The organism is Novosphingobium sp. AAP83, from assembly GCF_001295795.1.
Classification (GTDB): Bacteria; Pseudomonadota; Alphaproteobacteria; order Sphingomonadales; family Sphingomonadaceae; genus Novosphingobium.
Genome location: NZ_LJHY01000016.1, coordinates 56,610 through 287,295, shown reverse-complemented (window position 1 = coordinate 287,295; position 230,686 = coordinate 56,610). Strand labels below are relative to the sequence as shown.

Genomic DNA, 230,686 nt, shown 5'->3' with positions numbered 1-230,686 from the left:
AAGCAGCAATCGGCAGCAGACCTCAAAAAACTGATGCACATTTCTGACAGTCTGGCCGAACTGAATGCAGAGCGGTTCAGAGCGTTTGACCTCGACGGACGTAGCAACGCGTCCAAACCTGCCGGCCTGACTTTCGATGGCGATGTCTATTGGGGGCTCGAAGCGAAAACCATGGAGGCAGCCACGTTGGCCTATGCTCAGGATCATTTGCGCATCCTGTCCGGCCTTTATGGCCTGCTGCGCCCGATGGATGTGATCCAGCCCTATCGCCTCGAAATGGGCACCAAAATGAAAAATCCACGCGGGAATTCGCTCTATGATTTCTGGGGCAGTCTGATTGCCAAGGCGTTGGAAGGCGATCTTTCCGGGCATGCGGACCGGACAATCGTGAACCTTGCATCCACCGAGTATTTCAAAGCTGTCGATACCAATGCGCTGACCGCCCCGGTCATCTCCGCATCGTTCCTGAACGTGAAGGACGGAGAAGCCCGTCGGCTCATGTACCACGTGAAATTCGCGCGCGGGCTGATGGCACGCTGGATCATGGACAACCATGTCGACCGCGCAGAGGGCCTCAAGGACTTCAACGCCGAGGGCTATGCCTATGATGCCAATGCATCAAGCAGCCACGAACTGGTCTTTACCCGCAAGCAGCCTCCGGTGAAGAAGTAGCAAGCTCTCGCTTAAGGCGATTATTGGGGCGGGCGCGGGGCCAAATTTATTGCATCGGTTGCGCGTTTGCTTAAGGCAAAGGTATGAAAACCATTCGTATTCCCGTTGCAGGCGGTCTGCATATCGTAGCCGACGAATATGGTGAGCGCGGGGCCCCTGCGATTATTCTGGGCCATGGCGGCGGGCAGACGCGGCATAGTTGGGATCGCGCGGGCGCGGAAATGGCGCGCGCGGGCTATCACGTTATCAACTACGATCTGCTCGGCCATGGTGAGAGTGATTGGGAGCCCGATGGCGATTATTCCTTCGCCCGTCGCTGTGCCGATCTTAATGCCATTTCCAGCCTTGTTGCCCGGCCCGTGGCCTTTGTGGGAGCATCGCTTGGCGGCTTGAGCGCGATGGTTGCTGCGGCGCGCGGGCTGGTTCCCGATGCGATGGTCCTGGTCGATATTGTCGCAAAAGTTTCAGAAGTGGGGGTTGAACGCATCCTCGGCTTCATGTCTGCCAGTCCCGAAGGCTTTGCCTCGGTCGAAGACGCAGCGGATGCCATATCGGCCTATTACCCTGACCGGCCACGCCCCAAGCGGCTTGACGGGCTTGCCAAGAACTTGCGTCAAACCGGCGATGGCCGGTTGCGCTGGCATTGGGACCCTCAATTCTTGACGGTCAATCACCAAGACGAAAGCCTCGCAGACCTGCTGGATGGCGCGGCATGGATGGATAACGTGCCCACGATGCTGGTGCGCGGAATGAAGTCTGACATCGTCACCGACGAAGGCGTGGCCGACCTGCAAGCGCGAATCACGCATTTTGAAGTCTCCGACATTATCGGCGCCGGACATATGGTCGCAGGCGATCGTAACGATCAGTTCAATGATGCCGTGCTTGGGTTCTTGGGCCGCGTAATGCCTGCAAATCCGTCCTTGGCGCATTGAAGTCGGCACTTTGGCGCAAGTTTGCTTGTGGCATTTGATGGCAGGCCCTAGATAGGCGCCATGTCCGGAGAAATATTCGATAACCGTGGTCGCGGCGCCGCCGGGTGGTCATGGCCATCCATCCATCCCGAAGGCCGTAAGTTCGGCCTCATCGCCGCTGCATTCAGTCTTGGTGCTGCGCTTATGGCGTGGGAAACCCTTGCTTGGCCCTTGGCGTTTCTGACGCTTGGCGTCCTGGCGTTCTTCCGCGATCCTGTGCGGGTTACGCCGCGCGATGACCGCTTTGTTGTGGCCCCTGCCGATGGCCTCATCACCCTGATCCAGAAAGTTGCCCCCCCGCGCGAACTCTGCGCTGATGACGGCACGGGCGTTGTGGGGATGAGCGATGCGCCGGTCACCCGCGTATCGATCTTCATGTCGGTGTTCGATGTTCACATCAACCGCACGCCGATTGCAGGCACGATTCGGCGTGTCGTCTACATTCCGGGCAAATTTCTGAACGCCGATCTTGATAAAGCCAGCGAAGAGAATGAGCGTCAGCACTTCCTGGTGGAGCGCGGCGATGGCGTGCAAATCGGCTTCACCCAGATAGCAGGCCTGATTGCACGCCGGATTGTCCCCTTCGTCAAAGGCGGGGATATCGTGGCGGTCGGCCAGCGCGTTGGCCTGATTCGTTTCGGCAGCCGTGTCGATGTCTATTTGCCTGCTGGCACCGAACCCAAAGTCCTTATGGGCCAGCGGATCGTGGCAGGCGAAACCATCTTGGCAGAGATCGGCGATGCACCGGTGATCGAGGGTATTTCGCAGTGATCTCCCCGGGCGATGAAAACGCCCCGCGTCGTGGTCGTCTTCCCGGCGGCCTGACATTGCGGGCGATGACGCCCAATGCGATTACCACCGCAGCACTCTGCTCGGGGCTCACCGGCATCCGCTTTGCCGTCACCGCAGCCTCGGGCACCGATCCTGTGCTTGTCGCCGAAGATTGGCGTAAGGCGGTGGCGGCGGTCATTCTGGCGGGATTGCTGGATGGCATTGATGGCCGGATCGCCCGCTTGCTCAAAGCGCAATCGCGCTTTGGTGCGGAACTCGACAGTCTGGCTGATAACGTATCGTTTGGCGTTGCCCCTGCGCTAATCCTGTTCTTGTGGTCGTTGCAGGAAGCCCCGCGTATCGGCTGGTTTGCGGCACTCGCCGTGGCCATCGCCTGCGCCTTGCGGCTTGCCCGGTTCAATGCGCAAATCGATGTAGAACATCAACCGCACAAGTCTGCGGGCTTCCTCACCGGCATACCCGCACCCGTCGCCGCCGGGCTTGCATTCCTGCCGATGTATTTGTGGATCGCCACTGACAACCCGGTCTTCCGCCTGCCCATCGTAGTGGGGCCTTGGCTCGTCCTGATTGCGTTCCTGATGATCTCGAACATCGCCACGCTGGGCTGGACGGCCTTGCGTCCGCGCCGCAGCGTGCGGCTTGAACTGATCGCACTGGTCGGGCTGGTCACCGTGGCCCTCTTGACCGAGCCTTGGCTGACGCTGGTCGGCATTTGCGCGGTATACTTGCTGTTCATTCCGCTCGGCGTGATGCGCTATGCCAAAGTCAAGCGGCAGCGCGCAGCGAGTGCGCGCACCGAGCCGAATCTGCCCGCTTGAGCGCGCGGCGCGCGGTCCGGCGGATCTGCTGCTCACTACCGGTGCGCAGGGCAGGGCGCTCGATCGTGGTCACGGTAACCAGAAATTCGCGGTCACGCTGCAAAGAACGGTGATCGGCCAGCAGAGTCGCGATCTGGCTAAGCCGGCCCGACATTGTCACAAAAACAACGGCAACCGCAAAAGTTGCGGCGGCGGCGAAGACGAATGTTGCGACCAGAGCGAGCATATGCGCGGTTTCCTTAGCTTTTCTTTCCGTCTGACCTGTTTCCGATAACAATTGGGAAAGGTCTGTGGAAAACCTGTGGATTGCGTTATTGTTCCTGTGTGACCGAGGATTGATTCGGCTATGGGGGCAATGTTCCCTTTTTGTTCCGTTCCGTCAAGCGGTAAATGAGCCGGGCCGTGCGCGTGATGCGCCCGCAGCACTCTCGAACTGATCGAAACCGGTGCGATTTGCGTGATTCCGTGCTGGATTTTTCCGTAATCCCGGTTTAAGCGCCGCCCCGTCGAAGGGTTTTTGCGGACGTTGTGTTCGTGGACGAGGGCGACAATCCACACGGGAAGCAACTTCACCGGTGCTGCAAGCGGGATCTCCGCAGCGGTTCCAGCTTCCCGGAGGCACAACCGGAAAGGAATTTTCTTATGGCGGCACCCGTCGTCACGATGCAGCAGCTCATTGAAGCTGGCGCACACTTCGGTCACCAGACCCACCGCTGGAATCCGCGCATGAAGCCGTACATCTTCGGCGCACGCAACGGCATCCACATCCTCGATCTGTCGCAGTCGGTTCCGCTGATGGCCCGCGCGCTCGAATTCATCGCAGCAACCGTGCAGAACGGTGGGAAGGTTCTGTTCGTCGGCACCAAGCGTCAGGCGCAAGAGCCTATCGCACAGGCTGCCCGCGCCTCGGGCCAGCACTTTGTCAACCATCGCTGGTTGGGCGGCATGCTCACCAACTGGAAGACGATCTCGGGTTCGATCAAGCGTTTTAAGGCGCTGGAAGAACAGCTTTCGGGTGACACCACCGGTCTCACCAAGAAGGAAGTCCTCCAGCTCACGCGTGAACGCGATAAGTTCGAACTGTCGCTCGGCGGCATCCGCGATATGGGCGGCATTCCCGACGTGATGTTCGTGATCGACGCGAACAAGGAAGAGCTGGCGATCAAGGAAGCCAACGTTCTGGGCATTCCTGTCGTTGCCATCCTCGATTCGAACGTGTCGCCGGAAGGCATTGCGTTCCCGATCCCGGCCAACGACGATGCAAGCCGCGCTCTGCGTCTGTACTGCGAAGCTGTGGCTGCTGCTGCAACGCGCGGTGGCCGCGAAGCAACAATCGCTTCGGGTGCTGATATCGGCGCCTTGGCTGAACCGCTTGCCGAAGAAGAAGCTGGCGTCGAAGCCTGATCCGGAAACATGCGTGACGGTGTTGAAGTTTGGCACCGTCACGCAATTGTCCCGGATGTGATTTACGGGCCGCGGCACTTGCTGCGGCCTTCCCCGTTTTCAAGAATAAAGGATCAACGCGATGGCTTATACCGCCGCTGACGTGAAGAACCTGCGCGAGCGTACTGGCGCCGGCATGATGGATTGCAAAAAGGCTCTCGAAGAAGCCGCAGGCGATATCGAAGCCGCGGTTGACGCGTTGCGCTCAAAGGGTCTTGCGGCCGCCGCCAAGAAGTCGAGCCGTACTGCGGCCGAAGGTCTGGTGGGCGTTGCCGTTTCGGGCACCAAGGGTGTGGCTGTTGAAGTCAACTCCGAAACCGATTTCGTCGCCAAGAACGACCAGTTCCAGGATTTCGTGCGCAAGGCTACCGAAGTCGCCCTGAACACCGGCGTCACTGAAGTCGAAGCGCTCAAGGCTGCTGCCTATCCCGATGGCGGCACTGTTTCGGACACGCTGACCAACAACGTCGCCACCATCGGCGAAAACCAGCAGCTGCGCCGCATCAAGCAGGTTGCTGTCACCAACGGCGTCGTTGTGCCTTATATGCACAACGCCGCTGCCCCGAACCTCGGCAAGATCGGCGTGCTCGTCGCGCTGGAATCGGAAGCCGCTGCCGATGTGCTGACGGCGCTGGGCAAGCAGATCGCGATGCACATCGCCGCTGCCTTCCCGCAGGCGCTGACCACCGATGACCTCGACGCTGAACTGATCTCGCGTGAACGCAAGATCGCAGCGGAAAAGGCTGCCGAAAGCGGCAAGCCTGCCGAAGTCCAGGCCAAGATGGTTGACGGTGCCGTTGCCAAATATGCCAAGGAAAACGCTCTCCTTTCGCAGATTTTCGTGATGGACAACAAGTCGACCATTCAACAGGTCGTCGATGCAGCCGGCAAGGAAGCTGGCACCAAGATCACGCTGGTGGACTATGTCCGCTTCCAGCTTGGTGAAGGCATCGAAAAGGAAGAATCCGACTTCGCTGCCGAAGTGGCTGCTGCCGCCGGTATCAAGTAAGTCTGACGTCTAACGATCCCCGCATCGGTGGGCTGCCAACCGTGGTGGCCCGCCAGTGCGGGGATTGTTGTGTCTGAAACCGTGCACATGCTCTTGGCACGGCCCCCGACAGGGGTATAAGAGCCGCCGTACAACACCATTTCGAGTATGATCCTCCCATGAGTCTGCCCCCGTTAAAGCGCATCCTGCTAAAGCTTTCGGGCGAGGTGCTGATGGGAGAACAGCAGTTCGGGATCGATACCGATTATGTCGCGCGCCTTGCCCAAGAGGTGAAGGACGCCCGCGATAGCGGCTTGCAAATCTGCCTCGTCATCGGTGGCGGCAATATTTTTCGCGGCATGGCAGGCGCTGCCAAGGGCATGGACCGCGCGCAGGCCGATTACATGGGCATGCTCGCCACCGTGATGAACGCGCTGGCGATGCAAAACGCGCTTGAGCAATTGGGCGTTGCCACCCGCGTCCAGTCTGCCGTGCAGATGGATCAGGTGTGCGAACCGGTGATCCGCCGCCGCGCCGAACGGCACCTTGAAAAGGGCCGCATCGTGATCTTTGCCGCCGGCGTTGGCGCACCTTATTTCACCACAGATTCCGGCGCTGCGTTGCGTGCCGCCGAAATGAAGTGCGATGCCCTGTTCAAAGGCACCAGTGTGGACGGCGTCTACAGCGCTGACCCCAAGAAAGACGCGTCCGCAAAGCGTTTTGATATCGTGGATTACGACACGGTTCTCGCACAAAATCTTCAAGTCATGGATGCCAGCGCGGTTGCGCTGTGCCGTGACAACAGCATTCCGATCGTCGTCTTTTCCATTCGTGAGCGGGGCAATCTGGCCCGGGTGCTGGCGGGTGGAGGCACGCAGACGGTCGTCCAGAAAGGAGCCTGAACTATGGCCAAATTTGACAAGCCCGATCTCGAACGCCGCATGAAGGGCGCTGTCGAATCATTGAAGCATGATCTTGTGGGCTTGCGCACCGGCCGCGCCAACACGGCATTGCTCGAACCGATCATGGTCGATGTTTACGGTCAGCATATGCCGATCACGCAAGTCGCCACAATCTCGGCGCCCGAACCGCGCATGTTGACCGTGCAGGTCTGGGACAAGTCGTCCATTGGCCCGGTGGAAAAAGCTATCCGCTCGGCAGGTCTCGGCCTCAACCCGATTAACGATGGCAACACTTTGCGCCTGCCGATTCCGGACCTCACCGAGGAACGCCGCAAGGAACTGGCCAAGCTTGCCAGCAAATATGCCGAAAACGCGCGCATCGCGATCCGCAATGTCCGCCGCGATGGCATGGACGCGCTGAAAACCGATGAAAACAAAAAGGAAATCTCGGAAGATGAGCGTAAGCGCGCCGAGACTGACCTGCAAAAGCTGACCGACGAAATTATCAAGCAGGCCGATGAAGCGGCTGCGGCCAAGGAAAAGGAAATCCTCGGCAAGTGACGCCGATTGCGGCCTCGATCGGTGACGGTGACGGCGGCAGCGCGGGCAAAGCGCGCCACGTCGCCATCATCATGGACGGCAATGGCCGCTGGGCCAAAAAGCGCATGATGCCGCGTGCCTTCGGGCACAAACGCGGCGTCGATACGGTGCGCGAAATCGCCCGCGCCGCGCGCGAGATGGGGCTTGAAGCGCTCACGCTCTACGCCTTCTCGTCGGAAAACTGGAAGCGCCCCGCTGACGAGATTTCCGATCTGATGGGCATGCTGCGTAGCTTTATCCGCAGCGATCTGGAAGAGTTTGTCGCCAACAATGTGCGTCTGCGGATCATCGGCGATTATCAGGCACTTGCCCCCGATATCGTAGAATTGATCGATGATGCCATCGCGCGCACTGCCGCCAATGATGGCACCACGCTCGCCATCGCGCTCAATTACGGTTCGCAGCAGGAAATCGCCCGCGCTGCCGCACGCGCGGCTGAAAAAGGGCCGATCACGCCCGAAGCGATCGAGGCTGAACTCGATACGGCCTGCTTGCCCCCGCTCGATCTGTTGATCCGCACCTCGGGCGAAATCCGGCTGTCGAACTTCCTGCTGTGGCAGGCGGCTTATGCCGAAATGTGGTTCACCGATGTGCTGTGGCCCGATTTCAAGCCCGCCCACCTGGCCGAGGCGCTCGCGCAATTCACATCGCGCGAAAGGCGGTTCGGTGGACGCTGAACCTGCCTTTGTGCCGCCTATGGCCGAGCCGCAAAAGTCCGACCTTAAAGTGCGTGTCGCCTCTGCGGTGGTCATGCTGGCGATTGCCGGAACCGCGTTCTGGTTCGGTGGCATGGCGTTCGATCTGTTAATCGCCGCTGTCGCGTTCGGGGTCTTCGTCGAATACGTGATGCTCGCCAGCAAGATCGCCACCACGCCCGCCGCGCTTGTGCCGATGGTGATTGGCGGCGCAATCTATATCGGCTGGGCAGGGCTGGCGCTGGTGGTCATGCCTGAACCGCTGGTGCTGGTCGTGCTTGGCCTTGTCATCTGCACTGATACCGGCGCTTATTTTACGGGACGCTCGCTGGGCGGGCCAAAGATCGCGCCCGCTATCAGCCCCTCCAAAACATGGTCGGGCCTTGCGGGCGGGATGGCAGCGGCGGGCATTTGGGCCGCGCTTGTCGTCCTTGGTGCTGGATATCTGCTCTCCGCCATTGGCCCGACCGGCCCCAGCATTGCCTCGGCACTGGAAGTCGCCAACGTCGGCGTTGCCGCGCTCGTCGGCGCAACTCTCGCGGTCTTTGCCCAAGCGGGCGATTTCTATGAATCATGGCTCAAGCGGCGGGCAGGGGTGAAGGATTCCTCGCGCCTGATCCCCGGCCACGGCGGCTTGTTTGATCGCGTCGATGGCCTGTTGCCGGTCGCCATCATCGCCGGAACCGCATGGGCCGCATCGCAGGTGGGTGCCTGATATGACAAGCCGCTCGATCACCGTCCTTGGCGCTACCGGATCGATTGGCGCATCTACCCTCGATCTCATCCGGCGGCACCGCGATGAATGGCGCGTCGTCGCCCTCACCGCGCACAGCAGCGCGGCTGAACTCGCCGCCCTCGCGCGCGAATTCCAGGCCGAGATCGCGGTCGTCTCGGATGAAGCTGCGCTGCCCGCCCTGCGTGAGGCGCTGGCCGGAACCACCATCGAAGCCGCTGCCGGTGCCGCAGCGCAGATCGAAGCCGCCGCGCGCGGAGCGGATGTCACCGTGGCCGCCATCGTCGGCTGCGCCGGCCTTGCCCCCACGATGGCCGCGATTGAGCAAGGCGGCGTGATTGCGCTCGCCAACAAGGAAGCGCTTGTTTCCGCAGGCGATGTGATGACCGCCGCTGTCGCCCGCTACGGTGCAACCCTGCTGCCGGTCGATTCCGAACACAACGCGATCTTCCAGTGCCTTCAGGGCAACGATATCGCCCACGTCCATGCCATCACGCTCACCGCCAGCGGTGGCCCGTTCCGCGATTGGTCGCTGGAACAGCTCGAAAAAGCCACCCCTGCCGAAGCGGTCAAACATCCCAATTGGTCGATGGGCGCAAAGATCAGCGTCGATTCCGCCACGATGATGAACAAGGGCCTCGAATTCATCGAAGCCTATCACTTGTTCCCCGTCGGCGTCGAACGTCTGCGCATTATCGTCCACCCGCAGTCGATCGTCCATTCGATGGTCGAATACCGCGATGGCTCCACGCTCGCGCAACTCGGCCCATCCGATATGCGCGTGCCCATCGCTTCGGCGCTGGCGTGGCCTGCACGGATGGACACGCCTTGCGCCCCGCTCGATCTTGCCGCCATCGGCCAACTCACCTTCCGCGCGCCCGATGAAACCCGCTTTCCCGCCACGCGCCTTGCCCGCGCTGCCGTGATCGAAGGCGGCGCAGTGCCTGCCGTGATGAACGCTGCCAACGAAATCGCCGTTGCCGCTTTCCTGAACAGTCAGATTGGGTTCACCCGCATCGTGCAATCGGTTGAAAATGTTCTTTCCCTCGGCCTTGCGCCTGCGCCCACCTGTCTCGAAGATGTCATCGCAATCGATGCAGAAGCGCGGATCAGGGCACGTGAATTGATGGAGCCAGTGCGCTGATGCCAATGCTGGAAAGCCCCGGAATCCTAACTACGCTGCTGGCCTTCGTGCTGGTGCTGGGGCCGCTCGTGTTCATTCATGAATTCGGCCACTACATCGTCGGGCGCTGGTTCGGGGTAAAGGCCAATGTCTTCTCCATCGGCTTTGGCAAGGAACTGCTCGGCTGGACCGACAAGCGCGGCACCCGCTGGAAGCTCAGCGCGCTCCCCTTGGGTGGCTATGTCCAGTTTGCGGGTGACATGAACCCCGCCAGCCAGCCCAGCGCCGATTGGCTCGCGCTCCCGGCAGAGGAACGCAATCGCACGTTTCAGGCAAAGCCGCTGTGGCAGCGCTCGTTGATCGTTTTGGCAGGCCCGGTCACCAATCTGCTGTTTGCCGTGCTGATCCTCGCAGGCTTCACGTATGCATATGGCAAAGTCGAAGTGCCGCCCGTCATCGGGCAGGTAATGGCAGGCTCTGTGGCCGAACGGGCAGGCCTGAAAGACGGGGACCGCGTCGTTTCGATCCGGGGCAAGGCGATGGGCTCCTTCCTCGATGTGCGGCTTGAAATCGGCCAGTTCCCGGGCGATCCGCTGGAAATGGTGATCCTGCGCGAAGGCCGCCAGGTTGAAATCGCCACCACCGCTTCAGTCAAAGTGGAAAGCGATCGCTTCGGCAATACGCAGAAGATCGGCTTCCTCGGCATCGGCCCCAAAAGCTATGAAGTGGTCAACGTCGGCCCGGGCACAGCGCTGGTCGAAGGCGTGAAGCAAACCGGCGGCATCATCGGCATGATGGTCACCGGCATCGGCCAGATCATCACCGGCAAGCGTGAGGTCAAGGAACTTGGCGGCCCGATAAAAATCGCCAAATATTCGGGCGAACAGCTCGTTTCGGGCTGGCAGGCCTTCATCGGTTTCGTCGCGCTGATCTCGATTAACTTGGGGTTCATTAACCTCCTGCCAATTCCGGTTCTCGACGGGGGCCACCTCGCTTTCTACGCGGCCGAAGCCATCCGCAGAAAGCCGGTTGGCGCGCGCGGGCAGGAGTGGGCCTTCCGCACCGGAATCGCATTGGTCATGGCGCTGATGGTGTTCGTCACGTTCAACGATGTAGCCTCGCTCAAGGTGTTTGGAGGCTGACCGAAGTGGAGATTAACACCCTTTCCTGCGTGTCCTGCTATTAACGATTGATGGCGGGACAATTCTACAGAATATCTTTCAATAGAAACGCACGGCAATGTTTGCTTGATTGGCCCTGTGGCATGGGGCAGAGGGCAACATCGCTTGCTGCGGCCGAACCTCAAGATTTGAGCGTTCAGTTGCCACAACACACGGGATGACGCTTGGTGATGATTGCACGTAACGCAGGTCAAGCCGCACTTCGGCACGCAAAAGCGTCGCCGCTCTGCGCAGCCCTGCTGGCCACAAGCGCGCTGGTCGCGATGCCGCAAACAGCCTTTGCACAAACGGTTCGCCCTGCCAGTCCGGCACCCGCACCAGCCACACCTCCTGCCGCAGCCCCCGCGCCGGTCGGCGATACGATCCGCACGGTCACCATTGATGGCTCGCAGCGCCTCGAATCCGATACGATCCTGTCCTATATCCGCCTTCGCCCCGGCCAGACCTACACGCAGGCACTGGGCGATCAGGCCCTGAAAGACCTCTACGCCACCGAATTGTTCGCCGATGTATCGCTGCGCAACAACGGCGGCGATGTGGTTATTCAGGTCAAAGAAAACCCGGTGATCAACCGCATCATCCTTGAAGGCAACAAGCGCCTCAAGGAAGACAAGATCCTGCCCGAAATCAAACTGGCCGCACGCCAGATCTTCACCCGCTCCAAAGTCCGCGCCGACGTTGCCCGCATCATCGAACTGTACAAGCGCCAAGGCCGCTTTGCCGCTTCGGTTGAACCAAAAATGGTGATGCTCGAACAGAACCGCGTCGATATCGTGTTCGAAATCAGCGAAGGGCCAAAGTCCAAGGTTCGCCAGATCAACATCATCGGCAACGAAAAGTTCGGCGATGGCAAGCTGCGCGGCGAAATGGTGACCAAGCAGGCGCGCTTCTTCCGCCTGTTCTCCTCCGGCACCAGCTACGATCCGGATCGCTTGGCTTTCGACCAGCAAAAGATGCGCCAGTTCTACCTGACCGAAGGCTACGCCGATTTCCGCGTCGTCTCCGCCGTGGCCGAACTCACGCCAGACAAGCGCGATTTCATCATCACTTACGTCGTCGAAGAAGGTGACCGCTACAAGTTTGGCGACGTCAAGATTGACAGCCAGTTGCGCGATTTCGATGGCGATGCGCTGGCCAAGCGTTTACCGATGAAGGCGGGCGATTGGTATAACGCCAAGATGGTCGAAGACCAGGTTGACGGGTTGACCGAAACCGCCGGCGCGTTTGGCTATGCCTTTGCCGATGTCCGCCCTGATTTTTCGCGCAACAAGGATGACCTGACGATGTCGGTCACCTTCCGCATTGCCGAGGCTCCGCGCGTCTATGTCGAACGTGTGGACGTTAACGGCAATACGCTGACGCAAGACAAAGTCGTGCGCCGCGAATTCCGTATCGCCGAAGGTGATGCGTTCAACACCTTCCAGATCAAACGCTCGTCCAACCGCATCAAATCCCTGGGTTATTTCCAGGAAAAATTTGAGATTGAGCAGAAGCCTGGCAGCGCTCCTGATCGCATCATTCTCGAAGCCAACATCGAAGAACGCCCTACCGGCGAATTGCAGCTTTCGGCAGGCTTCTCCAGCCTCGAAAGCTTCATCTTCCAAGGCTCGATCCGCCAGAACAACTTCCGTGGACGAGGCCAAACCGTCGGCCTCTCGGTCGATTATTCGCGCTTCTCGCGCTCGGTGCAGGTCAGCTTCACCGAACCCTATCTGTTCGATAAGAACATTTCGATGGGCGTGGACATTTACCGCCGCGATTTGAACAGCTTCAACCAGTTCAACGCCAATCGCAACACCACCTATCGGCAGGGAACAACCGGTATTTCCGCCCGCGTTGGTGTGCCGCTGACCGAATACATGTCGTTGATCGGGCGCTACACGTTCAACATTGATAACGTCACGTTGGACCGCGATACTTTCTTCATCAACGGGCAGTGCAGCTTTTTGCTGGCGGGGCGCTTCCTGTGCGATGCCATCGGCAAGCGCACAAGTTCGATCCTTGGCGCATCGCTCGTCTATGATTCGCTCGATAACCGCATGCGGCCAACACGCGGCAGCCAGTTCGTACTCGGCGCTGATTTCGCGGGCCTTGGCGGGTCGGTGCGCTATGCTCGCGTCACGGCCAATGCCTCGCGCTTCTGGTCGGTCGGAAGCGGGTTCATCTTCTCCTTGCGCGCAGAAGGGGGAGCCATCAAACCGTTGCGCAACCGTTCGGCAGACCCGACGGTTGACGATGTGCTCCTGACGGACCGCTTCTTCCTGGGCGAACCACAGATTCGCGGCTTTGACATTCGCGGTGTCGGTCCGCGTGTGCTGCGCAAACAGATCATCAACGGCGTCGAAACGCAGGATCGCAACCAGCAACAGGACGATGCGATCGGTGGCAGATACTATTATCTGTCACGCGCCGAACTTGAAATTCCGCTTGGTTCGGGCGCGCGTGAGCTTGGTCTGCGGCCTTCGATCTACGTCGATGCCGGCGCATTGTGGGGCATCACCAATCCTCTGCCTGCAAACCAGATCAACCCGCAAAGCATCTATACCGACGTTCTGACCGGTCAGCCGACGTCCAGCCCCACCGCATCCAACGGTGCGTCAAACGGTATTCCTGTACAGACCTTCAATGAAGTATTCGTCGGCGATTCCAAATCACCGCGCGTTTCCGTCGGTATCGGCGTAAACTGGAACTCGCCATTCGGCCCGTTCCGTCTCGATTTTGCCAGAGTCCTGAAAAGGGTTGATGGCGACGATCCTAAAACCTTCACTTTCAACGTGGGAACCCAGTTCTGATGAAGATTCGTTTTGCTGCCGCACTTCTTGCCGGCATCGCCCTTGCTTCTGTTGCACCAACCGCAGCCTCGGCTCAGGCCGTCGTATCGGGCATTGCCATCGCCAATCCATCGGCGGTGGTTCAGGCCTCCGCCGCGTTCACCGTTGCCCAGCAGCAGCGCCCTGTTACGTACAAGCCGCAGATCGATCAGGCCAATGTCCGCAAGGGCCAGATCGAAGCCCAGCTTCGCCCGCTGATCACCAAGCTTGAAACCGATGCCAAGGCAGCCGCGCCCAACCGCGCAGCACTGCAACAGCAGTACGAACAGATCCAGCAGATCCAGCAGGCTGGCGAAGCGGAAATCCAGAAGATTCTTGAGCCATTGAACCTGTCGCAGCAATATGTGCTCGAACAGATCAGCGACAAGCTCGACACCGCAACGCAAGCCGCGATGGACAAAAAGAAGATCACTGTCGTCCTTGATTCCCAGTCGGTTATCAAGGCAGGTCAGGCCTACAACCTCAATCAGGATATTCTGGCCGAGTTGAACAAGCTGATCCCTTCTGCTGCGCTTGTCCCGCCAGCAGGCTGGCTGCCGCGCGCGCAGCGTGAACAGCAGGCTCAGGCCGCAGCCCAGCAGGCTGCCGCTGCCGCCGCTGCACCTGCCGCCGCCAAAAAAGCGCCAGAAGGCCGGTAAGACCAGATCGCCGGAAAGACCATAAAGAAGGCCGGGGCTGATGACTGAACCAACGACTGCGCCCGATGGCGTGATCCTCGATTATGATGTGCGCAAGGTGATGGCGGCGCTGCCGCATCGCTATCCCTTGCTGCTGGTGGACCGCGTGGTGTCGCTCACACTGAACGAGCGTATCCACGCGGTGAAAGCCGTATCGATGAACGAGCAGTTCTTTCAGGGCCATTTCCCCGGCCGTCCGATCATGCCCGGCGTCCTCCAGATCGAGGCGCTGGCGCAGGCAGCAGGGGTGCTCGCGGTCGAATCGCTCGGCCTCGCGGGTTCAGGCAAGCTGGTCTATTTCATGGCGATCGAAGAAGCCAAGTTCCGTAATCCTGTGGAACCCGGCGTCCTCCTCGATCTCCACGTCGAATTCACGCAAAAGCGCTCGCGCGTGTGCAAATTCGCCGGAAAGGCGATGATCGGCGATAAAGTCACCTGTGAAGTCAGCTTCACCGCCATGATCGCCGACGCCTAGACAAGACGCGCACTATGCGCTAGGCGCGCGCCCTACAGATTCTTGTGGCCGGTCGGAACCGGCTGCGCACCGGAGTTACACGCATGAAGACTGGCATTCACCCCGACTATCACATGATCAAGGTGCAGATGACCGACGGCACCGTTTTCGAAACCCGCTCCACCTGGGGCAAGGAAGGCGATACCCTCGCTCTCGAAATCGATCCCACGTCGCACCCGGCATGGACCGGCGGTACGCGCCAGCTTGATCAGGGCGGCCGCGTTGCCCAGTTCAACAAGCGCTTCGGTGGCTTGTCGCTCAAGCGTTAATCGCCCGCAGCATCAAAACAAAAAGGGCGGCCCCAACAGGCCGCCCTTTTTCGTTGCGCCCCCTTCGTCCCCCCTCCCGCTCATCCTGAGCTTGTCGAAGGAGAGAGGGGCCGGGGATCGCTGCCCTCAATCACGCACAGCCCGATGATCCATCCCCGGGCAATGCTCTACCATGGCGGCAGCAAAGTTGGCCGCAAAGTACCCCAGAAAGCTATCGCGCACTTTCATCGATATTACCGGACGTTCATGGCGCGCCTCATCTGCGGCCCAGAACAGGTTCTGCGCAAGAGGTCGGCGATGCATGGGTAACGATACGATCATCGGACAAGCCATCAAATACTGCGAAGACTTAGTGTAGCAATAATGTGCAACACGTAATTGTATGGTTTCGACAAAGCACGCAAAACCGGACGTTTCATCCGCTGCTGCTGTGCATCCCCCAAAGCCCGTATTGCGCTGCAACCCCGCGCTCCCCACATGCGCTAGTAAGGGGCAGGGGGCTCTTGCCTAAATCGAACAAATATGGAACACTGCCGCGCATGTCACTTAATACAATCTCCGTCCGCGGCGCTCGTGAACACAACCTCAAGGGAATCGATATTGATCTCCCGCGCGATAGCCTGATCGTCATCACCGGCCTGTCCGGTTCGGGCAAATCCAGCCTCGCGTTCGATACGATCTATGCCGAAGGGCAGCGCCGCTATGTTGAGAGTCTCTCGGCCTATGCGCGCCAGTTCCTCGAAATGATGCAAAAGCCCGATGTCGAACATATCGACGGCCTCAGCCCCGCCATCAGCATCGAACAGAAGACCACCAGCCGCAACCCGCGCTCCACCGTGGCGACTGTCACCGAAATCTACGATTACATGCGCCTGCTCTGGGCGCGCATCGGCGTGCCCTACAGCCCCGCCACCGGCCTGCCGATCGCCGCGCAAACCGTCAGCCAGATGGTTGATCGCGTGATGGCCCTGCCCGAAGGCACCCGCGCCTATCTCCTCGCGCCCGCCGTGCGTGGCCGCAAGGGCGAATACCGCAAGGAACTGCTCGAATGGCAGAAAGCGGGCTACACCCGCGTCCGTATCAATGGCGAAATGATGGCCATCGAAGATGCGCCCGCGCTCGATAAAAAGCTCAAGCACGATATCGAAGTGGTGGTTGATCGCATCGCGGTCAAAGATGGCATCCAAACCCGCCTCGCCGACAGCTTCGAACAAGCGCTGAAATTGGCCGATGGGCTGGTGTATATCGACCTTGCGGATACGACGGTGGCGGAGCTTTCTCCCCTCCCGCAGGCGGGAGGGGCCGGGGGTGGGCCTGTGCCAGAAATGGCATCAGAACCTGCCAAGAAATCCGGCATGAAGAAAACCGGTCTCCCCGCCAACCGCATCGTGTTCTCCGAAAAGTTCGCCTGCCCCGTCAGCGGCTTCACCATCGATGCGCTCGAACCGCGCTTGTTCTCGTTCAACGCCCCCCAGGGCGCATGCCCCGCGTGCGATGGCCTTGGCGAAAAGCTGCTGTTCGATCCGCAACTCGTCGTCCCCAACGAAAACCTGTCCCTGAAGCAGGGCGCAATCGTCCCCTGGGCAAAGTCCAACCCGCCGTCGCCCTATTACATGCAGGTCCTCGCCAGCCTCGCGGGCCACTTCGGCTTCAAGCTGGAAACGCCGTGGTCCCAACTGCCGGGCGAAGTCCAGCTCATCATCCTCTACGGCACCGGCGGCAAGGCCGTGCCGCTCACCTTCATCGATGGCAAGAAGTCCTACACCGTCCAAAAGGCGTTCGAAGGCGTCATCGGCAACCTCAACCGCCGCCTCCTGCAAACCGAGAGCGCGTGGATGCGCGAGGAGCTTAACAAGTTCCAGACCGCGCAACCGTGCGAAACCTGCGAAGGCAAGCGCCTCAAACCCGAAGCGCTCAGCGTCAAGGTTGCGGGCACCGATATCTCCACCGTCACGCACTTCTCGGTCGCCGCTGCGGTTGAATGGTACGGCGCGCTCGATGCCCAGCTCACCAGCCAGCAAAGCCAGATCGCCAAGTCCATCCTCAAGGAAATCAACGAGCGCCTCGGCTTCCTCAACAACGTCGGCCTCGATTACCTCAACCTTGATCGCACCTCGGGCACGCTCTCGGGCGGCGAAAGCCAGCGCATCCGCTTGGCCAGCCAGATCGGCTCTGGCCTCTCGGGCGTGCTCTACGTGCTCGATGAACCCTCCATCGGCCTGCACCAGCGCGATAATGACCGCCTGCTGATCACGCTCAAGCGCCTGCGCGATCTTGGCAATACGGTGATCGTGGTGGAGCATGACGAAGACGCCATCCGCACCGCCGATCACGTGGTCGATCTCGGCCCCGGCGCGGGCGTCCACGGCGGCCAGATCGTCGCGCAGGGCAAGTTGCAAGACATTCTTGACAGCCCTGACAGCCTCACCGGCCAATACCTCACCGGCACCCGCCGCATCGAAGTTCCCAAAAAGCGCCGCAAGGGCAACGGCCTGTTCATCAGTGTTGAGGGCGCGCGCGCCAACAATCTGCAAAACGTCAGCGCAAAGATCCCGCTTGGCACCTTCACCTGTGTCACCGGCGTGTCCGGCTCGGGCAAGTCCAGCTTCACCATCGATACGCTCCACGCCGGAGCCGCGCGCCAATTGAACGGCGCGCGCGTGATCGCAGGCGCGCATGATGCGATCAAAGGCCTCGAACACTGCGACAAGGTGATCGAGATTGACCAGTCCCCCATCGGCCGCACCCCGCGCTCAAACCCTGCCACCTACACCGGCAGCTTCACCCTGATCCGCGATTGGTTCGCAGGCCTGCCCGAATCCGCCGCGCGCGGGTACAAGCCGGGCCGGTTCAGCTTCAATGTCAAAGGCGGGCGCTGTGAAAAGTGCACCGGCGATGGCCTGATCAAGATCGAAATGCACTTCCTGCCCGACGTTTACGTGACGTGCGAGGAGTGTGACGGCAAACGTTACAACCGCGAGACGCTTGAGGTGAAATTCAAGGGCCACTCCATCGCCGATATCCTTGATATGACGATCGAGGACGCCGAGGAATTCTTCAAAGCCGTGCCCCCGATCCGCGACCGGATGCACATGCTCAACGAAGTCGGCCTCGGCTATGTCAAAGTCGGCCAGCAGGCCACCACGCTGTCAGGCGGCGAAGCGCAACGCGTCAAACTCGCCAAGGAACTCGCCCGCCGCTCCACCGGCCAAACGCTCTACATCCTTGATGAACCCACCACCGGCCTCCACTTCGAAGACGTGCGCAAACTCCTCGAAGTGCTCCACCGCCTCGTCGAACAAGGCAACAGCGTCGTCGTGATCGAACACAACCTCGACGTGATCAAAACCGCCGACTGGATCATCGACCTCGGCCCCGAAGGCGGCGTGCGCGGCGGTGAAATCGTGGCCGAAGGCACGCCGGAAGTTGTGGCGAAGAACGCCCGCAGCTTCACGGGGCACTATCTGGCGCCGTTGCTGGTGCGATGAGGGTGTCACCCCTTGAGGGGACAGGGTTGGGAGAGGGGGCGCGCGCAAAGTGTGTGGCAAAGCCCGTTCCCTCACCATCCATTCCCGTCTTCCCGGGTCTGACCCGGGATGGGGCTTTTTTTCGGACGACCGATGCGGAGCCGCGGTGGGGTAAGAGAGAGCAGGAAAGGCTGTTTCGCGCGGAGATTCGGAGAAATGGAGTTCGCCCAAAGGCGCAAAGACACGAAGGGGAAGGCGCGAAGGGCCACGGATTGCGAAATCTAGCTTGCCCTTGTGGTGTCGCCCACAGGCGCGAGTTAAGTATACTGTCCCCGAAACTCCCGAAACTCTCCCTGTCCCCGAAACTCTCCCCGAAACTCACGTGAGCAAACATAACCTCAACTTAACCAAAATTATTGAAATCTCGTTAAATTTCAGGATTCTTTAAACAGCGAATTTAAAAAATTTGATTTCATTTCCTGATCTTTGCCAATGCCAGATCGTATTGCCTTTATAGACTTGAATTCGTTTTCGGTGAACTTCGTAATTTTTGTTTTTTCCAAGATATCCATAGGTATATCGGATATAAGAATTTCAAAGGTATTTCCTTCAAGTGAATTTATTCCAATATCGATCTCACGAATGAAACTATCATCTCCGACTCGCTTCCCAGCAGAAATAGCGAATTTTTCCAGCTCATCGAAGTCCAAAGTGCCGAAGTCTTGCATTATTTCAGGGTAAAATCGCCGCATTGCCGAAATGAAATTCCAAGCAGGGCCTGCCGAAAGATGAAAAACACGAAATCCATTTGAGTTTTTATTTAGTATTATGCTTCTAAATCTTCCAAACAATGGGTGAATTTTAGCAGAAGTTAACCCATATTTCTCAATGTAGTTATCGGAATTTCTGGCTACCCAACTTGGTTCTAGCTGAGAAGATGCCATATCGTACAGCATTGATAAGACATTATCCCAATGCCTTGTGCAAACTTCATCTATAAATGTGTCTCGTACGTCTTCTGGGCAATGTGCCAAAAACAAAGCTGTGAAGTATTCCTGAAACGATCTGTGAACAAAAAAGTAAGACAAGCCTTCTCTTTGAAGTAAGCAAACAGCCTCTTCTAGGTCAAAAATTAAATCATTAAAAGAAATGTCAATGTTTTCATAACGTATAGCATCTTTGACATGCTGTATTAGTTCTATTTTGTTAAATTCAATCTTTTCAAGCACATAAGTTTTTAAACAAAAAATTGAAAAAATTCGCGAAAAAGAGTCAATTTGTAAATTAGATTTTCTTTGTCTATCGTACTGCTCTTTCATAGCATCATGCTTATGGAATAAAGTTTCAAATGCCTTGTTGTAAAAAAAGGTGAATTTTATCTGGAATGTTTGCATTTTCTTCAAATGTTAGTAGCATTAGAATTGCAAGTAAAGGGGTGGATAAAAAACTCTCGTGAGTTTCATACAATCCTCCCTTTTTGATCTTTTCAATAAATCTTCTTTTTGTCCCGGAGTCATAGTTTAATTTACTAATTAATTCTATAACTTGAGTTTTAGCCATTGGTAGTATTTTAAAAGTTCTGAAGGACCTCCATGAGTCAAAGCGTTCATCAGGTCGCCCAGATACGATAAATGAATTTTTCGGGTATTGACTGCTTAAAGTAAGTATCTGATCCTCAATTATGGGTCTGATCTCGTGGTTTAACTCATCGAAACCATCCAATATAAAGCAAAATGCACCATTTTCTAATCCTTTTTCAAGTGAAGACCGGTTTACGTCAGAATTTTGTTTATAATTTAAGTGGATATAGTCAATAATATTTGGTGATTTAATCCTATTCAAATGCCGTAATTCGCAAAAAAGCGGAATTTTTCCATTTGGATTTTCGAACAGATGGAGCGATATAAGCTTCATCAGCATACTTTTTCCGTAGCCGGCGCTTGCAGAAACTACGATTTTTGATCTTCGTGATGCTAAATCAACAATATAGTCGTGATCAAAAACTTCGTCTTTCTTTTTTTGTAATTTCGTCGTTACAAAATGATCTAGGATTTTTACTGGCTCTGAAGGATTTGCAAAGCTCTTAAATGTTGCTACGCGCTCATGAGTTTCTTCAAGATATTTACTATAGCCCTGTAGAGAAGACATAGCACCTATAAGCGCTTTACGTCCTGCGACTTTTAAACCAGATGAGGTTCGCGAAAATGCCTCAGAAAATATTTTGAAGGTTGCTGGAGTGGCAGCAGTTAGTATCTTGGCAAGATCCGCATCATTCATAGTTTGGCTCTTTCGCATTTTCTTAGTTTTGAGATGGTTTACAAGAAAATGTCAATAATGATATTTAATGAAAATATTTCTAAACATTTAGAGGGTGTTAAATATATGATTATCATGAAATTTATCGGATTTGCCAAAGTGCATTTTTCCTCTTTTCGATTTTTGCGCAGAGTAGAGAAATTTGCATTTCTGTCTATTTTAGTACAAGTTGGGAAAGCGCGTGCATTATACGCTCTGTGCGAGAGCCTTGATCTCGGTTATAGGCAACGCCGTATCGCAGAGGAAACGGTGGGCAATCATGGCCTTCAAGACCTTCAGTACCCGGCGTGAAGCCATCACGCTAGAAGACCTTGGCGCGCGGATCGCGCGGCGCGAGGCGGAGCTGGGCGGGGTGAATGTGCCTCGCAACGCTGGCACCCGCCGCACGCCCTCCAAACGCGCGTTGCTCAAAGCGATTGAGGACATCGGCGGCAAGTGGTGACGGGCATGAGCAGTATATTAAACTACCGCCCCGCCACTCACCCCCATCCAACTGCGGCTAAGGCAGCAAGCTGCCAAGCCTTCGTATCCTTCTTCCATCAAGGCGGAAGGGGAAGTGCTGCCAGATTGAAACCTTCCCCCTCGATGGGGGAAGGATACCGTAGCTTGCGGGCTTGCCCGCTAGCGCAGGTTGGATGGGGGTGCATGTTGCAGCACTCCGGCCAGAACCTGTGCCACGCCCTCGCTATTGTCCAAAACCTCGTTGTTCCAGAACCGCACCACGCGATAGCCTTCGCGCGCGATCATTGCATCGCGGGCGGCATCATCTGCGCCGCCATGTTGCCCGCCGTCAATTTCGATCACCAACCGCGCGCGATGGCTGGCGAAATCGCAAATGGCGTGGGCCAGCGGCACTTGGCGGCGAAAGCGCCATGGTGCGAACTGCGCCCGAAGCAATCGCCACATTGCGGCTTCGGCCAATGTGGGTTCGCGGCGCATCTTTCGGGCGCGGGTGATGGATAGGGGCGGGGGTGGTTTTTTCATTGTGGCGTTTTTTCACCCCCATCCAACTGCGGCTAAGGCAACAAGTTGCCAAGCCTTCGTATCCTTCCCCCATCAAGGGGGAAGGGAAAGTGCCGCCAGATTGAAACCTTCCCCCTCGATGGGGGAAGGATACCGTAGCTTGCGGGCTTGCCCGCTAGCGCAGGTTGGATGGGGAGGCATCTGACGCCACCCGTCAAACAGCTTTCCTACAAACCCCCATTCGCCTTACATATTCCCGCTTTGTTCCAGCAGGAGTGTTTGGCCATGCCCCGTTCCCCCGTTGTCGCCGATCAAACGCCCAGGTTATGTGAGCCTGCGTCCGGTTTCGGGCGGGGGTGGGTGCCGGTGGATCGGGATATCGGTTTGCCGGGGGAAGAAGAAACCCACCCCCGACCCCTCCCGCGAGCGGGAGGGGGGAAGAAGGGGGCAATCCCCCTCCCGCTTGCGGGAGGGGTTAGGGGTGGGCATTCGCCGACAGGCGAACCGGAGCCGGGCGCTTCGTTCGCCGAAGCAGAAACCCACCCCCGGCCCCTCCCGCAAGCGGGAGGGGGGAAGAAGGGGGCAATCCCCCTCCCGCAAGCGGGAGGGGCGGCAATCCCAGCCAATCCGCACAACGCTTTCACCCCGCAGCGCATGGGGCGCTTTCTTCACGCGCTCAGCCTGAATGGCAATGTCCGCCTTGCCGCGCAGGCTGCGGGCGTCTCGGCGCAGACGGTTTACATCAGGCGGCGGCGCGATGCGGTGTTTGCGGGGCTATGGGATGCGGCGCTGATCAACGCGCGCGAACAGGCTGAACAAGTGCTGGCGGATCGCGCGATCAACGGCGTCACCGAAACGATCTGGTTTCGCGGTGAGGCGGTGGGGCAGCGGCAGCGGTTTGATACGCGGCTCTTGCTGGCGCACCTCGGGCGGCTCGATACGCGGGCGTTGCAAGCGTCAGAGGCGGTGCAATTCAGCGCCCGCCGTTTCGATGATGTGCTGGATGGGATGATGCAAGGTCTTGATCCCGCCAGCGCCTCGGGCCTTGCCGATCCTGACCGCGAGGCGGCGCTGGCTGCCGAAGCCGATCAGGTGCAAAGCGATTACGAAGACGCCAACCCCGAGCCCTACTATGACAGCGAGGATCAGGCGTGGGATGTCTAGGCCGCCGGACTTGAGGCCTTGCGCGAAGCCACGCTAGACGCAGGCGCGCAAGAGTGGGACGAAGCCTGCGCTGCGCGCGATGCCCGGCTCGACGCCGCGCTTGGGCTGGATGGTGCGCCGATGGAGTACAAAAGCGCCGCAGGGGTGGCCGGATTGCCGCCCCTGAACAGTGTAAACCGTGTCAACCTGGCCGCTGATCAGCGCCCTTGTTGCGCCAGCAGTCGCAGCCGCAGGGCGTTCAGCTTGATGAAGCCGGCCGCGTCCTTCTGGTCGTATGCGCCCGCGTCATCCTCAAACGTCACGTGGCGTTCGGAATACAGGCTGTCGGGCGATTGGCGGCCCACAACCGAGGCCATGCCCTTGTACAGCTTCAACCGCACCGTGCCGTTGACGCGGGCCTGGCTGTGGTCGATCGCGGCTTGCAGCATCTCGCGTTCGGGCGCGAACCAGAAGCCGTTGTAGATCAGCTCGGCATATTTGGGCATCAGTTCGTCTTTAAGGTGCGCGGCACCCCGGTCGAGCGTGATGCTTTCAATGCCGCGATGTGCGCGGGCATAGATTTCGCCACCCGGCGTTTCATACATCCCGCGGCTCTTCATGCCGACAAAGCGGTTTTCAACAAGGTCCAACCGGCCAATGCCATGCTTGCGGCCCAGATCATTCAGCGCGGCAAGCAAAGTGGCAGGGCTCATCGCCTGCCCATTGAGGCCAACGCCGTCGCCGCGCTGGAAATCGATGGTGATATATTCAGGAGTGTCGGGCGCGTCTTCGGGATTGACGGTGCGCGAATAGACGTAGTCGGGCACTTCGGCCCACGGATCTTCCAGCACTTTGCCTTCGGACGAGGTGTGCAGCATGTTGGCATCGGTGCTGAACGGGCTTTCGCCGCGCTTGTCCTTGGGCACCGGAATCTGGTGCTTTTCAGCCCATGCGATCAGCGCGGTGCGGCTGGTCAGGTCCCATTCGCGCCACGGTGCAATCACCTTGATGCCGGGCTCCAGCGCATAGGCGGAAAGCTCGAAGCGCACCTGATCGTTGCCCTTGCCGGTGGCACCGTGCGACACCGCATCAGCGCCGGTTTCGCGGGCGATCTCGATCAGGCGCTTGGAGATCAGCGGGCGGGCGATAGAGGTGCCCAGCAGATAGTCGCCCTCATACCGCGCATTGGCGCGCATCATCGGGAACACGAAATCGCGCACGAATTCCTCGCGCAGATCGTCGATATAGATGTGATGATCGGGCACGCCCATCAGCTTGGCCTTGGCGCGCGCAGGCTCAAGCTCTTCGCCCTGGCCGAGGTCGGCGGTGAAGGTCACCACCTCGCAATTGTAGGTGACTTGCAGCCACTTGAGGATGACGGAGGTGTCGAGGCCGCCGGAATAAGCGAGAACGACCTTCTTGATATCGGACATGGGGCAAAGACTCACGAGGAAACAGCGCGCCGCGCGCCTAACAGGCGGTGCGCAACATCGCAACCTTTGGCTGGTCTTTACTCGGCGACCTCGCGCTCCAGATGCCAGCGCGGTGCCTCGTCCAGCGCGGCAAGGCGCGCGGCTTCGTGGCTGATGTAATCGCGGGTCATCGGCAGCGCGCTGCGGCGCTTCACGCTCTGGATGTGGAAGTTCACCATGCCGCCGTGCCGGAAGCTCTGCTCGGCACCCGCCAGATAGAACTGCCACATGCGGAACAGCCGCTCGTCATAAAGCGCAACGATTTCATCGCGGTGCAGCGTAGCGCGGCGATACCATTCGGCCAGGGTATAGGCATAGTGATAGCGCAAGACTTCCACATCGCCCACTTCCCAGCCGGTCTTCTCCAGCGCCGAGACCAGCTCGCTCATCGCCGGGATATAGCCGCCGGGGAAGATATACTTGCGCGTCCACTTGTCGGTCGTGCCGGGAGGCCCCGTCCGCCCGATGGTGTGGGTCAGCATAATGCCATCGGGATCGAGCAAGTCGCCCGTCTTGGCGAAGTATTCGGCAAAGTTGGGCGCGCCCACATGCTCGATCATGCCCACGCTGGTGATGCGGTCGAACTGGCCGGTCACGTCGCGGTAATCGATCAGCTGGAACTTGACCTTATCGGCCACGCCCGCCGCCGCTGCACGTTCCTGCGCAAACTTAACCTGATCGGGCGCAAGGCTCACGCCCAGCACCTCGCAGCCGAAGTGGCGGTTGAGATAGAGCCCGAGCCCGCCCCAGCCGCAGCCGATGTCCAGCACTCGCATCCCTTCGGCGCTGCCCGGCTCCAGCCGCAGCTTGGCGGCGATCAGCGCCTTCTTGTCGAGCTGCGCGCGCTCCAGCGTGTTCGCCGGATCGCGGAAATAGGCCATTGTATATTGCCGGTCCTCGTCAAGGAACTGCTCATAGAACTGGCGCGTCAGATCATAGTGGTGGACCACATTCTTCGACGCCTTGGCGCGCTGATTGAACTGGTCCGCCCGCGATGCGATCTGGCCGAACAGCTTACGCACCGGCCCCTTATGGTCAATCCCGCCGCTCGTCTTGGCATTGGCCATCACCAGCAGGATGAAGTCGCGGATGTCGTGCGGCGGCTCAACCACCATCCGCCCGTCCATATAGGCCTCGCCCGCGCCGACACGCGGATCGCGGGCGATGTGCATGGCCGCGCCCTTGTCGGTCAGCCGGATGGTGAGGGGGTTTGCGCCTGTGCCATAGGAATACACGTGCCCATCATGATCGATCACGATCAGCGGGCCAGTGCGGACGACCCGCTTCAACATTTGATTGAGCAGCCACATGCCAACAGGATAGGGACAATTGCTCGATTTTCAAGAGCAACCGTCACACCAGCCCAACGCCCTGATCAGCGGCAACGCGCGCTGCGCCGTTCGATTTCGCGGCCCAGCAAAGCGCCGCCAACCGCGCCAAGGATCGTGCCGGTGGCGCGCTCACCCCGGGTGTCAATCGTTCGGCCCAGCAAAGCCCCACCAGCCGCGCCAACCAGCAGGCCAGTCGTGCCATTGTTGCGCTTGCAGTAATAGCGTCCGTCTTTGCCGCGCCATATGGTGTCGTTGCTGTCCACCTGCCGGGGCTCGATATAGCGGCCACGGCTATCGTATTCGGGCCTGTTATTGTTGTTGCGGTCATCCGCCATGGCGGGGGCTGCGGCCACGCTGATTGCCACAAAAGCTGCTGCAAGGATCGACTTTTTCATGGTTTGCTCCCTTGGAAACTCGCCCGGCCCGAAACACGGGGCCTTGCGAGAACATGACAGGGTTTTACCAATTGATCCAATACATCAGATGAACATAAGTAACGATATGTTGCCGCAGGCTCGAACGCACGACACTCCGTTCACCTGATCAGACGAACGGTGCGCGCTATAGCTCCGTCAATAGTTCCACTGCACTTGCGCGCGCAGCACTTCGCCCTTTGCGCGGCCAAAGCGCCGATCATCGGCTTCGCGGCTGTTGATGTTGGCATAGCTCACCACCAACTCGAATTCCTTCATCGGCTGCCATTCCACGCCCAGTTCATATTCTTCGCCATCCAGCTGGGGCGCGTTTGCCACCGCCTTCCAGCCGCCGCGATAGCGCTGCCAGCGGGCAAAGGGGATGAATTGGCCGATACCGGTCTTGGGCATGCGATACATCGTCATCACATAACCGCCGGTGGAATCGCCCTCGTCGATGGCGCCGGTCACCGGGTTCCATTGCGGGCCGGTGCCCCACTTCCATTCGGCCTGGATGCCGAACGGGCGGGGATAGATCATCGCGTGGACGCCCACATGATTGTCGGTAAAGTTGGTCGCCGAAACGCCCCCGCTGCGCAATTCGGGGCGGAACTTGTTGATAATGCCTGATACGCCGATTTCGGCAACCTGACCTTCAAAGATGCCGCCCAGACCGTCCAGCTTGAACGGCATCGTTGCAAGGCCGACCATCATGTACGTGCCGTTGCGCTCGGTGCGGTTGGTCGTCTGGCCGTTATAAATGCCAAAGCCGACCGCGCCGTAATTGCCGAACAGCTTTTGTCCGTCCTTGGCCAGATCATCCCAGATCGCCTGAATCTTGGGGGGTGTGTAATAGGCCACGACGCCCAGATCGCGCTCGCCCGGCACCGGCTGGTTGATTGCATCGGTACGGTCCAGCGGTATGCGGTTTTGCGAGCTTTGCAGGTTCTCCCAGCCAAATGGCACCTTCGATTGGCCAAAACGCACACGGAAGGTCTTGGCTTCATCAAGGAACACGTCGGCATAGGCATCACGCATCTGGAAGTAGTGTAAACGCGATTCGCCGCTGGATTGCCCTGCGACAGAGGATGCCAGATCGCCTTGCATATAAAGCGAAACGCGGTTTGAAATGTCACCCTGCAAAACCAGACGGGCGCGGCGGATGGAAAGATTGCCGTTCTCGTTAATGCCTGAGTCCTGAACCGAACGCAGGCGCGATACGCCAGTCGGCGCCGTCTTCGGACCCGACAGAATCTCGTTCATGCGCAACTGGGTATATCCCCGGATTTGCAGCTTGTCGTACCAACCTTTCTTCTTTTCAGAAGGAGCGGGCGCGGGTGCAGGAACGGATGCCGCAGCAGCAACCTGGACAGGCTGGGCGGTTGTGTCGGGCGTTGCACTAACAACAGGCGGAGCGGTCACTTGTGCGGTCTGCATTGCGCGAACAATGGCTTTGAGCTCGTCCACCTGCCGCTGAAGGTCAGCAATCTTCGCATCGCTATCCTGCGGCGTTGATTGGGCCTGCGCCACGCCTGCTGCGCTCAGGAAAACGCTCACCACCAGCGCTGCGCGGAATGCCTTGCCCGTCATGTCTATCGAATCTCCAAAACTTGCGTTGAGGAGCCGCTAGAGCGTTAAAATGACGGATATGTGACAGTAGATTGACATGTTGAGCTGCTGCCGTGGTCTAAGATAGGCATTCAAGCATATGGATAACAACGATAATGCCGAATGTTACACAATGGAAACATTAGTCAGAAATATGTCTTCCAATTGAAAAATAAAAACGTGCGCGGCACGTGGTGCACCGTCATTTGCCCATCGGCATTTGCCCATCGTGACTTAATCGCACACACCTGCTAACGGCCCTCCGGTGCGCACCGCACCGCTTCCATTCAAAGACCGACATGACCGACCTTTCGCTGATCCGTAACTTTTCCATCATCGCCCATATCGACCATGGCAAGTCGACACTGGCTGACCGCCTGATCCAGTTCACAGGCGGCCTATCCGCGCGTGAGATGAGCGAGCAGGTGCTCGACAATATGGACATCGAACGCGAACGCGGGATCACGATCAAGGCGCAAACCGTGCGGCTGGATTATACCGGCAAGGACGGGCGCACCTATCAGCTCAACCTGATGGACACGCCGGGCCACGTCGACTTTGCCTATGAAGTCAGCCGCAGCTTGGCCGCCTGCGAAGGCGCGCTGCTGGTTGTCGATGCGGCACAAGGCGTCGAAGCGCAGACGCTGGCCAACGTCTATCAATCCATCGAACACGATCATGAAATCGTGCCGGTCATCAACAAGATCGATCTGCCCGCTGCCGAGCCTGAAAAGGTCAAGGCCGAGATCGAGGACGTGATCGGCATTGATGCCAGCCAAGCGGTGATGACCAGCGCCAAATCCGGCATCGGCATCGAAGAAGTGCTTGATGCCATCGTGGCGCGCATCCCACCTCCGGGTGGTGATCGCGATGCCCCGCTCACCGCGATGCTGGTCGATTCATGGTACGATCAATACCTCGGCGTCGTCATCCTCGTGCGCGTGATCAATGGCGTTATCCGCAAGGGATTGCAGGTCAAGTTCATGGCCGGTGGTACCGAACATCTGATCGACCGCGTCGGCTGCATGCGCCCCAAGATTGAAATTCTGGACGAACTTGGCCCCGGCGAAATCGGCTTCATCACCGCGCAGATCAAGGAAGTGGCGCAAGCCCGCGTGGGTGATACGATCACCACGGTCAAGAACGGCTCCACCAAGGCGCTGCCCGGCTTCAAGGAAGTGCAGCCGGTGGTGTTCTGCGGCATCTTCCCGGTTGACGCGGCAGAGTTTGAAAAGCTGCGCGAAAGCATCAGCCGCCTGCGCCTCAATGATGCCAGTTTCAGCTTCGAAATGGAATCAAGCGCGGCGCTCGGCTTCGGCTTCCGCTGCGGGTTCCTCGGCTTGCTGCACTTGGAGATCATTCAGGAGCGCCTCAGCCGCGAATATGATCTTGATCTGATCACCACCGCGCCATCGGTGGTCTATCGCATCCAGCTCAACAAAAGCCGCACCGATGATGCGCGCGAAATCATGCTGCACAATCCGGCGGATTATCCCGATCCCAGCCGGATTATGCAGATTGATGAGCCGTGGATCAAAGGCACGATCTACACGCCCGATGAATACCTCGGCTCGATTCTGAAGCTCTGTCAGGACCGGCGCGGCATCCAGACCGGCCTCACGTATGTCGGCGGTCGCGCGCAAGTCACTTATGAATTGCCGCTCAACGAAGTGGTGTTCGATTTCTATGATCGCCTGAAATCGATCAGCCGTGGCTATGCCAGCTTCGATTATGAACAGATCGGCCTGCGCGAAGGCGATCTCGTCAAGATGAGTATTCTCGTCAACAACGAGCCGGTCGATGCGCTCTCGATGATCGTCCACCGCAGCGCCGCCGAAGCACGCGGACGCCACATGTGCGAACGCCTCAAAGACCTGATCCCGCGCCACTTGTTCAAGATTCCGGTGCAAGCTGCCATCGGCGGCAAGGTCGTCGCCCGCGAAACCATTGCCGCGATGCGCAAGGACGTGACCGCCAAATGCTATGGCGGGGACATCAGCCGCAAAAAGAAGCTTCTGGAAAAGCAGAAGAAGGGCAAGGCCCGCATGCGCGAATACGGCAACGTGTCCATCCCGCAAGAAGCCTTCATCGCCGCGCTGCGGATGGGCGAGGAGTAGGGAAAGTCGATTTACGCCAAAGGTTTTGGTGCATATCCCCATCAGATACGTAACCCGGAGTTCAGCATGACGGGACTCTATCCTTAAGCTCTCGCGCCCCTCCCACCGTTCGACAGGCTCGGGATGAGCGGGAGTGGTGGATTTCGCGCAGAGGCGCAGAGGCGCAGAGAAGAAGTGGAGACGCGAAAGGGGTTGGGTTTGGCGGCGAAGCCGCCTTGTGATTCAGTTCGTTGCGGCTGGTGTGAGGTTGGATTTTTGGCAGGCCTTGCTGCCCGCGCTGAGGTCTCTGCGTCTCGCCTTCTTCTCTGCGTCTCTGCGTGAAACCTGTCTGCTTCTGACGATTATCCCGTTTGGCTGCGCAAACTCCAGATTCCGTCATGCTGAACTTGTTTCAGCATCCATTTCTCCCAAAGCACCGGCGGTTTGAATGGAGAGATAGACCCTGAAACAAGTTCAGGGTGACGGTTTCGTTTATACGCAGCCCAATGCGATAATTGCCTATCGCTTGCACTATCGTGTTACACACCCCACTTAGGCGGCATGCTTTCACCCCATGTCATCGCAGCCGTGCTCTGGGCGGTTATTCTCGGCTTTGCTGGCGGGATACTCACCGAAATCGGTCCTTGGTATCGCAATCTTAAAAAGCCGTCTTGGCAGCCGCCTGACTGGTTGTTCGGTCCGGCGTGGACGGTGATCCTCGGATTGGCCGGTTGGGCCGCCGTATTGTCATGGAATGGCGCGGTTGATGAAACCGGGAGGATGACCGTCGTTGCCCTGTTTGCGGCCAACTTCGTGTTCCACTTTCTATGGTCGCCGCTGTTCTTCACCCGCAAGCGGCCTGACTGGGCACTTGTAGAAGTGCCGTTTCTGTGGGCCTCTGTGCTGGCGCTGGCCATCGGTTTGCGCGAATTCTCCGTGCTCGCAAGCTGGCTCATCGTGCCATACCTTGCATGGGTCAGCTTTGCCTCGATCCTCAATCTGGTGATTGTCCGGCTCAACCGGCCATTCGGGCCATAAGGCGGACGGGGTTTTGCGCTGTCCTACAAAGCTGCGATTGTGGCATAGCGGGGCATGGCTTGGTCAATCGCGCATCGCTTCCATCCGCTTGTTTGGAAAAAATCGAAAAGTCCGATCGATCGGGTGATACTGATCTGTTTCGATTGTTCCTCTGGACAGTGTAAACTGTGTAAACCTCGTGGCGCGTTCCGGGCTTGGCACTTTGCCTTGACTTTTGGTCGATCAGTCGCCATTTGCGCACTGCTATCGTCGCCTGCGACGGAATTTGTAGCCGCCGGGCTGTTGTTTCCTTTCACGCGCATCCAGCCCCGACGCGCATTTCTGCGGCGGGTTTTAACTGTTTTCGCGAAAGGAAAACATCCATGCCATGTGGCACAACCAACTTCCGGACAGCCTGACACATGGCGAAGGAAGACCTGCTTACCCTTGATGGGGAAATCGACGAGATTCTTCCCGATGGCCGCTTCGGCGTGATGCTGGAAAATGGCCATCGAATCATTGCCTACACGGCCGGCAAGATGCGCAAATTCCGCATCCGCTCGATCGTGGGTGACCGTGTGAAGGTTGAAATGACCCCATACGACCTGACTAAAGGCCGCATCGTCTTCCGCGAAAAGATCGCCGGCGGTGGTGGTGGTCCCGGTGGCGTTAAACGGCGCCGCTGATACTTTTGAACATACAGGAATTGAATGCCTACAACTTACGTAAATTCTAACATCGCGCTCAAAACGCCGCTCTATGCGGCACCGGTTCAAGCAGAACCCCAGCGCACCTCACCTGTCCTTTCGCAGCGCGAATTGCGGGCAATCGTTCTCCAGATGGTCGGCTAAAGGCCCCGTCGGAACAAGACAGCGGCGGCAAGTCCAACCGGACCTGCCGCCTTTTTCTCAGGCGAAGTCAGAGCATCTTGATGCGCTTGGGGCATTGCTATCCCTGATAGCTGTCCTAAAGACACTGTTATGACGCTGACAAACGCCCTCGAAAGCCGCCTTGGCTACCAGTTGCGCCGCGCCTCTGCGGTCATGATGGCCGATCTGTCGCGCGAGCTCGCCGACATGGACTTGCGCCCCGCCGAAGTCACCGCACTGCTGGTCATCGCCGAAAACCCCGACTGTTCACAAACCGAAGTGGGCCAGGCGCTGGCGATCAAGCGCGCCAACATGGTGCCGATCATCTCGCGCCTGATGGAACGCGGCCTTGTCGCGCGCCGCCGCATCGATGGCCGCAGCCACGCGCTCACACTCACCGATGATGGCAGCAAGTGCGCAAAAGACGTGCAAGACCGCATTGATCGCCACGAAGCGCGCTTTGTCGAATTGCTCAGCACACCGGATATGGAAACGCTATTCCGCTGCCTGCCCGTCATCCGCACCGCCCGCGAAGCCGAAGCGGAGGCTTAAGCCTCAGGCCCAGATCTTTTCACGATACCACTTCGTCACCACATACTTCAGGCCCTTGCGCACCTTCATCGCATGATGGAGCGTGGCCGGATTGACGCTGCCATCAGGGCGACGGTTGTTCCAGCAGATCAGCTTGCCGCGTTCGGGCTGGATCAACTTGTCGATCACCTTGAACCGTGTGGCCCCGCCTGCTTCCACGGTGTTGAGGTAGATCATGAAGGTCCATGTGCGCTGCCCGGCAATGCTGCAAAACGTCTGGTAGTCCGCGCCTTGCGGATCAAAGTAATCGGTATGCGCCTTGAATTCCTGCCCAACCTCATAGCGCTGGCCCTGGATCGGCTCACCAAAGCTGCGGTCAATGCCCGACAGTGATGAGAACCTTTCGTCCAGCGCGACGACATCCGGCTCCATCATCGGCAGGTCACATGTCTCGCTGGTGCGGAAATAGTGATCGCCATTGGCATCCGCGATCGTCGAGGGACGGCGGTCACGCTCGATGCGGGCAATCAGCGCGTCGCATTCATCACCCGAGAGGAAATTGCGCAGCATGAACATCTCGATCCGCGGGCTGGGCACTCTCATTATGCCCGGTATCGATAGCAGGCGCTCGGCACAGCGGGGGAGGGCAATATCATCCATAGCGCTGTCCATAACGTAGCGCTAACGCTGCGGGCAACTTGAAGTTGCTGGCGTGTTGGTCGTAAAACCGTCACGTTGCTGCCGCATGCGAGATTTCGTGATCATCCGTCCTGTCCGCCCTCCTGCCCGCAATGGCTTCTCGCTGGTCGAGATGATGGTCGTGTTGATGGTGATAGGCCTGCTGGCCGCTGCGGCCGTGCTGACGCTGCCGGGCGACGAGCGCAAATTGCGTGACGAGGCCGAGCGCTTTGCCGCGCGCACGCTGGCGGCACGCGATGAAGCTATCGTCGGCGCACGGCCGATCTCGGTGGTGGTGAGCGAACAGGGCTACTATTTCGAGCGGCGCAGCGAAGGCGCGTGGCAACCGCTGCCAGGGCGCGGCTTTGATCTGACGCCGTGGGATAATGCCACGACGGTTAGCGCCGGACGCCAAAGGGTGGTTTTTGATTCGCTCGGGCTTGCCAGTGGCGATGCGGCGGTGCGGCTGGGGCGGGGCGATCAGGCGCTGGTCGTGCAGATCCGGCGCGATGGCAAGGTCACGCTCGATGCGGGATAGCGTGCGTCCCAACGGTTTTACTCTGCTGGAATTGCTGGTGGCGCTGGCGGTGTTCGCTATCGCCGCGCTGGCCTTGTTGCAGATGGAAGGGGCAAGCATTGCGCGCACCGCTGATCTTGACCAGCGCTTGCTGCGCGAGATCGTGGCGCAGAACATGGCCGCCGAAATCCTGACCGACCCCGCACCGCCTGCTGTCGGATCAGCGAGCGGAACAATCGAGAACGCCGGACGCCGCTTCCAGTGGACGCGCACCGTAGCGCCACTGGCCGATTACGGCGTGTTGGGCATTACCTTGAGCGTGCAGGAAACAACCGTGGGCGCAGGCAGCCAAGCCTTCACGCTCGACTTCACCCGGCTGCCTGCGTCGTGAGCGAGGAACCCACCCACAACGGCTTTACGCTGGTCGAGATGCTGATCGCCTTGGCGCTGTTCGCCATCATTGCGGTCGGCGCCTTGGGGCTGCTCCGCTTCTCGGTGGATGCTGAACTGGCCAGTCGCACCAAGACCGATAGCATTGCGGCGCAACGCCGGTTTCTGTCGGTCTGGACCGCCGACCTTGCCCAAGCAGTGCCTCGCCCCGCGCGCGATCAGGCGGGCCGTCCGCACCCGGCGTTTGAGGCCAATGTCGATGGCGTCGTGATCCGCTTGACCCGCAGTGGTTGGGACAATGTGGATGGCGCAGCGCGGCCTAGCTTGCAAAAGGTGGAGTATCGCGTGACGCCCGCCGCGCTGGTTCGTGCAGGCTATCCCTTTCCCGATGGCGCTGCGGCAGAAACGGCGGCGGAAATGCTGCCATTGAATGGCGCGCCGACGCTCCGCTTTCGCGGCAAGGATGGCAACTGGCGCGAACGCTGGGAGCCGCAATTGACGACCGAGCTGCCGGTGGCGGTTGAACTGCTGTTGCCTCAAGCCGGACGCCCGCCGCTGCGGATCGTCTCGCTTGTCGGGGTAAACTACCAGTGATGCCAGATAATCCCCCCGATAACCCTAAGGAACGCGGGGCCGCGCTGCTTTCGGTGCTGTTGCTGGTGGCAGTGATGGCGGTGATTGCCGCGATCATGCTCGACCGATTGCATCTGGCGACGCGGCTGGCCGGAAACGGGCAGGCGATGACGCAGGCGCGGCTCTATGCCACCAGCGCCGAGACGCTGGCGATGGCGCGGATCAAGGCGATGGTCGAAAGCTCGCAAGAGCGCACCGTGGACCGGGGAGGATTGTTGGGCCGCGAATTCCCGCTGCCAATGGCGCGCGGCACAGTGATGGCGCGGGTGGATGATGCGGGAAACTGCTTTAACCTCAACTCGCTGGTCGAAGCCGATGCGCAAGGCGTGTTCAAACTGCGCGTTGTCGGCCTGAACCAGTTGCGCGCACTGATGGCGGGGCTTGGCATTTCCCCCGGTGAAGCCGCGATTGCCAGCGATGCTATTGCCGACTGGATCGACAGTGATGGTGTACCCGCGCCAAACGGGGCTGAAGACGAAACCTATCAGGGCAACACCGTGCCTTACCGCACCGCAGGTCGCCTGATTGGCGACGTCAGCGAGATTCGCAGCGTTCGGGGGATGACTCCGCAGTTTTATGAACGCATGCGTCCGTGGCTCTGCGCGCTGCCCGCTGCGGAGCTCTCGCCCATCAACGTGAATACGCTGCGCCCCGATCAGGCGCTGCTCTTGTCGATGCTGGCACCCGGAACAGTTCCGTTGGAGCGTGCAAGGGCTTTGCTGGCGGCAAGGCCAGCGCTCGGTTGGGCCAATGGGGCTGATGCCCTGCGCGGGATCGCGGGGGGAGAGGATGGCGGCGTGCCAACGGGCCAATTGCAAGTGCGCAGCCGCTGGTTTCTGCTGACCCAGACCGTCACGGTCGATTCGGCGGTGGTTGAAGAGCAGGCCTTGATCGACGTTGGCAACAATCCGCCCCGCGTGGCTTTCCGCAGCTGGGGCGACCGTTTGAGCCGCTGATCGGCTGCCAAAGCCCTTGTCAATTTGCACCCGGCGCAAGATTCTGCTTCCCTTTCCCGCGCCTTTCTGCAAATGGGCCAGCCCGCGCAGCATAGATGTTGCGCCGGATGTGTGGCGACCGTAGCTCAGTTGGTTAGAGCGCCGGTTTGTGGTACCGGAGGTCGGGGGTTCGAACCCCCTCGGTCGCCCCATTCTCTCCTTCGAATTGGCGCTTGCGGCTTTGCCTTTTAGGGTGCCGGGCAAGCAATGCGCTTGCTCCTGCCCGCGCCAAGTGGCAGAGCATTCAAAACCGGCGGCGGGGGTCGCCGGGAGAAGGATTCGATAGCCCCGCAATCATGCATGCATTTGCAAACCCCGCACGTTTCTTGCGCCTTGCACGCTGGCTGATGCCGCTTTTGCTGGTGTCGGGCCTCGTGCTCTCGATGGGCGCGCTGCTCTACGGCCTGCTGGTTGTGCCACCCGATCGCCTGATGGGTGAGACGGTGCGGATCCTGTTCATCCACGTGCCTTCCGCGTGGTTGGGCATGGCCGGTTGGTCAACCATCGCGATTGCAAGCCTTGTTGAACTGGTCTGGCGTCATCCCTTGGCCGCAATTGCCGCACGTGCGGCCGCCGTGCCGGGCGCAGCATTCACCGCCATTTGCCTTGCCACAGGTTCGATCTGGGCTCGGCCGACGTGGGGAACATGGTGGGTTTGGGATGGCCGGTTAACCAGCTTCCTGATCCTGCTGTTCCTCTATTTCGGTTACATCGCGCTATCGGGTGCAGCACAGCGCGACATGGCTTCGGGCGGTGGTGGCAACCGAATCACAGCGATTTTTGGTCTGGTGGGCGCGATAAATATTCCGATCATCAACCGTTCAGTCGTGTGGTGGAATAGCCTGCATCAGCCGCCTTCGATTACCGCGGGCAAATCTGCGATTGATGGCACGTTTTTGTGGCCGCTGCTGATCGCTGCGGTCGGGTTCAGCCTGATCTTTGGCGGCGTGGTGCTGGCACGGATGCGCACATTGTTAGCCGAAATTCAGACCGAGGCGCGCTTGCGTCGCAAGGCACTCGGATAAGCGGCGGGACTAAAGGGATAGAATGCGCGAAGGTCTTGATCAGTGGGATTATGTGATGGCGGCGCTGGCAATCGGTGTTGTCGGGACGCTGCTGCTGGTCGGTTTGTCGCTCGTAGCGATGATCCGGGCCGAACGTCGGCGTGACAAGGTAAGGGCTAAGTGAGCGAAACCAAAACTGGCGGTATCAAGCCAAAACATCAGCGCCTTGTGCTGCTGGTCATTGCACTGGTCGCTTTGATCGGTGCGGGCCTGCTTGCAGCTTATGCCCTGTCCAATCAGGCGAGCTATTTCTATGTCCCGGCCGATTTGGTGAAAGACCCGCCCGAGCAGGGACGCGCGATCCGCTTGGGCGGCATGGTCGAAAAGGGATCGCTCAAAACCCGGACCGATGGTGTTACCATCGATTTCGTGGTGGGCGATGGCATGTCGAAGGTTCCGGTGCGGTTCACCGGGATCACACCGGATTTGTTCGTCGAAGGTTCGGGCGTTGTGGCAGAAGGCCGGATGGAGGGGCAAACCTTTGTCGCCGACAATCTGCTGGCCAAGCATGATGAAAATTACGTGCCCCGTCAGATGGGCGATATGACGCAGGCGCAAGCCAAAGCGGTGGTGGCAGAGACAAAATGATCGCTGAACTTGGCCTTGCTGTCCTGTGGATGGCCGCCGCACTTGCCGCGTTGCAACTTTTCGCAGGCGTTGTGGCGCTGCGCCCCGGTGGCGCTGCGATGACCGGCCTCGTCCGGCCGTTGGCGATCATGCAGGGCGTATTGGTCGCCATCTCGTTTTTGGCGCTGATCGATCTGTTTCTGGAAACCGACCTTACGGTGAAACTGGTGGCCGAAAACAGCCATTCGATGAAGCCGTTTATCTTCAAGCTGGCGGGCACCTGGGGCAATCACGAAGGCTCGATGCTGCTGTGGGTGACGATCATGGCCATGTCTGGCGGGATCGTCGCGCTGGTGGAAAAGCGCCTGCGCGAAGATACGCTGATCGCGACGCTTGCGGGGCAGGCCTTTGTCAGCCTTGGTTTCTATGCGTTTCTGCTGCTTTCATCGAACCCGTTTGAGCGTTTGCCCGAAGCCGTGCCTGAAGGGGCAGGGCTGAACCCGCTGCTTCAGGACATTGGCCTCGCCTTCCATCCGCCCACGCTTTACGTTGGCTATGTAGGTCTGTCGGTGGCGTTCAGCTTTGCGATTGGTGCGCTGGTCACACGCGATGTCGGGCCAGCCTTTGCCCGCGCGATGCGGCCTTGGGTTCTGGGGGCTTGGATTTTCCTGACGATCGGGATCACCGCGGGGTCTTACTGGGCCTATTACACGCTCGGTTGGGGCGGCTGGTGGTTCTGGGATCCGGTTGAAAACGCCTCGCTGATGCCGTGGCTGGCGGCAACGGCATTGCTTCATTCCGCCTCCGTATTGGCAAGCCGCAACGCCTTGCGCGCGTGGACAGTGATGCTGGGTGTGATCGCGTTTTCGATGTCGATGGTCGGAACATTCCTTGTGCGCTCGGGCATTCTGACATCGGTTCACGCCTTTGCTGTTGATCCGGAACGCGGCTCGTTCATTCTGGCGCTGCTGGCGATCTACATTGGCGGTGCCATGGCGCTGTTCGGCTTCCGCGCCTCGACGGTGACTGAGGGTGAACGCTTCAGCCTGTTCAGCCGCGAAGGCAGCCTTGTGTTCAACAACGTGATGCTGTGCGGCACGCTGGCGATCGTCCTGCTCGGCACGCTTTATCCGCTGATGACCGAAGCGTTTGACGCAAAGGTTTCGGTGGGGCCGCCCTATTTCAATCCGGTCTCGGCGATTTTCGTGATCCCGATGATGCTGATGATGAGCGTTGGTCCGCTGTTGCGCTGGCGCAAGGATAAGCCGGGGCGGATTACCGCTGTGGTGGCCATCCCGGCCTTGGTCACAGCGCTTGCACTGCTGGCGGTTGTGGTGTTTGCGCCGGGAATCCGCATCCTGCCAATCATTGGCATTGCGGTGGGTGCAGGCCTTGCGGTGGGAAGCTGGATGCCGCTGAAAGGCCGCAATCTGCGCCGCACGCCGCTGTCGGTCTATGGCATGGTGGTGGCGCATTTCGGTATTGGCGTGGCGCTTTTGGGCGCGGCCAGCGAAAGCGCGTTTTCGACCGAACGCTTGGCGGCGATGAATGTCGGCGATACCCAGCAAGTGGGGCCGATTACGGTAAAGTTGCTCTCGATTGCGCCTGTTGCCGGTCCAAACTGGACCGCGCTTGATGCAACGGTGACGGCATCTTACAAAGACGGAGCGCCGGTAACGCTACATCCCCAAGCGCGCACCTTCTCCTCACCGCCCGGTGAGCGTACAGAGTCTGCGCTGCATACGCGCTGGAACGGCCAGCTCTATGCGGTACTTGGCAAAGAGGGTGATGACGGGCGCTGGCAGATGCGGTTCTGGTGGAAGCCGTTTGTGCCGCTGTTGTGGTTAGGTGGCTTGTTGGTGGCGCTTGGTGGCATTTTGTCGCTGCTTGGCCGCGTGGCGCATGATGTGCGGCGTTTGCGGGCCGAGGGCAAGATTGCCTATCGCAAAGCGCGGCTGGAGAATCTCAAGTGACCGAGGCGGTGGCAAAGCGGCCGTCGCTGGCGATGTGGTTGCCGCTCGCCCTGTTTGGTGCGTTCTTTGTGCTGGTAATCTGGGGGCTGGTGCGTCCGGCTGACCGTGAAGTGGCCAGCGCATTTATCGGCAAGCCATTGCCGCAGTTTGCATTGGAGGCGGCGACGCAAGACCGTCCCGGGCTTTCGACAGCTGACTTCAAGACGGGCAAGCCCAAGCTGCTCAACGTCTTCGCCAGTTGGTGCGTGCCCTGTGCGGTGGAAGCGCCAACACTGGATGCCTTGGCCAAACGTGGCGTTGATATTCAGGGCGTGGCCATCCGCGATCGTAGCGAAGATCTCGCTCGGTTTCTGGCGACGAACGGCAATCCGTTCACCAGAATCGGCAAGGATGACGTGTCGCAAGTGCAAGTCGGTATCGGGTCATCGGGTGTGCCTGAAACCTTCGTGATCGATGGCAATGGCGTAATCCGCTATCAACATATCGGTGAAATTCGGCCTGAGGATATTGACCTGATCCTGCGCAAATTGGCGGAGGCAGGGCAATGATGGACTTTGCCACGAGTGCTTGGGCGCGGTTCTTCGTTCTGGCCTTGGTCGGATCGCTGATGGTCGCGGCTGCCACGCGGCCCGCCCTCGCGCAAGATCTGCTGCCGCCAGCGCCCTATGCCTATAAGCAACTGGAAGAACCTGCGCTTGAGGCCAAGGCGCAAGCGCTGATGGAGACGCTGCGCTGCCTTAAGTGCCAGAGCCAGGCGATTTCGGATTCGGATGCGCCGATGGCGGGTGATATGCGCCATCAAGTGCGCACCCGCATCGCAGCAGGCGAAGAGCCGGAGGCGATCCGCACATGGCTGGTTGAGCGCTATGGCGATTACGTAAGCTATGCGCCGCAAAACAAGCCGATCATGTGGCCACTGTTTGCGGCACCGCTGGTGATCCTGCTGTTGGCGGCACTGCTGTTGCGCGGTCGGTTCCGGCGTGACCCAAAGGATAGCGGCAAATGATGTGGGTTGTGATCCTGTTGGTGGCCGCAGCGGTGTTTGCCGTGATGGCCTTTGTCCTCAAGATGCCGCGTGCGGGCTGGGAGCTTTCTGGCGCGGCGCTGCTGGTTGGCATTGCGGGCTATGCCTTGCAGGGGCATCCTTCGATGCCGGGCGCGCCCAAAGCGCCGGTTGAGAATAAGCGCGCGGCAGATGAGGCGCTGATCAAGCAACGCCAGCAAATGGGCGACGCTTTTGCACAAGGGCAAAGCTGGCTGGTGCTGGCCGATGGCCTTGCCCGCCAAGGCCAGTTTGGCGCAGCCGCCGAAGTGTTGCGCAAAGGGTCTGAACAGTTCCCCAAGGATGCGGATATCTGGGTCTCCATGGGCAATGCACTGGTGGGCCATAGCGATGGCCTGATCACGCCTGCGGCACAATTTGCGTTCCAGAAGGCCGCCACAATCGCGCCGGACCATCCCGGCCCGCCGTTCTTCATGGGGCTGGCATTGGCGCAATCAGGCCGCTTGGCCGAAGCGCGGACGATCTGGGCCCAATTGCTGGTGCGATCCGCTGCCGATGCGCCTTATCGGGCCGATTTGTCAGAGCGGGTTCAGCGTATCGATTCGATGCTGGCGATGCAGGCTGGCAGCACGACCGCCGGTGGTCCGGTCAGCACCGCCGAACAGGCTGAAACTGCTCCTGCTCCTAAGGCTGAACAGCCCTGAAAACAGGCATTTAGGAACGTGGTAGAGTATCATCTGTTACCCTACCTATTCTGCACGTTTCCGCCCATTGCGGGGGCACAAGGGCGGTGCTAAAGCGCCGCGCCGACCCTGCTGTTCCGGCAGGCGCATACTAGGCTTTAGGCCGGGGGCACCGTTGCCATGAGTGATGCCGTAAATGAGGCCGTTGCGCCGCCTGCGCCTGTCGCCGGTCATGGTCACGCGGGGCATACGCAAGGATCGCTGGCCAAATTGGCGGTGGGTGCGATCGGCGTCGTGTTCGGCGATATCGGCACCAGCCCGCTCTACGCCTTGCGCGATACCTTTGCCGGCCATCACCCCCTGCCACTCGATCTGATGCATATCTTTGGCATCATCAGCCTGATGTTCTGGTCGATGATGATCATTGTGACTTTCAAGTACGTCTCGGTCATCATGCGGGCTGATAACAAGGGTGAGGGGGGCAGTCTTGCCCTGTTGGCGCTAATCAACCAGCACACCGACGGCAAGCGCTGGGGCAAGGGTATCATCCTGCTGGGCGTGTTCGCCACCGCGCTGTTCTATGGCGATTCGATGATTACGCCTGCCGTTTCGGTGATGGGCGCGATTGAGGGTGTGGCGGTTTACCGGCCCAGCATGCAAGGCCTGATCGTGCCCATCGTGGTGACAATCCTGATCGGCCTGTTCTTCATCCAGAGCCGTGGTACGGAAAAGGTAGCTGCGTTCTTTGGCCCGATCATGCTGGTCTATTTCGGCACGATCTCGGTTCTGGGTGTTCTCAGCATTCTGGAATACCCCGGTGTTGTGGCGGCGCTTAGCCCGCATTACGCCGTTAGCATGTTTCTTGCCGATCCGTTTCGCGGTTTCCTGGCGATGGGTGCCGCTGTGCTTGCGGTGACGGGGGCGGAGGCTCTCTATGCCGATATGGGCCATTTCGGACGCAGCCCGATCCGCGTTTCATGGCTGGCTTTCGTGCTGCCAGCGCTTGTGCTCAACTATCTGGGCCAAGCGTCTTTGCTAATCCGCAATCCAGCCGCATTGGAAAGCCCGTTCTATTTCCTCGCGCCGGAATGGTTCCAGTGGCCACTGCTGTTCATCGCTTCGGCGGCAGCAGTGATTGCCTCGCAAGCGGTGATTTCCGGTGCGTTCTCGGTCACGCAGCAGGCTATCCAGCTCGGATTTATCCCGCGCATGACGATCAAGCACACATCCACAGCAGCGGGCCAGATCTATATCCCGGTGATCAACTGGGCGCTGATGATTGCTGTGATCCTGCTGGTGTTGATGTTCCAGCGTTCGTCCAATCTGACGGCCGCTTATGGTATCGCGGTGACAGGCGCGATGCTGATCGACAACTTCCTGCTGGCGGTTGTGCTGTTCAAGCTGTGGCAGTGGAAGGCCCCTGCGGCCATTGCGATGCTGGCCCTGTTCTTCACCATCGATGCAGCCTACCTTGGCGCAAATCTGACCAAAATCCCCGACGGCGGTTATGTGCCGCTGGTCATGGGCGTGGCGATCTTTACGCTGCTTACCACATGGTCGCGCGGGCGCGCGCTGATGCGGGAAAACATGGCTGAGGGCACGATCCCCTTGGAAGTGTTTACCAAGTCTGCCCATTCCAGCGCGGCACGCGTGCCCGGAACCGCGATCTTCATGGCGTCAACCGCTGCGGGCGTGCCATCTGCGCTGCTCCACAACATCAAGCACAACAAAGTGTTGCACGAACGCGTGGTGATCCTGACGGTATCAATCGAGGACGTGCCCTATGTCGATCCGGTAGAGCGCTATTCGGTGAAAGATTACAGCAACGGCTTTTACCGGTTAACGCTGCGGTTCGGCTTTCTGGAAGAAACCGATGTGCCTGCTGCGTTGGTGGGTGTTAACATGTGCGGTGAGCCGTTCAACATGATGAAGACCAGCTTCTTCCTTTCGCGCCAGACGCTGATCGCATCTGACAAGCCGGGCATGGCGCTTTGGCGGGAAAAGCTGTTCGCGTGGATGCTGCGCAATGCAGCCAGTGCCATGGAATTCTTCCGCTTGCCCACAAATCGCGTGGTAGAATTGGGTAGCCAGTTGAAGATTTGATCGAAGTTGGCGTTTATTTCCTCGGCGTGGCACTTGGCAATCTGGTCAAATGCACTAGAATTCCGGTGATGGACCAGAAATAAACCATTATGTCGAACATCGCGCTGCTGCGTGAGATACTTGATGCTCAACTGGAAATGGTGTGCCGCTTCCGAGCTGATGGCACCATCCTGTTCGTTAACCGTGCCTATGCCAACTCGCTGAAGTCGGAACCGGCTGAGCTGACCGGCCAAAGTTTATGGCAATTCGTTACAGGCTCCGATCAGGAAAGTGTGCGCGAGCAGCTTGCACAATTGACGCCTGAACAGCCAGAGATAACTATCGAGAACCGCTTTGAAACTGCCAACGGCACGCGCTGGATGCTGTGGCGCAACCATGCGCTTGAATTTGACAAGGGCGGTCATTGGTCGGTGGCCCAATCCACCGCGATCGACATTACCGAGCGGCGCCAATTGGAAGAGCAATTGGAACTGCTGGTCGGGGAATTGAACCACCGCGTCAAAAACACGCTGATGGTGGTGCAGGCGATGGCCTATCAGACATTTCGCGGCACCGATGTACCCGCCTTGCCGGTTGAAAAGTTTAATCGCCGTCTGGCCGCCCTTTCAGGGGCACATGATGCGTTGAGCCGTCAGAACTGGAGCGGGGCACCTTTGGCAGAGATTGCTCGCCAGGGCCTGTTGATCTGTATGGATGGTAGCCGGCGGGTCAGCATTGCTGGCCCCGATGTAACATTGCCAACCAATGCCACGGTTTCCTTGGTCATGGTGTTGCACGAACTGGCCACTAATGCGCTGAAATATGGCGCGCTGTCTGGCGGAAGTGGCAAGATCGATGTTCGCTGGGATCTGGCCGAGCGGGATGGTTGGGTGGTGATCCATTGGCAAGAGCAAGGCGGCCCGCCGGTCACCATGCCAACCCGCAAGGGCTTTGGGTCGCGCTTGCTAACCGATGCCGTGCCACGTCAGCTCAACGGTCAGGTGGACCTGTCGTATCATGAAACGGGTTTGCATTGCTGCATTGCCATTCCCCTTGCCGCGTCGGGGCAAGCACCCGGGGAAGAGCATTGATTGCAGGTCGTCGAATTCTGGTGATCGAGGATGAGTTTATCGTCGCTGCCATGTTGTGCGATGTGCTTGAGGATGCAGGCGCTGCGCCACTGGGGCTGGTGGGACGTGTGGATGACGCGTTGCACATGATTGCCAGCGCTGAAATCGATGCTGCTGTGCTGGATTGGAATCTGCACGGGGAAACCGGCGCACCCTTGGCCGAGGCCTTGCGCACGCGAGGCATCCCGTTTGTGATTGCGACCGGATACGGTGCGGTGGAAGCTCAATTTGCCGATCAGGTTATTCTGGCAAAGCCCTATGTGCCCGATGCCTTGATAGAGCAACTGGGGCGATTGCTGGCCAAGTGAATGGCGGGGGCGGCATTGCTGCCACCCCGTGCACCTCGTCAATCGGCTTTGGCTTCGGCAACGGATTCGTTATGCAGGCTGGCTTCCACTTTGGCAGTTTCCTGCTTTGCTGCCGCGGCAGCTTTTTTGGCTTCGGCAGAGGCTTTTTCGCCCAGTTCGTCTGTTTTGGCTGCGGCATCGTCGACGGCGGCAGCGGCTTTGGCAGCCAGTTCGTCTGTCGCGGCGGCAGCTTCGTCGGCAACATCGTTACCTGCGGATTCCACGGCTGATCCGGCAGCGTCCTGCGTTTTTTCCGAGCAGGCTGAAAGCAGAAGGGCGGTGGCTGCGGTTGCAGCGAAAGTTGTAAATTTGCGCATGTGGTGGATCACTCCCCTTGGATGGTTCCAGCCCATCGGGGTGCTTCCCGCAATGGCTGGCTGAAGCATCAACGCATCAATGGATTATAATATCCCCCGCAGCAAAAAGGCGCAGCATCCGGTGATGCTGCGCCCTTTCAAGATACTGCGTTGAACAGCGGCGATGGTTATGCGCCGAGGTTTACGCTGACCATTGCATAGAGCATTGGCAATGACAGCAGCAGGTTGGTGCGGCTGGCAAACAGCGCGCGCGGCGCAGCAGCAGCCTTTTCTTCAGCCGATGCATCCACGATGCCGAGGATCTTCTTCTGGGCAGGCCAGATGATGAACCATACGTTGAACGCCATGATCAGCGCCAGCCACATGCCAAGGCCGATGAGGTTGACCGCGCCTTCGCCCGAGAAGGTCATCGCCTGGTGCGCATAACCCGACACGACAGCGATCACGAGGCCGGTCACAACGGTGAGCAGAGCTGCCCAACGGAAGAAGAAGAAGACCTTGGGAGCGATGTGGCCGGTGATCGCGCCCTTTTGTTCAGCAGGAATCTTCGGCATGGTCGGTACTTGAACAAAGTTCAGGTAATAGAGCAGGCCGATCCACAGGATGCCGAAAAAGACGTGAAGCCAGCGGAATACCGCGCCGACAGTGGCGGGTACGGATTCGCCATAGCCGATCATCATGGCGATTGCCGCGATGAGGCCAACGGCCAGAACTAGATGAAGATTGCCGAAAAACTTGGCCATCTGATTTTCCCCCTTATTGGAATGCTTAACCGGCACAGGGGCGCGACCACGCCCCCGCAATTGCGGCGTATATTAATCAGCGTTGTGCAAATGTCACACGAAAACCGGATGTGCAGACGTGTTCAATCGTGCGGGGGATTCTGCTCGACGTCAGGCTCGGCCCCGGCGGCAAGGCCGTGGCGCATCAGCATCGGGATTTGCGTGAAGGTGAATAGGAACGAAAGCGTGGTGACGCCCCACAGCTTTGCCTGCAACCAGACCTCGAAATTGCCGTTGGCGACATTGAAAAAGTACCGCAGCACTTCATTCAGCGCGGCAAGGAACAGGAAGAAGAACGCCCAGTTGCGCGAAAGCTTGATCCATCCGGCATCATCAAGGCCTTCGAACGCAGCTTCGAGCAGGGTGCGCAGCATCGCTTTGCCGCGCGCAAGGCCGGCAAACAGCACGCCAGCAAACAGCAGGTATATCGCGGTTGGCTTTACCTGTATCCAGAACGGATCGCCGAGCAGCACAGTGAGCGTGCCGAAGCCCAAAATTAGCGCGGTCGAAAGCCACAGCATCGGCGAGATTTTGCCCAAGCGCCACTTCGAGATGATCAGCGCTGCGACCGTTGCCACCATGAACGTGGCGGTGCCCTTGGTGACGGCAATGACTTCGGCCAAGCCTGCCACGGCGCCTTCGGGCTTGAAGTGCCGATAGGCGAGGAAGAACACCAGCAGCGGGCCGTAATCGACCAGCAGGTTGATCCATGAGGATTTGGGCTTATCGTTTGCGGTGCTCAACGGGCTACTCCTGCGATGACGCGGGCCACGAGATCGGGATCGAACGGGCGCAGATCATCGATCTTTTCGCCAACGCCGATGGCGTGGATCGGCAAGCCGTATTGTTCGGCGGCGGCCACCAGCACACCGCCGCGCGCTGTGCCATCCAGCTTGGTCATGATCAGGCCGGTGACGCCCGCCACTTCCTTGAACGTCTCGATCTGCTGCAACGCGTTCTGTCCGTTGGTGGCATCGAGCACGAGCACCACGTCATGCGGGGCTTCGGGATTGAGGCGGCCGAGCACGCGGCGCACCTTGGCCAGTTCGTCCATCAACTCGCGCTTGTTTTGCAGGCGGCCTGCGGTGTCAACGATCAGCGTATCGATGCCGGTGTCGGTGGCAGACTTTACCGCATCGAAGACGATCGAGGCCGGATCGCCGCCTTCGGGGCCGGTGATGACGGGAATGCCGAGGCGGTCCGCCCAGACCTTGAGCTGGCCGATGGCGGCGGCGCGGAAAGTGTCGCCCGCTGCCAGCATCACGCCATAGTCCTGTTCCTGGAACAAGTGCGCCAGCTTGGCGATGGTCGTGGTCTTGCCCGAACCGTTGACGCCGATCACGAGGATCACTTGCGGGCGGGGGAAGGCGACGATTTCGAGCGGTTTGGCGACAGGGCGCAGAATCGCGGCGATTTCTTCGGCCATCGCTTCTTTGACGGCCTGTTCGTTCACGCCGTTTTCAAAGCGCGCAACCTTCAGTTTTTCGCGGATGCGGGCGGCGGCGCGCGGGCCAAGGTCCGACAGGATCAGAGCATCTTCAAGATCATCCAACTGCGCGTCGGTCAGCTTTGATGCGCCAACGATGCTGCCAAGGTTTTCGGCAAGGCGTTCCGAGGTCTTGCGAAAGCCGCCGAGCAGACGGTCGGACCAACTCTCGCCACTCATTCCAGTATTCCTTCGATGATCTTTGTCGGTGTGCAAGTGACCAGACTGCCGGGCACGGTGCCCGGCGCGGTGCGGTAGCTGGCGAAGTGGCCTGCATGGCCGGTTCCGTCGCGTTCGGCAAGCACGCTGGCGGGCTGGCCCAGCAGGGTGTGCAGCCAGTGCCCGCGTTGACCGGCAACCGCAGCGCGCAGTTCGGCGGCGCGTTCTTTGACCAGCAGCGGTGCCACTTGCGGCATCTTGGCCGCAGGCGTGCCGGGGCGGGGCGAATAGGGGAAGATGTGGCCGTGGACGACATCGCATTCGCGCACGATGGAAAGGTTATTGGCGTGCATTTCGGGCGTTTCGGTGGGGAAGCCCGCAATCAGGTCTGCGCCGATGGCCACTTCGGGGCGGTGCGCCTTGATATGTTGGACAAGCGAAATGGCTTGCGCGCGGGTGTGGCGGCGCTTCATCCGCTTGAGGATCATGTCATCGCCCGATTGCAACGAAAGGTGGATGTGCGGCATCAACCGCGCCTCGCCGGTGATCAGATCAAGCAGCAGCGGATCAATCTCCACCCCGTCGAGCGAGGACAGGCGCAGGCGGGGCAGGGAGGGGAAGGTGGCAAGGATCGCGGCGACCAGATCACCCAGCTTGGGAGCACCGGGAAGGTCTGCCCCCCACGAGGTTACGTCCACCCCGGTCAGCACCACTTCGGCCACGCCAAGGTTCAGATGCGGTTCGATGGCGCGCAGCACATCGACCACCGGCAGCGACATGCTGGGGCCGCGCCCTTGCGGGATGATGCAGAAAGTGCAGGCGTGATCGCAGCCGTTCTGCACCGGCACAAATGCGCGGGTGTGGTGCTCTGATACGGCGGCGGGCCTGACATTGCCCTGCGTCCAATGCCGCGCCACGAGCTTTTCCGCATTGGGCACAACCGCATCGACTTCGGGCATCTGCGCGAAGCTGTCCTGCTCTATCGTGGCGGCACAGCCGGTGACGACTAGCCGCGCTTCGGGGTGTTCGCGGCGCAGGCGGCGCACGGCGCGGCGCGATTGGCGCACCGCCTCTGCCGTCACCGCGCAAGAATTGACCACGACCGTTTCCGGCGCGTCTTGCAGCATCGCCCGGATCGTCTCGCTTTCCGCGATGTTCAGCCGGCAGCCGAGAGAGACGACCTGCGTGGTCATAGCGGGTATTCGGCGTCCTCGAACGTGCCGTCAAAGCTGAATGCCGCAGGGCCGGTCATCTCGATATTGCCGCCTTCGGGCCATGCTATGTTCAAGGGACCGCCTGGAAGGTCAACGCGTACGGTACGGCCCGTCAGTTTGCGGCGGATTGCGGCCACTGCCGTGGCGCAAGCGCCGGTCCCGCAGGCGCGTGTCAGGCCGACGCCGCGTTCCCAAACCCGCAAGGCAAGGTGATCCGGACCGACGCGGGCGGCGATGTTCACGTTGATGCGATCAGGAAACAGCGGATCATTCTCGATCATCGGCCCAAGCCGTTCGAGGTCTACGGCGTCAATATCGGAGACAAAAAACACAACGTGCGGATTGCCGACGTTTACGCCGACCGGGTTTTCCAGCTCTTCCCACCCCACCGGCATTTCAAGCGTGTCCATCGCATAGGCCACGGGGATTTCGTCCCACTTGAACCGGGGCGCGCCCATATCGACCGATACGGCTTGCGCATTGGCATCCGAGCGGATCAGGCCGCCCAGCGTTTCTATGGTCTGCGTGCCGCCCAGCAACAGGCCGACGGCGCGGCTTGCGTTGCCGCAAGCCTCGACTTCGCTGCCATCGTTATTGAAAATCCGCATGCGCACATCGGCCTGCGTGGAATGCTCGATCACGATCAACTGGTCGCACCCGATGCCAGTATGTCGGTCTGCCAGAGCAGCCGCGCGGCGCGGGGACATGGGGACAGCCGCCGTGCGGGCGTCAATCACCACGAAATCGTTGCCGAGGCCGTGCATCTTGCGGAAAGAAATACGCATGGACCGCGACATAGGCATTCACACGCCCAAGGGCAATGCATAGGCTGGTGGTTCAGGCGGCGGCAGCGTGCTCGAACTGATCATCGGCAGTGGCGAGCTCGCGCAGCATATTCTGATCGGCCAGCATCTCATGCACGCTTTGCGCATCGGTGGGCTGGCCATAGAGGTAGCCCTGGCCCTTGAACGAGCCAAGCTTGCGCAATTCCGCCAGAACTTCCGGCGTCTCGATACCCTCGGCGGTGATCGGCAGGCCCATGCCTTTGCCAAGCGAGGAGATCGCCTCGATAATCGTCGCGCTGTCCTTGCTGACGTCAAGGTTTGACACGAAATGGCGGTCAATCTTGATCTGGTCGAACGGCAGTGTGCGCAACTGGGCAAAGCTGGAATAGCCGTTGCCGAAATCGTCAAGGCTGATGCGGATGCCCTGGTTTTTCAGGCTGGTGATCAGTGTCCGCACCATGCCCAGGTTTTCGTGCAGGCAGCTTTCGGTTATCTCGACATCAAGCCGTTGCGGCGGGAAGTTTGCTTCGAGCAATAACCGCAGCAGCCTTTGCGCAAACCACGGATCGCGCAACTGGATGGGGGAGATATTCACCGACAGCGTCAGGCGCGGGTTCCATTCACGGGCATCCTTCAGTGCCTGACGGATCAGGCTTTCCGAAAGGTCGGAAATCAGGCCGATTTCCTCGGCAACAGGGATGAACACATCGGGCGACATAAGGCCACGGCGCGGATTCTTCCAGCGAGCCAGCATTTCGAAACCGGTCAACTGGCCGGTATCAAGGTCGATCTGCTTTTCATAGAACGGCACGAATTCGCCCGCCGGAATGCCTTGGCGGATGCTATGCTCCAGCTCGTTGCGATACCGCAATTCGCTTTCCAGACTGGCATCGAACCAGCGGTAGCCGTTGCGACCGGCCTTTTTAGCCTGATACATGGCAAGGTCTGCGCGGTGCAGCAGTGTGGTGGCCAGCTTCTGTGATGCCGATGAATCCGAGCTGCTTGTAGTCGCAAGGCCTACCGAGGCGGTAACTTCGATGGCAAGGCTATTGATGATGATGGGGTGAGCGATTTGTTCGTTAATGCGCAGCACAAGCCGGTCAATCGCTTCGGAATGATCGGGATCATAAATTGCGGCGCAGGCAAATTCGTCGCCGCCAAGGCGGGCTATGATCGAGCGTTCGGGCAAGGCCGAGCGGATGCGGCGGGTCGCTTCCAATAGCACCGCATCGCCGGCAAGATGGCCATGAACGTCATTGGAGCGCTTGAAGTGGTCAAGGTCGATGACCATAGTGACGACTTCGTGTCCGGTGATGCGGGCGCTTGCGATCATGTCTTGCAAGGCGTCGTCGATTGTCCTGCGGTTGAGGCAGCCGGTCAGAGGGTCGGTCTGGGCAAGGGTCCGGGCGATTTCTTCAGCTTGCCGACGTTGCGAAACCTCGCCGGTGAGATCCATGTAGCGGCGGCAGCCGAACAGCAGCAATGCCACATTGAGCAGTAGCGCGGCGCTCAGAATATCGTCGAGCGGTTTGCCGTTGCTGATCAATGAAGTGACGAAATCGGCGATCACCGATGATCCATTGGCAATAATCAGGATGATCATGGCAACAACAATGCCAAGACCAATCAGGTCCTTGTCGGCCTTGGCCATTTTTTCGCGCTTGGTCTTCTGATCGTGCGGCATGCTTGCCATAGCCGATGCTTTCGTATTGACTGCAACCGCCTGCCGACGATTTGCCCCTGCCACTTAGCTACCGCACAGCTGCTGAAGTTTTGGTTAATATAAGCTTTCATCGGCCATCTGGTTCGCATTCTTGCAGCCATGCTTGCCACCGCGCGTAATCGCGGGTATGGGCCGCGCAGCAGATGGGCCTTGCACGTCTGCGGATTCGACAACGGCCCCTGTTCAGGATGCCACACGCTGGTCGGCGAGGTTTCGCCCACCGGCGTTTTTCGCGTTATGCGAAATCGGCGGGCGGGCAAGGGCTTGATGATGGGAATTGTGCGTGTTCGATAGTCTGTCAGACCGGCTTGGAGGCGTCTTCGATCGCCTGCGTGGTCGTGGCGCGCTGAACGAAGAAGACGTGCGCGCAGCCATGCGCGAAGTGCGCATCGCGCTGCTCGAAGCAGACGTTGCGCTGCCCGTCGTCCGTCGTTTCATCGATAATGTTACAGAACTCGCCGTTGGCCAGTCGGTGTTGCGTTCGGTCACGCCGGGCCAGCAGGTCGTCAAGATCGTCAACGACGCGCTGGTCGAAATGCTCGGCGGCGGCACGGCAGAGCTTGATCTGGTGGCAGCGCCGCCGGTCGTGATCATGATGGTCGGTTTGCAAGGTTCGGGTAAGACCACCAGCACCGCCAAGATCGCCAAGCTGCTTAAAGAAAAGCACGGCAAGAAAGTGCTGATGGCCTCGCTCGACGTTAATCGTCCGGCAGCGCAGGAACAGTTGAAGGTGCTGGGTGAGCAGGCAGGTGTTGCTACGCTGCCGATCATCGTTGGCCAGTTGCCGGTCGATATCGCCACGCGGGCTGTGAACGCAGCCAAGCTGCAAGCGGTTGACGTGCTGATGCTCGACACTGCGGGCCGCCTGCATGTCGATCAGGCCTTGATGGACGAGATGAAGGCGGTTTCCGCCGTCTCGGTTCCCAAGGAAACCCTGCTCGTCGTCGATTCGCTGACCGGCCAGGACGCGGTCAATGTCGCGCAATCCTTTGCGGGCGAGGTTGATCTTACCGGCATCGTGCTGACGCGGATGGATGGCGATGCGCGCGGTGGTGCGGCGCTTTCGATGCGTGCTGTCACCGGCAAGCCGATCAAGTTTGCCGGCACCGGCGAAAAGCTTGACGCGATCGAGCCGTTCCACCCCGAACGCGTGGCCGGCCGTATCCTCGGCATGGGTGACATCGTCTCCATCGTCGAAAAGGCGGCGGCGACCATTCAGGTTGAAGACGCCGAAAAGCTTGCCGCGCGCATGTCGAAGGGTCAGTTCGATATGAACGACCTGCGCACGCAATTGCGTCAGATGCAGAATATGGGCGGTCTTGGCGCGTTGGCGGGCATGATGCCCGGCATGAAGAAGGCCAAGGCGGCGATGGCGCAATCCGGCATGGATGATCGCGTGCTGCTGCGCATGGACGCGATCATCGGTTCGATGACGCCGAAAGAGCGCGAAAAGCCTGAATTGCTCAATGCCAAGCGCAAGATCCGTGTGGCCAAGGGGTCGGGCACGCAAGTGCAGGACGTCAACAAGCTTCTGAAGATGCATCAGGAAATGGCCAAGGCCATGAAGCAGATCAAGAAGATGGGTGGCCTCAAGGGCTTGGGCGCATTGTTCGGCAAGGGTGGTCTTGGTGCCGCTATGCCGGGTCTGGACCAGCAAATGGGTCCGGGCGGGCTTGGTGGAATGGGTGGCGGCATGGGCGGTTTGCCCGGTCTGGGATCGGGTGGCTTGCCATCCAACCTGAACGACCTGCTCAAGAAGCGCTGAATTTTTGAAGTTTCGTGAATACTAGAATTTCGCTGAAAGGTTGATCTAATGTCTGTTTCTCTTCGTCTTTCGCGTGGTGGCTCGAAGAAGCGCCCGTACTACAAGGTTGTCGTCTCCAACAGCCGCGCACCGCGCGATGGCAAGTATCTGGAGCAGGTCGGCACCTACAACCCGCTGCTCGCCAAGGACGATGAAAACCGCGTCCGTCTGGTCGAAGACCGCGTGCGTTACTGGCTCGGCGTTGGCGCCCAGCCAACCGACCGCGTTGCCCGCATGCTCGACAAGGCAGGCATCAAGGAACGCAAGGTTACCCTGAACCCGAACGCTGGCGTCCCCGGCAAGAAGGCCAAGGAACGCGCTGAAGACAAGGCCAAGAAGGCTGCTGAAGCCGCTGAAGCCGCAGCCGAAGCTGCTGCTGCACCAGTTGCTGAAGAAGCACCGGTTGAAGCTGCTGCTGAAGAGCAGACGGAAGCCTGATCTTGTCGGACAAACCCGTCACGCTCGCCGCCATAACCGGCGCACATGGGGTGACGGGGGAAGTCCGTCTCAAGCTGTTCGGAGAAGGCGTGGCCGCGCTCAAGCGCTACCGCGCCTTCTGCGATGCAAAGCTGACGGTAACATCGTTGCGCGATGACAGCAAAGGCGGCGCGATTGCCCGCTTTGCCGAAGTGGCCGACCGCACCGCAGCCGAAAAACTGCGCGGAACGGCGCTGACCGTACCCCGCTCGACCCTCCCGCCACTGGCCGAGGGCGAGTATTACCACGCCGACCTCCTCGGCCTGCCCGCCGTCTCCACCACCGGAGAGGAATTGGGCGAATGTATCGCCATCGAAAACTTCGGCGCGGGCGACGTGATCGAAATCCGAAAACCTGATGGCAAGCGCTTTATGGTCCCCATGAAGCTGGACGCGGTGCCCGAATGGGACGATGCACGGATTGTGATTGAAGCGCTTTACGTGGAGTAGTATATACAGGGCGTATATACGGAGGCCGCGATGACGGATGACAATAAGGTCGGCGAAGAACGCAAAAAATTCAACATGCGAGTGTTCGGATCTGCGCCTTGGTTGAAAGGTATCGAGAAGCAGCGCCATCGTACCAAGGTTTTCAAGTCGGGCAACTCGCTGGCTGTCCGCATTCCTTCCGGCACGAAGCTTTCGGCTGGAATGGAGATGGACCTGTTGGTCGAGGATGGCCAATTTCTCTCTTACGATCCTGTTGAACAGCCCAAGCGGATGTTCAATATCGCCAAGGTGGCCGGGTCTGCTACAAGCCTCAAACCAATCCGCCGGGAAGATCGTATCTTCGAGGATCGTCCGCTTCGCAGCCGTGACAAGTCAAAGGACGAGCCGTGAAATACCTGCTCGACAGCAATGTCATCATAGCGCTGGTCATGAACGAAGATCCGGGCGTCTATGCCCGCGCATCGCACTGTGAGGCTGGTGAGATGGTGACGTCAGCCGTTTGCTATGCCGAGGTCGCCTACGGTTCTGCAAACGAAAAGCCGCCTGCGACAGAGCAGCTTCGAGCGTTTGTCGAGGAAGTTCCTATCCTGAACTTCGATTTCAAGGCGGCGCAGGCTTATGCGACGTTGCCGTTCAAGCGCGCCAGCTATGACCGACTGATTGCGGCGCATGCTCTGTCGCACGGGTTGATCGTCGTGACGGACAACGAAGCGGACTTCAGGGATGTGCCGGGGTTGGTGGTTGAGAACTGGACGGTTTGATGATCTTTATTCACAGGGCCGTTCTGCTCGTCCTGATCGTGCTTCCAGCAGTGGTTACACGATTTTTGCTTGCAAGGCGCGCGGCTTTGTTCGTGCGACTAATCTGGACTCTGCTGGTGGTTTGTCCGTTACCCGTGTTTGCTTGGTGGATGACGTTTAATAGTCTTGGTTCAGGCTGGGGTTTTGCCTTGATTGCTATGTTTCTTACCGTCGCGATTGGTTTGGGGACAATTGTTGGACTGCTTTGGCACGCTTTCTCCACTAGGGCGCCAAAATGACCTTCGCCGCCACTGTCCTTACGCTCTATCCCGAGATGTTCCCCGGCCCTTTGGGTGTCAGCCTTGCGGGGCGGGCGCTGGCTGAGGGGAAGTGGTCGATGGATGCGGTGCAGATCCGCGATTTTGCGGCCGACAAGCACCGGACCGTGGATGATACGCCTGCCGGTGGCGGGGCGGGGATGGTTCTGCGGGTGGATGTGCTGGCGAAAGCGGTAGATCATGCGCGGGGGCTTTCAGGTTTAGCAATTCTCCCCGAGCTTGGCTCGGGGAGGATTTTCGCGTCCCCGTCATCGCCCTAACGCCGCGCGGAAAACCGCTGACGCAGGAGCGGGTGCGAGAACTGGCGGCTGGTCCCGGCGTGATCCTGCTGTGCGGGCGGTTTGAGGGCTTTGACGAGCGCATCTTTGAAGGCCGCAACGTCGAGGAAGTCTCGGTTGGCGATATCGTGCTGTCTGGCGGGGAATGTGCGGCGCTGATGTTGCTTGATGCTTGCATTCGGCTGCTTCCCGGCGTAATGGGCGCGGCCTTGAGTGGTCATGAGGAGTCGTTTGAAAACGGTCTTCTTGAGTACCCTCATTACACCCGGCCCGCTGAGTGGGAAGGGCGAGTGATCCCTGAAGTGTTGCGATCGGGGGATCACGCGAAAATCGCGGAGTGGCGGAAACGCCGTTCGGAAGACGATACACGGCTACGCAGGCCGGACCTTTGGGAGCGCCACATCGGCGCTCGGGTCCAGTCTGCCTCTGGTGCGCAACGTGAAGTGCAGGACTTAAAAAATGAACCTGATTCAGCAGCTTGAAGCTGAAGCCATCGCCGAATACAAGGCGAAGAAGGAAATTCCATCGTTCCGTGCGGGCGATACCGTGCGCATCGGCGTACGCGTTGTGGAAGGTGAGCGCACCCGCGTTCAGAACTACGAAGGCGTGTGCATCGCGCGTTCGAACCGTGGCCTTGGCTCGAACTTCACCGTTCGCAAGATCTCGTTCGGCGAAGGCGTAGAACGCGTATTCCCGCTTTATTCGCCGAACATCGATTCGATTACCGTGGTTCGCCGTGGTGTCGTTCGTCGTGCGAAGCTCTACTATCTGCGCGGCCGGACCGGCAAATCGGCACGTATTGCCGAACGCAAGGTCACCAAGGTTACCGCGAACTGAGCGCAGGCGGGCAATAGCCCAACGCCACGACACGAAAGTGTTTAAAAAGGCGTCCTGGCTCACCGGCCAGGGCGCCTTTTCTGCTTTGAACAGCAGGCAATTCGGGCCACCAAGGCGCATCACCAACTTGCTCTGCGGCCTCATCAGGCCAGAGGATACCGAAGCCCCATGCGTCACTTGCCATTGCTTGCCGCCTGCGCGTTGTCTGCCATGTCGTTCGCGCCGCTTGCCCACGCACAACAGGGTCAATCCATGACCAATACCCCATCTGCTCCATCGTTGACCCTCGAACGCGTGTTCGCCAGCCCCGGCCTGAACGGCCCGGCACCGCGCGCAGTGAAGCTGTCGCCTGATGGCCGTTACCTGACGCTGCTGCGCAACCGCGCCGATGATCGCGAACGCTACGACTTGTGGGGGTTTGATCGCCAGACGTCGCAGTGGACGATGCTGGTGGATTCGCTCAAGCTGTCATCAGGCCGCGCCCTTTCAGAAGCCGAGAAGATGCAGCGGGAACGCCAGCGCATCGGCGATCTGAAAGGTATTGTGACTTACGAATGGGCCGCCGATAGCAAGTCGGTGCTGGTCCCGGTCGATGGCGATCTGCTGCTGGCGGGCCTTGATGGCACCGTGCGCAAGATCGAAGGCACCATGGGCGGCGAATTGAACCCCAAGCTGGGTCCGAAGGGTGAGCACATCGCCTTTGTACGCGACCGCCGCTTGTGGACGGGCAAGGTTGCAGGCGGTGCGCCCGTGGCGATCACGCCCGAAGAAGCCAACACAAACGTCCATTGGGGCGAGGCCGAATTTGTCGCGCAAGAGGAAATGGCGCGCTTCAACGGCTTCTGGTGGTCCGGCGATGAAAGCCGCATCGCGGTGGAGCGCTTTGACGAAAGCATGGTGGGCGTGGTCACGCGTGCTGCCATCGGTGCTGAAGGCACCAAGACTTACGACCAGCGCTATCCTGCTGCGGGCACGCCCAACGCGGAAGTCTCGCTATGGGTTATGGCACCTGATGGTTCGGGCAAAGTGCAGGTCGATCTGGGTGCGGATCAGGATATCTATCTTGCCCGTGTCGATTGGGCACCTGATGGCAAGGCGCTCTATGTGCAACGCATGAACCGCGAACAGACCGTGCTCGATATGCTCAAGGTTGATCCGGCAACCGGCAAATCGTCTGTGCTGTTCAGCGAAAAGGCGGCGGACAAGCACTGGATCGATCTGTCGGACAGCTACCGCTTCCTCAAGGACGGCAGCCTGATCTGGTGGTCACAGCGCGATGGCTTTGGCCACCTCTATCACCTCAAGGGCGGCAAGTGGACGCAATTGACCAAGGGCGAATGGACCGTCATCGGTCTGGTCGGCGTGGATGAGGCGGGCGGCAAGCTTACTTTCACCGGCACCCGGGACGATGTGCTGGCCCAACAGGTCTATACGATCGACCTCAACGCCCCGGCCAAAGTGCAGCGCCTGACCGAGCTGGGCTGGGTCAACAGCGCCACGATGGATCGCAGCGGGCAGACGCTGATGATTTCGCGATCATCGGACGCGCAGCCCGCGCAATCGTTCATCGCCGATTCCAATGGCAAGCGGCTTGCGTGGATCGAGGAAAACAAGGTGGCAGGCGCACATCCTTATGCCCCCTACCTTGCCAGCCACCGCCCCGCGCAGTTTGGCACGATCCCGGCGTCAGACGGTACGCCGCTGCATTACATGATGATCACGCCGCCGCTGGAGCCCGGCACGACCTATCCGGTGTTCACCTATCACTACGGAGGGCCGACCGCGCAAGTGGTCACCAAGGGGTTCCAGGGCGCGCTGGCGCAGGCCATTGTCGACAAGGGCTATATCTACTTTGCCATCGACAATCGCGGATCGGAAAACCGAGGCGTCAAATTCGCCTCGGCGCTGCACCATGCGATGGGTTCGGTTGAGGTGGAAGACCAGTTGGCAGGCGCAAACTGGCTGAAGCAGCAGCCTTTTGTGAATGCTGACAAGATCAGCACCTTTGGCTGGTCTTATGGCGGCTATATGTCGATCAAGATGCTGCAGGCCAATCCGGGCGCCTATGCCGCAGGCATTGCCGTGGCGCCGGTGACCAAGTGGCAGATGTACGACACGACTTATACCGAGCGTTATCTGGGCGATCCGCGCAAAGTGCCGGAAGTCTATGAAAAATCGAACGCTTTGGCCGATACTGCAAAGATCAGCGATCCTTTGCTGATCATTCATGGCATGGCCGATGATAACGTGGTGTTTGAAAACGCCAGCGCCATCATCGCCAAGATGCAGGGTGAGGCCGTGCCGTTCGAAATGATGCTTTACCCCGGCTATACGCACCGCATCAGCGGGCCGAAGGTGAGCAAGCATTTGTACGAGACGATTTTCCGCTTCCTTGACCGCAATGGTGCAGGCAGCGGGAAGTAGGGACGCTCTTCCGGAGATTCAGCCTGTTCTTCTTTCGTCATGCTGAACTTGTTTCAACATCCTTCTTTCACCACGAACTGCGGTGTGAATGGAGAAATGGATCCTGAAACAGGTTCAGGATGATGGCAGTTTTAACGGAGCCGTAGTGTCATCGGGCAAGCGAGAGTGTTCGAGGCAAAAGTGTTTTTAACTTGGCTGGTCGGCACCAGCCGCTAGGGAACGGCCTGACTGCTTGATCGGCGGGTCGCTTGAAGGGAATGGACATGGGTTACCGGGTTGTAGTTGTTGGCGCGACAGGGAACGTGGGCCGCGAAATGCTCAACATCCTTGCCGAGCGTGAGTTTCCGCTGGACGAAATCGCAGCCGTCGCGTCACCGCGCTCGCAGGGCACCGAGATTGACTTTGGCGAAACCGGCCGCCGGCTGAAGGTGAAAAACATCGAGAACTTCGATTTCACCGGATGGGATATTGCGCTGTTTGCCGCAGGTTCCGGCCCGACCGAAATTCATGCCCCGCGCGCAGCTGCTTCGGGCTGCGTGGTGATCGACAATTCGTCGCTCTACCGCATGGACCCCGATGTGCCGCTGATCGTGCCAGAGGTGAACCCTGACGCCATCGACGGCTATACCAAGAAGATGATCATCGCGAACCCCAACTGCTCAACCGCGCAGATGGTCGTGGCGCTCAAGCCTTTGCATGATGCCGCCAAGATAAAGCGCGTTGTCGTTGCCACGTACCAGTCGGTTTCGGGTGCAGGCAAAGAAGGCATGGACGAGCTGTTTGAACAGACGCGTGCGATCTACATGCCGCAGGGCGAACTGGGCGACCCCAAGAAGTTCACCAAGCAGATCGCGTTCAACGTGATCCCGCACATCGACGTTTTTCTGGACGATGGATCGACCAAGGAAGAGTGGAAGATGATCGCCGAAACAAAGAAGATCCTTGATCCCAAGATCAAGATCAGCGCCACCTGCGTGCGCGTTCCGGTGTTCGTGGGCCATTCCGAAGCGATCAACATCGAGTTTGAAAACGAAATCAGCGCCGAAGAAGCGCAGAACATCCTGCGTGAAGCGCCGGGCGTTATGCTGATCGATAAGCGCGAAAACGGCGGCTATATCACCCCGATCGAATGCGTGGGTGATGATGCCACGTATGTCAGCCGCGTGCGCGAAGATCCGACCGTGGACAGCGGCCTTTCGCTTTGGTGCGTTTCGGACAACTTGCGCAAAGGCGCTGCGCTGAACGCGGTGCAGATTGCCGAGCTGCTGGGCCGCCGCCACTTGAAGAAGGGCTGATCGGGCCATGACAGAAGTCACCACCGAATTCTTCTCCGGCTATGGCGATGCGCGTTTGGCGTTGCATCGGATCGGCGCGGGAAGGCCGGTGGTGCTTCTGCACGGGCTGTTTTCATCGGCAGACGTCAATTGGATCAAGTATGGCACCGCAGCGCAATTGGCGGCAGCAGGCTTTGAATGCCTGATGCCCGATTTGCGCGTACATGGGAAAAGCGAAGCTCCGCTTGATCCGCGTGCTTATCCGCAAGATGTGCTGGTGCGCGATGCCGAGGCGCTGGTGGCGCATCTCGGGCTGACCGACTTTGACCTCGTCGGGTTTTCGCTCGGCTCGCGCACGGCGGCGCGCGCGGTGCTCGGCGGGATGAAACCCCGGCGACTGGTGCTGAGCGGTATGGGGCTTGAAGGGCTGGCCGGTTGGGCCAAGCGGCAGGATTTCTTTATCGACGTGATTGACCGCTTCGGCACGATCCCACGCGATGATCCGGCCTACTTTTCGCAGCAGTTCCTCAAGACCATGGGCGTGAACCGCGATGCGGCGCGGCTGCTGCTGGGCACGATGGCCGATACCGATCCTGCCAGTCTTTCGGGCGTATCGATGCCAACGCTGGTGCTCTGCGGCGATCAGGACAATGACAACGGGTCTGCGGCGAACCTTGCCGAAGCTTTGCCCGATGCGCGGCTGGCGCTGATCCCGGGCACGCACATGAGTTGTGTGACCAAGCCTGATATGGGTGAGCAGATTGCCGCATTTTTAAGCCTGCAGGCTTGACCAACCCGGTTTCAGTTGTAACCTGAACGCATTGAGGTTCGGTTGCGGTTGTCAGCCAATCTCTCCTCTTTGGGGAGCCATAAGATAATGAAAAAGTTTGTTTCCGTCCTGGCAATCGCCACGGCGACTGCCGGATTGGCCACACCCGCGCTTGCACAAAGTACAGCCACTCCCGCTGTGGTGTTCGACTGGGTGAAGAAGGCCGAGGCCGCTATTCTGGCAGACATCGTCGTCGGATCGCGCAGCGGCTGGATTTATTCCACCAACATTACCTACGATACCGAATCGCTTGTGGCGGATACGGGCGCTGCATCCACCGCCATGCAAGTGGCGAATGCCAAGCAAGCCGCCGAATATGCCAAGGTGAGCGGCCTTGCGCCCGATATCGCGCGCAAACTGGTGATGATCCGCACTCAGATTACGGGGCCTGCACCCAGCACGCCGGGGGCTGCGCTGGAAGGCGCAACGCTGCAAGCGCGCCTTCAGGGCATTTACGGCAAGGGCAGCGGCACATTGCAAGGCAAGCCGATCAACGGCAGCGATATCGAAGCGGCGATGGGCACAAACCGCAATCCCGATGAACTGCGCGAGATGTGGTTAAGCTGGAACGACAATGTCGGCAAACCGATGAAGGCCGATTATGCCCGCATGGTCGAAATCGGCAATGCCGGGGCCGAGGAATTGGGCTTTGCCGATACTGGCGTGCTGTGGCGCTCGAATTACGACATGTCGGATGAGCAGTTTGCCGCCTTGACCGAGAAGATCTGGTCAGAGGTGAAGCCGCTTTATGACCAGTTGCACTGCTACACGCGCCTGAAGCTCAACGAAAAGTATGGCGATGCGGTGCAGGCCAAAACCGGGCCGATCCGCGCCGATTTGCTGGGCAATATGTGGGCGCAGGAATGGGGCAATATCTATGATGTGGTGGCTCCGGCAGGCGCGGGCGATATCGGTTATGACACAAGCGAATTGCTGACCGCCAAGGGCTATGATCCGATCAAGATGGTGCAGGCCGGGGAGGGCTTCTACTCCTCGCTCGGGCTTTCGCCCATGCCGCAAACATTCTGGCAGCGTTCGCAATTCGTGAAGCCGCGTGACCGTGATGTTGTGTGCCATGCCTCGGCGTGGAATCTCGACAATGTCGACGATCTGCGCATCAAGATGTGCATCAAGGTCAACGGCGATGATTTCGTCACGATCCACCACGAGCTGGGGCACAATTACTATCAGCGCGCCTACAACAAGCAGGATGCGCTCTATCAAGGCGGGGCCAACGACGGATTCCACGAGGCGATTGGCGATTTCGTGGCGCTTTCGATCACGCCTGAATATCTGGTGCAGATTGGCTTGCTGGATCGCGATAAAGTGCCGCCCGCCTCAAAGGACACGGGCCTCTTGCTGCGTCAGGCGATGGACAAGATCGCGTTCCTGCCGTTCGGCTTGCTGATTGACCGGTGGCGTTGGGATGTCTTTGCAGGCAAGATCGCCCCTGCCGATTATCAGGCTGGCTGGGACGCGATGCGGCTGAAGTATCAGGGCCTGGTGCCGCCCGCCGCGCGGCCTGCCGACGCCTTTGATGCAGGCGCCAAGTATCACGTGCCCGCCAACGTGCCCTATACCCGCTATTTCCTCGCGCGGGTATTGCAGTTCCAGTTCTACGAAGCAGCCTGCAAGCAGGCCGGATGGAAAGGGCCGCTGCACCGTTGCAGCTTTTACGGCAACAAGGACGTCGGGGCAAAGCTGAACGCGATGCTCGAAATGGGGGCATCCAAGCCTTGGCCCGATGCCTTGGAAGCCTTCACCGGTACCCGCGAAATGAGCGGCAAGGCCATGATCCGCTATTTTGCGCCTTTGACCAAGTGGCTGGCACAACAAACCAAAGGCCAGACCTGTAGCTGGTAAACCGGAATTGGACGGGCGCGTCATGCGCCCGTCCACCCTTTTTGCATCAGCTTCATCTCGCCTCTTGCCGGATGCAAAGATTGGTGGCAGCTTGATCATCTGACAACGCAAAGGCCGAAAAGAGCCTTGTGACGGGATTTGGATAACATGAAAGCTTGCTGGCTTCTGGCCGCGCTCGCCGCCACCACTATGGCTCCGCCTGCCGGGGCGACCACATCAAGCGCTGTTACGGTTACTGCCGTAAAGCCTGACAGTGTTGCGGTTGCATTGCAGAATCTGGGTTACAAGGCGGAATTGGCCAAAGACGCCAATGGCGATCCCTTGATCAACACCGATATCGGCGGCTGGGAAGCCGCGCTACTGTTTTATGAATGCAACGAAAAGACGCATGATGGCTGCCAGTCATTGCAGTTCGTTGCCAACTTCACGCCCGAGAAAAAGTTTACCCCCGATGATGCGGTGCGGTTCAATCGCAACACGCGCTTTGCCTCGGTCTCGCTCGACAAGGACCAGTCCGTGATGATGACGTGGGACGTGGTGACGGGCAAAGGCATTGACCTTGAGGTGTTCTCCAACGCGGTCGACATGTTCCGCAGCGCGATGGACACGCTGGGAACCGAAGTCTTCAAATAAGGTTTCAAGCGAAGCTCACCGATGTGAGCGGGACGCAAACTGAGCAATCCCGAGCGGGGCTAGCCGCGGAGGATTGCTTTTTTGTTTGTGGGTTAGGGGGAAGTAGAAGAGACCACCCCCGACCCCTCCCGCAAGCGGGAGGGGAGTGACAAGCGTTTCTTCCCCCCTCCCGCTTGCGGGAGGGGTCGGGGGTGGGCAGTCTACCGCTGCTTTACCGGAAGGGCGGTTCGTTAAACGCGCGCAGCTTGCGGCTGTGCAGACGGGGGCCTTCCTGCCGGAGCAGTTCGCACGCGGTTGTGCCGATGGCAAGGTGGGCGGCAATCGCCTCTTCATAGAACCGGTTGGCTTGGCCCGGCAGCTTGATTTCGCCATGCAGCGGCTTGTCCGAAACGCACAGCAATGTGCCGTAGGGAACGCGGAAACGGTAGCCCTGGGCGGCAATCGTGGCGCTTTCCATGTCGATCCCCACCGCACGGCTGAGCGAGAGGCGGCGGGCTGAATGGGTATAGCGCAGTTCCCAATTGCGATCATCGGTGGTGACGATCGTGCCGGTGCGCATCCGCTGCTTGAGGTCGGTGCCGCCCGCGCCGCTGACCATCTCCGCCGCCTTTTGAAGCGCTACTTGCACTTCGGCGATGGCCGGGATCGGGATTTCGGGCGGCAGTACCGGATCAAGCACATGATCATCGCGCAGATAGGCGTGGGCCAGAACGTAATCGCCGATCTTTTGCGTGGGGCGCAAGCCGCCGCAATGGCCGATCATCAGCCACGCTTCGGGCCGCAGCACTGCAAGGTGATCGCAGATCGTCTTGGCGTTGGACGGGCCGACGCCGATATTGACCAGCGTGATGCCCGATTTGTCTGGCGCGACAAGGTGATAGGCCGGCATCTGGTGCCGCCGCCATGCGGTGTCAGACAGGCGCGCGCGGGCATTCCCGGTGGGGGCATCAAGGCTCAACCCGCCAGCGCCGGTGAGCGCGACATAGCGCTCCCCATCGATCTGTTGCGCTGCCCAATCCACAAATTCATCAACATAGCGGTGATAGTTGGTGAACAGGATATAGCGCTGGAAGTCCTCGGTGCTGGTGCCGGTGTAATGGGCCAAGCGGGCGAGGCTGAAATCGGTGCGCAGGCCATCGAACAGCGAAAGCGGGAAGGGGCCATCGCCGACGTTGAATTCGCCATCGGCAATTTCATCGCCAATGTGCGCAAGGTCGGTTGCCGGGAAGTGCTTGGCCAGTTCCTGCGGCCTGACCAGCGCAATCTGCGCGCCATAGGCCCCGTCAAGCACATAGGGGAAGGGAATCTCCTGGCCTGACCGGCCAACTTCAATGTGCACTTTATAAGATGTGCGGATCAGTTCGATCTGTTCGGTCAGGTAATCGGCAAACAGCGCCGGGCGCGTGACTGTGCAAGCGTAATCGCCACGCTGTGTCAGTCGGCCGAAGGCGCGGCCGATGGCTTCGTTGCCCGGATCATCCTCAAGCCGGATCCGCAATTCAGGATAGCTGTAGGAGCCATCGGTGCGCCTTCCGGGCGGAGGCGGGGTGCCGGTGTTGGCATAGATCGCGATATCTTCGCGAAGCCGGGCAACAGCGCTGTCATAGAGGTGGGCTATTTTTGCGAGGATGGTTTCAGTTGGTATCATCTAGCCGAGTGTAGCGCGGTGATGTGGCAATGCAAATAAGGGCAACCAAGGGCACAACGAAAAAGGGCGTCCCGAGGGACGCCCTTGATCTTGTTGCCGAAGCTATTGAAAGCCTTAGGCTTCCGTTTCCGCATCGCCTTCGTCAAGAAGGTCAGCCGGGATTTCGCCGGGCTCTGCATTCGGGTCGTAAGCTTCGGTGAAGCCGCCAACTTCGGTATCGAACATCGCGTCGATGACGTTGACGCCTGCGGTTTGCAGAGCGGCTTCGTCAGCCGAACGGGCGACGTTGACCTTGACGTTGACCGAAACTTCGGGGTGAAGCGCAACCTTGACGTCATAAACGCCAATGGTCTTGATCGGGCGTTCCAGCACGATCATGGCCTTGTTCACCTTGGCGCCCTGTTCAACCAGTGCGTCAGAGATGTCACGGACCGAAACCGAACCGTAAAGCTGGCCAGCGTTCGACGAAGCGCGGATGAGCACGACTTCCTTGCCTTCAACGTTGCCGGATTCAGCCTTGGCTTCATCACGACGTGCAGCGTTGTCGGCTTCGATGCGGGCGCGGTTGGCTTCGAAGACCTTGCGGTTGGCTTCGTTGGCGCGCAGCGCCTTCTTGTTTGGCAGCAGGAAGTTGCGGGCATAACCGTCCTTGACGGTTACTTCGTCGCCGATGGCGCCCAGCTTCTCGATGCGCTCGAGCAGGATGATCTGCATGGTGTGCGCTCCTTACTTGACGATGTAGGGCAGGAGGCCGATGTGCCGGGCGCGCTTGATGGCCTGGCTCAGCTCACGCTGCTTCTTTGCCGAAACGGCAGTGATGCGGCTAGGAACGATCTTGCCACGCTCGGACATGAAGCCCTGAAGCAGACGTACGTCCTTATAGTCGATCTTTGGAGCGTTCTTGCCCGAGAACGGGCAGCTCTTGCGGCGGCGGAAAAACGGACGGGCCATTGCTTATTCCCCTTCGCGTTCGCGGCGGCGGGTGCGCTCGCGGTCGTTCTTGCGCATCATCACCGATGGGCCACCTTCATGCTCGTCCACGCGGACGGTCATGAAACGGATCACATCTTCGTTGATCGAGGTTTGACGCTCAAGCTCGGTGATGGCAGCGCCCGAAGATTCGATGTTCAGCAGCACGAAGTGCGCCTTGCGATTCTTCTGGATCTTGTATGCCAGCGAACGGAGGCCCCAGGTTTCGGTCTTCGTGACCTTGCCATTGTTGGCTTCGACGATTTCGGTGGCGGCGGCGGCAAGCACGTCAACCTGAGCTTGGCTCAAGTCTTGGCGCGCCAGAAACACATGCTCGTAGAGCGGCATGCTTTTGCGTCCTTATCTAATTAACCGATCGCTGGCTTGTCCGCGGTATTGCGGTGCCCCTCCGGCTTTCTTGGGCGTTCACCGGATGACCGGCGAACCGCTGGCCCTTAGCGCCTTTGTCGGGGAATGCAAGCGCGATGTCCCGATTTGCGTGCTTGCATAGAGGTTACGGCTTCGGTTTAATCGACCCATTGATTATCCGGGAGAGAAACATGCTCGTCAAAGTCGATCGCCATGATGCGGTGGCCGTGGTTACGCTGAACCGGCCAGAAGCGATGAACGCGCTGTCGGCTGCTTTGCGGGCGGAACTTGCGCATGTCATGCACGACCTCAACGATGATGATAGCATACGCGCCGTGGTCCTGACCGGCGCAGGGGAACGTGCGTTTACCGCAGGGCTTGATCTGAAAGAACTGGGCGTTGACACTTCGAGCCTTAGTGCTGCCAATGCCAGCGAGGCGGGCAGCAATCCGGTTATGGCGTTGGAGCAATGCCGCAAGCCGGTGATTGGGGCGATCAATGGTGTGGCGATTACCGGCGGCTTTGAACTGGCATTGGCGTGTGATTTGCTGATCGCGTCTGAAAACGCGCGCTTTGCCGATACGCATGGCCGCGTCGGGCTTATGCCGGGCTGGGGCCTTTCGCAAAAGCTGTCGCGGATCATCGGCATCTCGCGGGCCAAGGAATTGTCGTTGACCGGCAATTTTATCGGTGCGCATCAAGCCGAGGCGTGGGGGCTGGTCAATCGCGTGGTGCCCGCAGCAGACCTGCTTCCCACTGTCATTGCGCTGGCGCAAGACATGGCGTCTATCGATCCGGTCATGTTAGCCGGCTACAAGGCGCTGATCGATGAAGGCTATGGCCTGCCGTTTGCCGAGGCTTTGGAGCTTGAGGTGAAGCGTTCCACTGCACACAATGGCCGGGTTGATGCGGCTGATGTCGAAGCGCGCCGCAGCAACGTGATGGAACGTGGTCGCACCCAAGGCTAAGGGTTTCAGCCTGCGGGTTGCAGGGCCTGCTTTTTCGCTGCCCCGCAAAACAGGATCGATGTGATGTTGGTGGATCGGACCGCCAGATAACTGGCACTTGAGAGCATCAGGACGACGCCCGTTGCCAGCAGCCACTGCCATTCAGCCGGAACGGGAAGGGTGCGGACTTTGGGCAGAATGATCATCGCCCACATCAGATGGAACAGGTAAATCGCCAAGGCCCCGTCGACAAAGAACGTGATGGCGCGGCTTGGCCCTTTGATCAGCCATGCCAACACGCGGAACAGGGCCAAAGACATCAAATAGGCCAGCGGCAGTTCCATCGTGCGCATGATCTGCATGCCGGTTTCGTCAGGATAGATTTCCATGCCCAGCGCAGGACGGATCAGCGGATCAAGCGGGGTGAATACCAGCAGCATCATGGCGATGGCGGGCCAGATCACCCAAAGAGGCCGGGCAAACAGCGCATCCCCGATGCGGCCATGCCATGCCATCACGCCCAGTGCGAAAGGCGCTGCATGGAACACGAATTGCTGCCACAGCAGGGTTTCAAACGGCGCATCGGGAATGGGCGGCACTCCCAGTTCGCTGATGATGCGGACAACACCCCATCCGGCCAGCGCCAGCATCAGTCCCATCGTGCCGGGGCCGGAAAGCAGCATAGCACGCTGGATGCGCAGGCCCGGTGCGATGCGGTGAACGGGTATGGCTGCATAACACGCGCAATATCCCAGCAACACGATCAGAAACCACAGATGGTCCAGCGCTATGGGCAGGCCCAGAAAGCGGGGCGATGGTTTGTGCAGCAGCAGATCCTGCAACTGAAACTGGATAACACCAAGCGTCGCCAGGCTCGCCAGCAGTGGCAGACCCAATCTGCGCACCCGTTCGCGGAGCCAAACATCCGCGCCTTTGCGTTCGCGCATCATCCCGGCAAAGTATCCCGCCAGCATGAAGAACGCGAACATGCGGAAGATATGTGTTGCCGAAAGGTAGCCACCGATCACCGGTGATGTCTGGAAAGAAATTGCAGCGGGCTCGCTCTCGAAAATCGCCTTGGTCGCCGCATGGAAAGGCAGGCCCAGCAGCAATAGCAGCGCGCGTGCTGCATCCAGGTGATGCAAACGCTGGCTATTGGCGCTGAACGGCGTGGTCGCGGGCGGTGCCGGAAGCGGTTGTTGAGGCAGGGCCATGGCCGCGTCCCTAGCCATTTCCGTTTGCCCAAGCGAGAGCTTCATTGCAAAAGCCATCGACGATCACCGTGTTAGGGTGAAGGTAACCATTCTTTGCTAAGTGAATAAACGTAGTTTTCCGGCTTCATATCGGGCCAAGTCACAATGGTTGTACGAGGAATACTGAAAGGCTTGGCACGCGCGCCATCGCTTGGCCGCATTGGTGAGAAAGCCCAGCTTTCTGCCTTTGCGCCAGCGCCTTCGGTTGATCTTTCACCCCATTCCGATCTGGCTGTACGCCAGAGCGTGCTTGATGAATTTGAACAGGCCGGTTTTGCATGGCTATGGTCAACCGATGCCAAAGGGCGGCTTTCCTATGTTTCGCCAGGAGCTTCGCCGGATGCAGCGGCTCTGGTGGGCAAAACGCTCACGTCAGTGATCGAAACGGACCCCGAAAATCCTGATGAACGCTCTGGCCGACCGCTGACATTCCAGCTTTCAGCCCACAGTCGCATCACCGATCTGATCGTGCGCTTTACAGGTGCCGCCTGTGATGATTTGCGGTGGTGGGCGCTTTCGGGGCAGCCGCATATCCTGCCGGACGGGGCGTTTGCCGGGTATCGCGGTATCGCCCGCGATGTCACCAGCGAATATCGCCGCAAACGAGAAGATTCTCGCGCGGCCGAGTTTGATTCGCTCACCGGTCTGTTCAACCGTCATCGCATGACGCGCCGGATGGACGCGGTCCTGGCGGCCTATCGGCCAATCGGGCGCTGTTGCGGGGTGATGATGCTTGATCTTGATCGGTTCAAGCAAGTGAATGACACGATGGGGCACCCGGCGGGCGATGAACTGCTGCGCCAAGTCGCTGACCGGTTGCGCACAGTGCTCGGGGATCGCGGCGAAATCGGGCGGTTGGGCGGCGATGAGTTCCAGATACTCCTGCCCAATCTCGATGATCGCGGGCAAATGGGCGATCTTGCCGCCAAGTTGATCCAGATGGTTTCGCAGCCCTATGCGATTGATGGTAAACGCGCGGTGATCGGGGCATCGCTCGGTATCGCGGTGGCACCCCACGATGGCGATACGCGTGAAGCCCTTATCGCTTCGGCTGATCTTGCGCTTTATGCGGCCAAGAATGGCGGGCGCGGACAGTTCCGGTTCTTTTCGTCCGATTTGCAGGATGAGGCACTCCAGCGCAGTGTCCTCAACAACGACTTGCGCGATGCTTTGGCGAAAGATGAGCTTGAACTGCATTATCAACCGGTGGTGCGGCTTGATGATAACGCCGTGATCGGGTTTGAGGCGTTGATGCGTTGGAACCACCCCGAACGTGGCGCAATCCCGCCTTCGGTGTTTATCCCGATTGCCGAGGAAAGCAATCTGATCGTGCCGCTGGGCGATTGGGCGCTGCGCCAGGCCTGCATGGATGCCTTGCAATGGCCCGAGAATGTCAGGGTCGGTGTCAACATCTCGCCAGTACAATTCGCCAACCCCGGCTTTATCACGACGGTGACCGATCTACTTGAGCAAAGCGGCCTGAAACCGCAGCGACTTGAACTGGAATTGACCGAGAATGTGTTCATGCGAGACACCGATCTGGTCGATGAAGCGTTCTCCGCGCTGAAAAGTCTGGGCGTGCGGCTGACGCTGGATGATTTCGGCCGGGGCTATTCGTCCTTGCGCTATTTGCAGTCCGCATCGTTCGACAAGCTGAAAGTTGACCGCAGCTTTGTTGCCACATGTGCCGCAGAAGATCAGAACAGCGCCAAGATCATATCGGCGATCATTGTCCTTGCGGATGCTTTGGGCATGGAAACAACGATCGAAGGGGTCGAGGCGTTCGACCAGTTGGAAATTGTGCGCGAACTTGGTGCCCGGCACGTGCAGGGGCATATCTTTGCCAATGCCATGCCGATGTCCGAAGTTAATCGCCGCATGGAAAGTGGTGATCTGAAGATCGAACCCAACGGGCCATCACGCCACCGGATTGAACGGCGTGCCGTGTTCCGGCGGGTTGGTGTCATTCACGAAGATCATCGCTATGAGGCTGTCATGCGCGATTTGTCGCGGGTGGGTGCGCGCATTGACGGGCTGCTGGGCGTGCCGGTTGGCACCAACCTGATCGTAGATCTGGGCGGCGGGCAGCTTGCCGTATCGCTTGTCACGCGCTCAAAAGGCCCGATGATCGGGGTGGAGTTTGAAACACCTTTGATCAGTGATGGATCAGGTGGGCTGTGCACCCGGCACCGCTTGTCTCCGCAAATGATGGCGATGGCGTCTGCCGCTGCCTCGGGAGACGGGCCTAAGGGCAGGCAGCAATTCATGGAAGTGGCTGTGCGCGGATCGCGCGATCACGGTTAAGCGATTTTTCGCATAAGCGGACCCTTGCGCTTCGTCGGGCGTTCCCGCACATCTGCCGGCAATATTGCTGCTTTACAGGATACGCCTTTCCTATGCCTACCGGTCTCGTCGCCCTGCTTGATGACATTTCGGTTATCGCCCGCGCTGCCGCATCCTCACTTGATGATGTCGCCGCAGCAGCTGCCAAGGCAGGATCAAAGGCTGCGGGCGTGGTGATTGATGATGCAGCGGTCACCCCTTCATACGTCACCAACTTTACGCCGGACCGCGAATTGCCGGTCATCTTGCGGATCGCGCGGGGCAGCCTGTTCAACAAACTGGTGATCCTGCTTCCCGCAGCTTTGGCGCTCAGCGCTTTCCTGCCCTCGGCCATTACCCCGCTGCTGATGCTGGGCGGGTTGTTCCTGTGCTTTGAGGGGGCGGAAAAACTGCTCGAAAAGTTTGGCGCTGAAAAGATTGGTGAAACGCTGGAAGATGAACCGACAGACGTTGTAGCCTTTGAAAACGAACGTGTATCGGGTGCCATCCGCACCGATATGATCCTGTCGGCTGAAATCATGGCCATCGCGCTTGCCGAAGTGTCAGATAAAGGCCTGTTCGAACAGGGCGTCATCCTTGCTGTCGTTGGCATCGCCATAACGGTGGTCGTCTACGGCACGGTCGGCCTGATCGTGAAAATGGATGATATCGGCCTGCATCTTACAACCAAGGCATCGGCCTTCGCCAAAGCAACCGGTCGCGTCTTGTTGCGCGCAATGCCCGTCCTGCTGGTATTGCTGGCCACGATTGGTACCGCAGCCATGCTTTGGGTAGGCGGCCAGATTATCGTGCACGGGCTTGAGGTACTGGGCGTTAACGGCCCGGCCAATGTGGTTCATGCAGCCCAGCACACGGTCGAGGCGGCCACCGGCCCGCTTGGCGGCTTGTTCGGTTGGCTGACCGGTGCCTTGCTATCGGCGGTTGTCGGGGTGATCCTCGGCGCGATTGTCGCCGCTGGTGTGCATGCCATCGTCAAGGCACGCGGCAAGCACTGACCGGCCCTTTTGTCCTTCAGTGCCGCTTCAGGCGGCGCGGCGTATCGCTGAAACCTTTGGCGATTGCTGCTCCCGGTAGTGCCGGATCGCAAAGTCGCTAACAAGGCTTTCGAACACGGCATCATGCAAGGGGTGTTCGAATTCGAGGCCTGCCACTTGCCCGTTTGACCAGATCACGAACGCCGTTTTGGGGCGAAGGCCAGGCAGCATCAATTGGATCGCTTCATCAATGCGCAGCTTTTCAAGGCCTTCGATCCGCGCGCCATACTGGTTAAGGTCTTTAAGGATAACCGTTGACCGTTCCGTACCGTGCTTGCAGCGCACGGGAAGCTCTATGCCAACCCGCGGGGCGCGGCGGTCGGCGTTCAGATTGTCAAATTCGGTATCAAGCCACATGGCCAATTCTCCGCCCAGCGTTAACTACAACAGTTAGGACGGTGCGAAGAACTGACTTTTCAGGGGAATTTGTACTTTTTTATCATGTTCATGCCGCGCGGCGAAATCCTTGGTGATCCTGTCGAGATGTGGTGCGGAAACCGTCAACCAGCGTGGAAAGCGCTGTCGCTTCGCCTGCAAGGGCGCGTGCAGCCGCCGTACTTTCCTCAACCATCGCGGCATTCTGCTGCGTCATCCGGTCCATTTCGCGCACTGCTGCGGTAACCTGTTCAAGACTAGCCGCCTGCTCCATGGCAGCACGTGTCACCTCATCCAGCATGGTGTTGGCAGATTGTACGCTGGTCGAGATTTGCTCGAGCAGGATGCCGGTTTCTCCAACACGTTCAACACCGGCCCCCACTTGCAGACCGCTGGTGCGGATCAGTTCCTTGATGCTCGAAGCCGATTCCGATGAACGCTGGGCAAGCGCCCGCACTTCTGTCGCCACCACCGCAAAGCCCCGTCCAGCCTCGCCCGCGCGGGCGGCTTCAATACCGGCGTTCAGCGCCAGCAGGTTGGTCTGGAACGCGATTCCTTCGATCATGTCGATGATCGCGGTGATCTGCTCGGACGATTGCTGGATGCCATCCATCGCTTCAATCGCCTTGTCGATCACCGCGCGGCCACCACCAGCTTCGTCGTGCGCAGTGGCAATTGCTGCGCGCGCTTCAAACGTGCGTTCGGACGTGCCTTTAACCAGCGCCGTGACATGGCCCATCGAAGCCGATGATTCCTCAAGGCTGGCCGCCTGGCGCGCATTGCGCTCGGCCAGATTGTCCGAAGCACTGCGGATTTCGCTGGCGCCTGTGCGCACTTGCACGCTGGCAAGCTTCACCTGGCCAATCGTCCGGTCCAACTGTTCAAGTGTTTGGTTGAACGCAGTTTGCAAGGCCGCATATTCCGGCGGCAGCGCATCGTTCATCCGGTATTCCAGATCGCCTTCCGCCAACTTGCCCAGCGCATTGGCCATGACCGATACGACCTCGGCCTGCTGCGCAGCAGCAACCCTTCGGCCGCGCGCTGCGTTACGGAAAACCTCCATGGCGCGGGTGATTTCACCGATTTCATCAGCCCGGTGGTCGTGGCATTCATTAACGTCAAGATCGCCCGTTGCCATCGCGTTCATCGTGCCTGCAACAGTTTGCATCGGGTCCAGCGCCGTGCGGAACAGCCAGCGGATCGCCATCACCATCAGGCCAATCACCATCAGGCCCAGGAACGCAATCACACCCATCGCCCATGCCACAGCTTTGCCTGCTTCGTTCACGACCGTCGCAACACGGGCCGTGCCATTCATGGTCAGCCCTTCGATTGCCTTACGATGTGCATTGAACAGATCGTGGGCCCTTATATAACTTGCTTCTGCGCTAGCGGTGTTGCCCTGTTCCAGTGCGGGGATCAAAGACTGGTTCACTTCTGCCCAGAAAGCTTCAGCCTTTACCCCTGCACCGTTTTTGCGCGAAGCCTTCAGATCATCATCAAGTGCGCTATTGTTCCAATAAGTTGCACGTGCCCGATAGGTTTTTTCAAGCCGCGCCAAAACCAACTTGCTTTGGCTAAGCGAGGCAGGGTCGCGCATCAGTTCCGAGACTTCGAGCATCGGCTCCAGAATATAGGCAGGCGGCGGCATGATATCTGCCACAAATTCATTCACCAGCGTTTCACGCTGATGGATCGTGCCGCCAACGCGAATGTGGTTCATGGCAAAACCGGCACTAAAGATCACCGTTGCGACTACCGCAGTCAGTACAAAACCGCTGCGCTTTGTTTTCTTACGAATGGTGGGCATCTAACGTCCTTTGGTGCGTAAGGGGATACCCTTAGCAAGAAGGTCGTTTGAAACGATTGCAGCGCAGCTTGTTACAAATGCAGATAAAGGCTTTCCAGAAAATTTACCTTGTTGAAAGCCGCGCCAAGATATCGCGCGCAAAGAGCGATAGCGTATCGTCGCGCGCGCCCATAATCACAATCCGGTCATCTCTTTGAGCAAGCGCGATAATCCGGTCAGCGCAATCGGTGCGTGAAGGGATATGTTCTGCCTTGCCACCATGTATGCCGATCAGCCGGACAATCCGTTCCGATCCGACCGAGCGATCGACCGTGCCGCCGAAGTACACCGGATCACACAAAATGGTTAAGTCGTTTGATCCAAGGCCCTCTGCCATTACTTCGGCTAGTTCAGCGCCCATCTGGCGCAAGGGGCCATAACCGTGCGGCTGGAAGAACGCGATGATCCTGCCGGGGTGCGCGCGCAAAGTCGCCAGCGTTGCCGCGATCTTTTCAGGGTTGTGGCCAAAATCATCGATTACGGTGATCTCGTCAGCCGTAGTGCCGACAATGTCGAACCGGCGTGCAAGGCCGGTGAAGCTGGCGATATGCTCTACTGCTTGCGCTACGCCGATGCCCGCAGCGCTGGCCGCTGCAATGGCTGCCAGTGCATTGGACAGGTTATGGCGGCCGGGAACAGCCAACCGCAACGCATGGTTGGTGCCATCGCGCCGGTCGATCAATGTGGCGCTGATCGCGGTGGGGCCTTCGCCAATCGTCCCTTCCGCCACGCCGATCATAGCCTCTGCGGCAAGGCCAAAGGTGATGGCATTGGCTGCCCGCTCGATCAGCGCCATGCTCTCCTCGTCATCGGCGTTAATCACAGCGGTGTTGGCACGCGCCAGAAAATCGCCAAACAATTCGCGCAGTTCCTCCAGACTCTTGTGATCGAGACTGACATTGTTAAGCACGGCAATGCCGGGCCGGTACAGCGCGATTGAGCCATCGCTTTCGTCCACTTCGGAAACGAACATTCCGCCCGACCCGACGCGCGCCGAAGCGAACGGCACATTAGGGGCGACAAAGTTCTTCATCACAGCGCCGTTCATGATCGTGGGGTCGCGGCCAGCTTCAGTCAGAATCCAGCCGATCATGCCGGTTACCGTCGATTTGCCGCTGGTCCCACCCACCGCGATGGAATGCGGTGCGGCATTAAACAAAGCCGAGAGCAATTCGGCGCGGCTCATCCGCGCGCAGCCAAGCGCCGTGGCGCGGACCACTTCGGGCACGGTGTCTTCAACCGCCGCCGAAGCGACCAGCACCTGCGACGCAGCCGTGATGCCCGATCCGTCTTGCGGGAACAGCGTGAACCCCAGCGATTCAAGCCAGGCGAACTTTTCCGCTGTGCGCCCCTGATCGCGGCTGCGGTCAGACCCGGCAACCCGCGCGCCCATGCCATGCAGGATCAGCGCGAGCGGCAACATCCCCGATCCGCCGATCCCGCAAAAGAACCAGTCTCGGGCACGGAGGCTTTCGGGCGACATTTCGGCAGGGTTAGTCATGGGTTCAGCGGTATTCGCAGCCACGTGCTATGACAACCACCAGATTTCCGGTTTCACCAGCGGCGTGAACCTGTTTAGGATGCCCGCGTGACAAAACGTATCGCCATTTGTGCCCCTTCAACCCCGTTCAGCCGGGATGATGCCGCCCGCGTTATGGTTTTGGCTGCGGCTGAATTTCCGGCACTTGAACTCGTGTTCCATGAACAATGCTTCGCCAGCGAAGGGCATTTTGCAGGCAGCGATTCCCAGCGGCTTTCCGCTTTCGTGGAATGCGCCAATGATCCGGCCTGTGATGCCTTGTGGTTTGTGCGTGGCGGTTATGGTGCAAACCGCATTGCGGTGGACGCGCTGCCACTGCTCGGGCCTGCTGCGCATGACAAGCAGTTCCTCGGCTATTCGGACGGCGGCATTCTGCTTGCCCTGCTGTATCATGCGCGGATCGGGCGGCCGGTGCACGCGCCGATGCCGACAGACATCCGCCGCGCAGGCGGGGATGCGGCCGTGCGGCGCACTCTGGCGTGGCTTGACGGTTCCCGCGAAGGGCTGGAGCCTTCGCTGGATGGAAAGACCCCGGCGGTGGCGTTCAACCTGATGACGCTGGCAATGCTCTGCGGTACGCCATTGATGCCTGACCTACGTGGTCATGTGGTGATGATCGAAGAAGTCGCCGAATACCATTATGCGGTCGACCGCCTGTTGTTCAGCATTACCAATGCTTTGGCCTCTGCCGGGATCGCGGGCCTCCGGCTGGGCCGGGTCAGCGACGTGCCCGAAAACGACCGGCCCTTTGGCTGTGAGGTCGAGGATATGGCGCGCTATTGGTGCGCGCGCAGCGGCATCGCTTTCCTTGGAAATGCCGATATCGGCCACGATATTGATAACAAGATCGTGCCGTTCGGTCTTGCTTGACCATGCGGCTCGGCATAGGGCGACCTCCCATCTTTGTGGGCCAAAAGTGGAGGGTCTGATGCGAGCGTTCGTTTTTCCGGGGCAGGGCAGCCAAAAGATCGGCATGGGGGCCGAATTGGCTGAAGCCAGCGCGGCGGCGCGCGAGGTTTTCGAAGAAGTCGATGAAGCGCTCGGTCAAAAGCTCTTCCAGATCATGAAAGACGGGCCGGAAGACGTTCTTACTCTTACAGAAAATGCCCAGCCTGCGATCATGGCCAATGCCATCGCCGTGCTGCGCGTGCTGGAAAAAGAGGGCGGCATCAGCTTGGCCGATAAGGCCGGTTTTGTGGCAGGTCACAGCCTTGGCGAATATACTGCGCTCTGCGCCGCAGGGGCATTCAGCCTGTCAGACACTGCCCGCCTGCTAAAGCTGCGCGGCCAATCGATGCAAGCCGCTGTGCCCGTCGGCATTGGTGCGATGTGTGCACTTCTGGGGGCCGATATCGAAAGGGCGACCGCGCTGGCGCAGGCTGCCGCCGAAGGCGACGTTTGTACCGTCGCCAACGATAACGACCCCACGCAAGTCGTGCTCTCGGGCCACAAAGCCGCGATTGATCGCGCGGTGGCGTTGGTCAAGGATCACGGCATCAAACGTGGTGTGCTGCTGCCCGTATCGGCACCCTTCCACTGCCCGCTGATGCAGCCTGCCGCCGATGCGATGGCCGAAGCCTTCGAAAAAACCCCGCCCGGCCCCTTGCGCGTCGCCCTCTTTGCCAACGTCACCGCCTCGGTCGTTACCGACCCCGCCGACGTGAAGCGCCTGCTCGTCGAACAAGTCACAGGCCGCGTGCGTTGGCGTGAAAGCGCTATCGCGATGAAAGCCGCCGGCGTCGAACACTTCGTCGAACTCGGCGGCAAAGTCCTTACCCCCATGATCACCCGCTCGGCAGGCGACGTCGCCGTAACCAGCGTCATCACCATGGCCGACATCGAAAATATTCTGAAGGAGCTTTGAGGCCCATGGAAAACCGTCTTTTTGATCTTACCGGAATGACAGCCCTCGTCACCGGCGCTGCTGGCGGCATCGGCTCGGCCATTTGCCACGCGCTTGCAGCCCAAGGCGCGCGATTGGCGCTTTCGGGGACCAACCCGGCCAAGCTGCGCGCATTCCGCGAAGAGCTCAACGAAACCTACAATCAGGATCACGTTGAAATCACGTGCGACCTGTCGAACACCGAACAGGTCGAACATCTCGTGCCCGCCGCGCTCGATACGCTGGGCAAGCTCGATATCCTTGTGAACAACGCCGGGATCACGCGCGATAACCTGACCATGCGGATGAAGGATGAAGAGTGGGATGCGGTGATCCGCGTCAACCTCGAAGCTGCGTTCCGCCTGATGCGCGCGGCCACCAAGCCGATGATGAAGGCGCGGTTCGGCCGGATTGTCACGATCACCAGCGTGGTCGGTGCAACCGGCAATCCCGGCCAAATCAACTATGCCGCCGCCAAAGCGGGCCTTGTCGGCATGTCCAAATCGCTGGGCCAGGAACTCGCCAGCCGCAACGTCACGGTCAATTGCGTCGCGCCGGGTTTCATCCGCACCGCGATGACCGAAGTTCTGCCCGATGCCCAGAAGGACGCGCTTAACGCGCGTATCCCGATGGGCCGGATGGGTGAGGGGACAGACATCGGTGCAGCCGTTGCCTATCTCGCATCGCGCGAAGCAGGCTATGTCACCGGCCAGACACTGCATGTGAATGGCGGCATGGCGATGATGTCCTGATGATTTCCTAGATGGCTTTATCGCCGCTTTCCCCGCAATGGGTGTATTTTATCCCCAGCTTAGGCTGTAAGGGCGGGGCTGGCGCTTGCCGCGTCCCGCCCTCGCGTTAAGACAGATAGTCCGAAACGTATGTCGGGGACGCGATTCCCCGGCCCAGTCAACGCACGGGGAAGGGCTTTGCTTGCACCCTGGGGGATCGAGACGAAATGAAGGCGACGATTGAACGCGCGACTCTGCTGCGCTGCTTGTCCCACGTCCAATCTGTGGTTGAACGCCGCAACACGATACCGATTCTGTCGAACGTGCTGATTGAGGCATTGCCCGACAATCGCGTGCGCCTGATGGCGACCGACCTTGATTTGCAGATCATTGAATCGATGTCCTCCGTTTCGGTGGAAACACCCGGCGCGATCACCGTTTCGGCCCACTTGCTGTTCGATATTGCCCGCAAGCTCCAAGATGGCAGCCAGGTCAGCCTTGAAACGGCTGATAACCGCATGATCGTCAAGGCAGGCCGCAGCCGCTTCCAGTTGCCGACCTTGCCGCGCGATGATTTCCCCGTGATCGTCGAAGGTGATCTGCCACACAGCTTCGAAGTGCCTGCGCGCACTTTGGCCGAACTGATCGATCGCACCCGCTTTGCGATCTCAACCGAAGAAACCCGGTATTACCTTAACGGTATCTTCCTGCACGTGACGGATGATCAGCAGCCCGTGCTCAAGGCTGCGGCCACTGATGGCCACCGTCTCGCCCGTTTCACGATACCTCGCCCCGAAGGTGCAGAAGGCATGCCCGACGTGATCGTGCCGCGCAAATGCGTGGGCGAATTGCGCAAGCTCCTCGAAGAAGTCCTCGATTCCGCCGTTCTGCTTGATCTTTCCGCCAGCAAAGTGCGCTTTTCTTTGGGCGGTGAAAACGGCGTGGTACTCACCAGCAAGCTGATTGACGGCACGTTCCCCGATTACAGCCGCGTGATCCCCACCGGCAATGACAAGCTGCTCCGCCTCGATCCGCGTTCGTTCTTCGAAGGTGTTGATCGCGTGGCCACAATCGCCACCGAAAAAACCCGCGCGGTCAAAATGGCGCTTGACAAGGACCGCGTCACTCTATCGGTCACCAGCCCCGATAACGGCACTGCCGCTGAAGAAATCGCAGCAGACTATTCGGCTGATGGCTTCGAAATCGGCTTCAACGCCAATTATCTCAAAGATATCCTCAGTCAGATCGATGGCGATACCGTGGAACTGCACCTCGCAGATGCAGGGGCTCCTACGTTGATCCGGAAGGATGATAAATCCTCTGCACTTTACGTGCTTATGCCTATGCGGGTTTAGGACGGTCTGACCCTGACCTTTGGTGCATATTGGCCCCAGTAGTCTGATTTAAAGATTTGTTTTCAAGGCGATGGTATTGATAATTCGTTAAAGTCGCATGGACGTTAACGTGTGCTCTTACGACTTCATTGGTTACAAAGTGTTTCAGGATCGTATGTCATAATTCTCTGGTGCGAAGGGCTAATTCCCTTCGGATCAGGAGTTACAGAAATGAAGCCGGGATCTGACGAGCAAAGCATCGCAAAGAAGCTTGCGTTTTATAACATTGGGCCGGTCGATTTCGGTAGGTTCCAGGTTCTGGCGCGTGCGCTGGAAAAGCACGCCCCGCCCGCGCTCGACAAGCTGTACGACCAAATCGCATCAACGCCGGAAACCGCATCGTTTTTTGGCTCACGCAAGATGATGCAGCACGCCCGCGACAAGCAAATCCAGCACTGGGCTGGCATGTTTGGCGGACGCGCAGATCACGCTTACTTCGAAAGCGCGGAAGTTGTCGGCAATGTCCACGCGCGCATTGGTCTGGAACCGGGTTGGTATATCGGCGCTTATGCGATGATGCTCGATCAGGTCATTGTTGGCATGTTTGCCGGGCCTGCCGGCACGTTGGGTGCCAAAGGCAAGGCGCGCGCCGTCGGATCGCTGATCAAGATGGCGCTGCTCGATATGGAAATTGCGCTCTCGGCCTATTTCAAGGCAGAAGAGCGCGCCCGCATCGCGGTGATTGACGAGGTCAGCGCATCATTGCGCGCGATGGCCGAAGGTGATTTTGCTGCGAAAGTGCCGGAATTGCCGGCGGCCTTTGCCGAACTTCAGAAGCACTTGGATGGAATGCGCCAGCAGGTGTCCGATGCGCTGGGCGATGTTGCGCAAACTTCGACTGCGGTCGGCATCGGCGCCAAGGAAATCCGCCAGGCTTCTGACGATCTTTCCCGCCGCACCGAACAGCAGGCCGCCAGCCTTGAAGAGGCGTCCGCCGCGATGACAACGCTTGCAGAGACTGTGCGCAATTCTGCCAATAATGCGGCGCATATGCATGATTCCGTCCAGCAGGCGCATGGCGAGGCCATGAAGGGCGGCGCTGTGGTTGGCGAGGCTGTGGAAGCCATGAAAGACATACATGGTTCGGCGCAGGAAATCGGCAAGATCATCTCTGTGATCGATGGCATCGCCTTTCAAACCAATCTGCTCGCGCTCAACGCCGGGGTAGAGGCAGCCCGTGCCGGTGAGGCCGGGCGCGGTTTCGCGGTCGTCGCCACTGAAGTGCGGGCCTTGGCCCAGCGCACCGCAGATGCCGCACGCGATATCAAAGTCCTGATCAGCGCCAGCTCCACACAAGTCGAACGCGGCGTCAATCTGGTTGGCCAATCCGGCGATACATTCGCCGTGATCGTCGAACAGGTTGGGCATGTGGCCGAATTGGCGAGCAACATCGCCCGGATGGCCAGCGACCAGGCCACCAATATCGGTCAAGTGCGCGAAACCGTGCGCGAAATGGACACGATGACGCAGCAGAATGCGGCGATGGTGGAAGAGGCAACCGCCGCTGCGCGCAGTTTGGCCAACGAATCCAGCCGCCTTTCAGCGCTGGTTTCGAATTTCCGCCTTGAAACGCGAAGAGAACCAGTGGGCTATCGTCAGGCTGCCTGATCTTTGTCTAAGGCGGAGATCATCTCGGCCGAGGGGGCTCTGAGGATCCTGAACCATGCCGGAACCTTGCTCTAATCCTCGTCAAGAAATGCGCGCATCCTGGCAATGAACTGATCGCATTGTGACAGCATGAACAGATGCCCGCCGCCGTCAAACATCTCCAACTTGCTGCCGGGAATGGCATTGTGCAGCATCTGCGCGTTGGAAGGAGGCACCAATTGGTCCTGCTCGTCAGCCATGATCATGACTGGCATGGCCAGAAGCGGCAGAAACGGCAAGCTTGTCCAGGTGCTGATCGCTGCCATCTGATAGGAAAAACCAAAGGGAGACGGGGCTTTGACGGCATTGAGCGAGATACGCTCATTCCCGCCGCCATTGTAAATCGAGGCAAGGTTGCGGCGTAACGTGCGCTCGACCGTGTATTCGCGGGGGTCGGCCATATGGGCCAGCATCGACATGTTACCGGGCACCATCGCAGCGCCCGCTGTCGTTGCGGCCAGCACCACTTTGCCAGTGCGGGCGCGGTGCTGAAATGCAAACTGCTGCGCCAGCGCACCGCCCCAGCTGATTCCCAGCAAGTCGACCTGTTCGATCCCCAAATGGTCGAGCAAAGAAGCTGTGGTCAATGCCATAGAAGACATCGTGTAGGGGATGATCGGATCGGGCGAACTGCCAATGCCGGGCATATCAAAGCAGATCACCTCCCGTTCGGGCAGGGCGCGTGCCAAAGGGGCAAGCAGTTCAAGGTTCAGGCCAATTCCGTTAAGCATCAGCAATGGCGGATGGGCGGTGGCGCCGGCGTTCCAGCGGGCAAGATGCAGGCGGCGTCCAGCGACGCCAACCATCGATAATTGTGCTGTTTTGGCCACTATACCCTCATATCCGTTGGTGTTGGGCCTACCATCTTCGCAGGCGCAGCAAAAGCATTCGATTGCTTCCCAGCTTAACCCTTTTTCAAAGGACTGTGATGCAAAGCAATACCTATGTTCTCGGATACCCAACCTGATTCATCCATTGCCGAATCTAAGCCTATGAATTCGGGCGGGGATTTTGCACGTACGCGTCGGCGTGAGCGGTCGCCGGCGTCCGCCGGGCGCGAAGCTGGTGGAAGCTTTTTATTCGGGAACGATCCGGCAAACCATCTGATTTCCGCAGAATGGCCCAGAATGGCTATCGCGATGGCTCTGGCTTTGGCCCTGTTGGCCTTGGTCAATCTGGTGATCCCGCCCGCATTGCCTTCTGCAATTGCGTTGGCTGCTGGCGGCCTGACATTGACCGGATTGATCGCAACGCGGATCGAAGCAAAGCGCACATTTGGCTCCGGCCAGCGGGTGGCGGTGTTGGGTATTGTTGTTGCCTTGCCGATGTTCCTGTTCGGATCGGCGATGGGACTTTACGCTGAAACGGGCGCGTTTGCGTGGTTCCAGTGTATTGCAGCGGTTGCAACGGTCGGGCTTGTTGCCTCGATCGTCCAGTCCGGCCGTCTTTTAGGGGTATTGGCTGCGCAAGTTTCTGCGTGGGCAGGCTTTACTTGTGTTGCCAGCACGCTGGGTGGCTATTTTGCGCTCGGGCTTGGTTTTGCCATTGCGGGGATTTCCTACAGGCGCCAGTCCAAGATTGATTTGATCGCGCGCGAACGGCTTGAAAAGGAACAGCGCGCGCAAACCCGCGCCCAAGAAATCCTCGCTGATTATGAAGAAACAGGTCAGGGCTGGTTCTGGGAAACTGACCGCCGAGGCAATCTAACCTATCTATCAGGCCGTGTTGCGCAAACATTGGGCCGCTCGGTTCACAATTTGATCGGTCGCCCCTTCACAGACTTGTTCAACCTCAAGGAACAATCGGGCGAGGGCGAACGCACGCTGACCTTCCACTTGTCAGCGCGGTCAAGCTTCAGTGATCTTGCGGTGCGCGCTGCTGTGAAGGATGAAGAGCGCTGGTGGTCGGTCAATGGACGGCCCACTTATGATACGTTCAACAATTTCGCCGGATTTCGCGGTTCGGGCACGGATCTGACCGAAAAACGCCGTTCACAGGAACATGCTTCGCGGCTGGCCCATTTCGATTCGCTCACGGGCCTCTCGAACCGTTTCCGCATGTCGCAAACGCTTGAAAAGATACTGCTCGCGCCGCAAGTCCATCATCGGGCTTGTTCGGTTTTCCTGCTTGATCTCGATCGGTTTATGCAGGTCAACGATACCCTCGGCCACCCTGCGGGCGATGCTTTGCTCAAGCAAGTTTCACAGCGGCTTGAACGTGTAGTCGGCCAAATGGGCCGCGTCGGTCGGCTCGGCGGCGATGAATTCAAGGTGATCCTGCCCGGCAAGATCGAACGCGAACAACTCGCGCTTCTGGCCGAGCAGATTATCGAAAGCCTCTCGCAGCCCTATTCGATCGAGGGAAGCCGCGTGATCATCGGGGCCTCGGTCGGTATCGCGCTTGCACCGGACGATGGCGTGACTAGCGAAGCCCTGATCCGCAACGCCGACCTTGCGCTTTATGCAGCCAAGGATGGCGGGCGCGGACGTCACCACTTTTACGCAGCCGATCTTCACAGCGATGCCGAGGAGCGTCGCAAGATGGAAGAAGACTTGCGCGATGCGGTCACCACCGGGGGGCTGGAACTCTATTACCAGCCCGTCGTCCAGACCTCGACCGAGAAGATCACCGGCTTTGAAGCTCTGTTGCGCTGGAACCATCCGCAACAAGGCTGGATCAGTCCGGCGGATTTCATTCCCGTGGCAGAAGACACCGGCCTGATCGCGCCCATCGGCGAATGGGCGCTGCGCAAGGCGTGTCAGGATCTGGCGACCTGGCCTGAATCCGTGCGCGTTGCGGTCAACGTCTCGCCCTTGCAGTTCGCCAACCCGTCCTTGCCGCTGATCGTCACCAATGCGCTGGCCAATGCACAAGTTTCGGCGGACCGGTTGGAGCTTGAAATCACCGAAAGCGTGTTCCTGAACGATGATGAGGGCACAGACCAGATGTTCAAGTCGCTCAAAGCCATCGGCGTGCGCCTTGCCCTCGATGATTTTGGCACGGGCTATTCCTCGCTGGGCTATTTGAAAACTGCGCCGTTCGACAAGATCAAGATCGACCAGTCCTTTGTGCGCGGCGCGACCCAGCCGGGCAGCCGCAACGGCGCGATCATTGCGTCGATCGTCAGTCTTGCCGAAGCGCTTGGCATGGAAACGACTGCAGAAGGCGTTGAAACGCTGGATGAACTTGATCTTGTCCGCGCGCTCGGGTGCAGCCACGTGCAGGGCTATATCTACGAACGCCCGCTCTCCGGTGTCCACGCAATGGCGCGGCTATCCACCGGCCTTATGGCCATTGCCACCGGCCCGCGCTCTGCCCGCGCGGCGCGGCAATCGATGTTGCGCAAGGTTCTGCTCGAACATGCCGAACACAGCTATGATGCGATGGTTCGCAACATAAGCCAGACCGGCGCGCTGATCGAAGGCCTGTGGAATGTGCCAGCAGGCACCATGTTCCGCATCCATCTGGCCGAAAATCACATCGTCACCGGCACTTGCCGCTGGTCCGGTGATGATCGCATGGGCATCGAATTCTCAACCCCGTTGTCACTGGACGATAGTGGCCGCGTGGCAGCGCTCGCCAAACGCGGGATCTCGGCCGACTATGATTTGAACGTCCAGCGCAAAGTGGGTTAGCCCAGAGCTGCCTGCTTTTCCTCGGCCAACCGATCCAGTTCCGCGCGGCTTTTCTTTTCAGCCGACGTTTTCAACTGCCCGCAAGCGGCATCGATATCGCGTCCGCGCGGCGTGCGCACCGGCGCTGAAATGCCCCCGGCAAACACGATCTCGGCAAAACGCTTGATCCGTTCGGGCGTCGAACACTCATAGGCCGCGCCGTCCCACGGATTGAACGGGATCAGGTTCACCTTGGCGGGCAGGTTGTATTGCTTGATCAGCCGGACCAGTTCGCGCGCATCGGCATCGCTATCGTTCTTGTCCTTCAGCATCACATATTCAAACGTGATGCGCCGCGCATTCGATGCGCCGGGATAATCGGCGCAGGCCTGAAGCAGTTCCGCGATCCCGTACTTGCGGTTGATCGGCACGATCTCGTCGCGCACTTCCTTGGTCACCGCATGGAGCGAAACCGCAAGGTTTACGCCGATTTCCGCGCCCGCGCGCGCCATCATCGGCACCACACCGCTGGTGGATAGCGTGATGCGCCGCTTCGAAAGCGCAAGCCCATCGCCATCCATCACCAGCTTCAGCGCATCGCGCACATTGTCAAAGTTATAGAGCGGCTCGCCCATGCCCATCATCACGATGTTGGTCAGCAACCGCCCATCGGCGGTGTAAAGGCCATCCTCGTCGTCGCCATCGGCGTCATCAAAATCAAGGCCGGCCCCGATCCCGCTTGGCAGGGTCCCGCCCGCCTTGGGCCATTCGCCCAGCGAATCGCGCGCGAGCATCACCTGCCCCACGATCTCGCCCGGCGTCAGATTGCGCACCAGCCGCATCGTGCCGGTGTGGCAGAACCGGCAATTGAGCGTGCAGCCCACCTGGCTTGAAACGCACAGCGTCCCGCGATCGGCATCGGGGATGAACACCATCTCGAAATCATGGCTGTCCGCAGTCCGCAACAGCCACTTGCGCGTGCCGTCGGAGGAAACTTGCGCCTCGACAATCTCGGGGCGGCCGATCACGAACCTTTCCGCCAGCCATGGGCGCATGGTCTTGGCAATGTCGGTCATGTCCTCAAAGTCGGTCACGCCGCGATGGTACAGCCAGTGATAGACCTGCTTGGCGCGCAGCTTGGCGGCCTTGGCATCAAGCCCTGCTTCGGCAAAGATATCCGCGATCTGTTTGCGCGGCAGGCCGATCAGATCGATCCTGCCATCCTCGCGCGGGGTCACCTCGCGCGGCACGGGAACCGGATCGATATGGCCGGGAATAGGCATGTGCGCGGCGGGTTGGTGCGCGTTTTCGCTGATGGTCTGCATGGCGCGCATATAGGCATTTACCCCCACCTGCGCAAACGCTGCGAAAAACCCCCCGCGCGAATGCTCCGCCGCCCCATCCGTTCCCGTTATCCGGCCCCTGTTTTAACCGCTTCGTCGCATAAAATGTGTCTTAAATACAACATCTTATTGTTGTCTCAGGTTCAGGAAACCGGATCGCTCCCCGTCCATTTGGAAGGCACTGTCATGCCGCAACGCACAATCGGCAGACAAGAATTGGTTGAATGGAGCTTACCATGAAGAAGATTATCGCAATTCTCGCTGCCGGCACCGCGCTCGCAGCCTCGGCCCCCGCCTTCGCGCAGGATGGCACTCCGGCAGAAGCCTTCAGCGGCCTGCGCGTCGAAGGTATTGTCGGCTATGACAAGATCCGCACCGGCAGCACCGAAGACATCGACACCAACAGCAACATCAAACAGTCGATCAGCGGCGTCGAATATGGTGCGGTTGTCGGTTATGATATTGCCGTTGGCACCAACATGACCCTCGGTGCCGAAGCCGAAATCACCGAAAGCAGCGCCAGCCGCGATTACAACAACGATGAACCCACCGTGTTCAATCTCGGGAATGTCAATGCAGGGCGTCAATACTACGTCGGCACCCGCGCTGGATTTGCCGTGGGGCCATCCACGCTGCTTTATGTAAAGGGTGGCTATACCAACGCCCGCTTCAATTTGCAGGGCAGCAACGGCACAGTAAACCTGCGCCAGCGTCTTGATACCGACGGCTGGCGCGCCGGTGCCGGTTTGGAGCAGAAGGTGGGCAAGAACGCCTATATCAAACTCGAATATCGCTATTCGAACTACGCCAGAGGCGAATTTGATTTCAACGGCGAAACGCCCGATTCAAGCAACTTCGAACTCGATACCGATCGTCACAACGTGATGGCAGGCTTCGGCGTTCGCTTCTGATCCGTCAGAGCGCAAGCCAAAACAAAGGGCGGGCCGCAAGGCTCGCCCTTTTTCGTGCAATTCCCCCATCCCGCATGCGGGAGGGGCCGGGGGTGGGCCAGTAACCTAAACCCTACCCCTTCGCACACCCCAGCGCGGCGGCATCCATCGCCGATGCCGCACCTTGCAATTGATAGTGATCGCGAAAACTGCTGCCATCTGCCGCCCGCGCAATCACCACCATCGTGCCCGCGCTGCGCAATTGCGCCAGAATTCCGGCGTTCGTCCGTTGGTCCGCAGGCCATGCGTCTGCCTGCCCCGTTTGCAGCGTGAAGTTGGCCTCCGGGAACGATACGGTCACTTTCGAACCGGACGCCAGCCGCCGCGCCAGCCGCACATGCACCGCGCCGCGAATGCTGCGTGCGGGCCAATGCCCAACCGTGAAATAGGGCTGGAACTCCTGTTTGCGCCCCGGATTCTTGTCCGCCATCGCAATGGCATAGCAGCGCGGCACCGCCGGATCGCGGAATGCCCCCCACGTTTCGAACACGCCAAGGCTATCACGCGCCATGGCCGTGCCGGCACAGCACAGCGCCGCCAGAACCAGCAGCTTCCTCATGGTTTTTCCCGCCATGCGCCATCAATGGTCCGCGCCGCCCGCTCCGCCTCGCTCTTGTCGCGCGCTTTTTCCGCCTTGGTCCGGCCAAACTTCGCGCGGTTGGCCTGCGCCACGTTTTCCTTCTCGGCTCTGGCCTTAGCCTTGCGCACCGCCCGCAAATTCACAATCTCGGCCATCAGGCGTGCTCGATCCCGCGTGTCGATCCCAGAACCGTGCGCTCTGCTCCAGCTTCCACCAGCGCGATTGACCCTTGCACCAGCGATGGCGCAATCGGTGCGCCATGCACGGGATGCACCGGATAGCCCGCCATGATCCCGCGCAAAACCCGGCTGGATATGCCGTGCATCACCACGATGTGATCGCCACCCGGATCGCCGATTTCTTCCAGCCAGCGGTTCAGTCGGCCTGCTATCATCGGATAATCCTCGCCATCCGGGGCAGGGCGCAACAAGTGATCGGCCACCACAATCTGCCCCACTTCGTCCTCCACATCGCCATAGGAACGCCCGCACCACGATCCCATGTCAATCTCTTTCAGGTCCATCGTGCGCCGCGCCGCAAACCAGTCAATGCGCAGCTCCTCGGCAATCAGCGCGGCGGTTTGCAGCGCGCGGCCCGTATCGGAAACATGCAGTGTCACTTGAGGGCGGTCGCCCAGTTCGGCGCGCAGGGCACAGCCCATGGCCGCTGCTTGCGCAAAGCCCTGCTTGGTCAAGGGGGTGTGCATCGCATTGGATTGCAACCGGGCCGAGGCGTTATAAACCGTCTCGCCGTGGCGCATGATATAGAAGCGGCCCTGTTTCATGGCTGCCGTCATAGCGTCAGGCTGCGGGATAGGAAACGCTCATGATTTCCCATTCCTTCTCGCCCGCAGGCAATCGCACCACGCGCAAATCGCCCACCCGCGCCCCGCGCAAAGCCTTGGCAATCGGCGCGCTCCACCCGATCAGGTTGGCAGACGCGTCCTGCTCGTCATCGCCCACAATCGTCAGCACCCGCCGGTTATCATCCTCGTCGGCAATTTCCACGCATGCACCGAACAACACGCGGCTGCGGTCTTCCATTTTCGCCGGATCAATCACCCGCGCCGCCTTCATCCGCCGCGCCAGAAACGCCAGCTCCCGATCAATCTCGCGCATCCGCTTGCGCCCATAAAGATAATCGCCGTTCTCCGACCGGTCACCATTCCCAGCCGCCCAACTCACAATCTCGACAATCGCGGGCCGCTCTGTGCCCAGCAGATGGTCATAGCGCGCTCGCATCGCCGCAAATCCGGCAGGGGTAATGGGATGACCGTCAGGCTTCATGGGGTGGCTTTAGGGGGTGTGAGAAGCGTGGTGCAAGTGTCGTCTTTGATGCACGTTCACGCCCCACGCTCTTCGTCGTCCCGGGCTTGACCCGGGATCCCGCTTCTTCTTCGCGAGCTTATGAAGTGCAGCGGGACCCCGAATCAAGTCCGGGGTGATGAGAATTGGATCACCCCGGCTCCCGCTTGCCAATGTAATAGCTCATCGGATTGCTCCCGCGATACCTTGCAAACTGCGGGTTCATCGCATCGTAAACCACCGCGTTTTCCAGCACGCGCTGCACATAGTTGCGCGTTTCGGAAAGGGGGATGCGTTCGATCCAGTCGATCCAGTCGATGCCGCCACCTCGCGGATCGCCGTTGGCGCGCAGGAACTTGTTCACGTTGCCAGGGCCAGCGTTATAGGCAGCGACGGCCAGCGGCCACGATCCGCCATAGTATTCCAACATGCGCTGGAAATAGCCCGAGCCGAGCATAATGTTATAGCCCGCGTCATCGATCAGCGCCTGCGTGCTATACGATAGGCCCAGCTTGACCGCCTGTTCGTTGGCGGTGCCGGGCATCAGTTGCATCAGCCCGCGTGCGCCCGCATGGCTCATCGCGTTTTGCGCGAACTGGCTTTCCTGACGGCTGATCGCGTGGATTGCGGTCCATTTGCTTTCATGTCCCGGCGGCACAGGGATCAGCGGGAAGGCAATATGCTGGAAATCAAGGTAACCGCGAGCCGCCGCTGCCTGCCCGACAATCACGCCCAGATCGCGCCGCCCCAGATCGCGCGCCAGTTGCGCGACCATCATGTGCTGCGCTTCGCTCTGCTGCTGTTCGGCAATTTCCTTGAAGAAGCGGATCGTCGTCTTCCAGTCCGCCCCGCGCGCCACTTCGCGCACCGCCAGCGTCAGCGGCTGCGAATAGAACCGGCTGCGTTCATCGGGCGATACTTGTGCGGTGGAATCCAGCGCGAATTGCGGCACCGGACGGCCCAGCCGCTCCAGCGCCAGCAGTCCATAGAACTGGTCGGCATATTGCGCCGCCATTTCGAAATAGCGCCGCGCCCCGGCCTGATCGCCCGCGCGCGCTGCGGCTTTGCCCGCCCAGTAAAAGCCCTTGGACCGCGTCCCCGGCGTCCGCGCTGCCGCGCCATAGCGCCAGAACATCGGTGCCGCGCCCGCATAGTCGCCGGTGTTGAACCAGCCCTGCGTGCCGCCCAGCCACATCAACGATGTGTAATCATCGCGCAGATCATAGGGCGCTTGGGCAATGTCCTCGCCCGGATTGAACGCATCGTCGATCCCGGCGGCAATCCGCATGGCGGTGCGCGCATCGCCTGCCACAGCGGCGGCGCGCGCGTTGATCAGCAATTCCTCAACCCACTTTTCGCGGTCAAGCGGCTGGCGGGCGAGCAAGGGCCGGTTGGCCAGCAAGGATCGCGCAGCGGCACCTTGCCCGCTTTTGCGCAATTGCCGTGCGCGCTGGAAGATAAAGCCCGGATCGCTGCTAAGCTGCTCGGTAGTAAGGCCACCAAACGCGCCAAACGGATCGCCGCCCTGCATCGCGGCCAGCCGCGCACCGTCCACTGCCTTACGCGCCGGGCTCACCCACACGATCTGGCGCGCGGCTTGTGCGACAGCGCCCGACCATAGCAGCGCATCCATCCGCGCATCATGATCGGACAGCGTAAAGCGCGTCCCCCACGTGGCGAGAATTGCAGATTCGGCAGCGTCGCTCATCGCCCCGCCGCGCCATGTCGCGCGCGCCGCATCCGCCGCTTCGGGCCGTCCTTGCGCCATCAGCGCCAGCGCATATTGCGCGCGGCCCACATTGGTCAGCGGCGGCTTGCGATCAAAGAACGCCACCAGCCTGCCAAGGTCAGGCGATTCGCGCTCCAGCGCCAATTCGGCAAAGCGGCGCAGCTTGCCCTCATCGGGAAAGCCGGGATAAGTCATCACGAAGTTGGCATAGTCGGCAAAGGCAAAGCGGTTGGACGATGTCAGCGTTTTCCACCGCTCTACCGCGCCGATCATCGGCCCGCTTTGGCTCGCCACAAGGTTGGCCCGCGCCCGGTCCCAATCCGCGCCGCCAGAGGCGTCAGGCCCGCTGGCGCGCACCACGCTGGAGGCGGCAAGCGTCTGCAACAACACCCCCGCGAGGCCCCAACGCAATAACAAGGCTTTCACGTCCATGCGGGACATACTAAGGACCGGCTCCTTATCAGGCGCTGAACAGACCCCCCGTGGGTAAGACACCGCATGTTCGAATTGCGACCATGCGATAATTTGAGGGATATTGTCCATGTTTTCCGGTTCCATTCCGGCCCTTGTGACTCCTTTTCGCGATGGAGCGTTTGACGAGAAAGCATTTCGTCGCCTCATCGACTGGCAGATCGACAACGGCTCGTCCGCATTGGTCCCCTGTGGCACCACCGGTGAAGCCTCGACTTTGTCCAACGCCGAACACCACCGCGTGATCGAGGTTTGCGTCGAACAGGTCGCAGGCCGCGTGCCCGTGATTGCTGGCTGCGGCAGCAACGATACGATGAACGCGCTGCTGCACATGAACTTCGCCCGCAAGTGCGGCGCACAGGCCGCGCTTTGCGTTGCGCCTTATTACAACCGTCCCAGCCAGGCCGGTATCATCGCGCACTTCAGCTATCTGGCCGAACACAACGATCTGCCGATCGTGCTCTATAACGTGCCCGGCCGCACCGTGACCGACATCAAGCCCGAAACCGTGTGCGAACTGGCCAAGCGTTTCCCCACCAAGATCATCGGCATCAAGGACGCCAGCGGCGATCTGTCGCGCGTCACCGATCACCGGATGGGGATCGGCAAGGACTTCTGCCAGATGTCGGGCGATGATGAACTGGCGCTTCCCGCCAATGCCGCAGGCGCGGTCGGCTGCATTTCGGTCACCGCCAATGTCGCACCAAAACTCTGCGCCGAATTTCAGGCCGCCTGCGCCGCCAACGATCTGGAAACGGCGCGCGAATTGAACGACAAGCTCTATCCGCTGCACTATGCCATGTTCGAAGACGCCTCGCCGGGGCCGGTGAAGTACGCGCTCAGCCGCATTTTCCCCGATATCAGCGACGAACTGCGCCTGCCCATGGTCGCCTGCAACGCCGAAGCGCGCACCGCAGTTGATGCCGCGCTGGAGCACGCCGGGCTGATTTGATGACGTTTCCCGACAAAGTGTGAAGCACCACTTTCGCTTTGTCGGGCAAGCGCCTACATACGCCCAACTATGGCACGTCCCGTAAACCCAGAATTTGAAAAAACCAAAGTCGTTGCCGAAAACCGGCGCGCGCGCTTCGAATATTTCATCGAAGATCGCTACGAGGCGGGCATCTGCCTGACAGGTACCGAGGTGAAGTCCCTGCGCTTTGGCGAAGGCTCCATCGCCGAAAGCTATGCCGAGGTGAAAAACGGCGAGGTTTGGCTGGTCAATTCCAACGTGCCCGAATTCAGCCACGGCAACCGCAACAACCACGTGCCCAAACGCCCGCGCAAGCTGCTGCTGAAAGAGCGGCAGATCGCCAAATTCCACGGCGCGGTGGAACGCAAAGGCATGACGCTCGTGCCGCTCTCCATCTATTTCAACAGCCGTGGCCGCGCAAAAGTGGAACTGGCGCTGGCCAAGGGCAAAAACGCGGCTGACAAACGCGGCGTGATGAAAGAGCGGGATTGGAAGCGCGACAAGGCGCGGATCATGAAAGATCACGGCTAAAAAAGTGCTGCGCTTCACCGCATGGTAAGATGCTTCGGGCTAATTGCGGTAGATCGCCCGGTAGCGGTGCGATTGAATTACGGGTAAGAGCAAAAGCGCAATGTTCGATAAAATCGTCACTTGGGCGCGGGCCAATATGCCAACGCGCGAACAGCTTGAAGGCAATCGCTTTTCTCGCCCGCTCGCCGCGCGCCACGAATTGTGGCGATTTACCCGTCGTTCGGTGCCGCGCGGCGTTGCAGCAGGCCTGTTTATCGGCATTTTCGCGCTGATTCCGGGCGTCCAGATCGTTGGCGCTGCGCTGATGTGTGTGCCTGTGCGCGGTAATATCCCGCTCGCCGTGCTGATGACGTTCGTTTCGATTCCCCCCACAACGGCGTTCGTTTTCCTGCCCGGCGCGGTCTGGGTGGGCAATCAATTCGGATTTCACGCCGACTTTTCCACAATAAGCGAAATGGTTACGCGGGGCGCCAGTGTGGGTGACTGGTTCGGCTGGCTGGGCACCGATGCCGCGCCATCGTTGGTCATCGGCCTGTTCGTGATTGCGGCCATCACTTCGATTGTCGGCTATTTCCTGTCGGTCATCGGCTGGCGCTGGTGGACCGGACGCAAACATCGCGCACGCAAATGGCGCACCCCCGCAAGCGATTTTCCTGACTGATGGTCGATACCGCAGCGGATGTTGTCACATGGGACGGAGCCAATCGCGCGCCCTGGCGTGATTGGCTGGTGCTGGGAGGTGCCGTTGCCGCCAGCACCGGCTTGTTATGGAGCGTTTCTGGCCAAGCCCTGATCGCTGGCGGTTTCGCTGGCGGAGCGCTGGTGATCGCGGCCGCGCTACGGCTCGTCGCACGGCCCGCCGCAGCCCCGCTCGTGGCCGAATTTGCAACGCCCGATTGGTCGGTCACCAATGCCGCGATTGAAGGGACCGATGCCGGCATCGCCATCACAGATCGCGCCGGACGTCTGGTTTGCGCCAATGCCTTGATGAGCCAGTGGTTCGGCGTCTCTGCCGCGCCGCCGCGCCTTGCGCTGCACAAGCCTTCGGCAGAAGCGCTGGAGGAGGCCTCCCGCGCGGCTTGGCGCGATGGGGCGGCAAAGCTTGACACGGTTGTTTCCGATACGGGGGCTTGGCGCGTGGAGATTGACCGGGTTGGACGGGGTGATGATTTCCTCGTCTGGCGGCTGTTCCCCGTCGCCAAGCAAGATCTTGTCGCAGAAATGGCCACCCATGTTGCCGGAAAGCTTGGCCGCGCTTTGGCGCGCGAAGGCATCCAGACTGCACTGGTCACGCCTGATGGCAAGGTCGTTGCGACCAACGCCTTGTTTTCGCAGCGCGCAACCGGGGATTCCGATACGGATCTTACCGGCGCCGCTTTCGTGTCGTTCCTCGCCAGCGACGAGGCCGAGCGTATCTTCTACATGCGTGAATCGCGCGGCGGCACGCCCGTTCGGCTGGTGCATTTGCCCGTGGCCGATCCAGATGGCATCGCCAATATCGATCCGGCCCGCACCGCCTCGCTGTTCTTGTTGCTCGATAATCAGGGCGGCGTGGGCGAAGTGCGCGCAGGCCTGCCGCAGATCGAAGCGCTGCTCTCGCGCTTGCCGCTCGGTCTCGCGATGACCGATCGCGATGGCCGCATCCTTTTTGCCAACGCCGCCTTCCTGCGCGCGGCCGGTCACGAAGATACCATCCCGCCGCCCTATCCTTCCGATCTTGTGATCAAGGAAGACAAGGGCGCTCTGGCCGATGCGGTGCGCCGCTATGCCCAAGGCACGCCGATGGCGGGCGATGTGGCCGTGCGGCTGCGCTCCTCGCCCGAAGAGCCGGTGTCGCTCAGCCTTGCCGGCGTGCGCGGGCTAGGGGAGGGGGCCGTCCTGCTCAGCCTCAAGGATTCCTCTGAAGAAACCCGGCTCAAGCGCGAAATCGCCCAGGCCACCAAAATGCAGGCAGTCGGCCAGTTGGCGGGCGGCGTGGCGCACGATTTCAACAACGTACTCACCGCCATCATCGGCTATTGCGATCTCATGCTGATGCGCCACACACCGGGCGATAGCGATTACGATGATATCCAGCAGGTCAAGGCAAACTCCAATCGCGCCGCCTCGCTTACCCGCCAGTTGCTCGCTTTCTCGCGCCAGCAAACCTTGCGCCCGCAAGTGCTGCAACTGCCCGATGTCGTCGCCGAAGTTTCCGCCCTGCTCAAACGCCTGATCGGCGAAAAGATCGTGCTCGAAGTCACGCATGATCGCGATCTCGGCTTTGTACGCGCCGATCCCACCCAGCTTGAGCAAGTCCTGCTCAATCTCGCGGTCAACGCGCGCGATGCCATTAACGACAAGCTTTCGGCCAAAGCGGGCGGCAAAGGCTCCAGCGGCGGTGTGCTCAAGCTGATGACCCGCCGCGTCACCGCAGCCGATGTGCGCGCGATGAAAAGCGAAATTCTTCCCATCGGTGATTACACTGCGCTGGTCGTCGAAGATAACGGTCATGGGATCAAGCCCAACCAGATCGGCAAAATCTTCGAACCGTTCTTCACCACCAAGGAAAAGGGCAAGGGCACCGGGCTTGGCCTGTCCACGGTCTACGGCATCGTCAAGCAATCGGGCGGGTTCATCTTTGCCGAAAGCGAATTGGAGAAATTCACCCGCTTCACCATGTACTTGCCGGTCCATGTTCCCGATGCGTCTGAAACCGCCGAAGCTGCCAAGGCCGCGCAGCCCAAACCTGAGCTCAATCGCGAATGGAGCGGCGGCGGGCGCATCCTGCTGGTCGAGGATGAAGATACCGTTCGCGCCGTTGCCGAACGTGCGCTCGCAAGGCAGGGCTATGAAGTCACCACCGCTGCCGATGGCGAAGAGGGCCTCGAAGCCATCGTCAACGGCGGGCAGTTCGATCTGGTCGTCTCCGACGTCGTCATGCCCTCGATGGACGGCCCCGCCATGGCCCGCGAAATCCGCGCGCTAAAGCCCGATCTGCCGTTCCTGTTCATGTCGGGCTATGCCGAGGAAAACCTGCGGCGCGATATCGATATCCCCAACATGCATTTCCTGCCCAAACCCTTCTCGGTCCAGCAAATCGCCGAAGCGGTAGAACGTGTGTTGCGCGGCGGCTGACCTCCAAAAACCGCTTTCCTACAAACCCGGTTTCAGGCCAAATCCCCCCGCTCCTTGAACCGTCAATCGCGCAGCCGCCCTACCCAAAAGGCGAGCCCCTTCTTCTTCCCCCTTCCCGCAAGCGGGAAGGGTCGGGGATGGGCCTTCTTCGTCTCCCGACCCACTCACCCTAGGCCTGCCAAAGGGGGGAAGGGCCAGGGATGGCCCACGCCCTCTTCCCCCTTCCCGCATGCGGGAAGGGACGGGGATGGGCCTTCACTTCCTTCCTTCCGCTCACCGCAAGCCTGCCGAAGAAGGTCAGATACAGGCCGGAAAATCTCCCAAAAACCCCCGCGCGTGAGGCCCTGACAAGTTCCCCCTGAACAGTGTAATCTGTGTAAACCTGTTCAGACAAATAACCTCTTACCTGAACAAATCAGAACGCCAACGACAGCGCAAACGCCTCGCCCTCCACCAGCCCTTCCGCCTTGCGCACCGCCGCTTTAACCGGCACCATCCACCCGTGCTCCTTCGATGGAAAAGCCGAAGTCCGCCATTCCGTCGCGCCCACGTAAACCGTCACTTTCACCGATCCAAACCCCGCGCGCCGTCCGGTCTCCAGCCGCTGCATCAGCGCCGTGCCCGATAAAGCCTCGCCCGCCGCGCCATCAATCGTGGCAAAGAACCAGTCCCCGCCATTCTCTCCGCCAGACCAGCGCCACAGCGTCGAGGTCAAGTCGTACCGCCCCTCGCTCATTTCACGCGGCGCACCGGCACCGGCACATTGCAGATATCCACGCCGCCCGCCGGTTGAATGTAAAACGCATCACGCCGGTTGGCGCGCGCATCGGCATAGCGCGCAAAACTCGCGCTTTCTGTGTTCAGATACTCAAAGCGCGGAAGGTCAGCCACATCGCTGCCAATCCGGATAGAGCGGATCGGCGTGCGCTCCTCAGGCGTCTTGTAAAACCCGATGTCACCCGTCCCGCGCGGCAGGGTCGACAAATGCTCCATTCCCTCGATCACCCGCCCCACAACCGCAATATTGCGATCCAACTGGCGCGGCGCATGGCCGATCACCGCGTAAAGCTCCGCGCCGGTGCCAGTGTCCGGCGGCTCGTTCCGGCCCACGCCGACGCTGCCATAACAGTGGACGGGCCATGCGCTGCCTTTGGCTCCGGCGACGGGAAATCCGCCATGAAACATGCCAGTTGCGGCATACGGATCGCGGCTGGTCTTCCTCTCGATTGCGAAGCCTATATGGTCATCAACACCCCCGTCATTGCCATAAAAATTGGGGGTCACGTATTCGCTTTGCGGCACCACAGCCAGCCCACCCGGCGAAGCCATTGCCTTCGCCTTGTCCTCGCCATCCGCATCGCCCCACTGCACCACATAATTGTCCTGCGCACGGTTGATCGAAGTACCGTCCCACCAATGCGCTCCGGCCAGCTTGCGGATATTGCCGATCCACCCTTGCGAGAACGGCGCAGGCAGCAACTGGATCACCACACGGCGCGGGCGCTGCGCCGCATCAGGCGCAAGGTCCATCACCAGAACGTCAGAAGCTGCAATCGCGCTCCAGTCCGAAGCAGGCGCGCCCGCCACAATCTCGGACGGCGCCAGCACCGGCTCGGCTTTCGCCGCAGCGGCGGGAGCAGGGGAGGCGGCAGCCGCCGCAGCGGCGATCAGAGAGAAGAATGACATTTGTCCATCATTGCAGGAACCGACGCCTTGCGAAAGCCAAGACATGCCGCTAGGGGCTGCTTTCCAGAGCAATGCGGAGCGGTGGCCGAGTGGTCGAAGGCGCTCGCCTGGAAAGTGAGTATGGGCCAAAAGCTCATCGAGGGTTCGAATCCCTCCCGCTCCGCCATTTTCCAAATTCATAATGTATCAGATCGCTCCAAAAGCCCTGATTCCATTGAGTTTTGGAATGGCCTATGCACCAAGCGGTTTCAGTTCTTCCCCCCTTGTTTCACTCTAAAAGGGGGTAAAAAAGGGGGAAACTTTTTTTCGGGCTGGCATGATTCGACGCATAAATAGATCGCAGGAAATGAACTCCTGCGCACATTATGGAGTTTGAATTATGACTAGAATGAATGAGGGCGGTACCGGTCAAGAGCGCCGCAAACCAAAGCCCATACTAACTGACACGTTAGCTCGCAGCATTAAGCCCGATGGGCCTGTTCTGCCAGATAGAACGGTCAAGGGCTTGAAGCTCAAACCGACCAGCCGCAAAGGGCGTGGATACTGGTTTTTAATCTACACATCGCCAATTACAAAAAAGCAACCCGAGCTATCGCTTGGAACCTATCCCGATGTGTCGATTGCAGAGGCTCGTGAGAAAGCCACAGAGGCACGTAAGCTGCTAGCCAAGGGGATTGATCCCAAGATTGCCCGTGACGCTGAGAAGGCGGGATCTGCCGTGAATGATGCAATTCCTACGTTCGAGGAAGCTGCACGCCAATGCTATGGAATGAAGAAGTCCGCATGGAGCAATGGCAAGCACACAAATCAATGGCTCAGTACCCTTGAAACCTACATCTTTCCCACTCTCGGAAATCGAAAGGTTGACACCCTTAAGGCGTCCGATTTTGCTAACGCTCTCTCGCCGATATGGTTGGAAATAGCTGAAACAGCAAGGCGTGTGAAGCAGCGTTGCCAAGCTATAATGAAATGGTGCTGGGCAAGAGAATACGTTGTGAGCAACGTTGTTGATGTGGTCACAGAGCTTCTACCAGACCCAACGGAGGCGAGGAAATCCACGCCACAACCTGCAATGCGCTGGCAGGACGTGCCTGATTTTGTGAACAACGTGGTTCGCAAAAATCGTATGGGAAGCAGTCGCCCCTTACTTGAATGGTTGATCCTCACTTCAGCACGTTCGGGTGAAGGTCGTCACCTTACGTGGAGCCAGATCGATTTTAAGCAAGCGATCTGGAACATTCCGCCATGCAACACGAAGATGAAACGTTTGCACAATGTGCCGTTATCCAGTCGCTGCATGGAGATTCTGGACGAGCAAAAGGCATACTTCAAACTGATGAATGGTAGAGCCCCAGAGCCAACAGACCTCGTGTTCCCGTCACCACGTGGGAAGGTCTATTCGGACATGACACTCAGCAAGTTCATGAAGGATCGTCTGGTTCCAAGCGACACAGAGGGTCGCTATGCGGTACCACATGGTTTTCGCACATCGTTTCGTGGGTGGGCCACACTCAATCAAGTCGATGGTAAAGCTGTGGAAGAGCACTTGATTGAACTTTGCCTCGCCCACGTGGAAGGCAATAAGTCCATACGTGCTTACAAGCGTGAAGACCTTATCAAACTTCGCCGCCCCATCATGCAAGCTTATGCAAACTATCTTGCGACAAGCACCAATATAAAATAATTATTTATTTGCAAATCGAAGAAAGATACTTCAAAGTTATACTTTTATATTGACGAATCACATAAGGGGCCGTACAATAGGCGCTGCAAGTCGACGAAAGCGATTCGCAATATCTCAGGTCAAGGCCTGATAGCCAACCATGAAAATGGAAGACGCTGCGCTCATAAGGGCGGAGCTATGTAAAATACGCCAACTACACAAGGAGATTGGCCAAAAAGGAGCATATATTAGTTATGAGTGAATTTCAAGAGCGTTTTATAAGGGAGCCAGAATGTAAGCACATTACCGGTTTATCTCGTGCGACGAGGCATCGTATGCAAAAGAAGGATGACTTTCCTAAGCCCATAAAGCTCAACGGAAGAATTTCCGTTTGGCAGTTAAGCAAGGTCAACAAGTGGCTGATTGAAAACAGCCAAAAGGGGATCGTGTCATGAACGTAGGAACCTCAATCAGAAAAAGGGCTTAAGGACATATGTGGAGAGAATAATGTTTGTTAATCAAAAAGACTTTGCCGTTATTAGAATAAGCCAAACACATAATTTTGCAGAAATTGCTATTGATCATGTTGCAGCATCGCTTAGTGATGCCGGTATTGATTATATTTATGTGAATGGACCATATCTAATTTTGGATCGTAATCCGGAAACGATAACGATTACGATGAGCGATTGTGGTGGTGCCATATTTATTGATGCCAACCTCGACGTTACAAACCCTCAATGTCATTCAGATCGCTTCATTAAGGATGCATTTTCCTTAACGACGAAGGATGAATGGTGCGGTTTTTCATCCTATGTCCATGAAGGCGGGCACGTCATATCATTGGAAATGGTTGTGCCCTGCCACCATGATGGGTTGCTAAGCTTCGCAAAAAGCTGGGAAAAGTTTGAAGACAAACTGAAAACTTTCAAGGCTGAAGCTTCCAAAATTGGCTTGGAAATCGTTTCTGACGATGACACCGATCCAGTTGCTGTAATCGCATAACACCAAAGCAGATTTGGCAAGGCAAAAGCTCGACGTCGCTGTCGGACAATGCCTTGCCGTGTCTGACCGATAACAAAACAAAATAGAAAATAAACCAAACATACGTTAATAAATTTGGATCGAAATAAAGGAAAGAATATGACACATTCCAAAATAATACCAGTGAGTACTATGCATACATGGGTTGAGCCACTATGGGCTAACTGTTTAAAATCCATGGGAGTTCCATTCGTATATTATAGAAAACATCGTTACGTCGTATTTGGTGGAAAATACGAAATATTTTTTGCAAGACTTAGTAGATGTGACACATATGTACGTATAATCGGTGAGGCAAGTTACAAAATTAAAAATAATTATGGTGAAAGCTTTATATCATCAATTTTGTACTCTGAGGTATGTGATAGTCTGTATGATATTTATGGAGACCAATTTGATATAGATCAATATTTGAAGGATGACACAATGAATATCGAATTTACAGTAAATGTTCCCATGAAAGATCACAAATACGAAAATATCAATATGGCTATCAAGACCTATTATGAACAATTGGACCTTGTAAAAAAGGCTGGCTTAAAGCTGGGACTGGAGTTTGAGGTGGAGCCAGAAGTCAGAAAAGCTCTTTGCTTTAAAAGCGCATAAACACCCATGTAGCATAGCAAGGCAAAAGCTCGACGTCACTGTCGGGCAATGCCTTGCTATGCCTAAAATCAGAACAATCATCCTTTTTCAACCGCAATGGAGAACCAAATACAGAAAAAGGAATTTCTAAGGAAAACATTATGTTAAGATTATATTTCACCACAAATCAGGAGTGCCTACGCAACGCATCTCCATGGTACTATTTAGTCTATTTGATTGATGAAAAGCAGGGGTCACTCTGGACCAAGGCAGGTGCTCTATGAGCACAGGCAACACTGCAAACACAGCACCAGCCGCTTCGCTACCACCATCAATCATTGCCGCACCATACAAATGGCTTGATCCATCGAAAATACCACCACGTCCATGGATATATGGGCAACAGCTTCTGCGTGGAAGCGTGTCGATGATCATTGCGCCGGGTGGCGCAGGTAAGACAGCACTGGCAACAGGTATGGCACTATCCCTTGTCACTGGACGTGATTTTATGGGCAGCAAGGTTTGCGGCGGCCCCAAGAAGGTCTGGCTTTGGTCTCTTGAGGATTCCATTGAGGAACTATCCCTTGGAGTACAGGCAGCAGCATCTTATTGGGATATCAGTGAAGACGATCAGAGCGGCAAACTCTTCCTGAATTCAGCCCTGAATGGCGATCACCTGAAGCTGGTATCTAACCGCAATGGTGGTTTGAAAGAGGATTTCGACCTTGCCGAAGCCATCGTCTCGCAACTGGTTGAAAACGCCATCGACGTGTTTTTCATTGACCCATTCGTATCGTGCCATGATGCCAATGAGAATGATAACAAATCGATGGACGCCGTGGTCAAGCTTCTGGCGCTGATAGCATATGAGGCAAACTGCTCGATTGTATTGCTGCACCATACGAATAAGGGTTTTGGTCAGGTGGATGAAAATTCTGCAAGAGGTGCCTCAGCCGTTGTGAATGCAGCAAGATCGGTGGTGACGATTAATCCCTTGGATGGCAGTGACGTCAAACTCTACGACATCGATGAAGATAAAATTGCTAGCTATATCAAGCTTCATGATCGCAAAAATAACAGAATCTCAGCATGTAGATCATCATCATATTTCAAGTTCGAGTCTGTGATGCTCAAATTGAGTGATGGGAATGAAGAATCTGTAGGAGTGATCGTGCCAGCAGATTTGGAAATCCATGAAGTTCAGGATTTAACGGAACATCAGATTGCTCAAATCCAGTTGGAAATGGATGAAGGTTTCTGTAGGCATGATCCTCAATCTCCTAAGTGGATTGGACGTACTGTTGCTTCAATCATGAATCTTGATGCAGGTAAAAAGAATCATAAAATTCTTATAATCGATCAGATAAACAAATTGGAAACCAATGGTTTTATAAAATGTGAAATCGCAAAAGGTAAAAACTCAAGAGATTATAAAATATACTCTACAGTTGATAAGGCTAAAGCCTTCTCCAAATCCAATGGTATTAATAACCACATAAATTGATGTCACCACCACCACCACCTCCCTCCTATATTAATATAGGAGGGGGTGATGGATGTTATGTGTGACTATGAATCTTCATATTTCAAAAAATGGAGTTTTGCGAGGGACGAGCACTCACGAACGTAGTGAGTGAGTATATGTGTTTTATAGCACTTCAATGTGTTTTGTTACACTTCATAGTTCCCTGCGGGAACTGAAGCTGCGCTTCATTTATGCATTTGAAATTTTGAAAAATGTGTAAAATCCAGCTTGTATAAATAGTTTTGTAGAAAATGCATTTAATCATTCTACAAACGAAACTTCATTAATGAATCAAAAATTTCACATCAACCATGGAGAATGTGAAACATCTTATAAAGGAAATCAAACATGTCAGTAGTAGTTACAATGAATCAAAAAACAAATATCTTCAGTGATAAGATTTTTCCAAACACACTTACAATGTCGAAGTGTCTTTCTAAAAATTCAATCTCACATAAAATCATCAGCGACACTGATATCAAGGTTGAAAATTGGAAATCACCATTCTTCATTGACTCGTACTATGGTCAAAAAGAAGCTCACATATATTTCGCACATGATGTTTTCGGTCAGAAGAATCAGGATGTTTGTGCTCTTGAAGCTCTTTCGAGTGAATTCACATGTGAAAGGTATGATTGCAATGCAAGAATTTTTCCAAACTCTGTGGCAATTTATTTTGGTTGCAGCATCGATCTGAACTACTTCAACACCGATCAGAAACTCATGGAAGCAATTGAGAGTTTTGGTGAAACCCTTGATGAGTTTACCGATAGAGCGATAGAGTATGGATTTACATTCGGTGGTGACAGTCAAACACAGGGCTTAATCTGATATATGAAGGGATGAAATTTCATGATCTTGTGAGTTTCATCCTTTTATAAATAGATATGAAGGCAAAAAAATTATCAGAAAGGATATACAATTGGAAGGAAAGTTAATAAATTTCATAGTAGACAAAGAGGAGCTTATCAGATTTGATGCCGTGGTTTCTATGCTTAATCGTACACGCACATCTGTTCTCACTGAGCTTATGCGTGGATTTTGTGTGCATCAAGTCGTTGAGGTCGAAAAACGTAATCGCAAATTAGAAGAGTTGAATCAAGCACTTTTGCAACAAACCATGCTTGAAACTCAAGCCAGCCATAGGCGCTTAATGGCAAAACCAGAGGGCTTTGATGACGGTCCACCATCCATTTTTTATGATGACGGAAGTGATTTTAATGAGACAAATTTTTAAAGGATACAGAGACATATGGCAAAAAATACAAACCTAAACAGCTACTACCATGAAGGTGAAGCCACCCGTCGCCAAATGCGAGGATTGGCGTATTTTGCCGACAAATTCGCTGATGCCGATTTCGAACTCGGGCACTTTCAGGAAACGCCTGTCAAATCGCAGGGACCAAGGAAACCCATCTTCATTCTTAGTGACGTGGCAAACAACTTCGTAACATATTGCATTAATGAGAAATTGGTCGATCTTCGAATCGACACTGACGGTATCAATTGGGGCAAGATCGCCATGGGCGGCAACATTACCGCTAATGCATCACCACACAATCTGATCACGATGCTGACTCACATTCTGGGGGATGCAGTCCATTGGCAGTGTAGACTTATAAAAGCGTTCCAATCTGGGTTGCTACAGGGCATTTTGGATAGAGGTGCAGTGTTCGCTAACCTTGATGTAGCGGGTGAACCATTGCCTCTGGAACTGGCTGATTGATCATGCCGTCATAGGCAGTGAAACAACTCTTCATTGCCTATGACGCTTACGTGCACGGAACTCATCGGGCACCTGAAACTCCCCCGACCATATGTTCAGCTTCTGCGCACGGGCCATCTGTTCATCCGCCACATAGGCTTTCGAATACCGACGATACGAAACAGCCCATCCAGAGCGAACCATCCACTGGTTGAGGTTGAGCTTTCCCACATAGCAGGTGCCAAGCGAACGCTTATATCTATCGGTGCCTGAGATTTTGCAACGCACAGGTTGAGCGCCAATCTTCTGCATCAAAGCGATCTTCGCTTGCTGGCCACAGCGCCAAATTGAACCATCTGGCCTTTTGCAGGTTTGGGACATTTCTGGGGCATCAATACCTTCGAGCCTGATGCGGGTCTCACCGATCCTGATTGTGTCACCATCTGTTACGGTTTGTGCACCTTGCAGGAGTGTCATGGTAACAGCAGCGACGTAGGTCAGCACATTGATCATCATGATCGTGCTGTAAGTCAGATTTTGATCATCTCAAATCACCAAGTGGTGGGGACGATCATCAATCGGTGGCATTTTGTCAGGGCGACTGTCTTGGCTGGTTCACAACTTCTAAGTTTTGAGTGTACCTCTTTTTGAACGCCAAAGTGGTTCACAACATACGTTTACAAATTGTGCGACATAGCTTATAATGTCATCTAACTTGTGAGCCAGATGGGGTGGAAAATGAGCCGGATCGCATATTATCGCTGTAGCACTGGCGACCAGTCCATCGAATCACAAAGGAATGCACTCAGCGGTGACTTTGAACGTGAGTTTTCCGATGCAGGTGTTTCCGGTGCTGTCCTTGCGGAAGATCGACACGGTTTTTCTGATCTGCTGAAATACATTCGTGAAGGCGATACGCTTTGCATATACGATATCAGCAGATTGGGACGTGACGCACTTAATGTTCAATCCATGGTCCGCCGACTTTTGGCTATGGGTGTGACCATTGAAGTTCTCGGTCTTGGCGCAATTGGCAAAGGCGTGGGCGAACTGATTGTAGCGGTGCTTTCTCAAATTGCAGATATGGAGCGGCAAAGAATTTGGGAAAGATGTGATGCTGGAAGGGCTGCTGCGAAGGTATCTCTGAAAGCTACAGGTCTTACGCATCGGGGTAAGGTAAGCCTTGGAAGGCCAATGGCTGCTGATGCTGCCGCTGTCGTGGAATGGCGCAGAATGAATGCTGCTTCGATCCGCCAGACTTGTGCACATTTTGGAATATCAAAGGCAACCGTCACCAGATATTGTGGGAATGCAAACGCCGCTTGAGGATTGAAAGCTGCTTCTGCAGACTCATGGAAGCCTATCATTTAACGATAGACCCTCTCATTTCTAAAAAAAGACTTTCAAATCGTAAATTTGCAATATATTCTTGGTTTAATTTCTGGCTAATTACAGTTCTCTATTGAAAAATTTTTATAATTTCCATAATTTTTCCCATTCCACATTTTTAATAAAACTTGAATATTTGATTTAGGACTCATTTGAGATAATCCTCTGAGCATATCTATTTCACAAAACCCTTTCGAAATTTCACTAATGACCCAAGAGTCAAATTCATTTCTATCGATACTTTTGGAAAATTGAACAGCTAAAATATATTCATATGTTACCATTCCATTATCATCAGCAGACATGCCATCAAATATGAATGATTGTTGCAGTATCGGAGTTGGAGCAGTGCCATTGCGGACCTGACTATAAGTCTCAAGCACATCCAAACCCGTCATGCTTTTTTCCGGTACTGAGTTGCTATATTCCTCGCTTGACGCATTTAACGAACCTTCGGCCACTTCCACTGATGCTTCGGTGGCTTCGATTGACGGTGGATTATCAAAATCTGCAATATTGATTGCAATAATACATACAGCAAAAATTATAATTGCAAATAGCCATTTCATCCACTGATAATCGTCAGCATCATTGGATCGGAATATTTCTTGATTATCAGATGGATTGTTCAAATCATTATGATAATTCTGAGTAGCTGCTTTCTGTGCTTTTGATGGTTCCTCAGGTGAAGCACCAGCCTTGCCATTGCCGCCATGCTTATACGCCCTTTGAGCAAGTGTTTTCGCAGCACCAATCGGGCAGCCCATATCGACCAGAGCTTGGTAGATCGCAATTTGGTCGGCACCACTTTCAGCCAATTCGAATGCCAGATCGAGCAGTACCGAGATGAAAAGGTCGAATGCATCACCATCATCCATCGTGCCATCAGAGGCAGCGGATTTTTGGTTAGCAGCACCAGCGGCATCATATGCTGCTCGTTTTTCTGGATTAGAGAGCACCTCGTAAGCGTGGGCGATATCCTTGAAACGCCGTTCAGCCTCTTCCTTATTGCCAGCGTTACGATCGGGATGCCAACGCTTGGCCTGTTTCAGATAGGCAGCACGTATCTCAGCCATTGTTGCGTTGGGTTCAACGCAAAGAATTTCGTAAAGGCTCTTCTCTGACACTCGCTTACCCCAAAACTTCCAGCAACCAACCCAGCTTCACGACCAACCGATCCCAGCACTAAATTTGAGTGGTCAGGATAATCTCATTGAACCTTCGCACAGCGAAAAGTTCACGACCCAAGACTTGTGCCTTGCCGATAAGGAAGCTTTCATCCTTACGGTTCATCACCGACGACATTCCAAGCTTTTTTGAATGGTTTTCAATGTCTTCCGGCGAAAACTGTGAACGCAGACCTATGTCGTAGACGACGCAATAGTCAAACTGGCCCCAACTAGGCGAGGCATCAAAGGCACTCCAACATTGGTCGCCTTTTGCCAATAAATCAGACACTTCAGCTTCACCATAGGTTTGGTAGAAACCAGCAGTGCCCTCACGGATTTCCTGTGATGGATGTAGCACCGACTCACCGTCTTGATCCATGACCCCGCCTACGACTGCTTTGACCCTAAGTGGGCTTTCGTGATGAAACCTTTTTGGCTACCATAATCTCTTTTTTTCTTGATCCATTGCTTAAGATTGACAGTTATTATTCTATCGATTTTTATCTAATTGATCTATTTCTGATAAGACTTTTTTTGCATCTTTATGACCCTGCTCGGCAGACTTACGGAACCAATCAACAGCGACCCCAGAATCTAACGCAACACCTTCTCCAGTAGCGTACGCATATCCAATATTGAATTGAGCATCTGCATCTCCTTGCTCGGCAGCCTTAATAAACCAAGCGACAGACAATCCAGCATCTTTAGTCACACCTTCGCCGTTAGCGTACATGACCCCAAGGTTGTACTGCGCAGCAGGATTGCCTTGCTCGGCGGCTTTACGGTACCAATCCGCAGCTAACGCAGCATCTTTCGCAATACCTTCGCCGTCAGCGTACATCGCTCCGAGGGTGTACTGCGCATTGGCAAATCCCTGATCGGCAGCTTTGCGGTACCAAGCAGCGGCTAACTCCGCATCTTTGGCAACACCTTCACCGTTGGCGTACGAAACCCCAAGGTTGTACTGCGCATTAACAAGTCCTTGCTCGGCAGCTTTACGGTACCAATCCGCAGCTAACGCAGCATCTTTCGCAATACCTTTTCCTTTGGCGAACATCAACCCAAGGTTGAACTGCGCATTGGCGTGGCCTTGCTCGGCAGCTTTAAGGTACCAAACAACAGCTAGTTCGGTATTTTTAGTCACACCTTTGCCGTTGGAGTACATGTGTCCAAGGTTGTTCTGAGCAGGAGCATAGCCCTGCTCGGCAGCCTTGAGAAACCAAGCAGTCGCAGCCTCAGCATCTTTAGCCACACCTTGGCCTTCGGAGTACATCATCCCAAGGTTGTGCTGTGCGTCAGCATAGCCTTGCTCGACCCCTCTAAGGTACCAAGCAACGGCTAACTTGGCATCTTTTGGGACACCTTCACCAGTGCCGTACATAAACCCAAGGTTATTCTGGGCAGCAGGATTACCTTGCTCGGCAGCTTTACGGTACCAAACAGCAGCAGCCTCAGCATCTTTCGCCACACCTTCGCCGTTAGCATACATCGCTCCAAGACGAAACTGAGCAACAGGTTCTCCCCGCTCAGCCATAGCGGTAAGAGCGGCAACGTCCTTCCTCTCATATGCGGATAAAGCATCGTCACTCTTGCCAGCCGCCACTGACGGCAAGGTCAAAGCCAGCGCAAAACCCGCAAGCAAAAGTGATTTTCTCATAACGTCTCCGGATACCGTGCATTTAGCACAGAGATAATCACCCTTGATACCAACACAACGGGTTTTCTGCCAATGGTATGTCCATCAGCCGAACCACCCAAAAGGGCGAAATGACCAGCCTGTCCGCCATGCAAAGGACGGTAGTGAGCCATCTTTACCATGATCAATCCGCTTGTGTCGCTCCTACCGCACCAGCACCACCACCAACAGCTTTCCAGCCAATTTCAATATGCTTGGACTCTTTGGGCACATCGAGAATGTAGGCATTCACCTCCATAACTTCGTGGGCTTGAATATCACCATGGGGCAAAGCAACCTCATGAAGGAAAATGACCTTTTCCCGTTTGTCTTTGAAGGCAAACATCAAAGGTAGCACCTTCACTTTCTCATCTGATGTGTTCGCAATGATGCCTGATGCGGTGAAAAATCGACGGCCACCCTCAAGCTCACGATGATCCATGTTCTCTTCATGAAAGTGGAGTTCTAACCCCGCTATCTCGTCAGCAAACTGAAACGCCGCATACTCTGCTGGAAGAGCCATAACCGCCTGTTTTTGAGGCATACATCCAGTTACACCAACCAATGCAAAACCCATTGTCAAGCGACATATATGCTTCAAGATCATAGCGTTTCCCGTTGGTGGCATATGCGCAGGTTGAGCACGAGAACCTTGGTCCTGCAACCAGCAGATGATCGTTCATGCTTTGATGCTCTGGTATCTGGAAAATCACCACATCTCGTGGTATAATCCATCAACGACATTCCCTTCCTGTCGCTGCTAAAGCGTCACTCAGTCGTGCATGAAAATTATAACATTCAAACCGTTGCAAACAAACTTGCCAGCAGTCGCTGAGCGGTATGTTTTTGCATCTTAAATTATGGAGAAGCCTTTGAAAACCAATGTGATCGCAGCAGCCAAGGTTGACGAAACCACCATCACCGACATTCTTGAAAACGGTGCCATAGATTTTATCGACAATGGCGGTCTCTATGTAACAGGGTATCCATTCAACTTCTGGATCGACCTTGATAAAACTCGCAAGCTTCTGATAATATACTCTTTTTGGGAAACCATGCACGATGTGAACGAGCTTGAAATGCTCAGATTCGGAAATGAAACCTCCCAAAATAAGGTCATGCTGCAATTTTCGTACAACGCAGAATATGGGCGATTCTATGCGTATTACACGCACCCCTTCAGCGTGGGCTTGCTTGCGCCACAAGTCCTGAAACTCTGCCAGAAGTTTTCATCAATCTTTGACGAAGTGGTGAAGGATGGCATCGCAGGTGGAATTTTGCAGGATTTTCCTGATTGCCCCTGCGGTGACGTGACCGATGAAGCTGCTGCGGCTGACGGAACGGTGCACTGATGGGGTGTGGATAAGCCTGTGAGATGGTCATGGGAAAAGACCGTTCATTAAAGGGGAAGCGCTATCTGGATCATCACTACAATTGGATTTTTCAGCATCGTTCAGAAGCCTTGGGATAAGCCAAATGACACGCTCACGATCAGGGCACGGGTCAGTGGTGACCTTGAGAACCTGAGAGCCTTTGTCCCTGAGATGGGCGATATCATCGCAAGCGACGACAGCGATTACCGCTACAGGGCAGTGGCCAAGCGTGAATCGGTGATGGCGGCGCTGGCCAAACTGACTGCTGATATCGACTATGATAACTTCAAAAACGAAGTGGCATCACGGCAGGGATATGAACGTGCGGCTGTGTATGGTGACGTTTGGGATGTGCTCTATGGGTTGCAGATTGACCGTTTTGATTGACGGCATGGCTCGTTTAGTAAGCTATTGCTCTTCACCAGCTTCTATCCGCATTCGCCGCTCAGCTAGTGTTTCACCGTCATAGGTCCAGTAGAGCGGCCCCTGTGCCGCTGACAAAGCGCCGCCCATACGGTGCAGCAATGTCCTTGCAGCGTTGCTGGTGGACGTCTTCGTCCCTTCAAACTCAATCGTCCTATCATCAACAACCACAGCGGTTATGGTTTCGTCTTTCACAAAACTGAGTGTGGCACCGACTGGTATGCCCACATTGGAAAACCGAAAATTTGATCGCCGTGATTGCTCCCGTTGCAAGGCTTCGAGTTCGACCTGATCTTCAACGATCTCGATGTTCGGCGTTTCGTCCTTGATGGCCATGACCTTCAAGATCGCCTGAACCCGTTCAGGATTCAGACGGAAAAACTCACGCTTGGGATTGATCCGGTGATCACCAAACGCTTCGTGCAAAGCTCTTTCCACTTCCACGCTGTCACGGACCTCACAGGCGTAAAAGCATTCGAATGGTACAGGAACACCGCTATGCGTAGACAGACTGCGCAACCGTGTTTCAAGATCGTTTGTCCGACCAATCTTCACCAGATCGGGCATCGTTGGATTGGTCAGAAGGTAAACAATCTCAGGCATTTCAATCCACACCCAAAGCCTTGAACACGGCATCAACCGGATCGGAATAGAACGACGTCTGGAACTTAGCGAAAAGCTCACCAGGGATCGTCGGGATATCGGTGACACTGGACATAGGCAGCAGCACACGCTTGGCACCGCAGTCGAAGGCAAGCTGCATACATCCAGCCAAATTCTCAACAGGCTTCACGTTTCCGCCAAGGCTCATATCACCAAGCACAACAAGCTGACCCTGCAACGGCTTTTGCAAGATGCCAGAGCAAGCTGCGACGAACCCTGCAAGTGTTATGGTTGTAGTAGCACCGCTGTTTTGAAGCTCAACGATATGCACATGATAGTCATTATCACCAGCCTTTGATGCACCACTGATGCGAGAGAGGTTGGCCTTAAAGTAGTCAAACCCGACCCTGAGCGCCTCTTTTGCAGACGTATTAGAGCCTAGTCCCGAAACAGTGAATTTGCCATTCCCCGCAGTGATCTGTGTTTCCATGCGGTACAGACCCAGATGCCCACCAGTCCCAGTTCCAATCGTATGCAGGACACCGGGGTTTATCGGTCCATCCGGTATCAGCTTGCCGCCACCTTGCTCTGGTACGGAGATGAACCGCTCATCACGGGTTTCCTGATCGATGTACGAGAAGTGGACGTCATAGAATTCCATGCCGCCGATCTTCTTCAACTGCTCCTTCACTCGGCGACGAGTTTCCAGCGCATACTCAAGGCACTGACGCACGTCTTCCTTGTCAAACTCGCCATTGGGGTGAATTAGCTTCAACAGGCCAGAGACAGTCTTGCGCACGGCAATCGTGTCACGCTGGTTGAGGTTGTTGCCCAGCTTGAAGAACCGATCAATCGCATCGGCAAAGCTGCGCTTGCGCATTTCCCGCATGAATTCTGCAAGATAGTCGGTGATCAGACCATAGCGGTTCGTGAAGAACTCCGGACGCATTTTCGGCACTTCCCAACCCGGTATGTAGGCATGAAAGCGGTCAAAGAATGCACTATCGATCATCGCTTGCGGGAATGGTGCCAACAGATGGCTTGTCTTGACCAAGGTATCCACCGACTGGTTGATGTTGCCCACGAACACCATGCTGGCAGACGCAGAAATGGAATCACGCCCACGAGCAAACGTTCCATTGGCCATGTAGCCTTTCATAATCTGAACGCCGTCAGCTTCCTTGAAGTTGATACCTGCCACTTCGTCAAAGGCGACAACATCCCACATGCCAACCAAGCCCACCTGTCGCCTAGACATGTTGTAGAACAGGTTTGCCACCGTGGTCTGACCACCGGATACCAATATGCTGTTGGGGCTAACTTCCTCGTAAACATAGGACTTGCCTGTGCCACGGGGGCCAAGCTCACAGACGTTGTAGTTGTTTTCAACGAAGGGGATCAGGCGGACCAGCAGGTGCCAAAGGGTGCGTTCGTCCAGAACCGTTGGTTCCATCCCTGTCGAACGGGTAAGCGTATCGATCCATTGCTTCGTGGTGAAGCTTTTCCTCGCCTCAAACAGTTCCTCCATGTCCATATTGGGCATCTGGATTGGCTTGAGACCAGCCACTGAGAACGGTGAACTCTTTGAGCCTTCCTCGAAGAAGTAGTGGAGCGTGACGATGCACCAGATACCACCCGCCAGCAGCTTCTCATTCGCCTTCACAAATGACGTAGGGATTTCAGCATCCTTGACGCCAAGATTGGCCATCATCGCCTCATAGACATCCCGCTTTTCGTTCAGGCGAACGCTGACCTTGTCGATGATCTTGTAGCTGCCACGCTCACGTATTTTGGACTTGATCTTCTCGGCTTCATCAGGACGAACATAATTATCAGCCAAGACGCTTTTGACCGTTTCCAGCCCATCTCGGATCGTATCCTCGTCATCGGAAGCGCAGTAGGTCCCAAGCAGGTATTCCAGCACATAGGTCGGGACATTTGCCCCTTCCTTGACAAGCTTGGTCAGGTCCTTGCGAACCACCTTACCAGCAAATTGCTGGACAAGCAGTTCATCAACGTCATTTTTGGTCTGTGGTTCAGAAGTCATTGTCGAAGGCCAAGCTTATAGAGATGGGATAGGGTTCAAACATGTCCAACTGATCCTCGGTGTTCCGCACAATCAGATGATAGGTTTTGCTAGGATTAAAGCTGTGGTTGGCGAGTGTCAGCCAAATCTCTTTTTGCCAGAGATTCATATCGGTAGCCGTTGAATCAAACGTCACAACCTCGGCATTGGAAATCTGCTGATCGCCATCATAGAGCGCAATTCTGACAGTCACAGCTTGCACACGTGCGGACACGGCTTCTGTTTGTGTGATCGTAAATCGATGGCGAGACGTGGTGATCCGGTTTGCTTTGATGAGCGGTGCCAGAGTGACCTTCGTCACACGAGTGCGATCACGACCTTTGCCTTCGCCTCTGGCATAATTAACCCGCAGCAGTGGAACGCAGATTTCTTGAGGCATTGCGCCGCCATGGATGAACCTGCTGCCACCAACAAAGTGGAATCGGTTGACGCCTTTGGGAACCCAAAACTGCATGTCTGTCTGAGCTTTGGCAGTACCAGCGATTTCGCCGCTGATGGCCCCAACATTCTGGCCAAGATTAGTCCCGATCAGATACCGTTTTTTGGCGATCACCGTGCCATCAGGACGAGTGTTGATAGCGTTCTTTTGAGCTTCGGTAGGCGGTGAGTTTTGAAACAAGAACCCGTGATCCGCTGTCACGAGTGCACGGTTGCAATTGAAGGTGAAGGCTCGGCGGATCAGCGCAGCAATCTCATCTATGGTGGTGCGAACGGCAACGAAGGTCTTTTCCTCGTTACCCTTATCCGCCGTCTGATCGATTTGGTCATGATAGACGTAGATCACACGGTAGGGCTTGAAGAAGGCGATCCCGTCCTCCTTCTTCAGTTCCATGAGGTCCGCCGCTTTGATGGCAATCCCGTTGACAGGCTCAAGCAGCTTCTTTCGGGCTTCCAAGCCACTGGCAGACTTGCCATCGACCTGAACGGTGCCGTCGCTTGCATAACCCAACTGGTCATGGGGTAGCAGCGCAGACATACCAAGTGCCGTGTACGAAGGCAAAACACCGAGCATGGAATCCAGCTTGGCTTGAAAGCGATCCTTGCCTTCCAGCGTCTTGAACAGTTCCTGTGCCGCTTCAAACCGGAAGGCGTCGGATATGATCACAACCATGCGTCTGCTGGGATCGGAATCCAGCACAGGCTTCACTTCACGGCGGTAGAAATCGTACTGGTTGAGAACCTCTGGCATCTTCCAATCGGGCAGAAGATCGGATTCTACCTGACGGGTCCACAGGTCGCCCAGTTCGGCAAGATACCAGTTGCCGTAGACGTCTTCGATATGGCTGCGCAGGTCCTTCAGCACATCCCAGTTTTCAGCTTCGGCCACATCAGCCGCTTCACCAAAAAGGCGGTAAAGCTGGTCGAAGCGGTACAACTGATCTGTGTATAGCTTCCATGTATCTGCTGCTGAATTGCTGCGCAGATGCGCCCCCTCTTCACCCTTCAGGGCGAGGAAGGCAGCACCAAAACCGATAGCATCATAGACCTTGTACAAGGCTGCACGTGGCGCATCATCCGTGGTCGGCTTTTCCGCATTGGCCCAATAGGCGTTCTGACGGCTGCCACACAGGTCAACGATCCGTGCGGCATTGACCGTTTCTGAGGCGTCCAGAACCTCCCGCACCAGCAGTGATGCAAGGCGCTTCTCCACTTCAAGGAAGCTGTGCACGGTTTCCAGATCGGCAAGGTCAAAGCTGGCTAGCTGGCCTTTGATTTGTAGGTCTTCAGCAATGACCGATGACAGCGCATCATAAGAGCGCTGGTGGCTGCTGGAATCTCGCCAGCCATCCATGAACACCACGGCATTTGCGCCGCCACCATTTGGCAGCAGCAGGTGCGACAGGGACACGGGAACCTTGCCAGTCACATGCCGTGCAAAGTCCGTAGCAAACAACCGCAGCAACAGGTTGCGCAGAGATGGTGCATCGTCGGAATAGCGGAACTCTTGGGCTACGAAGTCCCAGAACACGCCATCCACTCCGTATCGTTCAAATTCGGCTAGGGTTTTGTGCTCTGCCGTAAGGTCATGGAGATCGAGTTCAGCCAACATGATGCGCAGAATCTGCGAGATTTGCGGCTGGGGTGCACGTGCGAGAACTGACATGATCTTGAGGTCGATTTGAAACGGCCCATCGCTTGGAGCAATCAGGCGGATTAGCTTGTCCACACGGTCACGGCTACCAAAGAACCGGGCACGTAAGGTGATGTGAGATTTGAGCGACAGGTCATCGACCAGACCAAGCTCTCTCAGGATCAGGGTCGATTTATCCGCTGCAAAGGGCGCTGCCCATTTGCGGATATCGAGCAGCATGTCGTGGGCAGGATCAGGCGGGGAACTCTGTTCGTAGATCAGGAATCGGCCATTCGGCTCTTCCAGCAGAAGCCGCACCTTCAGGCCCAGCGTTGGTTCAGCGCCAAGCCGGATCAGCGCCACGCCGTCATCATGGCATGTCTCGATGCCAAGGTTATCCAGTTCCTCGGCAAACTCCCCATCGCTGTCCTGCCACCAAACGATCCGATTGCCGCTGGTGAACAGGCGTTTCAGATGGGCGTGAATGTGCGTCAAATCCACGCTTACTCGTCCCCACCCTTAGCTTTTGGAATGACCTTGTCCCTGAAGGCCAGAAGGTTCCCGAAGCGTCCGTAGTTCACCTTCACGCCGTCATCCAAATCAAGGGTGATACGCTGGTCTGCCAAGTGGCGCAGTTCCTCGTCAAAGGCACGAAGTTCAACCACCTGTTTGGCCAGCTTGTCCTTTTCACGGGTCTTGCGGGTCTTTTCGGCAGACGAAGATGATGCTGCAATCTCGGCTTCCAGATCGGTCACCCGCTGCTGCAACTTACCCATCAGCGGCGTTACATAGACTGTGCGCATTCGGGCCAATGTGCCTTCGTTGTAGCGGTGAAGATAGACCAGCGCCTCAAACGCCTTCTGCTTGCCTGACGAGAACAGCCAATAGATCGGACGGTTCTTGTAGGTCTGAAGGTGGTCCTTGTAGAACTGCTTTGACAGGTAAGACCTTAGCGCAGCACGAGGTTCACCCGCCTTGTCCATGGAGAGACCATCCATCAACGTGGTCAGCGTTTCCATCAAAGGCACATCGGGCCATGCGATCCCGAGGAACTCCTCGATACGAACAGCGGCATCATCTGGAAACCACTGCTCTTCTGTCATCGGAATGATGCCGTCGTCGTCAGCGGGGAATCGGCCATAGTGTGATGGATCGAAGCCTACGCCGCCAGCATGGGCATAGATCAGACCCGGTTCCGCCAGTGAGTAGCGGCCCATCATACAGCCAACCGCATACGAGATGAGTTCTCGCATGGTGTCAGACTTCAGCCGTGCTTCACGCTCCTCATCCGTCAGATCACCGCCGTAGCGGTAGTGCGGATTGCAGGTCAGCGTGATTTCTGACAGCGGGACGCTATCGTCGATTTCACTCTCTAGCTTAAAATCATTAATAAATAAGCGGTTATTTTCTTCTTCCAAAACTTTAGCCAAGTTGACTGATGCTTGCCATAAGCTGCGGATTTCCTCATATGCCAGCTCAAGAGACGTCGCCGTTGATGGCGAACTCACAAGGTGGAAAGAAGAGAAATTGCATGATTTCTCATTTTCATTCCAGTCATTCTCATGAAGTGCAACCAACTTAGTCGATATTTGAGACGCAAAAGCGAGTGCATCGGCGGACGCAATTGGAATAGCAGACACCTGACCAATGTTAATATCAATAGTAGGAGAAAGAAATTTTAGGAAATGAGATACAACTTTTGAATTTAGTAGCCCAATGATCGAAAATTCAGAGTTATCATGGATGGATATCCCCGGCCCCTTATGGCCTATAACGAACCCATTATGTAGGATTCTGAAGGATGGTGCAGCAGAAGTAAGTGCTGACCAAGTAATCGCACTCTCAAAATAGTGCGCAGAACCATCGTGCCTGAAACCCGGATTTGCGCCCTCTTCAAAAGCTTCGACCATGCTTCGTCCGCCGTTTGCATAATCGATGATGTCCTCAACACCACCGCACCACTTTCTAAACTGACTGCCCCGATTATAGGGAAACCAGCGAGCGCCAGAACGCTCAGCATCCGAACGATTGGTGCATGTTAAATCAAAGCGATTGTGGGCCACTTCATGCCATAGGCGAGCATACTTGCCGTTATCTCCAGTAGAAATTCCTCTACGTAATTCGCTGATGGAGCCGAATGAAGGCCTCGCCTGAAACTCATCACGAATGTGGGAACTTACCCAATACGCAATCGGACTCCCCGGAATCTTATCAAAGTCAGACGCTGATGCACGGAAGCACCAACCACAAGCAGGGTTAGCAATGGCTGTCTTGAAGTCAGAAAGTTTAGCCGCCTCAGAGCCGCCGTCGATCAGGCGGAGATAGCCACCCTTGAAGTCAGCCATATGAGCATTTTTGATCACGAAGGCAGTGGTGGAAACGACTTCTCCACCGATACTGTCAAATCCCCGTGCCCCCAGATGTGCCATGCTTGCCATCGTTTCGTTAGCCAGCAGCTTGAGGCGAAGGTTCTCGTAGGAAGACAGGAACATCCAGCTTTGCATTGTGATCATGGCCACCGAACCTCGGTCAGCGGCAAACTCCAAATTACGCTCAATGAAGACGGCGAAAAGGTCTGCCTTGCTGTCGGGATAACGCTTCCCTGCAAACGACTTCAGATCGGCATTCATGCCCTTTCCACCCATGTATGGCGGATTCGCAACCACGCAGTCATAGCGACCACCCAGCAGCCGTGCCTGTTCGACCAGCGGCTTTAACGCTTCCTGCGCATCTTCCTGTGCCTGTCGAAGGTACAGATCACCCGTCAGCGGCTTAGCCAGAAGCTCATCGAGCAAAGGCAAACTCTGCATCACCGCATCAGGGACGGTAATCAAAGAACCAAACGTCTTTGCCCCATCAAACAGAGTTACAAGTGCCTTGATCGCTTTCGCTTCAACAGAGGTAGGCTGCTTCGCTGCTAGCGTAGGCTGTGCTAGCGTTTCAGGCAGAAGATCACCGCTTGGCACCATTTCAAACCGCTCTTGCGGCAGCAGCGCCTTGGCCAGTTCATCTGCATCCAGCCCTTCGCTGTCCTGCAATGCCAAAACGTTCAGCTTAGGCGCATTGCGCAGGACCGTGCGGTCATCATCACAGGCTTTCATCAGCAGGGCAAACCCCGCCATCTGAGCCGCACGATCATCGATATCGAGACCGAACAGGTTCTGGGTCAGAATGGCACGTGCGGCTTCCCGCTTGGTGTAGCCCCGTTCCAGATAGATCGCCCTGAACAGGTCATAGGCTTCGACCAGAATGTGACCTGACCCAACGGCTGGATCGATCATCGTGATAGATTCGGGATCAAGCTGCATCGGCGTGATCGCATCGATCTGAGCTTGCACCTCTGCCGTCTGCTCAGCCGGAGCAATGTAATACTCCATGTCAGCACGAATGCCGCTGTCGGGATAAGTCGCCAGCCATTGCGCACCAAGGCTGTTCTGGACCATGTATTTCACGATCCAGTTGGGCGTGAAAAGCTGGGTGGCGGCGGGGATGTCTTCCGACTTCACCACCTTGCCGATCACCTGATCTTTTTTCTCCGAGATATAAAACTGGTAGAGCCAGCCTATAATCTCGATTTCCTGCCATTCGCTCTCGTCAATCTCGTTCACCAGCTTGCGGACAATGCTGTCGGATTGCAGCAGGTTCTCCGGCAGTAGCAGTTCGGTCTCGTCGTCTATCTTCTCGAACAGGAACGGCATGGCCCGATGCAAATCGTTGCACTGCGCCATCAGCAGCTTGCGATAAATCTGCTCGTCCTTGGTACCATCCAGCTTGAGATCGACGATTTCGTCTTGGTTCAAACCCGTCAGATTGACGCTTGCTGCTTTCTCAAGAATCTCAGGCTCGGCATGGCCATTGGGATTGGAAAGGACACGGCAGCCATGATCGAAATAGTCGTGCAACTCCATATACCGAATGGCAAGGAAGCGGTTGAACCATGTGTAAGCAACAGCTTCCATCGTCTGCGCAAAGCCGTCACGTGCAATGCGGGACATCAACCGCCCACGTTGGTCTGCAACTGACCGAGGAAACGCTTTGCCATTTAGGATGAACAGATCGCCCTGAAGCTCACCAGAGGCGTTTCCGTCCTTGGTGATACCAAACTGTGCCGCACGGTTGGTGATCGCCTGAATGAAATCCAGACGAGCTTGCGGGGCATATCTTTTGAGGACGTTACGGTTGGAAGCCATGGTGGTCTGAACCTTCAGAGAATTTCGATACGTGCGTTGCTGGCGATGGCTTCTTCAAGCTGCATACGAAGCGCAGCCAGATAGTCCTCCACGTCCTGCGATGTTTCCAGATACTGCTTTGCGGTCACTGACTTCGCCGTGATCTGGCGACGAGGTTTGAAGTTCTCGGGTTTTGCCACCTTGGTAGGGGTCACCAATGGAGCCGCAACTGGCTCCCTAACCTTCGATGGCTCTGGTTCAACCGATGTTGCTGCCGCAGCCTTTTGTGCAGCCGCAACCGCTTTCTCGATAGCCCCATGCGCCATCTCAGCAGCGTCAGCAGCCTCGGTGACAAGATTCGTCAGTTGCCCAGATCGGGTTTCGACCTCGATCTTTTTGCGAATGTCTTGGATCGGTTTCAGGCACTGGTTTGAAAAATCGGCATCGACGCCAATCTGCGCCAAATCCTGCTTGATCGTCTCGATCTGCGGATCGACCTTGGCCAATGCTTCTGCACGGCGTTCAGCAATCACAGTATCATTGGCCGTGCGCAGTGTGGCAATAAGCGGCGCACTATCCTTGATCCGACCATAGGGCTTGGGATCACTCAATATGGAGCGAACCGTGGCCAATGCAGTGGCTGCGTCTGGATCACGTGTAAGGAAGAATGCGTTCGGTTCGAACTCATTGCGGTAAGCCAAACTTAGCGCATCCCACTGGGGCCGCTGCTGCGTGTAGAAGGTTTCCAACCGCTGATAGCGATCACCAGCATCAACCAGATCATCAGCATTAGCCTTCACATGTTCGAGGAAGGCAAAGCTGTCCTGATTGGCCAAGACCTTGTTCAGAACACCTTGAATGTCGGCAATGTCGTCGGTGCCGGGGTAGTTTCCTGTCGTCGCAAGCGCAGACCAATTCCCAAGATTGCGTGACTGATTGTCAAAGCGTGTGCGCAGCCATGCATGAAGGTCATCTTCACCTTCTGGTGCCGCAATACCAAACAGGTCACGTGCCAGCGCTCTAACCGCTTGGATATCGGCTCTATCGACGGTCTTGCGCCGAGACAGGCTGACCCTGTTCCATTTGGTTGTACCATCAACCTGAGCGTAAATCTCATTGGCCTGAAGCTTTACGCCGCCAGCACTGAGTTCAATCTGTCCAGCTTTGTACAGGCGACATACCAGCAGAAGGGTGTCGTTCTCCTTCCAGCCATAGGGATGCTTTGCAAAGCGTTCGGTTATCAGTGTCCCCAAATTTACCGACTGGCTGCGACCAGACAGAAGATCGATATAATCGAGCACGTCCTTCAAAGCTTGGCCGTTCTGGCTACCCCCAAGCAAATCAAGTTCTTCACCTGTTGGATCAGCCAGCAAGCGGCGGATTTCTGACAGATGGTCAGACGGGGAATGCTGAATGTAGGACAGCTTGTTGTAGCTGTTTTCAACCAGAAACCTTAGTGCCGCTTCAACCGCACCCTTGGGACCGCCTGTGTAGCTCTTCTCGTTGCCAAGCACGAAAAACTTAGCTTCTTCAAGCATCTGGGTGAGCGTTGCATTGATACGGTTACGGCGTTGGGTATTTTCCTGCCGCTTGTCGTCATGGATACGCTTGGTCGTTAGCGGCAACGATCCGTCAGTCTTCAACCTCAGATAATTATTTGTCTGGATGTAGACTGTGATTTCGTCTGTAAGTTTCTGGTCGTCACGCAGCCGAATGACAAGCTGCCCGACTTCGCCTTCGATACTCATCTCGATACAGCGTGGGTCTGTGAACGATGCAAAATCAGGGGTGAGCGGCGTCAAGACCGATAGTGTCAGCCCTCCGTCACTCCTATTTCCAACAGGTGCCAAATCAATGAGGCGGGTAAGGTCAAAATCCTTGCCGTTTCCTGCAAAACGATACCGACGAAGGTCCTTCAAAACATCTTCAAAAACGATTTCGCCCATCAGTTTGTGAAGGTCAGTCTGGCTGTAATCCTGATCCTTGATTTCCTTGTTTATGTCCCGTTCTTCGTTGGTCAGGAAGAAGTACAGGTCACCATTCCGGCTTATCAGGGTATCCCGCTCAAGCCGGATCAAGCTCTCTTCAATGTTGCTGCGCAAAGCACGTTTGTCGGCATCAACCTCATCGACGAAGAAAGTGATGAGATTGTCGATATTGGCTGGAACCTCTTCCACGTAGCGGATCAGGAACAGGGTCTTCAACACACGGGAATCAAACGGCGAACGATCAACGATGTTATCGACACGGCTGATTGCTGTGCGAACAACGCCTTCAAGGAAGCTCTCAATAGATGGATAGAAGGAATCCAACGGCACCAGTGCGCCCAGCGGCTTGTCCTTGACCGCCAGTGCTGCTGTCTGGAAGGCATCCAACATGGATCGCTCACCCTTCGAAAGGTGACCACCTGTTGCTCCAAACTGACGGCTGGCTTCAAAGATCTTTTGAACCAGCAGGAACTGATATGGAGGAAATGGATAGCAATCTACGAAGCTGTCGGTGTCGGCAAAGGGCTTCAATGTTATCGCAGCATCACGGAAGGTAATCTGGTTGCGCAGAATGTCACCCTTGTCATGAAACAGGGTCTTCAGTGCAACAGTGGCATCATCGCTTTTTGACAGCAAACGACGCTGGATCACCTCATCCGCATTCGATCCTGACAGGGACAAACGGGTGGTGAAGCGCCCCTGAATCTTCGAGAAATCCTTGCTGTTGTCCTTACCAAAGCCACCGGACCCGACAACCGCTTCAATGTCTTCCTGCGACGTCACAACAACCCATGCACGGCCATGGCATTTGGTGCCAAGTTCCTCGGTGATCGTTTGAAGGTTCAGCATAAGCTGAGTGTGGCCACCAATATATTGGCCGACTTCATCGACAAGAAACACAAGGCGTTTGCCGCCGCCCTGCTTGTCTAGATATTGCTGCACCCACTTGGCGAAGTTTTCGATGCTGAGCGACAGACCCTTGTCTAGGTTGTCGATGAACGCTTGTGGGTCAGAGATTTGCTGATTCAGGACCTTACTGAGGGCGTCACCAACCTCTAAGCCGTAAAATTGATATGAATCCCGCTCAGCATTCCAGTCGAGGTTGTGGTCAGATGCAAGCGTGTCGATGAAGGCTTGGTATTTACCTTTGTCATCAAGGAAGCGTTCCATGTGAGCGACTTCAGGATGGTCACCACAATATCCCACATGCTCGTTGAACACCTTGAGGAAGACCTGAAGGATGGCATCACGATTATGGTTTTGTTGTGCCTTGCTGTCGATGTTGAAAAGGATGACTTCGGAAGAGGCATTAGCCATCCGCTTTAGATCACCCTGTAAAACAGCATCATCAGAGACCTTCTCAATGAAGAAACTAAGCGGCGTTTTGGCCTCTTTCCCCTCTTCACTGACAGGTTGGTTCTTCAGCAGGTAGGACAGGATTTTGATGAAGTGCGACTTACCAGACCCAAAAAATCCCGAGACCCAGACTCCCATTTTTGCAGACACATCAGCATTTTTTTTGGGATCAAGGCCCAGCAGATAAGCATCCACGAATGAACGCAAATGCAGATCAACCTCTTTGGTGATCACGTACTCATCGAGTTCGTTGTATGCCGTATCGTTCTGGTCAGCCTTGATCACACCGTTGATCGGACGATTGATGTTCTTTGCGAAAATGCTCTCAATTTTCATGATCAATCCACCAACCTAAAAGCACGATAATAAGGAGTTTCTTGCAGGTCGCCGAACAGTTGCAAGCTTTGTCCGTTAAATCGACCCGGGTAAAAAAGGACCAGAGGCACACTGCCCAACAGGGGTTGCAGATTGTTGAGCAAACTGTGGGTTCGAACCAGCGGATATGCTGCACCAACCCCTGTCAGAAACACCATGTCGAGCTTCTGTCCAGCAAACCGTGCCATGAGAGCAGCCGACAACTTGCCGGGCTCCAGCGGCCCTTTGAGGGCATTCAACAGCGCAGGAACGCCCTTGGTCGCTTCCATCGAAAGGGATTTGTCATAGAGGCCACGGTTTCTCAGTTGCTCAATGGCCAGTTCGAACACGTTGACATTGCCGATATGAAGCTCGTTCTTTTTGGCAATGTCATCCAACAACCAACCAAGATGGTCGGAGACTTGCCGCTCTGACTGAACGGGGTAATCGAAGGCGTAGAAGGGTACGTCTTTGCCCAGACCACGGTTCTTTAGGAATTTATCCGATGTGATGGTCTGGCGAATTCGATCCAATCGGGATTGAAGATCACTCATAGGAACACCTGCATGGCACGAAGGACCTCATCGAAATTTTCGTCCTTCAGATAGTTCATGACTTCCGGCTCATAATGCACAGGTTGCAGGGTTGGTTTTCCCCCATCTGAGAGCATTCCCACCTCGGTCAAAATTCTAAGAACGCTGTCGCCAAGTTTGTCGGTTGTGGATGCCGACCACACGGACATTTCTGGGTCCCGCTCATGGCAAGCAGCGACGAATGACCGCCAGTGGCTGCGGGTCAAACCAAGATCACCTGACAGAAAACGATCACGCACATGGAGGATCAGGAAGTCCCGCAAGAGAGAGCTATGGGCAATAGCAGATGCAAAAACTGCCTGTGTGGCCACTGGCTTGCTGCCATCACGCACCAACTCCCATAATGGCGGGGTCATTTGCTTGAGGCGGGTCTTGATCAGGCTTGCTTGACGTTTGGCCGTCCCAATAGAGGTTTTTTGAAGGACATTGTCCACTTCAATGGCTTGACGCCATTCGGCAGGTGGAAGCCGTTTCAGCAGCAAATCAGCTACAATGCGGGACTCATAAACCTTCAGCGATCCACCAGCTATGTCGGCTTTGTAGGCCAAAAGTCATTCCCCTTGATGCGGCTAGTGCCAACGATATCAAACCAACGGAATCAAAGCGAATCTGAACATGTCAGAACGGGGCACTATTGATGCGAATGTGGCTGGCCAAGCAGCCCGACATGATTGGACGAACCCACCGAAAAGCCGGAGCTATTAGCAACTCCAATCAAAAGAGAATTTGACCTTACCCTCCTTGTTAAACTCATAAAAAATCTGTGCATTCCCGCAATCACCCCATGAAAACACATCACCCGTTTCCATGAGCAGTAAGGCTTCAGGGCAGTCAATTTCATCGTATTGGATGTTGGAAAAATTTCCAAAAAATCCGAATTGACCCGCTCCTCTGCTAATGCCGGAATCGGCTTGTAGAGCACTTTCCATGGCGTCAAACGCCGCATTTAACATCTTTCCCGACAACTCTGGTCGTTCGTCGAACCTGCTCACCAGCGTTTGAGGAATTGTCAGCACTGGATCAAGCACTGCCGACACGCAATGTCCCTGTAACCAAGGATCATTCGTACCATGCAGCCGCATTGCCTTGGGGTGATTCCAGACATGATTTATTACATTATCGGCCACTGGCGTCAGGGCACTGAGTTGCACTTCATACTTGGGCAGCAGCCGAAGACGGCCAAAGACGCCATCCATCCACAACTGAAGCAGACCGTCGCCCAGCATCAAGCCCGATACCTGCGATGGTATTGTCAGATCGATCTGGCAGATAGGTTCGAGTGGTTTGCCCCTTTTATCGACAGGCCAAGGATGAAGTTCGCTTGTGTACAGAGGGCCGGAGAACATTGTCGCCAACCTCTCTTTTGGCGTGACCGTTTGAAGTTCGCACAAGATGGGATAGCTCCATCGCAAATGCGCTGCTGCATCACGGAAAACTTCAAGCTCTCGGGCCAATTCCATACTGAACGGACAGTTATCATGGGAAAATGCACGATCCAGAGCCTTGTGAAGCCGATTTGCAGCGTTGATCATTTTCCGGTCATCTGACGTCACACGCATTACACCAAACCTCAAAAGTCCAAGTCGGCTTAGCAGATTAGCTGAGGAGAGCATTGCGAGTCCCGACTCATTTTTTCCGACCTCCCTCTGTTCTCTTTTTCTGCCTATCCGTAAATCCATAGGCTTGCCCACAACCACCCCCCATTGACGAATCATACGAACATGTTCCTTGTATGTTCCATCATGCATTCACCCAAAACCTCCACCCTGACATTCACCGATAACCCATCAAACCTGAGCCTGAACCTGTTTTCGTCCAGTGTTCCAGCGGGATTTCCGTCACCTGCTGACGATCATATAGAGGGCAAGCTTGATCTGAATGAACATCTGGTTCGTAGGCCATCAGCAACATTCTTTGTCCGTGCGGCTGGTGAATCCATGCGTGATGCCGGAATCTTTGATGGCGATCTGCTTGTTATCGACAGAAGCATAAGCCCAAAATCAGATGATATCGTCATTGCGTCCATCCACGGTGAATTGACAGTCAAACGCATTCAGCAATCTGGCAAAGAGTGGGTGCTTGTCCCAGCCAATCCAGACTTCCCTGTGATCAGCCTTGAAGGTTCTGAAGGTGAAGTCTGGGGTGTCGTGACACATAGCATTCGGCGGCATTGTGGACGGTAATGGTGACCTTCGCATTGGTGGACTGCAACAATTTTTATGCGTCCTGTGAGCGGCTGTTCCGTCCCCATCTGAAAACTCGACCTGTGGTTGTGCTCAGCAACAACGACGGGTGTGTGATTGCAAGATCGCAGGAAGCAAAATCGATTGGCATCGCAATGGGCGCACCACTCTTCAAAATTCGCAATCTGGTGGAAGAGCATGGGGTGGAAGTCTGTTCGTCCAACTATGCCTTGTACGGCGATATCTCCGAACGTGTGATGACAACGCTTGGCTCCAATGCGCCCAACCATGAAGTTTACAGCATCGACGAATGTTTCCTTGATGTTGATAATCTGGCGGTGCCAAACTTGACAGAGTGGTGCAAAAACCTGCGTCACAGCACTTACCAATGGACCGGAATTCCCGTTTCCATAGGTGTTGGTCCCACAAAGACGCTTGCGAAACTGGCAAACAGGTTAGCGAAGAAATCCATCAAAGCGGCTGGTGTGATCGATCTTTCCAATCATCCAGCATGGATTGAACCAGCACTACGCAAAACACCCATTGGCGATGTGTGGGGCGTTGGTAGGCGGTGGAGCCAGATGCTGGAAGAGCGTGGCATCATGACCGCCCACGATTTCGCTCATGGCGAAGATGGTTGGATCAGAAAAAAGATGGGCGTTGTTGGACTTAGAACCGTGCATGAACTGCGTGGGTACGTCTGTCATGCTTTGGAAGACCAACCGCAGCCCAAACAAACCACCTGCTGCACCAGAAGCTTTGGTGAAACCGTCACGGAAAAAGCACAGGTTCACGATGCCTTGATGAGCTTTGCTGAAAGGGCGGCTGAGAAGGTTCGTGCTGCGGATCAGGTGGCTGGTGTGGTTCAGGTGTTTATAAGGACTGATCCATTTAACCTTAGCGCCGCTCAGAAGTCCCTCTCAGGCTCTGTTACGTTTGATCACCCAACGTCTGACACCAGAGCTATCACAGGCGCTGTAACAAGCATCCTAGACCGAATTTGGCGTGATGGGTTCGCATGGAAGAAAGCAGGGGTGATGATGTTGGACTTAACCGCAACGGGAGCGGCACCACCTTCGCTGTTTGATGCAGTGGCACCAAAAAACGATGGGCTGATGAATGCCATGGATGCCCTTAACCAGAGATATGGTCGTGGTAGCATTCGACTTGGACTGGCGGGGAAAGATCAGGAATGGCGGATGAGACGTGAAAATCTGTCGCCTAGCTACACCACAAAATGGGCTGATCTTGCCAAGGTTGTGATGGGGTAGGGGGCGGTTGTACGGTTGAAGCACTTCAGCAGGTGCGGTATGCTGTCCTGACAAGCCAATTCCAAAAAGGGGGAAAAAGAGGGGGAAGCCCTCAGATTAAGCGTATCATATCGTTTCATGTCAGCCCCTTAGGTATCAACTGAGCGGCCTCCCGCTCCGCCACCACATCATTTCAGGACATCCAGCGACGCCTTAGGGCAGGCCCGTAGCCTTGACTTTACGGGCTTTTGTCGATTCTGTCTGCCTATAGCACCCAAAGAAAGCCAGACTCATTTGGGGGCATTCTGGGGGCACCAAATTGGCAGATAGGGGGCACGGAGTATGTTGACCGAGATGGCAGTCAAAAACGCCAAACCAAAGGACAAACCTTACAAGCTTAGCGACCGTAACGGCCTGCACTTGTATGTGAGCGTGACAGGGCACAAAAGCTGGCGTTGGAAACACCGGGTCGACGGCAAGGAAACGCGAATGCAGTTCGGCGTTTATCCGGAAACCAGCCTCGCAAAAGCACGCGAGTTGCTCGATGAAGTCCGCGCTCAAGTGCGCGCAGGCGTGTCTCACTCGGTCATAAAGACGAAAGCGAAGCTTGGCGTTACGTCAGGGCAAGGCGAAACTTTTGAAACTGTGGCGCGTGCATGGTTTCAAAACTCGGTCTCGCGCTGGAAGCCTGTGCATGCAAATGACGTGATTACCAGCATGGAGCGGGACGTGTTTCCCATGATTGGTTCCTGCCCGATTGAGCAAGTCGACCAGCCCCTCATGCTAGCGGTGCTACAAAAAGTTGAAGATCGCGGGGCAATTGAAACAGCGCATCGATTGCGCCAACGGGCTGAAGCCGTTTTCAATTACGCGGCAGCAAAGGCCATTACCACCAACAATCCTGCCGCCTTGGTGCGCAAAGCTTTAAAGCCCGTTCTCAAGGGAAAGCGTTGGCCTGCCCTGGTCGAACCCGCCGCCATTCGTTCAATGATTCGGCAAATTGATCATGCCGGTGCGTCTCCTATTTCACGACTGGCCTCGCGATTCCTAGCCTTGGTCGCCCAGCGTCCGGGCATGGTACATAATGCCGAGTGGACAGAATTCACCGGGATCGACTGGCGAGATGACGAAAGCGATATCAGCAATGCGCTTTGGACGGTGCCCGCTGACAAGATGAAGCAAGAAATAGAGCAGCGCCAAGATGACAGATTTTCGCACAAGGTGCCGCTTACACCGCAAGCTGTAGAGGTCCTGCGGCGGGTGCGTTTGCTTACCGGCAGTGCCAAATACGTGTTCTGCTCCAGCAGATCCGGCCAAAAGCCGATGAGCGAAAACTGCCTCAGCTATCTGTACAAGCGCGAAGGGTTTGCCAATGTGCATGTCCCGCACGGTTGGCGCTCAAGCTTTTCGACGATCATGAACGCGAAACTTGAGCGCGCGCATCCAGGCTCTGCCGGAAATTTAACGGATCGGCTTATCCTTGATCTCATGCTTGCGCATACTCCATCGGGAATAAGCGGCAACGAATTGCGCTATCATCGCGCAGAATATATGGAACGTCGACGTGAGTTGGCGACCATTTGGGCTGATTTGATTCTCGAAGATGCGGTCGAACTTGACGTAATTTTGCAAAGTCCACGGCGGCGTAAGCTATAAACGCTTGCCTGCTCGTTCCTCAATCCAAGCATCAACTTCGTGTCGCAACCATCCGACCGCGCGCGTTCCCAGCTCAAACTTGGCTGGGAATTTGCGCTCGCTAACCAAGTTATCGATCGTTGATTTTGAAAGACCGGTCCTCTTTATCACCTCGGCACGCCGGATGATGCGCAGCTCAGGGCTGCCGAAAGTCTGCGATGGCTGTTCAGATTCCGAATGCTGTTCAAGTACGGGCGCGGGCAAAATGGCCTCCACCTCGTTTGATTTTTTTGGGTCGGATGTCAGGGCTTCCCATATTTCATCCTCTGACATCATCGATTCCAAGTAGGCCTTCATGTCCTTTTCATCGACAAAAATGCGATGGGTTAGCGGTGCAGTATGATCGAACCAATGCTCAAGGCTGAAGCAACCGGTCGCAAATCTTGGCAGCGGATCATCGATTTCCCAGACCGACGGCGCCAACTTTATGACACTGCCTGCGGGCAATGGCCGTGCAAATGTAGCGATGCTCCCATCAATAAATGCAGCCAAAAGCATCGAGGCACATGATGTTATCGCGCCTCGGGCGAAGCGATTTTCGTCAGTGTTCGCGTCATCGCTGACAAAAATTTCGTACAACTCGTGACGTTCAAAGCCCCAACGGTCCTGCATGAACAGAGCAAAAGCTTTGACCAGTGTAATGCCAATCGCACTGGGCGGTTGCACTTCCATGTAGGGATGCCACGCTGCGATCATCGTCAACCTTCACATTTTTGCAGCGCAAAGGTGACAGCACAGCGTTAAAAATCCATCTGACGATGTATCGGATTTGCTCGGGTGTGGTGACAGGTTGCTGTCAACGTAAGCGCCCAATTACATCAGAGTGCACAAGGCGGCGATCATTCTGGGAGACTGTGTTGCTTTAAATGCAATGCGCGATCTTCATTCCAAGGTGACTGGACCATGAAAAATAGCATGTAATCTTGGACGTCAAAAGAATCTGCGCGAAGGTGACGAGACAGTAAAACCGCCCAGATCTTTGAACAAGACTCTGTCAACTCTGGTTCCCAGTGAGATCGAAAATCGAATAAATGCTTTTGAAAAGCATTAATGGTGTCTTTTCGACCCGCAATTAATCTGGGGTAATCCCCAGCCACCGTAAATTCTTCGATACTTTTAAACGGTGGAAGTGGGTATTGGTGATGAAATGTGATTGGCACTTCGATCCATTCGAGATCAGTATATTTGCGGGGCAAGTCGCTCCACAACTGCATGCGCTCTTCCTTCGTAAGCGGGGCAACCAAAGTGTGACGCCGCAACGGTTGTTCCTGCGGGAGTTGAGATTGTGTGGGCGCAACCTGATCGATCAAAGCCTGTTCGATCGAAACTTTTTGTGGCTCGCCTTCTGATTTGCTCCGGTAGGACCGGATTATATCCAGTAGTTTTGATGCAAGATTCCTGCTCGGAACCCTCACGTCATGTTGTTTCATGCCCACCGCCAACATGGCCAGGACCAATTGTACCATGTAATGGGGAATAGAATTTGGTTCAGACCTTATACCGGCGGCAGCAATTATCAGCTCATCCCGGACGGCCTCCTTCCTCGCAGCGAGGTCTCCATTTATCCGAAACAGAGCAGCTTGAGCTGCTGACAAACCTTTCAGACGGGATGCCAGATGGCCCATATAGGCAGCGCCTTTTGCATCTCCCATCCCTGAATCCCATTCAGGTACTTCTTCAAAATCGCGTTCCAGTTCGGCGATTGCCTCACTTACAACGCTGAAAGGCTGGCCCCCATTATCCCAGTCAAGAATTGCCTGATTGAGTTTGTCGAACTTTTGTCGCCACTCCCATTCCGCGTTCGCTAGCACTTTAAACCGCGCTTCATTTTTTGGTCTGGCCATCACGCATGCCTCATCAAAACTATCAGATTATGACTATCCGAATGATTTTCATTCATATTAAAACGGTTAGTATATGGCAATCTGAGATATTTTGATGCTATCAAAACTTGCAGAATCTCAAATGACTGTAATTTTGATGCCAAAACCCAAGCATCTTCACCCTTAAAAAAGTGTGAAGAGAAAATAGGCGCAATACCGTAAAGTTGGGCGAAGCCCATCTTTACCATGCGCCACTCGCTTTCAGCTCGGGTGGACCGGCATTTATCAATGCCGTGGTGCTCACCGTGACACACGTTGAGAGGGCGTTACGCGGTAACGTTTGCGGTCATTCATGACCTTGGTTCTTGTCGGACCGGGGGCCGACGCTTAGTCTTCAAAGGCAGCTTTACAGCTGCCCTGCCTATCACGAGCAACGTGAAATTTTGACCGGGCGGAAAAACTGGCCGGGAGCATAGGCCGAATGCGGGTCATCCGCCGTAGCCTTGCCTTCACGATGCAGGCCCAGTTTCAGGCGGCAGCGCTATTGGCCAAGCTTTGCAAAAGGGCCAAGCGCTGGTTTCGGAAATCGCGCGGCTGTTGTGTCAGATCACTTATCGCGCGAACGAAGAACTGGCGGTTGTCTTCACGCTTCTCGCACCAGGCCAGAAGCTTGATCCCTTGAGGCGGGTGGACGAGCGCGAGGGGCTGGACGGTGCGCGATGTTACCTCACCTTCCCGATCAGTGTAGCTGAACGAGACGGGGCGGCAATCGCGGATGGCCGTGTGCAATGCCGGAAGGTTGGCACTGGTGATCTGATCGCGTTCGGCGCTGCCATAGCCATAGGCGGCTGATGCCACATCGAACAGACGATAGACCCTGGCCAGCATCGCGCCTTCGGGATCAGTGCTTTCCAATCGGGCGAGCACGGCGTCTGCCTTGCTGGCAAGTACAGGATCGCCAAGGTCACCTGCCCGGGCAAGGCCGCGTAGCGTTGCATCGCGCAAGTCTGCGTCGGCTGCATCGTTTTGCGTGCTGCGGGCTGCTGCAACATCGCCGATGCCCAACGCGGCCAAAGAGCCGGTCATGCCCGTGGCGAAGGCCCGGCGCGTCAGGGCAAGTTTTTGATCGGCACTCACAGCCTTATCTCCATTGGCGTGATCTTGTTTTATCGGAACGGCGTCGCAACTTCAAATTGTCGATTCCGGCATCACCCAGAAATCAATAATCGCGCTGCACTCCCTTCTTGATAGCCAACACACCGATTTGCCGGTGACCATTTTCAGACAGAGGCAATGGAGCGCAAAGCTTCCTTGATGTTGCCCAAGCCGGAGATGTCTATCGTGGCGGCAGAAAGTTGCTGCCCCACTGGCGGCACCTTGTAACTTCCCAATACCCCCGGCAATTCAGTCAACGCGCTGTGGTGAGGGTAAAGCAGCGTCAGCGCATCACATTGATAGAGCTGGCCGTGTGCCATCATCTGATAAACGTCCGACTGCGATACGCCATGTTTGGGATCGTCAACGCGCGGCCACACGCTCGATGTGCGGTGTTTCAATCCACGCCCCCGTGAGGGGGCGACGCCTCGATCAGGATAACCTTGGCCGCCATCATTTGTTTCAATCCACGCCCCCGTGAGGGGGCGACAAGGCGAATCGGATTACCTATCAACCTTCACGGCGGTTTCAATCCACGCCCCCGTGAGGGGGCGACCGGCAATGTTGACGCCATAGGCCGCAAGCTTGGTGTTTCAATCCACGCCCCCGTGAGGGGGCGACTCGGCTTGGTCGGAACGCAAGACGACGGGCTAATGTTTCAATCCACGCCCCCGTGAGGGGGCGACTCGTGCCCAAAGATATCCTTGGCGCGTTGTAATGGTTTCAATCCACGCCCCCGTGAGGGGGCGACATTATCGCGTGGCTGTCGTGTGCTTCAAGCAGGGCGTTTCAATCCACGCCCCCGTGAGGGGGCGACGTGGACGGGCCAGAAGCCTACGGGGTCAGCCAAGTTTCAATCCACGCCCCCGTGAGGGGGCGACTTGCGCTTTTCATCATCGGTAAGGCTACCGGCGTGTTTCAATCCACGCCCCCGTGAGGGGGCGACGGGCGCGGCGGATCAACCGCCACCACGACTTGCGTTTCAATCCACGCCCCCGTGAGGGGGCGACTTGCCGTCGCCCCGGTGGTTGAACAGCGCTTTGAAGTTTCAATCCACGCCCCCGTGAGGGGGCGACTTGTGACATGCGATCTGTATTGCGTAGATTGGTATGTTTCAATCCACGCCCCCGTGAGGGGGCGACACATCCGACCGAAAAACCGCGTCGATTGATGGCTGTTTCAATCCACGCCCCCGTGAGGGGGCGACATTCGATCACTTCGCGGCGCATGCGCTGATCATTGTTTCAATCCACGCCCCCGTGAGGGGGCGACGCTTCGGCACAGGCAAAGGGCGTGAACGGATTGCCGTTTCAATCCACGCCCCCGTGAGGGGGCGACTCACGGGCGACCGTGGCACGGGCAAATCATCGCTGTTTCAATCCACGCCCCCGTGAGGGGGCGACAGCTTGACGGGTTGCCAGCCCTTCAATTGACTGCTGTTTCAATCCACGCCCCCGTGAGGGGGCGACCCGTGATTTTGCGGATTTGGCGCAAAGTCGTATCGTTGTTTCAATCCACGCCCCCGTGAGGGGGCGACCGGCCGAGCCGCAAGTCTTCGCGGTTCATGACCAGTTTCAATCCACGCCCCCGTGAGGGGGCGACCATCATGCCGCTAGAAACGCCTTGCACGTTCGATGTTTCAATCCACGCCCCCGTGAGGGGGCGACAAACGAGGCGGCAACGCTTGAGGGCATCGAGCGCGTTTCAATCCACGCCCCCGTGAGGGGGCGACACTGTGGCGACGTTGCTCGAACGGGATCATTTGGCGTTTCAATCCACGCCCCCGTGAGGGGGCGACCGTTGAGGTCTTTGCGTGGGAACGGGTATTCGATGTTTCAATCCACGCCCCCGTGAGGGGGCGACGTCCATGGGTACTCGTTCGGCAAGCTGGTCTAGCGTTTCAATCCACGCCCCCGTGAGGGGGCGACCAAACCGTAATCAGCCTTGTTTGCCCAATTGGCCGTTTCAATCCACGCCCCCGTGAGGGGGCGACGAAGTAGATTTGCGCTCGTTGACGCTGCTGACTTGTTTCAATCCACGCCCCCGTGAGGGGGCGACGGCAGGCTCTGAAGTGTTTTCAGTGCTTGGTGGTGTTTCAATCCACGCCCCCGTGAGGGGGCGACATTCCGAAAGCGGCGGCGATGTTGTCGCGGTTCGGTTTCAATCCACGCCCCCGTGAGGGGGCGACTCGATCAGCACCGAACGCCTGATCGCGTCTGTAGTTTCAATCCACGCCCCCGTGAGGGGGCGACATGCTGTTGTTACCGATCCGCCTTATGGGATTGGTGTTTCAATCCACGCCCCCGTGAGGGGGCGACCTCGCTTGATGCGTGGCGTCATCGCCCTGATTTTGTTTCAATCCACGCCCCCGTGAGGGGGCGACCGGCGAGATCGGCGCGGTTGTCGATCGGCATCAAGTTTCAATCCACGCCCCCGTGAGGGGGCGACAGGGTGCTGAGTAACACAATGAGAAAGAACCGAAAAGTTGGTGGTTTGCGCGAACCTCCGTATAATTCAGATTGCTCACTGCCAAAGCAACTGCATGGAGTGAAAAAATCTTCAAATTCAATTGGATGGAAAGCGCGCGAACGTCCCGGAAAAATGGCATCCACTTATGGTTCGCGCATCAAAATAACAAAGGACCATGAAGGTCAAGACTCGCCTTTGCGCCAACATGCTCGATCCGCTTACGGCCCTCGGCGCCCAGTCGATAAAACCGCAAAGAATCACAATTGGCGTCAATTTCGCCAATCAGTCGAGCACGTAGCGCCGTCCATTGGGCAGGGTCAACTTCACATTCGAACACTGAAAATTGCACTCGCTGCCCAAAATCGAGGCAAGCCTTTGCAACCCGTCGCAGGCGCCTTCTTCCCGCATGGTCTTCGGTTTTGACGTCATAAGTAATCAGAACCAGCATCGCGTCGTGTCTCTATTTCCATAAGAAGCCCGGATATCCATCCATATCCCCGCGCAAATGCCTCGCCAGCATCTGGGCTTGAACGTGGGCGATAAGTCCAAGGGGCATATCCTCACCCAGAAATGGATGGCGTAGCGTCTGTCGCTTTCGTTCGGAAAAGGCAGTCAGGACAGTTTTTCGCCCGGCCTCGTTTAGAAGCACTCCTCCTGTCTCGCTTGTCTCAAAATCCGAAACAGCCAACTGTCGGCGGTTAATAAGGCTAAGTGCCAGACGGTCAGCCAGAACCGGGCGCATCTCTTCCATCAAATCAAGCGCCAAACTCATTCGTCCAGGCCGGTCAGCGTGAAGGAAGCCGATTGCCGGATCGAGACCGACACCTTCCAGCGCGCCACGGCAATCGTTGCCTAGAATGGAATAGAGGAATGACAACAATGCATTGGCTCGATCCAGCGGCGGTCTGCGTGATCGGCCTTGGAACGCAAATTTTGGATCTTCATGGCGGATCATCGCGTTGAACGCTCCGAAATAGAGCGCCGCGCCTTCGCCCTCACACCCACGCAACATGTCGATGTCAGTGGCAGCAAGAGCATGGCGAGCGATGTGTGTGATCCGTTTTTCTGCATCAGCCAGCGACCCGGCATCGCCGTAGTCACGCAGCGCCCGGCGCATAACCGTGCGCTGATTGGCCAGTTTGGCAGCTACGATGCCCTTGGCAATAACTAATGACTTTGCCGGGTCATCAGCAGTGCGATGTTGCGTGCGGCGCACTAGTACATTGCCGCTCCGCGGGCCTTCGACGCGAGCAAGAAATCGACCATGTTCGGTCAGAAATGAAATGGTGACACCCGCTTCTGTGCAGGCGTTCATCAGTGAGGGCGAAATCGAGGCGCGACCGAGACACACCAACCCGCCAATGACATGGATTGGTGCGCGGCCACGCTCCTGCTTGTCCACCTCGACCACGATGTTGGCCCCGTCCTTGCGGCAATAGGCGCCTTCGGATGTGACATAGATCGTGTTGAGGTGGCGTCGCATAACAGCTTCAGCTTTCTATCATCCGGGCCAGCCATTTCAAAACGTTCGGCGGGTTCATCATACGCTTGGGGCGGCACAGCTCCGCCATCGAACAGGCCCTGCACAGCTTGGCGGCCCATACCGGCGCCGGAGTGCGGCCCGCGCGTACCATTTCGCGCGCATCGCGCGCAACCTGCGTGGTGAGCGCCCGCAATTCAGCATCGATAGCCACTGGATGCCGACGACGCACTGCTCCGTAGAAAAGCATACCTTCGGGCACCTCCACGCTGAACATTTCTTCGAGGCAAAGCGCCTGCGCACATAGCTGCACCTCATCTGCGCGGTGGGCTTTGGGCTTGCCACGCTTGTATTCCACCGGAACAAGCACCTGCCCGCGTTTCTCTACGACATCGGCAACTCCGGCGACGCCCAGTGCGAAGGATCGCAACTGAACGCTGCGCAGTGTCTGCAACCCACCGCGCCGGTCGGCTTTTCCACTATCCGCTTTCTCATGCAGAATGCGCCCCTCCGCCGTCGCCGAGTTTTCCGCCCACAACCGTTCGACATGGATCAGCGCGCACTGGCGCGGGCAGAACAGATAGTGCTGAAGCGCGGAAATCGGCAGCAGCAAATCTTCTGCGGTGGCATCGGGCGGGAGTGCAGGATACATGAACCGATCCCTATAGGTCGAGTATTTCCACCCCGGCTGGCAGGTTAGAACTGTCCACCACCACTTTATAATCACTGAAGGTGCGGGCAGAAGGATAGTTGTGTGTGCGCTGATCACCGACGGGCACGCTTTCACCGTTATAGACGCGCTGTGCCGTGACCCGATCAAACAATTGGTGCGCAGGCGCATTGCCCATGCGGTTTTCGTGTTTGAATACAATCAGACGGCGCTTGGAAATTTCACCGCGTGCAGCCGAACGATCATGATCGAACATATTGCTCAGTGCTTCCCACAGCAAAGCCAGATCATCTTCCGAAAAGCCGGTGCCCTTGGTCCCTTGGGCAAGTGGGGCAGAGACGAAGCCATGGGCGCGATAAAGGCCATAAGGGACGATGTGCTTGCGGCCCATGGTGCGAATGTCGCCTTTTTCCTCGGCATCCTTTTCCGTGGTAGCAGCCATGCGGGTGATAGAAATTTCCAGCGGCATGACCGGTTCTAGTGACCGGGCAAAGGTAAACTGGACCGGACCTCGAACCTGACCACAATTGACGCCTGTGCTCATCACCGCACCGAATGTGCGAACATCGTAGAAATTGGCGCACATCCATGCGGTCAGTTCGCGGGCCTTGGCCTCATCCTTGGGAAGCTTTTTCAGCTCTTCGGCCTTGGTCACTTCGGGCAAGACAGCGTCCCACGCCTTTTTGTTCTGAAGATTCAGGATGGCGCGTTCACCGACATAGATTTCATGCCCCGCCCCTCCACCCTTGGCGAGGGCCACATAATTGCGGACCTTCCGCTTCAGGCACACATCGGTCACCAGTCCCTGATTGGTTTCAGGATCGACGCGCGGCAGGTTGCCAGCGTCGGGATCGCCGTTGGGATTGCCATTGGTGACATCGAAGAAGAACACGAAATCATAGCGATTAGCGATTGGCTGGCTGGTCATTATGTTGTCTCCTCGCCTTGAGCGATTTCGTTGGTGTCAGGGGATTTGGCAAACCGACTGGCGCGCTGGTGGTAATAGCCGATGGCGAAGCGGGCCTGATCTTCGATGCGAAGAGAGCGCGGCAATCCGTGTTCAACGCCTGCGATAATTGCTTCCAGGCGCTTTTCATGACCACCCGCCTTGCCGTCTTTGCGCAGACCCGCAAGGTGATTCATCGCGTTACGGATCAGCACCGGAAAAGTGCGTGCGGGCGCGGATGAGGCCGAACTATAGAACTGATCCCGGATCGTGGCGTTCAGCCCTGGCAGGGCGTGCTGCTGGATCGCCTCCAGTTCGGCAAACCAGCGGCCCAGCCGGTAGGCGGGGTTTGTGTCCTGTTCATCGAGCGCCACGGGCACCTCCTTGGGGTTGTCAGATGAAAGTCTTGCTTCACGAGTCAGAATGCCGCGCAGAATGGCGGCACGCATCGAGCTGACATCGCCCTGTTCCGCGCGGATGCGGATCAGGATCGCGGACATCAGGCTGCGCGGATAACGGGTGCCGTTCAGGATCGCGCGCATCAGTTCGCCGCCCAGCAACGGCGGAATATTCTCGCCTTTATGCTGCGCAGCCGTTTCGATAAGCAAGTGCCATGCTGATGGCGGCCAGACCTTTGGCGGCGGGACGATAGCCATATCCCGCCAATGTTCGCGGATGAGCCGTTCCAGATCGCCGAAAGTGCCATCATACCAGAAGCGCACTGACAGGCGGGCGGCATTGGGGGCAAGGCCGAGGATGTAGAAGCGGGTGCCGGGGTTCAGTTTCGGATTGAGCGTGGAGGCAGGAAGGCCTTTAGCGACGGCTTCAAGTTGCGCCTTGAGGTTCGTTGCTTCTTCCTTGTCAGTGGGTGGTTCAAGGAACATGGCCGCGAATGCATCTGCTGCATCGGCGGCTTCTGCATTAGCCCCTCTGGCATCCGCCCAGAACACCGTGGTCGTATCGCCAACCTGAATGCGGTTGCGACTGCCTTTGTCCAGCATCCGGTTCAGCGCCGCGCCGTAGCGCGCTGTCGCCTCTTCGGATACTGGGGCATTGGCACCCTGTTCCTTGCCGTAGGATGTAAATGCATCGAGGTTGAAGGAGACAAGGCTAGCACCGGAACTTTGTGCGCCCCGCACCCCCTTGATCGAAGGATGCAGCCGCGCCGCTGTGCCACGCTCTCCGGTGACGAGACACAAATCATCGGCCTCACCATGCGGCACCGAAGTCACCAGCGCGCGGGCAGCAGGGCGATCATAATCATGGATGTATTCACGCACACCATCCAAGCGAAAGACGACGTTGGCGTCTTTCATTTCGTCGGTGAAATGGGGATTTTCATCAAATTGTTCTGGCGTCCAGCCTTCAAGGAAGCGACGCAGTGCCAGTAAACCCGCATCCTCTGCATTGGCAAGCAACACTTCATGGGCAGTCTTGAATGCCTCATGCTCACGCGCCGTGCGCTTATCTTCGCCAGCCGTTACGCCCAGTACATAGGCGGTTTTGTCCCATAATTTGTTGGGAGCGATCCCGCTGGCGCGCTTCTTGGCGGCAGGTACGTTCATCAAACTGGGAACGAATTTCCCCTTCTCGTTTGGAACGCGAACATCCTGCACATCGGCCACCGCGCCTTCCGGGGTCAGCAAAATGGCATAGCTGATCTTCTCTCGCGAATAGCCGGGCGGCTCTGCTTCCCCCCGCCCAGCCATACGATCATAATAGCTGTTCAGCGCCTGAAGGATTGTCATCCGATCACATCCCCGCTGTCCAGCGGCGGCACGGCCATCACGCCATCGACCAGAGCGGCGCGGAAGAAGTAGGGTGTATGATCGTTCGCATGGTCAATATCATGCAGCATCCAGCCAAGATCGCGATTGCGCTGATCGGCGGGAAGTTTGCTTTCGGGCAAATCGCCCTCCACCAGTTCAAAATGCGCGGCGAATTCGCGGGTGCCAAGGTAGGGCCGATGGAAGCATTGCCCAGCGCCCGCGCGACGGTTGAACATGGCGATGTGCTTGGCGTCCGTATCACCTTCGCCAGCCATGTCGGTCAGTTCGAAATGCGCCTCGATCACATAGGCGGGGGTGAGCAGCACGGTGGCGGCGCGCTGCTGGCGATTTTCATCCACCGCCAGCCCTAGTCCATTGGTATCCCTCCGGTTCATTGCCGATTTGACCGAACCTGCCGGTATCTGCGCGCCCACTTCATTGCGCCGTATCGAGGTAAAGCGGATCGGCTGGAGCACATGAATGGCATCCACCACCCACAAGATTGCCGGCTTCCAGTGGATCGCCTCTAGTATGCCCCGCGCAGCAGAGGGCGTCATCACATCATAAGACACCCGCTCGACCTTCATCTCTGGGCGAGTCCAGCAGGCGTGATCACCCCAGACGTGAAGTTTTATGCCGAAAGACATGCGTGAGGCTCCCTGTTCGGCTAACTGATTATGTTGCTTTCACTGGATCGAAAAGTTGTATCTTGCCAATCCAACCCACTTTTGGAAGAATATAGTTCAAAATTCTCAAGAAGAACGAATTGATCCGCAAATTTTTCCGGTTCAACGTACCGTGCTGCACCTGATGATATAAGATCGTTACATTTATTGCGCGGAACCGGCACAGAGTAGAGCGCAAGCTTGCGCGCAATGGCACCGGGACGTTCGACGAAACGCAAGCTGTTTATCAGGCTTTCGACCGGTTCCAGCGGACCTTCAGCATGATATGGGACGATTACCGGTTGCATCGTATCGTCAACAAACCGGAACGCGCTGGCTATTTCTGCAAAGGGAAAGTTAAGCGCGCTCGCGGTATCTTCAATAGCGCTCAATATGCCCTGCGTCTGGTTGGGCTTGTCACCCAAAATGGCCGCGTCAAGCTGATCCGGTCCCTTTGACCAATAGACTTGCGCAAAATAGGCCTTGATCGCTTCCAGCCCCAACGGGTCATCTCCATGTGTTCGCAACACTTCGCGCGTTGCCGCCGCGAATTGCTCAATGGCGGGCGGCGGCTTGCGGCCACCGACTTCATCTGGGCGAAACACATTGACGATACCCTCGGCCCGCAACCCCTCGCGATTGCACCGCCCTGCTGCCTGCGCGATGCTGTCCAGCCCGGTCATCGCGCGCCAGACGGTGGGAAAATCGACGTCCACCCCGGCTTCGATCAACGATGTCGCGATCAGACGGACAGGCTTTTGATCCTTCAGATCCTGCCTGATCTGGGCCAGCGCGGCGCGGCGATGCAGCGGGCACATCAATGTCGTAAGGTGCCGGGCGCCGGGCGCATCCTTGATCCGCGCGAACAGATCGCGGGCATGGGGCCGACTGTTGACGATGCACAGCACCTGTTCCTGCGCGCGCATCTGCTCAGCCAGCGCATCATCGCTCACCGGTTCTGGCGCGATTGCCACCCGCACCCGCTTAAGCTGCCGGTACAAGTCATCGGGATCAGGTGCTAGTTCGCGGACATTTTCCAGCCCCTTCCACTCAAATCCATCCTGCTTGCGTAGCGCGGGCTGGGTTGCGGTGCACAGCACGACGCTGGCGCCATAGCCGGTCGCCAGCGTTTCAATCGCAGCCATGCACGGGCGCAGCAGCGGCAACGGCAGGGTTTGCGCTTCATCCAAAATTATGACGCTCTTCGCCAAATTGTGCAGCTTCCGACAGGCAGAGGTGCGCGCGGCGAACAGGCTTTCAAAGAACTGAACCGAGGTCGTGACAACAATCCGAACGTCCCAATTTTCAGCATCGCGCCGCAGCTTTTTCAGCCCCTCTTTCCCTTCATCGTCAAGTTGCTCATCTCCCTTTGGATCCCATTCCACCGCGCTGTGGTGCTCCAGCACATCACCGTCGTTTCCAAGGGCATCGCGAAACACCTGTGCGGTCTGCTCAATGATCGAAGTGTAGGGAATGACATAGACGATCCGGTCCAGCCCATGCGCAATCGCATGATCGAGAGCAAAGGCGAGGCTGGTCAGCGTCTTTCCTCCGCCCGTCGGCACGGTTAGTGAAAACAGGCCGGGGGCTTGACTGGCTTGCGCTCGAACGTGGGCGAGAACGCGGCTGCGCAGGCGATTAACTTCGGTGGCAGTGCTGGCCTTGGCGGTCAGCTTTGCATCCAGCCGATCGCGCAAAACTTCCAGACTGTTTGCAAAACCACGCCTAGTTGCTTGGGCGTAGAATTGTTCTGTTGCCAGAAAATCCGCATCTACCAGTGCGGAAAACAGCATCCGGATAAAGAAGGCGCGTTCAAAGCCAGAATGTTGGCTTCTCACACTCAATGGCTCGGGCAACCTTAATTCAGATTTTTCTGGGAGCGTCCCTGCTTGGGCTTCCCAGCCTTCGTAGGCTTCTATCCGCTTGTTTTGTGAATTAAGCCGGTGCGTCAACGTTCCCGGCAAGTGCTCTGTGCCACCATCGGCCAACCCAGAATGATGCCCCGCAATACAATACGCCAGAATTCGACCAAAGCCGGCGTCGCCATAAAGGCGCACTGCTTCCCGCGCACCCGCCGTTGCATGATCCGGCCCCCTGAGCGCTCCATTTCCCCTGATATAGGCCTGAAATTCAGCAGACATTTTGCCAATATCATGTAGCCTTCCTGCGACATTACCCAAGACATTCGCCCCAAACCTGCCGGCAAATAAAGCTGCCATCTGGCCAACCAACGCCAGATGATCAGCAAGAAGTTCCCAATCATTTTCCGCATGGTGAGCTAGAGAATGGGCAAATATTGGTGCCACTGTGTCGTTTGATGAAGCAATCATAAGTTATAAGTAAAGCACGGTAACAGTCACTGAGCAATGCGATCATGTGAGAGCTCTACTTCCGGATGTGGATGCTCATTGAGGGCCAGAGCCCAACTTTTCCAGTTGTCTGCCACCAGCAGGAACGGCGGCCAGCCATGCGATACGGGCAGCGCCTTGGCATAGCGTTCGGCCTGCCCCTTGGCCTGCACCATCGCCTTGGCCCAACCCGGTGTACCGCGACGGGCGGCGCCACGCTTTACCCGCGCGGTGGCGGTTTGGCCGAAGATATCCAGATCATCCTCGCCCTTGTTGGCGGCATCACGGTCAGCCTCGCTGCCCTGCTTGGCCTCAAGGATAAAGGCGTGGCGCTTGTAGCAATCCACTCGGCCAAAGCTTTGCGTGCCATCGCCATTGTCCTGAAACACGCGGCGTTCGAACACGTAATCGTTGTGGGCATCATCGGTGCGGCTGCCAGCGGGGGCATCAACGCCAAGGATCTGGCACAAACCGTTGATAAAGCTTTGCGTATTGGCAAGTTCAGACCCGCCGGTATCGCGCCAGTCGGCGATGAACTTATCGATTTGGGCAAGGTCGGTCATCAGTCCAACGATAAAGCACAGCACTGACAGCCAAGCAACGCCGGGTGCCACCACGATGGCGGATACGGTGGCCATTTACGGCTTTAACGAGTCAATCATGCAATCACTGGGGGAGCCGCCACAGTTGCCACCGCTTTGCTTAAGCGGATGGAAAAGGGAAGCCGGGAGCATCTTTGAGAAAGTGAAATAGGCGGCTGAGCCGTGTGAGGGGAAAAGAGATTTCCTCGCATGCGCTCGGCTGAATTTAATACTTTAGCAAAGGAAATTAGTCTTGGATAATACTTCAAACGGCGCTGGCAGCGGTTCTGGCAGCAACATCGAACGTGGGCCGGATGACGGCTTTGACCAGACACCGGTCGAGGGATTGAACGCCGGGCCAGGCGCTGAATTGCTGCGCACCCTGGATATCGGCACAGGAGGTGGGCACTATTTCAACGATGTCAGCTGGAATATGCGGTCCATCAGGTGCGTGGGAACGCCGGAATTGCTGGTCAGGCCGCGCAGTGACGGCAGCAATGGGCCATTGTGCCGGGTCGGTATCGTGGATTGCGAAGCTACGTCCACCGATCCAGAACGGGCAGAACTGTTCGACCTTGCTCTGGCGATTGTGGAAGTGGATGCCAACGGCGTGATTGTCAGCCTGACAGCGTTCGAACACGCGCAACGTGATCCGGGCAAACCCATTCCGGCAGATGTTGTGCGCATCACCAGAGTGACCGATGCGATGGTAGCGGGCAAGCAGTTGGATCACGCGCATTGGGAAAGCCTGCTGTGCAGCTGCGATTATCTCGTCGCCCATAACGCTGCTTACGACGCAATTTTGCTTGAACGCTTGCTCCCAAACATCTCAGGCGCGCGCTGGGCCTGTTCGATGACGCAAATCGATTGGACCGGCCATGGCTTTGATGGCCGAAATCTTGGCTACCTGTTGATGCAGGCGGGTTTCTACAATTCCGCTCACCGGGCCAGTGCTGATGTCATCACGCTCCTGCATCTTTTATCATGGGCCGAAGACTTCGTGCCGGTGATGCATGAATTGCTGACCAATGCTGACAAGGATAGTCTTTTGATCGGTGCTTATAAAGCACCGTACTCGTCAAAAACTGTTTTGCGTGATCGCGGTTATAGGTGGAACGCAATTGACAAGATCTGGATGAAGGAAGTCGATCTGGAACTTGCCGAGATCGAGCGCCGCTGGCTGTATCACGAGGCTGGGTGCATTTCTCCCCTGATCATGCCGGTCAATGCGCGTCAGCGGTTTCGGCGCATGCGGTTGCCCAGCCCCCGGTGAGCGTGGGCGGATCGGTTTGATCAGAACAAAACCGGCCTCAGACCAAAACCCAGCCAAAGCCACACCGACGGCCACACAGCGATGTGTGGCCGTCGGCGTTTGCGGGAGGACCCGTGCTTCCCAAGCCAGGCGTCATGATGTTCGCAGGGCAAATGCCCTGACAGAGCCGGGAGCCGACAGCAGCAGGAGGTTGAATTGAATATCGTGGTGACGAGGAAAATTGAGCTTCGACCATGATCATCAGGAACATCCGCCAAAGGAGAACAGCGCCATGAAGTAGGATTGAACATCAACCAAGAGCGGCAAGCAGTCGGTCGATCAGCATAGATCGGTCAGGGCCATCGCCGCTGATACGCGCATACCAAGCACTAAGATGACCCGCAAAACCGCCCAAATTCGGGCGGTTTTTGCCATTTAAGGATATCAACAATGAAATGCTTTCCCGTTTGCGACATTGAAACCTGCAGGCCCCCCTTCCTGCACGACGCCTATCACTACGAGGCGGCAGCAGAATGAAGCGCTCTGACAAAAGGCTTTGGGACGAAATGGCCAAGGCACGTGGCCTCGTCTTTCTTCGCCGCTATGAATCGCCCAAGCTTGATGCGGTTTGCATCGCACCGCCCTACAGCCGCCGTGCCAACTTTATGTTCGTCAATAAAGACTGCGATTTTCAGGGCGGTTTTCAATGTTGCGGTGACATTTTGCAAATCCGGTGCAGCATCCCGCACAGCGCTGTCGCTTCGCTTACAGGCAGGCCGTTGAGTGATCTGATCGACCTTTCCTGGGTGCTCGCTGGCAAATACACGATCAGATACGCCGGTTACACAGACTGCGACATGTTGATGATCCGCTTGGCCGAGCGGATCAGGGTCAAGTATCGACGCCATGAATTTCTGGAGACGAAAACCGGCATGGCGTTCAAGACGCGATGAGAACAAGAGCGGGGATTGCCTGCGATTGTAAGCAATCCCCTTGCTATTCGTGTCGTCAAACACAGGTTCCAACCAAAAATCGACATTCAGAATCGTAGATGTGAACCCGCTTGTGGTCGCATCCTGCAGATAACAAGACCAATACGAAAAATAAGAGCTTTGTCAGACACAATTTGAAAGAAGCCTTTTATTTGTACCTAAGTAAAATGTGTGTCGTTTTGATACGGGCCCAAAAGCGATAATCAAAAACTTTGTAAATGACAACATCAATCCCATGACAGAAACATGTCATATAACAGGAGGCTGACATGATTTTTTATAAGACTATTACATTTTCTTCAATAATATCGAATATTGGTATTTCATGCTACAATAATACGCATATATTTCGAGGATATACTTTTGAATGTAGTATATCCCCGGCAGCTAGTCAACAAATCACAACACCGGCACGTCCTTTGTTATTGCCCAGTTGGTCCACAGAATCCTTTGTTTCAATTGCATCCTGGCCACTTAGTCGAAAAATTTTCTGGCGAAATCCAGCGTGGGTCAGCATAGCGCCGGCCGAGTTTGTGCCAAATGCAGCCGTTGCAACGAAACAACGGCGCAACGCCTCGCGCGCGGCTTTGGCTACAAGTGTGCCCAACGCAATCCAGTATGATCAGTATTACACGACGGCAATGCTTGCTCGCGCGCTCTATCAATTCGTCCTGGAACGATACCATCCTGGCCTTTACCTAATGCTGGAACCATGTGCCGGAGACGGGGCATTTTTCAAGCTTATGCCTTACGGCAGCCTCGCCTGTGATATCGACGCGAAATACCCTGGTGTTATTCTGTCCGACTTTTTTGCAATAATGGTACAGAGTGAGCGGCCGGTCATGACTATCGGTAATCCGCCATTTGGGCGAAACGCAAGCTTGGCAGTCGATTTCTTCAACCATGCGGCAACCATGTCAGACGTGATAGCTTTTGTGCTGCCTCGCTCCTTCCGGAAGCGGAGCGTGCAAAATCGCCTGCACCGCAACTTTCACCTCGTCCACGAAAAGATTGTGGAAGGTTATGCGTTTCTTTTCATGGGTAAGCCCTGCAACGTGCCAGTGGTGTTCCAGATCTGGGAATACCGGGATGACGAGCGCCGTCTGCACAACGTCAAAACGAGCCACCCCGATTTCAAGTTCGTAGCGTCAGACGAGTCCACAACGTCAGACAAACCAGACTTTGCCATCCAGCGGGTTGGGGCGCGGGCTGGAGATATCCACCATGACTTCTCCAAGAGCAAAAATGCGCACTACTTCATTCACGTTGTCGACCGGTCGCCAGAAAACGTTGCGTACGTCGAACGGATCATGGGCTCGCTCAACTTCGCCAAAATGGTCCGAAACGTCGCAGGCAATCCCAGCTTGGCGAAATCCGAGATTGTGGAGCTGTACACCGCAGCTCGCAAAACTTGATCAACACCACACTACGTCACTGGACGAGACAAGGAGAAACTAACCGGCCTTCTAATCCGGGCAAGCCACGCCCGTATGCATGATACGCAAGCCCGAATGTCAGACCGAACCGCGCGATCGCAACCGGTCTGATCGATCGAACAATCCAATACCACCACACCCCTGCAAAAGCCGCCCATCGAGGCGGCTTTTTGCGTTTCAAAGGAAATGAAAATGCCAAATGCCAATACCCGTGATGCCACCGGCTTCGATGCCCGTGCCTGTGACAATATCAGTGACAACGCCAGTGCGCTGCCGTTCGACCTGCACGATGCAGAAACACTGCATCTGGCGCTGCAGCAGCAGCTTCACTCGTTTGTTTCGGCCAAGCAGCCTGACAAGACCTACATTGTGGCCGATTGCGAGTTCCGCTGGAACAACACGGCGTCGGACGGATACCGCGCTGCTGAAGGTGCCAGCGCGCCCAAAAGGATCCGCTGGCCCTTTGACACCATTGCCGCTGCCAGCTGGACGGTGATGCGGTTCAAGGCCAATGAGACCGTAGAAATCGAGCAGCCGGTCGTGATGTCGGCTCAGGGGGCTGACGACACGGCTACCGAGCGCCAGATGGTCGAGGCGTTCTTTGCAGCGCTGGCAGCAGAGCCTAATGCCGTGCTGATATCTTATGGCGGAGAAACCCGGGACTTTGCCGTCCTTCGCCGATGTGCGGCCACCTATGATCTGCAAATGCCGCCGCAATTGCGCGAAAGCCGCCTCTATCATCCGGCCAAGCTCGATCTGTGCATGGCGATGTCGGTTGGTGCAGAGTGCGTGCACCTGCCGGAACTTGCAGCAGCGCTGTCGATCCCGGCCAAGCCCAGCCCAAGCAGAAGCATTGGCAGGATGATCGAGCAGGGCAAATGGCCTGCCGTGCGCGAGCAGGTGCTGGCCGATGTTCTGACGACCAGCGTTCTGGCTATCTATCATCTGGCCTCGCATGGCGTGCTTACATGCAACCGTGCCGATGCGGTGCTGGCGCTTGCCACAGCTGCCAAACTGGCTGCACCCCAAGACAGCTTTGTCACCAAAACTTTCGTGCCCTGGGCAAACGGCGTGAAAGTCCGCTCACGCCTGCGCGGGGTTATCGATGTTGCGGCCTGATGACGGACAGGAGCGGTTCGAACCAGTCTTCCATGAAATCCGTCCTTCCGGCGGAGCCAAAGCCAAGGAGAAGTCCATGACCTGAATTGATGCGGGCAGAACCGCACGGCACCAAGCTGCACCCCAATCCAAACCGTTACAATCAACCCAAAGGCCGTCGGCGCATCCAGCGTCGGCGGCCTTCTTTGCATAGAAGGAATACCATTATGGCGAAAAAGCCATCCACTCCCGAAACCCGCGCCCTTGCGGCCCGTAACAAGCGCCGCCAGGAGGAGGCCGATCTCGAACGCCGTAAGGCGCTTGCTGCGCGTCAGCCACTTTTGCCCATTGCCGGAACCAGCATCGTGCCCGAAGCCCGTTACCGAGACGTGACCCGCTACGTCGCGGGCCAAGGCCTATGGATAGTCGAATCCGAAAAGGTCGCATGGACCGATCCTGAGACCGGCTATCCCTGCATCATTTTGCGCCAGCAGACCGGAGAACTGGGCGGTTATGTCGGCGTTGCACCCGATCATGCCCTTGCCGGATGGTCTGCGGATGCCTTGCCCGGGAGTATCAACGACGGGCTCCACCAGCCGGTGACGTATGCCGCCGTCTGTCAGCACGTACAGCCAGAGCGGGCCAGCATATGCCACGTTACTGTTGCGGAGGCGGCGCCGTCTCGAGCGATGCACGAAGGCAAGGGGCACGGGGCCCACTCATCCGGACGCGCCGGGGCGAGGCAGGGCGAGGATCTTGCCTGGTGGTTCGGCACCATCATGAATGGCCCGGAAGATTACGTCCCCCGTCACCGTGGCGGCTCGATCCTGTATGAGCGGGGGCAAATCTATCGCGGGGAGCACTTTGTCTACCTTGAGGTGACCGAACTTGCCCGCAAGCTCAAGGTTATCAACGATTCGGCCCGGGCAAACACCGGCAACACGTCCTGCACGGAACCCGGCGTCCTACCTGCCTTCAAGCCGGAGGACCGCACATGAGCAAGAACGGCAAGGGTATTCCCTACGAACAGCAGCGCAATCCAAAGCTCCCATGGGGTTATTGGATAACCATCGACACATACGGCGATCCTGATCTTCCGCTGATCGACGATAATGGCGTGCGCTGGAGATCACTGCGTTCGGCGCTGTGGAAAGAGCGCCTCAGCATGGGCTATTTCGATATATTCGTGTTCAACGAACAGTTGGAATTTTTGCTCGCCGTCCTCGTAGCTATTGATCGCACGCTTTCAACGCACAGCGAGGCGGTCAATGATTTGTTCGGTGGCGACTGGCATCGGGGGGTGCATTACAGCCTATGGCTTGAAGGCCATGGCCTGATTGACACCGGCAACGTCGTGCCGCGAGCCAAGCTCACGCCGGAGGGCCGCGCCATCATGGCCATGCTAATGGCCACACGAGATCCGGAGTTGATGGCAAAGCCCATCGGCCTTGGCAGCCTTGCCACTTATGCCGCCATCCGGCCAGAACCGGACCGGGCAGCTATGGAACAGGCCATCGCCCGGGCCGAGGCATCGCTGCCACCCATGCCAATCGCCTTTGCCCGGCACACCGTCGACAACGCGCCTGCCATCGTGCTGATCGGGCCTGCAAGGTCACGAATTGCGATAAGCGAGACAATCTGGGCGCTGCAGTTCGACAGCGAGCATGTGCGTGATCTGTTCTACCGCTGGCTGCTGAGCAGGGCAGACCGTTGGGAGCACTGGTCAAATATTGTCCAGCGACAAGGCGCGCAGGCTCTCACGCGGCACTTCCTGTCGCTGCGAATTGCAGAGGATGCAGAGAGGACAGGAAACTAAGGCCGCCCATAGTGTCATGCCATGGCTTTGCGAGACCCGGCGGTAAAGTTCCGGACTTAGCCTAGGCGTGACACAGTGGTCCTTGTCCATTCATGCGCTAACGAGAAAACTCGGAAAGCGTTTCTGAATTTCTTGTCTTGGCGCATGTATAGGTAGGGCCAGATATCGGCTGTCAATGGAGTGCCCAAGCGGTAGCGGGCGCTAACGGCCGACGAGGTTCGTTCCGATTTGCGGCAGCTAAATGTCGTGAATAACTGTATGTCTTACAGGGCTTTAGCTTCAGAGTTACCGCTCAAAGGGAGAGATAACGGCTAAGCACTTAGATTTCTAAGGTTCCCGTGCTTGGCGGCAAAAGCCAGCATCTCGCGCACCAAATCGCTATTAGCCCCTTGCTCGATCAGCTCGACAAGGGCCGATTGTATCATCGGTAATCGTCATCTTCTCTAGGTTCGAGTTCGCATCTGAACCCGAACCCTACTAGAAGATCGACGGCGGCCACCCAATCAGGGAAACCTTCTTACACCACCCCGTGGGACACGACCCGCCCTAAGGCAGGCCCATGGCCCTTGACTTTGCGGGCTTTTGTCCATTCAGTCTGCTTATTGCACCCAAAGAAAGCCAGACCCATGTGGCGGCATTCGGGGGGGGTAAAGTTGGCGCTACGACGGATGATTCTAAAAATGCCAAAGCAGAAATTTGTTTCGTCTATCGATCGCGCTTCTTTGCACATCCCTGATGTGATTGTGGCAAATGGCTTATCGCGTCGCCAGTTTGCGAAGCAGTTCGGCATGGCAACCGTGGGCCTTGCTTTCTCAGCACCACTGGGTGCGGCAGTGCCGTTCGATGTGATGCCCTTTGTGCATCCCGAACTGCGCCCCATGTTGCCTCGCCTTTTGCCGATGTCGAAAGCGGTGCCCACCGCCGCCAACCTTGTGCGTATGCGCGAGGGTGCTCGCGCATACGCGTCGCCAGTGCTGGCTGCTCCGGCTTGGACAGAGAAGAGCATTCCGGGCTATGGCGGCGCCCCTGATGTTCGGGTGTTTATCGTCAACGCCAAGGATGATGGGTCTTTGCGGTCGTGCATCCTTCATACCCATGGCGGCGGCTTCATTATCGGCGATGCCAAATCCGGTCTCCGCCAACTTCAGGAGATAGCAGCCGCTCTCGATTGCCTTATCGTAAGCGTTGACTACCGGCTTGCACCTGAGACCCGCTTTGCCGGTTCACTTGAAGACAATTACGCTGGCCTGAAATGGTTGTACCAGAATGCTCATCAGATGGGCGGCAACAGTGACCGGATCGCGGTTCTGGGCGACAGTGCCGGTGGCGGTCATGCAGCCATCTTGGCAATTGCAGCAAGAGACCGGGGAGAGATACCACTGGCCTATCAGGCGCTGATCTATCCTATGCTGGATGACCGGACGGGCAGCACCCGGCCTAAACCTCCCATGATGGGCGCAGTTATATGGACCGAAGCGCACAACCGCTTTGGCTGGTCGTCATTTCTCGGTGTGGCTGCCGGCTCACGACGGGTGCCTGCTGGTGCTGTGCCTGCACGGACTGAAGATCTCAAGGGCCTCCCCCCTGCTTTCATCGGCGTTGGTTCTATCGACTTGTTCGCCGATGAAGATATCGATTACGCCAAGCGTCTGATCGACAGCGGTGTGGCGGCAGAACTGCATGTCGTGCCTGGCGCATTCCACGGCTTTGACAACATCCCCGGAACAACGATCGGCCCGAAATTCCGTGAAACCCTGATTGCGGCACTTAAACAGGGCCTCGCGCTTCCTTCGTAAGCTTCAACTTGATTTCCTTGTTTCAAGGTGTCCGCCCACTTGGCGAAAGCTACAGCATCGCTGTAGGTTATGTGGGCGACCGGATAATCATTGGATTGTTTTGGTTTGCAGTGTCACCGGCCCGATTAGTCCCGATGGCAGCAACTTGGCATCGGCGCGGTAGGTTAGCATGGATGTAAACGTGATTTTCTGCGCGCCCGGTTGAGCATCGCCGATCAGTCTGTTTACCCAAAGATTGGCTACCTTGATCGACAAGGTGTTACGACCTCTATGCAGAAACGGGCCGACATCCACCCGGAACGGTGCGTGCCATGCGCCACCGGCGGCCTTGCCGTTGACGATCACTTCTGCAAGTTCACGAACCTCGCCAAGATCGAGCCACAATGATTGCCCCTTTTTCCATTGGCGTGGCGGGGTGAATTCCTTGGCGTAAGTGGCGATGCCGGAAAAGTGCTTGATCGCGCTATCGGCATGTTCGTTAAGCGGGAGCAACTGCGGCAACAGGACAGAAGCGGGCGCACCGCGATCAGGTTGAAAGCTGACTGTCCACGCACCATCCAATAGTTGTACCGAAGTAAACGACCGCACAGGTAGGTTAACCGCTTGGGACGTCGCATCCTTGCGGAATACGATGTGCACCGATTGATCCTTGGCCAGGGAAAGCGGCACAACCGTCTGACCATCGGCAATCCGGTAGCTGACAGGTTCTGAGGCCCCGGTATCTGCGTGCCACAACTCCGGCACTTTGCCCGTCACCCTGAAATGCGCCTCGACAGCTTCCGGCCTGTTTGCGCGATTGACGACGAAGTAGCTATGGCCGTCAGGCAATTGACGATGGACGAAGGGCAGTTTGCTGTCGCTCTGTCCGCCTTTGAAATGAACATCAGGTGCAACCGCGATTTGGCGAAGCGCCGTATCGATATCCTGACTGGCAATGACACGGCCCTTGCCAACTTGGGTAACCGCGCCTCCTGCCCACAGACTTTGCACCAATCCGCGATACTCATCAGCGGCATCTGCAAGTGACGGGCTGCCGGTCGGCGCAAGGCCAATAATGGTTGCACCCTTTTCAGCAAGCTCTGCAATCCGCTGCACCATTTTCAGCGTCATCCGATGTGATGAACCGCCAAGATAAAGCACGCGATAACGCGCGCCACCGGGCGCGACAAGATCACTGCCATCGTTCGTCACGATGTTCATCAACGCATCGGCATTGATGAAATCGAAGGCATGGGCGGTTGGTGCATCGGCAACCGGCATTTTACCGTAAAGGCCGGTGAGGGGGGCTTCCTCGCCATAGAAGTAGGCAACATCGGCAACATTGCGGCCCTGCTGCAACATGAACGCGTTGCGGGCCATATAATCGACCCACGGCTTGGCCATTTCGGCCCAACTTTCATGGCGGTTGAAATACTGGCCAAAAAAGAAGAACGACAGCCCCGGAAACTTGGCATCGAGCGGCTGATGCACCGAGGTATGGATTATCGGCAGGTTGATCCCGTAAGCAAATTCCAGATCGATGACAGGACGCAAGTGTGCCGGAGAATAGGCATAGGGCTGCATTGCCGATGTCAGCGATTCGGCAGCGGCGATGTTCTGGCCATAGACATGGGCGACAGAAGAAGCGCCTTTGAGGTCTGCCAGATAAGTCGTGCGTGGCCCCTCTTCCGGTCCATATGACCACATTGCGGCCATGGGGACATCGGCGTACCGACGCATCGCCATGTCATCGCCCAACGATGGCCGGTGATCTTCCAGCGCTTCGCCATAGACTTTCAGCCCACTGGCACCGGCTATGCTTGCGATCGTTCCGTAATGTTCGGTCACCATCAGGTCTGCCAGCGTGCGGCGGTAATCGTAGAGAAAGCGGTCGCTTTGCGCGCGTGATCCGATCACGATGCCAGCCAGAGCAGGAAGCCAGGGTCTCGCATCATAGCCGCGCAATCTTTCGAATTGCTCCAGCATACGCGGCGTCCAGTTTGCCGCGCCCACCTCGATGCTGTCGGTCAGGATCGCGCGCAAGCCGCGTTTGCCAAACAGATCGGGCGTTGCGGCCTCACGATACAGGGCAAGATAGTGATCGAGATAGCGCCGCACCGCAGCACCATCGAATTTGTCCACCTCAAGCCCGGTCGCTTCCTTGGGTGCAGGGTGGTTGGTGGTGCCGAGCAAAGAGGTGCCCAGCCGCAAGACTTGCCATTTTCCCGCAGATGGCAACCAATCAAGCCGCCCGTCTGCCTGGAGTTTCGCAGTAAGGTCGATCACGTTTTGAGGATTGGCTCCCACGGCATCCGCCACGCGGTTGCCAAGCGCGTAATAATCCGTGGCAATGCCAAAACCTGATTTGAATTCGAAATGGTCAATCTTCGGCAAATTGCTTAACCGTAGATCATGAATGCGCCGCGCCCTTGGCCGGTTTACCAGTGGAGCCTTGGCCGGGCCGCCTGCCATAGTTCCGGGTGCGGGCGTCCAGCGCGGCGCTTCGGGTGGCAAGGGCACGAGCACCACCCGAAAATGCTTAGCGGTTACAGGGGCAAAGCTGATCGTAGTCGGCACGGGCGATAGCGTGAATTCGGCAATCTTGCGCCAGGTCCGGCCATCGTCGCTGGCCTCAAGCTGCGGCGCAATGTCGGCGCTGCCGTAAATTGTTTTCGCGCCGGGAATGAACAAGCTGGCCGACTGGACACTTTGCAGCGCGGCAAATTCGAACGCGGCTGTGACCGGTGCGCCGTCAATGCCTGCGGGTAGCGAAAGCCCGGTTTCGAGATCATCATCCAGCAGTGTCGCAGGATCAATTTCAACGCCGAGCGCATTTCTGACCGTTGCCTTGGCCATGGCTGTTTCTGCTACGGGGACGGCAAGAACGGCAATGTCGCGGTAATAGGGATTTTCAACGGCGATCTTGCCAACGGAATCGCGATTGATGGCGGTCTGGAAAGGACCAATCACAACCGGCGGCGCGGGAAGCACGCTGACAAATCGCTTGCCGCCGTCAATTGCCGTGGTGCTCCAGACGATCTTCTTCAAGCCATCTTCGGGCTTTACCCAAGGGCCGCCTGTTTCCGAAAACCCCGGGGATGAAGCCACGGCCAATTCAAGGCCTAGCCGATCCGCTTCGCTCACGGCAAATCGGAAAGCGCTTTTCCATTCAGGCGACATGTAGACCAGTCGCTTGTCGACGATTTGCGGGGTTGAAAGATCTGCGTCAAAATTCTGGACGCCGCCAATCCCGATCCGCTTCATCCACGCGAGATCCTTGGCGATCCCGTCTTTGCTGATGTTGCCGTTCATCCAGTGCCACCAGACGCGCGGGCGCGCTGATTGCGGCGGATCGCGAAACGCCTCGGCCAATGAATCGATCTTGTCCAGTGGGTCGGCACCGGCAAGGCTCGGGCTGGCCGCCGCAATCGCCAAAATGGCGGCGCCGTAACGCAGAATGTTCCGGCAACTCATTTTGGTATCTCCCTAGTCGACGACTTTATTGGACGACCACCCTGACACGCGCAAGATTGGGGATGCGCGCATACGGCGTCTTGCTGTCGCCCTGTCTTTGGGATTGGGCTCTCACAGCTACGAAATAAGTGCCCGGCTTTGAGAAAGTGAAGGTTTTCTTGAGCTTTGCACGACTTACGGGTTTGGCGATGCGCGACGAGACGGGGAAGGTAGCGGTTCCATCGAAATCCCATTGGGCTGCAACAACTTTGCCTGTTCCCGAAGGAACCTGGACAAGAGCATTGAAGGAGACCTTCTGCCCGACCTTCACCACAGCGCGCTTGCTGCCATTCGCGCTCAGCATCACAACAGGCTGGATTCCGCCGCGCTCATCGGCAGAAGCAGGAACGATTACCTGCCCGTTGTTTACGGAATAGCTGGTGGTTGCAGGCGGTGCGATGCCCTTTTCCACCCATGCGCTGACATCGCGCAGGGCTTGCTGCAAGACGGCGGTATAGTCGATCACGCGGTTTGGCGCTTCTTTGTATTCCGAAGCACCATGCAGGGCATTTTCCACGTACCAGAGCCGATAGTGGTTTGCCCCGTCCTTGCCCAGGTTTTCATCGAACCGCTGCCGGTACCAATCGGCCTGCCAAGGGAAAGCCTCACGGTCGAGCAACGATTCCACGACGATGACCTTGCCGCTGAATTTTCCGGTCGGCACAGTCCCTGCAGCACCCATCGCAAACATTGGCCCAAGGTTGATCTTGCGCTGCGGATAGATCGGCTGGCCCTGCGGATCGCGGAACTGGTCCCACACTTTGTATCTTGCGTCTGGCACCTGATGACGGTGATAGGTCTGGGCGGCAAGAAAGTTGCTGTTGTCGAGGCGGACCTGATCACCGGGCTTCACCAGCGCCAGCGTTGCAAGATCGACCACGCCAAGCGTGACGATACTTCCGCTCAATCCGCTGACCGCCAGGCGTTTTCCTGCTGCCGCGCCTGACAGGATGACGAGATCGCCACCCATGAAGCCCACATCGGGGGGCGTCCCATCCAGCTCGAAAGCAACCGGGCGCACCGTGCCGTCGTTGACCACGGCCTGCCATGCAGAATCTGCGGCTCCGCGTGCCGTGCCTGCCATGCGCGCACCTTCGACGCCGCGTGCCTCGGCATCTACCGCAGAAAGCGCAAGTTTGACTGTGCTGGAAAACTGCAGGCGCGCTGCTTTGAGCGAAGACGTAGGGTTTGCGCCAAGATAGCCCGGCGTCGTCCAGAATTCTTCGAAATACTTGGGGTCGGCCATTGTCATGCCCTGGTACAGAGCGGTGAAGGCGTGGACTCCCATAGTTTTATGACTGAACCAGCTTTTCAAGGGAAAGCCCATCGCGGTGACTTCGCGCAAGGCGTCGGCCTCTTCGTCATCAAGTCCGGCATAAGGATCGCCGCTGCCGCCTGCATCCATTGCATCGACAATCTGCGGGAATTTGTCGCGCAGCACGCGCATGGCGTGCATCCGCACGGTAAAGACGTTGGGTGCAGCCATGGGAGAGCCGAGCACGAACGGCACTGCTCCATCCCAGACGCCCGTGGTGTTTTCCATGCTGCCCAGCGTGCGGTATCCGCCGCCGCTGCCGCCATAGATATAACCGTAAGAGCGGTGCGGGCCGTAAAACTCTGCCGCTACCTTGCGGGAAAATTGCGCCGTTGCTGCGTTTGCGCGATAGGCTGCGATACGCGGGTCGGCACGAAAGGCAGGCCCTGCCATTGCGCTTGATCCGCCACTGTTGGTCTCGACAAAATAGGCCCCCGAGGCGATCGAAAAGGCAATTTTGTCATCGCCTGCCGTCTGGGCCAGGTTCTCGCTGTCCGGAACTGGCGTTACATATTCGAAAAAGCGACCCTGATATTGCGCTTTTTCAGGGAAATAGAATGAAAATCGCGCGTCTGTGCCTTTGAAGCCGCCATGGACGTAACGATGCCTGACCGGCGTCTCACGCAATTCGTCGATGTCGATATAGGGTTCGCTGAACAGCGGATCGGCCAGTGTTGCAGCAGGTTGTTCAGCAGAAACAGCGGTTGGGGCCTGATCCGCCAGCACGGAATGAGAGGTCATCATTCCGACCGTCAGGGTTGCCACTGTGCAGAAACCCCGAACAGTCGGAATCATGAAATACACTCCATTGGCGTTTGCCCTGTAACGTTCATGCCGAAGCCGGAAGTTACAGGGCAAACTTCGTATTAGAACTTCTTGGAAAGCCCGATCGAGGTGAAGCGGCCCAGCGTTGCACCGTTGGCAGTGCCACGACGGCCCAGAACCTGATCGCCACCACGGAACTCTGGTGGATCGGTATCAAACACGTTCTGGACGTTGACTGTAAAGACCAGATCCTGTGCCAAACCTTCGCCCGGAACATCGAACTTGAAGAACAGGTCGAACGTGTTGAAATCGCTTACTGCAGACTGCGTGGTGAAAGTCTGGCCGGACAAAGTGGTCCCGGCAAACCCGGCGAGGGTCGAGAGATTATAACCCTTGCGGTGGTTCCACGTGATCTGACCTTGCAGAGCGCCAACTTCCGCACCCAGTGTCGACCGCAGCGAGAAGCGGTTTTGATCGAGGCTGATTTGATCGATGAACGCTGATGTCGCGGTGTTGCTCCGGTCAAGATTGAGCGTGTAGGTGCCGTTCGCGTTTGCGAAGATAGCGCCAAACCCGGTTTCCTTGCGGTAGTTCAGGCGGAAATCAAGGCCATCAACCTGAACACGGCCTAGGTTGCGCTTGCGCGCATCAAGGAAAGCATAGACCGAGCCCGGGCTTGGGTTGGCTGAACCGCCTTGAATGTTCAAGACATCAGCGTTGGCAATTGCGTTGGCTACAATCGCGTTAACCGCAGAAGTAGGGCCTGTTGTAATCAAGTTCGGAAAGTTTTGGTACAACAGGTTCGGCGTTTCGAACGGAGCCAAGCCAATCTGGTTGTTATAGCGGATGTTATAGTATGTTCCGCCAAAGCTCAGGCCTGGAATGAACGGTGGCTCCACATCGAAGCCGAGCGTCCATGTCGTTGCCTCTTGCGGCTGGATGTTTGGCGCGTTGCCGCGCTCTGCCACAATAAACCGACCGTCATATGCTGGATACCGCCCGCTTGCTACCAGTTCGGGTGGTGGGCTGAAGAACTGCGCTGCCGCACCACCAAGCACGAATACCGAGCTTGGGCCTGCATTTTCGTCATCGGCCAAGCTTGGTGCGTTGAACGACGTGCCCCATGCGCCGAAGATCGACATCCAAGGAACCGGCTTGAACGTGGCGCCAAAGCGAGGGTTGAAGGTGTCGCCGACATCGCTGTAATCGTCATACCGGCCGGCAGCCGAAACGGTCAGGCTTGTGCCGCCGTCCGTCTTCAACAATGGAGCGACAACTTCGCCAAACACCGATCTGATAGTCCGGCTCACGTTGAAGCGCGGGATCGCGTTATGCGCAGGAATGATAGCCGTGCCAGCAAAGCCGGTATTCTGGAAGCCCGGTACAGTCACGCCGTTCTGCGTGTTGAAGCCTTCGTATGCGTTTTCAAGACCTACAGCGATCTTCACTTCGCCAGCAGGCAAGCTGAACAAACCACCATCAATGATCGCGCGTTCGTTATGAAAGGTCTGGCGTGTGCGGCCAAACTGCTGGAAGTTGGTGATTGCCGCAAGCACATCTGGCGATGCCGAAGACGGATCATAGGGGTTGAACAATCCGCCCGTGACGCCGAACGGAGGTGCAAATGACCCTCGGCCAGTTTGAATTGCGTTTATCAAGGCTAGAGGGTTCACTGCCGTGCCACGGAAGTTTGCTACGCTCTGCCCGTAGCTGCCAAGAAGACGCAACTGGAAGCCGGCGCCAAGATCGGCGGTAAGCGTAGGGGTGATGCCCCAAGTGTCCAGCGAAATGTCGGTGCGCAACGCGTCGCTTGCGCCAAACTGGCCGCTGACAAACTGTGCGAACGGTAACCGGCCGGTGAAAAAAGGACCGATAGCAAATGGCGAAACTGCGCCGGGAACTGCAGGATTTGCCAAAGGTGTGGTCAACTGGTTGTAAGTAAACGGACCGTTCTGAACGCGCGTTTGGCGGTTCGTGTAATAGCCGCGAACTTCAAACGTCAGTGCGTCATTCAATTGCTGGGTCAGGCCGACAAAGGCGCTGTGGCGTTCGGATGACGGGAAAATCGTTGCGTTGTCGCTCAGATCGCACTCATTCGCGCTGCCTCTGGTAAAGCCGTTAGAAGTGTAGATGCGCGATGCAAGTGTGCCGCGAGGGTCAGCACTCAAAACATTGCCGGGCGCACATTCAAGCGACAAAAGGCCCGTGGCAGGATCCGGAAAAGTCCGGACGAAATCACGGTCACGGCCAAGCAATTCATCGCTTTTGGCATAGTTGTATGACGCGAAGAGCGAACCGCTGTCCCAATCCTTACCTGCGGTGATGCTGCCGTCATAACGGTAGTAGTTGTCAGCAAAGCCATACGAGGCATCAACCTTCACGCCATCAAAACGCTTGATGGTGATGAAGTTGAGAACACCCGCAACTGCGTCCGAACCATAGATGGCCGAACCACCGTCCGGGATAATTTCGATGCGGTCGATGATGCCTGGGAGGATCACGTCAGGATCAGGTGACGTCGATGCGTTACCCATGCCGACGAGACGGTGGCCATCCATCAGCACCAGCGTGGTTGAACCGCCCGACGTGTTGAAACCGGGAAGGTTGCGCAGGTTGGGGCGATTGACCGAAACTTCCTGGCTGTTTCCGCGCGGTTGCTGCAAGTTGTTGAACGTACCTAGCTGCGGAATGGAGTCGAGAACTTGCGCAACGTTGGTCGCGCCGGTTTCCTTGATCGATGCCTGGGAAACAGAGATCGGGCTTGCGCCGGTTGCTGCAATACCGCGAACCAGTGTTCCGGTGACGACGATGTCTTCGTTGGTGATTTCGGTTTTATCGTTGTCGGCTGCTTTTGTTGCCGATTGAGCCGAGGCTGCCGTTGAGATCGCCAACGCGCTCGTTACAGCCAATAGTGATGTTATGCGGAACTTCATCTTTTCCCTCCCTAGAATTCTTTTCACATTTCAGCCGCATTCGCGCAAAAAAATCCTGATCGTCAAGTTTTTTCAGTTACTGACGAAATGGTAACTTCAGGAAGTGACGAAATTCAGTGCTCGTTTTGCATAAGTATCGTGGTAGCGATGCAGAATGCGAATTAACGACTATGAAGCCAACCGGCTCCGCCTGCTGAAAGCCATCCGCAGAACCGAACCTGTCGCGCGCACCCAACTCGTGCAAATGACCGGCCTTGCGGCTGGTACAATCAGCGAAACGACGGCAGAGCTTGTGCAAAACCTGATCCTGATTGAAGAAAAGGCTATGACTGCCGGTTCGGGAAGGCCGCGTATCCATTTGCGGCTGAACCCGGACGCTGCATATGTGGTCGGCGCCATGCTGCTGCCTTTTGCCGGTCTCGATGTGTGCATCGTGAATCTGCGGGGTGACAGGTTGTATTCGCAAAAGGTCGAACTGACACGGGCTGACAGTTTGCCGGACCTTGCCGAACATCTGGCGAGATTGATTGAACAGGTCATCGTCGAAAGCCCTTTCGCCAAAGACACCATCCACAGTGTAGGTCTCGGACTGCCGGCGCTTGTCAATAGTGCCAAAGGGACCTTGCACTGGATGCAGACCTATCCGATTCAGCCGTTCGCGATGGCAGAAGTTATGTCCCGATATCTCTCCCTGCCGGTCAAGATCGATTCCGGCGCCAACATCATCGCGCGCGCCGAACATTGGTTCGGGGACAGCCTGGAGATGGACGACTTTTGTCTGATGGTATTGGGTTGGGGGACAAGTCTTGCGCAATATGCCGATGGGATGTTGTGGAGTGGATCGAGCGGCCTGAACCCGGAGTTTGCCCATACCAAGGTGGTATTTGAAAATGGTCGGCTTTGCACATGCGGCGCAACCGGATGCCTCGTTGCCTATTCCGGTATCCACGGGATCGTCTCACAGGTCTGCGAAGCGCGCGGGATCGATGTGCCGGATTTTGCCCATCTCAATGCAATGTTTGATGAAATCGCCCAGGATGCCCGAAAAGCCGAGCCGGTTGCGAGCAAGGCTTTTGCGCGGGCAGGGCAGTTCCTCGGCACGGCGATGTCAAATCATGTAAATTTCTGGAACCCCAAAAGGATCATATTTCTTTGCGATAACGAAAGTCTGGCAGGGCTCTTGGCGTTGCCGGTCCGCGCTGCGTTGCAACAGAATTCACTGCCGACCTTTAGCGGCCAAGCTACGATCGAATTCAGGGTTATCAGCGAAGAGCAGTATTCCAAAGGCGCCGCAGCATTGGTGCTTGAGCAGCTCTACCGCGTCCCAAAGACCAAGGAAGCAGCGCGAATCAGCGATCTAGCCGCACAGGAGCTATCGCGAACTGCTCGCGTTGCCTTGGCAAAACTTATACAACTCTAGCCTTTGGCAGCCTTCGCAAATTCAGCCCGAATGTCCACCAGCGCTTGATCCGTAATCTTATCTGGCACGAATTGCTGAATCGCTTTGAGCGTCATCGTCCGCGCCATCTCGATTTGCGGATTGTCGGTAAAGCCGGGCAAGTGCTTGTCGAGGATTGCCTTGGCAGCCGGGTCGTCCAATAGGGTGCCGATATCGGTATCTTCCACACTAAATGGAGCCGGGGCGGGAGCAATTGGCGTGGTGCCCGAGGGCGCAGCAGGCGAAGACTGCGCCGATGCCACTTGTGGGATGTTGGCGGCCATCAGCAGCATTCCAAGCAGAAAATTGTTTTTCATAATGAACCTCTCTCGGTGGGCAAAGCGCAACGGCCTTTGCTAGGAACCAGCATTTCGCAGATTGTTTGTGGCATCGGTCAGTTTGCAACACGTTGTTAGAGCAGCACGCAGCACTAGCCAAGAGGTTAATCGAACGCTATCGGTCGATTAGATAAAACGCGAATCGGGAGAAGCGTGATGCGTGGTATTCTGCGCATCACTTGCGCCGGGATGTTCAGCGTTTCGTTTGCTGGAGGCAAGAGCCGTTCATGTTGCGCAAGATCATCAAGATAGTTCTTTGGGTATTGCTGGCGCTCGCCGCGATTTTTGCATTCAACGTCTGGCGAAACTGGGACACCATCCAACGTGTGATGCTCGGTGGGTTGAAGGTTTATGAAACCACCCCGCCAACGCTTCCTGCACAAATCAACCGGCCCGCAATACTGGTTTTCTCCAAAACCAACGGTTTCCGCCATGAAGAGGCTATCCCGGCGGGCAATACGCTGTTTGCCAAACTCGCCAAGGACAACGGCTGGGGCTATTTCCAGACCGAAAATGGCGCGACCTTTTCGCCCGCCATTCTGGCGCGCTTCGATGCGGTGATTTTCAACAATACCAGCGGCGATGTGTTCACGCCCGAACAACGCGCCGCGTTCAAGGCGTTTGTCGAAGGCGGTGGCGGTTACGTTGGCATTCATGCAGCAGGCGATAACTCGCATGAAGCTTGGGAATGGTATGTCGATAATGTAATCGGCACGCACTTTATCGGGCATCCGATGGACCCGCAGTTCCAGAAGGCTACGATGCGCATCGAGGACCGCGACCACCCGGCCACGCGCAACCTGCCCGCCACGGTTGAACGCACCGATGAATGGTATTCGTTCGACAAATCGCCGCGCCGCCGCGGCATCACCGTTCTCGCCACGCTTGACGAGAAAACCTATGTGCAAAAAGGCCCGTTTGGCCAGGAGCTGGCTATGGGCAGCGATCACCCGATCGTCTGGAGTCGCTGCGTCGGTAAAGGCCGGATGCTTTATTCAGCCGGTGGCCATACTGCCTCGTCGTTCAGCGAATCGGAATTTAGCGGCATGTTGACCGGCGGCGTGCGCTGGGCGCTGAAGCTGGAAGGTGAGGGCTGCTCACCCAACGTGGCACAGAACACGGCTGCGGAAAGCGGCAAGCCATGAAGCCCGTCCGTTATGGCATGATTGGCGGCGGGCAAGGCGCGTTCATTGGCGCTGTCCATCGCACCGCTGCTGCTATTGCCGGCAATTGGGAACTGGTTGCCGGGGCATTTTCGGCCTCCGCAGAAAAGTCCCTGGCATCAGGCAAGCAGCTCGGTGTCGATCCTGCGCGGGTCTATGGTTCATGGGCGGAAATGCTCGAACGCGAGGCAGCACTTGCGGTGGGTGAACGGATCGAGGCCGTATCGATCGTCACGCCAAATCACGCGCACGCAGCGCCCGCGATCGCAGCGATGGAGGCAGGGTTTGATGTCATCATCGACAAGCCGCTAGCCCACAGCATTGAGGCGGCGCTGGCGATTGCCGATGCCGCAACCCGCACGGGACGATTGATTGCCATCACGCACACTTACACCGGCTATCCACTGGTCAAACAAGCGCGCCGGTTGGTGACGTCAGGCCAGTTCGGCAAAGTCCGGCGCGTGGCTGTAAAGTACACGCAAGACTGGCTTTCGCGCGCGGCCGACCTTGAAAACAACAAGCAAGCCGCATGGCGTGTCGATCCAGCGCTGTCGGGTGAGGCTGGCGCGTTTGGCGATATCGGCACCCATGCGGCGAACTTGATTGAATTCATAACAGGCGAACGAATTGTCTCGATTTGCGCGGAACTGACCATGTTGGAAGGGCGCCGGATTGATGATGATGGCGCAGCGCTTTTGCGATTGTCCGGCGGCGGCAAGGGGACTTTGACTGCAAGTCAAGTGCTGGTCGGCGATATCAATGACCTTGCCATCAATGTGTGGTGTGATGAAGCGGGGCTGCATTGGCGGCAGGAAGAGCCCAACACCATGCGCATCGCCTATCGCGACCGGCCCACCGAAATCTGGAATGCGGGTGCTAACCGGGCTTATCTTGCGTCTGATATTCTGGCGATCCAGCGCACACCCGCAGGCCACCCCGAGGGCTACCTTGAGGCCTTCGCCAACATCTATGCGGCTTTCGGTGCGAAAATTCGGGGAAGCGACACCAGTGGTGACGAACCCGGTTTTGCCACCATACATGATGCGCTCGCGGGCATGAACTTCCTGCGCGCCAGCCTCAAATCCAGCCGCGATGGCGCGGTTTGGACCGATCTTTGAAAGGGACTGCCATGAAGGGCCCAGCGATCTTTCTTGCGCAATTCGCAAGCGATGAAGCGCCATTCAATTCGCTGGATTCCATTACCCGGTATATGGCTGATCTCGGCTACAAGGGTGTGCAAATCCCCACGTGGGACGCGCGCTTGTTTGATCTGAAGCTAGCCGCCGAAAGCCAGGATTACGTTGACGAAATTAAGGGCATTTGTGCGCAAAATGGCGTCGAAGTGACCGAGTTGTCGACGCATTTGCAAGGCCAACTCGTGGCAAGCCATCCTGCCTATGACCGCATGTTTGATGGCTTTGCTCCGGCCGATCTACACGGAAATGTTGCAGCGCGCACCGAATGGGCCGTGCAGCAATTGCATCTTGCAGCAAAGGCTAGCCGCCGCTTTGGCTTAAAAGCGCACGCTACTTTTTCCGGTGCGTTGCTGTGGCATACGTTTTATCCGTGGCCGCAGCGTCCAGCAGGGCTGGTGGAAGAAGGCTTTGCTGAACTCGCACGCCGCTGGACGCCTATCCTGAATGCGTTTGACGAAAACGGCGTCAATGTTTGCTACGAATTGCACCCCGGTGAAGATTTGCATGACGGGGTGACCTTCGAACGCTTCCTGGCGGCAGTCGGCAATCACCCGCGTGCCAATATTCTCTATGATCCCAGCCACTTCATGTTGCAGCAGCTTGATTATCTGGCGTTCATCGATTTCTATCATGACCGCATAAAAGCGTTTCATGTCAAAGATGCCGAGTTCCGGCCGAACGGTAAAGCCGGGGTCTACGGCTCATATTCGGGATGGGCAGATCGTCCGGGCCGTTTCAGATCATTGGGTGATGGCCAGATCGATTTCACCGGCATCTTCACCAAGTTGACGCACTACGGCTACGATGGCTGGGCCGTACTGGAATGGGAATGTGCCTACAAGCATCCGGAACAGGGCGCAGCCGAAGGCGCTCCGTTCATCGCCCGCCACATGATCCGCAAGGCCGACAAGGCCTTTGACGATTTTGCCAGAACTGGCGCTGACATTGGCCTCGTTCGCCAAGTGCTTGGCTTGCAATAAATACTGCGATGAGGGGGAGAACGACCATGGAAAATACAGCAGCCGGGAAAAAATCGATCTTCTGGATATGCGTTCTGGCGCTTTTCATTGCGGCGCTCGCCAACGCGGTGCGCGCAGGCGCTGCGGGCGCGATGAAGGTCGCACTTCTCGATCCGATCGATGCGCAGCATTCGGGCGAGATGATCGGCACTGTGCTTGGCAATTCGTTCCTCGGATTTGCGCTTAGTTTGCTGGTTATCAGTCCCCTGCTTGACCGTTTCGGTGCCAAGCGGGTGATCCTGTTTGCTGCTGCCTGCTACATTGTCGGACCCGCTTTGGTGCTGGGCGCTGGCGGCGCAGGGTCTTCAACGGTTTTGTTGCTAAACCTTGCCATGGTGATCTGGGGTTTCGGCTGGGGAGCGACAGAAGCCTCGATCAATCCCGTGATCGCAACGCTCTATTCCGATGACAAGACCGGTAAGCTCAACGCGCTCCACGCATGGTGGCCGGCTGGATTGATTGTCGGCGGGTTGATGAGCGTTGCGTTCTTCCAATGGCTCGATCTGCCATGGCAGGCACTGGTGGCCATCTGCATCATTCCGGGCGTCGTTCTGGCAATTTGGGCGATACGCCATTCGTTCCCCCAAACCGAAAGCAAGGTCGCAGGCGTTCCATTCGGCGAGATGATGGCCGAACCATTCAAACGACCCGGCTTCTGGGTGTTCTTTGCCATCATGTTCCTCACCGCATCTAGCGAACTTGCGCCGGGGGCTTGGGTGGATGTCACGCTAAGCCAGACGGTTGGGATGCCGGGCATCCTCGTGCTGGTCTATGTTTCGGCGATCATGTTCATTATGCGCCATTTTGCCGGAGCCCTAGACCAGCGCTTTTCCGACATGGGGCTGCTGCTGATGTGTACATTGCCCGCAAGCCTGGGCCTCTATCTGCTGAGCATTGCGAACTCTCCGGTGACGGCGCTTGTGGCCGCCACTGTATGGGCTTTCGGCGTATGCTTCATGTGGCCCACCATGTTGGCGGCGGTTTCACGGCGTTATCCCAAAAGCGGGCCTTGGGGGATCGGCCTGGTCGGCTTTGCCGGCGCTCTGGCGATCTATTTTGTGCTGCCGCAACTCGGCGCGATCTATGACACAGCCAAGCTGGAAAAGGCAGGCGGCGATGCCGCGTTTGCCGCCCTCCAATCAGGCAGCCCTGAACTTCAGCAAGTGCTTGCTTATGCTGCTGAGCAAAGCTTCCAAACCATAGCGCTGATCCCGATCGCGCTATTCTTTATCTTTGGTGCAGTTCGCCTTGTCGAACGCAACAGAAAGGCCTGATCCCATGAAAATCGGCATAAACATGCTATTGTGGACCGGCCATGTCGAGGTCGAACACGTGCCTATCCTCAAAGCCATTAAAGCCGAAGGCTATGATGGCGTAGAAATCCCGGTGTTCGATGTGAGCGATGAGGGGCACTACCGCTGGTTGGCAGGCGTGCTTGACGACATCGGGCTGGAACGCACCGTCGTGGCTTTGATCCCGGATGAGGCCCATAGCCCGATCTCTGAAGACCCTGCCTGCCGGACGCGCGCGGTCGATCATCTCAAGCGGGTTATTGATTGCACCGCAATACTGAGCGGCCAGGTGATCGCAGGCCCATGGTTCCAGCCGCTGGGCGTTTTCAGCGGCGACCGGCCGAGCGAGGCTGAACTCGACCGCTGCGCCGCCGTCCACCGCCAGGTCCTGCCACTTATGCGTCAGGCAGGGATCGCGCAAGGGCTTGAGCCGCTCAACCGTTTCGAAGCGCATCTGCTCAACACTTGCGAACAGGCGATTGCCTATGCCGCGCGGATTGGCGAGGGCGGTATCGGCATCCTTTACGATACATTCCATGCCAACATCGAAGAACGCGATCCGATTGCGGCGCTGCACGCGCTTCATGCATCAGGCAATCTTGTGCATGTCCACATTTCGGAAAATGACCGGGGCACGCCGGGGCACGGCCATGCCATGATCCGCGAGACGATCCATGCACTGCGCGCGCTGGGCTACGACCAGTGGCTGACGATCGAAGCTTTCGGACGAGGGGTGCCGGAGCTGGCTGCAGCAACACGCGTTTGGCGCAATTTCTTTGAAAGCCCTGAAGAAGTTTACCGCGAGGGCATCAGCTACATTCGCCAGTGCTGGGATGAAGCTGCCTGATCCGTCCATGGAGGACCGAGTAATGAAGAACCCGATGCTTATTGATCGCCGCACATTGATCGAACGTGCACTTATGCTTGTGGGGGCAGGCGCTGCTGCCGGCACATTTTCGGCCTCCGCGCTGGCCTCTGCTGCGGCGCGGACCAAGCCCTATCTGGATAGCGCCACGTTTGCGCTGCTGACCGCCGTAGCCGATACGATTGTTCCGCGTACCGACACCGCAGGGGCCATCGACGCCAAGGTGCCTGCAACTATCGACGCATTGCTGGTCAATTGGGCCTCGGGCGAACGCCGCTATCAGCTATCGCAGGCTCTTGTCGAAATCGATGGTCTTGCGCACACTGCCCACGGCAAAGGCTTTGCTCAGTTGTCTGCGACAGAACGATTGGCTCTGCTCAAAAGCCATGATGAGGCAGCGCTAAAGGTTGGTGCCGTTCAAGCGCCGCGATCAATCAAGAACATCATGGCAGGTCCCGCGTTCGCAAATCCGGGCTATGGCAAGCTCAAAGAACTGATCGTGCTGCTTTATTACATATCCGAGCCTGCCTTGACGCAAGAGTTATCCTATATCCACGCGCCCGGCGAATGGCAGCCGTCGATCCCCGTAACATCTGAGACTCGCCCCGCCGCTGGCGGCATGTTCTAATCAGAGGAATTACATGATGTTTGACGCTATTGTCATCGGTTCGGGCATGAGCGGCGGAATCGCCGCAAAGGAATTGTGCGAACGCGGGCTCAAGACCCTTGTCCTGGAACGCGGCCGCAAGATGGAGCACGGTACGTCCTATACCGACTGGATGCAGCCATGGGACATTCCCAATGCCGGGATGATCCCCGAAGAGGAACTGGCGCGCGATTATCCTGTGCAAAGCCAGTGCTATGCCGTCAGCACGGCGACCAAGCAATACTGGGTAAAAGACAGCGAACACCCCTATACCACCCCTGAAAACAAGCCGTTTTCGTGGATACGCGGCAATCATCTCGGCGGGCGATCGTTGATGTGGGGACGGCAAAGCTATCGCATGTCTCCACAGGATTTCGAGGCAAACGCCAAGGACGGGCATGGCTCGGACTGGCCGATCCGCTATGAAGATCTGGCCCCATGGTACGACCATATCGAACGCTTCATCGGCGTTTCCGGATCGCGTGAAGGGCTTGAACAATTGCCCGATGGTGAGTTTCTGCCACCATTTGCGTTGAATGACGCCGAACTTTTGTTCAAAAAAGCTGTCGAGGACAAATTCCCCGGTCGCAAGGTGATCCCTGGCCGCGTTGCCAACTTGTCCAAAGCACAGCCGCACCACGAGGAACTGGGCCGCGGCAGTTGCCAGAACCGTTCATTATGCGAACGCGGGTGCAGCTTGGGCGCCTATCACTCCAGCCTCAGCTCCTCACTTCCAGCGGCAGAGCGCACCGGCAATCTGACGATCATCACCGATGCCATCGTCCATTCGATCGTGCACGATCCCAAAACCGGCAAAGCCACCGGCGTGCGGGTTATTGATTCCAACACCGGCGCCGGGCAGACTTATGAGGCCAAGGTCATCTTCAGCTGCGCATCGTCCATCGGCACCGCCCAGATCTTGCTCAATTCCAAGTCTGATGCCATGCCGAACGGTCTGGCCAATACGTCTGGCATGGTCGGGCGTAATCTGATGGATCACCTTTATGCCCTGACTGTTGCAGGGATCATGCCACAAGGCCCTGACACTTATTATCACGGACGGCGGCCAACCGGTCTTTACATTCCGCGGTTCCGCAACGTGACCGAAGACGGCGAATTTCTGCGCGGTTATGGGTATCAGGGCGCAGCCTCGCGCATGAGTTGGCGCAACGCAGCGCTTGGTAAACCCGGGCTTGGGGCTGAACTCAAAGACCGCACCCGTAAGCTTGGGCCGTGGATGGTTCATATCTCAGGCTTTGGCGAAATGCTGCCGAACCCCGAAAACCGCGTCACGCTGAACGCAAACAAGGTGGACAAGTGGGGAATGCCTACGGTGCACATCGAATGTAGCCATGGTGAGAATGAGCGCAAGATGGCCAAACACATCATCACCGATGCCAAGGCTATGATCGAAGCTGTGGGCGGCATAGTAGTCAGTACAATGACAGAGCCCGGCACGCCGGGTCTTGGCATTCATGAAATGGGCACGGCTTGCATGGGCAAGGACCCCAGAACTTCGGTGCTTAACAAGCACAACCAAGCGCACGACGTGCCCAACCTGTTCGTCACCGATGGCGCCGCAATGGCATCTGGCGGCTGTCAGAACCCATCGTTGACATACATGGCGCTTTCGGCGCGCGCCGCCGATACTGCGACGAAATTCCTGAAAGAAGGCTTGTTGTGAAGCAGGAGTTCCACAAGTTGCTCGCTGGCGCGCTGGCATTGTATGCCCTCACTCCGGGCTGGGCATTGGGAAAGCCGGTGACCGATTGCCCGCTGCGCGATGCGCCGTTCTCGGCAGAATCGCCGCTAATCGATATTTTGCTCAATCCGCAGGCAAAGGCGATTCTGGAAAAGACAAGCGGGCGTTCGTTCGACAAAGGTCCGGCTGCTTTTGTCGGTACGAAACCGCCAACATTCGCCGCTATTCTCACTTTGCGTTCGGCAGCAATGTTTACAGGGCTCAAGCCCGAAGCCCTGCCTGATCTTGACGCTGAGTTGCGCAGAGTGCCCGTGACCCAAGCGGATAAGATCGCCCGCTGCGAACGCTACGATAACGATGTGCCGAAGTTTGCGCCCGGTATCGGAAAACCGCGCATCCTCCTGTTTGAAAAGATCAACGGCTTCCGCGATTCCCCGTCGGTCGATGCCGCCCATGCTGCGTTTATCGCTATGGGTCAGCGCAATGGCTGGTCGGTTGCGACGACTGACAAAGGTGGGGCGATCAACGCTAGAACACTCAAGCAGTTTGACGTGGTGGTTTGGAACAACATCAGTGGCGATGTGCTGACATTGTCGCAGCGCAAAGCCTTTCAAAAATACATCGACGGCGGCGGTGGATTCTTCGCAGTCCATGGTTCGGCAGGCGATCCTGCGTATTTCTGGGACTGGTATGCAGACCGCCTGATCGGCGCGCGGTTTTTGGCACATCCGATGGCCCCGCAGTTCCAGGAAGCGCGCATTGTCACCGATAAAGCGCACCTGATTGCCGCCGGATTGCCAATGGAATGGAAGATGACCGATGAATGGTATTCCTTCAAAACCAACCCGCGCAGCGTCGGCGCAAAAGTCATCCTGACGCTGGACGAGAGCAGCTATAGCCCTGTGGGTCCGCGTGGCGCCGATTTGAAGATGGGCGATCATCCGCTAGCCTGGACCAATTGTGTGGGGAAGGGCCGGATGTTCTATTCTGCAATCGGTCATCTGCCCGAGACGTATATCCAGCCGCAACACTTGGCAATGCTTGAAGCTGCGATGCGTTGGGTTGCCCTAGACCGGAAGGCTTGTGCTGGGAACCCGTGAGTTTTAAAGCGGCACGCCATGGCTACATCGCACACTGCCTTTTTGATTGCTCCCGCACAGTTGCCAAAGAAACGGCGCGCGGGCAGGCCCACGGCCGCGCGCGTAGCCGAAATTGACCGGATCATCCTTGATGCGGCTCAGCAGTTGTTTCTGGATGAAGGGGTAGATGCGACAAGCATGGATAGGGTGTCCACCGCCGCTGCCATTTCAAAAGGCACGCTCTACGCCCGCTACGCCAGCAAAGATGCTTTGTTGGGCGCCGTGCTCGACCGCCTGATCAAACAAATGGACGAACGCGCAAGCGCAACGAATGATTTGCTGCCTGTTGGACTCCGCCCCCGCTTGATCGAATATGTGCGCCGTCTGGGTGAACAGCTGGGCTGGAGTGAATACCTCCAGCTTAACCGACTGGTGGCCAGCGCATCAAAGGCCAATCCTGACATTGCGCGGCTCAGTAGCGAGAATGCGCTGGCAGGATATGTGCGAACTTTGGCGACCGAAATGGAACGCGCTGCAGACCACCCCCGGCCCGAAGCCGTCGATTGGACCGCGCTGGCCAATCTGCTGATTTATGGAATCACTGGATGGTATCACAACACTGTTGGCCGCAAAACCGTCGAAGCAGCAGACTTCAGCGCCTATTCCGAAACGGTCGTCGATGCGATCATCGCTTTGATTGACCGCAAAAGGTCGGCGCTCGTCTAACCCACAAGTTTGCTGGCGAGAGCCCGCGCAATACCACGCATTCCGGCATTATTGGGGTGCCACGGCGCAGTGCCGGGTGTCATCAGTGTACCAATGCTCCACGGATCGGCATCGCAAGGCGTATGCTGTTTTGAAAGCTCCCCCGCATTAAGCAGTTCTGCGCCACTTTCATGCGCGGCTTTTGCCGTCACTGCGGCAAATTGTGCTGCAATCTGGCGCATTGTTTGCGCACTTGCATCTGTCATTGGAACTGATGAGCAAAGCTTGCCTTCGGGAACCAGCGTAACGTAATCAACAAACACTAGCTTGGCTTTCGGCGCGCGCAGACGCACTTCATCAGCAATTTTGCGCAAGTCTGCTTCAAGCTTGGTCCAATCGGCATTTGTGGGGATCAGTAGCGGCGGACATACGCGCTGCATTTTAACGCTGTCACACGTGGCGACGTACAAGTTGCGCACATAGTTGATATCATTGCCGCCAATAGTGATCGTCACCAACCGTGTTTCAGGCGTCAGCGCATCAATTTGCGGCGACAGTTCGTTCCAAGGGCCAAGGATATGCGCGGTGGTGGCACCGCTGCACGTGGCGTCGATCAGGTTCAACTTCAGTCGCGCCGCCAATAGCGAAGGGTAGCTACCGTTATCGCGGCTGCAACGCTTTGGCATATCGGGCTTTGGCTGGCCAAGGTCAGGTCCGGCAGCATAAGAACTGCCCATCGCCACATAGGTCGCGCCCGCTTTCAACGATTGGCGGGAAATATCGACAGAGCCCGCGCAAGACACCAGCGCAAGTGCGGCGCCAAGGCCCGTCAGTTTGCACGCAACCTGCTTTTGCAGCTCAAACATTTATGCCCCCAACTTGTATCGCCAGCCTCAAAATTCTGGCCGCTTGACTAAATTAAGGCATATGCCTCATAACCCGCAACGTCAAGGTAAGGAGCGCCCAGCCATTGCGCAAACGGCATGATCCACGAAGAGAAGCGACTAGCGATGCCTTAGTGGAAGCGGCTGAACGGCTGTTTGCCGCGCACGGCGTTGACGGTGTTTCAACCCGTCAACTGGCCATGGCGATCGGCTCGGCAAACAATAACGTCGTCACGTATTACTTCGGCAGCAAAGAAGCGCTGGTCGAAGCCGTCTATCGCCACCGATTGCCAGCCATTGACCAACGCCGCGGTGAGCTTTTGTGTGCAGCGGAGGTGGCTGAAACAGACGACAACCTGCTGGTCCTGATGCGCGCCTTTGCATTGCCGCTGTTCGAACAGACGGATCTGGATGGGCAGCATTCGTATGCCCGCTTTGTGGCCGCAATTGAACGTTCCGGCATGATCGAAACGCGAGGCGGGATGGATGCGGATTTCCCTGAAACTGCCACCTTGGTGCGGCGGATCGCCACATTAATGCCCCGAAAGTCCACCTTCGAAATTGACGCACACACACGCATCCGCCTCGCCGTCGCGCTGATCGTCGCAGCCCTCCAGATTGCCGATCAAAGCGAGCAGCGTTCAGTTGCGCAAACACAAAACCTTTTTGAAACAGCGCTGGTCATGGCCACAGCAGGCCTTGCCGCGTCCGTACCATCTAACGAAGTCGCCGAAGGATCCAGTCTATGAAGCTTCGTTTCCTGCTGACTTCATGCCTCGCCCTGTCAGCTGCCGCCCCGCTGCTAGCTCAAGACCGCACCGTCCTGCCAATACCGCCCGCGCCGTTCGACGGCGTTGTGGCCGAGAACATTCTTGACGCCAAATTGCCGACCAACCAGTCTTTGCGCGCGCCACAGGGGGCGCCCAACGTATTGTTATTCATGGCAGATGATGTAGGCTTTGCTATGTCGAGCGCTTTTGGCGGGCCTGTACCAACGCCCAATTTTGACCGGCTCGCGGCCAATGGCCAGCGCTACAACCGCTTCCACACCACCGGTATCTGCTCTCCCACACGCGCGGCACTGCTTACCGGACGCAACAACCACAACATGGGCGTAGGGCATTTGAGCGATACGCCGACCGGCTTTCCCGGCTATACCGGCGCAATCGGGCCGCAGACGGCAACGATTGCGCAAGTGCTTCGCCTGAACGGTTACAGCACCGCAATGTTTGGCAAGCATCACAACCTGCCAAACGGCGATGACAGTGCGGCAGGGCCGTTTGATTTTTGGCCGACAAGCCTCGGTTTTGAATACTTTTTCGGCATCGTTGCAGGCGATTCAGACCAGTATAATCCTAACTTGTATCGCGGAACTAATCGCGTTGATCCCGATGAGGGGAAGGGCCGGATGCTGGAACAACGCTTGGCTGATGACATCATAAGCTGGGTGCATAACCAGAAAGCTGCCGCTCCGGAAAAACCGTTCTTTGCCTATTATGCGCCCGGATCAACCCATGCGCCGCATCAAGCACCGCAGGAACACATCACGCGCTTTCATGGCCAGTTCGATCAAGGCTGGGACAAGGTGCGCGAGGACAGCTTTAAGCGGCAGATCAAAGCAGGGATCATCCCTAAAGGCACCAAGTTGACGCCGCGCCCCGCGCAGATCCCAGCCTGGGATTCTCTGACCGCGCAAGAAAAGGCCTTTGCGATCCGTACAATGGAGGTGGCCGCAGCGCAGTTGGCATATCAGGATGAACAGTTTGGCCTAGTGATAGCAGAACTTGAACGGATGGGCTTGTCAGACTCCACCCTTATCATGGCGATTCAGGGGGACAATGGTGCAAGCGGCGAGGCTGGGCCGCATGGTACGGTAAATGAGTTGCAGCATATCAACGGCTTGAAGGAAGCACCCGAATGGCTCGCCGCCAATGTCCAGAAGCTTGGCGGCCCGATGACATACCAGAACTATCCAGTGGGATGGGCATGGGCGATGAACGCGCCACTGCGCTGGGTAAAGCAAAACCCATCGATGCTAGGCGCGATCCGCAACGGCATGATCGCCAGTTGGCACGGCAAGATTGCGCAGACAGGCACAGTATGTGGCGAATTCGGCCATGTCGTTGATATTGCGCCAACGATTTATCAAGCCGTCGGTATTCCTGCCCCGACCCTAGTGAACGGTGTGGCGCAAAAGCCGGTAGACGGGCAAAGCCTGCTGCCCAGCCTTGCGGCATGTGCGCCCGACAAGCCCCGCACGCAGTACTTCGAACTGAGCGGAATGCGCGGACTCTATCACGATGGTTGGTTCGCATCGCGCGATACCGGGCGCATGGCTTGGGAAAAAGTTCCGCCCGGCGGCCCTCGTGCCACGGGTGAATGGGAACTCTATGATCTGCGACGCGATTTTTCGCAAAACACGAATGTTGCCGCCGCAAACCCTGCCAAAATGCAGGAACTGGCGGAAATCTGGCAGCGTGAGGCCACCCGCAACAACGTTTTTCCGATGGATACGCGGTTTGGTGGCGCAAGAACGCTGATCCGTCCGGAAATGCGCAAACGCTATGATTTCTGGGGTAAGGACATTAGCCTGACCGCGCTGCGTTCACCCGTCTGGGTTGGCCGGTCCTATACGATCGAGGCCGACCTTGCGCCTGACAAGGCGGATGCCTCGGGCGTGGTCATGGCTGTCGGTAGCCACTTTGCGGGCTTTAGCCTGTTCCTCGATCAGGGACGGCCCGTGTTCGTTTACGCCCGCTCAACGCAGCCCGACCAGATTTTCAAGATCGCATCGGATAAGCCATTTGTGCCGGGCAACGGACTTTTACGCCTCCGGTTTGATTCCGAAGGCCCGTTCAAAGGCGGCAAGGTCACGATCCTGCAGGGCGAAAACGCCATGGCGGCAGGCCAGATCGGCGAGACATTCTTGAGCCCGTCGGGGCTTACCGAAACGCTCGACATCGGGAGGGATATCGGCGTTTCGGTAACAGATTATCGCACACCGCACGGCAATCTGGAGGGCGATGTGCGGCGGGTTTCGATCCTGTTTGATCGGTGACCTGTCCGGCCCCTTGCGTCAGACGCGGTTGATCAGGTTTTCGCACCATTCCTGACGACCCGATTGCCGCACCGGTGCAAGGTTGCGGTCTACCGCAAGATCGGCAATGGTGGCCAGAGTCGTGCCGTCTGCGTGGATTTTGCGGCCCAGCGCGCCTTGCCATCCGGCATAGCGCTGGCTGCGGAATGCATCCAGTTTGCCGTCTTCGATAACTGCCGCCGCCTTGACCAAAGCGTGGGCGATTGTATCGATCCCGCCGATGTGGCCATGGAACAAATCCACGGCATCAATGGATTGGCGGCGCACTTTGGCATCGAAGTTGAAGCCGCCATCGCTGAACCCGCCTGCACGGATAAGTTCGAGCATCGCCAGCGTCAGTTCTTCAACCGAATTGGGAAATTGATCGGTGTCCCAGCCATTCTGGTGATCGCCGCGATTGGCATCGATTGATCCGAAAATGCCCAGAGCGCGTGCCATTGCCAGTTCGTGTTCAAACGTATGGCCTGAAAGCGTCGCGTGATTCGCCTCGATATTGACTTTGACCTCGTTCTCCAGCCCGAACCGCTTGAGGAAGCCGTAAACGGTCTGCGTATCGAAATCATACTGATGCTTGGTCGGCTCGTGCGGCTTCGGCTCGATCAGGATAGTACCTTTAAAGCCGATGCGGTGCTTGTGATCAACGACGAGACTAAGGAAACGGCCGAAGTTCTCCTGCTCGATGCCAAGCTCGGTGTTGAGGATGGTGTCATAGCCTTCACGGCCACCCCACAACACATAATTTGCCCCTCCCAGACGGTGTGTCGCCTCCAACGCATCGCGCACTTGTGATGCGCCCCATGCCCAAACTTCTGGATCCGGATTGGTAGCAGCCCCTGCCATATACCGCGGGTGGCTGAACAGGTTGGCGGTGCCCCACAACAGCTTGCGGCCATGATGACTTTGCAGTTCTTCTAGATGATCGACAGCTTCGGCAAAGCTCTTGCGGAAATCGGCAATGCCGTCGGCTTCGGCCATCACATCGACATCATGGAAGCAATAGAAAGGCACATCCAGCTTTTCGACAAAAGCCAGTGCGGCTTCACGCTTCGCTTTGGCGGCTGCTGCGTCGTTGGGGCCGATAAGCCACGGGCGGGTGAACGTGCCTGCTCCAAATACATCGCTACCGGGCCAGCAGAACGTGTGCCACATGCACACCGCAAAGCGCAGATGGTCTTCCATGCGCTTGCCCAGAACCACGCGGTCTTTGTCATACCAGCGATAGGCAAGGTCATTGTCGCTATCTGGCCCTTCATAGCGGACCGTAGCAAAATCAGCGAAATAACTGGCAGACATGAGGTTTCCTTTCAGAGATCGCGGACTGTGCCGTAAGCAGCACGGAAGGCGGCGCGCTTCGGGGCAAGGCGCGCGGAGAGTTCGGAATCAGGTTCTATACTAAAGAGAAGGGGCGGGCGCTGGCACACCTCGGCTGGATTTGCGCCTGTGACGGCAATCTGTGCCAGCTTGGCTGCGCCAAGTGCAGGGCCGACTTCACCGCCTTCAAGATAATTCAACTGTACGTCCAGCACCGAAGCCAGAATTTTGCCCCAATGGCGGGATCGTGCACCACCACCGACCACCGACACCGCATCGATTACAGTTCCGGCTTCACGCAAGGCGTCCAACCCGTCAGCATGGGCAAAGGCCACGCCTTCAAGCACTGCTGCACCAAGGCGTGCGGGATCGGTTTCATTATCAAGGCGCATGAAAGCCCCGCGCACGTCTGGGTCGTTATGCGGTGTCCGTTCACCTGAAAGATAGGGCAGAAACAGTTCAGGCCCGCAGTCAGGACCGGCGGCCTCGGCGAGTGCCATTAGAGCGAGCACGTCCATTCCGGCCAGCCGAGCAGCCCAATCGATGCAACTGGCTGCTGACAAGTGCACGCTCATCTGATGCCATAAATCCGGCAGGCAATGGCAAAACGCATGGACCGCGCGCGCGGGGTTGGGCTGGAACTTGGCGGTCGTTACAAAGATCACGCCTGATGTCCCCAGCGAAAGCAGGGCATCGCCATCTGCCACAACGCCAACGCCTGCAGCACCCGCTGCGTTATCACCGCCGCCTGCAGCCACGGGCACACTGCCCATGCCCCAACGCGCGGCGGTTTGCGCCGATAGCGTGCCGGTAATCTCGCTCCCTTCATAAAGGCGCGGCATGTGATTGCGGGTGAGGCCGGTGGCGCCGAGCATGGCATCGGACCACTCGCGCGCGGCCACATCAAGCCAGAGCGTACCGGCGCTGTCCGCCATGTCGGATGCTTTATCGCCCGTCAGGCAAAGCCGCACATAGTCCTTGGGCAGCAACACAGTGCGGACTTGCGCAAAAAGGTCAGGTTCGTGGGCGCGCACCCAAGCAAGCTTGGGTGCGGTGAAGCCCGGCATCGCGATGTTACCGGTGATCGCCTGTGCACGCGGTTCGATCCGTTCAAGTTCCGCGCATTGGGCAAAGCTGCGACCATCGTTCCACAAGATGGCGGGCCGGAGCGGTTTGTCAGCAGCGTCCAGCAAGGTGGCGCCGTGCATCTGTCCGGCAAGCCCGATGCCTTCGACTACATGGCGCATCGCAGCCGGAAGGCCGAGGACTGCCGTATCCGTCGCCTGCATCCAGGCATCCGGATCCTGTTCTGACCATCCGGGGTGCGCACGACTTACCGATAATGGAGCACTGGCTTGCGCCGCAATTGTGCCGTCTGCTTCCAGCAAGGCAGCCTTTACGCCTGACGTGCCGATATCGATGCCAAGAAACATTGCTGACCTTTTCGCATACTCTCTACGGCAATGTTAGCGCTAACACAACCTATTTGGCAAGCACAGGTTTGCAAGCCACGATCAACCGGCTAGCTAAGGCACGATGGCACCGCGCGAAACATCCGGATTGGTACAGCAGGGGCGGCGAGGTGGTGAACGCAGTGTGACCCTGACTGATGTTGCCCGCCACGCCAGCGTTTCTGCCATGACCGTCAGCCGTGTGGTGAATGACGATCCGCGCGTAATTGATGTCACACGGCAAAAAGTGGCAAAGGCGATTTCTGAACTAGGTTATGTGCCAAATCGCGCCGCACGAAGTCTGGCGGGGAGGCGGCAAGTGCGGATCGCGCTGCTCCATACGAATCCCAGCGCTGCGTACCTTAGCGAACTGCTCATCGGCAGTCTGGAGCAGGCCAGTGTCAGCGATGCCATGCTGGTGGTCGAACAATTCAACCCGCCTGAAACCGCAAAGGCTCTTGCTGCCCGCTTGCGCAAATCCCGCATTGACGGAGTGATTTTGCCGCCACCGTTGTGTGATGACGCAAACCTGATTGCCGCACTTGACGCTGCCGGTCTGGAGTTTGCCCGCATAGCGACAGGCGCTCCCGGTCTGGGGGGAACTGTTATCACGATTGATGATGAGGCGGCAGCTTATGCGATGACGGCGCATCTGATCGCGCAAGGGCACATGCGCATTGGGTTGATAGCGGGCAATCCCAATCAAATGACCAGCGCATTGCGGGTAGGCGGATACGAAGCCGCTTTGGCCAAGGCTGGGATCGATCTTGATCCTGCGCTGATCGAAACCGGCGACTTTACGTATCGATCCGGCTTGCGGGCCGCCGAGCAGTTGCTTGCGCTTGCCCCGCGGCCTACCGCAATCTTTGCTTGCAATGATGATATGGCCGCCGCCGCTGTGGCTGTTGCACACCGTTGCGGCTTGGAGGTGCCGCACGATCTTTCGATCACAGGATTTGACGACACGGCAATGGCGCGCGCCATTTGGCCCGAATTAACAACAATCCGCCAACCTATTGCTGCCATGTCGCAAGCTGCGGTGTGTAGCCTGACCGAGGCTGTCCGGCAGGAAGCAGGCCGGCAGGGAGCAGGAGTCCCGCTTCAGCACCAGAGGCTGCAATTCGAACTTATCAAACGCGCATCTGACGGGCTAGCGCGCTGAGCAAAACCTCGGTTTAAAGTCGTTTTGGTATCTGCCGTGGTCACGCAGCCGAACGCAAACAACGTTGACCACCACTGGGGGCCTGTTTTGGAACAGGCCCACGCAGCGACCAGCATTAGATCTTGATGAAGTTGTGGTTCGATAGGGCACCGAACGGCAGTGAGGCTAGTGGGCCACCAACGTCTAGCGTCCCGAGATCAACCGGGAAGAAGCCTGTGTCTTCAATGACCTTGCGCACAGCCGCCTTAGCGGCTGCTTCATCACCTGAATAGAACAACACACGGTGGCCGCCAACAGTTTCGGGTTCAGACAGAACGTTTACATCAAGGTGGTTAAATGCCTTTACAACCCGCGCACCCGGAACAAATCCGCTGAATATTTCGCTTGAATGCCTAGTCCCAAGATCAATCGCCTTGATGCCATAAGCGGCCAGCGGATTGGCGGGGTCTCTGGTTTCGGGCGAACCTGGAACGAGGAATTCGACCGCATTCGTGCCGTCCACAACAATTCGGCCGTTCCATGCGGGCAGGGCACCCAGGACGCGTTCTGCGTCTGACCAGCGGATGGCGGCGATGACGATATCGGCGCTGGCGGCGTCCTTAACCGTGCCGGCGGTAATCGATCCGCCCAGTTCCTCCACAAGCGGAGCCAGCGATTCAGGGCCTCGGCTGTTGGAAATGATCGCGTGGATTCCTTTTCTGGCGAAAGCGCGCGCCAAGCTTGAACCCAGTGCGCCTGAACCGATAATGCCAATGCTCATGTCATTCTCCAGAAGCGGGGTTGGTTGCAGATCACCATCTGTCACCCCGGCGGGCAGATGGATCGGGAAGATTGGCCCGGCGTGAGCTTTTACCCTATATTTGTGCGTCGATGACGTAATGACATTTATGGCCAAAGCATCACCACACCAGTGGGATCGAGAACTTGCCCAGCCGCGCTACTTCCGTTGCTATATCGGCAATGGACGATGCTGCCAGCTCGCTCTCCATGGCGTGACGGGCCTGGGCAAGTACTGGCTGCATTGCGGCCAGAATGTTGCCGCCCACCGCACAGCTCTGGCAAGGCGGCGTGCGATGGGTCGAAAACAATTCCGTATCCTCAACCGCTTCGTAGACATCAATCAGCCTGATTTCATTTGAAGGCTTTGCCAACAAGGCCCCTCCGCCAGCGCCAAGCTGGGAGCGGGTCAGCCCTGCGTCATTCAGGCGGGACAGCAGCCCCCTGATAACCACTGCTCCAGTGTTGGCCGAGAATGCCAGGTCTTCGGACCGCATCGGCTTGCCATCACTGACTGCAAGCGCGGTCAACACATGAACCGCAACTGCAAAGCGTGTACTGGTTGGCATGACACTCTCCGTCTGTGTGTCGTTGTCACTATGACATACTTGTGGACCTGTCAACAATGTCCGTCAACTTGCAGGTTAGCGTGCAATCAACGTGACCTCACGCTAACCTGGATCGGGCATCAGACGATGCCCGCGCCCAGACCCACTGCTTTGCGTTCCTGCGCCTTGCGCTGCCGCCATCCGCTTTTCCGGTAAGCCGCCAGAACGTCAATAGCGCCACCTGCTTCGGCGCGCGCCTTGGCAATAATCGGGCTTACATCAACATTGTAGGCCCGGCGCAGTGCCTGGAACGCCATCATCGTGTCGTTCGATGCCTGCGCCTCATGCAGAGCCTCGCGATCCACCAGAACAGCCTTTGCAAAGCACTGGGCGATAGCTTCGGCCGACGACAGCATGGATTCAATCGGATCTGTCACGTTATGCGATTGGTCGATCATGTAACTGGGGTTGAAGCCCCCCTCACGCTCATTGGCGCGCGGATTGGCTTCTGCCTCTACAAGTTCATTGAACACGAGGAACAACTGGTGTGGGTTGATTGATCCTGAATCCAGATCGTCATCACCATACTTGCTGTCGTTGAAATGGAACCCGCCAAGCTTGCCGAAGCGGTGCAGGCGGGCCACGATCTGCTCGATATTCATATTCGGCGCATGGTGTCCCAGATCGACCAGACATTTGGCTTTGGGGCCAAGCTCTTGAGCGGCCAAAATCGAAGAACCCCAATCCGAGATCACGGTCGAATAAAAGGCCGGTTCGAACATCTTGTGTTCGAGCAGCATCTGCCAATCATCTGGCAAAGCGGCATAAACTTGTGAGGCTGCGTCGAGATAACGATCAAGGCTGCGGACAAAATCCTGCTGGCCGGGGAAGTTGGTACCATCCCCAACCCACACGGTCAGGTCGGTCGAACCGAGTTGGCGGCCAATTTCTATGCACTCGATATTGTGCTCCACCGCCTGTTGGCGCGTCGCCTCGATAGTCGAGGATAACGAACCGGTGCTGTAGCTGTGCGCCTGGCCCGGTTGATCCTGGAAGGTATTCGAATTGACCGCATCAAAGCCGAGGCCAAGGCTGGCCGCTTCCTCGCGCAAGCCGGCAAAATCGCTGACTTTGTCCCAAGGGAAATGCGGGCTTACGCGCGGCGTCATTTGCGATAGCTGGTTGATGACCGCGCAGTCGGCCAGTTTTTCGTGGATATTGGTGGGCTCACCTGGGATCGGGAACTTGGCAAAGCGCGTGCCGCCGCGTCCTGCGCCCCACGAAGGCACTGCGACGGAAAAATCGGCCAGGCGTGCTTTCACCGCTGCGATGTCAACACCTGTGCGCGCCAGCTTGCGGCCAAGGGCAGCGTAATCATCCTCCAGCGCGTCGGTGCGGACGGCATTGTGCTCTGCAATCAAATCGGCAGAAATGGGCAAATTGCTCATGTTTATGGTTTCCTCTGCCCGGTGTTCAGCGCGTGAAAGCTTGTGCATTGCCTGCATCGACATTGATCATGTTGCCGGTAGACTTGGCAGACATGTCGCTTGCGAGGAAGTACACAGCTTCGGCTATATCTGCTGGCAGGACATCGCGTCCCAGCATTGAACGCTTGCGATAATGTTCCTCAAGCTCGGCACCGGAATCAATTCCGTGTGCGCCGGCCCGCTCCTGTCGCCAATCGCCATCCCAAATTCGACTTCCCTTGATCACCGCATCAGGATTGACGGTATTCACCCGGATGCCAGCGGGGGCACCTTCGAGCGCCAGACAGCGTGCGAGGTGATTTGCGGCAGCTTTGGCCGAAGCATAGGCGCTGGCGTTGGTGGCAGCTGCAACACCGTTTTTCGATCCGATGAATACCACTGAGGTTCCGCCTAGCGCCTTCATCCGTTTCAGCAAAGGCCAAGCGGCACGGGCGGTCAGGAAATACCCGCGCGCCAGCACATCATAGTTGCGGTTCCAAAGATCGATCGTCGTGTCTTCAAGCGCCGCAGACGACGCAATACCGGCATTGGCCACGAGCACATCAAGGCCGCCAAATTCGCGCGCCGTTGCATCAAAGGCCGCTTGTATCTGAGCTTCATCAGTCACGTCGCATACTGTAGAGCGAATGACGTCCTTACCGAATTGGGAGGCAAAGGCTGCGTGGACATCTTCGATAGCGGTTGCATCACGGTCAGCCAGCATCACGCAGGCCCCTTCACGCAGCAAGCGCGCAGCGCTGGCAGCGCCAATCCCGCCAGCACCACCGGTGACGAGCGCAATCTTGCTCACCAGCGGTTTTGATGCGGGCATACGCTGTAGCTTGGCTTCCTTAAGCAGCCAATATTCGATGTCGAAGGCTTCTTGTTCATCAAGCGCGATGTAGCCGCCGATGGCCTCGGCGCCGCGCATCACGTTGATCGCGTTGCCGTAAAACTCACCCGCTAGCCTTGCGGTCGTCTTGTCGCCTGCAAACGTGATGCGGCCAACGCCGGGAACGAGAACGACGATGGGGTTGGAATCGCGAATGGCTGGCGAATTCTGACGTTTGCACCGCTCATAATAAGTAGCGTACATCGCGCGGTAATCCGAGATTTGGCTTTCAAGGTATACATCGTCTTGCAGCTTTGCAGGATCCAGCGCAAGCGGTGCAATCTTGGTGCGCAAGAAGTGATCGGGGCAGGATGTGCCCAAAGCTGCAAGGCGTATGAAATCGGCAGAGCCTGTGAATTCAAGCGTTTCGGCATCATCCGAATAATGACCAAGCTTGGCGCGCGCTCCGATCATCATTCCGCGTAGGCGCGGCATAAGATCGGCAGCAATCGCCGCACGGTCAGGATTAGGTACAACGATCTGGCCACCAAATGCAGGTTTATTCACCAGCTTCGAGTTCAGGTAAGTTGCAGCATCGGCAATCAACTTGAGCGTATGTTCGTAGCAAGCCCTTGCGCTATCGGCCCAGCAGATGATCCCGTGGCCAGCAAGCATTACACCGTTAACCTGGGGATTTGCTGCAACATAATTGCGCAGCATGACGCCTAGCGTGTAGCCGGGGCGCTTCCACGGCAGCCAACCGATCTTGCCACCCCAGATTGCCTTAGTCGCAGCTTCGCCTCCGGCGGATGCTGCCAGTGCGATGATGGCATCAGGGTGGACATGATCAACGTGGGCAAAGGGAAGCAGCGAGTGCAGGGGCGTATCTATGCTGGCCGCACGGTTGTTCAGATTGAATGTGCAGTGTGGCAGGCAACCCACCATTTTATCGTCATCTTCGGGGCCAGCATAATGCACTTCGAGCCCCAGCAGCTTTTCTTGATAAAGCGTCGAAAACCCGCCCAGCTTCATCGAGCCAATATCGCCGCCCGAACCTTTGACCCAAAGCACTTCAACCGCCTCGCCGGTCAACGGATCGGTTTCTGTCAGTTTGGCCGACGTGTTTCCGCCGCCGAAATTGGTTACGGTCAGATCCGAACCCAGCAGGTTGGAGCGATAAAGCAAAAGTTCGGCGGGCGAAAGCTTTTCCGCTATTCCTTCATCCTACCGGCTGGACGGCACCGCGAATGGCAGCGCCGTAGGGCTGCGGGCCAAAATGTTGTCTTGTGCAGTCATCGCATCCCTTTGAAGCTGAGTTGCAGCGTGTTGGCCGCTCGGTTGCCCCGCTAACAATTTTAGTGGAAAAGATCAATAATGATTGATAGTGAGCGATTTAGGGTGTTTGGGTAGGGAGCCGCGCTTGAAAATCGGCGCAACGATAGTGATCGATTTGGGCAAGACCTTGAGCAAGGTGACGCTTTGGGATGCGGACGGACGTCTGCTCGATCGGCAAACCCGCCCGAACACGCCGTTTCTGGCCGGCGGGTTGCGTCGCCTTGATGTCGAAGGCATCGGCGGATGGCTGATCGAAGCCCTCTCCGCTCATGCAGGTTATCCGGTGCAGGCGATTGTGCCGGTTGGCCATGCCGCGGCTTTTGCTGCAATCCGGAACGATAACCTTGCGTTCCCGCCGCTCGACTACGAGCAATCGATCCCTGACGACGTTTTTGAAACGTATCGTGCGCAGCGTGATCCGTTCGAGGTGACAGGATCACCGCAGCTTCCGGCAGGGCTAAATCTTGGTGCGCAAATCTGGTGGGCCGAGCGGATTCATCCAGAAGCCATGGCAGAAGCAACACTTCTGCCATGGGCGCAATACTGGGCATGGTTCCTGTCGGGCAAGTCCGTCAGCGAAGTGACAAGCCTCGGTTGTCATTCCGATTTATGGGAACCTGCCAGCCGCGATTTCTCCCCGATGGCACAGCGCCTCGGCTGGGCCACCCGGTTTGCGCCGCTTGTTTTGGCGGGTGATACGGCGGGCAGGTTGCGCCCGGAGATTGCCAGAGCAACGGGTTTGTCCGCAGATGTCCGCGTCCTGGCGGGACTTCATGATTCAAATGCCGCGCTTCACGCCGCGCACGGTTTTGCCGAACTCGCCGATCAGGATGCGACTGTGCTGTCCACCGGCACATGGTTCATTGCCATGCGCAGGCCGGGTGAAGTAGCCGAATCGGCGGTGCTTCCTGCCGGGCGCGATTGCCTGATCAATGTCGATGTCGAGGGTTGCCCGGTACCATCGGCACGGTTCATGGGTGGCCGCGAGATTGAAAGCGTAATCGGGATCGACACCCGCCGTGTCGATATAAAGCCGGATCAGCCCGCATTACTTGCGGCAGTCCCGGGGCTGCTTGAATGTGGCGCGATGCTCTTACCAACACTGGCACCGGGTTGCGGTCCGTTCCCGGATCACGGGGCCCGTTGGATTTCCGAGCCTACCGACTGGCACGCGCGCCGTGCAGCGATGTGTCTTTATGCTGCATTGGTGGCAGACGCGGCTCTCGATCTTATCGGTTCGCGCGGTTGCTTGCTGGTCGAGGGGCGCTTTGCCGAGGCGGAAGTGTTCGTACACGCACTTGCCGCCTTGCGCCCGCAAACGCAGGTGCTTACCGCTAATGCGCATAACGATGTCTCGTTTGGCGCAATCCGCTTGCTCAATCCGGATTTGCGCCCGCAAGGTGATCTGACCCCGGTGGAGCCGCTTTCGGGCGATATTCAAGCCTATCGCGAGCAGTGGCGCGCTGCATTCGAGCCACACCCATGATCGTTGCCAATATTGCCGATTTCCGTGAGGCAGCCCGGCGCCGCCTGCCGCGCTTCCTGTTTGAATACATGGACGGCGGGTCATACGCCGAAGTCACCTTGCGCCGTAATGCTGATGATCTGGCTAATATCGCCCTGCGCCAACGCATTTTGCGCGATGTTTCGGGCATTGATTTGTCGACGGAACTTTTCGGCCATCGCCAAAGTCTGCCGGTGGCGCTTGCGCCTATCGGGCTGGCGGGGTTAAACGCGCGCCGGGGCGAATGTCAGGCCATTCGTGCAGCCAACAAGGCCAATGTTCCCTTCACGCTGTCGACGGTTTCGGCATGCACGATCGGTGAAGTGGCGCAGGCCGCTACGCAGCCGTTCTGGTTCCAGCTCTACATGATCCGTGATCGCGGATTCATGAAGGATATGCTTGCTAAAGCCGCTGCTGCGGGCTGTTCGGCTCTTGTATTCACGGTGGACATGCCGGTGCCGGGCACGCGCTACCGTGATTACCGAACAGGGCTTGCAGGTGCAGCCGGATGGAAGGGCGCGGTTTTGCGCGCGATGCAGGCGATGATCCGGCCGGACTGGGCGTGGGATGTCGGAGTGATGGGGCGCCCACATCATCTCGGCAATGTCGCGCCGGTGCTGAAGGGTAAGACCGGCATCGAAGACTTTTTCGCTTGGATGCGCAACAACTTCGACCCGGCGATTGCGTGGAGCGATCTGGATTTCATTCGCGCGCATTGGAATGGCCCGATCATCATCAAGGGCATCCTTGACCCTGAGGATGCCCGACTGGCAGCAGATGCCGGCGTGGATGGGATTGTCGTTTCCAATCACGGCGGGCGGCAGCTCGACGGAGTTCCCTCTACCGCGCGCGCCCTGCCAACCATCGTCGATGCGGTGGGTCATAGGCTGACCGTGCTGGCCGATGGTGGTGTACGGTCCGGACTGGATGTGGTGCGCTTCCTGGCGCTCGGGGCAAAGGGCGTGCTCCTGGGCCGTGCCTGGTCTTATGCCCTCGCTGCGGGCGGCGAAGCGGCGGTTTCAAAGATGCTGGGCCTGATCGAAGCGGAAATGCGGGTCGCCATGGCGCTGACAGGCACAACCAGAATTGCAGACATAAACCGGACACTATTGGTGGGGGACACTTGAGATGGCCACGGCAACGAGCGAACAGGGCAGTTGGCGCGACACGACTCTTGCCGGACTTGCGAACTACATAGACTCTGGCTCGATTGTCTCTGGCTCGGTGGCGCTCGCACTTTGGAAGGACTTGTACGGACTGTCTGACAGCTTCATCGGGCTGATTGCGGCCTTTAGTGCCAACGCCATCTCTGCAGGGATCGGCGCATTCATCGGTGGCTGGCTGTGCGACCGTCTGGGGCGAAAGAAGATATACCAGTACGACATGCTGTTTTACGCCTTCGGTATGCTCTTCCTGATCTTTGCCAGTGCGGCATGGATGATCATTGTCGGCTTCCTTCTTGTCGGCCTTGCGGTGGGGGCAGATATTCCCGCCAGTTGGTCTCTGATTGCAGAACAGGCTCCCGATACGAAGCGCGGCGCGCATTCCGGCGTGGCGCAAATGCTGTGGTATCTTGGCCCGGTTGTCGTTCTGGGCGCGGCCTATTTTCTCAAACCTTTCGGCATTGATGGCGTACGCTGGCTGTTCATCCATCTTGCGGTGCTGGCTGTCGCACTCACCTTTTTGCGAAGCCGGATGAAGGAATCGCAACGCTGGGAAGAAAGCCGGGCTGCACGTGCGGGTAAGGTGCCCGGCGTTGATTGGCGCGAACTGTTCAGTCCCCGGTATCTGCGTTCGATGTTCTATCTGATTTGCATGTATGGCTTCTGGAACCTGTGGGCGGGCTACAACGGCTTTTTCACTCCCTATCTGATCGCGCAAAACAACTTGCCGGTCTGGGCCGAGACCGTTGTCCCGGCCAGCTACTTTGCCATCGGAATTTTCTCGATACTGGCGATTTTCATGACGCTGTCCGACAAGGTCAACCAGCGCACCCTGTTTGGCATCTCCGCGCTAATGCACGTTGGGGGTATGCTGCTGCTCGCCGTTCTCCCGTTCACCCTTCCGGTGGTGATTGTGCACATCCTGATCATGGGCATTGCCGGCGGCTTTGGCGCACAAAGCTTCTTCCAGCTTTGGAGCTCCGAGCTTTTCCCGACCTCGATCCGCTCGACGGCACAGGGCATGACATTTGCGATCGTACGCATCGGTCTGGGTATCTGGAGCCTTGCCGTTCCGGCGCTCGCTGCTGCAGATTTCAAGACGTTAGCTTGGATTCTGACCGGCTTCCTTGTCGCGTCAGGCCTGATCGGCTACATCTGGGCACCGCGAAACGAGGGTAAATCGCTTGAACAGATCGAAGTCGAACGGCAAGTAACCCCCGGTTAGGGTTGTGACGGGAAGTTGGGTGAAAAATGCATGCGGCTGAGCGGGAGCGTCTGATCGTCGAAGCCATGCGGCCATGGGGCTTTGTGAGTTATCGTGAACTCGAAGCCCTCCTCGATGCGTCACCAGCCACCATCCGTCGCGACCTGGCACGCCTTGAGAGCGAAGGCATCATCGTGCGCGTCCGAGGCGGCGCCAAAATGCCCGACGAGCCCGGCCGCGCGCCTGATCGGTTGGGCGGGACACCCTTCGATCAATCCATTACCCGGCATCTTGCCGCCAAGCAGGCCATCGGGCGGGCTGCTGCTGCCATGTGTAAACCGGGGGAGGGGATCATGATCGATGGGGGCACCACCACCCTGCAAATGTGTTCGCACCTAGCCGGTCTGAAGATGCAGGTATTGACGAATTCTCTGCACATCGTTGATGCCTTGTTGCCACAGGAGGGAACAAGGATACTCGTCCCTTCCGGCACGGTATTTCGCGAACAGAACATCATCCTTGCTGCAGCAGGCGAGGAATCGATGCCGCGCTTTCACGCCCCCCGTCTGTTCATGGGCGCTGCTGCCATCGGGGCGCAAGGCGTGATGCAGGCCGATGTGGTGCTTGTAGCGGCTGAACGCCGACTGATTGACCGGGCGGAAGATGTCATCCTGCTCGTCGACAGCAGCAAGTTTCAAACCCAGTCAGGCGCGATTGTGTGCGGGCTGGATGAAATTGACACCATCATAACCGATGCAGTGCCGCCACATATGGACGCCGTTTTACAGGACGCTGGCGTGCAGATCATCATCGCTCAATAGCGGGCTAGACGAACACTAAAAAACCGCCCGGTGGACAATTCCACCGGGCGGTTTTTCATAACTGTAACTTGGTGGGTACGATCAGCGTGAGCCGAAAGCCCAGCGCAGGTTGATGCCGAACTCACGCGGTGCGGTTACGCGCAGATCGCCTGAGTAGTTGGTAAGCGACGACGAACCGGATGAAGTCAGCCCGCCACCAAGCGGGACGCCTGCCTGCAGTTCGGTTTGGATCGCGCCGTTAGACCGGTTCAGAACCTTGAACGTGTTAGTGATGTTCTTGCCAAACAGCGATACTTCCCAAGCACCGTCTGGATCACGGACACCAAGATAAAGGTTCAGGATTCCAAAGGCCCCCTGATCATCGAATGCGTTCACCGGGTCGGTCTGTGATGCGCCGTTGTAAGTGAACAAACCACGAAAGTAGCCGTCCACGTTCCGGCTAACCGATGCCGTGTATTCAGAAGTCAGCGCTGCGTTGAAGAGCGGTGCTGAATTTGAACGCTGGTTTGTTGGGCATACACTTACCAAATTACCGCCTGTTGCCGTATTAATCTGGGCAAAAGTTGGCTGCGTGGTAAGAGTATCGGGTATGCCATCCCGATTGACGTCAAGGCAAGGTAGCTGTCCATTGTTTATCTGCCCTTTGGCGTAGGACATCACAGCACCAAACGTCAGGCCGTCAATTGGGTTAGCTTGAAGCTCAGCTTCAATGCCCTTAGCCGTAACTGGCACGCTGGCCAACAGCGGGGCGGTCGTTACGGAATTTCTGAATGCATCGCCGACGATCACACCCGCGCCTGGGGCGAGAAATGGGTAGTTGTCAAACTTCTGGTGGAAAGCCGCCAAGTTGAAGCGCAACCGCTTGTCAAGAAGGTCGGCCTTGAAGCCAACTTCATACGACCGCGAGGTTTCCGGCTGTGAACGGAAAAACGCGCCTTGAGTTGGCGTTGGCGCAAGAAGAGCCAGAATACCTCCAACAGCGACGTTGCTAGGGCGGAACGATGTGCCTGTGTTTGCATAAACGAGCACGTCGTCGCTAACCTTGTAGCGGATCGAGCCGGAGTAAATCGTCTTTGATTCATCAAGATTCAGAGTCGCAAGAGTTTGCTCTACGCCACGAACAAAAACGTTTGACTGTGCCTTGTAATTAACGCGACGCAATCCACCCGATATCTCCAATGAATCACCGAGCTGCGCGGAGATATTGCCGAAGAACGACTTTTCTTGCGTTTCTTGGCCACGGTTGACCGGGACCTGAGCAACGCTCAGCAGCCGTGTGCCAAGGACCGGATTATTGACGACACTAATTCCGATCGCGCGAGTCAGCACAGATGGTGATGATGTTTTATAATCGAGGTAGCCGATGACATAGTCGAAGATGCCAGCCACGCGATCATCATTTTGCAGACGGATTTCGTGCGAGGTGCTCTTGCCGTTGGTCTGCGTTCGCGGTCCAAAGCGGCTTGTCACGCCAGCAGATGTAACGGAGTCATTGACAAAAATGCCGGCATTGTCAGAAGGTTGTAAAGAAACAAAATCCTGCTTCAGGTGTAGACCTGTGTATGTCAGACGCTGGCCAGCGAGCGCCAACTGTGCGCTACCGCTGTAAACCTTGAAGCGCTGGTCATTTTCGATGGGGAAGCCATCGACGGCCCGGCGGTCCTCAGCACGGATCGCAACGGGGCTTGCTCCGGCAGCAGCATTGATCCGGTTGAATGATTCTACCTGATTGTACTGTAGCGATTTGCGGCGGAAACCTTGGTACATCAAGTCAAGCAGCAGAACGCCGTCGAACGGATCAGCGCGCACGCTGGCACGAATGCCTTGGCCTTCGTTCCGAAGCGCTTGTGCGTCATTGAGCGGACGAACTTCGCTGCCATCATCATCGCTGCTGATGCCTGCAACGCGAATGCCCAGCTTGCCTGCGACAACAGGAATGTTCAGCGCAGCGTTGACGTTGTAGCCCCCGATGTTGTTTGCGGTTGCGTTTACCATGCCGCCAACGGCATCAAGATCAGGCTTGCGGGTAGAGATCGAAATCGACCCAGATGGAGTCGAGCGGCCCTTCAGTGTCCCCTGAGGGCCGCGCAGAACTTCGATTTGGCCCAAATCGAACATCGATTGGAACAAGACGCCGGCAGCCAAGGGGCTGTCGTTGAGGTAGAATTCGATTGTGCCGTTGTTGCCTGAAGCGTTAACGCTGTAATCTACGCCGCGAATAGTCGAGGTTGCGCCGATCCCGTTGGTATTTGCAACAAGGTTAAGCCCGGGGACAACAGCCTGGATGTCTTCGAGCTTGCGAAGATTGAGCTTTTCGATCGTATCAGCGGTGACGGCCTGCACGGTAGCCGGCACGTCTTGCACACTTTCATTCCGCCGGCGGGCGGTGACGATGATGTCTGCGTCCGAGACTGCATCAGCCGCCGGTTGCGGGTTCGCGCTTGCTTGAGCGAGTGCCGGTTGAGCGATGGCAAGCATGCCCACCCCTGTCATCAGTACGCCTATCGCATTGGTCTTGATCATATGCTCTCCCCTCCCTCAGCGGGATTTCATTTTTTTCTTCTCCCATCATACTGCTATGCCGGAGTGGTTGGTCAAACGGATTTGCCCTTCCGGCAGCATCATCGCCGGGGTGATGGGGAGGGGCGTTTCAGCCGTGTCAGGCGCCCTTGCCATTCCCATTGGGGGCTATAAGCGCAGCCGCGCTCGTATCCGATCCACCAACCTGGTGGTGGAAAAAACGGGGTATGACCGCATGGGCATTTTGAGGGCCGGTCGTTCAGATGGGTTGATGCCTATATGTTGCTTGCAATTTCTATCATGCCATCCCTGATACGCACGGCGAATGAACGAATGGTTTTTTTTGCAGGCCCGCTCAAGGCTTCGCCAGTCGCAAGATCGAACCGAGCGCCATGGATCGGGCATGCAATGCAGCCCCATTTGATCTTTCCGGAAGCCAGCGATTCCGAAAGGTGCGAGCAACGGTTTTCGATTGCATAAACCACCCCTTCATCCATGCATAGCAACACGGCCTCCCCTCTTGGTGCGACAGGAACCGCAGTTCCTTCAGCAAGGTCGGCAAGGGGCAGGACCGGGGTGAATGAGAAGTCTGACATGCGCTCCACCCTAATCGTCGCAATCCGGCCCGCAAAGCTTGGAATACGGGACATCGCCCCGGCAATCTATTGCGAGTCACCCCATCGCCTGCTTGCCGTCAGAAAGATCTTCACGCTAGACTTGGCCTATGGATTTTGAATGGACCCCCGAAGAACAGGCGTTTCGGTTGCGCCTAAAGCAATTTTTGGCGGCAACTCTGCCCGATGATTGGGAACGCTTTTCGCAACATGGTCCTGGTTCGCCTGCACTAACCCGGTATGCCGAGACTTTTTGCGGGAAACTGGCTGACGACAAGTTGCTAACCCCGCATTGGCCTAAAGAGATCGGCGGAGAAGGGCTTGATCCCTGGCACCAAGCGATCCTTGCCGAAGAAATGTGGATCGCAGGTGAGCCACGTGGCGGTCAGTACATGAACGTCAATTGGATCGGCCCCACGTTGATCAAGTATGGCAGCCAATGGCAGCAAGAGCGCTATTTGCCACCTATCGCAGAGGGGCGTGCGCTATGGTGTCAGGGTTTTTCCGAGCCTGGATCCGGTTCTGATTTGGCTTCGCTGCGCACGCGTGCTGTGTTGGAAGGCGATCATTATCGCGTGAACGGCCAGAAGATCTGGACCAGCTACGCAGGGCTTGCGCAAACGTGCTTCTTGCTGTGCCGGACATCTGATGACCGCAAACGCGGCATTTCGATTCTGCTGGTGCCGATGGATACCCCTGGCATTACGGTGCGCCAAATTCCGTCGCTGATCGGTGAGGGTGACATTCATGAGGTATTCTTTGATGACGTGCTCGTACCGGTCGAAGCCTTGTTCGGTAACGAAGGACAGGCGTGGGAAATTATTGCTTATAGCCTTGTCAACGAACGTCTCGGAATTCCGCGCTATGGTCTTGCCCGTGCAGCGCTTGATCGCGCGGTCAGCGTCCTGAAAGAGGAAGGGCGTTGGAACAACGACGCCGTCAAAATTGAGGCCGCCAACGTCGCCGCACTGTGTGAGGCTGCACGCATCGCAAGCTATGCAATTGTGACCAAGCGTGCGCACGGCGAACTGGTTGGGCCGGAAAGTTCATCAGCGAGGTTCGCCACAGTCATGGCCGAACGCCGTGTAGCTGAATTTGTTGTCGAGTATCTGCCTGAGGCTTTGGCCGACGCCCATCCTTATCTGAAAATGCACCATCAGCGCGGAATTGTTGCAGGCATTGCTGCCGGAGCCGCTGAAATCCAGTTGAACATCATTGCAACTGATGTGCTCAAATTGCCACGGGAGCCGCGCTGATGGACCTTTCCCTCAATGACGATCAGGTTGCAATTGTCGATGCGCTGGATGCACTGACGCGGCCCTACGCCGCAGTATCGCTGCATGAGACGGGCTTTGCCCTGTTCGATCCGGAACTGGAACGGGAGCTTTCCAAAAGCGGATTCCTCGATGTTGCTGCCGTGCCCGAGCTGGGCGTGGTAACGGCCGCGATTATAGTCGAGCGGGTGGCGCGGCTGCCTCAGGCAACCAATGCCGCGCTTTCAGCGATTGTCGCGCCTTTACTCGGGTTGAGCGCCGGGACACCGCTGTGCATTGTCGAAGAGAATGCACAAGCACGCCCGCTGCGGTTCTTGTGCGAAGGTGCAACTGTGGTGGTTGCCGGCCATTCGATAACCAGCTTCACTGTAACTGGTGACCAGGTGCGTGCCGAACCCGAAGCGCTATATGGTTATCCCGTGTCCAGCCTGCGGTCAGTGCCTTCAGACCGGCAGCAACACGACGTTTCCCTGGATGAATTCTACACCCGCTGGCGGATTGCTCTTGCAGCAGAATCAGCAGGCCTGCTTGCCGCAGCGCTGCAAAGCGTGTGCGTCTATACCACCGATCGCAACCAATTCGGCCGTCCGTTGGCGAGCTTCCAAGGCATGCGCCACCGCCTTGCCGAAGCACAAGTGCGCACCAATGGCGTTTATTGGCTGGCTATCAAAGCCGCTGCCACGCTTGATCCGGCAGACGCCGCGCTGGCCGCGCTCCATGCACAAGAAGCCGCGCGCGCGGTCGTCTACGATTTCCACCAGTTCATGGGCGGCATGGGGATGACGCTCGAACATCCGCTTCACTTGTGGACCTATCGCCTGAAGCTTTTAGCAAGCGAACTGGGCGGACGCGGCGCGAACGCACTTGCTGCGGCAGACGCGATCTGGGGTTAGAACCGGATCGCGTCTATCCGCAGAACAATTATTCTGCGGGCTCCATCGTTGGTTCGGGCCGCGTCCGGTCTTTGATTTTTAAATAATCGCTTTCAAACTTCGGGCGCATTGTGCCGCACAGGCGGTCCCAGATCGTGGTGTATCCACCGAAATTGATGGTGAAGTATTTGTGGTGCTGGTCATGGAAAGTTGAGGTGATGAACCACTTGGTTAGCCAGGTCTTGTTCCACCAGCGCGGGAAAAACTCATACCCCGAATGGACATAGAGCCCCATGATCACGTTGGTCGGGCCGATAAGAGCCATCGATTGTTCGTGGATCGGTGAGATCAGTGTCATCACGGTCAGGAACAGCGGAACAAACCCTCCGTTGACCAGCGATTCAAGCGGATTGACTGATGCTGTCGTCAACAGGTTTGGCGATGTTGAACGATGGTGGAGTTTGTGCACCCAGCTATACACCGGCTCTTTGTGCATCCAGCGGTGCAGCCAATAAAACCAGGTATCGAAGAGGAAGAAATACAGCGCGAACTCAAGCGCAACAACCCACCAGCTAACCTGCGTCTTTTGCAATACCAGCAGATTGTTGGTGGTGAGCCAACCGGTTGACCAGCCCAAAAACGTGCCTGCGGTTGCGATATTGATAACCGTGAAAATGCCTTCGTTGCGAAAGGTTTTCCATTTGAATCCATTGGGCTGGATTTTGCGCGCCTTGAAAAATCCGGTCGCGATGCCCGCTATCAATCCCGCCACAACAAACGCGGCCATCCAGATTTGCAGGGATTTCTCGCCCGCCAACATGTTTTCAAACATGCCCTTGTTCCTTGAGTTTAGGTGGTTTTGGTAAAGTGAACAGGCACAGGCTGCTCAAAAGAAGCATGGCTATGGCCAAGATGAAAAACCGGTCATAGCTTCCGGTTGCATCATAAATCATGGATGCTGCTAGTGGCCCGGTAGCGGTGCCAATCGATAGCGCGGTAAGGAGTCCGCCATACAATGCACCAAAGCTTGCAAGACCGAAAAAGCGCGTGGTGAGATAGACGATCACATCAACCTCAGCCCCTAGTGTCATCCCTAGCATGATCGCGATGGCAGCCGGTGCCGCAACGCTGCCTTGGCCATACAACAGCAGGAGAACGGCTATTACGGGCAGGAGGAACACCAGCGCCCCCACGTGCGATGCGCGAAACCGGTCGATCAGATAGCCGGTGCCAAGCCGCCCGGCGATAGACGACAGTCCGATCAGCGAAGCCAACCAGGCCGCATCAATCGCCACCATGCCCCAGCCTGCCAGAATAAGCATGAACTGGAAATTGAGTGCAACGACGGTGAACGTGAAGAATAGGCTTGCGAGCATAAGCCTGACATAGATTGATGAGCGCAGCCCTTCGGCGAACCTCATGCCGCCCAAAACGGCAGCTTCAGGCTCTCCAGCTGCGGCAACGGCTTTGGCATCGCGCGCGCCGCGGAAGAAAAGGAACACCATCGGCAGCACGATCGCCAACCAGATCATTCCATGCCACACAAACGCCGTGCGCCAACCATATGCACCGATCAGCTTGGTGGCGAGCGGCGGAAACGCAAACTGTGCGATGGATGCGCCGCATAACGTGATCGCAAAAGCCATGCCGCGCGAAGCCGTGAAGCGTGTGGCCACAGCGCTGGTCCAAACAGTGGCCTGCACCGGCAAAGCCGCCAGCGTCATGATGCCCCACATCAAATACCAGTTGGTCAGATCACCCGATGACAGCGACATGAAGGCAAAAGCCACGCAGGCCACCGCGACGCCGAACAGCCCCAGCTTGCGCGATCCGAAGCGGTCAACCAGCATCCCCACCGGCACCGCGAGCAAGGCCTGCACAAGGATGGCGAAGGTAAATGCGCCTGTAAACTGCCCGCGCGTCCAGCCGAATTCGGTCGTCACCGGAATGATGTAAGGGTTGATCCCATAGATATGGATCACACTTACCGAATAGCCAAACATTGCCGAGATCGGCAGCGTGAAATGGCTGCGCCACTCCGATTTTGCAGATAGTGGTGCAGCAACGGTCATCGGGCGCCCCTCGTCATGCCAATTTCGGCGAGCACTTCATCTGTATGTTGCCCGACCAGCGGGGTAGGCCCGGCGACTTTGCCCGGCGTCTTGGAAAACCACGTCGGCACGCCGGGATAGCGCACCGGCCCTTGATCGCTCTCTACCGTTTCGAAGAAATCAATCGCGATAAGATGCTCATTTTGAAGCAATTCATCTGTCGTGCGTAGCGGCGCTGCCGGAATGTTGAGCGCGCCCAGCAGGTCCAGCCATTCTGTCGTCGTGCGCTCAAGGAAGGTCTCGCCAAGCTTGGCGTAGACATGTTCGATCTGCTGCGCACGTTGCGCCAGCGTTGCCATGTCGGGCGTAACCCAGACAGGGTTGATCGCTTCGACGAATGCCTTCCAATGCTTATCGTTATAAATCAGAGCAGCCACATAACCATCGCGCGTCTTATATGGCTTGCGATTGGCCGACACCGCGCGATGATAATGCGCCGGTGTTGTCGGCGGAGTGAACATTGCGCCGTTGGCATGTTCGACCAGCATGAAGCTTGCCATCGTTTCAAACATGCCGACTTCCACTTCCTGGCCTTCGCCAGTGCGTTCGCGGTGGAACAGCGCAAGGATTGTGGAATAAAGTGCGGTCAGGCCTGCCACTTTGTCAGCCATGATCGTGGCGACGAAACCGGGTTCGCCAGTCATCAATTGCTGAACATAGGGAATACCGCATTCAGCTTGAATCGTATCGTCATAGGCGGGCTTATCGGCATCAGGCCCACGGCGGCTGTAACCGTAACAGTTTGTGTACACGATCCTCGGATTGATTGCACAGACCGCCGCATAATCAAAACCAAGCCGCGCAATCGCCTTTGAGCGCATTGAGTGGATGAAGACGTCTGTCTCTTCGATCAGGCGCGTCAAAGCCGCTTTACCCTGCGCGCTCTTCATATCCAGCGCTACGCTGCGCTTGCCACGGTTCACATTGACGAAAACACCCGACATGCCCGGCACCGGACCTTGCGAGATATTGCGTGTATCGTCACCGGTCAGCGGTTCAATCTTGATAACGTCAGCACCCATGTCTGCCATGATTTGCGTGGCATATGGGCCGAAGACCATGCTGGTCAGGTCGACAATACGGATCCCTGCTAATGGTCCGCTATGCTTTGGTCTGTCTGCCATCATTCCTCCGTTGGTGTGAAATGCGCTATCGCATCACCTTGGCCAATCCAAACTAGATCAACTTCGCCGGGCCGATATCGTCGCGGCGGAGAGTTGAGGTGCGCTGGGGTGACTGTTAGGCCACCTCTGCGCGGCACGTGCCGTATGGAGCAGCGTCTTGGACTTTTCCTTCACCCCTGATCAGCAGACCATCCGTGATGCGGTGCTGGCCCTATGCAGCACGTTTACCGACGATTACTGGCTCGAACGTGATGCTGATGGCGAATTCCCCGTCGCCTTTCATCAGGCGATGGCAAAGGCTGGCTGGCTGGGTATTGCCATGCCCGAAAACTGCGGCGGCGCAGGGCTGGGCATAACCGAAGCGGCGATCATGATGCAGGCGGTATCGGAATCGGGCGGCGGGATGACCGCGGCATCATCCATCCACGGCCCGGTGTTCAGCATGGAGCCGATCACCCAGTTCGGCACGCAGGAACAGCAGCTGCGCATGATCCCACCGATCATTTCGGGCGAAGAGCGTATGTGCTTTGCGGTGACCGAACCCAACGTCGGGCTTGATACGACCAAGCTGAAAACGCGGGCAGAACGGGTGGACGGCGGCTATCGTGTGAACGGCGAAAAGATATGGATCACCAACGCCCACGTGGCCGACAAGATGATGCTGCTCGCGCGCACCACCCCGCTCGATCAGGTGAAGCGCAAGACTGATGGCCTTTCGCTGTTCTACACCGCGATTGATCGCAGCAAGATCGAACACCGCCTGATCCCCAAGATGGGCCGCGCGGCGGTGGGGTCGAACATACTGTTCATCAATGATTTCTTCATCCCCGAAGAAGACCGGATCGGTGCCGAGGGCGATGGCTTCAAGATCATCCTCAAGGGCCTGAACCCCGAACGCATCCTGCTGGGCGCAGAAGCGGTGGGCTTGGGCCGGGTGGCGATCAAGCGCGCGTCGCAATATGCGCAAGAACGCATCGTGTTTGATCGTCCCATCGGCATGAACCAAGGCATCCAGCACCCGCTGGCCAAGTGCTGGGCGCAACTGGAAGCGGCCAACCTGATGGTGATGAAGGGGGCAACCATGTTCGACAAGGGCGAGGATTGCGGGGTTGAGGCCAATGCCGGCAAGTATCTTGCCGCTGAATCCGGTTTTGAAGCCTGCCACACCGCCATGCTGTCGATGGGCGGCATGGGCTATGCCAAGGAATACCATGTCGAGCGCTATTTGCGCGAAGTGCTGATCCCGCGCACTGCACCGGTCAGCCCGCACATGATCCTGAACTTCCTGGCCGAGAAGGTTCTGGGTCTGCCGAAGTCTTATTAATTCAAGAAGATCGGGAAATTGATGCCAACCCAAACAACGCAGAAAACGCGATCATGGCTGTTCGCTCCGGGCGACAGCGAAAAGAAAATGGCCAAGGCCACTGCCAGCAACGCCGACATCGCGCTGTTCGATCTGGAAGACGCCGTGGCGATCGAGAACAAGCCACTCGCCCGCCAGATGGTGCACGATTTCCTGAAGGCCAATGCCGATCAGCGCGCGCGGATGTGGGTGCGCGTCAATCCGCTTGATGGACCTTATACGCTGGGTGATCTGGCCGCGATCATGCCCGCCCATCCTGGCGGGATCATGCTGCCCAAAATCTATGGCCGCGCCGACATTGAAAAGCTCGATCACTACCTGTCGGCGCTTGAAGTGGCGAACGGGATCGAGGAAGGTTCAACTCCGGTCATCGTGTTGATCACCGAAACCGCCGAGGGCATGTTCCACACCGGCGACTACAAGGGCGCACCGCGCGTTGTCGCGCTCACGTGGGGGGCCGAAGATTTGGCCGATTCCATCGGGGCCAGTTCGAACCGCAATGCAGATGGCAGCTATGGCTTTACGTATGAACTAGCGCGGAGCCTGACCGTTCTGGGCGCAGCCACCGCTGGCGTGGCAGCGATTGAGACGATCTCGGCCGACTTCAAGGATTTGGAAGCCTTGCGCTCGCGTGCTGAAAAGGTGCGCCGCGATGGTTTCCGCGGGATGCTGGCAATTCACCCCGCGCAAGTCGATGTGATCAACGCCGCCTTCACCCCCAGCGCCGAAGAAGTCGAAGCTGCGCGCGAAATCGTGGCAGTTTTTGCCGCCAATCCGGGTGTGGGCGCTATCGGCTACAAAGGCGGGATGCTTGATCGGCCCTACTTGTCGCGCGCGCAGCAATTGCTGGCGCAAGTTGACGAGGCGTGACGGCAAAGACAGACGCTGCGGGCCTCGACCTTGCCCAATATCTGCGGCACGGCGATGCAATCGTGTTTGGCCAAGCCTGTGGTGAACCGACCACGCTGATCGAGGCGCTGATTGTGCAAGGTGGCGATATCGGCGGACTTTCCGCGTTCATCGCCACCACCTTTTCCGGCATCTTCAAGCCCGCAAACGCCGATGCTTTCGCGTTATCCAGCATGGGGGCGATTGGCGCACTGCGTACCATGGCCAAAGCCCATGCGCTAGGGATCGTGCCCTGCCATGTCGGGCAAGTCGCGCCGTTGATTGATCAGGGTTTGATTGGCTGCGATGTGGCGATGGTGCAAGTCAGCGCTGCCGATGCGAAGGGCAATCACAGCTTCGGGTTGATCAGCGATTACGGCCAGGCCGCCGTCGCCAAGGCGCGGGTGGTCATCGCCGAAGTGAACGCACAAGTGCCCTATACGCACGGCGAATTGCTGCACTCCTCGCGCATCGATGTGGCGGTGCATGTTGATCGTGCACCGGTTGAAGTTCAGGCGGCCCCAGTTTCTGCTACCGATGAAGCCATGGCGCGCCATTGCGCTGAATTCATTGGCGATGGCGCAGTGATCCAGACCGGTGTTGGCGCGGTGCCCGATGCCATTCTGCGCTTGCTCTATGACCGCAAAGACTTGGGCGTGCATTCGGGGATGCTGGGCGATGGACTAGTCGATCTGGCCCAAGCAGGCGTGCTCACCAATGCGCGCAAGGAAATTGATCGCGGCGTTTCGATTAACGGCGCGCTGATTGGCACGCGGCGGCTTTATGATTACGCCCACCAAAATCCCGCAGTGCGGATGACGCGCACTGATTACACGCACGACAGCGCGGTGCTAGCGCAGCTTTCGCGGTTGGTGACGATCAACTCGGCGATGGAAGTTGACCTGACCGGCCAAGTGAATGCCGAACAATCGGGCGAGACGTATCTCGGCGGCACTGGCGGGCAGCTTGATTTCGTGCGGGCAGGGGTGCGCTCCCCCGGCGGGCACTCGATCATCGCGCTGCCATCCACTGCCAAGGGCGGCACCATCAGCAAGATCGTGCCAGCCTTGTCCGGCCCGGTCACGACCGCGCGCAGCGAAGTCGACATCATCGTCACCGAATTTGGCGCGGCGCAATTGCGCGGCCAATCGCTGGCGGAACGGGCGCGCCGATTGGTCGCCATCGCGCATCCCGATTTCCGCGAAGAATTGTCGCGTACCGCGCACGAAATCTACCGGCGGGGTTTCTAAAACTATGTCCGATGCAGTCCTTTACGCCGTCGACGCCGATGGCATCGCCGTTATCACGATCAACCGGCCTGAACAGCGCAATTGCCTGTCCAAGGATGTGCGTGATGGCTTGCGCGCTGCGTGGAAACGCTTTGAAGCCGATGCCACCGCGCGCATAGCGATCCTGACCGGAAGCGGTGAGAAGGCCTTTTGCGCTGGCGGCGATCTGAAGGAAATGGTCGACACCGGCCTGAAAGTGCCGCCGCGCGATATGTTCCCGGTGCCTTACGAAACGCTGACGCTATCAAAGCCGACGATTGCGGCGGTCAATGGTGTGGCCTTTGCGGGCGGGTGGATGATCGCACAAGGCTGTGATCTGTGCGTGGCATCGACCACGGCAAAATTTGCGATCACCGAAGTGAAGGTGGGGCGCGGCTCGCCCTGGGCTGCGCCATTGATCCACATGCTTCCGCAGCGTATCTTCATGGAAATCGTGCTGACCGGCAAGGCGATCACCGCGCAGCGCGCTTATGAAGTGGGCTTGGTCAACCGTTTGGCTGAACCTGCGGCGTTGATGGACACCGCGTTGGAACTGGCGCACGAAGTGATCGAAGGCGCGCCGCTTTCGGTGGCTGCTGCGCGCGAGACGGTAATGCTTTCAACCGAAATGGGCCGCGCTGCTGCGCTGGATGCGGCATGGGCAGCGCACGAAACCGCCTATAACAGCCACGATGCGCAAGAAGGCCCGCGCGCCTTCGCCGAAAAGCGCAAACCGCAATGGACCGGGCGCTAGGGCCTGTCCAGCGCGCGATTGTTGATCAAAGGCCGCGTATAAGACGGATCTCGTCGGTCGCGCGTTGAAACGCCATTGGCGGCAAGATCGGCCACATCTGCAAAAGGCGGTGCCAGCAACGGTTGCAGACAACTCCATTCAATGATGTTGGTCCGCAAGGCAATGCGCCACTCCCCGTCGCGCCGCTCTAGCCGATCAATGTAGCGCCCACCCGCCAGCATGACGGTTTCCGCGCTGCCTTCCTCCCACGGGTGATTGCGCCCGACGAACTGGTAATAGCACTCGCTGTGGGCTTCATCGCCTGTCACATCCACATGGTGGTTGAGCAGCAAATGGTGCGTCAGCACTTGCGCGGCCTGATGCATCGGCTGCGCCCAGTCCCAACAGCCGGGCACATCGCCAACGTATGGTCCCGCAGCTATCACAGCGTCGGGGTGGAAAGCCGACAGGTAGAGTTCGCGGTCGAACCGGTCCATCCCACGGCAAAAGCGCAGCAGGCAATCATGGATGTCTTGCTTGTCGATGATCGCCTGCATGCGCGCTTCATTGCTCATGCAGGGTTGCGTTCCCGGTGCGCCCACTTGAATGTTTCACCCAAATGGTCGCTCATGCCCGAAGGGTAGGGCGCGAACAGCCATTGTTCGGGGCTGTTGCGGATCGTGTCGATGTTGGCGGCGATGTCTTCAACCGACCATTCAGCCTGCCATAACCCTTTGCTTTCCACGGTCCATGCACGCCCCATACGTCCGCCGCCCGCAACAAAATGCTCGCCCGAAACCGGGCAACTTTCATGCACCAGCCACGCCACCATGGGTGCAACCAGTTCCGGCTCTAGGGGAGGGTAAGCACTGGTATCAAGCCCATCGGCCATCCGTGTGACAGCCGCAGGGACGATGGTGTTGGAACGAATTCCATGTTCGCCGCCTTCCAGGGCGATCACGTTGTTCAGGCCCATCAAGCCAGCTTTCGACATGCCGTAATTGACCGTCGTCTTGCTACCGTAAAAGCCGCTGCACGATGATGTCAGCACAACCCGGCCATACTTTGCCGCGATCATGTGTGGCATTGCGGCCTTGGCCAGATAGAATCCGCCCTTGAAGTGGACATCGGTAACCGCGTTGAAATCTTCAATGCTTAGTTCAGCGATGGTGCCATAGCGGACATTGCCCGCGTTGTGGATCAGGATGTCGATCCGGCCCCAAGCATCAATCGCGCTCTGGATAATCGCCGCAGCGCCTTCCGGCATGGCGACTGATTCTGCACACGAGACTGCCTCACCGCCCGCCGCAATGATTTCGGCCACCACCTGATCGGCGGGATTGGCCACGATTTCATCACCGCGCGATGCGCTGCCGTTGTCGTTGACGACCACTTTGCAACCACGCGATGCCAGCAGCAGCGCATAAGAACGGCCAAGGCCACGCCCGGCCCCGGTGATGACGGCTACGCGGCCGTCGAAACGCAATTTATCCAAGTTCCGCTCTCCTTATGCGATCGGCTGCCACTTCGGCGATCCGCGTGTTTCGCGGACCGATGGGATCACTGTCCCATCGATGTCGGTTATGCCGTATTCTTGTGCGAGTTCGGCAGTGATGAATTCACCGCCTGACCGCTTCATAGTGTCTGGATCGGTGGCCAACGCCGCGATCACCCGGCCGGGATGTTCGGTCGAACTGCCCGCCTGGCTGGTGACCGACGCGGTCATCTCGTCGGCCATTTTGGCAAGGTTATCGCGCGCCTTCTCGGTCAAGGTCAGCCCCTGCCACAGCGTTAGCGATGCGATGTTGTGCGGTTTCAACTCTATCGCCATGTCGCGCGACATGCGGCCCACTGCCGTTTTCGATGTGCCGAAAACCACGCCATAAGTATATGTTCGGGCAGCATAGCCCGATATCGCCACGATCAGCCCGCTCTTTTGCGGCACCATGATCTGCGCTGCATGCCATGCCGCCACAAAGTTTGATCGGACGCCCACGTCCCACATTTCAAGGTTGGCCAAAAGGCTTTTCCCAAAAGCCGCCCGGTTCGATCAAATCCTCTGACAGCAGGAACGCGTTGTTCACCAGAATGTCCAGCCGCCCATCTTGCGCACGGATCTGCGCAAAGAGCGCGGCCACCTGATCGTCATCGGCATGATCGCAGGCAACCGCGATGCCCCTGCCGCCAGCGTCCGTGCATTCGCGCGCGGTCTGGCCGACAGTGCCGGGCAAGTAATAATCGCCCTCGTTCACCGTCCGGCCTGTCACGTAAACCGTGGCACCTTCGCGGGCCAGCGCGATGGCGATGCCTTTGCCGATACCCCGGCTTGCGCCGGTAACCAGTGCGACCTTACCAGCCAGACTTGGCGTTTCAGACACTGGCTGGCCGCACATAAGTGGGCTCATCGTCTGCGGGACCATCGGGGAATGCGCCGTAATTGGGCGTATCGGCAAAGTGCCCGGTCAGATCAGGAGCGCCGCGATATTTCATGCCCCAATGGCGCTTTTTGAACAGCCAGCGTCCGCCCACTTCCACGTAATCGTCATGATACCAGCCGATGGTCATCGCGGTGCTGCCATCCTGCATCCGGGCAAATTCGGTCATGTTCAACCGGCCCTTGGCGGTGCCGTCTTTAACGTCAAGGATAGGCAAACCGGTAATGATGTGGATGTGTGAGCAACGGCCCAGCATTTTGTCGCACATCTCGGCAATCTGTTCACGCCCGGCGATTTCCATGCCAGCGATCTTCCACAACCCGTCTTCGGCAAAACAGCCCGAAAATTCAGCAGCATCCTGCCGCCACACCGCATCGGCAAAGCGCGCATGCAGTTGCCGGATTCCGACATCGGCAGCAATCAGATCAGTCATAGAACAGGCGCTCCTCAAACGAGTTTATGCCTCATATTGCCACGGCAGCCATGCTGCGCACATGGCTGCAATTGCATTAGCGCCACAGCGATGCAGATGGCCCACTATGGGCTTGAGTGGCATCGCTGCTTGCTGCCACATGGCTAGGTAGAGCGGCCATGGAGAATACCTGCGATGAATGATGCCACAAAGATCGTCGCATCGGCCGAGCAACTGGCCGCGCCGGTAACCATCGGAACGCAAGCCTACATCTCGCCCGAATATGCGCGGGCAGAGCGTGACCGCCTATGGCGTAAATCATGGCTTCAGGCCGGTCGCCTGGAAGATATCCCCAATGACGGCGATTTTGTCACCTTCGACATTCACGACGATTCGATCATCGTGGTGCGGGAAAATGCCGACACGGTCCGCGCGTTTCACAACGTTTGCGTCCATCGCGGGCGCAAATTGATCGATACACCCGCCGGACAGCGCAACGCACGTGGCAACCGGCGCAATTTCATCTGCGGCTTTCATGGCTGGGCCTATGGGCTTGATGGCAATTGCACATATATCCCGCATCAGGACGATTGGCAGGGCTCGCTCACCGCTGAGCGCACCCGCCTAAGCGCGGTCAAGTGCGAGACATGGGGCGGGTGGATGTGGATCAACATGGACCCGCAAAGCGTTTCCCTAGCCGAATGGCTGGGCGTCGTGCCCGAAATGCTTGATCCCTACCAGTTGCAGAACATGCGCCCGCGCTGGCGCAAGTGGATCGTGTTCGATTGCAACTGGAAGGTCGCGCTCGAAGCCTTCAACGAGACTTATCACGTCGCTACCACCCACCCCGAATTCAATGCCTTCGGCCAGTTTCGCGGCTGGGCGCGCAATCAGGGCCTGCATAGCCACATCGGCTATGAAGCGGCCAAGGGTCTGGAAGAAGACGCAGGCAAGATGCGCACAGGATCTGGCGCCGATCCGCGCAAATCAACCGCTGAAATGCAAGCGTTCACGTGGGAAAACGCCAATACCAACACCACGATGACGCTGGTCAATGCGGCCAAGCGGCTGATTGACGAATTGCCCGAAGATACGCCTGTATCCGAAGTGTCGCGCCACTGGATTTCCACCGCGCGCGCCGATGATGAAAGGCGCGGCGTTGTCTGGCCCACGGTCGATCCGCAGCACACCGCCAAAGTCGGCACGGCATGGCAGATATTTCCCAACTTCCAGATCGGCCACGCGGTCAACAACATGCTGTGTTACATGGCCCGGCCCTACGGCAATGATCCTGACAAGTGCATTTTCGAAGCGGCGGTCTATGAGCTCTATCCCGAAGGCGAAGCGCCGCAAACCGAATGGGACTATACCGAACCCGATGATTGGCCGCCGGTGCTGCAACAAGACTTCGCCAATATGGCCGCCGTGCAGCAGGGCATGAAAAGCGCAGGCTTCAAAGGCACGCAACCCAACCCCTACATGGAACGCGCCACCGCCAGCCTGCACATGAACCTCGCCCGGTTCATGTGCACAGGCGCGCCAGTGCTGCGGGATTGATCAGCAAAAAGCCGCGACGCCGTTTCGGCATCGCGGCTTTTCAGAATTTCAAGTCGGGTCAAAGCGTCACGCGAACGGCTCTTCGCCCTTCAGTTTGGTGCGGTGCATCATGCGGCCGCAGGTAAGGTCATAGGCTTCGGCGCGGTGCATGGTGCCGGTGTTGTCCCACATCACCAGATCGCCTTCATCCCATTCGTGGCTGTAGCTGAATTCCTCCTGCGTCGACCACTCGCGCAAGCCATGGATGATTTCCGCGCTTTCAAACGGCGTTTTGCCCAGAATTTGCAGCGTGGTGCAGCCGATGACCAGCGATTTTCGGCCCGAACGGTGGTTCCAAACCAGCGGCAATTCGTTTTCGCCAACGGTCTTCATCCCGCGCAGCTTGGCCACGCTCGGTTCCGGATCGTAGTAGAACACCGTTGGCCAGACGCCATGGATGGCGCGCAATTGCTCAAGCTCGGCCTTGCGATCATCGGGCAGGGCATCCCAAGCTGCATAAGTGCTACAGAAGCCGGTGTTGCCCGTGCCCTTTGGCGCCGGAACCTTGCATGACAGCAGCGAGGCTAGAATGGGCACGTCGTTCATCGTGCCATCAATGTGCCAATACAGGCTGCCCTTGAGGTATTCGGCAGCGCCTGGGTTTTCCTTGATGTCGAGCGTGATCTTGCTGACGTTTTCGCCATCACCCATCCGCTCCGGTGCAAATTCGCCCAGCGTCTTGGTGAAGGCGACCTGCTCGTCGTCAGTGAAATTCACTTGTTTGAACACCAGCACGCCACGTTCTTCCAGCAGCGCGCGGATCGCCGGGCCAAGGTCGCCGGCAAGCAGTTCTTCCTTGGTGTTCAACACGCGACTGGCAATTTTAGGGCGCAAGGCTTCATGGCGAAATTCGACGCGTGTTTCAGAAGCAGTAGCCATGATCAATTCTCCCAGGCTTCGGTGCCATTCAGGATCGTGCGATGCATCATCCGGCCTGAATAGGCGTCATAAGGTGTCGCGCGGTGCAACGACGTGCGATTGTCCCAGATCACCGTGTCACCCAAGGTCCATTTGTGCCGATAGCTAAAAGGTTCACTCGTCGCGAACTCTCGCAGACCGTGCAGCACCCGGTAACTGTCCTTGGGATCGAGGCCCCTCACATAGTGTGCCGTATTGCCCAGCACCAAGGACTTGCGCCCCGATTTGTGCGTGCAAACCAGCGGCAGTTCGGCTTCCCCCTTTTCGATCCAGTCTTCCAACTGTTCCATCGAGGGTTCGGGAGTGTGGTACATTTGCGAACGCCACAGCGAGTGGACCACGCGCAAATCGGCGATTGCGTCCTTGCGCTCTTGCGACAGTGCATCATAGGCCGATGCGGTATTGGCAAAATCGGTGTCGCCGCCTTCGCTCGCCAGCACTTTGGCGGTGAGCATGGATGCGCGGATAGGCATCGAGTGCATCGTGCCATCAATATGCCAGAACAGCGAACCCTTCAGGTATTCGGCGATCTTGTGGTTGATCTTCTCGTCCAGTGTCACCTTAAACATGGCTTCGCCGCGAATCTCGTTGACGTTGCCGCCCAGCAGATTGGTAAACCGGATCTGCTCTTCGTCGGTAAAATCGATTTGCGGAAAAACCAGCACGCCGCAAGATTCCAGCAAGGCGTTGATCCCGGCCGAAAGCGCGCCCGAAAGCAACTCCGCCTTGGTGTTAAGGATGCGCGCGCCGATCTTGGGCTTGATCTGCTCGAACTGCAGTTGCGACTGGGCAAGCTCGGTCATGGTCACGGCATCTCTCCTGCGATCGCCCTCATGTTGAACACCTGTTCAACATAAAAACTACATTGTGTCAATTATGTGTTTAGGGTGAGGGTATCAGCGCGTCGAGCCACTTCTCGACACATTGGATCGCCTCGTCATGACCGGACGTGACGCCCAGCGCTGCTTCCATGAACAAGGCGCGGCCCACACCTGCCAGGATCACCGAAAGACCGGCAGGGGAACACCCCGTTGCTTGCGCCAACCGCTCCCCCAGCACGCGTTCGAACAGGGCGATCTGCTGCGCGCGCATGGCACTGGCATGGGCGGAAATCTGTTCGCGAATGGCGGGGCGGCGGATGGCCAGCGCGATGAATTCCACCGAAAGCGCTGTCCGGCTATCGTCCCGAAAGAATTGCCACAGTGCGCGCACGGGTTCATTGCTCGCCAGCGCTGCGGCAATCATCGCGTCGCTCTGCGCCGCGCCCCGTTCGAACACGGCCAGCAGCAAGTCGTCGGTCGACGGGAAGTAGTAATGCACCAGCGAGGGGTTCAGCCCCGCGCGCAAAGCGACCCGGCGTGTGCTGGCAGCGGCATAGCCTTCTTCGCGGATAACCTGTTCGGTCACATCAACGATCAGTGCCCGCGTTTCAGACTTTTCCGCGCCGATCCGGCGCTTTGGAGAAGGTTCCTGGCTCGATAGGGCTGACATGGCGCGTCCGTTATCCTTGCACGGGAAGGCCGCTCATCGCGAGCCACCCGCCATCGTTGATGAAACTTGCGCCGGTGGCAAAACCGGATTCGTCACTGGCAAGAAACAGCGCCATGTTGGCCATTTCCTCAGGCTGTGCCAAACGGCCCATCACCCCCATCCGGTCAATAATACTGTTGGAGGTGGGCATACCTGCCTTCTCCATTTCCATCCGTTGATGTTTGGCCATTGGTGTTTCAGTAGCGCCGGGGCACAGCGCGTTCACACGGATGCCGTGCCGCGCCAATTCCACCGCCGCCACTTTGGTCAGCCCGACCAGCCCTGCCTTTGATGCACAATACCCGGCAGAACTGGCCGCGATGAAGGCGCCGATCGATGCCGTGTTGATGATCGATCCACCGCCTGCCTCGATCATGTGCGGAGCCACGTGCTTGATCATCAGCCACGGCCCTTTGAGGTTGACCTCTACCACCCGGTCAAAAGCCGCTTCATCGATCTTGAGGATCGATTGCTTGTTTTCGGTATCGGCGCCTGCATTGTTGAACAGGATGGTGGGCAAGCCCAGTTCGCCAATTGTCCGCGAGACGATGCGTTCAACGTCCGCTGTTTTGGTGATATCTGCCGCAATCGAAATGGCCGCGCCGCCAAGATCGGCAATCGCGGCCATCGTTTCGGCGTTGACCTCTTCCGAAAGATCAACGCACGCGATTTTCGCGCCATGCTTTGCGAACAGGATCGCAGAGGCTTGCCCCATGCCACCGGCGGTGCCGGTGATAATCGCGATCTTGCCTGCAAGACGCATGGCGCTGTCCATCAATGCGAACCCATATAGCGGCCGCCATTGGTGCTGATCGTCTGTCCGGTGATATAGCTGGCCTCTTCCGATGCCAAGTATGCCGCAGCCGCAGCAATGTCTTCTGGCTTGCCAATGCGCTTCATTGGCAGCGTTTGGGCAAATGCGTCGGCGTCAATCGGCGCGGCGCGCAGCATTGGCGTATCGATAAAGCCGGGGGGGATGATGTTGAACGTCACGCCAGAGGCCGCGAATTCCAACGCCAGCGCCTTGCTCATGCCCACAAGCCCGCCTTTGGACGAAACATAATGGCCCTGCGCTGGCGATCCGGTTTGCACCGACGAAGACGTGATGTTGATCACGCGGCCCCAGCCTGCTTCCAGCATATCGGGCAGGCATTCCTTGGTCACCAGCCACGGCCCGCGCAAGTTGATGCGGATCACTTTGTCGAAAAGCTCGTCATCGGTGCTGAGGAACGGAGTGAACGGCGCGATCCCGGCGTTGTTTACCAGAATGGCGATGGGGCCAAGTTCGGCGCGGGTGCGGTCAGCTGCGGCCTTGATCGCGGCCTTATCGGAACAATCAACATCGATTGCGATGGCCACGCCGCCGGCATCGCGCACCATCTGCGCGGTTTCTTCAGCACCTTGTGCATTGATGTCCCAGATGGCGATCTTGGCGGAATCTTCGGCAAGGCGCAATGCGATGGCGCGGCCGATGCCCGATCCCGCTCCGGTTACGACAGCTACGCGGCCCTGAAGTGAACGTGTCATTCAACTTATCCTCTAGGTTAGTTGAACTGGTGTTCAGCATTGCGCCGGGATGGAGTCAAGACAACGGGCATCGCGCCCGCGATAGCGTATTCAAGGTCTGACAGGCGGGCCTGTGTTTTGTTAGATGACCCGGCTCCTCGCATATGGAATTCGATAATGGCCGCAGCTTTAGATGGTATCCGCGTCATTGATATGAGCCGCGTTTTTGCCGCTCCAGTGGGCGCACAGATCCTCGGTGATCTCGGCGCCGACGTGATCAAGATCGAACGGCCCGGCTCTGGCGATGACGGGCGCGGCTATGGTACCGCGTGGGTCAAAGGCAAAGATGGCATCGACACCCGCCAATCGAGCTTTTTTACCGTTGCCAACCGCAACAAGCGCTCGATTACGGTCAATCACAGCAAACCAGAAGGGCAGGACATCATCCGCGCTCTGGTTAAAGATGCCGATGTTCTGATCGAGAACTTCAAGGTGGGTGATCTCAAACGGTTCGGGCTGGATTATGAAAGCCTCAAGGCGATCAACCCACGCCTGATCTATTGCTCGGTCACCGGCTTTGGCCAAACCGGCCCGATGGCGGCGCTTCCCGGCTATGACGGTCTGTTCCAGGCAACCGGCGGCATGATGGCTGTTACCGGCATCCCTGAAGGCAAACCGGGGGCGGGGCCATTGAAAGCAGGGCCGAGCCTTGTCGACTTCATGACCGGCCACAACACTGCGCTCGCAATCATGGCGGCGCTGCTTCACCGTGCCAATACAGGTGAGGGGCAGTACATCGACATCGCCCTGCTCGATACTTCGGTGGCTATGGTCAGTCACATCATGCAGGATTATCTTATCAGCGGCTTCCCTCCGCCGCGCCTTGGCAATGGTGGCAACGGCGGCGGTCCGGCAGATTTGATCACCGCCAGCGACGGCATCGTTTATCTCACCGCAGGCACCGATGAACATTACCGCCGTTTGACCGTGTTGATGGAACAACCAGACCTGTTCACCGATCCGCGTTTCGACACCAATTTCAAACGCGGCCGCACCGGGCAGGCAGAGCTGATCGAAATCATCTGCCAGTGGAGCAGCCAATTCAGCGTGGCTGATTTGCTTTCCAAGCTGGATAGCGTCGGCATTCCGGCGGCCAAATTCAATGAGCTGTCCGAGGTGTGGGACGAGCCGCAGGTGCAGCATCGCGGGCTTCGCGCCACCACGCCGCATGCTTGGGCCGAGGCTGGCTCGGTCGATCTGATTGCCAGCCCGCTCGCGCAGATGTCAGCCTCGCCTGCCACCATCCGCCGCGCCCCCCCGATGCTGGGGGAACATAACGCCGAAGTGCTTGGCGAACTGGGTTATTCCGCAGAGCGGATCGCTGAACTGAAGGCGGTGGGGGCTATCTGATTCCGGACATCGCCCCCGCGCTTAACGCAACGCCCGTGCCTTGGCGGTTGTGCCAAACCCCATAGCAGCTAGTTTTATCGGCAAAATCTGATTGAGAGAGGTGTTCCATGGCCGAGGCAGACCCCAAACTGTCCATTCCGTTCAAGGTCGTCGAAGCCGACCGCATTCCCTCGCCGCGCTATTACGACGAGCAGTTCTATAAGCTGGAATGTGAAAAGCTTTGGCCACACGTCTGGCAGATGGCCTGCCGGGTTGAGCAATTGCCCGAAGTGGGTGATTGGATCGAGTATTCAAACCTTGGCAAATCGATCATTGTGGTGCGCACCAAGGATGGCATTCGCGCGTTCCACAACGCCTGCCGCCATCGCGGCCTGCCGCTGACCGAAAACGCAGGCCACGGCAATTGCAAGACCGCCGGTTTCATCTGCCCGTTCCACGGTTGGCGCTGGAACATCGAAGGCAAAAATACCTTCGTCTATGGCCGCCACATGTTTGAAGAACGCCAGCTTGATGAAGCCGATCTGGCCCTGCGGCCCTGCCGCCATGAAGAAGCGATCGGCTGCGTATTTATCAACTTTGATGATGATGCGCCTTCATTTGCCGACACGATCGGTCCGGTGCTGCAACGCCTTGAAAAGCGCGGCCACAGTAACCAGCGCGCCGAATGGTGGTACGCCACCGAACTTCCCGCCAACTGGAAGACTGCGATCGAGGCCTTCATGGAAGGCTACCATGTGATGCGTACGCACCCGCAGCTGCAACAGGCAGCGCCCATGCTCTATAACATGATGTATGGTATGGACACCGGCGGCATCGGCGTGCCGATGAACCCCAACCTGTCAATTGCCGACAATATCAAGGCCCAGATCAAGCATCTTGGCCTGTTGAGCGAAGGCATGGCCGGAATGGTCCATGAAAAGGAAGTGGCGATTGCGCGCCAGCTTGCCGATGTGCCGCTGCCCGAGGATCCTCAGCTGGCGTTGATGACATGGTTTGGCATCGTCCAGCACCAAATTCACGAACAATTGACCGCGCGTGGTGAAAATGTGCCCGATCTCAATGCACTGGCAGTGTCCGATCCGCTCAGCGCGGTTGAATTCCTGTTCCCGCACTATTTCCTGCTGCCGTTCTTCACCAGCACATCGGCTTATCGCATCCGCCCGACCGGGCCTGAAACCTGCATTTTTGAAATCTGGTCGCTCACGCATTTCGCGCCGGGTGAAGAACCTGCACCTGTGATGGAACCCACGTTCCTGCCCTATGACAGCCAGGAATTCCCTCCGATTCCGCGCCAGGACTATTCGAACATCCCGATCCAGCAAAAGGGGCTCCATGCCCAAGGCTTTGATTTCATGCGGCTGTCGAGCACGATTGAAGGGCTGATCAGCAATTACAATCGCATCCTCGACGGCCATCTTGAAGGCAAACCCGCTGACAAGCTTGCCGCCGCTACGCACACGCTGGGCGGCAATTTCGATGGCAAGATCATCGAATATGACTTCTGATCCAAAGGCTGAAGTGCACAAGCTCTTGCTGTTTATGAAACGCCGACCGGATATCTCGGTCGGCGCATTTCGGGAATACTACGAGACCCGGCACATGCCGTTGTGCATGCGCTATATGCGCGGTGCCACGCGATACTTCCGTCGCTATTTGGAGCCGGTGGAAGGCATGGCCGAGCCGGAATTCGATGTGATCACCGAACTGTGGTTCACCAGTCGCGCACCCGTCGACGCGATCATCGCTACCTTGCGCAAGGATGCGATGCCGCCCGATGTGATCGCCGATGAACTTGAGTTTATCGACCGTGCCAAATCCCGCTTTTACGCGGTGAGCGAAGTCGAAACCGATCTGGGAGACGTTTGACCATGCAAGTTGCGATCATTACCGGTGCAGGCAGCGGCATCGGCCTTGAAACCGCGCGGTTGTTGCACGATCAGGGCATGGCCATTGTCGGTGTAGGCCGCAGCGCATCGAAGCTGGCAACGCTGGAAGAGGTAATTGCCGATCCTGCACGATTGGCCACGATTTCAATTGATATTTCGGCTGACCATGCGCCGCGTTCGATTGTCGAACTGGCGCTCAGCCGGTTTGGGCGCATCGATTTTCTGATCAACAATGCCGGCCTTGGCAGTCCCAAGCCACTTGATGAAACCGACGATGCAATGCTCGACGAATTCCTGAACGTGATGCTGCGCGCGCCGTTCCGGCTGTGCCGTGAGGTGATCCCGCACATGCAGGCAGGCGCGGGCGTGGTCAACGTCACCTCCACATTCGCGATGATCGGCGGCAAGCGGGGAGGGGCCTATTCTGCGGCCAAGGGCGGCCTCAAATCGCTGACCGAACACATGGCCTGCGAATATGGCCCGCGCGGAATCCGCTCGAACTGCGTAGCACCGGGCGTTACGATGACCGACATGGTACGCCATCGTTTCGAGGATGAGACCTTCAAACGCGTCAACGTCGAAACCACGCCCTATCCGCGTCTGGGTGAAGCGACCGATATCGCCAGCACCATTGCGTTCCTGTGTTCGGCAGGGGGCGAGATGATCAACGGCCAGACGATTACGGTCGATGGCGGCTGGACCAAGACCAAATATTTGTCCCCGCGTGTGCTCAATTCGGTGTGGAGTGATCCCGCATAAGGCGATCACCGTGGCAGCGATAGATTCAGGCGGCAGGTTGCTCCTGCCCATAATCCCTGCGAAAACTGAAACATAAGATGCCGGAGAAATTGCATGGCCACAGTTGAAAAGACAGAAATCGCCGAAAACGCGCGCAAGTATTGGTCTGCCGAAGGCTATACAGAAGGCGGCGTAATCCGCGAGGTTGATTACGCCTCGCAATCAGGCGGTCTTCACCCTTCACTCGAAGGCATCAAGATCGTCGATACCGATACGCATATTACCGAAGCGCCCGATTTGTTCACCAGCCGCGCGCCCGCGGCCTACAAGGACAAGGTGCCATACGTCCGCCTTGATCAGGACGGGGTTGAGCGTTGGTATGTGGGGGACCGAAACTTTGGATCGATGGGCGGAAACGTCATCCGTGCAGATAACAACAAGCTGCTCGGCCGCCTTGCATTTCCAAAGCTCGAACAGGCCCATCCCGGCGGACACGTGATGAAGGAACGCCTTAAGGCGATGGATGATATGGGCGTCTATGCCCAGATCTGTTACCAAAACTCTGGCGTCACGCAGGCCGGATCGTTGATGAGCCTTGGCGACAATGATCTCGCGCTCAATATCGTCAAAATCTATAACGATGCATCGATGGAATATACCGAGGAATCGGGTCAGCGCATCTTCAATATGGGCCATCTGCCGTTCTGGGATCAGGCCGCGTTGATGGCCGAAACACGCCGCTGCATCGATGGCGGCATTCGCGGTTTCGTTTTGCCCGATACGCCAGAGCGTGTGGGCGTGCCAAGCTTCATGCAGGAATACTGGACCCCGTTCCTCGAACTGTGCGATGCCACCGGCACCTCGCTCAACTTCCACCTCAACAGCGCGATCGATCCCAACACGATCACGTGGGAGGGCTTCGGCTTTGAACAGACGCTGTCCGTTGTGGCCACGATGTTTTCCATCGGCAATGCGGCAACGCTCGGCAACTGGATGGTCTCGGGCCGGCTTGACCGTCACCCCGGCCTGAAGATCGGTCTGATCGAAAGCGGCATGGGCTGGTTGCCTTTCGCTATCGAAGCGCTTGAGCACCAGTTTGACGAAATGTTGCCCAGCAAGAAGGGCCTGCTCAACAAACGTCCGTGGGATTACTTCCGCGATCACTTCTATTGCACGTTCTGGTTCGAAAAGGTCGGCCCCAAGCTGCTGCTGGAAACCATCGGCGTCGATAACGTGATGTTCGAAACCGATTTCCCGCACCCGACCTCGCTCTATCCCGGCGTGCAGGCGCATGTCGTCGATGTGCTTGGCGGCTATGATTTTGCCACCAAGAAGAAGGTGCTGCAGGATAACGCTTCGAAGCTTTATCGCCTGCCGTTCTGACAGGAAAAAGGGCCGGGGAGAAAATCCCCGGCCCTTCCTTTATTAGCGAGGCTTGATAGCCATCACGCTGCCCTCGGCGTCAGCCGCCAGATAAAGTGTCCCATCGGGCGCTGCCGCAATCCCGGCAAAATTGATCATCGGCCCGGACATATCGCCAATCGGCCCGAGGAACGGCATCGCGCCGCATCCGGGCGGTGGCCCAACCGGCAGTTGCGTTGCCACCGTTGTGATCGCGCCACTGGCCAGATCACATTCGGTCAGCGATTTGCCCACACTGTCCACGGCGTAAAGCTTCCCGCCCTGGATGCACAACCCTTCGGTGCGGTGCAGCCCGTCCAGAACCGTGTCGCTTTTGCCGCCGGAAAGCTTGACCACGCGGTCAGCACCGGCCTCGGCCACATAAATCGTGCCATCGCTGCCAATGGCAACGCCCATCGGCTTGTCCAGTCCGCTTGCCAATTCGGTGATCGCGCCGCCCTCGGCGCTCAACACGCGGCCCGTGCCATATTCGGCAAAGATCACCGCATTGCCAAACGCGGCCACACCCATCAGCTGGTCATAGCCATTGGCCAACCATTCGATTTCGCCGCTTGCGGGGGAATAGCGGGCCACACCGCCCATGCCGGTGGTGAAAATCCACTCGCCTGCCTTGCTCCCCGCACATACGCCGCGCGCATAGCCGGGGCTGCTGTGGGTAAACAGCATGAAAGCAAGGTCCAGCCCGCCACTGCGGTTCAGCGAATAGGAAAACGCGCCATCGGTCACCATCACGCTGCCATCTGCGCCAACCGCCAAGCCCAACGGCCATTGCAGCGCGCGCGGGATGACCGAACGTGTCTTGCCGGGGGCAAGGATTTCGGTCAACTCGCCGGGGATCGATGAAACGAAGATGCGGTCGCCCACAAAGGTCACGTTATCCAATCCGGGGCCAAGATCGGCCAGAACCTCGCGCTGGCCGCTGACCGGATCGATCCGCAGCACCTGGCCCGACATCACTTGCGTGGTGACGATCCGGCCCTTGCTGTCAAACTTGACCGAATCCGGCACGCCCAGATCGCCCGCAATCACTTGATGCGCACCGGTTTCCAGATCAATCGCCCAAATCTCATTGGTGCCCATGATCGGCGCATAAAGCCGCCCGTCCGGCCCCACATCAAACGCGTTGGCCATCGGCACATCGCCCTTGATGATGCGCGGCGCTCCGCCATTGCGGTCCAGTTCCATGATCCGCGCGCCGATGCGGCATTCGCCCACAATCAGCCGCCCCTCATGGTAGGTGATCGGGTTGGCCACCGGTATATCGCCCTGGATGACGGTAACCGTGCCGTTTGGCGCACGCATGCACACGCGCCCTTCGGTGATTTCGGTGCAATAGAGATTGCCCGCTTCATCGAACACCAGATCATCTGGGGCAATAATCGCGCCGCCCATCGGGCTGATCACCTCAACCGCGCCGCTATCGGGATCAACCGCGCTGACCAGACTGCCCGGCACTTGTGCCACCCATATCCGTCCATCGCTGGCGGTGCGGATGCCGTTGGCGCCATAGAGCCTGCTTGGCGGGGTCAAACGCGTGGCTGACCATCCTTCCGCCGTCGTTGCGGCAGGCCCGCTATAGCGGTTCAGTGTTGTGGTCATTCAATCTCTCCCACAAGATCAGGTTCAGCCGATGATCGATTTGATCTCGAGATATTCGTGGAAGCCAGCCTCGCCCCATTCGCGGCCATTGCCCGAATGCTTGTAGCCGCCGAACGGTGCGTGGAAATCAAACCCGCCGTTGACCCAGACCGCGCCCGTGCGCATCCGCCGCGCCAGTGCAATCGCCGTGTCGCGGTTCTGTCCGCTGACATAGCCGCCAAGCCCGAACACGCTGTCGTTGGCAATCTCGACCGCATGATCAAGATCATCATAGGCGATGATCACCAGCACCGGCCCGAAGATTTCCTCACGCGCGATCACCGCATCGTTGGTGCAGGCAAACACCGTCGGCTTGACGAAATAACCACGGCTCAGCCCATCGGGACGGCCCAGTCCACCCGAAACCAGCGTTGCGCCTTCATCAAGGCCCTTCTGGATATAGCCTTGAATGATGTTCCACTGCGATTTGGACACGACGGGCCCCATCGCCACGTCCGAATGCGGATCGCCCACACTCACGCCCTCGCACGCCGCCTTGGCCGCGGCCACAGCCTCGTCCAGCCGCGAACGCGGCACCAGCAGACGCGAACCTGCCGAACAGGTCTGGCCTGCATTGACCATCATGCCACCGGTTGCGGCTGCAACATTGCCCGCCATGTCCGCATCATCAAGGATGATCCACGCGCTCTTGCCGCCCAGTTCCAGCCCGACGCGTTTGACCGTATCGGCCGCGTCCTTGCTGATTTGGATGCCCACCGGCTCTGACCCGGTGAAGCTGACCATATCGACGTCGGCATGTTTGGAAAGCGCGCTCCCGATGACGCTGCCTTGCCCTTGGATCATGTTGAACACGCCCGCAGGAGTGCCCGCCTTGTGCATGATTTCGGCAAGGATTTGTGCAGAATAAGGCGCAAGTTGCGGCGGCTTCAGCACTGATGTGCAGCCCGTGGCCAGCGCCGGGAATACCTTGACGGTCACCTGATTGAGTGGCCAGTTCCATGGCGTGATCAATCCGCAAACGCCAATCGGTTCACGCACGATAAGATGCGCGCCCTTCTGCTCTTCGAACTTGAAGTTTTCCAGTACTTCGATGGCGGTTTGCAGATGGCCCGCGCCAAGCCCTGCCTGAAATCCGCAGCCCAGCGCAATCGGCGCGCCCATCTCTTCGGTAACCGCTTCGCCCATTTCCTGCATACGGTTGGCGTATTCCGCCTGAATCCCGCGCAGCAATTCCAGCCGCTCGGCAACGCTCGATTGCGACCATACGCCAAACGCCTTGCGCGCAGCGGCCACGGCTTTGTCAACGTCGGCTACCGATCCCAACGAAATCGTGCCCGAAACGTCTTCAGTCGCAGGATTGATCACGTCGGCGGTAGCGGGTGTGACCGGGTCAACCCATTTGCGATCGATATAGAACTGGGTGTAGCTGCGCATCTCTGCCTCTCCAAAACTTATGCCCTGTAGTTATCGGGCTATGGGAGGCTTGTCACCGCATCGTGCCGACATCGCCTGTGCGACGTTGGCAAACAAAAAGCGGCAGCTTTCCCGGCCTGACGGATCAGGACGGGAAAGCCGCAGCGGCCGTGCTTACTGCGTGCCTTCAGCGTACCAGGTACGGAACTTGTCGTACTTTGGCATTTCTTCCGAGTTGGCCTTCGGATCGATCGGCACGTGAATGACGGTCGGTCCGCCGCGGGCATAAGCGCGCGCAATTGCAGGGCCAATGCCATCGGCGGTCGGCACGAATTCGCCATGGGCACCAAGGCCTTCAGCGATCTTGTCGAAACGCACCTTGTCGCTCCAGTGCGTGCCGGTTTCGGCGGTGCCAGGGCCAAATGTGCGTTTGTACACGCCCACTTCAAGACCCCACTGGAAATCGACCGCAACCACGCACACCAGCGGCAGGTTGCGGCGCACAGCCACTTCCAGCTCGGCGATGTGGAACAGGAACGAGCTGTCCGAGGTGACCAGCATACCGGGGCGGGTAACACCGGTTTCGGCAATATCAGCCAGCATTGCGCCCGTGGCGTACGGCAGGCCGGTGCCGATGTGGCCATAGTTCTGGTTCCAGATCACGTCGTTCGGCTTGCACTGGTTATAAGTCCAGCCAAACACCACCGAAGCGCCGCCATCGCGGATCATAATGCCGTCTTTGGGGAACGCCTTGGTTGCTTCCACGATGAACCGCGAGGTGTGGACTGGCACATTGCCCGTGCCATCGCTCTTGGTCAGCGTTTCAATGGCCAATTCATCCAGTTCGGCTTGTCCGTCGCGCATGAACTTGGCGAGGTCTTCGCCTGCGGGACGGCCTTCGCCCAGTGCGCGGGTAAGCTGCGGCACAACTGCGCGCACATCGCCCACCAACGGCACGTCGATCGGACGGTTCACGCCTATCGCTGTCGGGTCTTGCTGAACGTAGATCCACTTGCGGTTGGCTTCGCCTGCATACCAATGGCGCCAGCGGCCGAAGTGCAAGGGTTCGCCCAGTTCTGTGGCCAGCGCGACCACACAATCTGATGCTTCCACCGCTTCGATCGAGGCGTCCGAGAACACATACTGGAACGTACGGTCTTCAATACCCTCGATATAGCTGGTGCCGCCAGAGGTCTGGATCACCGGGCAATTCATTTTGAGCGCGAGTGCCTTGACCGCTTCGCCAGACTTGGTGGTGTGCACGGCATGGCCCACCAGCAGGATCGGATTCTTCGCCTTCAGGATCAGCTCTGCCGCTTCTGCAATACGGTCACCATCGGCACCCTGATTGGTCAGGCGATAGCGGTGTGGCGGCAGCACTTCAGGAACATCAAGCTCTTCAAGGATGATGTGCGAAGGGTATTCGATATACGTGGGGCCGGGCGTGCCCGACATCGCCACGCGAATGGCTTCACGGACAACTTCATCGGTTTGCTCGGCATACTCGATGGCGCCCGAATACTTGACGCTGTCTTCGATCATCGGTTCCTGACGGACGAACTGGATACGCCCGCGACGGACGCGGCGTTCTGTCACTCGCGCGCGCTGGCCACCGATGAAGATGACCGGCGAGTTTTCAACTTTGCAGCACTGGATCGCGGGCATCATGTTGGCAAGGCCCGGCCCGAGTGTGCCAAAGCAAACGGCAGGCTTGCCGGTGATGCGCGATGCGGCCTCGGCCATGAAACCGGCGGCCGCTTCATGGTGCGGCGATACCACGGTCCAACCGCGCGCTTCGGCTTCAAGGCACAGATGCACAAAGTTCGGATCAGGAATGCCGAACAGCGTCTTGATGCCTTCGGCTTCGAAAAGGTCAAGGATGCGCTTGTAGACCGGGGTGCCGCCGGCCATCACCTTCAACTCAGACGTTGCGGTGTTTGTTGGCGCGGCTTGCCCTGGTAGTAGCGAAACTGGCTGAGCGGGCTTGGGATCGTCATAGCTCATTTCAAAATCCTTGGCGCGCCGATTCCGGTGAATTCGGCGAGGTTGCGGTGTGCATTGATGATTTTCTGTTCCTGATGCGGGTTGGGCAGCGCGCCTTTGAAGCCGCGCGATTTCATGCCTTTGTGCACCCACTTCATGTTGGCAAAATCCTGGGCGAGAACCTTGCCCCAGTTTTCTTCGGTCGGCTCGGCCTCAACCCACTCGGTCTTCGGCTCCTCGCCTTCGGGATAGCGCTCAAGCGCATAGGCCTCGAAGATGCACATATCGGGATCGTTGCCATAAGGCCGCGCGCGATAGGCCAGCGCGAAGGTCACCCCTTGCAGGATGTTTTGGTTGGGAAACAGCGTCCAGGCAAGGCCCGCCTCGGCCATGACCGCAGGAGGAATTTCTGGCCAGATCACTCCACGCGCCGCATCATCGGCTTTGGCCGAAGCCATCCAATGCGCCATCACTTCGCCCACGGTTGATCCTTCGGGCAGCTCATCCTGCAAACGGCGCGCCGCATTGATCAGCGTATCGGTCGATGCCGAATAATTGATTGTGGTGTAATTCTCGTACGCCAGTTCATAGGTCGAGATGCGCGGATCGGCACCTTTGCCCGCACGGCTGACCGAACCGCCCTGCGTGCTCGATTCAGCAGATTTGCGCTGATCGAAACCGGATACACTGTGCAGGCCATATTGCTTGGAATAGGCATAGAATTCGGCAAATGCGGTCAACTGATGATGCGTTGCGGTGGTGTGATATGGCTCCATGAAAGCCTCGATCGAAGTCTTCCAGTTGGCCGGATAAATGCACCATTGCCGCCACTTATAGCGCATCTTGTCCAATTCGAAGTGTGACAGGATACGCCCGGCATCACCCAGAAACTCTTCAAGGCTTTCAGCCGCTTCCTCGCGCTGGTCGATATAGAGGTAACCGCCCCAGGTATCGACGCGGACCGGGGTCAGCGATGTGCAATTGGGATTGATCGCACCACCCCAGTCATCCTCATCGAGAATGTAGTTGTTGTGGCCTTCAATGTCATAAGACCACCCGTGGAACGCGCAAACAAAGCTGCGCGCATTGCCGCGCACACCGTTGCTGCCCGCAGGCACATCAATCAACTGGCGTCCACGATGCGCGCACACGTTGTAAAACGCCTTGATCGTATCAGGAGCGGTCCGGATGACGATGATGGAATCATCGCAGATATCGTACGTGAAGTAATCGCCGACGTTCGGAATGTCTTCCTCGCGCCCCGCCATCTGCCACACGCGCGGCCACAAGCGTTCTTTTTCAACCTTCAGATATTCTTCTGAAAGAAACGCCTCGGTGCCATAAGTGACCGCAACCTCGTCATCGAGGTCTTTGGGTGTGATATTGGTTGGTTCGGTCATATCATGCTCCTCGGCAGGGCAGCGGTTTAAGCCGTCACCGCCATCCCTTCCATGTCACCGGCATCGCGCCACTGCGCCAGCATCGCTTCAAAGTGATCCCAGCCGTAACCCCAACCCGGGAACAGCGCCCACTTGGGCTTGGTGTCACCTTCATTGTTGAAGTATCCGGGCGGGCAGCGCAGCTGCAGTTCCGAGACGTCCATTTTGATTTCGTTGTAGGTCTTTACATAGGCATCTTGGGCTTCTTGGGTTGGCTCAACTGCGTTAACCCCGCGCCGCAGCGCCTCGCCAATGATCCATGCGATATGCGCGCATTGTCCACCGAAATGCTCGGTCACCGATGAATTGATGCCGCCCTGGATATAGCCGATGAAGCCCATGTTCGGGAAATTATGCGTGGTGATGCCGTGCAGCGTGGCAGGGCCATCGCGCCAGTGATCGTAAATCGAAACGCCGCCACGGCCTTCGAATTTGCCAATGCTCCAGCGCCGCTCAAGATCGGATGTCACCTCGAAACCGCTGGCAAAAATGATGCAGTCGATCTCGTGTTCTTCACCGCCCGCCATGAAGCCATTTTCGGTCATCTCCTCAAGGCCTTGCGTGTCAGACACATCGACCAGAGTCACGTTGGGGCGATTGAACGCGGGGTAAAAGGCATCGCTGGAAAGAGGGCGCTTGCACATGTGGTAATAGTACGGCTTGAGCGCTTCTGCGGTCGCGGGGTCTTCCACCAGTTCATCGCAACGCGCGCGCAAGCGCTCCATCACGCGGAAGTCCATTTCATCGCGCTTGGCCATGAATTCTTCCATCGTCAGCTCTTTGCCTGCAGCGGCAATTTCAGCAGAGAGGTTGCGATTGATCTCGGTCCAGATGTCGCAAATCAGATCGGTTTCGCCGGGCTGGAACACTTCTTGTGCGCCACGGTGGAAGTTGGCGATCCGCTCCTTCTGCCAGCCGGGCTTGAGCGAACTTGCCCATTCGGCGCTGGTCGGCGGGTTGGGGCGCTTGTCGACCGTTGATGGCGTACGCTGGATAACGAACAAGTGCTTGGAATGCTCGGCAAGCGGCGGCACGGTCTGGATGGCGGTTGCACCCGTTCCGACAATGGCCACACGCTTGTCGCCCAGCTTGTCCAGTTGCGGATCGCCGTATGCGCCGCCAGTGTAATCATAATCCCAGCGCGAGGTGTGGAAGATCTTGCCTTTGAACTTTTCAATGCCTTTCACCGCTGGCAGCTTGGGCATGTTCAATACGCCCGATGCCGTCACCACATAGCGCGCACGGATCGCATCGCCACGGTTGGTGGTGATGTGCCAGCGGGCGCCCGCGTCGTCCCATATCACACTGGTCACTTGCGTGTGGAACAGGGCGCGTTCAGCAAAGCCACCACGCACCGCAATGGACTTGGCGTAGGCCTGGATTTCATGGCCGTCCGAAAACTTCTTCGACGGCATGAAGCCCATTTCTTCCAGAAACGGCAGGTAGCAATAGGCATCGTTATCGCACTGCACGCCTGGGTACTGGTTCCAGTACCACACCCCGCCGAAATCGCCTGCGGTATCGATGTTGCGGAAGTTGGTGACGCCTTGCTTTACAAGGTAATGGCCCGCCATGATGCCGCCCCAGCCCGCGCCAAGCACGATCGCGTCGATATCTTCATCCAGCGCATCACGCGGCACGACCGCCTTGTAAGGATCAACCGAATAATCGGGCACGAAGCTGCCACTTGGCCGCACATATTGCGCCTGACCCTCTTTGCGCAGCCGCCGCGCCCGTTCGACACGGTATTTGTCACGCAAGGCCGTAAAATCAATCGTATCGGGCAATGGCGTGGTGGTGGGGTGGCAGGTCATCTGGTTTCCTGGGATGTATTGCAGAGGCCAGTCATTAATCCGCTGCAGCCCTGAATCCACCTCAAACCAACACCCCGTCCATCAAATCGCCACCACGTTAAAAGGGGGCATTTTGCAGGGCATGGCCATCGCGCCCGCGATTTGCAGAAGGCGTGGTGAAACAAGCCGCTGCACGGCGGTGCATTTTGATATGTCTTGCGCAGGATTGGTCGAAACCGGGCGCCAAAGCGCATGCAATCAATCCGATAGGAGAGAGACGGGATGCATATGGCGGGCGATATGGCGGACAAAGTTGCGTTGATTACCGGCGCAGGCGGCGGGCTTGGCCGCGCAACGGCGATCAAGCTGGCACGGGCCGGCGCGGATGTGTGTATTGTCGATATCAAAGCCAAAGGGTTGGCCGAAACCGCTATAGAAATCGAGGCCGCAGGCCGTATCGCGCTGGTTCACGTGGCCGATCTGTCTCAAGCCGCCAATTGCGCGTCCAGTGTGGCAGCGGCAGTGGACAGTTTCGGCAGGCTGGATGCCTTGTGCAACGTGGCGGGAGTCCTGAAACTCGCCAACAGCCACGAAATGCTCCTGGCCGATTGGAACCTGGTCCTCGCGGTAAACCTCACTGCGCCCTTCCTGTTGAGCCAGACGGCCATTCCGCACCTGCTGAAAACGAATGGTGCCATCGTCAACGTGGCCTCGCTCGCCGCGCATATGGGGCAGGCCTACGCTGCAGCCTATTGCGCAACAAAAGCAGGCCTTGTGCATATGACTAAAGCGATGGCGATGGAATATCTGAAGCAGCCCATCCGCATCAACGCGCTTTCGCCCGGCGGGATGTCCACACCGATCGCAGCAAACTTCGTTCCGCCGCCCGGGGCCGATCCCGAATTGCTTGCGCGCTTCCGGCCTCTGCGCGGGCTGGTCGAGGTGGAGGAGATGGCCGACATGGTCGCCTACCTCGCCTCGGATGCGTCACGCGGATTTCATGGCGCGGTTCTGCAAATGGACAAAGGGGTCACCGCAGGATGAACAATGCCATTTCCGCACCGTCCGTTCGCGGCGAATTTCGCCAGCATTGGCTTCTGGTACTGGCCGCCGCAACCGGCTTTGGTTTCAGCGCGATTGTCTCGGTCACCACCGGCTTGTTCATGGAACCGCTAGGCCGCGAATTCGGCTGGGGCCGGGCGCTGCAAGCCTCCGGCGCTTCGATCACCGCCATTCTGACGTTCCTGATGTCGCCGTTCTTCGGCGCTCTGATTGATCGTTGGGGCACGCGCGGGATGGCGCTGGCGGGGATCGTCCTGGCCAGCCTGATCATCTCCGGCTTCAGCCTTGCCAATGGCTCACCCGTGCAGTGGATGGCGTTGTGGGGCTTCTATGCTTTTGCCGGGGTGATGATCAAATCGACCGTCTGGACCGCCGCAATCTCCAGCGTTTTCAAAGAGGGCAGGGGCTTGGCGCTCGGCCTCACGTTATCTGGCACCGCAGTCGCTGCGATCATTTTTGCGCCGCTGACCGATTGGCTGATCAACTCTTACGGCTGGCGTGGCGCCTGGATTGGGCTGGGCCTCGGTGCCGGAACATTAACCTTCGTGTTATGCGCGCTGTTCTTTTTCGATGGCTACGCCATGGCGAAATCAAAGCAGGCCAAGACGGGTGAGGTGCCGACAAAGGGCCCGCTGCTCGATGTGCCAGGCCTTTCCATTGCGGAGGCATGGCGCGATTCTGCACTGTGGCGGATCGGCCTTTCCACGTTCTTGATGATGGTCGTCACCATCGCGCTTAACGTGCACCAGTTCGAAATCTTGCGATCAACCGGCCTTACCCGCACTACGGCCGCCTACTATTCCAGCATCGCCGGTTTTGCCGGGATTGCGGGCAAGCTGATCACCGGTTGGTTGCTTGATCGCTATCACGTGCGCTGGGTCGGAGGCATCACGTTGGGGATGACCACGGTGGCTTTCGCGTTGCTGCTCCTGCCCAATCTCACCGCGCCGATCATCATAGCTGCGATGGTAGTCAACGGCTACAGCGCGGGCACCAAGCTGCAAGTCGCCAGCTACCTCACATCGGCATACGGCGGCTTGCGCAACTTTGGCGCAATGTTCGGCGTGATGGCCAGCTTGATTGCCGCAGGATCGGGGATCGGCCCCGTGCTCGCAGGCTATATCTTCGATGTTTATGGCACATATGCCCCATTCCTGATTTTCGGCATGATCGCCTCGATCTTTTGCGGTGGCCTAATTCTGTCGCTGGGTGCCTACCCGTCATGGGCCCGCAATCACGAAAAGGAACAAGTGGCGCAATGACCACGCACGAACACGCCATCCTGTTCGAACCGTTCACCCACGGTTCGATGCAATTGAACAACCGCATCGTCATGGCACCGATGATCCGGGGCTTTGCCCAAGGCGGATTGCCTGGCGCGGACCATGTTGAATATTACCGGCGGCGCGCTGAGGGCGGCGTTGGCCTGATCCTGACAGAAGGCGCAGTGATAGATCGTCCATCGTCGCGCAACGAACCTGCCAGCCTCGAACGCCTTGTCACCCGGATGGAGCGCGGCGAGTTTGATTTGATCGCCGTTGGCCGCGCCTTGATCGTTGATCCGGATTGGGCCAACAAGGTGCAAGCAGGACGGTTGGATGAACTCAGTCCCTTCGAAACCCAGGCACTAGCCAGCTTTGTTTAGGATATCAGACCATGTCTGCTTATGCGATCTTTATCCGCGATGTGCCACCGCATGATCCAGAAGGGCTTGCTACCTATCAGCAAATGAACCGCGAAAGCGTGCCAGCCTTTTTGCAATTCGGGATCGCGCCGTTAGCGGTCTACGGCAAGATCGAAGCGCTAGAAGGCACCACGCCCGATGGCGTGATCATCCTCAAGTTTCCAAGCCTTGCCGATGCGCAAGCGTGGTATAACAGTCCGGAATATCAGGCCGCTTTGCCGCATCGGATCAACGCGAGTGAATATCGCGCGTTTATCGTGGAAGGGCTTTAAGGCGCTGCAAAGAAACTCTCGCTCCAGTCGTCATTGGCGCGGCCGGCGAATGTCGGCGCGCTGAATGCCATGCCCATGACGCCTGCCGACCAGTCGATCGAAGCACCCCAATCCTGATACCAGTCATACAGCATGGTGCGACTAGCAATGCGCCAGTCGTCCCCCCGCTTTTCAAAAACATCCAGATAACGCCCGCCCAGCACCACATCATGCTCGTCCCCGTCACCATAATTGATGCGATGATAGGATATGACCTGGGTTTCCACTTTGGCGCTATCGCCCGCCAACTCGATATAGCTTTGACCAAGATGGTGCTGGGTGTTGGCAATCGCGTCTGATCCTGGCGTCACCCACGCCAGATATTCGGCGAACGTGCCCTTGAAAACGCCGTAGTCCGTCACGGAATCCGGCCAGTATGAAGCTGAAATCAGCGCCACACTCCGCCGGTCCTCGCCCCGGACAAGCTGTGCCAGGCAATGACGGATGGCGTCGCGGGCAATCATGTTTTCCAAGGCGTCATTCATCGGTAAATATTGGCGCATAGGCCCTGCGCCGTCTATCTCGACCAAGCTAAGCCGGTGCATATCGCGCAGGCGTCGCAGCCTTTTACCATCGCCCGGTCGATCTTTTTAGGGGCCGCTAGACGCAACGCCGCCCGGTATGTCACTCGGCCAAATAGCGCTTTTCTATTGGGGTTTCCAAAATGCGGCAGATTGATCATTTTATTGCAGGGGCAACGTCGCCTGCCTCACGTTTCGGCGATGTTATGGACCCCAACAATGGCGGCGTTCAGGCGCAAGTCGGCCTCGGTGATGCCGCCGTGCTCGCTCAAGCTGTGGCCGCAGCGCAAGCAGCGCAACCAGCATGAGCCGCGATGAATCCACAACGCCGCGCGCGAGTGATGTTCAATTTCAAAGCCTTGATTGAAAAGCACACCGATGAATTGGCCGCGATGCTTTCGGCCGAACACGGCAAAGTGATCGGCGACTCCAAGGGTGATATCCAGCGCGGGCTGGAGGTCGTGGAATTCTGCTGCGGCATTCCGCACGCTCTTAAAGGCGAATACACTCAAGGCGCAGGACCGGGGATCGATGTCTACTCAATGCGCCAGCCCATCGGCATCGGCGCCGGCATCACTCCCTTCAATTTTCCCGCCATGATTCCGCTGTGGATGGGTGCGGTCGCTGTTGCCGTCGGCAATGCCTTCATCCTCAAGCCTTCCGAACGCGCGCCGACCGTGCCGCACCGTTTGGGTGAACTGTTCCTCGAAGCAGGCCTGCCCGCAGGCATTTTCCAGGTCGTCAATGGTGACAAGGAAATGGTCGATGCCATCCTCGATCATCCTGCCATTGGCGCTGTCAGCTTTGTCGGCTCTTCAGACATTGCACAGTATGTCTATTCGCGCGGCGTCGCGGCGGGCAAGCGTATGCAGGCAATGGGCGGGGCCAAGAACCACGGCATCGTGATGCCGGACGCCGATCTCGATCAGGTCGTCAACGATGTTTGCGGCGCGGCCTTCGGTTCGGCCGGTGAACGCTGCATGGCGCTGCCGGTCGTGGTGCCTGTCGGCCATGAAACTGCCGAAAAGCTGAAGGCCAAGCTGATCACCGCGATAGAAGCACTCAAGGTCGGCATCTCGACCGATGGTGAAGCCCACTTTGGCCCGGTCGTTTCGGCTCTGCACAAGGCCAAAGTAGAAGGCTGGATTCAAACCGCGATCGATGAAGGTTCGGAACTGGTCATCGATGGCCGCAATCTCGTGTTGCAAGGCCATGAAGGTGGCTACTTTGTCGGCCCAACCCTGCTCGACCATGTCACCAGAGACATGACAAGCTACAAGGAAGAAATCTTCGGCCCCGTGCTGCAGATCGTCCGTGCCAAGGACTTCGAAGAAGCGCTCGAATTGCCCAGCAAGCACCAATACGGCAATGGCGTGGCCATCTTTACCCGCAACGGCAACGTCGCGCGTGAATTTGCCGCACGCGTGAATGTCGGCATGGTTGGCATCAACGTGCCGATCCCCGTGCCTGTGGCCTATCACAGCTTCGGCGGCTGGAAGCGTTCCGGCTTCGGCGATCAAAACCAATACGGCATGGAAGGCGTGCGTTTCTGGACCAAGACCAAGACCGTCACCGCCCGCTGGCCCGATGGCAGCGCCGATGCCGGTAACGCCTTCATCATCCCCACCATGAGCTGATCGTTCGCGTCAATTCTGGCGCTGACATGCCCACGCATCCCCCTGATGCGTGGGCTTTTTGCGTTCCTGTGCGGCGCGAATGTGCACGAACCCCAAACACAATTCAGCCCGGCCCCGGATAAACCGGAACCGGGCCAAATCTTTCAGGCATCCAGCGTTGTGGATCAGGCAGGCTTGCTTGGCAGCTCTGCAATGGCAGTACCAAAGGCCGAAACTTCATCGCGGTGCGTGATCGCACGTTGCTGAATTTCGACGTACTTCTTGCCGTTTTCTTCGAACTTGCGGATCACGCTGGCATCGATGAAGATCACATCGCCATCAGGATTGTGGCGGCGGATCTGGCACTTGGACTTGTGCAGGAAGCCATCATCGCCAATCCAGTTGGTGATTTGGTGCGTCAGCCAGCTGTTACGCTCTGGACCGTAATCGTACGCGCCCGGCGCACCGACTTCGAGAGCGAATGCTTCGTCCCAGTGAACGCGCTCAGGGCAATCGGGCACATTAAAGCGGTTCTTGATGCCAAGGCCAGGGTGGGCCTGCTGCATCTTGTACGCCAGCTTGTTGGCGCGGATGTAAAGACCGCCCCAGCCCTGTGCGTAACAGATGAAGCCGGTGACCGTCATCGGGCCCTTCATCATGCGTGGCAGCTCGTCGCCGACGTTGACATCTTCCCAATAGCGCGGGGTCGCGCCACGGATTTCCTCGTTGGCGTAAAGCTTGCCCCATTCGGCCAGCTGTTCGTCGGTGAAAGGTTCCACGCGGCCACGCGCTTCGGTGTACTTTGTGCCGCGTTCACGGGCCTCGTCGCGGTCGGTGCGGAACACCCAGCTATCGGCTTCGCAAACCAGTTCGTTGTGCTGGTTGTAGAAATCGACGTGGTAGATCTGCTGGAACGAACGGCCCGCAAACTTGGTCTGATGCTCGACCAGATCCTTGAGGTACGCCTCGGTGCGGATCGTGTCGTTGCGAAGCACCGGCTTGTGCCAAGTCCAATCGGCGCCTGCCCACATCGCGTGAACGCCCGAAAGGCCACCGCAATAGCCCGAGATCAGGCGGCTGGTGGTGAACAGGAAGCTTGGCAGCGCCACGATGTCACCATACTTGGTGGTCTTGGCATATTCCGGGTCGCACCACAGCGGATTGTCATCGCCGATGCCATGGGCATAGTGACGGACCGCGTCGCGCGTTGCTTCATAGTTCCACGGCTCGACCGTGTTTTCGATCTTCACACCGATGCGGGTGCGCAGATCGGCAAGGCCGTCCTCGGTGATCTTAGGGAATTTTGCCTCGATGGGCGCGTCGCTTTGGGTTGCCATTGGTATCCTCCTTGGAATTTTAAGCGGCACTTGCCGCGGATGCCGCTGCTTCGCGGTCACGCAATACCTTGCGGTTGACCTTGCCAGCGGGTGTCTTGGGAAGCTCGGTCACAAAATCCACGATGCGCGGAAATTCATGCTGGGCCAGCTTTTCGCGCGTGAAATCCTGCAATTCGCGGGCAAGCGCATCACTGCCCTGGCGATTGATCACGATGAATGCCTTGACCACTTGGCCACGCTTTTCATCGGCCACACCGATCACCGCGCATTCCAGCACCGCGTCATGCTTCAGCAGCGTGTTTTCAATCTCGACCGCGCTCATCGTCCAGCCGGCAGAGATGATCACGTCATCGGCGCGGCCTTTGTGATAAAAATAGCCATCGGCATCGATCGTCGCGCGATCCTTGGTCGAAAGCCAGCCACCTGCTTCACCACGCTTGGCGCGCCATAGCATCAGTTCGCCGATTTCGTCAGGCGGGCAGGGCGTGCCATCGGGGCGCTGCACTTCCAGACGCTGGCCAGGGATGGCCTTGCCCAGAGAGCCGGGCTTCACGTGGAAGTCTTCCGCGCCGGGATAATTGACCAGTACAACGCCGATTTCGGTCGTGCCATACATCGAACAGGCAGGTGCCTTGAAGTGTGCGTCGATCCAGTCGAGTGTGCCGGGATCAATTGGCTCACCGGTGTAGCTCAGCTTTTTGAAATAGAAGTTGTAGTTGCCGCCTTTGCCGCTGTTTTTCATCATGCGGTAATGCGTCGCAGCAGCGCTCATATTGGTGATGCGGTAATCGTCCAGCGCCTTCATCAGGCGCACCGGATCGAACCGGCCTGTGAATGTCCCGGTGGTCACCCCCAGCGCCAATGGTGCCAGTGTGCCATGCCACAACCCATGGCCCCAAGCGGGCGATGAAGGGCAGAAGAATTCATCACCAGGACGGATGCCCGTGCCATAAAGTGCAGCAAACATCAGTGTCACCAAAGACTTGTGCGTGTGTTTGACCGCTTCGGGCAGTTCACGCGTGGTTCCGCTGGTATACTGGAACACCGCAAGCTGATCGGCCCTAGTGGTCGGCGTATATGTCGCGGGATAATGCGCGATGGTTTCAAGGAACGCATCATCGGCCACGATCACGCGGGTCTTGCCTTGCTCGGCGGCAATAGTTTGCGCAACGTCCGCCTTGTCGGCATTCGTCACAAGAATCGTGGGCGCACAATCGCCAATGCGCAGCCGCAGCGCATCCGGGCCGAACAGCGTGAACATCGGCACCGAAATCGCGCCGGTCTGCATCGCGCCGAACAGGCACACGTAAAACGGGAGCGATGGCTCAAGCATAAACGCGATGCGTTCACCCTCTTGAATGCCTTGTGCATCCAACCAGTGCGCAAATCGTGCCGAACCCGCAGCCAGCTGGTCGAAGC

General features: G+C 57.4%; 211 protein-coding genes, 2 tRNA genes, 2 pseudogenes and 1 CRISPR repeat array (2 of these 216 only partly in view). Of the genes and pseudogenes, 122 read left to right on the top strand and 93 right to left on the bottom strand.

Translation table 11 applies throughout. The features are described 5' to 3' along the window. The 4 genes from yaaA to IP81_RS08080 form a co-directional block, all read left to right on the top strand. Window positions 1-672 carry the 3' portion of a peroxide stress protein YaaA gene (gene yaaA, locus IP81_RS08095; RefSeq protein ID WP_054107472.1) on the top strand. The gene continues 114 nt to the left of window position 1, outside the view, so 672 of the gene's 786 nt are visible here — the last part of the coding sequence; the start codon falls outside the window, past its left edge; it ends in the stop codon at window positions 670-672. A gap of 83 nt (window positions 673-755) precedes the next feature. Then, window positions 756-1,607 (top strand): alpha/beta fold hydrolase, encoded by an 852-nt coding sequence (locus IP81_RS08090; protein WP_054107471.1) that lies wholly within the window; start codon window positions 756-758, stop codon window positions 1,605-1,607. Window positions 1,608-1,667: 60 nt separating this feature from the next. Then, complete coding sequence (locus tag IP81_RS08085) at window positions 1,668-2,417, top strand: phosphatidylserine decarboxylase (protein WP_054107470.1); 750 nt, start codon at window positions 1,668-1,670, stop codon at window positions 2,415-2,417. Further along, window positions 2,414-3,256, top strand: coding sequence for a phosphatidylcholine/phosphatidylserine synthase (locus tag IP81_RS08080; protein WP_054107469.1), 843 nt, complete (start codon window positions 2,414-2,416; stop codon window positions 3,254-3,256). The genes IP81_RS08085 and IP81_RS08080 overlap by 4 nt, the downstream gene beginning before the upstream one ends. Here the strand turns inward: IP81_RS08080 and IP81_RS08075 are convergent. Continuing rightward, the gene (locus tag IP81_RS08075; protein ID WP_157573133.1) at window positions 3,204-3,482 is read right to left on the bottom strand and encodes a hypothetical protein; all 279 of its coding nucleotides are present in this window, start codon (window positions 3,480-3,482) and stop codon (window positions 3,204-3,206) included. The two genes, IP81_RS08080 and IP81_RS08075, sit on opposite strands and share 53 nt — an antisense overlap. 416 nt (window positions 3,483-3,898) lie before the next feature. Here IP81_RS08075 and rpsB point away from each other — a divergent pair, with 416 nt between their 5' ends. The 12 genes from rpsB to rpmE all read left to right on the top strand — a co-directional run bounded on the left by rpsB (window position 3,899) and on the right by rpmE (window position 15,212). Then, complete coding sequence (rpsB, locus tag IP81_RS08070) at window positions 3,899-4,660, top strand: 30S ribosomal protein S2 (RefSeq protein WP_054107467.1); 762 nt, start codon at window positions 3,899-3,901, stop codon at window positions 4,658-4,660. Between the two features lie 121 nt (window positions 4,661-4,781). Beyond that, window positions 4,782-5,708 (top strand): translation elongation factor Ts, encoded by a 927-nt coding sequence (gene tsf, locus IP81_RS08065; protein ID WP_054107466.1) that lies wholly within the window; start codon window positions 4,782-4,784, stop codon window positions 5,706-5,708. A 158-nt stretch (window positions 5,709-5,866) separates the two neighbouring features. Further along, window positions 5,867-6,589, top strand: a complete 723-nt coding sequence (gene pyrH, locus IP81_RS08060) for a UMP kinase (protein WP_054107465.1) — start codon at window positions 5,867-5,869, stop codon at window positions 6,587-6,589. 3 nt (window positions 6,590-6,592) lie between these two features. After that, window positions 6,593-7,150 (top strand): ribosome recycling factor, encoded by a 558-nt coding sequence (gene frr / locus IP81_RS08055; protein WP_054107464.1) that lies wholly within the window; start codon window positions 6,593-6,595, stop codon window positions 7,148-7,150. Between the two features lie 71 nt (window positions 7,151-7,221). Beyond that, window positions 7,222-7,866 (top strand): polyprenyl diphosphate synthase, encoded by a 645-nt coding sequence (uppS, locus tag IP81_RS08050; protein WP_054107747.1) that lies wholly within the window; start codon window positions 7,222-7,224, stop codon window positions 7,864-7,866. Further along, on the top strand, window positions 7,856-8,599 hold the full coding sequence (locus IP81_RS08045) for a phosphatidate cytidylyltransferase (protein ID WP_054107463.1): 744 nt from the start codon (window positions 7,856-7,858) through the stop codon (window positions 8,597-8,599). Before uppS ends, IP81_RS08045 begins: the two co-directional genes overlap by 11 nt. Before the next feature lies 1 nt (window position 8,600). Beyond that, a complete protein-coding gene (dxr, locus tag IP81_RS08040; RefSeq protein ID WP_054107462.1) occupies window positions 8,601-9,761 on the top strand; it encodes a 1-deoxy-D-xylulose-5-phosphate reductoisomerase in 1,161 nt (386 codons plus the stop codon). Window positions 9,762-9,766: 5 nt separating this feature from the next. Further along, entirely contained in the window at window positions 9,767-10,882 is a 1,116-nt protein-coding gene (rseP, locus tag IP81_RS08035) for an RIP metalloprotease RseP (RefSeq protein WP_054107746.1), read from the top strand. Between the two features lie 209 nt (window positions 10,883-11,091). Continuing rightward, window positions 11,092-13,713: an outer membrane protein assembly factor BamA gene (gene bamA, locus IP81_RS08030; RefSeq protein WP_054107461.1), complete on the top strand. Its 2,622-nt coding sequence runs from the start codon at window positions 11,092-11,094 to the stop codon at window positions 13,711-13,713. Then, complete coding sequence (locus IP81_RS08025; protein ID WP_054107460.1) at window positions 13,713-14,390, top strand: OmpH family outer membrane protein; 678 nt, start codon at window positions 13,713-13,715, stop codon at window positions 14,388-14,390. The genes bamA and IP81_RS08025 overlap by 1 nt, the downstream gene beginning before the upstream one ends. Window positions 14,391-14,430: 40 nt before the next feature. Further along, window positions 14,431-14,904, top strand: coding sequence for a 3-hydroxyacyl-ACP dehydratase FabZ (fabZ, locus tag IP81_RS08020; protein ID WP_054107459.1), 474 nt, complete (start codon window positions 14,431-14,433; stop codon window positions 14,902-14,904). 83 nt (window positions 14,905-14,987) lie between these two features. Then, window positions 14,988-15,212: a 50S ribosomal protein L31 gene (gene rpmE / locus IP81_RS08015; protein WP_039337458.1), complete on the top strand. Its 225-nt coding sequence runs from the start codon at window positions 14,988-14,990 to the stop codon at window positions 15,210-15,212. 126 nt (window positions 15,213-15,338) lie between these two features. Here rpmE and IP81_RS20150 read toward each other — a convergent pair whose 3' ends face one another. Next, on the bottom strand, window positions 15,339-15,533 hold the full coding sequence (locus IP81_RS20150; RefSeq protein ID WP_197274572.1) for a hypothetical protein: 195 nt from the start codon (window positions 15,531-15,533) through the stop codon (window positions 15,339-15,341). A 218-nt stretch (window positions 15,534-15,751) separates the two neighbouring features. Between IP81_RS20150 and uvrA the strand changes: the two genes are divergently transcribed. Beyond that, entirely contained in the window at window positions 15,752-18,700 is a 2,949-nt protein-coding gene (gene uvrA / locus IP81_RS08010) for an excinuclease ABC subunit UvrA (RefSeq protein ID WP_054107458.1), read from the top strand. A gap of 413 nt (window positions 18,701-19,113) precedes the next feature. Here uvrA and IP81_RS20145 read toward each other — a convergent pair whose 3' ends face one another. Both IP81_RS20145 and IP81_RS19605 read right to left on the bottom strand, forming a co-directional pair. Next, window positions 19,114-19,998: a hypothetical protein gene (locus IP81_RS20145; protein WP_157573131.1), complete on the bottom strand. Its 885-nt coding sequence runs from the start codon at window positions 19,996-19,998 to the stop codon at window positions 19,114-19,116. A gap of 25 nt (window positions 19,999-20,023) precedes the next feature. Then, complete coding sequence (locus IP81_RS19605) at window positions 20,024-20,956, bottom strand: NACHT domain-containing NTPase (protein ID WP_197274571.1); 933 nt, start codon at window positions 20,954-20,956, stop codon at window positions 20,024-20,026. A 298-nt stretch (window positions 20,957-21,254) separates the two neighbouring features. Between IP81_RS19605 and IP81_RS07995 the strand changes: the two genes are divergently transcribed. Beyond that, window positions 21,255-21,437 (top strand): hypothetical protein, encoded by a 183-nt coding sequence (locus IP81_RS07995; protein WP_054107455.1) that lies wholly within the window; start codon window positions 21,255-21,257, stop codon window positions 21,435-21,437. Window positions 21,438-21,616: 179 nt separating this feature from the next. Here IP81_RS07995 and IP81_RS07990 read toward each other — a convergent pair whose 3' ends face one another. Continuing rightward, window positions 21,617-21,979 carry an endonuclease domain-containing protein gene (locus IP81_RS07990; RefSeq protein WP_054107454.1) on the bottom strand — a complete coding sequence of 121 codons (363 nt, stop codon included), beginning with the start codon at window positions 21,977-21,979 and terminating at the stop codon, window positions 21,617-21,619. Window positions 21,980-22,612: 633 nt separating this feature from the next. Between IP81_RS07990 and IP81_RS07985 the strand changes: the two genes are divergently transcribed. Continuing rightward, window positions 22,613-23,122, top strand: a complete 510-nt coding sequence (locus IP81_RS07985) for a hypothetical protein (protein WP_054107453.1) — start codon at window positions 22,613-22,615, stop codon at window positions 23,120-23,122. Window positions 23,123-23,319: 197 nt separating this feature from the next. On the opposite strand, the gene IP81_RS07980 is transcribed toward IP81_RS07985, so the two are convergent. The 4 genes from IP81_RS07980 to IP81_RS07965 all read right to left on the bottom strand — a co-directional run bounded on the left by IP81_RS07980 (window position 23,320) and on the right by IP81_RS07965 (window position 27,907). Further along, window positions 23,320-24,534 carry an argininosuccinate synthase gene (locus IP81_RS07980; protein WP_054107452.1) on the bottom strand — a complete coding sequence of 405 codons (1,215 nt, stop codon included), beginning with the start codon at window positions 24,532-24,534 and terminating at the stop codon, window positions 23,320-23,322. 77 nt (window positions 24,535-24,611) lie between these two features. Beyond that, window positions 24,612-25,883: a cyclopropane-fatty-acyl-phospholipid synthase family protein gene (locus tag IP81_RS07975; RefSeq protein WP_054107451.1), complete on the bottom strand. Its 1,272-nt coding sequence runs from the start codon at window positions 25,881-25,883 to the stop codon at window positions 24,612-24,614. A gap of 65 nt (window positions 25,884-25,948) precedes the next feature. Then, window positions 25,949-26,299 (bottom strand): glycine zipper 2TM domain-containing protein, encoded by a 351-nt coding sequence (locus IP81_RS07970; protein WP_054107450.1) that lies wholly within the window; start codon window positions 26,297-26,299, stop codon window positions 25,949-25,951. 177 nt (window positions 26,300-26,476) lie between these two features. Then, window positions 26,477-27,907 carry a porin gene (locus tag IP81_RS07965; RefSeq protein WP_054107449.1) on the bottom strand — a complete coding sequence of 477 codons (1,431 nt, stop codon included), beginning with the start codon at window positions 27,905-27,907 and terminating at the stop codon, window positions 26,477-26,479. A gap of 317 nt (window positions 27,908-28,224) precedes the next feature. On the opposite strand from IP81_RS07965, the gene lepA reads away from it, so the two are divergent. From lepA to IP81_RS07945, 5 genes are all read left to right on the top strand, one after another. Further along, on the top strand, window positions 28,225-30,042 hold the full coding sequence (gene lepA, locus IP81_RS07960) for a translation elongation factor 4 (RefSeq protein ID WP_054107448.1): 1,818 nt from the start codon (window positions 28,225-28,227) through the stop codon (window positions 30,040-30,042). 540 nt (window positions 30,043-30,582) lie between these two features. Then, on the top strand, window positions 30,583-31,059 hold the full coding sequence (locus tag IP81_RS07955; RefSeq protein WP_054107447.1) for a TspO/MBR family protein: 477 nt from the start codon (window positions 30,583-30,585) through the stop codon (window positions 31,057-31,059). Window positions 31,060-31,460: 401 nt separating this feature from the next. Further along, window positions 31,461-31,724 (top strand): translation initiation factor IF-1, encoded by a 264-nt coding sequence (infA, locus tag IP81_RS07950; RefSeq protein ID WP_054107446.1) that lies wholly within the window; start codon window positions 31,461-31,463, stop codon window positions 31,722-31,724. Between the two features lie 24 nt (window positions 31,725-31,748). Next, entirely contained in the window at window positions 31,749-31,889 is a 141-nt protein-coding gene (locus IP81_RS20140) for a hypothetical protein (RefSeq protein WP_157573129.1), read from the top strand. A 129-nt stretch (window positions 31,890-32,018) separates the two neighbouring features. Then, complete coding sequence (locus IP81_RS07945) at window positions 32,019-32,459, top strand: MarR family winged helix-turn-helix transcriptional regulator (RefSeq protein WP_054107445.1); 441 nt, start codon at window positions 32,019-32,021, stop codon at window positions 32,457-32,459. 3 nt (window positions 32,460-32,462) lie between these two features. On the opposite strand, the gene IP81_RS07940 is transcribed toward IP81_RS07945, so the two are convergent. Beyond that, entirely contained in the window at window positions 32,463-33,098 is a 636-nt protein-coding gene (locus IP81_RS07940) for a 2OG-Fe(II) oxygenase (RefSeq protein ID WP_054107444.1), read from the bottom strand. A 97-nt stretch (window positions 33,099-33,195) separates the two neighbouring features. Here IP81_RS07940 and IP81_RS07935 point away from each other — a divergent pair, with 97 nt between their 5' ends. The 15 genes from IP81_RS07935 to IP81_RS07870 all read left to right on the top strand — a co-directional run bounded on the left by IP81_RS07935 (window position 33,196) and on the right by IP81_RS07870 (window position 44,461). Then, window positions 33,196-33,654 carry a GspH/FimT family pseudopilin gene (locus IP81_RS07935; protein ID WP_197274570.1) on the top strand — a complete coding sequence of 153 codons (459 nt, stop codon included), beginning with the start codon at window positions 33,196-33,198 and terminating at the stop codon, window positions 33,652-33,654. Next, window positions 33,644-34,024, top strand: coding sequence for a type II secretion system minor pseudopilin GspI (gspI, locus tag IP81_RS07930; protein WP_082356042.1), 381 nt, complete (start codon window positions 33,644-33,646; stop codon window positions 34,022-34,024). The genes IP81_RS07935 and gspI overlap by 11 nt, the downstream gene beginning before the upstream one ends. Continuing rightward, a complete protein-coding gene (gene gspJ, locus IP81_RS07925; protein ID WP_054107442.1) occupies window positions 34,021-34,617 on the top strand; it encodes a type II secretion system minor pseudopilin GspJ in 597 nt (198 codons plus the stop codon). The genes gspI and gspJ overlap by 4 nt, the downstream gene beginning before the upstream one ends. Next, on the top strand, window positions 34,617-35,612 hold the full coding sequence (gene gspK / locus IP81_RS07920) for a type II secretion system minor pseudopilin GspK (protein WP_054107441.1): 996 nt from the start codon (window positions 34,617-34,619) through the stop codon (window positions 35,610-35,612). Before gspJ ends, gspK begins: the two co-directional genes overlap by 1 nt. Window positions 35,613-35,726: 114 nt before the next feature. Then, window positions 35,727-35,803, top strand: a tRNA-His gene (locus IP81_RS07915). A gap of 144 nt (window positions 35,804-35,947) precedes the next feature. Beyond that, the gene (gene ccmC, locus IP81_RS07910) at window positions 35,948-36,676 is read left to right on the top strand and encodes a heme ABC transporter permease CcmC (RefSeq protein WP_054107440.1); all 729 of its coding nucleotides are present in this window, start codon (window positions 35,948-35,950) and stop codon (window positions 36,674-36,676) included. Between the two features lie 22 nt (window positions 36,677-36,698). Next, a complete protein-coding gene (locus IP81_RS20875) occupies window positions 36,699-36,839 on the top strand; it encodes a hypothetical protein (RefSeq protein WP_197274569.1) in 141 nt (46 codons plus the stop codon). Then, complete coding sequence (ccmE, locus tag IP81_RS07905; protein WP_054107439.1) at window positions 36,836-37,303, top strand: cytochrome c maturation protein CcmE; 468 nt, start codon at window positions 36,836-36,838, stop codon at window positions 37,301-37,303. Before IP81_RS20875 ends, ccmE begins: the two co-directional genes overlap by 4 nt. Beyond that, window positions 37,300-39,255 carry a heme lyase CcmF/NrfE family subunit gene (locus IP81_RS07900; protein ID WP_054107438.1) on the top strand — a complete coding sequence of 652 codons (1,956 nt, stop codon included), beginning with the start codon at window positions 37,300-37,302 and terminating at the stop codon, window positions 39,253-39,255. Before ccmE ends, IP81_RS07900 begins: the two co-directional genes overlap by 4 nt. Next, a complete protein-coding gene (locus tag IP81_RS07895; protein WP_054107437.1) occupies window positions 39,252-39,803 on the top strand; it encodes a DsbE family thiol:disulfide interchange protein in 552 nt (183 codons plus the stop codon). Before IP81_RS07900 ends, IP81_RS07895 begins: the two co-directional genes overlap by 4 nt. Window positions 39,804-39,862: 59 nt before the next feature. Continuing rightward, the gene (locus IP81_RS07890; RefSeq protein WP_369800728.1) at window positions 39,863-40,261 is read left to right on the top strand and encodes a cytochrome c-type biogenesis protein; all 399 of its coding nucleotides are present in this window, start codon (window positions 39,863-39,865) and stop codon (window positions 40,259-40,261) included. Continuing rightward, on the top strand, window positions 40,258-40,962 hold the full coding sequence (locus tag IP81_RS07885) for a tetratricopeptide repeat protein (protein ID WP_054107435.1): 705 nt from the start codon (window positions 40,258-40,260) through the stop codon (window positions 40,960-40,962). The genes IP81_RS07890 and IP81_RS07885 overlap by 4 nt, the downstream gene beginning before the upstream one ends. Before the next feature lie 159 nt (window positions 40,963-41,121). Beyond that, complete coding sequence (locus IP81_RS07880; RefSeq protein ID WP_054107434.1) at window positions 41,122-43,044, top strand: potassium transporter Kup; 1,923 nt, start codon at window positions 41,122-41,124, stop codon at window positions 43,042-43,044. An 89-nt stretch (window positions 43,045-43,133) separates the two neighbouring features. Beyond that, window positions 43,134-44,114, top strand: coding sequence for a sensor histidine kinase (locus IP81_RS07875; protein ID WP_054107433.1), 981 nt, complete (start codon window positions 43,134-43,136; stop codon window positions 44,112-44,114). Beyond that, the gene (locus tag IP81_RS07870) at window positions 44,111-44,461 is read left to right on the top strand and encodes a response regulator (RefSeq protein WP_054107432.1); all 351 of its coding nucleotides are present in this window, start codon (window positions 44,111-44,113) and stop codon (window positions 44,459-44,461) included. The genes IP81_RS07875 and IP81_RS07870 overlap by 4 nt, the downstream gene beginning before the upstream one ends. Before the next feature lie 38 nt (window positions 44,462-44,499). Here the strand turns inward: IP81_RS07870 and IP81_RS07865 are convergent, their stop codons facing one another. The 7 genes from IP81_RS07865 to IP81_RS07835 all read right to left on the bottom strand — a co-directional run bounded on the left by IP81_RS07865 (window position 44,500) and on the right by IP81_RS07835 (window position 50,936). After that, window positions 44,500-44,817: an entericidin EcnAB gene (locus IP81_RS07865; protein WP_157573127.1), complete on the bottom strand. Its 318-nt coding sequence runs from the start codon at window positions 44,815-44,817 to the stop codon at window positions 44,500-44,502. Window positions 44,818-44,984: 167 nt separating this feature from the next. Beyond that, window positions 44,985-45,560: a urate hydroxylase PuuD gene (locus tag IP81_RS07860; RefSeq protein WP_054107430.1), complete on the bottom strand. Its 576-nt coding sequence runs from the start codon at window positions 45,558-45,560 to the stop codon at window positions 44,985-44,987. A 122-nt stretch (window positions 45,561-45,682) separates the two neighbouring features. Continuing rightward, window positions 45,683-46,342 (bottom strand): inner membrane-spanning protein YciB, encoded by a 660-nt coding sequence (locus IP81_RS07855; protein ID WP_054107429.1) that lies wholly within the window; start codon window positions 46,340-46,342, stop codon window positions 45,683-45,685. Further along, window positions 46,339-47,265, bottom strand: a complete 927-nt coding sequence (ftsY, locus tag IP81_RS07850; RefSeq protein ID WP_054107428.1) for a signal recognition particle-docking protein FtsY — start codon at window positions 47,263-47,265, stop codon at window positions 46,339-46,341. The genes IP81_RS07855 and ftsY overlap by 4 nt, the downstream gene beginning before the upstream one ends. Beyond that, window positions 47,262-48,437 carry a MiaB/RimO family radical SAM methylthiotransferase gene (locus IP81_RS07845; protein WP_054107427.1) on the bottom strand — a complete coding sequence of 392 codons (1,176 nt, stop codon included), beginning with the start codon at window positions 48,435-48,437 and terminating at the stop codon, window positions 47,262-47,264. The genes ftsY and IP81_RS07845 overlap by 4 nt, the downstream gene beginning before the upstream one ends. Beyond that, window positions 48,434-49,243 (bottom strand): diaminopimelate epimerase, encoded by an 810-nt coding sequence (dapF, locus tag IP81_RS07840; protein WP_054107426.1) that lies wholly within the window; start codon window positions 49,241-49,243, stop codon window positions 48,434-48,436. Before dapF ends, IP81_RS07845 begins: the two co-directional genes overlap by 4 nt. 52 nt (window positions 49,244-49,295) lie before the next feature. Then, a complete protein-coding gene (locus tag IP81_RS07835; RefSeq protein WP_157573126.1) occupies window positions 49,296-50,936 on the bottom strand; it encodes a bifunctional diguanylate cyclase/phosphodiesterase in 1,641 nt (546 codons plus the stop codon). Window positions 50,937-51,249: 313 nt separating this feature from the next. Here IP81_RS07835 and ffh point away from each other — a divergent pair, with 313 nt between their 5' ends. From ffh to IP81_RS07770, 12 genes and pseudogenes are all read left to right on the top strand, one after another. Continuing rightward, entirely contained in the window at window positions 51,250-52,731 is a 1,482-nt protein-coding gene (gene ffh, locus IP81_RS07830; RefSeq protein ID WP_054107425.1) for a signal recognition particle protein, read from the top strand. 48 nt (window positions 52,732-52,779) lie between these two features. Further along, window positions 52,780-53,208, top strand: a complete 429-nt coding sequence (gene rpsP / locus IP81_RS07825) for a 30S ribosomal protein S16 (RefSeq protein ID WP_054107424.1) — start codon at window positions 52,780-52,782, stop codon at window positions 53,206-53,208. Further along, window positions 53,208-53,696 (top strand): ribosome maturation factor RimM, encoded by a 489-nt coding sequence (gene rimM / locus IP81_RS07820; RefSeq protein ID WP_157573125.1) that lies wholly within the window; start codon window positions 53,208-53,210, stop codon window positions 53,694-53,696. Before rpsP ends, rimM begins: the two co-directional genes overlap by 1 nt. Before the next feature lie 30 nt (window positions 53,697-53,726). Next, the gene (locus IP81_RS07815; protein WP_054107422.1) at window positions 53,727-54,086 is read left to right on the top strand and encodes a hypothetical protein; all 360 of its coding nucleotides are present in this window, start codon (window positions 53,727-53,729) and stop codon (window positions 54,084-54,086) included. After that, the gene (locus IP81_RS07810) at window positions 54,083-54,457 is read left to right on the top strand and encodes a type II toxin-antitoxin system VapC family toxin (protein WP_054107421.1); all 375 of its coding nucleotides are present in this window, start codon (window positions 54,083-54,085) and stop codon (window positions 54,455-54,457) included. Before IP81_RS07815 ends, IP81_RS07810 begins: the two co-directional genes overlap by 4 nt. 274 nt (window positions 54,458-54,731) lie before the next feature. Next, window positions 54,732-55,534, top strand: a pseudogene (trmD, locus tag IP81_RS07800) (tRNA (guanosine(37)-N1)-methyltransferase TrmD). Next, entirely contained in the window at window positions 55,512-55,889 is a 378-nt protein-coding gene (gene rplS / locus IP81_RS07795) for a 50S ribosomal protein L19 (protein WP_054107419.1), read from the top strand. The pseudogene trmD and the gene rplS overlap by 23 nt, the downstream one beginning before the upstream one ends. A 168-nt stretch (window positions 55,890-56,057) precedes the next feature. Next, entirely contained in the window at window positions 56,058-58,313 is a 2,256-nt protein-coding gene (locus IP81_RS07790) for a S9 family peptidase (protein ID WP_054107418.1), read from the top strand. A gap of 263 nt (window positions 58,314-58,576) precedes the next feature. Next, complete coding sequence (locus tag IP81_RS07785; RefSeq protein ID WP_054107744.1) at window positions 58,577-59,608, top strand: aspartate-semialdehyde dehydrogenase; 1,032 nt, start codon at window positions 58,577-58,579, stop codon at window positions 59,606-59,608. A gap of 7 nt (window positions 59,609-59,615) precedes the next feature. Continuing rightward, complete coding sequence (locus IP81_RS07780) at window positions 59,616-60,377, top strand: alpha/beta fold hydrolase (protein WP_054107417.1); 762 nt, start codon at window positions 59,616-59,618, stop codon at window positions 60,375-60,377. Between the two features lie 87 nt (window positions 60,378-60,464). Then, complete coding sequence (locus IP81_RS07775) at window positions 60,465-62,279, top strand: M2 family metallopeptidase (RefSeq protein WP_054107416.1); 1,815 nt, start codon at window positions 60,465-60,467, stop codon at window positions 62,277-62,279. A gap of 147 nt (window positions 62,280-62,426) precedes the next feature. Then, a complete protein-coding gene (locus tag IP81_RS07770) occupies window positions 62,427-62,912 on the top strand; it encodes a YbjN domain-containing protein (RefSeq protein ID WP_054107415.1) in 486 nt (161 codons plus the stop codon). A 211-nt stretch (window positions 62,913-63,123) separates the two neighbouring features. On the opposite strand, the gene IP81_RS07765 is transcribed toward IP81_RS07770, so the two are convergent. The 4 genes from IP81_RS07765 to rpsF form a co-directional block, all read right to left on the bottom strand. Further along, a complete protein-coding gene (locus IP81_RS07765) occupies window positions 63,124-64,560 on the bottom strand; it encodes an AMP nucleosidase (protein ID WP_054107414.1) in 1,437 nt (478 codons plus the stop codon). A gap of 114 nt (window positions 64,561-64,674) precedes the next feature. Beyond that, complete coding sequence (gene rplI / locus IP81_RS07760) at window positions 64,675-65,274, bottom strand: 50S ribosomal protein L9 (protein ID WP_054107413.1); 600 nt, start codon at window positions 65,272-65,274, stop codon at window positions 64,675-64,677. Window positions 65,275-65,286: 12 nt separating this feature from the next. After that, window positions 65,287-65,511 (bottom strand): 30S ribosomal protein S18, encoded by a 225-nt coding sequence (gene rpsR, locus IP81_RS07755; protein WP_011445073.1) that lies wholly within the window; start codon window positions 65,509-65,511, stop codon window positions 65,287-65,289. 3 nt (window positions 65,512-65,514) lie between these two features. Beyond that, the gene (gene rpsF, locus IP81_RS07750) at window positions 65,515-65,877 is read right to left on the bottom strand and encodes a 30S ribosomal protein S6 (protein ID WP_054107412.1); all 363 of its coding nucleotides are present in this window, start codon (window positions 65,875-65,877) and stop codon (window positions 65,515-65,517) included. A 212-nt stretch (window positions 65,878-66,089) separates the two neighbouring features. On the opposite strand from rpsF, the gene IP81_RS07745 reads away from it, so the two are divergent. Next, a complete protein-coding gene (locus IP81_RS07745) occupies window positions 66,090-66,866 on the top strand; it encodes an enoyl-CoA hydratase (protein WP_054107411.1) in 777 nt (258 codons plus the stop codon). A gap of 5 nt (window positions 66,867-66,871) precedes the next feature. Here IP81_RS07745 and IP81_RS07740 read toward each other — a convergent pair whose 3' ends face one another. After that, entirely contained in the window at window positions 66,872-68,059 is a 1,188-nt protein-coding gene (locus IP81_RS07740) for an acyltransferase family protein (protein WP_197274568.1), read from the bottom strand. A gap of 171 nt (window positions 68,060-68,230) precedes the next feature. On the opposite strand from IP81_RS07740, the gene IP81_RS07735 reads away from it, so the two are divergent. Beyond that, window positions 68,231-70,402 carry a bifunctional diguanylate cyclase/phosphodiesterase gene (locus tag IP81_RS07735; RefSeq protein WP_231626269.1) on the top strand — a complete coding sequence of 724 codons (2,172 nt, stop codon included), beginning with the start codon at window positions 68,231-68,233 and terminating at the stop codon, window positions 70,400-70,402. Between the two features lie 92 nt (window positions 70,403-70,494). Then, window positions 70,495-71,436 (top strand): DUF808 domain-containing protein, encoded by a 942-nt coding sequence (locus IP81_RS07730; protein WP_054107408.1) that lies wholly within the window; start codon window positions 70,495-70,497, stop codon window positions 71,434-71,436. 27 nt (window positions 71,437-71,463) lie between these two features. On the opposite strand, the gene IP81_RS07725 is transcribed toward IP81_RS07730, so the two are convergent. From IP81_RS07725 to IP81_RS07715, 3 genes are all read right to left on the bottom strand, one after another. Continuing rightward, window positions 71,464-71,832 (bottom strand): PilZ domain-containing protein, encoded by a 369-nt coding sequence (locus IP81_RS07725; RefSeq protein WP_157573124.1) that lies wholly within the window; start codon window positions 71,830-71,832, stop codon window positions 71,464-71,466. A gap of 88 nt (window positions 71,833-71,920) precedes the next feature. Then, window positions 71,921-73,660 carry a methyl-accepting chemotaxis protein gene (locus IP81_RS07720; RefSeq protein ID WP_054107407.1) on the bottom strand — a complete coding sequence of 580 codons (1,740 nt, stop codon included), beginning with the start codon at window positions 73,658-73,660 and terminating at the stop codon, window positions 71,921-71,923. Between the two features lie 103 nt (window positions 73,661-73,763). Further along, window positions 73,764-75,200: a Mur ligase family protein gene (locus tag IP81_RS07715; RefSeq protein WP_054107406.1), complete on the bottom strand. Its 1,437-nt coding sequence runs from the start codon at window positions 75,198-75,200 to the stop codon at window positions 73,764-73,766. Between the two features lie 87 nt (window positions 75,201-75,287). Here IP81_RS07715 and IP81_RS07710 point away from each other — a divergent pair, with 87 nt between their 5' ends. The 5 genes from IP81_RS07710 (at window position 75,288) to IP81_RS07690 (ending at window position 80,854) form a co-directional block, all read left to right on the top strand. Then, complete coding sequence (locus tag IP81_RS07710; protein ID WP_054107405.1) at window positions 75,288-76,109, top strand: LD-carboxypeptidase; 822 nt, start codon at window positions 75,288-75,290, stop codon at window positions 76,107-76,109. A 58-nt stretch (window positions 76,110-76,167) separates the two neighbouring features. After that, a complete protein-coding gene (fabD, locus tag IP81_RS07705; protein ID WP_054107404.1) occupies window positions 76,168-77,103 on the top strand; it encodes an ACP S-malonyltransferase in 936 nt (311 codons plus the stop codon). Window positions 77,104-77,108: 5 nt separating this feature from the next. Then, window positions 77,109-77,873: a 3-oxoacyl-[acyl-carrier-protein] reductase gene (gene fabG / locus IP81_RS07700; RefSeq protein ID WP_054107403.1), complete on the top strand. Its 765-nt coding sequence runs from the start codon at window positions 77,109-77,111 to the stop codon at window positions 77,871-77,873. Between the two features lie 206 nt (window positions 77,874-78,079). Beyond that, entirely contained in the window at window positions 78,080-79,207 is a 1,128-nt protein-coding gene (dnaN, locus tag IP81_RS07695) for a DNA polymerase III subunit beta (protein ID WP_054107402.1), read from the top strand. A gap of 210 nt (window positions 79,208-79,417) precedes the next feature. Next, window positions 79,418-80,854, top strand: a complete 1,437-nt coding sequence (locus IP81_RS07690) for a globin-coupled sensor protein (protein WP_054107401.1) — start codon at window positions 79,418-79,420, stop codon at window positions 80,852-80,854. Between the two features lie 71 nt (window positions 80,855-80,925). Here IP81_RS07690 and IP81_RS07685 read toward each other — a convergent pair whose 3' ends face one another. Further along, window positions 80,926-81,723, bottom strand: coding sequence for an alpha/beta fold hydrolase (locus tag IP81_RS07685; RefSeq protein WP_231626268.1), 798 nt, complete (start codon window positions 81,721-81,723; stop codon window positions 80,926-80,928). A 162-nt stretch (window positions 81,724-81,885) separates the two neighbouring features. Between IP81_RS07685 and IP81_RS07680 the strand changes: the two genes are divergently transcribed. Beyond that, the gene (locus IP81_RS07680; protein ID WP_157573123.1) at window positions 81,886-84,528 is read left to right on the top strand and encodes an EAL domain-containing protein; all 2,643 of its coding nucleotides are present in this window, start codon (window positions 81,886-81,888) and stop codon (window positions 84,526-84,528) included. On the opposite strand, the gene rlmN is transcribed toward IP81_RS07680, so the two are convergent. Next, window positions 84,525-85,841: a 23S rRNA (adenine(2503)-C(2))-methyltransferase RlmN gene (gene rlmN, locus IP81_RS07675; RefSeq protein ID WP_369800720.1), complete on the bottom strand. Its 1,317-nt coding sequence runs from the start codon at window positions 85,839-85,841 to the stop codon at window positions 84,525-84,527. The genes IP81_RS07680 and rlmN overlap by 4 nt on opposite strands. Before the next feature lie 245 nt (window positions 85,842-86,086). Here rlmN and IP81_RS07670 point away from each other — a divergent pair, with 245 nt between their 5' ends. After that, window positions 86,087-86,761, top strand: coding sequence for an outer membrane protein (locus IP81_RS07670; RefSeq protein ID WP_054107741.1), 675 nt, complete (start codon window positions 86,087-86,089; stop codon window positions 86,759-86,761). Between the two features lie 112 nt (window positions 86,762-86,873). Here IP81_RS07670 and IP81_RS07665 read toward each other — a convergent pair whose 3' ends face one another. From IP81_RS07665 to IP81_RS07645, 5 genes are all read right to left on the bottom strand, one after another. Continuing rightward, window positions 86,874-87,359, bottom strand: coding sequence for a hypothetical protein (locus tag IP81_RS07665; RefSeq protein ID WP_054107398.1), 486 nt, complete (start codon window positions 87,357-87,359; stop codon window positions 86,874-86,876). Further along, entirely contained in the window at window positions 87,356-87,535 is a 180-nt protein-coding gene (locus IP81_RS07660; protein WP_054107397.1) for a DUF4169 family protein, read from the bottom strand. The genes IP81_RS07665 and IP81_RS07660 overlap by 4 nt, the downstream gene beginning before the upstream one ends. Beyond that, window positions 87,535-88,164, bottom strand: a complete 630-nt coding sequence (locus IP81_RS07655) for a phosphoglycerate mutase family protein (protein WP_054107740.1) — start codon at window positions 88,162-88,164, stop codon at window positions 87,535-87,537. Before IP81_RS07655 ends, IP81_RS07660 begins: the two co-directional genes overlap by 1 nt. A gap of 16 nt (window positions 88,165-88,180) precedes the next feature. After that, entirely contained in the window at window positions 88,181-88,666 is a 486-nt protein-coding gene (greB, locus tag IP81_RS07650) for a transcription elongation factor GreB (RefSeq protein ID WP_054107396.1), read from the bottom strand. A 169-nt stretch (window positions 88,667-88,835) separates the two neighbouring features. Next, window positions 88,836-90,854, bottom strand: a complete 2,019-nt coding sequence (locus IP81_RS07645; protein ID WP_054107395.1) for a lytic transglycosylase domain-containing protein — start codon at window positions 90,852-90,854, stop codon at window positions 88,836-88,838. 100 nt (window positions 90,855-90,954) lie between these two features. On the opposite strand from IP81_RS07645, the gene dapA reads away from it, so the two are divergent. The 4 genes from dapA (at window position 90,955) to IP81_RS07625 (ending at window position 95,505) form a co-directional block, all read left to right on the top strand. Continuing rightward, on the top strand, window positions 90,955-91,836 hold the full coding sequence (dapA, locus tag IP81_RS07640; RefSeq protein WP_054107394.1) for a 4-hydroxy-tetrahydrodipicolinate synthase: 882 nt from the start codon (window positions 90,955-90,957) through the stop codon (window positions 91,834-91,836). A gap of 69 nt (window positions 91,837-91,905) precedes the next feature. Next, a complete protein-coding gene (gene smpB / locus IP81_RS07635; protein ID WP_054107393.1) occupies window positions 91,906-92,388 on the top strand; it encodes an SsrA-binding protein SmpB in 483 nt (160 codons plus the stop codon). A 100-nt stretch (window positions 92,389-92,488) separates the two neighbouring features. After that, a complete protein-coding gene (locus IP81_RS07630; RefSeq protein WP_054107392.1) occupies window positions 92,489-93,049 on the top strand; it encodes a DUF2062 domain-containing protein in 561 nt (186 codons plus the stop codon). Then, window positions 93,049-95,505 (top strand): response regulator, encoded by a 2,457-nt coding sequence (locus IP81_RS07625; RefSeq protein WP_054107391.1) that lies wholly within the window; start codon window positions 93,049-93,051, stop codon window positions 95,503-95,505. Before IP81_RS07630 ends, IP81_RS07625 begins: the two co-directional genes overlap by 1 nt. 415 nt (window positions 95,506-95,920) lie before the next feature. On the opposite strand, the gene IP81_RS07620 is transcribed toward IP81_RS07625, so the two are convergent. Then, window positions 95,921-96,220 (bottom strand): DUF1905 domain-containing protein, encoded by a 300-nt coding sequence (locus tag IP81_RS07620; protein ID WP_231626267.1) that lies wholly within the window; start codon window positions 96,218-96,220, stop codon window positions 95,921-95,923. Between the two features lie 17 nt (window positions 96,221-96,237). Then, the gene (locus IP81_RS07615) at window positions 96,238-97,191 is read right to left on the bottom strand and encodes a peptidylprolyl isomerase (RefSeq protein WP_082356068.1); all 954 of its coding nucleotides are present in this window, start codon (window positions 97,189-97,191) and stop codon (window positions 96,238-96,240) included. Window positions 97,192-97,266: 75 nt separating this feature from the next. On the opposite strand from IP81_RS07615, the gene IP81_RS07610 reads away from it, so the two are divergent. From IP81_RS07610 to IP81_RS07575, 9 genes are all read left to right on the top strand, one after another. Continuing rightward, a tRNA-Ser gene (locus IP81_RS07610) sits at window positions 97,267-97,357 on the top strand. Window positions 97,358-97,570: 213 nt separating this feature from the next. Next, window positions 97,571-98,875 (top strand): integrase arm-type DNA-binding domain-containing protein, encoded by a 1,305-nt coding sequence (locus tag IP81_RS07605; protein WP_082356039.1) that lies wholly within the window; start codon window positions 97,571-97,573, stop codon window positions 98,873-98,875. A 233-nt stretch (window positions 98,876-99,108) separates the two neighbouring features. Next, window positions 99,109-99,309 (top strand): AlpA family transcriptional regulator, encoded by a 201-nt coding sequence (locus IP81_RS07600; protein WP_054107387.1) that lies wholly within the window; start codon window positions 99,109-99,111, stop codon window positions 99,307-99,309. 52 nt (window positions 99,310-99,361) lie between these two features. Next, window positions 99,362-99,859: a hypothetical protein gene (locus tag IP81_RS07595; RefSeq protein ID WP_054107386.1), complete on the top strand. Its 498-nt coding sequence runs from the start codon at window positions 99,362-99,364 to the stop codon at window positions 99,857-99,859. Window positions 99,860-99,997: 138 nt separating this feature from the next. Continuing rightward, window positions 99,998-100,504, top strand: a complete 507-nt coding sequence (locus IP81_RS20135; RefSeq protein WP_157573122.1) for a hypothetical protein — start codon at window positions 99,998-100,000, stop codon at window positions 100,502-100,504. Window positions 100,505-100,763: 259 nt separating this feature from the next. Further along, a complete protein-coding gene (locus tag IP81_RS07585) occupies window positions 100,764-101,987 on the top strand; it encodes an AAA family ATPase (protein ID WP_082356038.1) in 1,224 nt (407 codons plus the stop codon). A 369-nt stretch (window positions 101,988-102,356) separates the two neighbouring features. Then, a complete protein-coding gene (locus IP81_RS07580) occupies window positions 102,357-102,839 on the top strand; it encodes a hypothetical protein (RefSeq protein ID WP_157573121.1) in 483 nt (160 codons plus the stop codon). 91 nt (window positions 102,840-102,930) lie between these two features. Next, window positions 102,931-103,245, top strand: coding sequence for a hypothetical protein (locus IP81_RS20130; RefSeq protein ID WP_157573120.1), 315 nt, complete (start codon window positions 102,931-102,933; stop codon window positions 103,243-103,245). Window positions 103,246-103,260: 15 nt separating this feature from the next. Further along, a complete protein-coding gene (locus IP81_RS07575; RefSeq protein ID WP_054107382.1) occupies window positions 103,261-103,734 on the top strand; it encodes a DUF6508 domain-containing protein in 474 nt (157 codons plus the stop codon). A 30-nt stretch (window positions 103,735-103,764) separates the two neighbouring features. Here the strand turns inward: IP81_RS07575 and IP81_RS07570 are convergent, their stop codons facing one another. Beyond that, window positions 103,765-104,229 (bottom strand): thermonuclease family protein, encoded by a 465-nt coding sequence (locus tag IP81_RS07570; protein WP_054107381.1) that lies wholly within the window; start codon window positions 104,227-104,229, stop codon window positions 103,765-103,767. Window positions 104,230-104,451: 222 nt separating this feature from the next. On the opposite strand from IP81_RS07570, the gene IP81_RS19600 reads away from it, so the two are divergent. Further along, the gene (locus tag IP81_RS19600) at window positions 104,452-105,039 is read left to right on the top strand and encodes a recombinase family protein (RefSeq protein ID WP_082356037.1); all 588 of its coding nucleotides are present in this window, start codon (window positions 104,452-104,454) and stop codon (window positions 105,037-105,039) included. Between the two features lie 119 nt (window positions 105,040-105,158). On the opposite strand, the gene IP81_RS07560 is transcribed toward IP81_RS19600, so the two are convergent. The 4 genes from IP81_RS07560 to IP81_RS07545 form a co-directional block, all read right to left on the bottom strand. Continuing rightward, window positions 105,159-106,229 (bottom strand): J domain-containing protein, encoded by a 1,071-nt coding sequence (locus IP81_RS07560; RefSeq protein ID WP_082356036.1) that lies wholly within the window; start codon window positions 106,227-106,229, stop codon window positions 105,159-105,161. A 58-nt stretch (window positions 106,230-106,287) separates the two neighbouring features. Continuing rightward, complete coding sequence (locus tag IP81_RS07555) at window positions 106,288-106,650, bottom strand: hypothetical protein (RefSeq protein ID WP_054107378.1); 363 nt, start codon at window positions 106,648-106,650, stop codon at window positions 106,288-106,290. A gap of 111 nt (window positions 106,651-106,761) precedes the next feature. Further along, on the bottom strand, window positions 106,762-107,928 hold the full coding sequence (locus IP81_RS07550) for an SEL1-like repeat protein (protein ID WP_054107377.1): 1,167 nt from the start codon (window positions 107,926-107,928) through the stop codon (window positions 106,762-106,764). Window positions 107,929-108,091: 163 nt separating this feature from the next. Next, window positions 108,092-108,553 carry a hypothetical protein gene (locus IP81_RS07545; RefSeq protein WP_197274567.1) on the bottom strand — a complete coding sequence of 154 codons (462 nt, stop codon included), beginning with the start codon at window positions 108,551-108,553 and terminating at the stop codon, window positions 108,092-108,094. Window positions 108,554-108,818: 265 nt separating this feature from the next. On the opposite strand from IP81_RS07545, the gene IP81_RS07540 reads away from it, so the two are divergent. Further along, window positions 108,819-109,298 (top strand): hypothetical protein, encoded by a 480-nt coding sequence (locus IP81_RS07540; protein WP_197274566.1) that lies wholly within the window; start codon window positions 108,819-108,821, stop codon window positions 109,296-109,298. A gap of 192 nt (window positions 109,299-109,490) precedes the next feature. Further along, complete coding sequence (locus IP81_RS07535; RefSeq protein WP_054107374.1) at window positions 109,491-109,706, top strand: hypothetical protein; 216 nt, start codon at window positions 109,491-109,493, stop codon at window positions 109,704-109,706. Window positions 109,707-109,727: 21 nt separating this feature from the next. Here the strand turns inward: IP81_RS07535 and IP81_RS07530 are convergent, their stop codons facing one another. From IP81_RS07530 to IP81_RS20125, 8 genes are all read right to left on the bottom strand, one after another. Continuing rightward, on the bottom strand, window positions 109,728-110,357 hold the full coding sequence (locus IP81_RS07530) for a GIY-YIG nuclease family protein (RefSeq protein ID WP_197274565.1): 630 nt from the start codon (window positions 110,355-110,357) through the stop codon (window positions 109,728-109,730). Further along, entirely contained in the window at window positions 110,347-112,392 is a 2,046-nt protein-coding gene (gene brxL, locus IP81_RS07525) for a protease Lon-related BREX system protein BrxL (protein ID WP_054107372.1), read from the bottom strand. Before brxL ends, IP81_RS07530 begins: the two co-directional genes overlap by 11 nt. Next, on the bottom strand, window positions 112,382-115,003 hold the full coding sequence (pglZ, locus tag IP81_RS07520) for a BREX-1 system phosphatase PglZ type A (protein ID WP_054107371.1): 2,622 nt from the start codon (window positions 115,001-115,003) through the stop codon (window positions 112,382-112,384). Before pglZ ends, brxL begins: the two co-directional genes overlap by 11 nt. A gap of 2 nt (window positions 115,004-115,005) precedes the next feature. After that, entirely contained in the window at window positions 115,006-118,692 is a 3,687-nt protein-coding gene (gene pglX, locus IP81_RS07515; RefSeq protein WP_054107370.1) for a BREX-1 system adenine-specific DNA-methyltransferase PglX, read from the bottom strand. A 14-nt stretch (window positions 118,693-118,706) separates the two neighbouring features. Next, window positions 118,707-122,351, bottom strand: coding sequence for a BREX system P-loop protein BrxC (gene brxC, locus IP81_RS07510; protein WP_054107369.1), 3,645 nt, complete (start codon window positions 122,349-122,351; stop codon window positions 118,707-118,709). Between the two features lie 2 nt (window positions 122,352-122,353). Next, window positions 122,354-122,923, bottom strand: a complete 570-nt coding sequence (locus IP81_RS07505) for a DUF1788 domain-containing protein (RefSeq protein ID WP_054107368.1) — start codon at window positions 122,921-122,923, stop codon at window positions 122,354-122,356. Further along, the gene (locus tag IP81_RS07500; protein ID WP_054107367.1) at window positions 122,920-123,510 is read right to left on the bottom strand and encodes a DUF1819 family protein; all 591 of its coding nucleotides are present in this window, start codon (window positions 123,508-123,510) and stop codon (window positions 122,920-122,922) included. The genes IP81_RS07505 and IP81_RS07500 overlap by 4 nt, the downstream gene beginning before the upstream one ends. Window positions 123,511-123,663: 153 nt before the next feature. Beyond that, window positions 123,664-124,677 carry a hypothetical protein gene (locus IP81_RS20125; protein ID WP_157573118.1) on the bottom strand — a complete coding sequence of 338 codons (1,014 nt, stop codon included), beginning with the start codon at window positions 124,675-124,677 and terminating at the stop codon, window positions 123,664-123,666. Window positions 124,678-124,704: 27 nt separating this feature from the next. On the opposite strand from IP81_RS20125, the gene IP81_RS07485 reads away from it, so the two are divergent. From IP81_RS07485 to IP81_RS07475, 3 genes are all read left to right on the top strand, one after another. Continuing rightward, window positions 124,705-125,145, top strand: coding sequence for a LexA family transcriptional regulator (locus IP81_RS07485; RefSeq protein ID WP_054107739.1), 441 nt, complete (start codon window positions 124,705-124,707; stop codon window positions 125,143-125,145). After that, window positions 125,145-126,416: a Y-family DNA polymerase gene (locus tag IP81_RS07480; RefSeq protein WP_054107364.1), complete on the top strand. Its 1,272-nt coding sequence runs from the start codon at window positions 125,145-125,147 to the stop codon at window positions 126,414-126,416. Before IP81_RS07485 ends, IP81_RS07480 begins: the two co-directional genes overlap by 1 nt. Window positions 126,417-126,737: 321 nt before the next feature. Beyond that, entirely contained in the window at window positions 126,738-128,051 is a 1,314-nt protein-coding gene (locus IP81_RS07475; protein WP_054107363.1) for an integrase arm-type DNA-binding domain-containing protein, read from the top strand. Here the strand turns inward: IP81_RS07475 and IP81_RS21245 are convergent. The 12 genes from IP81_RS21245 to IP81_RS07420 form a co-directional block, all read right to left on the bottom strand. Continuing rightward, a complete protein-coding gene (locus IP81_RS21245) occupies window positions 128,046-128,786 on the bottom strand; it encodes an AlpA family transcriptional regulator (protein WP_231626266.1) in 741 nt (246 codons plus the stop codon). The two genes, IP81_RS07475 and IP81_RS21245, sit on opposite strands and share 6 nt — an antisense overlap. 143 nt (window positions 128,787-128,929) lie before the next feature. Next, on the bottom strand, window positions 128,930-129,934 hold the full coding sequence (locus IP81_RS07465) for a hypothetical protein (RefSeq protein WP_054107362.1): 1,005 nt from the start codon (window positions 129,932-129,934) through the stop codon (window positions 128,930-128,932). A 507-nt stretch (window positions 129,935-130,441) separates the two neighbouring features. Beyond that, window positions 130,442-131,050 carry a YafY family protein gene (locus tag IP81_RS07460; protein ID WP_054107361.1) on the bottom strand — a complete coding sequence of 203 codons (609 nt, stop codon included), beginning with the start codon at window positions 131,048-131,050 and terminating at the stop codon, window positions 130,442-130,444. A 143-nt stretch (window positions 131,051-131,193) separates the two neighbouring features. Then, entirely contained in the window at window positions 131,194-131,448 is a 255-nt protein-coding gene (locus tag IP81_RS20120) for an McrC family protein (RefSeq protein WP_231626265.1), read from the bottom strand. Window positions 131,449-131,462: 14 nt separating this feature from the next. Beyond that, window positions 131,463-133,516: a CRISPR direct-repeat array (repeat unit 31 nt; unit sequence GTTTCAATCCACGCCCCCGTGAGGGGGCGAC). 178 nt (window positions 133,517-133,694) lie between these two features. Further along, window positions 133,695-133,985, bottom strand: coding sequence for a CRISPR-associated endonuclease Cas2 (cas2, locus tag IP81_RS07455; RefSeq protein ID WP_054107360.1), 291 nt, complete (start codon window positions 133,983-133,985; stop codon window positions 133,695-133,697). Between the two features lie 12 nt (window positions 133,986-133,997). Then, window positions 133,998-135,020, bottom strand: coding sequence for a type I-C CRISPR-associated endonuclease Cas1c (cas1c, locus tag IP81_RS07450; protein WP_054107359.1), 1,023 nt, complete (start codon window positions 135,018-135,020; stop codon window positions 133,998-134,000). A gap of 7 nt (window positions 135,021-135,027) precedes the next feature. Next, window positions 135,028-135,669, bottom strand: a complete 642-nt coding sequence (gene cas4, locus IP81_RS07445) for a CRISPR-associated protein Cas4 (RefSeq protein ID WP_054107358.1) — start codon at window positions 135,667-135,669, stop codon at window positions 135,028-135,030. A 10-nt stretch (window positions 135,670-135,679) separates the two neighbouring features. Further along, window positions 135,680-136,615: a type I-C CRISPR-associated protein Cas7/Csd2 gene (cas7c, locus tag IP81_RS07440; RefSeq protein ID WP_054107357.1), complete on the bottom strand. Its 936-nt coding sequence runs from the start codon at window positions 136,613-136,615 to the stop codon at window positions 135,680-135,682. Further along, on the bottom strand, window positions 136,615-138,381 hold the full coding sequence (cas8c, locus tag IP81_RS07435) for a type I-C CRISPR-associated protein Cas8c/Csd1 (protein WP_054107356.1): 1,767 nt from the start codon (window positions 138,379-138,381) through the stop codon (window positions 136,615-136,617). Before cas8c ends, cas7c begins: the two co-directional genes overlap by 1 nt. After that, entirely contained in the window at window positions 138,378-139,049 is a 672-nt protein-coding gene (cas5c, locus tag IP81_RS07430) for a type I-C CRISPR-associated protein Cas5c (protein WP_054107355.1), read from the bottom strand. The genes cas8c and cas5c overlap by 4 nt, the downstream gene beginning before the upstream one ends. Window positions 139,050-139,069: 20 nt before the next feature. After that, a complete protein-coding gene (gene cas3 / locus IP81_RS07425; protein ID WP_197274564.1) occupies window positions 139,070-141,373 on the bottom strand; it encodes a CRISPR-associated helicase Cas3' in 2,304 nt (767 codons plus the stop codon). 50 nt (window positions 141,374-141,423) lie between these two features. Continuing rightward, entirely contained in the window at window positions 141,424-142,053 is a 630-nt protein-coding gene (locus IP81_RS07420) for a type IIL restriction-modification enzyme MmeI (protein ID WP_054107353.1), read from the bottom strand. A 196-nt stretch (window positions 142,054-142,249) separates the two neighbouring features. Between IP81_RS07420 and IP81_RS07415 the strand changes: the two genes are divergently transcribed. The 8 genes from IP81_RS07415 to IP81_RS07380 all read left to right on the top strand — a co-directional run bounded on the left by IP81_RS07415 (window position 142,250) and on the right by IP81_RS07380 (window position 150,386). Beyond that, entirely contained in the window at window positions 142,250-143,269 is a 1,020-nt protein-coding gene (locus tag IP81_RS07415; protein WP_054107352.1) for an exonuclease domain-containing protein, read from the top strand. Window positions 143,270-143,781: 512 nt separating this feature from the next. After that, a complete protein-coding gene (locus IP81_RS07410) occupies window positions 143,782-144,201 on the top strand; it encodes a hypothetical protein (RefSeq protein ID WP_054107351.1) in 420 nt (139 codons plus the stop codon). A 308-nt stretch (window positions 144,202-144,509) separates the two neighbouring features. Continuing rightward, window positions 144,510-145,655, top strand: coding sequence for a hypothetical protein (locus IP81_RS07400; RefSeq protein ID WP_231626264.1), 1,146 nt, complete (start codon window positions 144,510-144,512; stop codon window positions 145,653-145,655). Window positions 145,656-145,868: 213 nt separating this feature from the next. Then, window positions 145,869-146,795: a hypothetical protein gene (locus tag IP81_RS07395; RefSeq protein WP_197274563.1), complete on the top strand. Its 927-nt coding sequence runs from the start codon at window positions 145,869-145,871 to the stop codon at window positions 146,793-146,795. Between the two features lie 206 nt (window positions 146,796-147,001). Further along, the gene (locus tag IP81_RS07390) at window positions 147,002-147,772 is read left to right on the top strand and encodes a hypothetical protein (RefSeq protein WP_054107347.1); all 771 of its coding nucleotides are present in this window, start codon (window positions 147,002-147,004) and stop codon (window positions 147,770-147,772) included. Then, complete coding sequence (locus IP81_RS07385) at window positions 147,769-148,590, top strand: hypothetical protein (RefSeq protein WP_054107346.1); 822 nt, start codon at window positions 147,769-147,771, stop codon at window positions 148,588-148,590. Before IP81_RS07390 ends, IP81_RS07385 begins: the two co-directional genes overlap by 4 nt. Before the next feature lie 559 nt (window positions 148,591-149,149). Continuing rightward, entirely contained in the window at window positions 149,150-149,326 is a 177-nt protein-coding gene (locus tag IP81_RS20115; RefSeq protein ID WP_157573117.1) for a hypothetical protein, read from the top strand. 52 nt (window positions 149,327-149,378) lie between these two features. Continuing rightward, on the top strand, window positions 149,379-150,386 hold the full coding sequence (locus IP81_RS07380) for an alpha/beta hydrolase (RefSeq protein WP_157573147.1): 1,008 nt from the start codon (window positions 149,379-149,381) through the stop codon (window positions 150,384-150,386). Window positions 150,387-150,473: 87 nt separating this feature from the next. On the opposite strand, the gene IP81_RS07375 is transcribed toward IP81_RS07380, so the two are convergent. The 3 genes from IP81_RS07375 to IP81_RS07365 all read right to left on the bottom strand — a co-directional run bounded on the left by IP81_RS07375 (window position 150,474) and on the right by IP81_RS07365 (window position 158,891). Then, window positions 150,474-153,839 (bottom strand): glycosyl hydrolase, encoded by a 3,366-nt coding sequence (locus IP81_RS07375; protein WP_054107345.1) that lies wholly within the window; start codon window positions 153,837-153,839, stop codon window positions 150,474-150,476. A 25-nt stretch (window positions 153,840-153,864) separates the two neighbouring features. Further along, entirely contained in the window at window positions 153,865-155,988 is a 2,124-nt protein-coding gene (locus IP81_RS07370) for a PKD domain-containing protein (RefSeq protein WP_231626263.1), read from the bottom strand. Between the two features lie 71 nt (window positions 155,989-156,059). Further along, window positions 156,060-158,891: a TonB-dependent receptor domain-containing protein gene (locus IP81_RS07365; protein WP_082356035.1), complete on the bottom strand. Its 2,832-nt coding sequence runs from the start codon at window positions 158,889-158,891 to the stop codon at window positions 156,060-156,062. Between the two features lie 292 nt (window positions 158,892-159,183). Between IP81_RS07365 and IP81_RS07360 the strand changes: the two genes are divergently transcribed. Next, a complete protein-coding gene (locus IP81_RS07360; RefSeq protein WP_197274562.1) occupies window positions 159,184-160,311 on the top strand; it encodes an ROK family protein in 1,128 nt (375 codons plus the stop codon). Here IP81_RS07360 and IP81_RS07355 read toward each other — a convergent pair. Beyond that, on the bottom strand, window positions 160,308-160,646 hold the full coding sequence (locus IP81_RS07355) for a hypothetical protein (protein WP_054107342.1): 339 nt from the start codon (window positions 160,644-160,646) through the stop codon (window positions 160,308-160,310). The two genes, IP81_RS07360 and IP81_RS07355, sit on opposite strands and share 4 nt — an antisense overlap. A gap of 248 nt (window positions 160,647-160,894) precedes the next feature. Between IP81_RS07355 and IP81_RS07350 the strand changes: the two genes are divergently transcribed. Genes IP81_RS07350 through IP81_RS07310 form a run of 9 tightly spaced genes read left to right on the top strand, consistent with a single transcriptional unit; the run spans window position 160,895 to window position 170,355 of the window. Further along, window positions 160,895-161,812, top strand: a complete 918-nt coding sequence (locus IP81_RS07350; RefSeq protein WP_054107341.1) for a ThuA domain-containing protein — start codon at window positions 160,895-160,897, stop codon at window positions 161,810-161,812. Beyond that, window positions 161,809-162,948, top strand: coding sequence for a Gfo/Idh/MocA family protein (locus IP81_RS07345; RefSeq protein ID WP_054107340.1), 1,140 nt, complete (start codon window positions 161,809-161,811; stop codon window positions 162,946-162,948). The genes IP81_RS07350 and IP81_RS07345 overlap by 4 nt, the downstream gene beginning before the upstream one ends. A gap of 11 nt (window positions 162,949-162,959) precedes the next feature. Next, window positions 162,960-164,006 (top strand): sugar phosphate isomerase/epimerase, encoded by a 1,047-nt coding sequence (locus IP81_RS07340; RefSeq protein ID WP_054107339.1) that lies wholly within the window; start codon window positions 162,960-162,962, stop codon window positions 164,004-164,006. 26 nt (window positions 164,007-164,032) lie between these two features. After that, window positions 164,033-165,319 carry a sugar MFS transporter gene (locus tag IP81_RS07335; protein WP_054107338.1) on the top strand — a complete coding sequence of 429 codons (1,287 nt, stop codon included), beginning with the start codon at window positions 164,033-164,035 and terminating at the stop codon, window positions 165,317-165,319. A 4-nt stretch (window positions 165,320-165,323) separates the two neighbouring features. Beyond that, window positions 165,324-166,184, top strand: coding sequence for a sugar phosphate isomerase/epimerase (locus tag IP81_RS07330; RefSeq protein ID WP_054107337.1), 861 nt, complete (start codon window positions 165,324-165,326; stop codon window positions 166,182-166,184). Window positions 166,185-166,206: 22 nt separating this feature from the next. Beyond that, complete coding sequence (locus IP81_RS07325; RefSeq protein WP_054107336.1) at window positions 166,207-166,830, top strand: gluconate 2-dehydrogenase subunit 3 family protein; 624 nt, start codon at window positions 166,207-166,209, stop codon at window positions 166,828-166,830. Window positions 166,831-166,843: 13 nt separating this feature from the next. Beyond that, the gene (locus IP81_RS07320) at window positions 166,844-168,532 is read left to right on the top strand and encodes a GMC family oxidoreductase (RefSeq protein WP_369800719.1); all 1,689 of its coding nucleotides are present in this window, start codon (window positions 166,844-166,846) and stop codon (window positions 168,530-168,532) included. Next, window positions 168,529-169,650, top strand: a complete 1,122-nt coding sequence (locus tag IP81_RS07315; protein ID WP_231626262.1) for a ThuA domain-containing protein — start codon at window positions 168,529-168,531, stop codon at window positions 169,648-169,650. The genes IP81_RS07320 and IP81_RS07315 overlap by 4 nt, the downstream gene beginning before the upstream one ends. 18 nt (window positions 169,651-169,668) lie before the next feature. Beyond that, window positions 169,669-170,355, top strand: coding sequence for a TetR/AcrR family transcriptional regulator (locus IP81_RS07310; RefSeq protein ID WP_054107334.1), 687 nt, complete (start codon window positions 169,669-169,671; stop codon window positions 170,353-170,355). Here IP81_RS07310 and IP81_RS07305 read toward each other — a convergent pair. Further along, a complete protein-coding gene (locus tag IP81_RS07305) occupies window positions 170,352-171,200 on the bottom strand; it encodes an SGNH/GDSL hydrolase family protein (RefSeq protein WP_054107333.1) in 849 nt (282 codons plus the stop codon). The genes IP81_RS07310 and IP81_RS07305 overlap by 4 nt on opposite strands. Before the next feature lie 104 nt (window positions 171,201-171,304). Between IP81_RS07305 and IP81_RS07300 the strand changes: the two genes are divergently transcribed. Further along, window positions 171,305-171,967 (top strand): TetR/AcrR family transcriptional regulator, encoded by a 663-nt coding sequence (locus IP81_RS07300; protein ID WP_197274561.1) that lies wholly within the window; start codon window positions 171,305-171,307, stop codon window positions 171,965-171,967. Next, window positions 171,964-174,276 (top strand): arylsulfatase, encoded by a 2,313-nt coding sequence (locus IP81_RS07295; protein ID WP_054107331.1) that lies wholly within the window; start codon window positions 171,964-171,966, stop codon window positions 174,274-174,276. Before IP81_RS07300 ends, IP81_RS07295 begins: the two co-directional genes overlap by 4 nt. Window positions 174,277-174,294: 18 nt before the next feature. On the opposite strand, the gene xylA is transcribed toward IP81_RS07295, so the two are convergent. Together xylA and xylB are read right to left on the bottom strand one after the other, a co-directional pair. After that, window positions 174,295-175,608, bottom strand: a complete 1,314-nt coding sequence (gene xylA / locus IP81_RS07290) for a xylose isomerase (protein WP_054107330.1) — start codon at window positions 175,606-175,608, stop codon at window positions 174,295-174,297. A gap of 11 nt (window positions 175,609-175,619) precedes the next feature. Continuing rightward, the gene (gene xylB / locus IP81_RS07285) at window positions 175,620-177,059 is read right to left on the bottom strand and encodes a xylulokinase (protein WP_054107329.1); all 1,440 of its coding nucleotides are present in this window, start codon (window positions 177,057-177,059) and stop codon (window positions 175,620-175,622) included. A 163-nt stretch (window positions 177,060-177,222) separates the two neighbouring features. Here xylB and IP81_RS07280 point away from each other — a divergent pair, with 163 nt between their 5' ends. Further along, the gene (locus IP81_RS07280) at window positions 177,223-178,239 is read left to right on the top strand and encodes a LacI family DNA-binding transcriptional regulator (protein WP_231626261.1); all 1,017 of its coding nucleotides are present in this window, start codon (window positions 177,223-177,225) and stop codon (window positions 178,237-178,239) included. Between the two features lie 115 nt (window positions 178,240-178,354). On the opposite strand, the gene IP81_RS07275 is transcribed toward IP81_RS07280, so the two are convergent. From IP81_RS07275 to IP81_RS07260, 4 genes are all read right to left on the bottom strand, one after another. After that, the gene (locus IP81_RS07275) at window positions 178,355-178,999 is read right to left on the bottom strand and encodes an NADPH-dependent F420 reductase (RefSeq protein ID WP_054107328.1); all 645 of its coding nucleotides are present in this window, start codon (window positions 178,997-178,999) and stop codon (window positions 178,355-178,357) included. 139 nt (window positions 179,000-179,138) lie between these two features. Further along, a complete protein-coding gene (locus tag IP81_RS07270) occupies window positions 179,139-179,585 on the bottom strand; it encodes an Rrf2 family transcriptional regulator (RefSeq protein ID WP_054107327.1) in 447 nt (148 codons plus the stop codon). Between the two features lie 119 nt (window positions 179,586-179,704). Beyond that, window positions 179,705-181,012, bottom strand: coding sequence for a TIM barrel protein (locus IP81_RS07265; RefSeq protein ID WP_054107326.1), 1,308 nt, complete (start codon window positions 181,010-181,012; stop codon window positions 179,705-179,707). A 25-nt stretch (window positions 181,013-181,037) separates the two neighbouring features. After that, the gene (locus IP81_RS07260) at window positions 181,038-183,077 is read right to left on the bottom strand and encodes a bifunctional rhamnulose-1-phosphate aldolase/short-chain dehydrogenase (protein ID WP_255352417.1); all 2,040 of its coding nucleotides are present in this window, start codon (window positions 183,075-183,077) and stop codon (window positions 181,038-181,040) included. A gap of 205 nt (window positions 183,078-183,282) precedes the next feature. Between IP81_RS07260 and IP81_RS07255 the strand changes: the two genes are divergently transcribed. The 4 genes from IP81_RS07255 to IP81_RS07240 are packed head-to-tail and all read left to right on the top strand — an operon-like array spanning window position 183,283 to window position 187,889. Next, a complete protein-coding gene (locus tag IP81_RS07255) occupies window positions 183,283-184,683 on the top strand; it encodes an FGGY-family carbohydrate kinase (RefSeq protein WP_054107325.1) in 1,401 nt (466 codons plus the stop codon). After that, on the top strand, window positions 184,680-185,828 hold the full coding sequence (gene lldD / locus IP81_RS07250; RefSeq protein ID WP_054107324.1) for an FMN-dependent L-lactate dehydrogenase LldD: 1,149 nt from the start codon (window positions 184,680-184,682) through the stop codon (window positions 185,826-185,828). Before IP81_RS07255 ends, lldD begins: the two co-directional genes overlap by 4 nt. A 1-nt stretch (window position 185,829) precedes the next feature. After that, window positions 185,830-187,089 (top strand): MFS transporter, encoded by a 1,260-nt coding sequence (locus IP81_RS07245; protein ID WP_054107323.1) that lies wholly within the window; start codon window positions 185,830-185,832, stop codon window positions 187,087-187,089. 26 nt (window positions 187,090-187,115) lie between these two features. Next, window positions 187,116-187,889 (top strand): DeoR/GlpR family DNA-binding transcription regulator, encoded by a 774-nt coding sequence (locus IP81_RS07240; protein WP_054107322.1) that lies wholly within the window; start codon window positions 187,116-187,118, stop codon window positions 187,887-187,889. Window positions 187,890-187,970: 81 nt separating this feature from the next. On the opposite strand, the gene IP81_RS07235 is transcribed toward IP81_RS07240, so the two are convergent. Together IP81_RS07235 and IP81_RS07230 are read right to left on the bottom strand one after the other, a co-directional pair. Further along, window positions 187,971-190,412, bottom strand: coding sequence for a TonB-dependent receptor (locus tag IP81_RS07235; RefSeq protein ID WP_054107321.1), 2,442 nt, complete (start codon window positions 190,410-190,412; stop codon window positions 187,971-187,973). Between the two features lie 272 nt (window positions 190,413-190,684). After that, window positions 190,685-191,005, bottom strand: a complete 321-nt coding sequence (locus tag IP81_RS07230; protein ID WP_054107320.1) for a Rieske 2Fe-2S domain-containing protein — start codon at window positions 191,003-191,005, stop codon at window positions 190,685-190,687. A gap of 128 nt (window positions 191,006-191,133) precedes the next feature. Between IP81_RS07230 and IP81_RS07225 the strand changes: the two genes are divergently transcribed. Both IP81_RS07225 and IP81_RS07220 read left to right on the top strand, forming a co-directional pair. Then, window positions 191,134-192,279 (top strand): acyl-CoA dehydrogenase family protein, encoded by a 1,146-nt coding sequence (locus IP81_RS07225; protein ID WP_054107319.1) that lies wholly within the window; start codon window positions 191,134-191,136, stop codon window positions 192,277-192,279. Further along, complete coding sequence (locus IP81_RS07220) at window positions 192,279-193,190, top strand: acyl-CoA dehydrogenase family protein (protein WP_054107318.1); 912 nt, start codon at window positions 192,279-192,281, stop codon at window positions 193,188-193,190. The genes IP81_RS07225 and IP81_RS07220 overlap by 1 nt, the downstream gene beginning before the upstream one ends. A gap of 28 nt (window positions 193,191-193,218) precedes the next feature. Here IP81_RS07220 and IP81_RS07215 read toward each other — a convergent pair whose 3' ends face one another. The 3 genes from IP81_RS07215 to IP81_RS07205 are packed head-to-tail and all read right to left on the bottom strand — an operon-like array spanning window position 193,219 to window position 196,404. Next, entirely contained in the window at window positions 193,219-194,001 is a 783-nt protein-coding gene (locus IP81_RS07215) for a sterol desaturase family protein (RefSeq protein WP_054107317.1), read from the bottom strand. Continuing rightward, a complete protein-coding gene (locus IP81_RS07210; protein WP_054107316.1) occupies window positions 193,994-195,241 on the bottom strand; it encodes an MFS transporter in 1,248 nt (415 codons plus the stop codon). Before IP81_RS07210 ends, IP81_RS07215 begins: the two co-directional genes overlap by 8 nt. Then, the gene (locus IP81_RS07205; protein WP_157573116.1) at window positions 195,238-196,404 is read right to left on the bottom strand and encodes a CaiB/BaiF CoA-transferase family protein; all 1,167 of its coding nucleotides are present in this window, start codon (window positions 196,402-196,404) and stop codon (window positions 195,238-195,240) included. Before IP81_RS07205 ends, IP81_RS07210 begins: the two co-directional genes overlap by 4 nt. A gap of 157 nt (window positions 196,405-196,561) precedes the next feature. On the opposite strand from IP81_RS07205, the gene IP81_RS07200 reads away from it, so the two are divergent. The 4 genes from IP81_RS07200 to IP81_RS07185 are packed head-to-tail and all read left to right on the top strand — an operon-like array spanning window position 196,562 to window position 200,677. Beyond that, entirely contained in the window at window positions 196,562-197,728 is a 1,167-nt protein-coding gene (locus IP81_RS07200; protein ID WP_054107314.1) for an acyl-CoA dehydrogenase family protein, read from the top strand. A gap of 21 nt (window positions 197,729-197,749) precedes the next feature. After that, complete coding sequence (locus IP81_RS07195) at window positions 197,750-198,637, top strand: CoA ester lyase (protein ID WP_054107313.1); 888 nt, start codon at window positions 197,750-197,752, stop codon at window positions 198,635-198,637. Continuing rightward, window positions 198,634-199,905, top strand: a complete 1,272-nt coding sequence (locus tag IP81_RS07190; protein ID WP_054107312.1) for an acetyl-CoA hydrolase/transferase family protein — start codon at window positions 198,634-198,636, stop codon at window positions 199,903-199,905. Before IP81_RS07195 ends, IP81_RS07190 begins: the two co-directional genes overlap by 4 nt. A gap of 4 nt (window positions 199,906-199,909) precedes the next feature. Further along, window positions 199,910-200,677 carry an enoyl-CoA hydratase/isomerase family protein gene (locus IP81_RS07185; protein WP_054107311.1) on the top strand — a complete coding sequence of 256 codons (768 nt, stop codon included), beginning with the start codon at window positions 199,910-199,912 and terminating at the stop codon, window positions 200,675-200,677. On the opposite strand, the gene IP81_RS07180 is transcribed toward IP81_RS07185, so the two are convergent. From IP81_RS07180 to IP81_RS07165, 5 genes are read right to left on the bottom strand one after another with little or no spacing between them, the layout of a single operon-like run. Beyond that, window positions 200,674-201,231, bottom strand: coding sequence for a nuclear transport factor 2 family protein (locus IP81_RS07180; RefSeq protein WP_054107310.1), 558 nt, complete (start codon window positions 201,229-201,231; stop codon window positions 200,674-200,676). The two genes, IP81_RS07185 and IP81_RS07180, sit on opposite strands and share 4 nt — an antisense overlap. Next, the gene (locus tag IP81_RS07175) at window positions 201,228-202,151 is read right to left on the bottom strand and encodes an SDR family NAD(P)-dependent oxidoreductase (RefSeq protein WP_054107309.1); all 924 of its coding nucleotides are present in this window, start codon (window positions 202,149-202,151) and stop codon (window positions 201,228-201,230) included. The genes IP81_RS07180 and IP81_RS07175 overlap by 4 nt, the downstream gene beginning before the upstream one ends. 12 nt (window positions 202,152-202,163) lie before the next feature. Beyond that, a complete protein-coding gene (locus IP81_RS21580) occupies window positions 202,164-202,676 on the bottom strand; it encodes an SDR family NAD(P)-dependent oxidoreductase (RefSeq protein ID WP_197274560.1) in 513 nt (170 codons plus the stop codon). After that, on the bottom strand, window positions 202,663-203,034 hold the full coding sequence (locus IP81_RS21575; RefSeq protein ID WP_304437626.1) for an SDR family NAD(P)-dependent oxidoreductase: 372 nt from the start codon (window positions 203,032-203,034) through the stop codon (window positions 202,663-202,665). Before IP81_RS21575 ends, IP81_RS21580 begins: the two co-directional genes overlap by 14 nt. Further along, window positions 203,027-203,524 (bottom strand): nuclear transport factor 2 family protein, encoded by a 498-nt coding sequence (locus tag IP81_RS07165; protein WP_054107308.1) that lies wholly within the window; start codon window positions 203,522-203,524, stop codon window positions 203,027-203,029. Before IP81_RS07165 ends, IP81_RS21575 begins: the two co-directional genes overlap by 8 nt. Before the next feature lie 174 nt (window positions 203,525-203,698). On the opposite strand from IP81_RS07165, the gene IP81_RS07160 reads away from it, so the two are divergent. After that, window positions 203,699-205,060: an SRPBCC family protein gene (locus tag IP81_RS07160; protein WP_054107307.1), complete on the top strand. Its 1,362-nt coding sequence runs from the start codon at window positions 203,699-203,701 to the stop codon at window positions 205,058-205,060. A 66-nt stretch (window positions 205,061-205,126) separates the two neighbouring features. Here the strand turns inward: IP81_RS07160 and IP81_RS07155 are convergent, their stop codons facing one another. From IP81_RS07155 to IP81_RS07135, 5 genes are all read right to left on the bottom strand, one after another. Beyond that, window positions 205,127-205,978, bottom strand: a complete 852-nt coding sequence (locus tag IP81_RS07155; RefSeq protein WP_054107306.1) for a TauD/TfdA family dioxygenase — start codon at window positions 205,976-205,978, stop codon at window positions 205,127-205,129. Between the two features lie 2 nt (window positions 205,979-205,980). After that, on the bottom strand, window positions 205,981-206,820 hold the full coding sequence (locus tag IP81_RS07150; RefSeq protein ID WP_054107305.1) for a TauD/TfdA family dioxygenase: 840 nt from the start codon (window positions 206,818-206,820) through the stop codon (window positions 205,981-205,983). Between the two features lie 79 nt (window positions 206,821-206,899). Continuing rightward, a complete protein-coding gene (locus IP81_RS07145; protein ID WP_054107304.1) occupies window positions 206,900-207,508 on the bottom strand; it encodes a TetR/AcrR family transcriptional regulator in 609 nt (202 codons plus the stop codon). Between the two features lie 10 nt (window positions 207,509-207,518). After that, complete coding sequence (locus tag IP81_RS07140) at window positions 207,519-208,310, bottom strand: SDR family NAD(P)-dependent oxidoreductase (protein WP_197274558.1); 792 nt, start codon at window positions 208,308-208,310, stop codon at window positions 207,519-207,521. An 11-nt stretch (window positions 208,311-208,321) separates the two neighbouring features. Next, on the bottom strand, window positions 208,322-209,074 hold the full coding sequence (locus IP81_RS07135) for an SDR family NAD(P)-dependent oxidoreductase (protein WP_054107302.1): 753 nt from the start codon (window positions 209,072-209,074) through the stop codon (window positions 208,322-208,324). A 156-nt stretch (window positions 209,075-209,230) separates the two neighbouring features. On the opposite strand from IP81_RS07135, the gene IP81_RS07130 reads away from it, so the two are divergent. From IP81_RS07130 to IP81_RS07110, 5 genes are all read left to right on the top strand, one after another. Beyond that, a complete protein-coding gene (locus IP81_RS07130) occupies window positions 209,231-210,463 on the top strand; it encodes a CaiB/BaiF CoA-transferase family protein (protein ID WP_054107301.1) in 1,233 nt (410 codons plus the stop codon). Between the two features lie 107 nt (window positions 210,464-210,570). Next, window positions 210,571-211,968: an SRPBCC family protein gene (locus IP81_RS07125; protein ID WP_054107300.1), complete on the top strand. Its 1,398-nt coding sequence runs from the start codon at window positions 210,571-210,573 to the stop codon at window positions 211,966-211,968. Beyond that, entirely contained in the window at window positions 211,958-212,329 is a 372-nt protein-coding gene (locus IP81_RS07120) for an EthD domain-containing protein (protein ID WP_197274557.1), read from the top strand. Before IP81_RS07125 ends, IP81_RS07120 begins: the two co-directional genes overlap by 11 nt. A gap of 2 nt (window positions 212,330-212,331) precedes the next feature. After that, a complete protein-coding gene (locus tag IP81_RS07115; protein ID WP_054107299.1) occupies window positions 212,332-213,108 on the top strand; it encodes an SDR family NAD(P)-dependent oxidoreductase in 777 nt (258 codons plus the stop codon). 93 nt (window positions 213,109-213,201) lie between these two features. Next, window positions 213,202-214,470: an amidohydrolase family protein gene (locus IP81_RS07110; protein ID WP_054107298.1), complete on the top strand. Its 1,269-nt coding sequence runs from the start codon at window positions 213,202-213,204 to the stop codon at window positions 214,468-214,470. Window positions 214,471-214,512: 42 nt separating this feature from the next. Here the strand turns inward: IP81_RS07110 and IP81_RS07105 are convergent, their stop codons facing one another. From IP81_RS07105 to IP81_RS07085, 5 genes are all read right to left on the bottom strand, one after another. After that, window positions 214,513-216,108, bottom strand: coding sequence for a gluconolaconase (locus tag IP81_RS07105; protein WP_054107297.1), 1,596 nt, complete (start codon window positions 216,106-216,108; stop codon window positions 214,513-214,515). A gap of 24 nt (window positions 216,109-216,132) precedes the next feature. Next, window positions 216,133-217,542: an aldehyde dehydrogenase family protein gene (locus IP81_RS07100; RefSeq protein WP_054107296.1), complete on the bottom strand. Its 1,410-nt coding sequence runs from the start codon at window positions 217,540-217,542 to the stop codon at window positions 216,133-216,135. A 153-nt stretch (window positions 217,543-217,695) separates the two neighbouring features. Continuing rightward, complete coding sequence (locus IP81_RS07095) at window positions 217,696-219,525, bottom strand: thiamine pyrophosphate-binding protein (protein ID WP_054107295.1); 1,830 nt, start codon at window positions 219,523-219,525, stop codon at window positions 217,696-217,698. Continuing rightward, window positions 219,522-220,904: an SRPBCC family protein gene (locus IP81_RS07090; protein ID WP_054107294.1), complete on the bottom strand. Its 1,383-nt coding sequence runs from the start codon at window positions 220,902-220,904 to the stop codon at window positions 219,522-219,524. The genes IP81_RS07095 and IP81_RS07090 overlap by 4 nt, the downstream gene beginning before the upstream one ends. Window positions 220,905-220,930: 26 nt before the next feature. Continuing rightward, entirely contained in the window at window positions 220,931-222,757 is a 1,827-nt protein-coding gene (locus IP81_RS07085) for an NAD(P)/FAD-dependent oxidoreductase (protein ID WP_054107293.1), read from the bottom strand. A gap of 279 nt (window positions 222,758-223,036) precedes the next feature. Here IP81_RS07085 and IP81_RS07080 point away from each other — a divergent pair, with 279 nt between their 5' ends. The 4 genes from IP81_RS07080 to IP81_RS07065 are packed head-to-tail and all read left to right on the top strand — an operon-like array spanning window position 223,037 to window position 225,754. Next, window positions 223,037-223,780 (top strand): SDR family NAD(P)-dependent oxidoreductase, encoded by a 744-nt coding sequence (locus IP81_RS07080; protein WP_231626259.1) that lies wholly within the window; start codon window positions 223,037-223,039, stop codon window positions 223,778-223,780. Beyond that, the gene (locus IP81_RS07075) at window positions 223,777-225,060 is read left to right on the top strand and encodes an MFS transporter (protein ID WP_054107291.1); all 1,284 of its coding nucleotides are present in this window, start codon (window positions 223,777-223,779) and stop codon (window positions 225,058-225,060) included. The genes IP81_RS07080 and IP81_RS07075 overlap by 4 nt, the downstream gene beginning before the upstream one ends. After that, on the top strand, window positions 225,057-225,443 hold the full coding sequence (locus tag IP81_RS07070) for a hypothetical protein (RefSeq protein ID WP_054107290.1): 387 nt from the start codon (window positions 225,057-225,059) through the stop codon (window positions 225,441-225,443). The genes IP81_RS07075 and IP81_RS07070 overlap by 4 nt, the downstream gene beginning before the upstream one ends. Before the next feature lie 11 nt (window positions 225,444-225,454). Beyond that, a complete protein-coding gene (locus tag IP81_RS07065) occupies window positions 225,455-225,754 on the top strand; it encodes a DUF1330 domain-containing protein (RefSeq protein WP_054107289.1) in 300 nt (99 codons plus the stop codon). Here IP81_RS07065 and IP81_RS07060 read toward each other — a convergent pair. Beyond that, complete coding sequence (locus tag IP81_RS07060) at window positions 225,751-226,296, bottom strand: nuclear transport factor 2 family protein (RefSeq protein WP_231626258.1); 546 nt, start codon at window positions 226,294-226,296, stop codon at window positions 225,751-225,753. The genes IP81_RS07065 and IP81_RS07060 overlap by 4 nt on opposite strands. Window positions 226,297-226,457: 161 nt before the next feature. Between IP81_RS07060 and IP81_RS07055 the strand changes: the two are divergent. Continuing rightward, window positions 226,458-227,951 (top strand): annotated as a pseudogene (locus IP81_RS07055) (CoA-acylating methylmalonate-semialdehyde dehydrogenase). Between the two features lie 164 nt (window positions 227,952-228,115). Here IP81_RS07055 and IP81_RS07050 read toward each other — a convergent pair. Beyond that, a complete protein-coding gene (locus tag IP81_RS07050) occupies window positions 228,116-229,267 on the bottom strand; it encodes a MaoC family dehydratase N-terminal domain-containing protein (RefSeq protein ID WP_054107287.1) in 1,152 nt (383 codons plus the stop codon). Between the two features lie 19 nt (window positions 229,268-229,286). Then, window positions 229,287-230,686: the 3' portion of an acyl-CoA synthetase gene (locus IP81_RS07045; RefSeq protein WP_054107286.1), read on the bottom strand. It continues 193 nt past the right edge of the window; 1,400 of the gene's 1,593 nt are visible here — the last part of the coding sequence; its start codon lies off the right edge, out of view — the gene reads right to left on this strand; the stop codon is at window positions 229,287-229,289.

Excerpts from the sequence above, each read along its gene's own strand:
- cas4 (WP_054107358.1), bottom strand. The coding sequence starts at position 135,669 with ATGTATCCTGCACTCCCGCCCGATGCCACCGCAGAAGATTTGCTGCTG.
- IP81_RS07955 (WP_054107447.1), top strand. The coding sequence starts at position 30,583 with ATGCTTTCACCCCATGTCATCGCAGCCGTGCTCTGGGCGGTTATTCTC.
- IP81_RS07295 (WP_054107331.1), top strand. The coding sequence starts at position 171,964 with ATGAAGCTTCGTTTCCTGCTGACTTCATGCCTCGCCCTGTCAGCTGCC.
- IP81_RS07230 (WP_054107320.1), bottom strand. The coding sequence starts at position 191,005 with ATGTCAGACTTCTCATTCACCCCGGTCCTGCCCCTTGCCGACCTTGCT.
- IP81_RS07730 (WP_054107408.1), top strand. The coding sequence starts at position 70,495 with ATGCCTACCGGTCTCGTCGCCCTGCTTGATGACATTTCGGTTATCGCC.
- IP81_RS07645 (WP_054107395.1), bottom strand. The coding sequence starts at position 90,854 with ATGTCCCGCATGGACGTGAAAGCCTTGTTATTGCGTTGGGGCCTCGCG.
- IP81_RS07085 (WP_054107293.1), bottom strand. The coding sequence starts at position 222,757 with ATGACCTGCCACCCCACCACCACGCCATTGCCCGATACGATTGATTTT.
- IP81_RS07130 (WP_054107301.1), top strand. The coding sequence starts at position 209,231 with ATGGCCGCAGCTTTAGATGGTATCCGCGTCATTGATATGAGCCGCGTT.
- ftsY (WP_054107428.1), bottom strand. The coding sequence starts at position 47,265 with ATGAGTGGCGAGAGTTGGTCCGACCGTCTGCTCGGCGGCTTTCGCAAG.
- IP81_RS07115 (WP_054107299.1), top strand. The coding sequence starts at position 212,332 with ATGCAAGTTGCGATCATTACCGGTGCAGGCAGCGGCATCGGCCTTGAA.
- IP81_RS07265 (WP_054107326.1), bottom strand. The coding sequence starts at position 181,012 with ATGAGCAATTTGCCCATTTCTGCCGATTTGATTGCAGAGCACAATGCC.
- IP81_RS07765 (WP_054107414.1), bottom strand. The coding sequence starts at position 64,560 with ATGATACCAACTGAAACCATCCTCGCAAAAATAGCCCACCTCTATGAC.
- IP81_RS07240 (WP_054107322.1), top strand. The coding sequence starts at position 187,116 with ATGCATGCGGCTGAGCGGGAGCGTCTGATCGTCGAAGCCATGCGGCCA.
- IP81_RS07680 (WP_157573123.1), top strand. The coding sequence starts at position 81,886 with ATGAATTCGGGCGGGGATTTTGCACGTACGCGTCGGCGTGAGCGGTCG.
- IP81_RS07410 (WP_054107351.1), top strand. The coding sequence starts at position 143,782 with ATGAAGCGCTCTGACAAAAGGCTTTGGGACGAAATGGCCAAGGCACGT.
- lldD (WP_054107324.1), top strand. The coding sequence starts at position 184,680 with ATGATCGTTGCCAATATTGCCGATTTCCGTGAGGCAGCCCGGCGCCGC.
- IP81_RS07390 (WP_054107347.1), top strand. The coding sequence starts at position 147,002 with ATGGCGAAAAAGCCATCCACTCCCGAAACCCGCGCCCTTGCGGCCCGT.
- IP81_RS07595 (WP_054107386.1), top strand. The coding sequence starts at position 99,362 with ATGTTTGTTAATCAAAAAGACTTTGCCGTTATTAGAATAAGCCAAACA.
- IP81_RS07325 (WP_054107336.1), top strand. The coding sequence starts at position 166,207 with ATGAAGAACCCGATGCTTATTGATCGCCGCACATTGATCGAACGTGCA.
- IP81_RS08025 (WP_054107460.1), top strand. The coding sequence starts at position 13,713 with ATGAAGATTCGTTTTGCTGCCGCACTTCTTGCCGGCATCGCCCTTGCT.
- cas1c (WP_054107359.1), bottom strand. The coding sequence starts at position 135,020 with ATGCGACGCCACCTCAACACGATCTATGTCACATCCGAAGGCGCCTAT.
- IP81_RS07940 (WP_054107444.1), bottom strand. The coding sequence starts at position 33,098 with ATGGATGATATTGCCCTCCCCCGCTGTGCCGAGCGCCTGCTATCGATA.
- IP81_RS20150 (WP_197274572.1), bottom strand. The coding sequence starts at position 15,533 with ATGATCGTATCGTTACCCATGCATCGCCGACCTCTTGCGCAGAACCTG.
- IP81_RS07885 (WP_054107435.1), top strand. The coding sequence starts at position 40,258 with ATGATGTGGGTTGTGATCCTGTTGGTGGCCGCAGCGGTGTTTGCCGTG.
- IP81_RS07330 (WP_054107337.1), top strand. The coding sequence starts at position 165,324 with ATGAAAATCGGCATAAACATGCTATTGTGGACCGGCCATGTCGAGGTC.
- IP81_RS07380 (WP_157573147.1), top strand. The coding sequence starts at position 149,379 with ATGGCAACCGTGGGCCTTGCTTTCTCAGCACCACTGGGTGCGGCAGTG.
- IP81_RS07965 (WP_054107449.1), bottom strand. The coding sequence starts at position 27,907 with ATGACGGGCAAGGCATTCCGCGCAGCGCTGGTGGTGAGCGTTTTCCTG.
- cas8c (WP_054107356.1), bottom strand. The coding sequence starts at position 138,381 with ATGACAATCCTTCAGGCGCTGAACAGCTATTATGATCGTATGGCTGGG.
- IP81_RS07570 (WP_054107381.1), bottom strand. The coding sequence starts at position 104,229 with ATGATGATCAATGTGCTGACCTACGTCGCTGCTGTTACCATGACACTC.
- cas2 (WP_054107360.1), bottom strand. The coding sequence starts at position 133,985 with ATGCTGGTTCTGATTACTTATGACGTCAAAACCGAAGACCATGCGGGA.
- IP81_RS07715 (WP_054107406.1), bottom strand. The coding sequence starts at position 75,200 with ATGACTAACCCTGCCGAAATGTCGCCCGAAAGCCTCCGTGCCCGAGAC.
- greB (WP_054107396.1), bottom strand. The coding sequence starts at position 88,666 with ATGAAGCCTGACGGTCATCCCATTACCCCTGCCGGATTTGCGGCGATG.
- IP81_RS07475 (WP_054107363.1), top strand. The coding sequence starts at position 126,738 with ATGTTGACCGAGATGGCAGTCAAAAACGCCAAACCAAAGGACAAACCT.
- cas7c (WP_054107357.1), bottom strand. The coding sequence starts at position 136,615 with ATGACCAGCCAGCCAATCGCTAATCGCTATGATTTCGTGTTCTTCTTC.
- uppS (WP_054107747.1), top strand. The coding sequence starts at position 7,222 with ATGGACGGCAATGGCCGCTGGGCCAAAAAGCGCATGATGCCGCGTGCC.
- IP81_RS07335 (WP_054107338.1), top strand. The coding sequence starts at position 164,033 with ATGGAAAATACAGCAGCCGGGAAAAAATCGATCTTCTGGATATGCGTT.
- IP81_RS07375 (WP_054107345.1), bottom strand. The coding sequence starts at position 153,839 with ATGAGTTGCCGGAACATTCTGCGTTACGGCGCCGCCATTTTGGCGATT.
- IP81_RS07155 (WP_054107306.1), bottom strand. The coding sequence starts at position 205,978 with ATGGCTACTGCTTCTGAAACACGCGTCGAATTTCGCCATGAAGCCTTG.
- tsf (WP_054107466.1), top strand. The coding sequence starts at position 4,782 with ATGGCTTATACCGCCGCTGACGTGAAGAACCTGCGCGAGCGTACTGGC.
- IP81_RS07215 (WP_054107317.1), bottom strand. The coding sequence starts at position 194,001 with ATGTTTGAAAACATGTTGGCGGGCGAGAAATCCCTGCAAATCTGGATG.
- brxL (WP_054107372.1), bottom strand. The coding sequence starts at position 112,392 with ATGACTTCTGAACCACAGACCAAAAATGACGTTGATGAACTGCTTGTC.
- IP81_RS07270 (WP_054107327.1), bottom strand. The coding sequence starts at position 179,585 with ATGCCAACCAGTACACGCTTTGCAGTTGCGGTTCATGTGTTGACCGCG.
- IP81_RS07465 (WP_054107362.1), bottom strand. The coding sequence starts at position 129,934 with ATGGCCAGACCAAAAAATGAAGCGCGGTTTAAAGTGCTAGCGAACGCG.
- IP81_RS07550 (WP_054107377.1), bottom strand. The coding sequence starts at position 107,928 with ATGAGAAAATCACTTTTGCTTGCGGGTTTTGCGCTGGCTTTGACCTTG.
- IP81_RS07370 (WP_231626263.1), bottom strand. The coding sequence starts at position 155,988 with ATGATTCCGACTGTTCGGGGTTTCTGCACAGTGGCAACCCTGACGGTC.
- IP81_RS07310 (WP_054107334.1), top strand. The coding sequence starts at position 169,669 with ATGGCTACATCGCACACTGCCTTTTTGATTGCTCCCGCACAGTTGCCA.
- IP81_RS07220 (WP_054107318.1), top strand. The coding sequence starts at position 192,279 with ATGGACCTTTCCCTCAATGACGATCAGGTTGCAATTGTCGATGCGCTG.
- fabD (WP_054107404.1), top strand. The coding sequence starts at position 76,168 with ATGCGAGCGTTCGTTTTTCCGGGGCAGGGCAGCCAAAAGATCGGCATG.
- IP81_RS20125 (WP_157573118.1), bottom strand. The coding sequence starts at position 124,677 with ATGATTCGTCAATGGGGGGTGGTTGTGGGCAAGCCTATGGATTTACGG.
- uvrA (WP_054107458.1), top strand. The coding sequence starts at position 15,752 with ATGTCACTTAATACAATCTCCGTCCGCGGCGCTCGTGAACACAACCTC.
- IP81_RS07135 (WP_054107302.1), bottom strand. The coding sequence starts at position 209,074 with ATGACACGTTCACTTCAGGGCCGCGTAGCTGTCGTAACCGGAGCGGGA.
- rpsP (WP_054107424.1), top strand. The coding sequence starts at position 52,780 with ATGTCTGTTTCTCTTCGTCTTTCGCGTGGTGGCTCGAAGAAGCGCCCG.
- IP81_RS07785 (WP_054107744.1), top strand. The coding sequence starts at position 58,577 with ATGGGTTACCGGGTTGTAGTTGTTGGCGCGACAGGGAACGTGGGCCGC.
- IP81_RS07995 (WP_054107455.1), top strand. The coding sequence starts at position 21,255 with ATGGCCTTCAAGACCTTCAGTACCCGGCGTGAAGCCATCACGCTAGAA.
- IP81_RS07320 (WP_369800719.1), top strand. The coding sequence starts at position 166,844 with ATGATGTTTGACGCTATTGTCATCGGTTCGGGCATGAGCGGCGGAATC.
- brxC (WP_054107369.1), bottom strand. The coding sequence starts at position 122,351 with ATGAAAATTGAGAGCATTTTCGCAAAGAACATCAATCGTCCGATCAAC.
- IP81_RS07395 (WP_197274563.1), top strand. The coding sequence starts at position 145,869 with ATGCCAAATGCCAATACCCGTGATGCCACCGGCTTCGATGCCCGTGCC.
- IP81_RS07065 (WP_054107289.1), top strand. The coding sequence starts at position 225,455 with ATGTCTGCTTATGCGATCTTTATCCGCGATGTGCCACCGCATGATCCA.
- IP81_RS19605 (WP_197274571.1), bottom strand. The coding sequence starts at position 20,956 with ATGAATGATGCGGATCTTGCCAAGATACTAACTGCTGCCACTCCAGCA.
- IP81_RS07615 (WP_082356068.1), bottom strand. The coding sequence starts at position 97,191 with ATGTCATTCTTCTCTCTGATCGCCGCTGCGGCGGCTGCCGCCTCCCCT.
- rpmE (WP_039337458.1), top strand. The coding sequence starts at position 14,988 with ATGAAGACTGGCATTCACCCCGACTATCACATGATCAAGGTGCAGATG.
- IP81_RS07665 (WP_054107398.1), bottom strand. The coding sequence starts at position 87,359 with ATGAGGAAGCTGCTGGTTCTGGCGGCGCTGTGCTGTGCCGGCACGGCC.
- IP81_RS07150 (WP_054107305.1), bottom strand. The coding sequence starts at position 206,820 with ATGACCGAGCTTGCCCAGTCGCAACTGCAGTTCGAGCAGATCAAGCCC.
- IP81_RS07720 (WP_054107407.1), bottom strand. The coding sequence starts at position 73,660 with ATGCCCACCATTCGTAAGAAAACAAAGCGCAGCGGTTTTGTACTGACT.
- infA (WP_054107446.1), top strand. The coding sequence starts at position 31,461 with ATGGCGAAGGAAGACCTGCTTACCCTTGATGGGGAAATCGACGAGATT.
- IP81_RS07120 (WP_197274557.1), top strand. The coding sequence starts at position 211,958 with ATGACTTCTGATCCAAAGGCTGAAGTGCACAAGCTCTTGCTGTTTATG.
- IP81_RS07600 (WP_054107387.1), top strand. The coding sequence starts at position 99,109 with ATGAGTGAATTTCAAGAGCGTTTTATAAGGGAGCCAGAATGTAAGCAC.
- IP81_RS07385 (WP_054107346.1), top strand. The coding sequence starts at position 147,769 with ATGAGCAAGAACGGCAAGGGTATTCCCTACGAACAGCAGCGCAATCCA.
- IP81_RS07890 (WP_369800728.1), top strand. The coding sequence starts at position 39,863 with ATGGTCGCGGCTGCCACGCGGCCCGCCCTCGCGCAAGATCTGCTGCCG.
- IP81_RS07050 (WP_054107287.1), bottom strand. The coding sequence starts at position 229,267 with ATGGCAACCCAAAGCGACGCGCCCATCGAGGCAAAATTCCCTAAGATC.
- rlmN (WP_369800720.1), bottom strand. The coding sequence starts at position 85,841 with ATGCGCGCCATGCAGACCATCAGCGAAAACGCGCACCAACCCGCCGCG.
- dnaN (WP_054107402.1), top strand. The coding sequence starts at position 78,080 with ATGAAGGCGACGATTGAACGCGCGACTCTGCTGCGCTGCTTGTCCCAC.
- IP81_RS07655 (WP_054107740.1), bottom strand. The coding sequence starts at position 88,164 with ATGAAACAGGGCCGCTTCTATATCATGCGCCACGGCGAGACGGTTTAT.
- IP81_RS07835 (WP_157573126.1), bottom strand. The coding sequence starts at position 50,936 with ATGGCAAGCATGCCGCACGATCAGAAGACCAAGCGCGAAAAAATGGCC.
- IP81_RS07505 (WP_054107368.1), bottom strand. The coding sequence starts at position 122,923 with ATGAGTGATCTTCAATCCCGATTGGATCGAATTCGCCAGACCATCACA.
- IP81_RS07305 (WP_054107333.1), bottom strand. The coding sequence starts at position 171,200 with ATGTTTGAGCTGCAAAAGCAGGTTGCGTGCAAACTGACGGGCCTTGGC.
- IP81_RS07545 (WP_197274567.1), bottom strand. The coding sequence starts at position 108,553 with ATGATCTTGAAGCATATATGTCGCTTGACAATGGGTTTTGCATTGGTT.
- IP81_RS07580 (WP_157573121.1), top strand. The coding sequence starts at position 102,357 with ATGTCAGTAGTAGTTACAATGAATCAAAAAACAAATATCTTCAGTGAT.
- IP81_RS19600 (WP_082356037.1), top strand. The coding sequence starts at position 104,452 with ATGAGCCGGATCGCATATTATCGCTGTAGCACTGGCGACCAGTCCATC.
- gspI (WP_082356042.1), top strand. The coding sequence starts at position 33,644 with ATGCGGGATAGCGTGCGTCCCAACGGTTTTACTCTGCTGGAATTGCTG.
- bamA (WP_054107461.1), top strand. The coding sequence starts at position 11,092 with ATGATTGCACGTAACGCAGGTCAAGCCGCACTTCGGCACGCAAAAGCG.
- IP81_RS08090 (WP_054107471.1), top strand. The coding sequence starts at position 756 with ATGAAAACCATTCGTATTCCCGTTGCAGGCGGTCTGCATATCGTAGCC.
- IP81_RS07100 (WP_054107296.1), bottom strand. The coding sequence starts at position 217,542 with ATGCGCAGCTACACCCAGTTCTATATCGATCGCAAATGGGTTGACCCG.
- IP81_RS07365 (WP_082356035.1), bottom strand. The coding sequence starts at position 158,891 with ATGAAGTTCCGCATAACATCACTATTGGCTGTAACGAGCGCGTTGGCG.
- IP81_RS07165 (WP_054107308.1), bottom strand. The coding sequence starts at position 203,524 with ATGACTGATCTGATTGCTGCCGATGTCGGAATCCGGCAACTGCATGCG.
- IP81_RS07970 (WP_054107450.1), bottom strand. The coding sequence starts at position 26,299 with ATGAAAAAGTCGATCCTTGCAGCAGCTTTTGTGGCAATCAGCGTGGCC.
- xylA (WP_054107330.1), bottom strand. The coding sequence starts at position 175,608 with ATGTCTGCCAGTTATTTCGCTGATTTTGCTACGGTCCGCTATGAAGGG.
- pglX (WP_054107370.1), bottom strand. The coding sequence starts at position 118,692 with ATGGCTTCCAACCGTAACGTCCTCAAAAGATATGCCCCGCAAGCTCGT.
- dxr (WP_054107462.1), top strand. The coding sequence starts at position 8,601 with ATGACAAGCCGCTCGATCACCGTCCTTGGCGCTACCGGATCGATTGGC.
- xylB (WP_054107329.1), bottom strand. The coding sequence starts at position 177,059 with ATGTTTCTTGGCATCGATATCGGCACGTCAGGCGTAAAGGCTGCCTTG.
- IP81_RS07945 (WP_054107445.1), top strand. The coding sequence starts at position 32,019 with ATGACGCTGACAAACGCCCTCGAAAGCCGCCTTGGCTACCAGTTGCGC.
- IP81_RS20140 (WP_157573129.1), top strand. The coding sequence starts at position 31,749 with ATGCCTACAACTTACGTAAATTCTAACATCGCGCTCAAAACGCCGCTC.
- IP81_RS07480 (WP_054107364.1), top strand. The coding sequence starts at position 125,145 with ATGGTGACCTTCGCATTGGTGGACTGCAACAATTTTTATGCGTCCTGT.
- IP81_RS20145 (WP_157573131.1), bottom strand. The coding sequence starts at position 19,998 with ATGAAAGAGCAGTACGATAGACAAAGAAAATCTAATTTACAAATTGAC.
- IP81_RS07860 (WP_054107430.1), bottom strand. The coding sequence starts at position 45,560 with ATGGCCAAGTTTTTCGGCAATCTTCATCTAGTTCTGGCCGTTGGCCTC.
- IP81_RS07660 (WP_054107397.1), bottom strand. The coding sequence starts at position 87,535 with ATGGCCGAGATTGTGAATTTGCGGGCGGTGCGCAAGGCTAAGGCCAGA.
- IP81_RS07790 (WP_054107418.1), top strand. The coding sequence starts at position 56,058 with ATGCGTCACTTGCCATTGCTTGCCGCCTGCGCGTTGTCTGCCATGTCG.
- fabZ (WP_054107459.1), top strand. The coding sequence starts at position 14,431 with ATGACTGAACCAACGACTGCGCCCGATGGCGTGATCCTCGATTATGAT.
- IP81_RS07195 (WP_054107313.1), top strand. The coding sequence starts at position 197,750 with ATGCCAACCCAAACAACGCAGAAAACGCGATCATGGCTGTTCGCTCCG.
- IP81_RS07145 (WP_054107304.1), bottom strand. The coding sequence starts at position 207,508 with ATGTCAGCCCTATCGAGCCAGGAACCTTCTCCAAAGCGCCGGATCGGC.
- IP81_RS07210 (WP_054107316.1), bottom strand. The coding sequence starts at position 195,241 with ATGACCGTTGCTGCACCACTATCTGCAAAATCGGAGTGGCGCAGCCAT.
- rseP (WP_054107746.1), top strand. The coding sequence starts at position 9,767 with ATGCTGGAAAGCCCCGGAATCCTAACTACGCTGCTGGCCTTCGTGCTG.
- IP81_RS07845 (WP_054107427.1), bottom strand. The coding sequence starts at position 48,437 with ATGACCACGCAGGTCGTCTCTCTCGGCTGCCGGCTGAACATCGCGGAA.
- IP81_RS20135 (WP_157573122.1), top strand. The coding sequence starts at position 99,998 with ATGACACATTCCAAAATAATACCAGTGAGTACTATGCATACATGGGTT.
- gspK (WP_054107441.1), top strand. The coding sequence starts at position 34,617 with ATGCCAGATAATCCCCCCGATAACCCTAAGGAACGCGGGGCCGCGCTG.
- IP81_RS07585 (WP_082356038.1), top strand. The coding sequence starts at position 100,764 with ATGAGCACAGGCAACACTGCAAACACAGCACCAGCCGCTTCGCTACCA.
- IP81_RS07740 (WP_197274568.1), bottom strand. The coding sequence starts at position 68,059 with ATGGCCCTGCCTCAACAACCGCTTCCGGCACCGCCCGCGACCACGCCG.
- rplS (WP_054107419.1), top strand. The coding sequence starts at position 55,512 with ATGAACCTGATTCAGCAGCTTGAAGCTGAAGCCATCGCCGAATACAAG.
- IP81_RS07075 (WP_054107291.1), top strand. The coding sequence starts at position 223,777 with ATGAACAATGCCATTTCCGCACCGTCCGTTCGCGGCGAATTTCGCCAG.
- IP81_RS07815 (WP_054107422.1), top strand. The coding sequence starts at position 53,727 with ATGACGGATGACAATAAGGTCGGCGAAGAACGCAAAAAATTCAACATG.
- IP81_RS07105 (WP_054107297.1), bottom strand. The coding sequence starts at position 216,108 with ATGACCACAACACTGAACCGCTATAGCGGGCCTGCCGCAACGACGGCG.
- IP81_RS07080 (WP_231626259.1), top strand. The coding sequence starts at position 223,037 with ATGGCGGACAAAGTTGCGTTGATTACCGGCGCAGGCGGCGGGCTTGGC.
- IP81_RS07060 (WP_231626258.1), bottom strand. The coding sequence starts at position 226,296 with ATGCGCCAATATTTACCGATGAATGACGCCTTGGAAAACATGATTGCC.
- IP81_RS21245 (WP_231626266.1), bottom strand. The coding sequence starts at position 128,786 with ATGATCGCAGCGTGGCATCCCTACATGGAAGTGCAACCGCCCAGTGCG.
- IP81_RS07355 (WP_054107342.1), bottom strand. The coding sequence starts at position 160,646 with ATGAAAAACAATTTTCTGCTTGGAATGCTGCTGATGGCCGCCAACATC.
- IP81_RS08085 (WP_054107470.1), top strand. The coding sequence starts at position 1,668 with ATGTCCGGAGAAATATTCGATAACCGTGGTCGCGGCGCCGCCGGGTGG.
- IP81_RS07205 (WP_157573116.1), bottom strand. The coding sequence starts at position 196,404 with ATGGCAGACAGACCAAAGCATAGCGGACCATTAGCAGGGATCCGTATT.
- IP81_RS20875 (WP_197274569.1), top strand. The coding sequence starts at position 36,699 with ATGCGCGAAGGTCTTGATCAGTGGGATTATGTGATGGCGGCGCTGGCA.
- IP81_RS07880 (WP_054107434.1), top strand. The coding sequence starts at position 41,122 with ATGAGTGATGCCGTAAATGAGGCCGTTGCGCCGCCTGCGCCTGTCGCC.
- IP81_RS07420 (WP_054107353.1), bottom strand. The coding sequence starts at position 142,053 with ATGGCCACCGTATCCGCCATCGTGGTGGCACCCGGCGTTGCTTGGCTG.
- pyrH (WP_054107465.1), top strand. The coding sequence starts at position 5,867 with ATGAGTCTGCCCCCGTTAAAGCGCATCCTGCTAAAGCTTTCGGGCGAG.
- IP81_RS07985 (WP_054107453.1), top strand. The coding sequence starts at position 22,613 with ATGGGGCGCTTTCTTCACGCGCTCAGCCTGAATGGCAATGTCCGCCTT.
- rpsR (WP_011445073.1), bottom strand. The coding sequence starts at position 65,511 with ATGGCCCGTCCGTTTTTCCGCCGCCGCAAGAGCTGCCCGTTCTCGGGC.
- IP81_RS07160 (WP_054107307.1), top strand. The coding sequence starts at position 203,699 with ATGAATGATGCCACAAAGATCGTCGCATCGGCCGAGCAACTGGCCGCG.
- IP81_RS07670 (WP_054107741.1), top strand. The coding sequence starts at position 86,087 with ATGAAGAAGATTATCGCAATTCTCGCTGCCGGCACCGCGCTCGCAGCC.
- IP81_RS07245 (WP_054107323.1), top strand. The coding sequence starts at position 185,830 with ATGGCCACGGCAACGAGCGAACAGGGCAGTTGGCGCGACACGACTCTT.
- IP81_RS07070 (WP_054107290.1), top strand. The coding sequence starts at position 225,057 with ATGACCACGCACGAACACGCCATCCTGTTCGAACCGTTCACCCACGGT.
- IP81_RS07990 (WP_054107454.1), bottom strand. The coding sequence starts at position 21,979 with ATGAAAAAACCACCCCCGCCCCTATCCATCACCCGCGCCCGAAAGATG.
- IP81_RS07350 (WP_054107341.1), top strand. The coding sequence starts at position 160,895 with ATGTTGCGCAAGATCATCAAGATAGTTCTTTGGGTATTGCTGGCGCTC.
- dapA (WP_054107394.1), top strand. The coding sequence starts at position 90,955 with ATGTTTTCCGGTTCCATTCCGGCCCTTGTGACTCCTTTTCGCGATGGA.
- IP81_RS07725 (WP_157573124.1), bottom strand. The coding sequence starts at position 71,832 with ATGTGGCTTGATACCGAATTTGACAATCTGAACGCCGACCGCCGCGCC.
- ccmC (WP_054107440.1), top strand. The coding sequence starts at position 35,948 with ATGCATGCATTTGCAAACCCCGCACGTTTCTTGCGCCTTGCACGCTGG.
- IP81_RS07110 (WP_054107298.1), top strand. The coding sequence starts at position 213,202 with ATGGCCACAGTTGAAAAGACAGAAATCGCCGAAAACGCGCGCAAGTAT.
- IP81_RS07630 (WP_054107392.1), top strand. The coding sequence starts at position 92,489 with ATGTTCGATAAAATCGTCACTTGGGCGCGGGCCAATATGCCAACGCGC.
- IP81_RS07900 (WP_054107438.1), top strand. The coding sequence starts at position 37,300 with ATGATCGCTGAACTTGGCCTTGCTGTCCTGTGGATGGCCGCCGCACTT.
- IP81_RS07185 (WP_054107311.1), top strand. The coding sequence starts at position 199,910 with ATGTCCGATGCAGTCCTTTACGCCGTCGACGCCGATGGCATCGCCGTT.
- IP81_RS07140 (WP_197274558.1), bottom strand. The coding sequence starts at position 208,310 with ATGCGTCTTGCAGGCAAGATCGCGATTATCACCGGCACCGCCGGTGGC.
- IP81_RS07555 (WP_054107378.1), bottom strand. The coding sequence starts at position 106,650 with ATGGATCAAGACGGTGAGTCGGTGCTACATCCATCACAGGAAATCCGT.
- IP81_RS07875 (WP_054107433.1), top strand. The coding sequence starts at position 43,134 with ATGTCGAACATCGCGCTGCTGCGTGAGATACTTGATGCTCAACTGGAA.
- cas5c (WP_054107355.1), bottom strand. The coding sequence starts at position 139,049 with ATGTCTTTCGGCATAAAACTTCACGTCTGGGGTGATCACGCCTGCTGG.
- IP81_RS07095 (WP_054107295.1), bottom strand. The coding sequence starts at position 219,525 with ATGAGCTATGACGATCCCAAGCCCGCTCAGCCAGTTTCGCTACTACCA.
- IP81_RS07625 (WP_054107391.1), top strand. The coding sequence starts at position 93,049 with ATGGTCGATACCGCAGCGGATGTTGTCACATGGGACGGAGCCAATCGC.
- IP81_RS07605 (WP_082356039.1), top strand. The coding sequence starts at position 97,571 with ATGACTAGAATGAATGAGGGCGGTACCGGTCAAGAGCGCCGCAAACCA.
- frr (WP_054107464.1), top strand. The coding sequence starts at position 6,593 with ATGGCCAAATTTGACAAGCCCGATCTCGAACGCCGCATGAAGGGCGCT.
- IP81_RS07090 (WP_054107294.1), bottom strand. The coding sequence starts at position 220,904 with ATGACCGAACCAACCAATATCACACCCAAAGACCTCGATGACGAGGTT.
- IP81_RS07690 (WP_054107401.1), top strand. The coding sequence starts at position 79,418 with ATGAAGCCGGGATCTGACGAGCAAAGCATCGCAAAGAAGCTTGCGTTT.
- IP81_RS07485 (WP_054107739.1), top strand. The coding sequence starts at position 124,705 with ATGCATTCACCCAAAACCTCCACCCTGACATTCACCGATAACCCATCA.
- IP81_RS07770 (WP_054107415.1), top strand. The coding sequence starts at position 62,427 with ATGAAAGCTTGCTGGCTTCTGGCCGCGCTCGCCGCCACCACTATGGCT.
- IP81_RS07775 (WP_054107416.1), top strand. The coding sequence starts at position 60,465 with ATGAAAAAGTTTGTTTCCGTCCTGGCAATCGCCACGGCGACTGCCGGA.
- rpsB (WP_054107467.1), top strand. The coding sequence starts at position 3,899 with ATGGCGGCACCCGTCGTCACGATGCAGCAGCTCATTGAAGCTGGCGCA.
- IP81_RS07400 (WP_231626264.1), top strand. The coding sequence starts at position 144,510 with ATGATTTTTTATAAGACTATTACATTTTCTTCAATAATATCGAATATT.
- IP81_RS07235 (WP_054107321.1), bottom strand. The coding sequence starts at position 190,412 with ATGATCAAGACCAATGCGATAGGCGTACTGATGACAGGGGTGGGCATG.
- lepA (WP_054107448.1), top strand. The coding sequence starts at position 28,225 with ATGACCGACCTTTCGCTGATCCGTAACTTTTCCATCATCGCCCATATC.
- IP81_RS07225 (WP_054107319.1), top strand. The coding sequence starts at position 191,134 with ATGGATTTTGAATGGACCCCCGAAGAACAGGCGTTTCGGTTGCGCCTA.
- fabG (WP_054107403.1), top strand. The coding sequence starts at position 77,109 with ATGGAAAACCGTCTTTTTGATCTTACCGGAATGACAGCCCTCGTCACC.
- IP81_RS07575 (WP_054107382.1), top strand. The coding sequence starts at position 103,261 with ATGGCAAAAAATACAAACCTAAACAGCTACTACCATGAAGGTGAAGCC.
- rpsF (WP_054107412.1), bottom strand. The coding sequence starts at position 65,877 with ATGCCGCTCTACGAGCATGTGTTTCTGGCGCGCCAAGACTTGAGCCAA.
- IP81_RS07340 (WP_054107339.1), top strand. The coding sequence starts at position 162,960 with ATGAAGGGCCCAGCGATCTTTCTTGCGCAATTCGCAAGCGATGAAGCG.
- IP81_RS07180 (WP_054107310.1), bottom strand. The coding sequence starts at position 201,231 with ATGAGCAATGAAGCGCGCATGCAGGCGATCATCGACAAGCAAGACATC.
- IP81_RS07980 (WP_054107452.1), bottom strand. The coding sequence starts at position 24,534 with ATGTCCGATATCAAGAAGGTCGTTCTCGCTTATTCCGGCGGCCTCGAC.
- IP81_RS07275 (WP_054107328.1), bottom strand. The coding sequence starts at position 178,999 with ATGAGCATTGGCATTATCGGTTCAGGCGCACTGGGTTCAAGCTTGGCG.
- dapF (WP_054107426.1), bottom strand. The coding sequence starts at position 49,243 with ATGCGTATTTCTTTCCGCAAGATGCACGGCCTCGGCAACGATTTCGTG.
- IP81_RS07975 (WP_054107451.1), bottom strand. The coding sequence starts at position 25,883 with ATGTGGCTGCTCAATCAAATGTTGAAGCGGGTCGTCCGCACTGGCCCG.
- IP81_RS07535 (WP_054107374.1), top strand. The coding sequence starts at position 109,491 with ATGGGCGATATCATCGCAAGCGACGACAGCGATTACCGCTACAGGGCA.
- smpB (WP_054107393.1), top strand. The coding sequence starts at position 91,906 with ATGGCACGTCCCGTAAACCCAGAATTTGAAAAAACCAAAGTCGTTGCC.
- rplI (WP_054107413.1), bottom strand. The coding sequence starts at position 65,274 with ATGCAGATCATCCTGCTCGAGCGCATCGAGAAGCTGGGCGCCATCGGC.
- IP81_RS07125 (WP_054107300.1), top strand. The coding sequence starts at position 210,571 with ATGGCCGAGGCAGACCCCAAACTGTCCATTCCGTTCAAGGTCGTCGAA.
- IP81_RS08075 (WP_157573133.1), bottom strand. The coding sequence starts at position 3,482 with ATGCTCGCTCTGGTCGCAACATTCGTCTTCGCCGCCGCCGCAACTTTT.
- IP81_RS07865 (WP_157573127.1), bottom strand. The coding sequence starts at position 44,817 with ATGCGCAAATTTACAACTTTCGCTGCAACCGCAGCCACCGCCCTTCTG.
- IP81_RS20115 (WP_157573117.1), top strand. The coding sequence starts at position 149,150 with ATGGCCCTTGACTTTGCGGGCTTTTGTCCATTCAGTCTGCTTATTGCA.
- IP81_RS07745 (WP_054107411.1), top strand. The coding sequence starts at position 66,090 with ATGCTCGTCAAAGTCGATCGCCATGATGCGGTGGCCGTGGTTACGCTG.
- IP81_RS07345 (WP_054107340.1), top strand. The coding sequence starts at position 161,809 with ATGAAGCCCGTCCGTTATGGCATGATTGGCGGCGGGCAAGGCGCGTTC.
- IP81_RS07780 (WP_054107417.1), top strand. The coding sequence starts at position 59,616 with ATGACAGAAGTCACCACCGAATTCTTCTCCGGCTATGGCGATGCGCGT.